This window comes from Mycobacterium sp. 852002-51057_SCH5723018, from assembly GCF_001667035.1.
In the GTDB taxonomy this organism is placed as follows: Bacteria; Actinomycetota; Actinomycetes; order Mycobacteriales; family Mycobacteriaceae; genus Mycobacterium.
The window spans coordinates 1-170897 of sequence record NZ_LZIR01000123.1 but is presented as its reverse complement, the minus strand read 5'-3'; the positions used below and the strand labels follow the sequence as shown (position 1 = coordinate 170897).

General features: G+C 65.6%; 152 protein-coding genes and 4 pseudogenes. 90 read left to right on the top strand and 66 right to left on the bottom strand.

Going from position 1 to position 170897, the window contains the following annotated elements; translation table 11 throughout:
- Window positions 1–425 (top strand): transposase (locus tag A5764_RS25265; RefSeq protein WP_156664869.1); only part of this gene is annotated, 425 nt, incomplete at its 5' end.
- Window positions 426–471: 46 nt separating this feature from the next.
- Here A5764_RS25265 and A5764_RS25260 read toward each other — a convergent pair.
- Window positions 472–1209, bottom strand: coding sequence for an SHOCT domain-containing protein (locus A5764_RS25260; RefSeq protein WP_067118920.1), 738 nt, complete (start codon window positions 1207–1209; stop codon window positions 472–474).
- 131 nt (window positions 1210–1340) lie between these two features.
- Between A5764_RS25260 and A5764_RS25255 the strand changes: the two genes are divergently transcribed.
- The 3 genes from A5764_RS25255 (at window position 1341) to A5764_RS25245 (ending at window position 4131) form a co-directional block, all read left to right on the top strand.
- A complete protein-coding gene (locus A5764_RS25255; RefSeq protein ID WP_067118916.1) occupies window positions 1341–2297 on the top strand; it encodes an SDR family oxidoreductase in 957 nt (318 codons plus the stop codon).
- A 13-nt stretch (window positions 2298–2310) separates the two neighbouring features.
- Window positions 2311–3420, top strand: coding sequence for an SAM-dependent methyltransferase (locus A5764_RS25250; protein WP_067118913.1), 1110 nt, complete (start codon window positions 2311–2313; stop codon window positions 3418–3420).
- 72 nt (window positions 3421–3492) lie between these two features.
- Window positions 3493–4131 carry a hypothetical protein gene (locus tag A5764_RS25245; protein WP_231989817.1) on the top strand — a complete coding sequence of 213 codons (639 nt, stop codon included), beginning with the start codon at window positions 3493–3495 and terminating at the stop codon, window positions 4129–4131.
- Window positions 4132–4137: 6 nt separating this feature from the next.
- On the opposite strand, the gene A5764_RS25240 is transcribed toward A5764_RS25245, so the two are convergent.
- A complete protein-coding gene (locus A5764_RS25240) occupies window positions 4138–5877 on the bottom strand; it encodes an Hsp70 family protein (protein ID WP_067118910.1) in 1740 nt (579 codons plus the stop codon).
- A gap of 177 nt (window positions 5878–6054) precedes the next feature.
- Window positions 6055–7140: a dihydrodipicolinate reductase gene (locus tag A5764_RS25235; RefSeq protein ID WP_067119005.1), complete on the bottom strand. Its 1086-nt coding sequence runs from the start codon at window positions 7138–7140 to the stop codon at window positions 6055–6057.
- A 94-nt stretch (window positions 7141–7234) separates the two neighbouring features.
- Here A5764_RS25235 and A5764_RS25230 point away from each other — a divergent pair, with 94 nt between their 5' ends.
- Genes A5764_RS25230 through A5764_RS25215 form a run of 4 tightly spaced genes read left to right on the top strand, consistent with a single transcriptional unit; the run spans window position 7235 to window position 9941 of the window.
- Window positions 7235–7582 (top strand): MmpS family transport accessory protein, encoded by a 348-nt coding sequence (locus A5764_RS25230; RefSeq protein WP_197501724.1) that lies wholly within the window; start codon window positions 7235–7237, stop codon window positions 7580–7582.
- A gap of 11 nt (window positions 7583–7593) precedes the next feature.
- A complete protein-coding gene (locus A5764_RS25225; protein WP_067118904.1) occupies window positions 7594–8889 on the top strand; it encodes a cytochrome P450 in 1296 nt (431 codons plus the stop codon).
- Between the two features lie 28 nt (window positions 8890–8917).
- On the top strand, window positions 8918–9457 hold the full coding sequence (locus tag A5764_RS25220; RefSeq protein ID WP_067118901.1) for an ester cyclase: 540 nt from the start codon (window positions 8918–8920) through the stop codon (window positions 9455–9457).
- A gap of 34 nt (window positions 9458–9491) precedes the next feature.
- On the top strand, window positions 9492–9941 hold the full coding sequence (locus A5764_RS25215; protein ID WP_067118898.1) for a hypothetical protein: 450 nt from the start codon (window positions 9492–9494) through the stop codon (window positions 9939–9941).
- Here A5764_RS25215 and A5764_RS25210 read toward each other — a convergent pair.
- Window positions 9938–10633 carry a haloacid dehalogenase type II gene (locus tag A5764_RS25210; RefSeq protein WP_156664868.1) on the bottom strand — a complete coding sequence of 232 codons (696 nt, stop codon included), beginning with the start codon at window positions 10631–10633 and terminating at the stop codon, window positions 9938–9940. The genes A5764_RS25215 and A5764_RS25210 overlap by 4 nt on opposite strands.
- A gap of 73 nt (window positions 10634–10706) precedes the next feature.
- On the opposite strand from A5764_RS25210, the gene A5764_RS25205 reads away from it, so the two are divergent.
- The 3 genes from A5764_RS25205 (at window position 10707) to A5764_RS25195 (ending at window position 12104) form a co-directional block, all read left to right on the top strand.
- Window positions 10707–11075 (top strand): YidH family protein, encoded by a 369-nt coding sequence (locus A5764_RS25205; protein ID WP_067118892.1) that lies wholly within the window; start codon window positions 10707–10709, stop codon window positions 11073–11075.
- A complete protein-coding gene (locus A5764_RS25200; protein WP_067118889.1) occupies window positions 11072–11395 on the top strand; it encodes a DUF202 domain-containing protein in 324 nt (107 codons plus the stop codon). Before A5764_RS25205 ends, A5764_RS25200 begins: the two co-directional genes overlap by 4 nt.
- A gap of 223 nt (window positions 11396–11618) precedes the next feature.
- Window positions 11619–12104 carry a DUF5994 family protein gene (locus tag A5764_RS25195; protein ID WP_067119002.1) on the top strand — a complete coding sequence of 162 codons (486 nt, stop codon included), beginning with the start codon at window positions 11619–11621 and terminating at the stop codon, window positions 12102–12104.
- Here A5764_RS25195 and A5764_RS25190 read toward each other — a convergent pair.
- Together A5764_RS25190 and A5764_RS25185 are read right to left on the bottom strand one after the other, a co-directional pair.
- Window positions 12082–12822, bottom strand: a complete 741-nt coding sequence (locus tag A5764_RS25190) for an Rv3717 family N-acetylmuramoyl-L-alanine amidase (protein WP_067118885.1) — start codon at window positions 12820–12822, stop codon at window positions 12082–12084. The genes A5764_RS25195 and A5764_RS25190 overlap by 23 nt on opposite strands.
- Window positions 12815–14104, bottom strand: a complete 1290-nt coding sequence (locus A5764_RS25185; protein WP_067118882.1) for a condensation domain-containing protein — start codon at window positions 14102–14104, stop codon at window positions 12815–12817. The genes A5764_RS25190 and A5764_RS25185 overlap by 8 nt, the downstream gene beginning before the upstream one ends.
- A 148-nt stretch (window positions 14105–14252) precedes the next feature.
- On the opposite strand from A5764_RS25185, the gene A5764_RS25180 reads away from it, so the two are divergent.
- A complete protein-coding gene (locus tag A5764_RS25180) occupies window positions 14253–14687 on the top strand; it encodes a DUF6636 domain-containing protein (protein ID WP_156664867.1) in 435 nt (144 codons plus the stop codon).
- A gap of 69 nt (window positions 14688–14756) precedes the next feature.
- Window positions 14757–15128, top strand: coding sequence for a ClpX C4-type zinc finger protein (locus A5764_RS30180; protein ID WP_067118879.1), 372 nt, complete (start codon window positions 14757–14759; stop codon window positions 15126–15128).
- 2 nt (window positions 15129–15130) lie between these two features.
- Here A5764_RS30180 and A5764_RS25170 read toward each other — a convergent pair whose 3' ends face one another.
- Window positions 15131–15787 (bottom strand): enoyl-CoA hydratase-related protein, encoded by a 657-nt coding sequence (locus A5764_RS25170; protein WP_067118876.1) that lies wholly within the window; start codon window positions 15785–15787, stop codon window positions 15131–15133.
- A complete protein-coding gene (locus A5764_RS25165; protein ID WP_067118873.1) occupies window positions 15787–16416 on the bottom strand; it encodes a TetR/AcrR family transcriptional regulator in 630 nt (209 codons plus the stop codon). The genes A5764_RS25170 and A5764_RS25165 overlap by 1 nt, the downstream gene beginning before the upstream one ends.
- A 244-nt stretch (window positions 16417–16660) precedes the next feature.
- Between A5764_RS25165 and A5764_RS25160 the strand changes: the two genes are divergently transcribed.
- Together A5764_RS25160 and A5764_RS25155 are read left to right on the top strand one after the other, a co-directional pair.
- Window positions 16661–17680, top strand: coding sequence for a hypothetical protein (locus tag A5764_RS25160; protein WP_156664866.1), 1020 nt, complete (start codon window positions 16661–16663; stop codon window positions 17678–17680).
- A 26-nt stretch (window positions 17681–17706) separates the two neighbouring features.
- Window positions 17707–18045: a hypothetical protein gene (locus tag A5764_RS25155; RefSeq protein ID WP_067118869.1), complete on the top strand. Its 339-nt coding sequence runs from the start codon at window positions 17707–17709 to the stop codon at window positions 18043–18045.
- An 80-nt stretch (window positions 18046–18125) separates the two neighbouring features.
- Here the strand turns inward: A5764_RS25155 and A5764_RS25150 are convergent, their stop codons facing one another.
- The gene (locus A5764_RS25150; RefSeq protein ID WP_197501722.1) at window positions 18126–18902 is read right to left on the bottom strand and encodes a DUF3060 domain-containing protein; all 777 of its coding nucleotides are present in this window, start codon (window positions 18900–18902) and stop codon (window positions 18126–18128) included.
- Window positions 18903–19084: 182 nt separating this feature from the next.
- Here A5764_RS25150 and A5764_RS25145 point away from each other — a divergent pair, with 182 nt between their 5' ends.
- Together A5764_RS25145 and A5764_RS25140 are read left to right on the top strand one after the other, a co-directional pair.
- Window positions 19085–19954, top strand: a complete 870-nt coding sequence (locus A5764_RS25145) for a triacylglycerol lipase (protein WP_156664865.1) — start codon at window positions 19085–19087, stop codon at window positions 19952–19954.
- A gap of 159 nt (window positions 19955–20113) precedes the next feature.
- A complete protein-coding gene (locus tag A5764_RS25140; RefSeq protein ID WP_067118862.1) occupies window positions 20114–20962 on the top strand; it encodes an SDR family NAD(P)-dependent oxidoreductase in 849 nt (282 codons plus the stop codon).
- On the opposite strand, the gene A5764_RS25135 is transcribed toward A5764_RS25140, so the two are convergent.
- The gene (locus A5764_RS25135; RefSeq protein ID WP_082951900.1) at window positions 20959–21918 is read right to left on the bottom strand and encodes an SMP-30/gluconolactonase/LRE family protein; all 960 of its coding nucleotides are present in this window, start codon (window positions 21916–21918) and stop codon (window positions 20959–20961) included. The two genes, A5764_RS25140 and A5764_RS25135, sit on opposite strands and share 4 nt — an antisense overlap.
- Before the next feature lie 108 nt (window positions 21919–22026).
- Between A5764_RS25135 and A5764_RS25130 the strand changes: the two are divergent.
- Window positions 22027–22158: pseudogene (locus A5764_RS25130) on the top strand (hypothetical protein); the annotation flags it as partial.
- Between the two features lie 480 nt (window positions 22159–22638).
- A pseudogene (locus tag A5764_RS25125) lies at window positions 22639–23809 on the top strand (IS110 family transposase).
- A gap of 21 nt (window positions 23810–23830) precedes the next feature.
- Here A5764_RS25125 and A5764_RS25120 read toward each other — a convergent pair.
- A complete protein-coding gene (locus tag A5764_RS25120) occupies window positions 23831–24628 on the bottom strand; it encodes a hypothetical protein (RefSeq protein WP_067118853.1) in 798 nt (265 codons plus the stop codon).
- A 318-nt stretch (window positions 24629–24946) separates the two neighbouring features.
- On the opposite strand from A5764_RS25120, the gene A5764_RS25115 reads away from it, so the two are divergent.
- From A5764_RS25115 to A5764_RS25075, 10 genes are all read left to right on the top strand, one after another.
- On the top strand, window positions 24947–25675 hold the full coding sequence (locus A5764_RS25115) for a hypothetical protein (RefSeq protein ID WP_067118994.1): 729 nt from the start codon (window positions 24947–24949) through the stop codon (window positions 25673–25675).
- A 30-nt stretch (window positions 25676–25705) separates the two neighbouring features.
- A complete protein-coding gene (locus tag A5764_RS28600; RefSeq protein ID WP_156664863.1) occupies window positions 25706–25954 on the top strand; it encodes a hypothetical protein in 249 nt (82 codons plus the stop codon).
- Between the two features lie 821 nt (window positions 25955–26775).
- Window positions 26776–30924, top strand: coding sequence for a BREX system serine/threonine kinase PglW (pglW, locus tag A5764_RS25110; RefSeq protein WP_197501720.1), 4149 nt, complete (start codon window positions 26776–26778; stop codon window positions 30922–30924).
- Window positions 30921–34520, top strand: a complete 3600-nt coding sequence (pglX, locus tag A5764_RS25105) for a BREX-2 system adenine-specific DNA-methyltransferase PglX (RefSeq protein WP_067118848.1) — start codon at window positions 30921–30923, stop codon at window positions 34518–34520. The genes pglW and pglX overlap by 4 nt, the downstream gene beginning before the upstream one ends.
- On the top strand, window positions 34517–38299 hold the full coding sequence (locus A5764_RS25100; RefSeq protein ID WP_156664862.1) for a DUF6079 family protein: 3783 nt from the start codon (window positions 34517–34519) through the stop codon (window positions 38297–38299). The genes pglX and A5764_RS25100 overlap by 4 nt, the downstream gene beginning before the upstream one ends.
- Window positions 38290–40935, top strand: a complete 2646-nt coding sequence (pglZ, locus tag A5764_RS27880; protein WP_082951898.1) for a BREX-2 system phosphatase PglZ — start codon at window positions 38290–38292, stop codon at window positions 40933–40935. Before A5764_RS25100 ends, pglZ begins: the two co-directional genes overlap by 10 nt.
- Window positions 40932–42269 (top strand): BREX system ATP-binding protein BrxD, encoded by a 1338-nt coding sequence (gene brxD / locus A5764_RS25085; protein ID WP_067118838.1) that lies wholly within the window; start codon window positions 40932–40934, stop codon window positions 42267–42269. Before pglZ ends, brxD begins: the two co-directional genes overlap by 4 nt.
- Before the next feature lie 3 nt (window positions 42270–42272).
- Window positions 42273–44342: a DEAD/DEAH box helicase gene (locus A5764_RS25080; protein WP_067118834.1), complete on the top strand. Its 2070-nt coding sequence runs from the start codon at window positions 42273–42275 to the stop codon at window positions 44340–44342.
- A gap of 150 nt (window positions 44343–44492) precedes the next feature.
- Window positions 44493–44627 (top strand): hypothetical protein, encoded by a 135-nt coding sequence (locus A5764_RS29770; RefSeq protein WP_255361142.1) that lies wholly within the window; start codon window positions 44493–44495, stop codon window positions 44625–44627.
- Between the two features lie 359 nt (window positions 44628–44986).
- Window positions 44987–45214 carry a hypothetical protein gene (locus A5764_RS25075; RefSeq protein WP_067118832.1) on the top strand — a complete coding sequence of 76 codons (228 nt, stop codon included), beginning with the start codon at window positions 44987–44989 and terminating at the stop codon, window positions 45212–45214.
- A 509-nt stretch (window positions 45215–45723) separates the two neighbouring features.
- On the opposite strand, the gene A5764_RS25070 is transcribed toward A5764_RS25075, so the two are convergent.
- Entirely contained in the window at window positions 45724–46176 is a 453-nt protein-coding gene (locus A5764_RS25070; protein WP_067118829.1) for a VOC family protein, read from the bottom strand.
- An 88-nt stretch (window positions 46177–46264) separates the two neighbouring features.
- On the opposite strand from A5764_RS25070, the gene A5764_RS25065 reads away from it, so the two are divergent.
- Window positions 46265–47533, top strand: a complete 1269-nt coding sequence (locus A5764_RS25065) for a cytochrome P450 (RefSeq protein WP_067118826.1) — start codon at window positions 46265–46267, stop codon at window positions 47531–47533.
- Between the two features lie 127 nt (window positions 47534–47660).
- Here A5764_RS25065 and A5764_RS25060 read toward each other — a convergent pair whose 3' ends face one another.
- Entirely contained in the window at window positions 47661–48647 is a 987-nt protein-coding gene (locus tag A5764_RS25060) for a hypothetical protein (protein WP_067118824.1), read from the bottom strand.
- Window positions 48648–49183: 536 nt separating this feature from the next.
- On the opposite strand from A5764_RS25060, the gene A5764_RS25055 reads away from it, so the two are divergent.
- Window positions 49184–49402 (top strand): hypothetical protein, encoded by a 219-nt coding sequence (locus A5764_RS25055; RefSeq protein WP_067118821.1) that lies wholly within the window; start codon window positions 49184–49186, stop codon window positions 49400–49402.
- A gap of 602 nt (window positions 49403–50004) precedes the next feature.
- Here the strand turns inward: A5764_RS25055 and A5764_RS25050 are convergent.
- Both A5764_RS25050 and A5764_RS25045 read right to left on the bottom strand, forming a co-directional pair.
- Entirely contained in the window at window positions 50005–51234 is a 1230-nt protein-coding gene (locus A5764_RS25050) for a type II toxin-antitoxin system HipA family toxin (protein ID WP_067118817.1), read from the bottom strand.
- The gene (locus A5764_RS25045; RefSeq protein WP_082951909.1) at window positions 51231–51440 is read right to left on the bottom strand and encodes a helix-turn-helix domain-containing protein; all 210 of its coding nucleotides are present in this window, start codon (window positions 51438–51440) and stop codon (window positions 51231–51233) included. The genes A5764_RS25050 and A5764_RS25045 overlap by 4 nt, the downstream gene beginning before the upstream one ends.
- Before the next feature lie 159 nt (window positions 51441–51599).
- Between A5764_RS25045 and A5764_RS25040 the strand changes: the two genes are divergently transcribed.
- A complete protein-coding gene (locus A5764_RS25040; RefSeq protein WP_067118814.1) occupies window positions 51600–52448 on the top strand; it encodes a phosphotransferase family protein in 849 nt (282 codons plus the stop codon).
- A 9-nt stretch (window positions 52449–52457) separates the two neighbouring features.
- Here A5764_RS25040 and A5764_RS25035 read toward each other — a convergent pair whose 3' ends face one another.
- The gene (locus A5764_RS25035) at window positions 52458–53609 is read right to left on the bottom strand and encodes a serine/threonine-protein kinase (protein ID WP_067118811.1); all 1152 of its coding nucleotides are present in this window, start codon (window positions 53607–53609) and stop codon (window positions 52458–52460) included.
- A gap of 167 nt (window positions 53610–53776) precedes the next feature.
- Here A5764_RS25035 and A5764_RS25030 point away from each other — a divergent pair, with 167 nt between their 5' ends.
- Complete coding sequence (locus A5764_RS25030; RefSeq protein WP_067118808.1) at window positions 53777–55156, top strand: FAD-binding oxidoreductase; 1380 nt, start codon at window positions 53777–53779, stop codon at window positions 55154–55156.
- On the opposite strand, the gene A5764_RS25025 is transcribed toward A5764_RS25030, so the two are convergent.
- The 3 genes from A5764_RS25025 to A5764_RS25015 all read right to left on the bottom strand — a co-directional run bounded on the left by A5764_RS25025 (window position 55153) and on the right by A5764_RS25015 (window position 58090).
- Window positions 55153–56649, bottom strand: a complete 1497-nt coding sequence (locus A5764_RS25025) for a serine/threonine-protein kinase (RefSeq protein WP_067118805.1) — start codon at window positions 56647–56649, stop codon at window positions 55153–55155. The genes A5764_RS25030 and A5764_RS25025 overlap by 4 nt on opposite strands.
- 99 nt (window positions 56650–56748) lie before the next feature.
- Entirely contained in the window at window positions 56749–57162 is a 414-nt protein-coding gene (locus tag A5764_RS25020) for a type II toxin-antitoxin system VapC family toxin (RefSeq protein ID WP_231989816.1), read from the bottom strand.
- Window positions 57163–57445: 283 nt separating this feature from the next.
- Entirely contained in the window at window positions 57446–58090 is a 645-nt protein-coding gene (locus A5764_RS25015; protein ID WP_067118802.1) for a TIGR03085 family metal-binding protein, read from the bottom strand.
- 45 nt (window positions 58091–58135) lie between these two features.
- Here A5764_RS25015 and A5764_RS25010 point away from each other — a divergent pair, with 45 nt between their 5' ends.
- On the top strand, window positions 58136–59410 hold the full coding sequence (locus A5764_RS25010) for an alpha/beta hydrolase (protein WP_067118799.1): 1275 nt from the start codon (window positions 58136–58138) through the stop codon (window positions 59408–59410).
- On the opposite strand, the gene A5764_RS25005 is transcribed toward A5764_RS25010, so the two are convergent.
- Window positions 59407–60012: a TetR/AcrR family transcriptional regulator gene (locus tag A5764_RS25005; RefSeq protein WP_067118796.1), complete on the bottom strand. Its 606-nt coding sequence runs from the start codon at window positions 60010–60012 to the stop codon at window positions 59407–59409. The two genes, A5764_RS25010 and A5764_RS25005, sit on opposite strands and share 4 nt — an antisense overlap.
- A 64-nt stretch (window positions 60013–60076) precedes the next feature.
- Between A5764_RS25005 and A5764_RS25000 the strand changes: the two genes are divergently transcribed.
- Together A5764_RS25000 and A5764_RS24995 are read left to right on the top strand one after the other, a co-directional pair.
- Window positions 60077–60502 carry a DUF1707 domain-containing protein gene (locus A5764_RS25000; RefSeq protein WP_067118794.1) on the top strand — a complete coding sequence of 142 codons (426 nt, stop codon included), beginning with the start codon at window positions 60077–60079 and terminating at the stop codon, window positions 60500–60502.
- A gap of 10 nt (window positions 60503–60512) precedes the next feature.
- Entirely contained in the window at window positions 60513–61277 is a 765-nt protein-coding gene (locus A5764_RS24995) for an SDR family oxidoreductase (RefSeq protein WP_067118791.1), read from the top strand.
- Here the strand turns inward: A5764_RS24995 and A5764_RS24990 are convergent.
- The 5 genes from A5764_RS24990 to A5764_RS24970 form a co-directional block, all read right to left on the bottom strand.
- Window positions 61267–61746 carry a hypothetical protein gene (locus A5764_RS24990; RefSeq protein ID WP_067118788.1) on the bottom strand — a complete coding sequence of 160 codons (480 nt, stop codon included), beginning with the start codon at window positions 61744–61746 and terminating at the stop codon, window positions 61267–61269. The genes A5764_RS24995 and A5764_RS24990 overlap by 11 nt on opposite strands.
- 40 nt (window positions 61747–61786) lie before the next feature.
- Window positions 61787–62221, bottom strand: coding sequence for a protease inhibitor I42 family protein (locus tag A5764_RS24985; protein WP_067118786.1), 435 nt, complete (start codon window positions 62219–62221; stop codon window positions 61787–61789).
- 217 nt (window positions 62222–62438) lie between these two features.
- The gene (locus A5764_RS24980) at window positions 62439–62849 is read right to left on the bottom strand and encodes a hypothetical protein (protein WP_231989815.1); all 411 of its coding nucleotides are present in this window, start codon (window positions 62847–62849) and stop codon (window positions 62439–62441) included.
- Window positions 62846–63646, bottom strand: a complete 801-nt coding sequence (locus A5764_RS24975; RefSeq protein ID WP_067118783.1) for an SDR family oxidoreductase — start codon at window positions 63644–63646, stop codon at window positions 62846–62848. Before A5764_RS24975 ends, A5764_RS24980 begins: the two co-directional genes overlap by 4 nt.
- A gap of 4 nt (window positions 63647–63650) precedes the next feature.
- Window positions 63651–64559 (bottom strand): RNA polymerase sigma-70 factor, encoded by a 909-nt coding sequence (locus tag A5764_RS24970; protein WP_067118779.1) that lies wholly within the window; start codon window positions 64557–64559, stop codon window positions 63651–63653.
- A 251-nt stretch (window positions 64560–64810) separates the two neighbouring features.
- Here A5764_RS24970 and A5764_RS24965 point away from each other — a divergent pair, with 251 nt between their 5' ends.
- Genes A5764_RS24965 through A5764_RS24950 form a run of 4 tightly spaced genes read left to right on the top strand, consistent with a single transcriptional unit; the run spans window position 64811 to window position 69803 of the window.
- Window positions 64811–66403, top strand: coding sequence for a Na+/H+ antiporter (locus tag A5764_RS24965; protein WP_067118776.1), 1593 nt, complete (start codon window positions 64811–64813; stop codon window positions 66401–66403).
- An 8-nt stretch (window positions 66404–66411) separates the two neighbouring features.
- Entirely contained in the window at window positions 66412–67569 is a 1158-nt protein-coding gene (locus A5764_RS24960; RefSeq protein ID WP_067118774.1) for an AAA family ATPase, read from the top strand.
- A 57-nt stretch (window positions 67570–67626) separates the two neighbouring features.
- Entirely contained in the window at window positions 67627–68277 is a 651-nt protein-coding gene (locus A5764_RS24955; RefSeq protein WP_067118982.1) for a TetR/AcrR family transcriptional regulator, read from the top strand.
- Window positions 68268–69803: an FAD-dependent monooxygenase gene (locus A5764_RS24950; protein WP_067118771.1), complete on the top strand. Its 1536-nt coding sequence runs from the start codon at window positions 68268–68270 to the stop codon at window positions 69801–69803. The genes A5764_RS24955 and A5764_RS24950 overlap by 10 nt, the downstream gene beginning before the upstream one ends.
- Here A5764_RS24950 and A5764_RS24945 read toward each other — a convergent pair.
- Together A5764_RS24945 and A5764_RS24940 are read right to left on the bottom strand one after the other, a co-directional pair.
- Window positions 69800–70417 (bottom strand): TetR/AcrR family transcriptional regulator, encoded by a 618-nt coding sequence (locus A5764_RS24945; protein WP_067118768.1) that lies wholly within the window; start codon window positions 70415–70417, stop codon window positions 69800–69802. The genes A5764_RS24950 and A5764_RS24945 overlap by 4 nt on opposite strands.
- A gap of 9 nt (window positions 70418–70426) precedes the next feature.
- Window positions 70427–71590 (bottom strand): SRPBCC family protein, encoded by a 1164-nt coding sequence (locus A5764_RS24940; protein WP_369807368.1) that lies wholly within the window; start codon window positions 71588–71590, stop codon window positions 70427–70429.
- A gap of 88 nt (window positions 71591–71678) precedes the next feature.
- Here A5764_RS24940 and alsS point away from each other — a divergent pair, with 88 nt between their 5' ends.
- Window positions 71679–73358 (top strand): acetolactate synthase AlsS, encoded by a 1680-nt coding sequence (gene alsS, locus A5764_RS24935; RefSeq protein ID WP_067118762.1) that lies wholly within the window; start codon window positions 71679–71681, stop codon window positions 73356–73358.
- 71 nt (window positions 73359–73429) lie between these two features.
- Here the strand turns inward: alsS and A5764_RS24930 are convergent, their stop codons facing one another.
- Entirely contained in the window at window positions 73430–74380 is a 951-nt protein-coding gene (locus tag A5764_RS24930) for an LLM class flavin-dependent oxidoreductase (RefSeq protein ID WP_082951896.1), read from the bottom strand.
- Window positions 74381–74464: 84 nt separating this feature from the next.
- On the opposite strand from A5764_RS24930, the gene A5764_RS24925 reads away from it, so the two are divergent.
- The 3 genes from A5764_RS24925 to A5764_RS24915 all read left to right on the top strand — a co-directional run bounded on the left by A5764_RS24925 (window position 74465) and on the right by A5764_RS24915 (window position 78506).
- Window positions 74465–75247 (top strand): helix-turn-helix domain-containing protein, encoded by a 783-nt coding sequence (locus tag A5764_RS24925; RefSeq protein WP_067118976.1) that lies wholly within the window; start codon window positions 74465–74467, stop codon window positions 75245–75247.
- Between the two features lie 435 nt (window positions 75248–75682).
- On the top strand, window positions 75683–76990 hold the full coding sequence (locus A5764_RS24920) for a DUF1254 domain-containing protein (RefSeq protein ID WP_067118759.1): 1308 nt from the start codon (window positions 75683–75685) through the stop codon (window positions 76988–76990).
- A 391-nt stretch (window positions 76991–77381) separates the two neighbouring features.
- Window positions 77382–78506: a glycosyltransferase gene (locus A5764_RS24915; protein ID WP_067118756.1), complete on the top strand. Its 1125-nt coding sequence runs from the start codon at window positions 77382–77384 to the stop codon at window positions 78504–78506.
- A 76-nt stretch (window positions 78507–78582) separates the two neighbouring features.
- On the opposite strand, the gene A5764_RS24910 is transcribed toward A5764_RS24915, so the two are convergent.
- Window positions 78583–78918, bottom strand: a complete 336-nt coding sequence (locus A5764_RS24910) for a DUF732 domain-containing protein (protein ID WP_067118752.1) — start codon at window positions 78916–78918, stop codon at window positions 78583–78585.
- A gap of 306 nt (window positions 78919–79224) precedes the next feature.
- Between A5764_RS24910 and A5764_RS24905 the strand changes: the two genes are divergently transcribed.
- Window positions 79225–80073 (top strand): sulfurtransferase, encoded by an 849-nt coding sequence (locus tag A5764_RS24905; RefSeq protein WP_156664861.1) that lies wholly within the window; start codon window positions 79225–79227, stop codon window positions 80071–80073.
- Window positions 80074–80083: 10 nt separating this feature from the next.
- On the opposite strand, the gene A5764_RS24895 is transcribed toward A5764_RS24905, so the two are convergent.
- A complete protein-coding gene (locus tag A5764_RS24895) occupies window positions 80084–81097 on the bottom strand; it encodes a 5'-methylthioadenosine/S-adenosylhomocysteine nucleosidase (RefSeq protein ID WP_082951894.1) in 1014 nt (337 codons plus the stop codon).
- A gap of 251 nt (window positions 81098–81348) precedes the next feature.
- Between A5764_RS24895 and A5764_RS24890 the strand changes: the two genes are divergently transcribed.
- From A5764_RS24890 to A5764_RS24880, 4 genes are all read left to right on the top strand, one after another.
- The gene (locus A5764_RS24890) at window positions 81349–82680 is read left to right on the top strand and encodes a M23 family metallopeptidase (RefSeq protein ID WP_067118749.1); all 1332 of its coding nucleotides are present in this window, start codon (window positions 81349–81351) and stop codon (window positions 82678–82680) included.
- Window positions 82677–82826, top strand: a complete 150-nt coding sequence (locus tag A5764_RS28595) for a hypothetical protein (protein WP_231989814.1) — start codon at window positions 82677–82679, stop codon at window positions 82824–82826. Before A5764_RS24890 ends, A5764_RS28595 begins: the two co-directional genes overlap by 4 nt.
- Entirely contained in the window at window positions 82826–83554 is a 729-nt protein-coding gene (locus tag A5764_RS24885) for a hypothetical protein (protein WP_067118745.1), read from the top strand. Before A5764_RS28595 ends, A5764_RS24885 begins: the two co-directional genes overlap by 1 nt.
- 98 nt (window positions 83555–83652) lie before the next feature.
- Complete coding sequence (locus tag A5764_RS24880) at window positions 83653–84183, top strand: lipoprotein LpqH (RefSeq protein ID WP_067118742.1); 531 nt, start codon at window positions 83653–83655, stop codon at window positions 84181–84183.
- Between the two features lie 102 nt (window positions 84184–84285).
- On the opposite strand, the gene A5764_RS24875 is transcribed toward A5764_RS24880, so the two are convergent.
- Window positions 84286–84723 (bottom strand): hypothetical protein, encoded by a 438-nt coding sequence (locus A5764_RS24875; protein WP_156664860.1) that lies wholly within the window; start codon window positions 84721–84723, stop codon window positions 84286–84288.
- Between the two features lie 97 nt (window positions 84724–84820).
- Between A5764_RS24875 and A5764_RS24870 the strand changes: the two genes are divergently transcribed.
- Window positions 84821–85486, top strand: a complete 666-nt coding sequence (locus A5764_RS24870; RefSeq protein WP_067118966.1) for a TetR/AcrR family transcriptional regulator — start codon at window positions 84821–84823, stop codon at window positions 85484–85486.
- A gap of 35 nt (window positions 85487–85521) precedes the next feature.
- Entirely contained in the window at window positions 85522–86511 is a 990-nt protein-coding gene (locus A5764_RS24865) for an alpha/beta fold hydrolase (RefSeq protein WP_067118735.1), read from the top strand.
- Window positions 86512–86520: 9 nt separating this feature from the next.
- On the opposite strand, the gene A5764_RS24860 is transcribed toward A5764_RS24865, so the two are convergent.
- Both A5764_RS24860 and A5764_RS24855 read right to left on the bottom strand, forming a co-directional pair.
- Complete coding sequence (locus A5764_RS24860) at window positions 86521–87723, bottom strand: cytochrome P450 (protein WP_067118732.1); 1203 nt, start codon at window positions 87721–87723, stop codon at window positions 86521–86523.
- Window positions 87724–87757: 34 nt separating this feature from the next.
- The gene (locus A5764_RS24855; RefSeq protein ID WP_067118729.1) at window positions 87758–88396 is read right to left on the bottom strand and encodes a TetR/AcrR family transcriptional regulator; all 639 of its coding nucleotides are present in this window, start codon (window positions 88394–88396) and stop codon (window positions 87758–87760) included.
- A gap of 174 nt (window positions 88397–88570) precedes the next feature.
- Here A5764_RS24855 and A5764_RS24850 point away from each other — a divergent pair, with 174 nt between their 5' ends.
- On the top strand, window positions 88571–89356 hold the full coding sequence (locus A5764_RS24850) for a spirocyclase AveC family protein (protein WP_156664859.1): 786 nt from the start codon (window positions 88571–88573) through the stop codon (window positions 89354–89356).
- Window positions 89357–89418: 62 nt separating this feature from the next.
- Here the strand turns inward: A5764_RS24850 and A5764_RS24845 are convergent, their stop codons facing one another.
- The 4 genes from A5764_RS24845 to A5764_RS24830 all read right to left on the bottom strand — a co-directional run bounded on the left by A5764_RS24845 (window position 89419) and on the right by A5764_RS24830 (window position 93719).
- A complete protein-coding gene (locus A5764_RS24845; RefSeq protein ID WP_067118726.1) occupies window positions 89419–90615 on the bottom strand; it encodes a cytochrome P450 in 1197 nt (398 codons plus the stop codon).
- Window positions 90612–91604: an LLM class flavin-dependent oxidoreductase gene (locus A5764_RS24840; RefSeq protein WP_067118722.1), complete on the bottom strand. Its 993-nt coding sequence runs from the start codon at window positions 91602–91604 to the stop codon at window positions 90612–90614. The genes A5764_RS24845 and A5764_RS24840 overlap by 4 nt, the downstream gene beginning before the upstream one ends.
- Before the next feature lie 67 nt (window positions 91605–91671).
- Window positions 91672–92733, bottom strand: coding sequence for a dihydrodipicolinate reductase (locus A5764_RS24835; protein ID WP_067118719.1), 1062 nt, complete (start codon window positions 92731–92733; stop codon window positions 91672–91674).
- Between the two features lie 11 nt (window positions 92734–92744).
- On the bottom strand, window positions 92745–93719 hold the full coding sequence (locus A5764_RS24830; RefSeq protein ID WP_067118716.1) for an LLM class flavin-dependent oxidoreductase: 975 nt from the start codon (window positions 93717–93719) through the stop codon (window positions 92745–92747).
- 262 nt (window positions 93720–93981) lie between these two features.
- On the opposite strand from A5764_RS24830, the gene A5764_RS24825 reads away from it, so the two are divergent.
- Window positions 93982–95073 carry a dihydrodipicolinate reductase gene (locus A5764_RS24825; protein ID WP_067118960.1) on the top strand — a complete coding sequence of 364 codons (1092 nt, stop codon included), beginning with the start codon at window positions 93982–93984 and terminating at the stop codon, window positions 95071–95073.
- A 21-nt stretch (window positions 95074–95094) separates the two neighbouring features.
- Window positions 95095–96294 (top strand): MalY/PatB family protein, encoded by a 1200-nt coding sequence (locus tag A5764_RS24820; protein ID WP_067118713.1) that lies wholly within the window; start codon window positions 95095–95097, stop codon window positions 96292–96294.
- A 30-nt stretch (window positions 96295–96324) separates the two neighbouring features.
- On the opposite strand, the gene A5764_RS24815 is transcribed toward A5764_RS24820, so the two are convergent.
- The gene (locus A5764_RS24815; protein WP_067118710.1) at window positions 96325–97056 is read right to left on the bottom strand and encodes a DUF2652 domain-containing protein; all 732 of its coding nucleotides are present in this window, start codon (window positions 97054–97056) and stop codon (window positions 96325–96327) included.
- 112 nt (window positions 97057–97168) lie between these two features.
- Between A5764_RS24815 and A5764_RS24810 the strand changes: the two genes are divergently transcribed.
- Complete coding sequence (locus A5764_RS24810; RefSeq protein ID WP_067118708.1) at window positions 97169–98074, top strand: haloalkane dehalogenase; 906 nt, start codon at window positions 97169–97171, stop codon at window positions 98072–98074.
- 5 nt (window positions 98075–98079) lie between these two features.
- Here A5764_RS24810 and A5764_RS24805 read toward each other — a convergent pair whose 3' ends face one another.
- The gene (locus A5764_RS24805) at window positions 98080–99111 is read right to left on the bottom strand and encodes an amidohydrolase family protein (protein ID WP_067118705.1); all 1032 of its coding nucleotides are present in this window, start codon (window positions 99109–99111) and stop codon (window positions 98080–98082) included.
- Window positions 99112–99272: 161 nt separating this feature from the next.
- Here A5764_RS24805 and A5764_RS24800 point away from each other — a divergent pair, with 161 nt between their 5' ends.
- On the top strand, window positions 99273–99719 hold the full coding sequence (locus tag A5764_RS24800; RefSeq protein WP_067118956.1) for a hypothetical protein: 447 nt from the start codon (window positions 99273–99275) through the stop codon (window positions 99717–99719).
- Between the two features lie 18 nt (window positions 99720–99737).
- Here A5764_RS24800 and A5764_RS24795 read toward each other — a convergent pair whose 3' ends face one another.
- The gene (locus A5764_RS24795; RefSeq protein ID WP_067118702.1) at window positions 99738–100604 is read right to left on the bottom strand and encodes an alpha/beta fold hydrolase; all 867 of its coding nucleotides are present in this window, start codon (window positions 100602–100604) and stop codon (window positions 99738–99740) included.
- Window positions 100605–100636: 32 nt separating this feature from the next.
- Window positions 100637–101365: a 3'(2'),5'-bisphosphate nucleotidase CysQ gene (locus tag A5764_RS24790; RefSeq protein WP_067118699.1), complete on the bottom strand. Its 729-nt coding sequence runs from the start codon at window positions 101363–101365 to the stop codon at window positions 100637–100639.
- Between the two features lie 152 nt (window positions 101366–101517).
- Here A5764_RS24790 and A5764_RS24785 point away from each other — a divergent pair, with 152 nt between their 5' ends.
- Window positions 101518–102120 (top strand): hypothetical protein, encoded by a 603-nt coding sequence (locus A5764_RS24785; RefSeq protein WP_197501726.1) that lies wholly within the window; start codon window positions 101518–101520, stop codon window positions 102118–102120.
- 7 nt (window positions 102121–102127) lie between these two features.
- Here A5764_RS24785 and A5764_RS24780 read toward each other — a convergent pair whose 3' ends face one another.
- Entirely contained in the window at window positions 102128–103303 is a 1176-nt protein-coding gene (locus A5764_RS24780) for a thiolase family protein (protein ID WP_067118693.1), read from the bottom strand.
- Window positions 103304–103606: 303 nt separating this feature from the next.
- On the opposite strand from A5764_RS24780, the gene A5764_RS24775 reads away from it, so the two are divergent.
- Together A5764_RS24775 and A5764_RS24770 are read left to right on the top strand one after the other, a co-directional pair.
- Window positions 103607–104659, top strand: a complete 1053-nt coding sequence (locus tag A5764_RS24775) for a cupin domain-containing protein (protein WP_067118690.1) — start codon at window positions 103607–103609, stop codon at window positions 104657–104659.
- Window positions 104660–104770: 111 nt separating this feature from the next.
- Entirely contained in the window at window positions 104771–105163 is a 393-nt protein-coding gene (locus A5764_RS24770; RefSeq protein ID WP_067118953.1) for a hypothetical protein, read from the top strand.
- Window positions 105164–105280: 117 nt separating this feature from the next.
- Here the strand turns inward: A5764_RS24770 and A5764_RS24765 are convergent, their stop codons facing one another.
- Window positions 105281–108583, bottom strand: a complete 3303-nt coding sequence (locus tag A5764_RS24765) for a LuxR C-terminal-related transcriptional regulator (protein ID WP_231989813.1) — start codon at window positions 108581–108583, stop codon at window positions 105281–105283.
- Between the two features lie 411 nt (window positions 108584–108994).
- On the opposite strand from A5764_RS24765, the gene A5764_RS24760 reads away from it, so the two are divergent.
- The 4 genes from A5764_RS24760 (at window position 108995) to A5764_RS24745 (ending at window position 113709) form a co-directional block, all read left to right on the top strand.
- Window positions 108995–109417 (top strand): cupin, encoded by a 423-nt coding sequence (locus A5764_RS24760; RefSeq protein WP_156664858.1) that lies wholly within the window; start codon window positions 108995–108997, stop codon window positions 109415–109417.
- Between the two features lie 123 nt (window positions 109418–109540).
- Entirely contained in the window at window positions 109541–110995 is a 1455-nt protein-coding gene (locus A5764_RS24755; protein ID WP_067118683.1) for an NAD(P)/FAD-dependent oxidoreductase, read from the top strand.
- Window positions 110996–110997: 2 nt separating this feature from the next.
- Window positions 110998–112140 carry an LLM class flavin-dependent oxidoreductase gene (locus A5764_RS24750; protein ID WP_067118680.1) on the top strand — a complete coding sequence of 381 codons (1143 nt, stop codon included), beginning with the start codon at window positions 110998–111000 and terminating at the stop codon, window positions 112138–112140.
- A 33-nt stretch (window positions 112141–112173) separates the two neighbouring features.
- Complete coding sequence (locus tag A5764_RS24745) at window positions 112174–113709, top strand: FAD-dependent oxidoreductase (RefSeq protein WP_369807367.1); 1536 nt, start codon at window positions 112174–112176, stop codon at window positions 113707–113709.
- A gap of 12 nt (window positions 113710–113721) precedes the next feature.
- Here A5764_RS24745 and A5764_RS24740 read toward each other — a convergent pair whose 3' ends face one another.
- A complete protein-coding gene (locus A5764_RS24740) occupies window positions 113722–114090 on the bottom strand; it encodes a VOC family protein (RefSeq protein WP_067118947.1) in 369 nt (122 codons plus the stop codon).
- Window positions 114091–114321: 231 nt separating this feature from the next.
- On the opposite strand from A5764_RS24740, the gene A5764_RS24735 reads away from it, so the two are divergent.
- The 7 genes and pseudogenes from A5764_RS24735 to A5764_RS30175 form a co-directional block, all read left to right on the top strand.
- A complete protein-coding gene (locus A5764_RS24735) occupies window positions 114322–115656 on the top strand; it encodes a magnesium transporter MgtE N-terminal domain-containing protein (protein ID WP_067118674.1) in 1335 nt (444 codons plus the stop codon).
- Between the two features lie 29 nt (window positions 115657–115685).
- Window positions 115686–117320, top strand: a complete 1635-nt coding sequence (locus A5764_RS24730; protein ID WP_067118944.1) for an NRAMP family divalent metal transporter — start codon at window positions 115686–115688, stop codon at window positions 117318–117320.
- A 247-nt stretch (window positions 117321–117567) separates the two neighbouring features.
- Window positions 117568–118338, top strand: coding sequence for a phosphonate ABC transporter ATP-binding protein (gene phnC, locus A5764_RS24725; protein WP_067118671.1), 771 nt, complete (start codon window positions 117568–117570; stop codon window positions 118336–118338).
- Window positions 118335–119216, top strand: coding sequence for a phosphate/phosphite/phosphonate ABC transporter substrate-binding protein (gene phnD, locus A5764_RS24720; protein WP_067118668.1), 882 nt, complete (start codon window positions 118335–118337; stop codon window positions 119214–119216). The genes phnC and phnD overlap by 4 nt, the downstream gene beginning before the upstream one ends.
- A gap of 92 nt (window positions 119217–119308) precedes the next feature.
- Window positions 119309–120052: a phosphonate ABC transporter, permease protein PhnE gene (gene phnE / locus A5764_RS24715; protein ID WP_067118942.1), complete on the top strand. Its 744-nt coding sequence runs from the start codon at window positions 119309–119311 to the stop codon at window positions 120050–120052.
- On the top strand, window positions 120049–121074 hold the full coding sequence (locus A5764_RS24710; RefSeq protein WP_082951889.1) for a phosphonate dehydrogenase: 1026 nt from the start codon (window positions 120049–120051) through the stop codon (window positions 121072–121074). The genes phnE and A5764_RS24710 overlap by 4 nt, the downstream gene beginning before the upstream one ends.
- 37 nt (window positions 121075–121111) lie before the next feature.
- Window positions 121112–121180: pseudogene (locus tag A5764_RS30175) on the top strand (excalibur calcium-binding domain-containing protein); the annotation flags it as partial.
- Window positions 121181–121197: 17 nt separating this feature from the next.
- Here the strand turns inward: A5764_RS30175 and A5764_RS24705 are convergent.
- Complete coding sequence (locus A5764_RS24705; RefSeq protein ID WP_067118665.1) at window positions 121198–121698, bottom strand: ester cyclase; 501 nt, start codon at window positions 121696–121698, stop codon at window positions 121198–121200.
- A 46-nt stretch (window positions 121699–121744) separates the two neighbouring features.
- A complete protein-coding gene (locus A5764_RS24700) occupies window positions 121745–123046 on the bottom strand; it encodes an MFS transporter (RefSeq protein WP_067118662.1) in 1302 nt (433 codons plus the stop codon).
- Window positions 123047–123141: 95 nt separating this feature from the next.
- Between A5764_RS24700 and A5764_RS24695 the strand changes: the two genes are divergently transcribed.
- The gene (locus tag A5764_RS24695) at window positions 123142–123852 is read left to right on the top strand and encodes a GntR family transcriptional regulator (RefSeq protein ID WP_067118659.1); all 711 of its coding nucleotides are present in this window, start codon (window positions 123142–123144) and stop codon (window positions 123850–123852) included.
- Between the two features lie 2 nt (window positions 123853–123854).
- Window positions 123855–124292 (top strand): cupin domain-containing protein, encoded by a 438-nt coding sequence (locus A5764_RS24690; RefSeq protein ID WP_067118656.1) that lies wholly within the window; start codon window positions 123855–123857, stop codon window positions 124290–124292.
- Here the strand turns inward: A5764_RS24690 and A5764_RS24685 are convergent.
- Window positions 124289–124522, bottom strand: a complete 234-nt coding sequence (locus A5764_RS24685; RefSeq protein WP_067118651.1) for a hypothetical protein — start codon at window positions 124520–124522, stop codon at window positions 124289–124291. The genes A5764_RS24690 and A5764_RS24685 overlap by 4 nt on opposite strands.
- Before the next feature lie 77 nt (window positions 124523–124599).
- On the bottom strand, window positions 124600–126567 hold the full coding sequence (gene htpG, locus A5764_RS24680; protein ID WP_067118648.1) for a molecular chaperone HtpG: 1968 nt from the start codon (window positions 126565–126567) through the stop codon (window positions 124600–124602).
- Between the two features lie 59 nt (window positions 126568–126626).
- Here htpG and A5764_RS24675 point away from each other — a divergent pair, with 59 nt between their 5' ends.
- A complete protein-coding gene (locus tag A5764_RS24675; RefSeq protein WP_067118645.1) occupies window positions 126627–127247 on the top strand; it encodes a TIGR03085 family metal-binding protein in 621 nt (206 codons plus the stop codon).
- Between the two features lie 351 nt (window positions 127248–127598).
- Window positions 127599–128492, top strand: coding sequence for an NAD(P)H-binding protein (locus A5764_RS24670; protein ID WP_231989810.1), 894 nt, complete (start codon window positions 127599–127601; stop codon window positions 128490–128492).
- Window positions 128493–128507: 15 nt separating this feature from the next.
- On the opposite strand, the gene A5764_RS24665 is transcribed toward A5764_RS24670, so the two are convergent.
- From A5764_RS24665 to A5764_RS24655, 3 genes are all read right to left on the bottom strand, one after another.
- Window positions 128508–130058 (bottom strand): class I adenylate-forming enzyme family protein, encoded by a 1551-nt coding sequence (locus A5764_RS24665; protein WP_067118640.1) that lies wholly within the window; start codon window positions 130056–130058, stop codon window positions 128508–128510.
- Window positions 130055–130837: an acyl-CoA thioesterase domain-containing protein gene (locus A5764_RS24660; RefSeq protein ID WP_067118936.1), complete on the bottom strand. Its 783-nt coding sequence runs from the start codon at window positions 130835–130837 to the stop codon at window positions 130055–130057. The genes A5764_RS24665 and A5764_RS24660 overlap by 4 nt, the downstream gene beginning before the upstream one ends.
- 248 nt (window positions 130838–131085) lie before the next feature.
- On the bottom strand, window positions 131086–131799 hold the full coding sequence (locus A5764_RS24655; RefSeq protein ID WP_067118638.1) for a VIT family protein: 714 nt from the start codon (window positions 131797–131799) through the stop codon (window positions 131086–131088).
- Between the two features lie 190 nt (window positions 131800–131989).
- On the opposite strand from A5764_RS24655, the gene A5764_RS27865 reads away from it, so the two are divergent.
- Complete coding sequence (locus A5764_RS27865) at window positions 131990–132643, top strand: chitin-binding protein (protein ID WP_082951888.1); 654 nt, start codon at window positions 131990–131992, stop codon at window positions 132641–132643.
- Between the two features lie 79 nt (window positions 132644–132722).
- On the opposite strand, the gene A5764_RS24645 is transcribed toward A5764_RS27865, so the two are convergent.
- Window positions 132723–133646 carry a TIGR03619 family F420-dependent LLM class oxidoreductase gene (locus tag A5764_RS24645; protein WP_067118632.1) on the bottom strand — a complete coding sequence of 308 codons (924 nt, stop codon included), beginning with the start codon at window positions 133644–133646 and terminating at the stop codon, window positions 132723–132725.
- Between the two features lie 93 nt (window positions 133647–133739).
- Between A5764_RS24645 and A5764_RS24640 the strand changes: the two genes are divergently transcribed.
- Both A5764_RS24640 and A5764_RS24635 read left to right on the top strand, forming a co-directional pair.
- Entirely contained in the window at window positions 133740–134060 is a 321-nt protein-coding gene (locus A5764_RS24640) for a helix-turn-helix transcriptional regulator (protein ID WP_067118629.1), read from the top strand.
- 1 nt (window position 134061) lies between these two features.
- On the top strand, window positions 134062–134550 hold the full coding sequence (locus tag A5764_RS24635; protein ID WP_067118627.1) for a hypothetical protein: 489 nt from the start codon (window positions 134062–134064) through the stop codon (window positions 134548–134550).
- Here A5764_RS24635 and A5764_RS24630 read toward each other — a convergent pair.
- From A5764_RS24630 to A5764_RS24625, 3 genes are all read right to left on the bottom strand, one after another.
- Window positions 134547–135182: a class I SAM-dependent methyltransferase gene (locus A5764_RS24630; protein WP_067118622.1), complete on the bottom strand. Its 636-nt coding sequence runs from the start codon at window positions 135180–135182 to the stop codon at window positions 134547–134549. The genes A5764_RS24635 and A5764_RS24630 overlap by 4 nt on opposite strands.
- A 17-nt stretch (window positions 135183–135199) precedes the next feature.
- Window positions 135200–135391, bottom strand: a complete 192-nt coding sequence (locus tag A5764_RS29910; RefSeq protein ID WP_082951887.1) for a hypothetical protein — start codon at window positions 135389–135391, stop codon at window positions 135200–135202.
- Between the two features lie 223 nt (window positions 135392–135614).
- Complete coding sequence (locus A5764_RS24625; RefSeq protein ID WP_067118620.1) at window positions 135615–136571, bottom strand: GlxA family transcriptional regulator; 957 nt, start codon at window positions 136569–136571, stop codon at window positions 135615–135617.
- A 71-nt stretch (window positions 136572–136642) separates the two neighbouring features.
- On the opposite strand from A5764_RS24625, the gene A5764_RS24620 reads away from it, so the two are divergent.
- Window positions 136643–137914 carry an MFS transporter gene (locus tag A5764_RS24620; protein WP_197501718.1) on the top strand — a complete coding sequence of 424 codons (1272 nt, stop codon included), beginning with the start codon at window positions 136643–136645 and terminating at the stop codon, window positions 137912–137914.
- Between the two features lie 177 nt (window positions 137915–138091).
- Window positions 138092–139192: a HoxN/HupN/NixA family nickel/cobalt transporter gene (locus A5764_RS24615; protein WP_067118615.1), complete on the top strand. Its 1101-nt coding sequence runs from the start codon at window positions 138092–138094 to the stop codon at window positions 139190–139192.
- A 66-nt stretch (window positions 139193–139258) separates the two neighbouring features.
- Here the strand turns inward: A5764_RS24615 and A5764_RS24610 are convergent, their stop codons facing one another.
- Window positions 139259–139951, bottom strand: coding sequence for a type 1 glutamine amidotransferase domain-containing protein (locus tag A5764_RS24610; protein WP_082951903.1), 693 nt, complete (start codon window positions 139949–139951; stop codon window positions 139259–139261).
- Window positions 139952–140416: 465 nt separating this feature from the next.
- On the opposite strand from A5764_RS24610, the gene A5764_RS24600 reads away from it, so the two are divergent.
- Window positions 140417–141424: a YihY/virulence factor BrkB family protein gene (locus tag A5764_RS24600; RefSeq protein ID WP_067118609.1), complete on the top strand. Its 1008-nt coding sequence runs from the start codon at window positions 140417–140419 to the stop codon at window positions 141422–141424.
- 3 nt (window positions 141425–141427) lie between these two features.
- Here the strand turns inward: A5764_RS24600 and A5764_RS24595 are convergent, their stop codons facing one another.
- Window positions 141428–142561, bottom strand: a complete 1134-nt coding sequence (locus A5764_RS24595; RefSeq protein ID WP_067118606.1) for a BTAD domain-containing putative transcriptional regulator — start codon at window positions 142559–142561, stop codon at window positions 141428–141430.
- Window positions 142562–142669: 108 nt separating this feature from the next.
- On the opposite strand from A5764_RS24595, the gene A5764_RS24590 reads away from it, so the two are divergent.
- Window positions 142670–143524: a class A beta-lactamase-related serine hydrolase gene (locus A5764_RS24590; protein ID WP_231989809.1), complete on the top strand. Its 855-nt coding sequence runs from the start codon at window positions 142670–142672 to the stop codon at window positions 143522–143524.
- 16 nt (window positions 143525–143540) lie between these two features.
- On the opposite strand, the gene A5764_RS24585 is transcribed toward A5764_RS24590, so the two are convergent.
- Window positions 143541–144959, bottom strand: a complete 1419-nt coding sequence (locus A5764_RS24585; protein WP_067118605.1) for a serine/threonine-protein kinase — start codon at window positions 144957–144959, stop codon at window positions 143541–143543.
- A gap of 238 nt (window positions 144960–145197) precedes the next feature.
- Here A5764_RS24585 and A5764_RS24580 point away from each other — a divergent pair, with 238 nt between their 5' ends.
- Window positions 145198–146376, top strand: coding sequence for a hypothetical protein (locus A5764_RS24580; RefSeq protein ID WP_082951885.1), 1179 nt, complete (start codon window positions 145198–145200; stop codon window positions 146374–146376).
- Here the strand turns inward: A5764_RS24580 and A5764_RS29010 are convergent.
- Window positions 146358–146630, bottom strand: a complete 273-nt coding sequence (locus A5764_RS29010; RefSeq protein WP_197501717.1) for a hypothetical protein — start codon at window positions 146628–146630, stop codon at window positions 146358–146360. The genes A5764_RS24580 and A5764_RS29010 overlap by 19 nt on opposite strands.
- Here A5764_RS29010 and A5764_RS24570 point away from each other — a divergent pair.
- The 3 genes from A5764_RS24570 to A5764_RS24560 all read left to right on the top strand — a co-directional run bounded on the left by A5764_RS24570 (window position 146611) and on the right by A5764_RS24560 (window position 149514).
- A complete protein-coding gene (locus tag A5764_RS24570) occupies window positions 146611–147801 on the top strand; it encodes an NHL repeat-containing protein (RefSeq protein ID WP_067118596.1) in 1191 nt (396 codons plus the stop codon). The genes A5764_RS29010 and A5764_RS24570 overlap by 20 nt on opposite strands.
- A gap of 160 nt (window positions 147802–147961) precedes the next feature.
- The gene (locus tag A5764_RS24565; protein ID WP_067118593.1) at window positions 147962–148726 is read left to right on the top strand and encodes an NHL repeat-containing protein; all 765 of its coding nucleotides are present in this window, start codon (window positions 147962–147964) and stop codon (window positions 148724–148726) included.
- 89 nt (window positions 148727–148815) lie between these two features.
- The gene (locus A5764_RS24560) at window positions 148816–149514 is read left to right on the top strand and encodes an esterase (RefSeq protein ID WP_156664856.1); all 699 of its coding nucleotides are present in this window, start codon (window positions 148816–148818) and stop codon (window positions 149512–149514) included.
- Window positions 149515–149539: 25 nt separating this feature from the next.
- On the opposite strand, the gene A5764_RS24555 is transcribed toward A5764_RS24560, so the two are convergent.
- Window positions 149540–149752, bottom strand: coding sequence for a DUF3072 domain-containing protein (locus tag A5764_RS24555; protein ID WP_067118590.1), 213 nt, complete (start codon window positions 149750–149752; stop codon window positions 149540–149542).
- A gap of 230 nt (window positions 149753–149982) precedes the next feature.
- On the opposite strand from A5764_RS24555, the gene A5764_RS24550 reads away from it, so the two are divergent.
- Window positions 149983–150744: a sensor domain-containing protein gene (locus A5764_RS24550; protein WP_082951882.1), complete on the top strand. Its 762-nt coding sequence runs from the start codon at window positions 149983–149985 to the stop codon at window positions 150742–150744.
- Window positions 150745–150804: 60 nt separating this feature from the next.
- Here A5764_RS24550 and A5764_RS24545 read toward each other — a convergent pair whose 3' ends face one another.
- A complete protein-coding gene (locus A5764_RS24545; protein WP_067118584.1) occupies window positions 150805–151044 on the bottom strand; it encodes a hypothetical protein in 240 nt (79 codons plus the stop codon).
- Between the two features lie 457 nt (window positions 151045–151501).
- On the opposite strand from A5764_RS24545, the pseudogene A5764_RS24540 reads away from it, so the two are divergent.
- A pseudogene (locus A5764_RS24540) lies at window positions 151502–163102 on the top strand (BTAD domain-containing putative transcriptional regulator).
- Here the strand turns inward: A5764_RS24540 and A5764_RS24535 are convergent.
- Both A5764_RS24535 and A5764_RS24530 read right to left on the bottom strand, forming a co-directional pair.
- Window positions 163099–164310 (bottom strand): CaiB/BaiF CoA-transferase family protein, encoded by a 1212-nt coding sequence (locus tag A5764_RS24535; protein ID WP_067118581.1) that lies wholly within the window; start codon window positions 164308–164310, stop codon window positions 163099–163101. The pseudogene A5764_RS24540 and the gene A5764_RS24535 overlap by 4 nt on opposite strands.
- Window positions 164311–164312: 2 nt before the next feature.
- Window positions 164313–165146 carry an enoyl-CoA hydratase/isomerase family protein gene (locus tag A5764_RS24530; RefSeq protein ID WP_082951881.1) on the bottom strand — a complete coding sequence of 278 codons (834 nt, stop codon included), beginning with the start codon at window positions 165144–165146 and terminating at the stop codon, window positions 164313–164315.
- A gap of 99 nt (window positions 165147–165245) precedes the next feature.
- Here A5764_RS24530 and A5764_RS24525 point away from each other — a divergent pair, with 99 nt between their 5' ends.
- Together A5764_RS24525 and A5764_RS24520 are read left to right on the top strand one after the other, a co-directional pair.
- Window positions 165246–165833: a TetR/AcrR family transcriptional regulator gene (locus tag A5764_RS24525; RefSeq protein ID WP_067118925.1), complete on the top strand. Its 588-nt coding sequence runs from the start codon at window positions 165246–165248 to the stop codon at window positions 165831–165833.
- A 33-nt stretch (window positions 165834–165866) separates the two neighbouring features.
- Entirely contained in the window at window positions 165867–166334 is a 468-nt protein-coding gene (locus A5764_RS24520) for a lipocalin-like domain-containing protein (RefSeq protein WP_067118576.1), read from the top strand.
- A 167-nt stretch (window positions 166335–166501) separates the two neighbouring features.
- Here A5764_RS24520 and A5764_RS24515 read toward each other — a convergent pair whose 3' ends face one another.
- The 3 genes from A5764_RS24515 to A5764_RS24505 form a co-directional block, all read right to left on the bottom strand.
- Window positions 166502–167773: a fatty acid desaturase gene (locus A5764_RS24515; RefSeq protein ID WP_067118573.1), complete on the bottom strand. Its 1272-nt coding sequence runs from the start codon at window positions 167771–167773 to the stop codon at window positions 166502–166504.
- Between the two features lie 187 nt (window positions 167774–167960).
- Window positions 167961–168881 (bottom strand): YgcG family protein, encoded by a 921-nt coding sequence (locus A5764_RS24510; protein WP_067118570.1) that lies wholly within the window; start codon window positions 168879–168881, stop codon window positions 167961–167963.
- Between the two features lie 101 nt (window positions 168882–168982).
- A complete protein-coding gene (locus tag A5764_RS24505) occupies window positions 168983–169471 on the bottom strand; it encodes a glutathione peroxidase (protein WP_067118922.1) in 489 nt (162 codons plus the stop codon).
- A 102-nt stretch (window positions 169472–169573) separates the two neighbouring features.
- Here A5764_RS24505 and A5764_RS24500 point away from each other — a divergent pair, with 102 nt between their 5' ends.
- On the top strand, window positions 169574–170575 hold the full coding sequence (locus A5764_RS24500) for a glycoside hydrolase family 6 protein (protein ID WP_067118567.1): 1002 nt from the start codon (window positions 169574–169576) through the stop codon (window positions 170573–170575).
- Window positions 170576–170897 lie beyond the last annotated feature (322 nt).

Below are 170897 nucleotides of genomic sequence, written 5' to 3'. Positions count from 1 at the left end.
CTGACCGCATCGCAGAACGCACCGTGGCGGCCGCACCTTCCCTGCTGGCGCTGCCCGGCTGCGGTGAACTGACCGCAGCCAAACTCGTTGCCGAAACCGCCGGCGTGACAAGGTTCAAAAGCGAACCCGCATTCGCCCGCCACGCCGGGGTTGCACCCATTCCCGTGTGGTCGGGCAACACCGCCGGACGAGTCCGCATGACACGCTCGGGCAACCGCCAGCTCAACGCCGCCCTGCACCGCATCGCCATCACCCAGATCCGCCTCACCGGCAGCGCAGGCCACACCTACTACCGCAAACGCCTCGACACCGGGAACTCCTCCACCGAAGCATTGCGCTGCCTCAAACGCCGCCTGGCCCGCATCGTCTTCGCCAGATTGCAAGCCGACCACCATCCCAAACAAACAATGCAACCGGCTGCTTAAACCCGCCCCTTGACATAGGAGCAACGCACGCTCGCGGCAAGCAAACCTAGTGGCCCTCGAGGATCCGGCGCTTCTCGGTCTCGAACTCCTCCTGCGTCAACGCGCCGGAATCCCGCAGAGACGCCAGGGTTTTGAGCCGCTCGATGCGCACTCCCTCGTCGCTGGGTTCATAAGGGGCCGCCGCGGCCGGCATCGCCGGCGGCACGACCGGCGCGTGATAGTAGGGGGTGGCCGCTACCACCGCCCGGCGGCGGGTGCGCGACAACCACCACCCCGACGCGATCGACCCGACCAGCCCCACCACGAACGTGGCGACGAAGACCCACACCAAAAAGCCGTAGGAACTCTTGTGGCCGAAGGCCAGTCGTGGGCCGATGTACCCGTTGACTTGGCCGTCGGTGGTGATGTTGTAGGTGCCGGCCGCGGGAATCTGGGCCACCCACACCCGCACGTGCGCGTCGTTGTTGACCGTCGTTGTGCTGCCGATGCTTTCGGTCACCACCGGTTGCCCCACGCCGTCGGGTGGCACGATGGTGACTCCGAGCGGCGGCACCGGCAGGCCGCCGTTGGGGCTGCCGATGACGGTCGTGTGCAGGCTGATGGTGGCCTCACCGGCGGGCAGGTACAGGCTGCCCGACCCCGGGACCGGCACCTCCCCGTAGGCGTCGTACTTGTCCAGAAAGAACGCGTTGAGCACCAGGGCGACGATGAAGCCGCCCACCGACACGACCATCACCAGGATGGCGGTGGCCAGCGACACCTTGGCGAGCCGTCTGCTGGTCATCCAGGCAGTGTGTCACCGCGCGCCCGGGCGATGCCAGCGAGGGGCCGAGGCGGCCAGAATGCCGCCGGGGTTCGCTGACGGCGACACGAAGAGCACACTAGGACCGGGTTCACACGATAGGAGTGATACGCATGGCCAACGATCTCGTCGCCACGGTGCCCGACCTGTCGGGGAAGCTGGTCGTCATCACCGGGGCCAACAGCGGTCTGGGCTTCGGTCTGGCCCGGCGGCTCTCGGCCGCCGGCGCCGACGTTGTGATGGCGATCCGCAATCGCGGCAAAGGGGAAAAGGCGGTCGAGGAAATCCGCTCCACGGTTCCCGACGCCAAGCTGACCATCAAGTCCCTCGACCTGTCCTCGCTCGCCTCGGTCGCCGCGCTGGGCGAACAGCTCAACGCCGAGGGGCGCCCGATCGACATCCTGATCAACAACGCCGGGGTTATGACGCCGCCGGAGCGCGACACGACCGCCGACGGCTTCGAATTGCAGTTCGGCAGCAACCATCTCGGGCATTTCGCGCTCACCGGACACGTGCTGCCGCTGCTGCGCGCGGCCAACGGCGCCCGCGTCGTCTCGCTGAGCAGCCTGGCCGCCCGCATGAGCGCCAAGATCCACTTCGACGACCCGAATTTCGAGAAGTCCTACGCGGCCATGTCGGCCTACGGCCAATCCAAGCTGGCCGTGTTGATGTTCGCCCTCGAGCTCGACCGGCGCAGCCGCGCGGCCGGCTGGGACATCGTGTCCAACGCCGCGCACCCCGGCCTGACCAAGACCAACCTGCAGATCGCCGGGCCATCGCACGGCCGCGAGAAGCCTGCGCTGATGGAGCGGTTGTACAAGAGCTCCTGGCGCTTCACGCCGTTCCTGTGGCAGGAGATCGACGAAGGGATCCTGCCGGCGCTGTACGCGGCGGCAGCCCCGCACGCCCAGGGCGGCGCGTTCTACGGACCCCGCGGGTTCTACGAGTTGGCCGGCGGCGGGGTGCGGGAAGCCAAGGTGCCCGCCGAGGCGCGCAAAGAGGACGACTGCCGGCGCCTGTGGGAGCTGTCTGAGCAGCTCACCGGGGTCAGCTACCCGACGCCGAACTGACTATCGTTGGGGCATGCGGCCCGAACCCCGGATGCCCGAATCCAGCATCGTGGTCCGGCCGGAGCCGATGCACAGCGCGACGTACACCGCGTCGTCGCGGCTGCAGGCCGCCGGCCTGGCGCAGGCCATCGCGGTCTTCGAGCGGGCCGCCGAGCAGGTGCCGCTGCCCACCCCGCCGCAGCCGATCGTCGTCGCCGACTACGGCGCGGCCAACGGGCACAATTCGCTGCGTCCGCTGTCGGCGGCCATCGCGGTGCTGCGCCGGCGCACCCGCCACGACCACGCCATCCTGGTGGCGCACACCGATGTGCCGGAAAACGATTTCTCGGCGCTGTTCCGAACGCTGGCCGACGACCCGGACAGCTACTTTCACACGGATACAACGAGTTTCACCTCGGCGATCGGCCGGTCGTTCTACGACCAGATCGTTCCGTCGAAGACGGTCAACCTCGGCTGGACGTCGTGGGCGACGCAGTGGCTGAGGCGGATCCCGTGCGAGGTCCCCGATCACGTGCACGTCGCCTACAGCGATGACGACGCGGCCCGCGCCTCCTACGCCCACCGGGCCGCCTTGGACTGGAACGACTTCGTGGCCTTCCGCGGGCGCGAGTTGGCCCCCGAGGGGCGGCTGGTGGTGTTGACGCAGGCCGTAGACGAGAACGGCAACGCCGGCTTCGAGCCGTTGCTCGACGCCATCCTGGCCGCGCTGACCGACCAGGAACGCGACGGCCTGCTGCGCCGGGAAGAGTTGCGCCGCATGCTGATTCCCACCTTTGCCCGCAGCGAAAAGGACTTCCGGTCCCCGTTCGCGCCCAGCGGGCGGTTCGAAGGCCTGACCATCGACCACCTCGAGGTCTTCAACGCCGAGGACCGATTCTGGTCCCGGTACCAAACCGACCACGACGCCGAGGCTTTCGGCGCGCAATGGGCCGCGTTCGCGCGAGCGGCGCTCTTCCCCGCCCTGGCGCGCGGGCTGGACGGCGGGACCAACGACCCGCGAGCCGTCGAATTCCTGCAGCAGTTGGAGGCCGCGGTCGCCGAACGTTTGTCGGGCGCGCCCGAACCGGTGCGGATCCCGCTCGCCTCGCTGGTGCTGGTCAAACACCAACGATCGCACTCGTGAGAGTTTCGACACATCACAACAGCGGGTAACCCCCGGTGATGGTCGGAACTGCGACTCCAAGGGGGTAGGTGCATGAGCGTGCAGGACGACAAGGCGGCTGGTCAGGACGACCATCGGCAGGCGAAGGACCCGGACCAGGACGACGACCGACAGGCCAAAGACCAGGACCAGGACGACGACCGGCAGGCCAAAGACCAGGACCAGGACGACGACCGGCAGGCCAAAGACCAGGACGAGGACGAGGACAAGCGCCCCCTGACCGAGAAGCCGGAGCCGGACGAGGACGACAAGAAGAAGGCCGCCGAAATGATGACGGCCTACGAAGACCGACCCACCTTGGTGCTGCCCGGGTCCGGCGGCATGGTTTCTGGCACCGCGGTCAACGACTGGCTCGACGACGAGGGCAACCCCCGACACGTGGACCCCGACGAGGCCGACTCCGAAAACAACGGTGACGAGAAGGCCCAATCCGAAGACAAGAGCGACGAAAAAGCCCAAGCCGAAAACAAGAGCGACGAGAAGGCCCAAGCCCAAGACAAGGGCGGCGAGAAGGCCCAAGGCGAGGGCCGAGACGAAGCCCAAGACGAGGGCCGAGACGAAGAAGCCCGCAAGGAACAAATCGAGAAGGACAAGGCCCTCAACGAGGAGTTGAAAAAGGCGTCGGCCGAAGAGAACAAGGGCGAGAAGGAAAAGTCCAAGTCCGGAGGCTAATTCGGTTCACTGGCGCTGTGCTATCGCGCATATGACCGGCACGCAGCCCACGCCGGGGATCGGCACGCTGATTCCCGGAATCGCCGGGATGGGCGGAATCGCCGGGATGCGCGGAATCGGCGGAGGCGCGGGAACGGCCGGGGCGGGCAGCGGCGCTGGTGCCGCCGGGGCTGCCGGCGCTGCCGGTGGCGGGGCGTCATTCACCGGGCCCTGCGGGGCGGCCGGAGGGACGGCCGTCGTCGGGGTATCGGTGGTGGCCGGCGGATTGGTGTCGCTAGGCGACGGAGGGGGCGGTTGCGTCGGGGAGGCGGACGGCGCCGGGGAAGCCGGGGTGCTCGTCGCCGGCGGCGTGCTTGCCGGCTTGTCGACGCCGCCCAACGCGATCGCCAGCGCGGTTCCCACCAGCGTGAGCGCCACCAGGGTGCTGATGATCACCACTCCCGGCAGCCGGTACCAGGGGATGACGGGCTTCTTGGGCTCCGGAAGCGGGCGTTCGGGTTCGTCGAACTTCAGCGCCGGGCGGGCCGACGTGTAGCCGGAACCGTCGGCGGCGGGCATGACACGCGAGTCCCCGGCCTCCGCCCAGGCCAATGCGGGCATCATGCTCGGCGCCGGCGCTTGGGCCGTCGCGGTGGACCCCGGCCAAGGCTGCGCCGCCTGCACCAGCGGCCCGGCCGCCGTCGCCAGTACCGGCACCGGGGCGGCCGGCGCCAATGTCGTCGCGCTGTTGTCCTCGGGGCGCGCCGCCCGCAAGGCGCCGCCGATGGCGGCGGTCAATTGCGGACGCGGCGACGTGACCACCGGGACCCGAAGATGTCCCGACAGCATGGTGGTGACCGCCGGGATGTTCGCCCCGCCACCCACCGAAACCACGGCGACGAGATCGCGAATCCCGTTGCGCAGCAACGTCTCATCCAACACCCGCACGAAGTTGTTCAGCGACTCGCGGATCGCGTCGTCGAGTTCATTGCGGGTGAGCCGGATGTCGTCGCCGAGGGTGGTCACCGTGTTCGACGAGAGCTGCTCCTTGGCGGTTCGGCATGCGGCCCGCAGCCGGCTCAGCGCGCCGATCGCCGAGGTGTCGAACGAACCGGCGCGCGGCGCGTTGGCCATGACGGCGGTCAACAGCGCCTGGTCGATCATGTCGCCGGAGAAGTCGTGATGCCGCACGGTCGGCGCGACGGGTTCGTAGTCTCCGGCGGCGTCCATCAGCGTGATGCTGGTGCCGCTGCCGCCGAAGTCGCACACGGCGACGGTGCCGCGGGCGGGGATGCCCGGGTTGGTTCGCGCGGCGAACAGCGCCGCCGCGGCATCGGGGACCAGCAGCGGCGGCCGGGCGCTGCTCGACCATTCGGCCACCCGGCCCAGCGCGGCGCCCACGGCGTCCGCCGACTTGGCCTGCCAGTGCGCGGGGAAGGTGACGGCGACGCTTTCCGGCAGCGGCCGCCCGCCGGTGGCGGCGTAGGCCAGGGCGCGCAACGCATCGGCGACCAGCGCCTCGCTGCGGTGCACCGAGCCGTCGGCCGCCACGATGCCGACCGGATCGCCGACCCGATCGACGAAGTCGGTGATCACCACGCCTGGCTCGTCGAGCCTGGGATTTTCCGAGGGCACGCCGACCTCGGGCGGGCGTTGCCGATACAGCGTCAGGACCGGCTTGCGGGTGATCGACAGGTTTGCGGTCACGGCCGCCAGGTTGGTGGCTCCAATCGACAAGCCCAGCGCGGGCCTAACTTCGTCGGCCATTCGTCATCCCCATATTCATCAGCGGCACATTCGGTGGCGACCCGCCGCGCCGCCTCCGCTGCGCTTGCGATCACCACGTCCCGTCCGACCGTAATTCTGCAGCCAATACCTATAGCCTTTCAAAGCATCGGCTATGCGTGAGCTGTGCGACGACGTGGCCGCGGCTATGCGACCGGGTCAGCGGATGTTGCCGGCCCCGGCGATCAGCGGCAGGTCCAGCGGCGTCACCCAGCCCGGCCGCAGGTCGTTGACCGCCGGCACGGCGTTGAGCGCCCGCATCCCGGTGGCCAGGCACCCGGCCGTCGCGGCGTCGCGGCCCGAGCCGTCGGTGAACCGGAACGCCGTTTCCTGGAAGATGCTCGGCGTGCCCTCGATCTCGACCCGGTAGACGTCGTTGTCGTGGCCCGACGGCCAGTCGGGTGCGGCGTCGAGCCCGATGCGGTTGACGTGTTCGAGCTGGATGCGGGTCTCGCCCTGGTAGATCCCGTTGATGGTGAAGCGGACGGCGGCGACGTGTCCGGGCTTGATGACGCCCTTGGCGGTGGTGCGCTCCGTCGGGGTCACCCACTTGTCCCAGGTGGTGGTGATCTCGTCGAGCATGATGCCGGCGGCGTGGGCGATCATCGGGACGGTGGCGCCCCACGCGAAGATCAACATGTTGGAGTCTTCCAGCAGCGCGCCGTATTCGGGCTCGCGCCCGATGCCCATCTCGACCTCGTAGTCGCCCTCGTAGTTGGTGTAGTCGAGCAGCTCGGACGCCCGCACCCGGCGCACCTCCGAGCACAGGCCCATCAGCGTCATCGGAAACAGGTCGTTGGCGAACCCGGGGTCGATGCCGGTGGTGAAGCACGACGACTCCCCCAGCTCGCAGGCCTCGGTGATCGGCGCGATCCAGGTCGGCGGGTTCAGGTGCATGGTCGGCCACACCCACGGCGTCATCGCCGTCGAGCACACGTCGATGCCGGCCCGCAGGAACCGGGTGATCAGCGCGATGTTGTCCTTGGCGTGCATCGCCGTCGGGCCGTAGTGCACCAACGCGTCGGGTTTGAGCGCGATCAAGGCGTCGACGTCGTCGGTGGCGGTGATGCCGACCGGTTCGGGCAGCCCGCAGATATCGCCGACGTCGCGGCCGACCTTGTTGGGGCTGCTGACGCCGACGCCGACCAATTCGAACAGGGGATGCTTGACGATCTCGGCGATCACCATCTTGCCGACGAAGCCGGTGCCCCAGACCACCACACGCTTTGAGCCGTGTTCCGACATGCTCACCTTCCCAATCGTCAGCCCCCGGTTCACCATAAGCGCGGGCTGGGGCGGCATCTAGACCTGGCGTCTTGCGTGGTACACGATGAGAAACATGACCAGTCATCTGCGCGGACCCGCAATCCTGTTCGCGATCGGCATCGGCTTCGCGAACGCATCCGGCGTGGCGAACGCCCTGCCCCAGTTCCCACAGGTCCGCTACGAGGTGAGCGGCCCCGCCGTCGCCGAATACATCTCGTATCAAGGTGACAACGGTCAGCAGCGCGCGGTGAATGCGCCGCTGCCGTGGTCGACGGAGTTCACCTCGTTCGGCGGGCAGGCGTTCGTCCTCAGCGCGCAGGGTGCCGGACCGATCACCTGCAAGATCCTGCTCGACGGCAACGTCGTCAGCAATGCGACCGCGACGACGGGTACGCCCGCCCGAACCATGTGTTCGCACTGAGAGCGGACCGAATGCCACTGCAGACCGGGATCGCGCCCCGAGTCAACGGCGCGCCGCCGCCCGAGATTCCGCTTGCCGACATCCATCTCGAGTCGCTCGACTTCTGGGCGCTTGACGACGACGTCCGCGACGGGACATTCGCAACCCTGCGCCGCGAGGCACCGATCTCGTTCTGGCCCGCCATCAGGATGGAAGGGTTCGAGCCCGGCAACGGGTATTGGGCGCTGACCAAGCTCGACGACGTTCACTTCGCCAGCCGCCACCCCGACATCTTCAGCTCCAGCCCCAACATCACCATCAACGACAATGCGCCGGAGATAGCCGAATACTTCGGCTCGATGATCGTGCTCGACGATCCGCGGCACCAGCGGCTGCGCTCCATCGTCAGCCGTGCGTTCACCCCCAAGGTGGTGGCGCGCATCGAGGCGTCGGTGCGCGAGCGGGCGCATCGGCTGGTCGCGGGGTTGATCGCCAATCATCCCGACGGCTCCGCGGACCTGGTCAGCGAGCTCGCCGGGCCGCTGCCGCTGCAGATCATCTGCGACATGATGGGCATCCCCGAGGAGGACCATCAGCGGATTTTCCACTGGACCAACGTGATCCTTGGTTTCGGCGACCCCGACCTGACGACGGATTTCGAAGAGTTCCTTCAGATTTCGATGGACATCGGCGCCTACGCCACCGCGCTGGCCGAGGACCGCCGCGTCAACCACCACGACGACCTGACGACGGCGCTGGTGGAGGCCGAGGTCGACGGCGACCGGCTGTCGTCGTCGGAGATCGCGTCGTTTTTCATCCTGTTGGTGGTGGCCGGCAACGAGACGACGCGCAACGCGATCAGCCATGGGGTGCTGGCGCTGTCGCGCTACCCCGCCGAGCGGGAGAAGTGGTGGGCCGACTACGACGGGCTCGCTCCGAACGCGGTCGAGGAGATCGTGCGGTGGGCCTCGCCGGTGACCTACATGCGCCGCACGCTGACCCGCGACGTCGAGCTGAGCGGCGTTCGGATGACGGCCGGGGACAAGGTCGCGCTGTGGTACAACTCGGCCAACCGCGACGAGTCAAAGTTCGCCAATCCGTGGGCTTTTGACCTGGCCCGCAACCCGAATCCGCATCTGGGCTTCGGCGGCGGGGGCGCGCATTTCTGCCTGGGCGCCAATCTGGCTCGCCGCGAGATTCGGGTGGTGTTCGACGAATTGCGCCGCGAGATACCGGACATCGTCGCCGTGGAGGAACCCTCGCGGCTGCTATCGCAGTTCATCCACGGGATCAAGAGGTTGCCGGTCGCCTGGACTCCCCCGCGTTAGTCTGCTCGCCGGACCATACGCTGACTCCGTGACCATTCCCGCGTTTCCCGCCCCCGAGGTGCTCGCCGCCCGCGAAAAGCTTGTGCTCGATCACTTCCACGACGAGGTCCGCCAGGCCTGGGACGACGTGTTGGCGACCTTCCCACATCCGCGCTACGAGCTGATCCCGCAGATGGTCGTCCACGACGGCGACGAGGCGGTGCGCGGCTATTACGTCTACACCCGGACCGCGTTTCCCGATCAGGACCACGAGATCATCGCGCTGCGGCACAGCGCCGACGCGGTGATCGTCGAGTTCTGGCTGATGGGCACCCACCGCGGCTACCTGGGCAAGGTTCCGCCCACCGGCAGCCGCTTCCGGGTCCGCATGACCGCCTACTTCGTGTTCGACGAGTCGGAAGCCCTTGTCTGCGAACGCATCTACTTCGACACACTGACCATGATCAAACAACTGCTGGGCGGGCTCGACATGAAGAGGCCCGCGAACTGGTGGCTGGCCGCGCGCTGCGTGCGCGGCTTCCTGTCGATGTCGTCGGAAAAGCCTGACCCGGCACTGACTTCCGCGTAAACTGCAGCGCTAACCGCTCCGAGAGGAGGCCGCGATGCGGGTCCGAAGCCTTCTGTGTGGCCTGGCGGCCACCGCAATGCTTGGCGCCTCCACCGCCACCGCGACCGCCGCCCCCGCCCCGTCGGGCCCGCAGACCGTCAAGTGGATCGACCTGCAGGTCGGCCAGTGCGTGGCCGACCTCCCACCCGCCGACCTGAGCCGGGTGACGGTCACCGTCGTCGATTGCGCCGCAGCGCATTTGGCCGAGGTCTACCTTCGCGCCCCGGTGGCCGTCAACGCCGCCATCGCGAACGTCGCCAACCAAAGCTGCAGCGCCGGGCTCGGCCCGTACACCGGCCAACCCGCTGGCGCCGGCCCGTTTTCGATCACGTATCTCATCGACTCGAACCAGGACCGCACCGGGGCCACGCCCACGCCGAGCACCGTCATCTGCCTGCTGCAGGGCGCCAACGGTCAGCCGCTGACCGGCTCGGCGCACCGCTAGCGGCCCAGCTGCGAGGCCAGGTCCAGGAAGTCCGCCGCGTTGATGTCGAACTCGTCGGAGTAGGCCACGTCCGCGTCGCCGTCGACACCGAATTCCAGCGGCCGCGCCACGAAGGCGGTCGCAAAACCCAGCCGGCCCGCCGCGCGGATGTCGTACTTGTGGCTGGCCACCATCATGATGTCGGCGGGTCCCAGGCCGAGGTATCGAGCGGCCAGGCGATAGATCGCCGGCTCGGGCTTGAACACCCCGGCCATCTCGGCGGCGAAGATCGCGTCCCAGGGCAGGCCCGCGCGCTTGGAGATGTTGACCACCGCTGACACGTCGGCGTTCGACAGCGTGGCCAGCGTGTATGCGCTCTTCAGCCGGGTCAGGCCGGGCACCACGTCAGGCCACGGACGAAGCCGCTGCCAGGCCAGCGCGAGCTCCTCACGTTCGGCGTCCGAGAATCCGGTGATGCCGCAGTCCTCCAAAACGGTATCCAGCGCGCGGCGATACACCGAGTGCACCGACACCCAACCATCCCCCTGCGCGGTCTCCAACGCAGTGAAATAGCTTGTCCGCCAACGCCGCACCAGCGACGCCCAGTCCGCGTCGGGATGCCGGCCGGCGCTGATCCGCCGCGCCTCGTCGCACACCGTCGAATGGAAATCCGTCGCCGTGCCCTGCACATCGAACAACAACGCCTTGACCACAGCCCCATCATGCCGGGCCGCGCGGCTGGTTAAGATCAGCGGCGTCGAAACGCTTGACCCTGCGAGGTAGTTGGTGGCCGAAAACGGCGAGACCGGGCCCGAAGAGCGCGAGCCCGACTACCGCTTCACCCTGGCCAACGAGCGGACCTTCCTGGCCTGGCAGCGCACCGCGCTGGGGCTGCTCGCCGCGGCGGTCGCGCTGGTGCAGCTGGTCCCGGAGCTGACCGTCCCGGGTGCGCGCCGCGTGCTGGGCGCGGGTCTGGCGGTGCTGGCCATCCTCACCAGCGCGATGGGCCTGCTGCGATGGCGGCAGGCCGACCACGCCATGCGGCGCGGCGAGCCGCTGCCCCGCCACCCCACGCCGGCCTACCTCGCGGTGGGTCTCAGCGTGGTGGGGCTGGTCGCCCTCGGCTTGGTGATCGCCAAGGCGGTCCTGGGGTGAGCGAGCCAGCCGATCGGCGGGCGCACGACCCGGCGGACCGGACGGCGCTGGCCTGGACGCGAACCTCCTTCGCGTTCCTGGCCAACGGCGCGCTGCTGACGATCAGGAACCTGCATGGCCCCCTCCGGGTGACGGAGGTGGTCCCCGCCTTTCTGGCCGCCGCCGTGGCATTGGGTACCTACCTGATCGCTGTGCAGCGCCAGCGCACCCTGCAGCAGGACCCCGTTCCGGCGCGGATCACGCCCCGGCGCCAGGTGTACCTCCTCGGGATCGCCGTGCTGGTGCTCATCGTCGCGACCATGATCGGCCAATTGTTCTAGGGCGCGTGTCGCTGCGGATTACCACCCATCCGACGAGCGACGGGCTTATCAGCGTAAAGTTAAAGCTGAGCTTTTTCGTTGTCAGCGGTGGTCCGTCGCAATCCGAGCGGATGACACCCACGGGCAATGTGATTCCTCCGTCGTCCCGCGCTTGCGGGGCGGTCGACCTCGACCGTGAAGGAACACCCGTGACCCGCGCAGCCCGCCAACCGCAATGCCGCCGATGACCTACCCACGAGCGGGCAGACGCCGGGTCGATCCCATCCGGCTCTCCGTTGCTCCAGAGCTGGGCCACGACATCGACGGTGCCTGGTGGCCGCGCGCCGACCGCATCACCAACGAACTGCCCGCCGTGATCGCCGTGCTTACGCCTTTGGTCGGCGACGTCACGTCGATCAACGTCAACTGGCCGCCGCTACAACGACCGCCCGAGTACAACTGGCCGGGCTGGGAGGGCAAGCGCCAGCACGTGATGACCGTCAGCGGTCAGGATGCTCACGTCAACCTGTTGATCATTCCGTACGCGACCTACACCGCGCTCGCCCTGATGGTGCTGCGTCGCGCCGCCAACCTGCCCATCGACACCGCCGACCAGGCCAAGCCCGCGTTCCTGACCGCCGGGATGATTCTCTACGCCGCCCAACAGCAATGTGCGCCAGCCTGCCCCGTGAAGGCCAAGGCGGAACTCAGCGGGCAGTCAAGTATGTGACGATGCCCTGAGTGACGGCATTGGCGTATTTCGCCCGGCCGTCCGGGCTTTCCATCCGCGCGGCCTCGTCGGCGTTTTTCATGTTGCCCAGCTCGACCAGGATCGCCGGGTACTGCGCCAGGTTCAGGCCCGCGAGGTCGTCGCGGCCATACAGACCGTCCGAACCGATATAGTTGGCGGGCTGAAAGCCCGCTTGCACCAACGCATCCCGCATCGTGCGTGCCAGCTGGACGGCGGGGCCGGCCTGGACGTCGTTGACCGGCGGGCTGGAGTAGTTCACGTGAAATCCCAAGCCGGACGGCGGCCCGCCGTCGGCGTGGATGCTGACGATCGCGTCGGGACGCATCGCGTTGGCCAGCGCCGCACGCTGATCCACGCACGGCCCGACGGAGCTGTCGTTGTCCCGCGACAGCTGGGTGCGCACGCCCATCTGGCTCAGCGAGCCGTTGATCAGCCCGACGACCGCCCAGGTGAACGCGTGCTCGGGATAGCCGTCGTTGGTCGCGGCGCCCGAGGCTTGGCAGGCCTTGGTGCCCCCGCGGCCGTTGGGCACCTGCTGGTTGATCGAGGCGTCGTTGACGGCGTTGTGCCCGGGGTCGAGGAAGACGGCCGCTCCGGAAAGGCCAGCGCCCGCGCGCGGGGCGGCCAGCAACGCACCGGCGCCGAGTATCACCGGTGCGACACCGGCGTACTTCAAGACGGTGCGCCGATCAGTCACCGCGCGATGGTAGCAACTCCTGCCTCTCGTCGACCGCGGCGACCAGCGCGGCGCCGACGCCCTTCAGGAACGTGCTCGGCACGCTGTAGCCATAGGTCACCATCCGCAGCTTGCCCTCGTAGGTGGTGATGCCGATGAAATACTCGCCGTCGGTTTGACTTTGGGCCAACGGCCCCCATATCGCCGTGGGCCGCAACGGGCCGGCGTCGTCGATGTTCTGCACGCCGAGGTTGCTGACGATCATCTCAAAAGGGGCCACGCGGCTGAAAAGATCCACGGCGTCGTCGGCGTCGGCATCGACCGGCATGGCTTGCTGGATGGCAAGGGACGCGGTGAGGATGCCGCGTGCCGACCGGGCGACTTCGAGGTGTGCGGTGATGGCGCGCGACTGCTCCCAGAACGGTGCCCCGTCCCACGGCGCCAACCCTGTCCAGGTCGACTGGATGTACATCCCGCAGTCGCGCCCGACCCCGATCAGTGCCCGGATATTGATCGGATTGAGCACGCGCACAAAGTCTTCGCCGCGATCGGCGGCACGCACCCGGCACGCCGCAGTCACAATCGCCGCGTGCACCGTCGTGCGTTCGGCGCGGCACCGCGCCACCAACCTCGCGGTGTCCACCTCCGACAGCTCCATGGCGTGCACGTTGGTCAGGTTGGCGTCGAAGGGGCGGATCGTGCTGGGCTTGCCCATCCGTGGATCATCGGACAGCTCGGCGGGGTCGAACGGGTCAAGTCTGCCCAGCGTGCCGGCGATGATCTGCTCCTGAGATCGCGGTGTCGGGAGACTTGGGAGCTTCGCGCCGTTGAGCGCGGCGACCAGGTCGTCGAGCACCAGCATGGACGAAATTCCGTCAGCGATCGCGTGGTCGAAGGTCAGCACCACCGCACTGGACGCGGGCCCCTGCACCAAGGACGCGCGCATCAGCGGCGCCCGGGACCGGTCGAATGGCCGGGCCAGCTCCTCGGCGGCGGTGGCTTCCCAGCAACATTCCGGGCTTCGGTAGACGGTCAAGGTGATGGGTGCGACCGTCGCAGCGCGACAAAAAACCAGACGCGTGCCCGGGCGGTCCTCAATGTGTGCTGACAACAAGGGATGTCGTCGCTGAACGGCGGCCAGGGCCCGTCTCAGCCGCGCCGCGGTCAGCACTTCGCCGAACTCGGCCGCCTGCAGGAAATGATCGGGATGGCGTTCGGCGTAGCGGTAGAAAAGCCTTTCCAGGGCGCCAATTGGGCGGATCAGGGTTGTTGCTGACTCGTGCTGGGGGTTGTCTTCGGGCACCGGATCTCCAAACGCCAACGGGATACTGCGACATCATGCAAACGGATTCCAGTCCGGTTTGGTTCAGCACGACGTGCGAAAACCCATGGCGCCCGGCAAAACTCACCTTTCCACCACCGCAATGACGGATTCCTTCTACGCTCAGCAAATGATCACGGGCAGCCCGAAGGCCATTAGGCTCGCGCTTGTCGTATCGGCGGTCGCAGCGGCAATCGCGCTGCCGGCCACCGCGCGCGCCGACAGCCAGAACTTTCAGTCGCCGTCGGGGAACATATACTGCGTCCTGGACAGTGGGGGCGTCGCCTGCGACGTCCACGACTACACCTACCAACCGCCACCAACCCCCGAGTGCGGCAAGCACATCGCCTGGGGCAACCGCTTCAGCCTGACGCCGGGCCAGCCGGCCGCCATGGAGTGCCACGGGGACACGTTGCGGGTTCCCGGCGAGCAGACGCTGGACTACGGCCAGACCATCTCCGCCGGCACGATCACCTGCGACAGCGAGCCCTCGGGCATAAGGTGCATCGACCGCGGGTCCGGGCACTTCTTCCGGGTGTCGCGGGACTCCTACGACCTGGGCTGAAGCCTTGTCAGGACGGCCCTGACGCCTTACCGTTGTCAGGGTAAGCCTGACAACTTCTTCGGAGTCGCGATGAGCCCTGCTACCAATCTGACCGCGCAGATTTGGTGTTCGTTCTGCGGCAAGTCGAACACGGACGTCGACAAGCTGGTGGCCGGTCCGGGTGTGCAGATCTGCAACGAGTGCATCGACCTGTCCCAGTCCATCATCGACGAGTATCGGGACCAGCCCGACGAGCTGCGGCTGCCGATCTGGGAGTCGTGGAGCGATCAGCAGATGCTCGACCACGTCCCGCGCATGGCGGTGGTGGCCCAACAGGTCGAGACCGACCTGCGGTCGTGGGTGCGTGAGCTGCGTCGCCGGGGGGTGACGTGGTCGAGAATCGGTGTGGCCCTTGGTATCACGCGGCAGTCCGCGTGGGAGCGGTTCAACGGCGAGGTGTAAGTTCAGGAGTTGGTCAACGCCTCGGCCGCGGTGCGGAACATGGTCTGCTTGATCGCGCCGAGCGTGCCGGGGTCCTTGCCGGCCAGCGGGCGCAGCAGGTCGGTGGCCGCCTTCGTCACGTCCCCTTCGGCCGCGGTGGCGTCGACGATGCCATGCTCGGCGGCCTCTCCCCCGCCGAACCGCCGCCCGGTGGTCATCGAGGCCACCGCTGCCTGTGGGGTGAGCTTGGCCTGGATCAGCGCGGCCATGCCGTCGGTGAACGGGATGCGGATGTCGACCTCGGGAAAGCAGAAGTAGCCCCGGTCGTCGCGCATCACCCGCACGTCGTGGGCCATCGCCAGCATGGCGCCGGCGCCGAAGGCATGCCCGGTGACCGCGGCCGCCGTCGGCGCCGGAAAGGTCAGGACGCGGGCTAGCAGGGCCTGCACCCGGGCGACGTAGGACTGGGTCTGGTCGGGGTGGGCGGTGAGCCAGTCCAAGTCGAGCCCGTTCGTGTAGAACTTGTGGCGCGCGGTGGTGACCAGGCCGTGGGCGCCGGCCTTCTCGACGTCGTCGAGTTGGTCGTTGATCGCGTCGAGAAACTCTGGGGAGAAGCGGTTTTCGTCCTCGCCGAGGTCGACGACGGCGATCTTGTCGTCCCAGGTCAGTGTCGGTGTCATTAGTTGTTTCCTTCCTTGTTTTTGCGTCTTGGCGGAGGCGGCCCGACGGCCAGCACGGCGCGGACCGCGGCGCGCAGGCGTTCCCGCGCGTCGTTGTCGTGGATTCGGTTGCGTTGCAGGAGCATTGCGGTGGGCAGGTCGACGATGCAGGCGGTGATGACGTCGACGGCCGCGGCGTCCTTGCGCTCCCATAGGGACCGGGCGAGGCGGATCATGGTTTGCACCAGGAGGCGGTCCAGGTCGCGCAGCTGGGTGGCGATGTCGGTCGGCGTCTCGGGGCCCAGGAGTTCCTCGCGGCGCACGGTCAGGATCAGCTGTGAGGAGTGCGGGTTCGCGTCGGCGAACACCGCTGGTGCCTCGGCGGCGGCCACCACCGCGGCTGTGGCGTCGCCGACGGGGGCGGCGTCGATCAATTCGCTTTGCGCGCCAAGGAATCGGTGCCCGGCGCGCAGCCAAGCGCGGCCCACCAGGCCCGCGCGAGATCCGAACGTGTGATAGACCGCGCCGTTGGACACGCCGATCGCCTCGCTGACCGCGCGGATCGTGACCGAGGCCGGCCCGGACTGCACCGCCAGCCGTTCGACGGCGTCCAGGATCTGGTCCTGGTCGTAGACACGGGGGCGCGGCACTCAGGCAGTATAACAGAGCGATCGCTCTGTTATACGCTCCGGGAGATCAGCGCAGCCGACCGCCGGCGACGGCGGCGATCAACGTGTCGTCACCTCGCGTACGCTCCAAAAAAACATCTGAACTTCTCGTCAATTTCGGCATTGGCGCATCGGCCGCTGTTAGCCTCGCGGCAGCGAAGAACTGCGGACGGCTTCCAAAGTTGTCCCTCGTCGACACTGCTCGTGAGAAAGGGCTTCGACGGTCATGCCAATCGATCCCTCATGGCTGGCACGAATCCCAGAGCCGAACCCTGACGCGATTGTTGATCCGGGGCTCAGGGAGCTCGTTTACACCGGTTTACGACAGCTTGAGGGATTACAACTCGACGAGCTATCGCGGGGGTTCGTCTGGAGCATGCTGGCAGGGCAAGAAAGCGCCCAGCTGGCCGCTATCAACGCCCGATACCCCTTTGTCGCGCGCATCTCGTTGGGCTTCGTCGAACCCAATATCGACCGCGCCGACCCGGGTCTGGCGGTCATTGTGCATATTTGTCCACCGGTATCGCCATTCGGACCGGACGACTGGCAGGGGTCGCTCGGTTATCTTCCGGCCGGCGAGATCTTCATCGAAAATGGTCCGGCAAGGACGGCGTTCCCCGTCGTACCCCGTGTCAGCCTGCAAGACCCGCAGGTAGCGCTCTCTTCTCCGTCAAAGGCAATGCTGACGGCGTGGATGAAGATTCGTCGAAGCACCGCACCCAAAGAGGGATGGCTGCTTCCGTTCCATGCCGTGCGCCAGACGTACGGGGCCGCACCGGGACTCAGCGTCTCCTACGACGACAATTCGACGGGCACAGTCATCGACAGCCTGGGCAACTGTATCGATGCTGTGGTCGCATCGAGCTCTCACCCGCCGCCGCATGCGCAGCCGTGCAATGCCGACAATGTTCTGCCGCTGGGGCTTACCGTCACGGTCACCGATCAAAACGGGGCGGCATGGAGTCCGACGCTGATGGACGTCGACGTCAACATCGGGTTGATCGGCTACCAAAAGGCGCCCATCAGGCTGACATACGACTGGTCGACGAGTGCTCCTGGAGATTCGGGGGCGCTCATATCGCACGGTACAACGGGTGCTCCCGTCGCGATGCATCAAGGAACGTCGTGGATTCGGGATTTGAGTGGAGTTCAGCAGTGGGATAGCCAGGGCAACCCAATATGTCGCGCGTTCGGGATCTGCCTGTTTCAGGTGGCACATCAACTCGATGGGGAGTTTTATCTGTGAGCGGTAGCAGTGCTAAACGTATCGGAATGATTCCCGCGCTGGTGCTGGAAGAGACGGAGTCGGGCGACGAGTCCGCTCCACTTCCTGCGGGCGACGTGGAAGAGCAGTCGCTGTTTTCGCGAACGCCCAAGGCGGTCGCCAAGCCCGTAGAGATCGACGCCGAAGTGTTGCGGAAGAACATCGAGGACATCACGTCGCAGCTGGAACACGTGCTCGAAGGTCAGGCCAAACGAGACAGCGGATTTGGTCTGGATTCGTTCACCGTGGGCCTCGCGATCGAGGGAAAGGGAAAGGTCTTCCTCGTCGCCGAAGTCGGGGTGAAAGCCTCTATCGAGCTCACGTTCAAGCGCCGCGAATCGAGCTGAGGCCGCCAGCGGCGTGGCAATGGCATCCTCGCCGCGTGTGGGCCGACCCCTGCCGATGCCTAGCGACCACTCCCGAGCGCTCAGCCCTGCTGAATGTTGTTGGAATAGCCCGAATCGGTGACCTTCGGCTTGCCCGAATGGTAGGTCACGTCGTTTTCGTAGCCGGAGACGACGACGTTGTCCACGCTGTCGACGGTGACCTTGTTCTGGTAGCTGGAGATCGCCACGGTGGCGCAGTGGCCGGTGACGTTGAACGTGATCCCGTAGCTGGACAGCATCAGGTTGCCGTTGTTGCACGCGTGGTCGGTGACGGTGTTGCCGTAGCCGGTGGATTCGACGGTGTCGGCGCTGTCGACGGTGACGTTGTTGTTGTAGCCGCCCACGATGAGGCTGGCGCAGTGGCCGGTGACCGAATACTTGGTGCCGGTGCCGTATAGCGTGAGCGCGCCGTCGTTGCAGGCGATCGTCTTGGTGTCCCCGCTGCCGCCCACCCGAAGCTCGCCACCTTGCGGCACCGCCATAGGACCGCTGCTGGTCGTCGTCCTGGGGGTGTTGAATCTCGGTGTCGAACCGCCCGAGGTTGATCTGGCGAAAAATGCCACCAGGCTAACGATCGTCGGCAGGACGAACACCACGAGGATGAGGGCGAGGGTCCAGGGGAAGGTCTTGCGTCGCGGCGGCGGGGCGCCAAAGCCGTAGGGCGAACCGCCCTGGTACGTCGCACCGCCCGTATACGTGGGACCACTCGTATACGGCGCGCTCTCTGTATACGGCCGCGGGCTTTGAGGGTTGCGCGTGACGTCAGCGAGCTCTTGTTCCAGCTCGCGGATCCGCTTTTCGGGATCGTCGTCCTTCATTTGCGAATGGTCCCACATCCGCAGTTAGCCGGACAGCCCTCAATTTGCCACCGAGGCGGCGCTCATACGTGGGCAGACGCGGAATCGCACCGGGCAGGAGTCCTCGTGCGATTCTTCGTCAGCTCGCGGGGACGGCGTCGACGGTGTCATTGAATTTGGTCACGATCCAGGTTGTGAGTGGGATGCTGGTCGTGACGCGGCGGCAAGCGCGTGCAGTAAGGAGATTCTCAATGCCCTCTGTTTCTGATCGAGTGGCCAGCCCCGAAGCCGGTGACGTGCCTGATGCAGTCGGCGCGACTGCGCCAGGCAACTGGCAGCGGGCGCGAGAACTGCGGGCCATTCCCGAATACCTCGTGGCGCAGCTTTCCCGTGACGTGATTGCCCGCTGGCCCCACGGCGACGGACACCCCGTGCTGGTGGTTCCTGGGTTTCTGGCCGGTGCGCAATCAACTCAGTTCCTGCGCAGCGTGCTGCGCCAGCTGGGATATCACGCTCACGACTGGCGCCTCGGCGTCAACCTCGGGTACCGGCCCAGCATGAAAGAGCAGCTGCCGGCGCGTCTTCGCCAGCTACGGTCGCGCCACGGAAGACGGGTCAGCATCATCGGCTGGAGCGCGGGCGGCATCTATGCCCGCGAGTTGGCGCGCGCATTCCCCGATGATGTGCGGTCGGTGATCACTTTGGGTTCCCCGTTCCGCGGCGACCATCGGGCCACCCATGCCTGGCGCGTGTGGCAACTGCTCAACCGCGGTGCGAGCGCCACCGCGGTCGTCTCGGAAGCCGCCCGCATCAGGCGGGAACAGCCGTTGACGGTGCCGACCACCTGCATCTACAGCAAGTCCGACGGGATCGTGGCCTGGCAGTGCTGCACCAGCCTGCCGGCGCCGCGCACCGAAAACATCGAAGTCCATAGCAGCCATTTCGGATACGGACACAACCTCGAAACCCTCTACGTGATCGCCGACCGCCTCGCGCAACCTGAGGGCCGCTGGCAGCCGATGCAGGCATCCGCGGACGAGGGAGCCGGCATAAGCGGGCTGACCGGCGAGTGAGCGGAACTAAAACGACGACGCGGCTGAGTCGGGCCGTAGGGGGATCGGGCGTACTGAGCCGTCGTTGACAGCGGTCGAGACCGTCTCGATACTCCACCAGTACGACCGGCGGCCATCACTGCGCAAGGCTGACCAGTTGGGGCGCAAGGGAGGTCGGCCGTGATCGATTTGGGACTATCCGGCAAGCGCGCGGTGGTGTCGGGTGCGGGCTACATTTCGGAGCGCGCGGGCCATGGCTGGTTCACGTCGTTGGCCCTTGCCGAGGCGGGCGCCTCGGTGGCCTGTATCGATATCGACGAGCAGCGCGCGCACCGCATTGCCGGCGAGATCGTCGGCCGCGGTGGTCATGCCATCCCGATCGTCGCCGACATGACCGACCCTGTGCAGGTAGGTCGGGCGATCGACGAGGCCGTCGCGGCTCTGGGCGGCGTTGATGTCTGCGTCGACATCATCGGGGGTGCGACCTGGTCGAAGGTTGAGGACTTCACTTACCAGTTGTGGGACGCGGCAATCCATTACAACCTCACCCAGGTCTTCTACCTTTTTCAAACCGTGGCACAGCGCATGATCGCCCAGCGCAGCGGTGGATCGTTGGTCGCAGTCGCCTCGGTCGACGGCATCGCGGCGGCGACCTACCACGCCGCCTACGGCGCCGCCAAGGCCGGCGTCATCTCGCTCGTCAAGACCTTCGCAGACGAACTGGGGCGCTATGGCATTCGCGCCAACGCGGTCGCGCCGGGCAACGTGGGCGCCGGCAACGAGGACCAGCCGCCAAACGAGTACGCCGTCAGTGGAATTAATCCGCTGGCGGCGCCCCGCGCGCATGACGTCGCCAACGCCGCGTTGTTCCTGTCCTCCGAGCTGGCCGCCCGCATCACCGGTCAGACACTCGTCGTCGACGGCGGTGCGACCATTCGGCAGCTGTGGGGGCTGCCCGAATCGATGATCCCGCCCAACCCGGACGACGCGCTGCCGAACTTCATGAGACCCGGACCGTCGGGCGGCTAGCGCTGGTGCACCATCGGCAGGCCCGGCACCGAGCTTCTGCCCTTGAGCACATACGGGGTTGTGATCGAGCCGATGTAGATGTCGCGCATGTCCGGCCCGCCCCAGGCGATACTGGTCGGACCGCTCAACAACGCGCCATCGGGGTCTTCGATGACCACCGTCGCCCGGCCGTCCGGGCTGATTGCCACGATCTTGTTCGCCAAAACGAGTGTGACCCATAGGTTTCCCTCGGCATCGAACGCGCATCCGTCGGCCATCCCCCACCGGCGACTCACCTGCGGGTCGACCAGCAACCGGCCGTGGTCGGGGCCGAACTCGTCGGGGCGCCGGCCGCCCAGCGGCGGGCCGAATCGCTCTGGCGGCCCGAGTGTTTCGCCCCGGATCGGAAATCGCACCACGTCAGCGGCTACCGTGCGGACCACATACAGGTAGTCCTCGTTGCGATCCAGCGCCATGCAATTCGGAAAGCTCACCGCATCGGCGACCACTCGCGCCGATTGCCGATCCGGTGTGACCCGAAAGATGAACCCATCGGCGGCGCCGCGCGCGATGGTGTCGACAAGATCATCTGCCATCGTGCTCACCGAACACCACAGCGCCCCAACGGCATCCACCAGGATGAAGTTCAACCACCGCAGCGGGCGTCGATCGAGTTGGCCACCGAGCACCGCCGTGATCGCACCGGTCGCCGGGTCGAGATCCTGCAGCACACCCAAGCCAAAATTCGCGATCAGAAAGTGACCGTCGCGGTCGATTGCGATTCCGTTCGGCTCACCGCCGGCCTTACCGATACGCCGAACGGTGTTCTCATCAATGAGTTCTGCGACGGCTGAGGCCTTATCGGAGGCGAACACCCGACCATCACCGGCCACCACAACGTGTTCCGGGCGCTCCACGCCACGCCCGACGACGTGCAAGCCGGCCACCTCGATAGCGGTCTCGCCCGTACCGCTCATCGATACCGCCTTGTGGACTTATCGCGGCCCAACGCCAGGCTAGCGGAGGTGGCGCATCATGGAAGGGTGCGGTTCCTACCGGACCCGGCGCGTCAGGCCGAGGTGGAACCGCTCGCCGGCTTCTTCGCCGCCGAGGAGATTGGCCCGATCGCTGGCTGCAGCGCGTTGCACGGATTCACCGAGTCGATGGCGCTGTTCATCAAGACGCAGGATGAGCCGCGACCTGCGCGCGGCTCATAACTGGCTCTGGTCTGTGCGCCTGAGCGTCTCAAAAGAGACGACTTACGAGGCTCCACTCGGTCCGTCGCAGCGCCGCCAAGCTCGGCTGGTCCGCACCACGTCCGCGGCGGGAGATGTGGTCGAAAATAGTCCGAGAAAACTCGTCACGCGAGGACCGACGATCATCACAACCTAATGGGAACCGATCAGCGAGCCTTCGTCTCGTAAGTGTCGGTTTAGGTGAGGCTGGTCGTCGAGCCGCCGGCCGGTGAGCACTGTCTCACCCTGGAGTCTGGTTGATTCCTACGCTTAGATCGTGCCCCGGCCGGTTGGTGAGGTCATCTGTAGCGCTGATGGGGTGTCGTGCTTCGAGCACTGATCCATTAGGTTGCCGCCGGGTGTCCTTGGGCTCGGACATGTTTCACCGACGTCGAGCAGGGAGGCGAGTTGACGATATTCGTTGGAGATGATTGGGCTGAGGACCATCACGACGTTCACCTGATGGACGTCGATGGGGCCAAGCTGGCATCGCGCCGGCTCCCGGAAGGACTCGCGGGCATCCGCGGGTTCCACCAGCTGGTGGCCGCCCACGCCGAGGAACCCGCCCAGGTGGTGATCGGCATCGAAACTGACCGCGGCTTGTGGGTCAAGGCCCTGACCGCAGCTGGCTTTCAAGTGTTCGCAGTTAACCCGCTCGCGGTCGCCCGCTACCGCGACCGTCACCAGGTCTCGGGCGCCAAGTCTGATGCCGGTGACGCCAAACTATTGGCTCACCTGGTACGCACCGACCGCCACAGCCACCGGCCGATCGCCGGGGACAGTGCGGCTGTCGAGGCGGTCAAGGTCCTGGCGCGCGGACATCAGAATCTGATCTGGACCCGAACCCGCCACACGAATGCCCTGCGCAGTACGTTGCGCGAGTACTACCCCGCGGCATTGGAGGCCTTCGAGGACCTGGCCGGCCGCGATGCCCTGGTCATCCTGGGCCGCGCCGCCACTCCGGTCGAGGCCGCGCGACTGAGCCTGTCCAAGATCCGGTCAGCGCTCAAAGCCGCTGGGCGCCAACGCAACCTGGATACTCGAGCGCTGCAGATTCAGGAAATGCTGCGCAGCGAGCAGCTCGCCGCCCCGGCCGCGGTCACCACGGCGTTCGGGGCAACCACCCGCGCCACGGTTGGGATCATCGCCGAGCTGAACCGCCAGATCGGCGAGCTCGAAGCAGAACTCGCGACACATTTTGAGGCACACCCGGACGCCGACATCTACCGCTCCCTGCCAGGACTTGGTGTCATCCTCGGCGCCCGGGTGCTCGGTGAGTTCGGGGACGACCCGAACAGATACACCGATACCAAGTCTCGCAAAAACTACGCCGGAACCTCACCCCTGACCGTCGCATCAGGCAAGAAACGCGCCGTGCTGGCCCGCCACGTCCGGAACCGCCGCCTCTATCACGCCATCGACCAATGGGCCTTCTGTGCCCTCAACCGCAGCCCCGGTGCGCGCCTTCTACGACCAACACCGCGCTCGCGGCGACACCCACCACCAAGCCCTACGCGCGCTGGGTAACCGCCTCGTAGGCATCCTGCACGGCTGCCTGCGCCACCACACCGCCTACGACGAACACAAAGCCTGGGCACACCGCCAAACCAACCCCGACGCTCAAGCGGCTTGACAACTTACGGTCCTGGGATGTCTAAGCGGTATCAGAGTGATGTGGTGGGTTCGCCGCGAGCTCCGTATCACCGGGCAACCGATCGCGGTAGTCAGGGAAACGTTCCTGCTCGGAGTCAAGAAAGTCGAGCAGATCGATCAGCGCGATCTGGATCGCCCTGAGTCGGTCAGGCTTGTCCGGCGGGGGCGGCGTCTTGAGCCCGGCTTCGAACCGCGAGAACCACCTCGAGAACTGGTCATCGTCGAGCCGACACCGGAAGGTGGCGTAGCCGATGGTAGTGCGAGGAGCGATGTCGCCTTCTCCGGCAACGCTATCGTCAATCATGATCTCGCCGATCGCACGCTGCTCGACTCTAAAGATATATCGCTGATCCCGATAATCACTTGATGTTGCACTGAATAAGCTTTGGATTTTGCGGAGCCGGACGAGTAGCTGCTTAGCTTCGCCAACGTCTGCGATGTCGGAATACAACATATTGCGCCGCAGGATCTCGACCCACCCGAAAAACTGACCAACAAGGAACAGGGTGCTCGGCAGGTAGTAGCTATCATTCGACCAGGTGAACGTATTCCTCTTGCTCAGAGTGTTATAGAGGCGGCTCTGCAGATCGAACGCTGATTCCAATAGAGGATCGCGGAATTTGGCGACCAGTCTTGCGGCCTGAGCCGCCTTCGAGTCTGCTTCCTGTTTCTCGGCCAAATGGCTATTAAGCTCGGTAAGGCGTCGCTGCTGAACAGCGTTCCAACCCAACGAGAACACGACGCCGAAAAGCGACGTAGCTGCGACAACGATCGAGGCCTCGGCAGGTGTAATGACCATAAGTCAGATTCCGATGGGCGCGTCACGGACGGAGAGCTTACGACACTAACACCGCGAGGCTCACCCCAGCGCGACGATCGAATGTGCGACCCGTCGATGTCGACACGGAGCATCAGCCACAGGCGACGCCTGCTCTATGCAACGAAGATCGCACCGCTGTCCTGAGCCAGTGGCCTGTGTCGCGTTACGGCTCCAACCGCCGTGCTCCGTGCGGTCGTCTTGATTTACTCGATGCATTTTTGGCATTGACCTTGAGTGAACCCTGCTGGACGGCACTGATCCCAATGACTTGTCAGTGGGCCGCGTTATCTTGTGACGATGCGCTGGTATGCCCGACCCGAAGGAGACAATCACCAGCTAAGAGTCGAGCCTCGGCTGGAGTCGTGGAATAAAGCCGATGATCCCGATCAGGTCCGACTGCGCGCCTACCTCGATGACACCGAAGATCTCCTCGCCGCCTCGCGGGTCGACGGCCCATGGACTCTGCGACTCGACGTCGGGCTCCCACCTGAACGCGATCTGCTCAACGCAGCCGACCTCGACAACTATGCCTACCCACTCGCCTGTCGCCTGAAGAATTCCGGCCTGGTATCGGTGTGGTGCACGAAGCAGCACAACGAGCAGTCATTCGTACGGATCGAAATCGCCCGCGAGAGGCCTCAGTCATCGGACGTGCTGACCACAAAGACGACCGCGTCGACTCAGACTCGGGCCTTCAAGGAGCAGGTCCACGCCGCTGTGGCCCATGCAGCGCAGTTGCCAGCAGGACCCGTCAAGCTCGAACTCGCCTTCGTCGTCGGCTCCCGCAGGAACTGGCTGGACCTTTGGAAACCGACAATCGATTCGCTCGACCCACTCCTGGGGCGTACCTACCCGGACCGCGACTGGCATCCCCTCGACGGCAGGATCACTGAGCTGGGCATGCACGTGACAGTTGACCCTGCTCTCGGCCACAACATCGAAATCGGCATAGCAGCCACAAACGCACGACAGGGGGACGCCACGACGCCGGGGGTGAGATCGTCACCAGGCCGGGCTTTGACGTAAGGAAACCAAGGGGCACAGAAGAAATGGACCGTGTCGGATACCTGCCGGTTTGCCGCCGCAGTCATCGACAACGATGGACGCAATCTCACTGTAGAGCAGTTGGACGCCTTGGCTGATGAGGTGAATTGTTCTCGTGGCGCAGCTGAAATCATGGTCTGGCGCATGCAGACCGTGCTCGGTTACCCGGTGAAGGGTGCGAATACTTCGGCGCTAGATAAGGCCGTGGGACAGCTGTTCTTGGAACATGATCCTCGACTGCGACGGCAGGCAAGCGTATAGCTGGCGGCGAAGTATGATCATGAGCCGATCAAAGAACGAACAACGTTGAGCGCAGAGCATCTCGTGCCGACGACACCGGCTGAAGGCAGGGGCACACCGCGAAGGACATCCCGAATACGTCGGGGTGAGCAGGACGACGATGTACCGGTATCTCGAGGAAGGCTAGGTCGTGCTGCGTGGCTAGTTCTCCTTGATGCTGTCTCCCTGCGCCGCAGTGCCTCCGCACGAGGGCTTCCATGCGGACGATTAAGTTCTAGTGGCCTTAGTGTGTGTGAGCATGCTTTTCCGAATTCGCTGAGCACCTGCTCATCGGTGAATGATCTCACCGTGGCGGTATTCAAGACGGTGTGTTCCGACGTCGTCTTCGATTCGCGATCTAGGGTCCCGACCGTTCACCACCCTTGACTCTCGACAAGGGTAGAGGCACGGCGGCGTGTGGCCAGTGATTCAAAGGGGACCTCGTCCGGCAGAAGAGCCGTTAGGACTTCGGCTGTTCGCCGACCGTTGTCACCGCCAAGTGAACGTTGATTAACTTCCGCAGTACGTCTACGGGCATCGGCTGTTGGTTGCCGACTCTTCCATTCAACGACAGTGGGTGGAGTGCGACGCGACGCAGTCGACGGACGGAGTCGACAACGAGGCGGGTGATCTCAACGTCGCTCATGGCCTTGGACTTTTTCGTTCTGGTCGTCCCCGTTCAGTCAGCCTTGCAGATAGGGTTGCCTGGGTGAAGCGGTTGGGTTTGCCACTTGTGCTTAGGTCGCACACTCGCGTGCCTAGAGCGGTGCGCGATGAAGCATGACTCTCCACTATGGAAGGTGATGGGTGAGCCGGCGAGTCCCGCTGAGGCCGCCGCGCTCGATGCATTCCGTGAGGTTCTCCCGGACGATGGCATTACCACTGCCTGGGCGAACCTGACCTTCATCAGCGATCAAGGGCGTACCGCCGAGGTCGATGTCCTGCTGCTGACGACTCAGGGGATGTACCTCGTCGAGCTCAAGGGCTGGCACGGGACGATCCGGGGGAACGCCCAGCGCTGGAACCAGGGTCAGCGCAACGTCGAGAACCCCCGACTGTCTGCCGACCGTAAAGCGAAGTGGTTGAAGGGTCTCCTTCAAGATCGTGCGCCGAACCAGGCTGCCAGGGGGCTGGTGCCGCGAATCCATGCCGTCGTCGTCATGCACGGAGAGGGCAGCACTGTCGAGATTGCGCCTCCGGGTGACATTGGAGTGCTGACTCTCGACGGATACCGCGTCAGCACCAGGCCCCGCCTTCTCAAGCTCTCCGACTTCCTTGCTCAGCCCCCGCAAGATTTTCGGCAGTCGATCGACTATCAGCGGGCAAAGCAGGTTCGGTCACTGTGCAATGCAGTCGGATTCACGCCGACACCAAAGGTTCGCATGGTTGGTGACTTCGTTGTGGCGGACGACGAGCCCATCGCGCAGGGACGAGACTGGCAGGACGTGCTTGTCAACCTCCCTGCGATGCCCGACGTCAAGCGTCGGCTCCGGCTGTACGACGTGCCTGCGACAGCATCGCCTGCCGACCGCCAGCACATCGAGCAGCTTGCACAGCGTGAGTTCCAGCTCACCCAGGGGTTGCGCCACGGTGGCATCGCAGTCCCGATCGACTTCAAGCGAACCGATGACGGCCCGGCGCTGGTGTTCGAGCATGATGCTCAGGAACTCCCGCTCGATGCTTACATCTCAGGCGAGGGTACCGAGCTGGATCTTCATCAGCGCATCGCGTTGGCGATCCGGTTGGGCGAGATTCTCCGATTCGCTCACCACGTCCACCTGCGCCATCGGGCATTGTCGCCGCGTCGTGTGTGGGCAAGGCCCGTCAAGGACTCTCTGCCCGACCTCACGATCCGCGACTGGTACTTCGCTCAGCGCGACAGTTCGACTCGCAGCGTCTCCCGCCTCACCGCGATTAGTGCGGGAATACACGATCTCATGAGCGTTGCCGACCATGACGACTGGATCTGGCTCGCACCCGAGGCCCGCCATTCCGTCGAGGGGCTCCCGCCGATCCCGCTCGACGTCTATGGGTTTGGCGCTCTGGCGTATCTCATCTTGACGGGGAAGCCTCCTGCCGAGACCTTTGTCGAGTTGGAGCAGCGGCTATCTGAGGCAGGCGCGCTCGATCCGCGCGCCGCGTCACCAGGCATGCCCGACAGCGTGGCTGACGTCATCGCGATGGCAACTCGCTCCGTCGAGTCGGAGCGGCTGTCGACCATTGAAGAGGTGCTTGATCTCCTTCGACTCGCGAGCGACGACCTTCGTCGAGGCGGCCAAGTCGAGGAGCCGACACCGGTGGACGACCCTGTCGACGCGCAGAAGGACGACATCGTCGCCGATCGCTTCATCGTCACTAGTCGTCTTGGAGAAGGTTCCAGCGGTGTCGCACTCGCAGTCCACGACACCGATTCGGAAGACCCCGGCCGCGAGCTTGTTCTCAAGATCGCTCGGACTGAGGCCGCAGGGCGCAGGCTCTCGCTCGAAGCCGACGTGCTGAGAGCGCTCGACCACCGCCGGGTGGTGCGGCTCGTGGCGGGCCCGCTCGACGTGGACGGTCGGCGCGCCTTGCTGCTCAGCGACGCTGGCAAGGAAACGCTCGCCACACGCCTCTCCAAGGAGGGCCGAGCGACCGTCGGGCAGCTCGAGCAGTACGGCAGCCAGTTACTGGAAGCCATGATCTACCTGGAGTCCCAGGGCGTCTTCCACCGCGACATCAAACCGGCCAACCTTGGCATCACGCCAGATCCGGGAACGCGAAAGCCATCGCTGGTCCTGTTCGACTTCTCGCTGGCAAGCGAGAGCGTCGACAACACGGCCTCCGGAACGCCGAGCTATCTCGACCCCTACCTCGGTCGCGGTCGACGCCAAAAGTACGATCGCGCGGCCGAGTTGTGGGCTGTCTCGACCACGCTCTTCGAGATGGCAACCGGTCAGCTTCCGTGGTGGGGCGAGGGCGCGGGACGCCCCGCCGACGCGAGTGACGCGCCGATTATCGAGCCCACAAGCTTCGAGCCGGCCGTGGCGACTCAACTGACGGCATTCTTCCAACGCGCTCTGAACCCCCATGCACCAGCGAGATTCAGCAGCGCCGACGAGCTGGCGGTGGCCTGGCAGGGAGTCTTCGCCTCTCTCGATACGGACGAAGACGCGACGGGCGGAAGCGATAGCCTCGCTGACGCTGCAACGCTGGACACTCCGCTGGAGCGCGCGGGCCTCTCAGCACGGGCGCTGTCCGCCGTGTCACGTCTCGACGTGGCGACCGTTGGTCAATTGCTGGGCGTTCACCCAACTCGAATCAATTCGATTCGCGGCCTTGGCGAGACGTACCGCAAAGAGATTCAGGCAAGAATTCGAGGCTGGCGAGCAAGACTCAGCGGTGGGGAGGAAGTTGCCACAGATCAACCGATGGGCACCGAGCGACTTGTCTCCGTCCTCTTGGACGAGCTTAAGGGTGCGGAGCAGACGGTGATCGAGCGTCTTCTCGGTCTGACGGGCGAAGTGAGCCCGGGCGAATGGCCGTCCACGGGAGACACGGCGCAATCGCTCGGAATTACCCGCGACCGCGTCACGCACGCCGTAGACCAAGCAGTCAGGACGTGGGGTAAGAAGGCCGTCCCTGCCATCGACAGCGTGCTTGCTGAAGCAGTCACACTCCTTGCCCGCAACGGTCGAGTGATGGCCGTGACGTCCCTCGCGAACGCATTGGTTGCCCAGCGCGGTTCTCTGCTGGACGGGGACGAGCGGCTTCGGCAAGGCGCAGGTCTGCTGCGCTCGGTCTACGAGCTGGATGCTCGCATGCCCGAGCCAGTGTTGGAGCTGCGGCGAGGCATCGGAAAGCGCGCCGATGTCATCGGGCTGCGGGAGATGGCGGACCCCGATGAGTCGGGACAAGAGTTCCCGCCAGCCGACATCCTGACGGAAACGGCTATCGAGTTGGGACGCCGCGCCGACGAACTCGTTGCGACCGGAATCGTGCCGTTCGCAACCGCAGTTGCTGCCCTTACCGACATCGTGAATGAGGCAGGCGCGTCTCCGCTCATCGGCCTCACCGGGCGTCAACTCCTGACGTTAGCCGCATCGGTCTCGACGAAGGCGGCTGTCTCGGGATTCGACGAGCTGTACCCAGTCGACCTCGACCCACAGCAGGCGGTGGAGCGTGCACTGCGTGGCAAGCCTGGTCGGCGGATCAGCGAGTCCAATGTTCGCCGTAGTGTGGCTGCGCGTTTCCCGCAGGTCGAGCTCCCGGCCGCGTCGCATCGGCTCGACGCCCTCGTCTGTGCGGTTCTGCCCGGGGTGGTGAACCACAACGGCGTCTACGAGTTGGCTTCCGAGGCGCGCTCGAGCACACGTACCGCCTCGGGCCTCACAGTCTTTGCGCCCGTCGCTGTCGCCGAGGTGGCGACGAAACTGAAAGAGTCGCTGTCGCGGAACGGCGCCCTCACCCTGACCACACCACCGAAGCGATACGTGAAGGCGGCACATGAACTGCCGAAGCATTACGGCGTCGAAGTGCTCGATGTGGCGTCACTGGTCGTGAACGTGACGCGGGCGCTCGCCATCCGGGGGGGAGCAAGTTGGGAGTTCGTCCTCGGCGTGGATGCCGACCAGAAGGACAGCGGAGACTGGTCGAGACTCGTAGGCCTTGTCCAGCAAGCCGTTACACCGGCCTGGGAGGAAAGGCTCGCGCGTAACACCCCGTTGCTCATCCTGAATGCGGGCCCCCTCGTCCGATACGGCATGGCAGGGCTTCTCTCTCCCCTTCTCGATGTCGGCACGCCGCGCCCCGCAGCCCGGTGGCTGCTTGTTGCCAAGCAGGGTAGCCAGGCGGTTCCGCTGCTGGAAGGAAAGCCTGTCCCGCTCGGTCCGAGCGGCTGGGTAGAGCTGCCCGCCGATCTCTCGCTCCTCACCGACCCCGCAATCACTAGCAGTACCCCAGGAGCCCGAAAGTGATCAACTCGTCTGCCCTCCTCGCCGATCTCAAGGGCCAGCTCGGGCTGCTGCAAGCTGACCTGAAACGGCGCGCGGAGGATTCGACGAACTCGTGGGGCGCGCGTTTGAAGGATGAGTACGCCGAAGCGTTCCGCCGGGAGCGCACTGGCTGGTCTTGGGTGGACTGGCGCGACAACGAGGTTGACCAGGCTGCTGTCGCGTGGATTGTCTCCACGACCTTCCTGCGGTTTTGTGAGGACAACGATCTCCTCTCAGGAGCCAAGATCGACGGTCTGCCGACTGCTGTCGGCTGGATCGCCGGTCCGGGTGACCGAGTGCAACGCGTTGAGGAGAACCTCACCGCCTACTTCCGCGACAACCCCACGCACAATCGTCGCCACTGGCTCCAGCAAGGTTTCGCCGTGCTTGCTGCGCAGCCTGCCGGTGCGGCCCTGGTCGACCCCAAGCACAACCGGGTGTGGACGGCCGAGATCAGTCCGGAGACAGCGACCGCGCTGATCGCTTTCTGGCGTCGCACCAATGACGACGGCACACTCGTCCATGACTTCACCAACTCCAACCTGGAGACCCGGTTCCTCGGCGACCTCTACCAAGACCTCTCCGAGCACGCGAAGAAGACCTACGCGCTGTTGCAGACGCCGGTGTTTGTGGAGGAGTTCATCCTCGACCAGACACTCACCCCGGCGATCGCGGAGTTCGGACTCGACGGACTCAAGTTGATCGACCCGTCCTGCGGGTCCGGCCACTTCCTGCTCGGCGCGTTTGAACGACTCAACCAAGCATGGGTCGAATCCGGTCCCGGGCTCGACGCCAAGGAGCGGGTACGCCGCGCGATGGCGTCGATCCACGGTGTCGACATCAACCCGTTCGCGGTTGGGATCGCGCGGTTCCGTCTCACTGTCGCGGGCCTCAAGGCTTCCGGAGAGCACTCGCTCGTCGGAGTGCCTGCGATGGGGTTCCGCCTCGCCATCGGTGACTCGCTTCTTGGCGTCCGAGGTGGCCTAGATCAGACCTTCAACTTCGATGGCGACGAAGCCCCGGCTGGGTTCAGGTACGACACCGAGGACATCAACGAATACTTCGGCATCCTCCAGCCAGGTCAGTACCACGTCGTCGTTGGAAACCCGCCGTACATCACGCCGAAGGACAAAGCCCTCAACGCGCTCTACCGGCTCGCGTATGTATCCGCTGCCGGCAAGTACGCGCTGTCAGCGCCGTTCATGGAACTCCTGTTCCGGCTCGCGGTCCGAGGCGAACAAGGCCAAGGAGCCGGCTACGTCGGACAGATCACCTCCAACTCATTTATGAAGCGCGAGTTCGGCAAGAAGCTCATCGAGCATCTCTTCGCTGGCCACGACATCGGCAACCCGGTTGACCTCACCGCTGTCATCGACAGTTCTGGTGCCTGGATGCCGGGACACAACTTTGACGGCACTCCGACCGTGATCCTGTTTGGCCGTCGTCGCAGGCCGGTTTCTGAGTCTGTGCGAGCAGTCCTTGGGAAACGGGACGATGCGGGGAAGCTCGATAACCCGGCGAAGGGTCCGGTATGGACTGAGCTCAGCGAGCACTTTGAGGAACCAGGGTACGACGGCGTCTACGTCACCGTTGTAGACCTCGATCGCGAGATGCTCACCAGGCACCCGTGGTCCCTCAGCGGCGGCGGTGCATCCAACCTGAAGGAAGCCATTGGAGATGCCGCCGCAACGACACTCGGTGCGGTCAGCGATTCGGTGGGAATCACGAGCTTCACGCTCGAAGACGACGTCTATGTCCGCCCGAGCCGGGCTCTTTCGCGATTTGGAGTGACGCTCTCGCGGCCTGTGGTCCTGGGCGACCAACTCCGTGACTGGGCGTACGCCGGAGATGATGTCGTGCTCTTCCCATACGACGACGAATTCAATGGTCTCGATGTCGAACGTTCGCCGAACCTGTACCGATTGATGTGGCCATATCGAACCAACCTGTCTAACAACCTCATGTTCGGAGGTCGGACCAAGGTTCAGGAAGGCCTGAAGTGGTCCGAGTTCGGTCGGTTGACGTCATCGAAGCTCCGTATTCCGCTCTCCATTGCTTTCGCCGAGATAGCTACACACAACCACTTTGTGCTCGACCGTGGTCAGAAAGTTTTCAACAGGACGGCTCCTGTCATCAAGCTCTCTGACGGCGCTGATGCGGATCAACACCTTGAAATGCTGTGTGTGCTGAACTCCTCTACGGTGTGCTTCTGGCTGAAGCAGGTTGCTCAGAAAAAGGGCGGTGACGCGGACACCGCTTGGCTTCGAACGTACGCCTTCAACAGCACGAACATTGGGCGCGTTCCGCTCCCTTCAAAGCTGCTTGTAGACCGCCCGCGCATCCTCGACTCGCTGGCTCAAGAACTCGGCTCCATCTCACCAGCGTCCGTCCTGGCGACTTGGTCGGCCGCGCCGACAGGGAACCTTCGTGAAGTGCTCCTCTCGGCCGAGGCCGAGTGGCGACGGTTGCAGGCACGGATGATTTTCGAGCAGGAGGAGTTGGATTGGGAGGTCTACCAGCTTTACGGCCTGATCGACGCTGACCTAACGTACTTCGGCTCCGCTATCAACGAAATTGTGCTGGGGCAAAGGGCGTTTGAGATTGGACTCGCTCGTCGTGTCGAAGAAGGCAATGAGGAGACGGCGTGGTTCGAGCGTCACGGCTCGACTCCCATTACTGAATTGCCCGCCTCGTGGCCGGACGACTACAGGGCTCTTGTTCAACGTCGGCTTGACCTCATGAACTCCGACCGAGCCCTTCGACTGTTGGAGAAGCCGGAGTTCAAGCGCCGCTGGGCCACCACCGGTTGGGACACACAGCGCACAGAGGCTCTGCAAGCTGCAATCCTCGATCGGCTGGAGGACCCAACGCTGTGGCAGGACCCGCAGGGGCCGACCACTAGGTCGGTGGCCGAACTCGCTGACCTGCTTCGCGCAGATCCGGTGCTGAAGGAACTCGCTCGTGCGCTCACCCGCACCCATGAGCCGGATCTTGGTGCGGTGGTTGGAGGTCTGGTTCCAGACGAGGCGGTGCCATTCCTGGCCGCCTACCGCTACAAACCCGCAGGCGTTGAGAAATACCGTGCGTGGCAGGAGGTTTGGGCATTGCAACGGCGTGAAGACGCTGGAGAAAAGGTCACTATTCCCGTGCCGCCCAAGTACGGCCAAGGCGATTTCGCGAAGGCTACGTACTGGAGGGCCAGGGGTAAGCTCGACGTCCTCAAGGAACGCTTTATCGCGTATCCCGGTGTGACACGCGAAGGCGACCCGACACCGGTGCTCGGCTGGGCCGGTTGGTCTCACCGCGATCAGGCACTGGCTCTTGCCCGTGAGATTCCTGTCCAGCAGGCGCTTGGTGCCGACGATGCCGCCCTGGTACCACTGGTCGCTGGGTTGGTGGAGTTGGAGCCCTGGCTGGCGCAGTGGCATTCGGAGATCGAGCCTCAATTCGGCGCTAGCCCAGCGTCGGTCATCACAGGTGTTGTTGACCAGTACCTTGCCCGTATGGAGAAGACGCGCGATCAGGTGACGGCGTGGATGCCGCTGGCCGTTACGCGTGGACGGAGGGCGTCGCGATGACCGACCTGTCTTTGCCATTGCGCGACGCAATCGACATCCCGCTTGCCGTTCATGACGACGACTTCGTTCTCCAGATCCACCGCGCGCAGGAAGCCGCGACCCAAACGCTGTCCGACTACGTAGTCACCGAGTCGATCGCCGAATCGTTCGAGAAGGGCCTGACCCTGGTCGAGGCGACGCTGTCGAGTGGATCCTCGAAGGGCGCTTTCATCCACGGCTCCTTCGGTTCCGGTAAGTCGCACTACATGGCCGTCATGCACCTGCTGCTTTCCGGCAACCCACAGGCCAAGTCGCTCCCCGGACTCCAGGCTCAAATCGCCAAGCACGAGGCACTGCTCGAGCGCAAGCTGCTCGCGATCGACTACCACCTCATCGGGGCGGACTCCTTCGAGTCAGCACTCTTCGGTGGTTATCTGGCCACCATTAAGAAGCGGCACCCCCAAGCACCCGCTCCGGTCCTGCATCGCTCGGACTCGCTGTTCGAAAACGCCGACCAGTTGCGATCGCAACTCGGCGATGAGCAATTCTTCGCCAAGTTCGAGGCAAGCGGCTCGGGTTCGTCGGGCTGGGGCACATTCGCTACCACGCTCACCCCCGAGTTGTATGACGCAGCGCGCGCCAAGCCAGCAGGAGACGCGGGCCGCCAGCGTGTGGTCGCCGATCTCGTTCGCACCTACTTCACGGCCTTCGAGAACACCGGCACCTGGCTGGACATGACCGATGGCCTTCAGGCCATGACCGAGCATGCCAAGAGGCTCGGTTACGACGGGGTCGTACTCTTCCTCGACGAACTAGTGCTCTGGCTGGCCAACCACTTGCGCGACACCGCCTTCATCCAGACCGAAACCTCGAAAGTCGCCAAGCTCGTGGAGACAGGCATCGGCGCACTTCCGATTCCGTTGGTGTCCTTCGTCGCTCGTCAGCGAAACCTCAAGGACTTTCTTGGCGGAGGTGCAGTTGGTGCCGAACAGGTCGCACTGGACGACTCCTTTCAGTGGTGGGAGGGCCGGTTCGAGAAGATCACTCTTGCTGCTGCAAACCTTCCCCAAATCGTCCATAAGCGACTGCTGGAGCCGACGAGCGAAGCAGGGCGTGATGCACTCGCTGCAGCTGTGGCTCGGGTGCGGGCGAACCCAATAGCCTTCAAGCACCTGCTCACCGATGAAGCCGGCTCCGCCGCAGTCGATTTCGAGCAGGTCTATCCGTTCTCGCCCGCGCTGGTGGATGCAATGGTCGCTCTCTCGTCGATCATGCAGCGCGAACGCACGGCACTGAAAATCATGAGCGAGCTGCTGTCCCGAGGCCGGGATGAGTTGACCGTCGGTGACGTCATCCCCGTCGGCGACCTCTTCGACGTGGTTGTGCTTGGCGACGCCGAGCCGCTTACCGACGATATGAAGAACCTCTTCCGTGCGGCGCGCACCTTCTACACCCGCAAGATGCGCCCGTACCTCTTGAACAGGCACAGCCTTACCGAGGATGAGGCGAAGGGGCTCGCGCGCGACCATGGCTCCCGCCGCGATGACCGGCTGGCCAAGACGCTGCTTGTCGCGGCCATCGCCCCCGGTGCAACCTCGTTAAAGGACCTCACAGCCTCGAAGTTGGCGGCACTCAACTTTGGCACGGTGGTTTCGATGATCCCCGGCCAAGAAGCGATCCAAGTGGTCGCTCTTGCGCGCGACTGGTCGGCGGAGTTCGGTGAGATCACCATCGGGCCCCAGACGGGTGACCCGGTCATCACTCTGCAACTGTCCGGTGTCGACTATGACTCGGTCCTCGTCCACGTTCAGAACGAGGACACCCACGAGAACCGGCGCGGCTTACTCCGCAGGCTCCTTGCTGAGCAGATCGGTGCGTCACTCACCGGCGCGCTGGGTAGCGAGTATTCGCTCACCCATGTGTGGCGCGGTCAAAAGCGTGCAGTCGATGTCGTTTTCGGCAACGTCCGTGACGCGCGGGCGCTCCCTGATGCTGCACTCATAGCAACTGGTGGCCGGTGGAAGCTGGTCGTTGACTTCCCGTTCGATGACGCCGGCAACCCGCCGTCTGACGACCTGCTTCGCCTGGTGCAACTCAAGCAGGATGGCCTCGAGAGCGACACCATTGCCTGGCTGCCCCACTTCTTGACCGCCTCGCGTATGGACGACATCGGCAAGCTCGTCATTCTCGACTATCTACTCACTGGGGCACGATTCGACCAATACTCGACCTCCCTGCCCGTCAACGACCGAGAGCCCGCCCGCAGGCAGCTCGCCAACCAACGAGACTCGCTACGCGACCAGATCGTGCTCGCATTGCGCCAGTCTTATGGCATTGACGCGGCGACTGACGACCATCTCGGCGAGCGGGTGCCGGAAGGCAACACGTTCGTCACCCTTGCGCCCGACTACGACCCTCAAAAGCCATCTTCCCCGTCCTTCGTCGATGCTGCCAGGGCCGTCCTCGACGGCGGCCTCGATGCCCGTTTTCCGACGCATCCCGATGTCGATCGAGGTACTGACGAAGTCCGCAGGGCCGAGTTCACCGCCGTACTCGACCTGGCTCGTCAGGCGATGGCCAAGGGCGGCCGCATCGACACGGTCGAGAGGACCACTGCGAGCAAGGTACGGAGGGTGGTCGATGCCTACGGGCTCGGCGCACTGAGCGAAGTGACCTATGTTTTGGATACGGTGCGCTTCGCGTGGCATGACGACTTCACGAGGGCCCTCGCCGTCGGTGATCGGACTGTCGGCTCGTTGCGAGCCGCGCTGGCGCCGACCGGCATGACTGCCGATGCCCAAGATCTGTTGATTCTGGCGTGGGTGGCGCTTACCGATAGGCAACTACTCCGCCACGGTTCGCCAGTAGGGTCGCCAGGAATCGGAGGGTTGGCCAATGACATCACCCTCCGGGAGCCAGTCCTTCCTAACCAAGAGGACTGGACCAAAGCCCTTACTCGTGTCAAAGCGATCCTCGGCATTGGCGCCAACGAGTACCACCTCTCCAGCGGCGCCGTGCAGCGACTCGGGGACGAATTGGTAGCAAAGGTGCGTCAGCTCGATCGCGGTGCGGCTGACCTCGTTAGTGAACTTGAAGCGCACAACGGTGTGCTCGGATTGGGAGACGTGAGTCCTCGCCTTGCTACCGCTCGCCGCGCTCGGGACCTTGTCGAGGCACTGCGCGATGCCGACCACGTCGATCGGATTCGGGTGATTGCCGATTTCGACCTTCCTAATGAACTGCAACCCCTTGCTCGGTCACTCACCTCCGCAGCAGACGTTGCGGCGGCCCTTCAAGGTGCTAATTGGCAGCTCCTCGATCAGCTTCCCAGCTTGGCAGGTGAGCGGGCCGTTAACGTACTTGCCGTATTGCGGAGCGCCGCCGAGGCCGACCAGTTGCACGTCGACCTGGCTCCCGCGCTTACCGCAGCAGCTCACGAGGTCACTCACATTCTCGTCGAGCAGCGTCGCAAGGACGCGCGGTCCGACCACGATTCCGCGGCCGAGCAGGAACGGGCGCGTCGTGAGCAAGAGGACCAACGTCGACGCCAGCAGGAAGAGGAACTCAAGCGGCGCGAGCAGGAGGCCGCCGAACGCGAACGTCTGTTGCGCGAACAGGAGGAGAAGTTCCGCCGTAGGCAAGAGGAGGCAAGACGCGAAGCTGAAACCCGCGCAAGCCAGGAGCACACAGTCGAAGTTGAGGGTGTGTCGCAGCTCGAGACCCTCCTCAAGGATCTGACACAGGAACTCAGCCGTCCAGTCGAGGGCAAGAAGCTAAGGGTCGACTGGCGATGGCTTTAAGCGAGCAGCTCCGCACCGTCAGCGTTTCTCCGGCGATGGTGCAGCAGCGAGCAGCAGACCTGGTTAAGTCGGACGCCAAGATCCTTCTGCTTCGCGCTCGTCCCGAGTGGCGCCACGGAGATGTCAAGGTCGGGGACGCGATCGTTCGAGTGCTGCCCGGCGTGTCGCAGCTCGCCGTTCTCGACATGCTTGACTCGCTTGCCGCTGACGAGCGAGCCGTCGTCCTGACCGACCGACCAGCGGAGGACCTTGGCGACGCCGTACTTTCTCGCGCCTATAGGTATGGGGTCGAACTGCCAGACGAATGGCAGGCGGTGCCCCGGCTCTTCCCTGGGGCGACCGAGGTCGGCAGCGATCTCCGACGTTTGGACTGGGCTGCAACCGCTTTGCTTGATCACCAGCCACCAGGCGGATGGCCGAGATCGGTCGAACCTGCACTAACTGCTCGCCACGCAGTCGGCTCTCTCCTCGCACGTGTCCTCGGACTTGATGCTGACGCTCAGCTCGACGGCGTTGTGCTCCTGACGGCTCTTGGGCGACGGAACGTACGTGCTGCTTGGGTCGCGGTCGATGCGCAGTTGAGGCGGCATCTAATAGATTGGGCCGGAACCGAATTCGCTGAATCTGCTGCTCTTGTCTTGCAGATTGCTCAACGCAACGAGCATGTCACTCCACTTGCCGTTGGCCTTGCCTTGGACGTCTTGTGGCCAGAGGACGGCGCTCCGCCCGCTGAGACACAGGTGTCCGCGAGGGTGCGGGTCGAGGGCTTTGTCGATGGGAAAGCGCTGCCGGTCGATAGCGCGAAAGCCATCGCGAGACTAGCCAAGGCAGCAGTGCTGCGCCTTGAAGTGGACAACTCTCCGGAGCTGGGTGTCGCCCTACAACAAGCAGAAGCACTACTCGGTGACCTCGGCTGGCACGAGGGAGCTAAACAGTCGGCCGTTCTCCATCCCGGGTATTTGGCTCGTGTTCGTGCCCTTGCATCGGCACTGACTTCTGGAGATAACGTAGAGGAGGCGCTAGCTTGCGTCCTTGAGCACCGTGACGCGAATGCCTCGCAGGCTCCGACGATGGCAGTGCGCTTGCACCGATGGCTTGCCACCGCCGAGGAGACCTCGACATCGCTCGGCGGCGATCTCCAACGTCAGATGAACGATGGTGCATGGGTCGACGCCGCCGTCGGTGCCGTGTGGCATGGCTCCGCTGATCCGCTTGTTGCCGAGGCATACCAACAGCTACTGGACAAGGTGCACATTCGGCGTAAGCAGCGTGACAGCGCTGCGGCGTCGAGACTGGATCAAGTCAACGGGGCAGCCGACCAGCGAGCGGTTGGCGTGGAGCGACTGCTAGCCGAGATCGTCGATCCTTGGCGTCGGCAAGGTGGTGCACTTCTGGTCGTGCTGGATGGAATGAGTGGTGCAATAGCCACAGCACTTGCATCCGAAGTTTCGCGATTGGGTCTTGTGGAGTGGGTCCCCGCATCAACGCACGCACGGCAGTCGGTGGTCGCGGCGTTGCCGTCGCTTACCAACATCTCTCGTACGTCGCTGTTCTGTGGTGAGGTCCGCTCAGGTACGGGTGAGGATGAGAAGCGTGGGCTAGCAACGGCATTCCCCGGCGCCAAGCTTTTCCACAAGAATGATTTGCGATCAGAGGGTGGTGCTTCGCTACCTGGCAATGTGATGGCCGCGGTCCGGGAGCCCGAGGTTCCCGTCATCGGAGTGGTGATCAACGCAATCGACGACGCGACCCACAAGAACGACGTGTCAGCGTGGGATTGGGATCTGCGTTCGCTCGATCCACTGCGGGCTCTCCTCGAGACCGCGGTCTCCGCTCGGCGCGCCGTCATCTTGACATCCGATCATGGCCACGTTGTCGAGCGAAATACAGAGGCACTGAGCATCAGCGGTGCGGAGTCCCGTTGGCGGCCGGCCTCGACCGGCGTTGCCGGGGATGGCGAAGTGCCCGTGTCTGGTCCGCGAGTGGTGGCACCACGCGGCGAAGCGGTGCTGCTATGGCGTGACGACGCGCACTACGGCCCACGACACGCGGGCTATCACGGTGGTGCGAGCCTTGCGGAGCTGACGATTCCGGTTCTCGTGTTTCAGGCCGCTACCGTAGCGACCGGAGCTGCTGGATGGGAGCAGGCCGCACCGCAGGTCCCTCTGTGGTGGAACGACCCGATCGGCCCTGCCCGGGCCACCGAGGCACCGCCACAGCCCAGCGGGCAGCCCAAGAAGACGAAGAAGACTGAAGCGTCGGGCCAGGGTGATGGGCTATTTGAGCTCGACGACCTGCCCACGCCGTCGGCAGCTCCTGCCGGATTGGTCGAAGCGGTGCTCGCATCGACGACGTACGCAGAACAGAAGCGGATGGCTGGCCGGCGGGCGCTCGACGACGGGACCGCAGAAGCGGTGTTACGCGCACTCGTGGAGCGTGGCGGTCGAGCTCACCAAGATACGGTTGCCGCTGCTGCCGGAATCCCAATCGCCGATGTAGGACAGGTCTTTGCAGCTGTTCGCCGGTTGCTCAACGTCGATGGCTACGGCGTCATTGAGCTCGACACCGATGGCGTCACACTGCGGCTCGACGAACGACTCCTGCGTGAGCAGTTCGAGCTTGGAGTCGAACGATGACCGAGACGTCAGGCAGCATTAGCCCCCGCCGCCGCAAGGACATCATCGACGCACTGCGGCGCGGCACAGTGCCACAACAGGGCCTCGACGTCCTCGCAGTCGGCTTGACTCGCTTCGACGACGCCGTTGATGAAGAGTTACAGACCGTTTTCGGTGGGGGCGCTGTATTCAAAGCTGTACGTGGCGAATACGGCTCTGGTAAGACCTTCTTCTCCCGCTGGCTCACCGAGCGAGCCAAGCGAGCTGGATTCGCCACCACCGAGGTGCAGATCAGCGAAACAGAAACGCCCCTGCACAAGCTGGAGACCGTGTACCGGCGCATCACTGAGAACCTATCCACTTCGACCACCCAATCGGGTGCCCTCCGCGACGTCATTGACGGCTGGTTCTACATCCTCGACCACGACGCGAAGGATGGAGCCAAACAATCAGCAGGCTCAGAAGGAATGCTCGACCTCCTCCAACGTCGACTGTCGGATGTTTCGAAGGAGGCGCCGGCCTTCGCCGCTGTACTGCGTCAGTACCGGCTGGCGCAGACGGCGGGTAACTCTGCGGAGGCGGATGGATTGTTGGCGTGGCTCGGTGGTCAGCCTCACGTGGCCGCTTCAGTGAAGCGTGCCGCCGGCGTTCGCGGCGACCTCGACCACTTCGGCGCACTCGGCTTTCTCCAGGGACTGCTTACCGTTCTTCGAGATTCGGACTATGCGGGTCTTGTCGTCGCTTTCGATGAAGTCGAGACGTTGCAACGCATGAGAAGTGATGTCCGAGAGAAGTCGTTGAATGCTCTTCGTCAGCTGATGGACGAGATCGACGGCGGCCGGTTCCCTGGGCTATATCTGCTCCTGACCGGAACACCGGCGTTCTTCGATGGGCAGCAAGGCGTGCAGCGTCTCCCGCCGCTGGCCCAACGCCTTCAAACCGACTTCACGACAGACGTACGCTTCGACAACCCGCGCGCAACGCAGGTCCGCCTCACTGGCTTTACACCCGAGTCGCTCCTGGAGCTTGGCAGCCGTGTTCGTGACATCTACGCGGCCGGAGCCAAAGATCCGGAGCGCGTCAGGAAGGTCGTCGACGACGATTACTTGCGAGACCTCGCAGCCGCAGTCGGCGGGGAGTTGGGTGGTCGAACCGGAATCGCGCCACGACTCTTCCTCAAGAAGTTGGTCTCAGACATCCTTGACCGCGTAGATCTCTTCGAGGATTTCAACCCACGCCGCGACTACCACCTCACAGTCAGCGCCGAAGAGCTGACGCCGGAGGAGCGGGAAGTGCATGCGCGAGGTAACCGCGCTCCGGCGGGGAGCGTCGACGAAATCGACTTAGACGTTTAGCCGATGTCGGCTTCCACTGGCCTTGACGCGGCCATTGAATACCACATCGTCAACTCGCTGGGCTGGCCTGGACTAAGACCACTACAGGCTGCATCTGTCGAGCCGGTGAGGTCAGGTACGGACTGCGTCCTTATCGCGCCGACTGCCGGGGGTAAAACCGAGGCCGCTGTTTTTCCTCTGCTCTCGGAGATGGTCGAAGGTAATTGGTCAGGTACGACCATCCTCTACGTCACGCCACTTCGTGCTCTCCTGAATAACATTCACTCTCGCGTGAGCGCCTATTGCTCCTGGCTCGGCCGGACAGTGGGGCTGTGGCACGGTGACGTGGGGCAATCGGACCGTCGCAGCATGCTCGCCGAAAGGCCAGACATCGTGCTGACGACCCCGGAATCCATCGAGGCCATCCTCGTGTCGCGACGAGTCGATCATGAGCGGTTCCTCGGGGCCGTCCGAGCCGTTGTAGTCGACGAGCTGCACGCGTTCGCTGGGTCCGATCGGGGCTGGCACTTGCTCGCCGTGCTCGAACGAGTCGAACGGATCGCTGGTCACAAGATCCAACGCGTGGGTCTTTCTGCAACCGCGGGTAATCCGGAAACAGTCGGCGGGTGGATGCAAGGCTCGACCGATGGGCGTAGCCCAGTCGTGGTGGTGCGCGAAGACTCTTCGCCGGCAGTAAGCCCAGAGATCACCCTCGATTACGTCGGAAGCATGGACAATGCTGCCACGGTCATTTCTCGGCTCCATCGGGGCGACAAGCGACTGGTGTTCACCGAATCACGTCGCTCCGCCGAGGAACTCGGCTTCCTTCTGCGTGAGCGTAGTGTTCAGACCTTCGTGTCCCACTCCTCGCTCTCCGGTGACGAGAGGCGGCAAAGCGAACGTGCCTTCGCCGAGGCCAAAGACACGGTCATCGTGGCGACATCGACACTTGAGCTTGGTATCGACATTGGCGACCTTGATCGAGTCATCCAGATCGACGCGCCGCGCACAGTTTCATCGTTACTGCAACGACTCGGCCGCACTGGCAGGCGACCGGGCACGAGCCGTAACACACTGTTTCTCGCCACCAGCCTCGACGGACTACTCGATGCTGCAGCTGTGCTACTCCTGTGGAAGCGCGGATTCGTCGAAGACGTAGTCGCTCCGCCACATCCACGACACCTTGCTGCCCAACAACTTCTTGCGCTGGCGCTTCAAGAGGGATCGTTCGGAGCATCGGACTGGTCGCGGTGGTGGGGGGACCTTCCGCTCATGGCGGATGGCGCGGAGGTGCTCGACTACCTGCGCGAGCAAGATTTCCTCGTCGGAGACTCAGGGTTGCTGATGATCGGCCCGCGTGCGGAGGAGGAGTTCGGCAAGCGAAACTTCATGGACCTTCTCTCGACTTTCGTTGCGGATCTTGAGTTGCGGGTCGTGGCCGGCGTCAAGGAGATCGGATTCGTGTCGCCTCTTGCCATACCAGCCGGGAAGGATCGCGAGCAGCGACCACTCGTGCTCGCTGGTCGAAGCTGGCTCGTGCAATACGTCGACTGGGAGCGGTTCACGCTATGGGTCGAGGAGATTCCAATCAAAGGCGACGTGAAGTGGCCGTCCGGTGCAGTCACTCAGTCGTTCGAGGTGTGCCAAGCGAAGAGGGAGGTGCTGCTGGGGTCGATGCCTGACGTCGAGCTGTCCAAGCGCGTTCCCGTAGCGGTGGAGCGGCTCCGCGAAGAACGTTCCACGGAGGTCGACAACAACGGCCTAGTACTTCGCCCTCGCGGTTCGGGAGGTGCGCGTCTGTGGACTTGGGCTGGCATGAAGGCCAACGCGACACTTCTTGCAGGGCTGGACCTTGACGCGAGTGGGGCGGAGAACGAGAGCGTCCTTCTCCCAGAGCGCATCACCGGAGATGACATCAAGGCTGCAAACTCCAACGCCGTTCCGCGCATTGATGAGGAAGCCATCTCAGCGCTCAAGTTCTCGGTAGCGCTGCCGTCAGACCTCGCCGTCAGGACGCTTGGTGAGCGGCTGGCTGATCCGCGTGGCGCTGCGGAGACTGCGCAAGCCCGCATCATTCAGTACCGCGCATGGTGACGCGGCGATTCACGAAGAACCGAGGACCCGACCAAAATGGGCTGTGCCGCATGACGACCCGACGAGGGTGGGTCTGTACCGGTAGTCCGATGTCTTGGAGTGGTTAGACCGCCATACATTTCAAGGCAGCGACGATCCCGGGGAGCAGCGATGAGTGACGTCGCCGACCAGCTCACCCATGCACTGCCGGACCTCATCAAGGAGGCCGTGCAGCAAGCTGTCCTGCGTCGGCACTGGGTGGTACCCCGCACATCTCGTGCCAACGCCGAGCGATCCGGTCGATGAGGATCCGCTGACAGTACAAGAAGAGGTTCGAAGCCGTCGGCTCGCCGACAAGACGCGCTTCATCGGTCAAAATCTGTATGACCCTACCCCTGATGAGATCCAGCCCTCGACGAACGCGGCTCACGATAGGTCTGCAGACCGACATGCGGGCGCGGATCGTCGCCGGGCGAGGCCGGGCTGCAGACCTCAGGGATCGATGGCTTCAAGAGCGATCTGGTGCTTGGGAGATTATGGGTGGCACCGTAATCCGGTGCAGCTGGCCCCACGCAGCGAAGCTCGTATCACTGCCGGTCTTTCGGCCTAGGCCGTCCACCGGCATACCGGTCGGCGATCCGAAAAGGGGGCAGGTCCGTCGGCGTATGGCATTATTGCAGCTCGTGACGAGACAGTTCCATATCGAAGACAGAGCGCGCGGCCGGGTTATCGCCAGTGGTGAGATTGATGCGGAAGGCCTTGTCGTTTGGGATGAGACAGAGGCCAGCGTGAGCGAGCAACTCTCCGACCTGGCAGAGGAGATACAGCATCACATCGCCGCCGGCCACAGCGGCGGCCAATTGCGACCCCCTCTTGAATGGTTCGAGTTGTAGAGGACCTTGTGCGCAAACCGGCCCGGTGGGGAGCGCGACCACCAGTCGGGCGCCCTGAAGCCCTGAGTGTTGATTCATGTGACGAACAAAGAGACTTAACCGGATCTTGGTGGGGCTGATTCGATTCATTGCGCGGGTGCATAGTATGGGTGTCTGCGAGTTATCTGCAAATGTCACATCTCTGAACGCCCTGCACCACTGTCTATAGTCGCTCGCCGGGTCAAGAACGCTGCTTGATTCAGCTGACGATTCTGTCGAATCCGCTTTTGGTTGTCCCTGCCAACCCAGCGCACTGCTGGTCGGGAAGCAGAGTTATCCCGTTGTGCCCACAAATTGTCCACAATTGACTCACGATCACAAGTTACTTCCAGTGATCACCAGTCGCTAATTCTCGCTGCGAGGAGAGGCTTTATCCTCCCTCCCAGGCACGTCAGGCGAGTTCAATCCTGGGGGCTCCGACTTTTTGTGCCGGTCGGTGCTTTCCGAACGAGCGAATGCCAGCAACCGAGCTAAGGCCGAGGCGGCAACGCCGCCAACCACCCATCGGAGAGCAATTCCAGCAGCTGCCCATCCGGATCGCGGATCATCGCCATCGCCCCGGTCACGGTCGCGTCGACCACCGCTCCCCCGAACTTCTCGACATTCTCCAACACACCGGCCAGATCAGACACCGACAACGAGATGTGCGTCAGGCCAATCTGATCCATGACGCGTTCCGACCCCGTGTGAACTTGACGCTTCGAGTAGTCCATGAGTTCGAGCACAAAGCCGTCGCGGACCAAGTAGGTCGCATGCACGCCGAGAGGCTCGGGAAGCTGCACAAGCTGTGCGGTGGGGCCGTCGGGCGGATCAAGCTCCCACCAGAACTGAAACCCAAGCACCGATTCGTAGAACCGCCGCGAGCGCTCGCGATCGGAGACACACAATCCGACATGGTTGAAGGTCGTCCGGTGGCTACACATCGCGGCCTTTCTCGACGGAACCCACGAGGGTAATAATGCAAAGATAGTGTAGAAAGCCGAGCTCTCGTCGCGGTGGAGGACCTTTCAGATGACAACCCGTCCCGACGTCAGCGCCGATGTCGTGGTTGATTTCGACCATCACTCCGACGATTTCAACCTCAACGAACTCACCATCAACGCCGACCTGCGACGCAAGTGCCCCGTCGCCTGGAACGAGAACTACGACGGCTTCTGGTTCCTCAGCAGCTACGACGCGGTCAGCCGGACCGCCCGCGACGGCGACACCTTCTCCCACAAGTACGAGCCCAACGCCGCCAACGGCGTCGACTACCAGGGCGAGATGGGCGTCCCCCGCCCCGAAGGCCAACCGGCCCTCGGCATCGGCGAGGTCGACGGCCCCTACCACCAGACGCTCCGGCATGCCCTCGCACCGTTCTTCTCCCCCGGCGCCGTCCAGAAACTCAAGCCGTTCATGGAGCAATCGGCCCACTGGTTCCTCGACCAGCAGGCCGCAAAAGGACAGACGGACCTCGTCCTCGACTACGCCAGCCCGGTCCCGGCCATCCTCACCATGAAGCTGATGGGCCTGCCCTACGACAACTGGCACCTGTACGCCAACCTCTTCCACTCCGTCATGGCCCTCCCCGTGGATAGCCCGGAATACGCGAGCGCCATCGCCGAAGTCCCCGCCATGATGCAGGGCGTCCTCGACTTCGCGGCTACCAGAAAGGCCAAGCCGGAAGACGACCTGACCAGCTTCCTCATCCAATTCGAATTCGACGGCCAGCGCCTCACCGACGAACAGCTGCTCAACATCCTGTGGAACCTCATCGCCGGCGGCGTCGACACCACCACCTCGCAGACCGCGCTGACCCTGCTGCACCTGGGCACCCACCCGCAGCTGCGCCAACAACTCATCGACCACCCGGATCTCTACCGCACCGCCACCGACGAATTCCTGCGGTACTTCTCGGTCAACCAAACCCTGAGCCGCACGGTGACCCGCGACGTCGAGCTCAACGGCCAACACTTGAGAAAAAACGACCGCGTCGTCATCAGCTGGCTGTCCGCCAACCACGACGAGCACGAGTTCGACCGACCCGACGAGATCATCCTCGACCGAACACCCAACCGCCACTTGGCCTTTGGGCTCGGGCCGCATCGCTGCATCGGATCGCACCTGGCACGCCTGATGTCCGAGGTGATGGTCAAGGCGGTCCTCGACCGCGTCCCCGACTACGAGGTAGACCAAAGCGGCGTCCACCAATACCTCGGCAACCCCAGCATGACCGGGCTAGGCACGCTGCCGGTCACCTTCACCCCGGGAGAGAGCCGGGCGACTTCACGCCCGTGGTAATCGCCGAACCGTCGCATCGAGCAGTGGGTCCAGTTTCTGATTTGCCATCGATGACCCAGTGGATGACCGAAGGAACGCGGTGTACCCCAGCAACATCCGCGTTCTGACGCGCCAGCGTTTTGCGTTGTCAGTGCCCGTTACTTGCGCAGACCAGCTTCGCGGCCTTGATACTGCCCGGCGAGTCGTCGCTATAGATCGACGCTGTGCCATGCATCTGTGAAATCGCGACATCACTGTCAAGCACGCATTGCCACGTAAGTCCAGGGATCGCTTGAAATTCCTCTTGCGTGTAGAGCTGGTCGGGTCCGGAGCACGTGCCGGGTTCCGTCGGGTTGAGCAACTGCACGTAGTACGGAGCACCTGCGGGGTCGGTGTGCTTGCAGAACAGCGTGCTCATGTGCTGGACGGATGTCGTAGTGGTGGGTGTCGTCGGGGGCGGTGTCCACGTGGTGTGGCTGCCATGTCCAAGGACGGCCTTCATGATGATGGAGTAGGCCACCGCGATCACCACCAAGACGCCGGCGACGGCCATCCACGGCGCGAACCGGATCCGATGCCGCGGCCGGGGACTCCAACCGTGACCGTCCCAATAAAACTGGCCGCGGCCGGAGCCGGGCGGAAGCTGCCCCGCCCGCGGCGGCGAAGGTGCTGCCTCGGCGCAGAAGTCGCGCAGCTGGTCGGCCAACTCGGCCGCGATGCCTCCGAAGGGCCGCAGCTCCAGTTCCAGTTCTGCCGTCGAAGCGCGGGACCGCAGGCGATACCTCCACACGGATCTCCCCCGGTCGCGGCCTTGGGTTGCAGTTACCTCCGCGTCGTCTCGCAGCAGGGTGAGGATGGGAGCGTCGAGCAGGGGCGCGGAGCCGCGCATGGTCAGTTTGGTCTCAGTAATCACGACGCGGGTCGGTGTCAGGGTTAGGAACACCGCGAATGGCAGTCGGGTGTAAGGCCGTCCGTCGATCAGCAGGTACGGCCGCCAAAACATCGCGCTGCGGGCGAAAGAAGACGTTCGGGCCGCCACGCCCGCGCCGTTTAACGGGACGGCGCGCAGGATGGGCTCGCCGAGCGCCGACTGCAGCTCTGGCACATACCGCTGTTCGTAGTCTCTGAGCGTCACGTCAACTTCACGAACGCCGAGGCCGCCCAGAAGCCGAACATGGCAATGGCGATCCCGGCGGCGACGGACGGACACAACAAACCGGTCATGGGCAGCCTTAGCTCGGCGCGTAGGTGTCAAAACCTAACAAAAGCGCGGTGCCCCTTGTGCGGATTTCCACCGGTTCCGCCCAGACCTCGCGTTTAACCTAGTCAGAGTTAGCTGGAAGCTAGCCTCCAAGAATCCACCGCCAACACAGCCGAGGTCAGCGACGACCGTTCAGGAGGATCAGGATGGCACAGAGCAGCCGACGTCGAGGCCGCCTCGGCCTGGGCGCTCTCATTCTCTTGTCATTGCTATCGCTCGCGCTTATCGGCTACGGGGCGTATAACTTGTGGGCCCAGCACTCCGGCTCTGCCGCTCGAATGACAGTCCTTGAGTGCCATCACAATCCGTCCACTCGTAGCGTACGACAACCGATACCGTTCCCGTGGAAACCTGATCGCGACAGCTGTTTCGGCGCGATTGCAAACACGCCCCGCACATACGAAATTTCGATGCATATTTCGGGTGCGAAGTTCAGCGACATCGGTCATGACATCGACGTCCACATTCGGGGCCGTGAGGCGGTCGCGGACGCCTGGTTGGTGCCGCCCATTTACCTCGGGGTGGGTTGCGCCTTGGCCGTTGGCGTGCTGATCGCCGTGGTCCGCCGCCGACGACGCTCACCCGGCGACCCGTGGGATTACGAGCCCCCGCAACCTTTGACCCCTTGAGACGGCGACTATCCCGAGGGTGTCGACGGAACCGGACAACCGCCCGCAGCGGATCGGTAATCAAGCGAACGCAAGAATTTCGCAAGCGGTCTGTGGCACATTACCGGCGTGCTCTTGGATGGGAGAAGCGAAAGGAACCGGCCATGAACACCTCTCACCCCCTGACGCGGATCATTGCCGGGACGCTGCTGTCGGGCGGCGTCGCGGTAGCCGGTCTGGGTCTGGCCGCAGGTACCGCCCAGGCCTACCCTCCCGGTTGCACACAACCCAGCTGTTGGTGTCCAGGGCAACCCCTACCCGGACATGTCGTTGGGGATTGGGATATGACCGCGTGCCACGACTGGCACAATCCCCGGATAGACGACCCGAGTTTGCCAATCGGCGAGGTGGTACAGGGACCTATGGACTGCTACTACGGGCCTGGCTGGCCCCCGAAACCCCCGTGCAAGGCTTGACGGCCAGAACGGTCGCCGGCCCGGCAGCACGGAACGCTGTCATCACAATGGCGTTGAGGTTAGACCGAACTCGCCCACGGGGCACACTGCGGTGAGTGTCACGGGCGGGCCAAGTTCCACGATCCCTTGGTGCTCGATCGTGGCCAGTCATCTCAAGCTATCGATTCTGCCGCGCAGCATGCGCGCAAGCAGCTTGGTTTGGCGCTCATCGAAGCCGATTTCCCCGCACTTGTCCGGCCAGTCCCGGGCAGCATCGACGATCGCGTTGATCATCCTCGTGGTGGCGCGCGGCCGTAGACCCAGCCGTTCGCCGGCCCCGACGAAGTCGGCGCGAGTGAACCGGTTGGCGCGGCCATAGAGGTTGAGTGCCATGGGATCCCGCCAACGGGTGTAAGGCTGGGTGCACAGCAGGTCGTAGGCGGGAGTGGGTTGCCAAATACCATCGGGGTTGTAGATCGACAGGTTTTTGCCGTGCAGGTCGCCATTGCCGATCAGCCAGGAAAATACAACGGTTTTGAGCAACTCGAGGACGGCCGCCGGCTTCGATCCGCCGCCTCGGGCACACGCGTCGGCGAGTGCTGTAATGGCCGTCTCGGTTTTGATGCGGTACTTGGAAGCCGGGTAGATGCCGGCGACTTGGCATGCATCCTCTTGCGCAATGCGCATCGACCCGGCCCGGTCGAATCGGATCACCAGCAATGCGGCGCGCCCCTGCGCGTCGTGCAGTAGCGATGTCGTTGCGACCCGCAATCCGCACGCGGCGGCCATCGTCATGAAGAAATGCTCATTCTCGACGATCAGCGGGTACTGAACCGGAGTGAGCTTCAGTATCGCTGGGCCAGATCGTGTTTGGGCCGGCGCCGAAAGCATCGCGGCACTCACCTTGGGCTGCACTCCGGCCAGACCCACGGGGTCGGCATCGACGGAGCCGGTCAACTTCGCGAAGACCGCACGAAAATCGGTGTCTCGCTCGGGCTCAAACATCGGCAGCGGCGATGCCGGGTCGACACCGGCCGGGACCACCCGGACATTGCCGACGGTGTCGGCGCCGATCGCAAGCAGCAACGTGAGGTGATCGTCGGCCGAGGTTTTCGTCGACGAGGTCACTACTCCGAGCCGAACCCCTTCCGGAAGCAGCCCAGCGAAGAACGGCGGAACGGCGCCACCCGTGGTGACAACCGGATATTCGCCGGATCTCAGTAGCGACCACGACACCGATCGGTCGCGGGTGCGGGCATCGGGCGGGGGCTGGTCGGCGATGTAGTTGAAGCTGACCGTGTCTCCGCGTTCGCGAACCAGCTGAGCGGTCAGGCCTTCGCCGACGTACACATCGGCTTCGGTGACGTTCCGTAGGTCGGGGCGGCGCGGTCTTGTCATTCGTCCGCCGTACCCACATCGATGTGCAGACCCAAGACGTCAGCGATCTCAACTACGTAGCCAAACTTGACCGAGCCGCTCCCCCGCTCGAGCGCCTGGACGCTGGACCGAGAGACCCCGGCGAGGTCCGCGAGGGTCTGCTGGGTAAGCCGCAATGCGATCCGCCGGTCTGCGAATGCCCGCCCTATGCGTGCAATATCAGGCATAGATGCTTCTAGCCTGGGTTTCGTCCGCCTCGGACCCGCCATCTGACTCCTAATGCTTGAAATTACATGCATAAACAGCATGCGGCGAGACGATCGGGGCTGTCAACCCTCTATGCTTTAATTTCCATGCTTAGGTAAGCGTGGTTGTAATGAGGCTAGATGCAAGACGTCATCGATTTCGTGACGAGCGAACTGGGCTGTGCACTCAGTCGCGTGGTGCAGCTCGGTGCGTTCCCGGGCAACGCCGTTTACGAAGTCGACGCGGACGGACGCGGCCTCATCGTGAAGGCGTCGACGAACCATGGGGCCTTGCGAGCCGAGGCCTGGGCGTGTGCGCGGGCCGCGACCGCGGGGTGTGCCGCCCCGGCAATCCTTCGGTTCCGCCGCCTCCGCACAGGGATGAGCGCGGTGATCATGAGCCGGGCGAAGGGCCAGCCGATCGCCCCCGACGATCCCGCGTTTAGTGAAGTAGGCACCAACCTGCGCCGCTTACACGGCATGACAAGGCCAGGATTCGGCTGGCTGGCAGAAGGATCGCTCAAGCACCCGTCGTGGGTGAGCTTTCTCCGGACGATCTGCGAAGACACCCGCGAATTGGCCGACAGCTACCCCCTCGCCGCCACGGTGGCCGACGCGGCGGAATCCGCGATCGGCGTTCACGCCGCCACGCTGGGCGCCATCGAGGCCGGGGTGCTCTGCCACGGCGACCTGAAAGCCGCGCACATCTTTGTCGATGACGGGCGGCTGACCGGCGTGATCGATTGGGGCGACGCGCTATTCGCCGACCCGTGGTTCGACATCGCCCGGTTCGCCCACCGCTCCCCCGAGACGTCGCTCGACCTGCTGCTGAAAAGCTACCGCCCTGAAGGCGAAAACGAATGGCGGCTTCCGCTCTACGAAGCGCTGTGGATGCTGGTCGACGCCCGCATCGCGCACCGCCACGGACACATCGTCGACGCCACCCTGCGCAGCGCCATGAGCTACCTCATTGCGGCACAAGCCTTTTGACGGCAAACGTCAGTCGCCGCCTCTGTGTTTCTTGCCCGGGCCGCCGTGCCTCGGCGGCGGCGGCGGTGGCGGCGGCTGCTCGGTGCTGCTGGGTGTGGTCAGCGTGGTCGTCGGAGGAGGTGGTGGCGGCAACGGCGTCGTGGTGGTGACCGGCGTCGGCGGCCCCGACGAGAACGGCGGGGCAATCATGAACAGAATCAACGCCAGCACGAAGGCGGCGGCGATTCCGGCGATCCACCACTTCCGCCGGGGCGCACTCGGGTCCATAAAAGTGCCCGTGGGCGTGTAGGTCATCACGGCGGGCAGCGGCGCTTCCATCACCCGGGTGGGCGGGCGGACAGGAACCGGCTCGGGCGCATGGCCGACCAGCGCGGCGCGCATCGCGTTGGCCTGGTCGAACCGCCACGCCGGGTCGCGGGCCATCGCGCGTTCGATCGCGGCGGCAAGGGCCGGCGGCACATCCGGGCGCAGCGCGCCAAGCGGCGTCGCCGACTCGTGCAGGATCGCGTGGACCAGCGCACCCAGTTCCTCCTGCGGGAACGGCCGCCGCCCCGCCAGCGCCTCATACCCCACCACGCCGACGGCATACAGGTCGTCGGCCACCGTGGCGGGCTTGGAGGCCAGCCGCTCGGGACTCAAATAGGCCATGCTGCCGACGATTTCGCCGGCCCTGGTGTAGGCGGCGCCGGATGTCTTGGCGATGCCGAAATCGGCGAGCTTGGGTTCGCCCGCGGCGGTGAACAAGATGTTGCCCGGCTTGACGTCGCGGTGCAGGATGCCGACGTTGTGCGCCTCTGCGAGAGCCTCCAGGACGCCGTCGAGGACGCCGTGCACGAACGGCGGCGGCAGCGGTCCCCGCTCGATGTGGTCGGCCAGTGACACCCCCGGCAGCCGCTCCATGACGATGAACGGCAACCCGTCGTGCTCGCCGACGTCGTAGACCACCACGACGTGCCGGCCGGTGAGCTGCGCGGCCGCGCGCGCCTCCGCCTCGAACCGCAGGCGGCTATCGGGCCGGGCATCGGCCCCGGGGTAGAGCAGCTTGATCGCCACCGGGCGGCTGAGCTTCGTGTCCCAGCCGTCACGCACCTCAGCCATCGCGCCGCGGCCCAGGACACCGCGCAGCTCGTAGCGACCGCCTATGACCCCGCCCGGCACCATTGGCACTTCGCTAGTGCCCCGGGCGCGGAGATACTGAGTTCCGTGGAGCTCCGTGTCGATCCCGCCTGTCGGAAAGCTAGCCTTCTATTTCGAGGGGCGCTGCCGGCCGCAGACCCCCCAGGGATAACCCACCCTCTCACAGCTGAAACATATATAAGGTGACCGCTGTGAGCGACATCACGGCGCGGTTCGCCGAAATCGTCGGAAGCCACCACCTCCTGACGGGTGACGCCATCCCCGACGACTACGCCCACGACGAGGTATTGACGACGGCGCCGCAGAAGCCCGCGTACGTTGCCAAACCGGCTACCGCGGACGAAGTTTCGCAACTGCTGCAGGCCGCCTCGCAACACAAGGTGCCGGTGACGGCCCGCGGCTCCGGGTCAGGCCTGTCGGGCGCGGCCATCCCTCGCCAGGACGGGCTCGTCATCTCCTTCGAACGGATGAACGCCGTCCTGGAGGTCGACACCACCAACCAGGTCGCCGTCGTCCAACCCGGGGTGACACTGACCGACCTGGACGCCGCCACCGCCGACACCGGGCTGCGCTACATGGTTCACCCCGGCGAGCTGTCCTCCAGCGTCGGCGGCAACGTCGGCACCAACGCCGGCGGCATGCGCGCGGTCAAGTACGGCGTCGCCCGCCACAACGTGCTGGGACTACAGGCGGTGCTGCCGACCGGCGAGATCATCCGCAGCGGCGGCAAGATCGCCAAAATTTCCACCGGCTATGACCTGACCCAGCTGATCGTCGGCTCCGAAGGCACCCTGGCCCTGGCCACCGAGGTGATCGTCAAGCTGCACCCGCGCCTCGACCACAGCGCCGCCGTGCTCGCCCCGTTCGCCGACTTCGACCAGGTGATGGCCGCGGTGCCGCGAGTCCTGGCCAGCGGGCTCGCGCCCTACATCCTCGAATACATCGACAACATGACGATGGCCGCGCTCATCCACACCCAGCAACTCGAGCTCGGCATCCCCGATACCATCCGCGATACCTGCGCGGCGTATCTCGTTGTGGCCCTTGAGAACCGGACGTCGGAGCGGCTGGGCGAGGACATCGAGGCGGTCGGCGAGCTGCTCGCCGAGCTAGGCGCCGTCGACGCCTATGTGCTGGAAGGGGTTTCGGCGCGCACGCTGATCGAGGCGCGCGAGAAGGCGTTCTGGACGGCCAAGGCGATCGGCGCCGATGACATCGTCGATACCGTGGTGCCGCGCTCGGCGATGCCCAAGTTCCTCGCCGGCGCCCGCAGTCTGGCGGCCGAAGCGGGCGGCGCGGCGGCCGGCTGCGGACACGCCGGCGACGGCAACGTGCACCTGGCCATCATCTGCAAGGACCCGGCGAAAAAGCAGCAGCTGATGACCGACATCCTCGCTCTCGCAATGGAATTAGGTGGCGCGATCTCCGGCGAACATGGCCTCGGCCGCGCCAAGACCCCCTACTTCCTCAAGCTGGAAGACCCGGCGAAAGTGGCGCTCATGCACCGCATCAAGCAGAGCTTCGACCCGGCCGGCATCCTGAACCCCGACATCCTCTTCGGAGGCCCTTAAACAGCCTGAGCGTATTCCAGCACCGGTTCCGACGAGTCGACATGCCCGTTACTGATGATCCGAAGCCGTTCCGGGCGCACCTCATAGCGCACCCCATTGGCCGGATTGGTGACGTCGAATCCGCCCGAGGAGCGCACCGCGTCGGTCAGTTCGATGTGGGCGCCATCCCGGATGCGCTCGCCCCGGTAGTAGAAGCTGCTCGGCGCGCTTTGGCACACCACCGCGAGTGACTGGGCGGTCCGTACCACCGCGGCAGGAGGGTTTCCCGGGTCGCAGCGCGCCGTCTCGCCGACGAAGCCCAGGCCGTCGGCGCCCTGGACGGGCGCTGACAGCGACGGCGTCTTGGTTGTCGACGATGCCGGGGGCCTCGCCGACGCCGTTTGGGGCGATGCACTGTTGCGCGTACCGCCGAAGAGAACCAATGTCGCCGCGATGACCGCCGCGACAACCAGCAGGACCACCGCCGCCCCGGCCACGAGGACGGGAGCGCGGCCGAAAACCGGGCTGGCCGGGCGCTGGGGCTTTGGTTCGGGCGGCGGATAAGGGCTGAAGCCAGTGTCGTCCGGGTTCGGGTAGACCGTCGAGAAGGGGCGCGTGCCTGACGGCGGACTGGGAGGGACCGCGGGTCGGGGCGGTGGGGGGGCCGGCTCCGGGACCGATGGCGCCAGTGCGCACGCCGCTCTGGCCAGTTCGCCCGCGGAGGCGAAGCGGGCGGCGGGCTCCTTGGCCATACCTCGCGCGATGACGTCGTCGAACGGCTTGTCGATCCCCCGCCGCATGATGCTCGGCCGGGGCGCCGGCGTGAACAGGTGCGCGCTGATCAGCTGCGGGAGGTCCGCACATTCGAACGGCGGTTGACCGGTGAGGCACTCGTAGAGCACGCACGCCAGCGAGTAGACGTCGGTCTGCGGGCCCACCGGGCCGCCGTTGAATCGTTCGGGCGCCATGTAGGCGCACGACCCGATCAACGGGCCGCCCGCCGTCAGGCTGGGATCGCCGTGAGCCTGAGCGAGGCCGAAGTCGACCAGATACGCGAAGTTGTCGGTGGTGAGCAGCACGTTCTCCGGCTTCACGTCGCGATGCACCAGCCCGCCGGCGTGGGCCGCGTCCAACGCGGCGGCCACCTGCGCCGTGATCGCCGCCGCGTGCCCGGGGTCGAGCGCGCCCCGCTCGCGAAGCAGATCTTTCAGGCTGCCCCCGTCGACCAGGCGCATATCAATAAAGAGCACGTCATCGATTTCGCCGAAGTCGTGCACCGGGATGACGTGCGGTTCCTGCAATCGCGCCGCGAGCTGGGATTCTCGCCGAAAGCGCTGCTGGAAACCCGGGTCTACCGCCAGCTCGGGCCGCAACAGCTTGAGCGCGACCATCCGACCCTTACGCGTGTCGTAGGCCCCGTACACCTCGCCCATTCCGCCCGCGCCGATCAGCGATCGCAGTTCGTAGGGCCCGAACCGGGTACCGAGCCGCGAGCGGCGATACGACCTAAACAACTGGACATCCTTTCGCTGCGTTCGACGGCCGGCCTGAACCAGGATTCCCGAATCAAGGGTGCAGATAACGTGCGTCGGGCACTATCGACCGCCGTTAGCTCAGCCGACGGCTTCGATCCGGCAATGCACGCCCGAAGCACGCGAAAGACGTGCGTCAGCTGTGAGTAGCACGACGCCCAGGGCCTCGGCCAGCGCAATGTACGCGGCGTCATAGGGCGTAACAACGTGCCGCAGTTCCCATATGCGGTGGAGCAATGGCTGATGTGACCACCGACGCAGCGGCAGGTCCGCTAGGTCCGCGACCGCACTTGCGGCTCTTCGAGCGGACATCAGTGTTGCGGCAACATGCCGGCGCAACACCGAGACCACCTCGAGGTCGACGAGCTCGGGCGCGACCAACGTTTCGTCCGCTAAACGCTGCCTGGCCTCTTGGCCATCTACCCCGTCATCGCCCAGCGCTACAGCCAGAACGCTCGCGTCAACGACGATCACGTTCTGCCCGAACGTGCTCAACGGCAGCCTTAAAGGAAATCCGGCCACCACGGTGACCGGCGACGCGGTCCAAAACCTCATCCAGAGTGGGCTGATTTGCCTGATCGATCAGATGGCTTCGAAGGTATTCCTGTAAGGACTGATGCGCGCGGGCGGCCCGCTCGCGCAGAACTCGGTGGGTGTCCTCCGGAACGTCTTTGATCTGGACGCTAGGCATGGCGCCATTATGGCGCCAGTAGCGCCAAAGTGCAAGCGCGAGTACCGGCCCTTATCTGACCCGAATCCATGCAACTCAGCCACCGACTCACATCCCAAAATGCGTGCGGCGCACCGCCGCAACGGCCTCCGGTGGTCCGCTCACCTCGACCTGAGCGGCGGCCTGGCGCCCAAAGAGATACAACAGCAGCTCACCCGGCAGCCCGCTGAGCCGCGCCACCGGCGAGCCGGATCGAAGCGTCACGCGCTCGTCCGTGCCCGCCCACTTAACCTCGAGCCCGCACGCGCGAAGCCGCCGGCTCAGAAAGCGCCCACCGCGGCGCACGTTTCGCCACAGCCCGGCATCCATGGCAGGCCCAAAGCTGCGAACCCCGAGCCCATTGGCCCTGCGCACGTCCTCGTGATGGATGAAGAACTCGTTGAGATTCGCCATCTCGCGCACCCACCCGATCCGGAAGAACCCCACTGGCGGGCCGGACCGGATCCGCGCGACCAGGCCCACGAAGTCCGAGCGCCCGGCCAATCCGGCGCGACGCCGCTCGGCAAACCGCTCGAATGGGCCGGGCAGCACCAGGCACGGACCGGCGGCGATATCGTGTTCGCGCAACACGAGGTGGGCGGCGAGATCGTGAGCGGTCCAGCCGTCGAGCAGCGTGGGAACGGACGGGCCGAGCTCGTCGAAAAGACCGCACAGCTCAGCGCGCTCTTGCGCATCGAGCGGGACGTCACCCACAAACCCGCAGTCTACGGGGCACCGACCACCTCGTAAGGTGACGAAATGCGGAAGGCTCGACTCATTCATCACGCCCGGCAAATCGCGTCGCTGGTGGTCACGGCGGTAACGGCGCTGTCCACCCTCAACGCCTACCGGCCGCTGGCCCGCAAAAGGTACGCGTCGCTGTTCTCGTGGATGTTCGGCATGGTCGTCACCGAGCTGCCGCTGCAGACGCTGGTCAGCCAGCTCGGCGGCCTGGCACTGACCTCGCGCCGCCTGAGCCGGCCGGTGCGCATCCTCGCCTGGATGACCGCGGGCGTCTCGGCGGTGGGCCTGCTGAACCTCAGCAAAGCCGGCCACCAGGCCAGCGGGCCGCTCACCAAAGCGCTGGACGAGGGCCTGGGCCCCGCGAGACGCACCGATTCCGAAGGCCTGTGGCGCCTGCCGACCGGCGAGGGCACCGCCAAGACGCCCGGCGTGCTGCGGATGCTGCGGATCTACAACGACTACGCCCACGACTCCGACATCAGCTACGGCCCCTATGGCAGGGCCAACCACCTGGACATCTGGCGGCGCCCCGACCTCGACCCGAACGGCAAGGCGCCCGTGCTCTTCCAGATCCCTGGGGGCGCCTGGACGACGGGAAACAAACGCGGACAAGCACATCCGCTGATGAGCCACCTCGCCGAGCTCGGCTGGATCTGCGTGGCCGTCAACTACCGGCACAGCCCGCGCAACACCTGGCCCGACCACATCGTCGACATCAAGCGCGCCCTCGCCTGGGTGAAAGAACACATCGCCGACTACGGCGGGGACCCCGACTTCATCGCCATTACCGGTGGTTCGGCCGGCGGCCACCTCTCGGCGCTGGCGGCGCTGACGCCCAACGACCCGCAGTTCCAGCCGGGATTCGAAAACGCCGACACCCGGGTGCAAGTGGCCATCCCGTTCTACGGCATCTATGACTTCACCCGACTCGACGAAACCATGCACCCGATGATGCCCGGGCTGCTGATCAAGTCGATCATCAAACAACGCCCCTCGACGCACCTGCAGACCTACGCCGCCGCGTCGCCGATCAACCACGTAAACCCCGACGCTCCCCCGTTTTTCGTCTTGCATGGCCGCAACGACTCACTGGCCTATGTCGAGCAGGCACGCACCTTCGTGGCCAAGCTGCGCGAAGTCAGCAACCAGCCCGTCGTGTACGCCGAACTGCCGCTCACCCACCATGCTTTCGACATCTTCGGCTCGGCCCGTGCGGCACACACCGCGGTCGCCGTCGAGCAATTCCTGGCCGAGGTGTACACGGCACAACTGAAGGCCAACGTGGCCTAAAGCACCTGGGCCACCACGCCCTCGATCATGGCCTCCGGGTCTTGCGAGATGCCGACGGCCCGCAGCTCGCCGCCGATGGCGAGCGACGCGACGCCATGGGCCAGCGACCAGAGCGGTGCTGCGACCGAACGCGGGTCGCCTCCGTCGACGATGCCCGCTTCCTGAGACGCCACGATCGCGTCGACGAGATCGCCGAACGCCTGTAACGCTGCGAACCCCAGCGCCGGGTGGCGAGACTTGTCGAGCTCGGCGCCGAACATGACCCGGTAGTGGTCCGGATGGGCGACGGCCCACCGCACATAGGTACGGCCGAGTTCGATCACCCGGGCCCTCGGTTCCGAGGTGTCGACACCGGCCGCGACGAGCTCGGCATGCAGGTCACGGAAGCCCTGTTCGGCGACGGCGGCCAGCAGCTCGGCCTTGTCGGCGAAGTGCCGGTACGGAGCCGCGGCGCTGACGCCGGCGCGGCGCGCGGCCTCGGTCAGTGTGAACCCTTTTGGCCCCTTCTCGGCGACCAGCGAGAGTGCGGCGCTGGTCAGCGCGCGTTTCAGGTCGCCGTGGTGGTAGCTGTCCCGCGGCGCCGTAGCGGTCTTCCGTGCCATGTTGACGAGATTAACATTATGGTCTATGTTAATGCTATTCACATCGCCGGAAGGAGCAGAAATCATGACCGCTACGACCATCGCCCGAGCCGGCGATCGCGACCGGCAGAAGACCGCCCACCGCCTGGGTCAGGCGCTGGCTCAGGGCTACCTCGAGCTCGACGAGTACGACCAGCGCGTCCAAAAGGCGTTCCACACGCAGACCCTCGAGGAGCTTAAGGACCTCGTCGCCGATCTGCCGCTCGAGCGCATCCGGCGCACAGACCCGCGGCGGCGCGCCGCCCGCATCGCCGCCGCTCGCCGCGGGGTGCGCATTCACCTCGCCGCCTACCTCGCGATGGCCGCCGTCGTGCTCACGGTCTGGGCCGCGGTCGCCATGACGACCGGCGCCGCGTACTTCTGGCCGATCTGGCCCATACTCGGTGCCGCGATCGGCCTCATCAGCCACGCCCTGGCCATCCGGCCAGTCGTGAAATCCATTGCAAATTAAGGAATTCAAGATGTCAATCGCCGTCATCACCGGCGCCAGCTCCGGGTTCGGCGCAATCTTCGCCGATCAGCTCGCGCAGCGAGGCCATTCCTTGATCCTGGCCGGGCGCAACGAAACCCGCCTCCACGCGGTGGCGCAGCGCCTCGGAAACAACGCCGAACTCGTTGTCGGCGACCTGGGTACCTACGACGGCGTCGACGCCCTCATAGCCCGGCTCGACGGCCGCGACGTCGACGTGCTGGTCAACAACGCCGGGTTCGGCACCTACGGCCCGTTCGCCGAAATCGACGCGGACCGCGAGCACCAGCTGGTCGCGGTCAACGTCGACGCGCTGGTGCGGCTGACGCACGCGGTGCTTCCGGGCATGCTGGCCCGCGGCCGCGGCGGCATCCTGAATGTGGCCTCCACCATCGCCTTTCAGCCCGGCCCCTATCAGGCCACCTACGGCGCCTCGAAGGCGTTCGTGCTGTCGCTCAGCCAAGCCTTGTGGGCCGAAACCCGCGGCACCGGGGTCACCGTGACGGCGCTGTGCCCGGGACCCACCCGCACCGGATTCGTCGACGCGCTCGGCGAGGACGTCTCGCACACCGCGATCTACAGCAACCTCGCCGAGCCCGAACCCATCGTGAAAGCCGGACTGCGCGCCCTCGACCGCCACCAGGCCGTCGTCGTCCCCGGCTGGCGCAATCGGGCGACGTCGACATTCGGACGGCTGATGCCCGGGTCGCTCTCGGCGCGAGTAACCGGCCGGATGCTGCGACCCACTACGACTTAGGACGCACCCCGGCCGCGCGGTACACGAAAACCGGCTCCACCGGAAAACGCAGTGACGTCGTCGGCAGCTTCTGCAACACGTCGTCGGCGATTTTCTTCTTATAGTTCAGCCTCATCGAGCCCGAGAACGCGGGATCGACTCCGTGCAAGTCGATTTCGATCTGCAGACCCTTGCCGGTGATGGTCACCTGCCCCGGCCCCTTGTCACTGTCCCAGGAGCAATCGATGGACCGCAGCTTGGGATCCGCTCGCACGGGCAAGGTTGCCACGACCCGCGCGGTACTCAACCCGAACCCACCCGTGTAGCGGGAGACGCCCGATGCCGAATAGACGCCCGGCACATGGCCGCTGAAATGCCGGTAAACCCCGGCCTTGCCGCCGGTGAAGATGACCCCCTCGGCCTCGAGTTGTTCGCGCAATTCAATAGGCAGTTTGCCGATCTCGGACAGGTTGCGAAGGAAGCCGAACACGCCCGAACCGTAGCGTGACGCGGCGCAGGCGCGCAGGGTTTTACTGCACCGTCACGTTGGCCGTGTACGTGCACACCGGTTTGTTGTCCTTGCCCACGATGCTGGCGTAGGACGTGGTGATCGTCGTCCTTCCGGGCTTCAGCACCGAGAACGTCCACTCCTCACTGCCGGGCGCGCCCAGCGCATCGGTGGTCGGGTGCACGTATCTGTGACCGGTCTGCTTGACGATCGTCGAGTCGCCGATCTTCGTGTCGGCCTTCCACCGATACGGCGTCGAGTAATTCGAGCCCAGCTTCACCGTCAAGGTGTTGCCGACGGCCAGCGTGATGTTCTGTGTGATGGTGTTCTGCTTGAGAACGTCGTCCATCGGGACCTGGAGCGTCTGGCTGTTCGGCGGGTTCCGGGACGCGAACGTGCAGCCCATGGCCGTCGATGTTACGAGCATGCCGACTGCCAGCACCACCCTGACCTTCACCAGAACACCCCTTCAACTCCTTCCGCAACACGGCCGCTGCAGAATAATCGACCAACGTTCATCGGACTGGTGTTCCGACGGTTGGATGCATGATCGGTGCAAGTGGCGAGCCGTTATCACGGGAAACCGCGCGGCCTCGGCAGTCCCGTCAACGTCCGGTCGACTCACTCGGGCGGCGTTACGCCGCCTCGCCCCCTGTCTACCAAACAGCTCGATCCTAGTTGCTGACTCGCCGCCCGGTGAGGAACAGCAGTGCCGCCGGCAGCAGCACCGCAATGGCGAGAATTGCCGTTTGGGCGACGGCAGCCTCCGTCGTGAAGTTTTCTAGATGCGCCGTGTGAAAAATCAGATGCGGTACGGCAAACAACAGGTAAGCGCCCAGCCCGACCCGGACCATGCGGGTTTCCATCGTGGTGGCGGCGACAACGAGGACTAGCGCAAGCGACAGGCTCAATGCGCCGACGTCGCGCATGAGGTGCTCGGAGTACGGGGGCAGGAGGTCAACCCAGGGGACGTAGTCGTAAAAGGCCCGAGGCGCCAACGTTGCGACGACCCCGACCGCGACCTCCACGAATGCCAGAAACCACAGTCCGGCGCGAAGGGCGGGGTTCGTCAGCCGCGGGTTCATGGGGACTCCTTGCGAGGCCTCAGGTAATCGCGGATGGCGTCGCCGTAGGGCAGTCGGCCGGCCTCGAGCTGCTCGCGGAGGTACCGCTCGAAGGTGATGGTGCCGGCCGCGTGATCCGGGGCCAGATGCCCGCCGGAGCGAAATCCGCGAAATGCCTTGCCCGGCAACCGAATCGGCGCGATCGGTCGGCGCCTGCCGACGATCGACAGGTAGCTGCGGGCGAGGTCGTCGAATGCGCGTACCTGCGGGCCGCCGAAATCCGGCGCCCGCCCGACCGGTTCGCTGAGGGCCAGGCGGGCCAGCCGCTCGCCCACCTCGCGCACGTCGACCGGTTGATCGCTCACCGACGGCACCGCCATTACCGGCGGTTTGGCGAGCATGCGCAAGATCACGGCGACCAGATCGTGAAACTGGGTCGCCCGCAGCACCGTCCATGGCAGGCCCGACCCGGCGATCAGGCGCTCGTTGGCGAGAATTTTGCGGTAGAAGCCGAACGGGATGCGGTCGATTCCCACGATGGAGACGTACACCAGGTGCGGTGAGCCTGCTCGTTTCGCGGCCGCGACCAGGTGTTGGGCGGGATAGACGCAGTGCACGATTGTGTCGACGCCGTCGACGGCCGCGTCGAGCCCGTCACCGGTTCGCACGTCCCCGACGACATGCTGGACATCGGGGCGATGCTGGCGGCGCCGTCCGCGGCTCAGGACGCGCACGTCGTTGCCCGCCGTCGTCAGGTGCTCGACAACGACGCTCCCTACGGTGCCGGTCCCCCCGGTTACGAGAAATCGCTTCGTCACACCATTACGGACCGGGCAGGCCCGCGGGATGTGACAACTGGCCGGCGATGAACCGCAATTTGTCGGGATTGGCCATGACGCGCAGGGCCGCTATCCGGTCGCCCTCGACCTCGAAGCACAGGACACCGGCCAGCCTGTCGCCGTCGAAGGCCAGCATTGCCGGCTCGCCGTTGACCTGGGCGACGTCCAGATGCAGATCCAGCGGCGGCACGTTCCTGCTGAACACGCCCGCCACGTAGCGCGCCATGCGGTCGCGGCCCTCGATGGGGCGCCGGGCGGCCGCCACCTTGCCGCCGCCATCGGCCGTGGAGGTCGCATCGGCGGTCAGCAGTTCGACGAGCCCGGCCACGTCACCGGCGCCCGCGGCGGTAAAGAATCGGTCGACGAGGCGACGCCACTGCTTCGGATCGGGTTGGAAACGCTGCCGGGGCTCACCCAGTCGCTGCCTCGCGCGCCGGTACAGTTGGCGGACGTTGGCTTCCGACGTCTCGAGGATCTCGGCGATCTCGAAGTGACTGTAGGAGAACGCCTCTCGCAGGACGAACGCCGCACGCTCGGTCGGGCCGAGTCGCTCCATCAGGCTCAGCAGCGCGATCGACACCGACTCGCGTTGTTCGGCGGTTTCCAACGGGCCCAGTGTCCGGTCGTCGGTGAGCACCGGCTCCGGCAGCCACGGGCCGGGATAGACCTCGCGACGGGCGCGGGCCGACGTGAGCCGGTTGAGGCACAGGTTGGTGATGACCTTGGTGAGCCAGGCCGGCAGCGACTCGATGGCGTCCAGATCCGCGCCGTGCAGGCGCAGGTAGGCGTCCTGCACCGCGTCTTCCGCCTCGCTCGCCGAGCCCAGCAGGCGGTAAGCCAGCCAGAACAGGCGCGTCCGCTGTGCCTCGAAATCCGCGGCGACATCGCTCACGCTGCCAGACTGCCACGCCGGTGCCCAGGATCCGCAAATGACGATGTTCGCGGCGCGATTGCTGCTGGGTGGAATGTTCGCCGTCGCCCCAGCTGGTGCTGCTGCGAGGGCTGCGACTGCTGCTACGGCGACTGCGGCTGAAGTGATAGCGCATCCGCTAGCGCTTTTCAGACTCGCCTAGTCCCCCCGGACGGCGCTAACCACGCGAGCCCCACGCCGCGCAAACCGGGCCGGTCCGGCAGGATGGGCAGGTGTTTGGCCTCGTCCTCATCGTTGCGCTCGTCTCCACCGTCATTGTGGGGACGGTCGTCGGCCGGCGCTATCGCGTTGGGCCGCCCGTGCTGCTCATCGTGCTCGGGGCGCTGCTGGGCCTGATCCCCCAGTTCGGCCATGTCCGCATTGACGGCCAGGTCGTGCTGCTGCTGTTCCTGCCCGCGATCCTCTACTGGGAGGGCCTGAACACCAGCTTTCGCGAGATGCGGGCGAACGCGCGCATCATCGTCGTTCTCAGCGTGGCCCTGGTGATCGCCACCGCGGTGGCGGTGTCGTGGACGGCGCGCTCGCTTGGCATGGAATCGCACGCGGCGTCCGTCCTGGGTGCCGTGCTCTCCCCCACCGACGCCGCCGCCGTGGCCGGCCTGGCGAAAAAGTTGCCCCGCCGGCAGCTCACCGTGCTGAAGGCCGAGAGCCTCATCAACGACGGCACCGCGTTGGTCCTGTTCGCGGTGAGTGTCCACGTCGCGGTTGGCGGGGCCGCGATCACACCGCTCGACTTGACCGCCCGTTTCATCGGCTCCTACCTCGGCGGCATCGCCGCCGGACTGCTGGTCGGCGGATTGGCGACCCTGGTGCGCAAGCGAATCGACGCGCCGCAAGAGGAAGGAGCCATGAGCCTGCTGACGCCGTTCGCGGCGTTCTTGTTGGCCCAGGCGATGGACTGCAGCGGCGTGGTCGCGGTCATGGTGTCCGCGCTGGTGCTCGCCTACTCCGGGCCGGTGGTAATCCGCGCGCGTTCCCGCCTGAAGGCCTACGGGTTCTGGGACATCGCGACCTTCCTTCTCAACGGCTCATTGTGGGTGTTCGTCGGGGTGCAGATCCCGAACGCGCTGCGCGGCATCGCAGGAGTCGACGGTGGCCTGCGCCACGCCACCTACATCGCCCTGGCCGTGACCGGTGTGGTGATCGGGAGCCGGATCGTGTGGGGCGAAATCACCACCTGGTTGATCCGTGCCATCGACCGCCGCGCGGCGCAGCGGGAACGTCGCGCCCCCTGGCGCCAACGTGTCGTCGTGGCCTGGGCGGGATTCCGCGGAGCCGTTTCGCTCGCCGCGGCGCTGGCCGTCCCGGCGACCACGCTCAGCGGCGCACCGTTCCCGGACCGCAATCTGCTCGTCTTCATCGTGACTTTCGTCATCCTCATCACCGTCCTGGTCCAAGGCAGCACGCTGCCCGCCGTGGTGCGCTGGGCCCGCCTGCCCGACGACGTCGCCTATGCCGAAGAGCTGGAACTGGCCCGTAAACGGGGTTCTCAAGCGGTCCTCGACGCGTTGCCGGTGGTCGCCGCCGAGGTCGGCATCAGCGACGACCTGCGGAAGAAGCTGCAGAAAGAATTCGAAGACAAGGCCGCGGTGGTCCTCGCCACCGAAGACGGTGCGGCGAACAGCCACCTGGTCAAACGCAAGGAGCTGGTTCGACGGGTCCGCCTGGGCGTGCTCGAACACAAGCGCCGGGAGATCACCGCGCTGCGAAACCAGAACCTGATCGACGACATCGTGCTGCGCGAGCTGCAAGAACAAATGGACCTCGAGGAAGTGCAGCTCCTCAACGCCGTCGAAAGTGACTGAGCCACAAGATGTTGCAGACGGTCGCCATCCGCGGGTACCGCTCGCTGCGCGAGGTGATCGTGCCGCTGGGCCGGCTGTCGATCGTGACCGGGGCCAACGGCGCCGGGAAGTCGTCGCTGTACCGCGCGCTGCGGCTGCTGGCCGACTGCGGCCGCGGCGAGGTGATCGGCTCGCTGGCCCGCGAGGGCGGCCTGCAGTCGGTGCTGTGGGCCGGGCCCGAGCAGCTCGCCGGCGCCCGGCGCACCGGCAAGACCGAGGGCACGGTTCGCACCCGGCCCGTCTCGCTCGAGTTGGGTTTCGCGGCGGACGATTTCGGTTATCTCGTCGACCTCGGGATGCCGCAGATGGCCGGGATCGGATCGGCCTTCGCCCGCGACCCGGAGATCAAGCGTGAGGCGGTGTTCGCCGGCCCGGTGCTGCGCGCCGCCAGCACGCTGGTGCGGCGGACGCGCGATTTCGCCGAGGTCAGCTCGGAGTCGGGCCGCGGCTTCGACGAGCTGTCCCGGTCGCTGCCGTCGTACCGCAGCGTGCTCGCGGAATACGCCCACCCGCAGGCGCTTCCCGAACTCGCGGCGGTGCGCGAACGGCTGCGCGGCTGGCGCTTCTACGACGGCTTCCGTGTCGATGCCGGGGCGCCCGCGCGGCACCCGCAGGTCGGCACCCGCACCCCGGTGCTTTCGGACGACGGCCATGATCTGGCCGCGGCGATCCAGACGATCATCGAGGCGGGCTTCGACGACCTGAGCCGTACCGTCGCCGACGCGTTCGACGGCGCGACGGTCTCCGTCGCCGTGCACGACGGCGTGTTCGACCTGCAGCTGAAGCAGCGCGGCATGCTGAGGCCGTTGCGCTCGGCCGAATTGTCCGACGGCACACTGCGTTTCCTGCTTTGGGCGGCCGCGCTGCTGAGCCCGCAGGCGCCGTCGCTGATGGTGCTCAACGAACCCGAAACCTCGTTGCATCCAGAGCTGGTGCGACCGCTCGCGTCGCTGATCCGCGCCGCCGCCGAACAGACCCAGGTCGTGGTGGTCACCCATTCCCGCGCGCTGCTCGAGGCCGCCCGCGACGCGGCGGTCGAGATCGAGCTGTACAAGGACTGCGGGGAGACGCGCATCACCGGCCAGGGCCTGCTGACGACGCCGCGCTGGGACTGGGGCAAGCGCTAAAGTTTTCCCGCCAGGCAATATTGCCCACCGTGCAGGTTTCGCGGTAGGGTGGCGGCCATGACCGACCAGCCGCCCGGACTGCGCGAGCGCAAAAAAGCCGACACCCGGCGCGCGCTCAGCGATGCCGCGCTGAACCTGGCGTTCGAACGCGGCCTGGAAAACGTGACGCGCGACGAGATCGCCAACGTGGCCGGGGTTTCGCTGCGCACCTTCAACAACTACTTCAACGGCAAGTACGAGGCGCTGGCCTACCGGCAGACCGAGCGCATGCACCGCAGCGTCGAGGCCCTCAAGCACCGCCCCGCCGACGAGCCGCTGTGGACGTCGATCACCCAGGTCGTGCTTGAAGCCCTCGAGGCCGACTTCGGCGATGTATACGGCGACGAGAACCGGGTGCCCACCCGGCAGGAACTCGTCGAGGTCCGCAAGCTGCTGATGAACCCGCAGGTGCGTAACGCCCTGCCGCAGCGGCTGTTTGACGAGTGGACCGAAGCGGTCGCCGAACGCACCGGCACCGACCCGGAACACGACCTCTACCCGCGGCTGGTGGTGGCCGTCGTGCGCGCCGTCGGCGATGCGGCGGCAGAAGCCTACGTGCGCGCGGAACCGCCCGTAGCCATCACCGAACTAGTCCGCGAGGGCTTCGCCACGGTCAGCGCGGGGCTGCCCGAGCCCACCAAACGCAAGGATGTAACGCAATGGCTTTAAAAAATGACGCTGAGCAGGCCGACATCGTCATCTCCGGCGCCGGGCCCAACGGGCTGATGCTGGCCTGCGAACTCGCACTGGCCGGCGTCAGGCCCATCGTCCTCGACGGCTTGCCCGGGCCCAGCCCCGAACCGAAGGCGAATGGCCTTGTCGGGCAGGTGGTTCGGATGCTGGACATGCGCGGCCTGTACCAGGCGTTCACCGGGGACGACGACCCGCCCCGGCCCTCCTACGGGTGGATCTTCGCGGGCATGACGCTGAACTTCCTCGGCGTGCCCGACAACCCGATGTACGCGATGATGATTCCCCAGCCCCAACTGGTGCGGCTGCTGGAGAAGCGGGCTCGCGATCTGGGGGTGGACCTGCGCTGGGGACACGAGCTCGTCGGCCTGGGACAAGAGCCGGAATCCGTTGCCCTGTCGGTGTCTTCGCCGGAACGTGACTACGGCATCAGCGCCGGATACCTGGTGGGCGCGGACGGCGGGCACAGCCTGGTCCGCAAGAGCGTGGGCATCGACTTTCCCGGCACCACCTTGGACAGCGTGGCTCGACTGGCCCACGTGCACATCCCCGACGAGCTCCGCCGCCCCGACGGGGGCATCGACGTCCCGGGATACGGCCGCCTCCCGTTCGGCCACAACCGGCTGGATCGCGGCCTGGTGGTGTACGCGGAGTTCGAGCCGGGCCGGTCGCTGTTGGGCACCATCGAATTCGAGCCTGCCGTCGAAGACGAACCGATGAGCCTGGGCGAGCTGCGTGAGAGCGCTCGCCGCATCCTCGGCGTCGACGTTCCCTTTGAAGAGCCGAAAGGACCTGGGCCGCATGCCCTTCGCCGTATCAACGGGCAGAACACCCGCCACGCCGAACACTACCGCGACGGGCGGGTGCTGCTGCTCGGCGACGCCGCCCACGTGCACAGCGCGATGGGCGGTCCCGGCCTGAACCTCGGCCTGCAGGACGCCATGAACCTGGGCTGGAAGCTCGCCGCCCACGTCAAGGGCCAGACGCCTTCGGCGTTGCTCGACACCTACGAGTCCGAGCGCCACCCCGTGGGCGAGCGGGTCATGATGCACTCGCAGGCCCAGACCGCGCTCGTCGCGCCGGGACCCGAAGTCGCCGCGCTACGAACGCTGTTGGGCGAGCTCTTCAGCCTTCCCGACGTTGCCAAGCACATGGCGGCGCTGCTGGCCGGCAACGACGTGAGATACGACGTGGGCGACGACCACCCGCTGTCGGGGTGGCCCGTGCCCGCGCTGACCCTTGACGACGGCAGACGGGTCGAAGAGCTGCTCCACGATGCTCGCCCGGTCCTGCTCGATCTCGGCGGCGGCATCGGGGACGCGGCGCGCGGGTGGGCCGATCGTGTCGACCTGATCGAGGCAACGATCGCCGACCGGCCCGCCGCGGCGCTGCTGATCCGGCCCGACGGATACGTCGCGTGGGCGGCGCACACCTTCGGGCCGGCCGAGGACGCGGGTTTGCAAGAAGCGCTGCGGCGCTGGTTCGGGCCCGCGTCGAGCGCCTAGCGCGTTTGGGCGATCGGTCGATAGTGGGTGATCGCCGGAGCCACCCACTGGCGCAGATAGTCGCGCAGTTCGGCCCCGGTCCGCGGCGGCCGTCCCGGGTCGACGATGAACGATTGCAGGATCCGCAGCATGAATTCCACGAGGCCGTCGCGCCTGTCGTCGGTGATGCCGGCGCTATCCCAGTCCACGTTGAAGCGGTCGATGATGGAACGCCCAAGGGCGAGGGCGACATCGGAGGTCACGCTCGCCGAATGCGACGCCGCCTGGTCTGGAGCCAGGAGCAGCCCCAGGTACTTGTCTTCGGGAAGCTGTTCGAGCGTGCGTGCGATGCCCTCGACCACGGCTTCGGCGGGATCGTGTATCGGGTCCAGGTGCGCGGCGAGCCGGTCCAGATAGGCGCCCACTTGGGACAGCGCCGTCGCGGCCAGCAACGCATCGAGACTCGGGAAATACCGATACACGGTTTGGCGGGTAATCCCTAAGTCCCGCGCGATATCGCTGATCCGGATATCGCGGCCCGACCGGTCGATGGCCCGGGTTGCCGCCGCGATGATCCGGCCGATGGCCTCGTCGTCGCTCGACGGCAACGCACCCGACCAGCCATGTCTGCGCATTTAGCCAACCTAGCCCAACGCGACGCCCAGTTCCCCGGCGAACACCTTGATCATGTGTTGCACGCCAATTTCGTTGCGGCCGATGACCATATGGTCGTGCTGGCCCTGGCGTACCCCTTCCCCGCATTGGGGCAGCATCGCGAAGTCCTCGTCGCGTACCGCCGCGTGCACGGCGTCGTAGATGGCGTCGTAGACGGTTCGCTGTTCATCGCTGGTGGCCGGGAATCGCGCCAGCCAGCTGTGGCGCACGGTGCAGCGGGTGGGAGCACCGGCGGGCAGGATGTCGATGACCTCCACGCCGACGTTGCTGTTGGCCAGGATCAGGTTCGGGTAGATCCAGTAAATCAGGCCCATGTTGTCGCGCACGTCCCACGAACCGCTGGGGTCTGCGTCGAGGCTGGTGATCCAGTTGAACGGAAATCCCAGCCGGTGATGCCTGCCGTACTCGTCGTAGATCGCCACGTTCGGCAGCGCGTTCTGCCCAATCAGGCTGTCGCCGTGGACGAATGGGAAGTGGTATCCCTCGGCAAACGCCTCGAGGGCGCCCTTCCATGACACGTCGGATATGAACTCGCGATGGGTGTGATACCCGAATGACCCGTAATCGAGTTCGGCCAACTGCGTCCGCACCGGGCCCAGATGCGCGTCGACGTCGATGGAGCCGTCGACGCTGAGCACCGCCCAGATGAAGCCATAGGCCTCCTGGCTGGGCAACTCGACAAGGCCGTAGTCGCCGGTGTCGACGTCGGTGAATCCGGATTTGCCGGGCATCCTGAACAATTCGCCCGTGTTCTTGTACGTCCACGCGTGGTAGGGGCAAGTGAAGTGTGAGGCATTGCCCGCTCCGCAGGCGGGCATGGCGCCGCGGTGCCGGCAATAGTTCAAGAACACATGGCTGACGCCCGAGCGGTCCCGGGTCACCAGCAACGAACTGCCCAGGACTGAACGGACTTCGAAGTCGTTCGGGTTCGGGATCTGCACGCTGGGCAGAATCGCCAGCGGCGTGCGCCGCAGGATCTGCGATTCCTCGACGTCGGTGATCTTGGCGTCGCGGTAGTAGTGCAACGGCACCCGCAACACCCGCGCGGCCATGTCGGTGGTCTTGTCCAGCACCAGCTTCAAGGCCCGCCGCGACAATTCGTCATTGAGTTCAATCGGTCGAACGCCCTCGATCGTCACCCCTCAGACCATACACCTTATATATATTGGATGGTCAAGGGCCGGGTCGCTCCCGCCGCGTCGGCCTGGAAAGCTGGCAGCCATGTCCTCGAGCCCCGGTGAATCGGTGCGCAGCGCCCAAAAGGTCGTCGACGTCTTGTCCACTCAGGGCGTCGAGTACGTCTTCGGGGTGCCCGGCGCCAAGATCGACGCCGTCTACGACGCCTTGGTTGATTCCGGTCCGCAGCTGGTGGTGTGCCGCCACGAGCAGAACGCCGCGTTCATGGCCGGGGCGATCGGTCGCCTCACCGGCACCCCGGGCGTGGTCCTGGTGACGTCGGGTCCCGGAACCGCCAACCTGGCCACCGGCCTGCTCACCGCGAACACCGAACAAGACCCGGTGGTCGCGCTGTGTGGTGCGGTGCGCCGGGAGGACCGGCTCAAGCGCACCCATCAGACGATGGATGCCGCCTCGCTCCTTCGGACGGTCACCAAGTTCACCGGCGAGGTCAGCGACCCCGACAACGTCGCCGAGACCACCATTGCCGCGTTTCGCGCTGCGGCCGGCGTGCCGCGTGGGGCGGCCGCCGTGGTGCTACCCGCCGACGTCTTGTCCGCCCCCACGACGGCGGGCATCACGGCGCGACAGTCAATCCCGCCGCTGGGGGCCGCGCCGGCGGCCGCGGTCGGCGAGGCGAGCGAGCTGATCCGCGCCGCGCGCCGGCCAGCGCTGCTGGTGGGTATCCGCGGCGCCGACCCGGACAGCTGCCGGGCGCTGCGGGCCCTGGTGGCCGCGACGGGATTGCCGGTGGTGGAAACGTTTCAGGCCGCCGGGGTGATCTCCCGCGAGCTGGAGGACCGCTTCCTGGGCCGGGTCGGGCTATTCCGCAATCAGCCGGGCGATGTCATCCTCGACCACGCCGACGTCCTGCTCACCGTCGGCTACGACGCGGTCGAATACGACCCGGCGCAGTGGAACAACGACGTCAAGCGCACCGTGGTACACATCGACTCGGTCCCCGCCGACATCGACAACCACTATCAGCCAACCCTCGAACTGCTCGGCAACATCGCGGCCACGCTCAGCGCCCTGACCGACAACCTGCCCGACCTCACCCTCACCGAGGAATACCAGGCGCAGATCGGCACGCAACGAAAGGCGTTGGCGGACATAGACATCGCAGCGTGCAACGACGCGCCGACAGGGCCCGGGCTCAACCCGGTCGCCGTCGTGCTGCGGCTGCGCGAAGAACTCGACGACACCGCCACCATCGCGTGCGATGTGGGCTCGGTCTACATCTACATGGCGCGGCACTTCCGGGTGTACGAGCCCAGGCGGCTGCTGTTTTCCAACGGGCAACAAACCCTGGGCGTGGCTCTGCCGTGGGCCATGGCGGCGTGCCTGGTGCGACCGGGCACCCCCGTAGTGTCCGTCTCCGGGGACGGCGGATTCCTGTTCTCCGCCCAAGAACTCGCGACCGCGAGCGATCTGGGCCTGACGTTCACCCACATCATCTTCCGCGACAACAGCTACGACATGGTCGGCTTCCAGGAAGTCCTCAAATACGAACGCAAATCCGGCGTTCGGCTAGCCGGCTACGACATCGTTAGCTACGCAGCGGCTTTCGGCGCCCGCGGCTATCGCGTGAACACCCTGGACGAGTTCGGTGCCACCCTGCGCCAGGCGCTCGCCGAGGAAGGGCCCTCCCTGATCGACGTTCCGGTGGACTACAGCCGCAACACCGATCTCGCCGCACACCTGCACGACGACCCCTTCGAATAGGTCGAGCTGACCGACTCGGGTCGTCGCTAAGAGTCGGACAAAAAGTGTTGCCTCCCGAGACCGACGCCCCCTCACGCCAGTGACTCCTTGACGGCCCGCAGCCGATCCAGTTGCTCGATGAACCCGTCAGGACCAAGGACGCCGACTCGGCACACCAGATGGCGCGCACCGGCGTCGACGAAGCTCGTCAACCGGGTGGCCACGGCGTCGTGCGTCCCCGCGGCGTACGTCTGGATCTGTTCGACGGCGTCGATGCCGAAACCGTATGTGTTGGTGGCAAAGTGGTCCAGCGCCGCTCGCCCGCCATCGGCGTCGTCGGTGACCAGCACGGTGACGAACAACGCCGGCGTGACGGCGTCGGCCGTGCGGCCGGCACCACACGCTACGCCGCGCACCTCCGCCAGACCCGATGCATAACCTCGCGGCGTCGGCGGGTACGGGAGCCACCCGTCGTATAACCGCCCGGCACGGGCTCGGGCGCCGGGCGTATCGGCGGCCAGCCACACCGGCGGACCGGATGCATTGAACGGCGGGATGCCGGCCGGGATCTCGTCAAGGCGCAGCACCGAGCCGTGAAACGAGCTGGGCTCCTTGCTGTTCCAGAGTTGGCGCCACAATGCGACGGTGTCGTCGAGGCGGGCGAACCGTCGGGCCCATGGCACCTCGGAGGCGGCGTACTCCACCTCGGACAGCCCCGGAAACCCCGCGCCGACCGCCACCGCCAACCGCCCGCCCGACAGCCGGTCGATGGAAGCGAGGACCTGCGCGGTCTGCACCGGCCGGCGCAGCACCGGCTGCAAGGCGGCGGTACCCAGGGTGATGCGGTCGGTGACCGCGGCCGCCGCCGACAGAAACGTCAGCGCCTCGATGCGGGGCCGCATCAGCGAGTCGTTGGCCCATAGCGAGTCGAACCCGAGATCCTCGGCGGCGCGGGCGAAGTCGAGGAGCCGGCGCAGGTCGGCGCCGGCCCACGGGTCGGCGGCGAGGGGCGGGATGACACCGATGCGAAGTGGTTGATCCATGCCGCGATCGTGTCGCCCACGATGATGCGCGGCAATTCCCGGCAGGGAATAGCGCCCAGCGCCGCGAATGGGTTGACTGGTGGCATGTCCATCTCGGCGTCCGGTGACTTCGGTGCGGCGCTGCGCGAATGGCGCAACCGGCGCCGGCTCAGCCAGATCGACCTGGCCAACGACGCCGGCACCACGCAACGGCACCTGAGCTTCTTGGAGCAGGGCCGATCGACACCGGGGCGCGACATCGTCAGCCGGCTGGCCGACTCGCTGCGGCTGACGCTGCGGCAACGCAACGCGCTGCTGTCGGCGGCGGGTTTCGCGCCCGCACACCCGGAGTCAGCACCGGACGCGCCACTGCTGGAACCCGTGCGGGAGGCGCTACAGCATGTCCTCGATGGCCACCTGCCGTATCCGGCGATGGTGATGGACGGATTCGGCGAACTGGTGGCCGCCAACAGCGCGTTCGGCCTGCTGACCGACGGGGTGGCGGCATGGCTGCTCGAGGCGCCGGTCAACGTGCTGCGCGTCGCGTTGCATCCCGAGGGCATGGCGGCGCGGATCGTGAACCTCGACGATTGGCGACGCCATATCCTGGACGGCCTGCGCGAGCGTGGCCCGCACCCGCGCGTCGACGCGCTGATCGAGGAGCTCGAGAGCTACGGCGTGCCGGCGCCGGGCGGCCAACCGGTCGAATCGCTGGGCTTCGCCGTGCCGCTGCACCTGCGCTCCCCCGACGGCGACGTGCGACTGGTGGCCACGATCTCGACGTTCGTCACGGCGTTGGATGTCACGGTGTCGGAGCTGCGGCTGGAGGCGTTTCTGCCGGCCGACCGGGAGACTGCCGCGGTTCTCGCCCGCCGCCAGACCGGGTGACACGGGATAGGTCCGTCACCATCCAATTTGTTTGCCACCGCCGGGAAAGTCGTCGCGGTCAACGCGATATCCCGTGAATTGAGGCGGAAAGCCGACGGCCGCCGTTTAGTTGCAGCCCCGCTGCGGTGGCCTGGGTATAGGCGTCTTTGATCGCTGGGTGCACCTTACGAATGACTCCAACAGGCTTCAAAATGCAAGCGGCAGTGAGACACTCATTCTCCTGCACCGTCAACCACCCGCACGCCAGCGCACTTCGACGCTCCGGCTGGGTCTATGTGTTGCCCTGCGTGCACCCGCCACAATCCCTGATTCGCCAGCAAAGCGCGCGCCTCCGATGAGCGCGTCCAGGTAGTTCTGCCCGCAACCCACAGGTTGGGGGTCTAGGTTTGGCCTCGCCGCGCCGGTCAGGCACCGGAGGACGAGAGAAGAGACCTTGTGAGCACGTTGTCAGACGATTTGCAGACATTGAGTCATGAAGCAGCCCTGTATTTCTACCCGCTGGTCCTAATGGACATCACCCGGCTGCAGATCATCAACACCCCGGCGGGGAGTAAGCCGGGACGGGGGCCATCCAACGAGTTTCACCACATGCGGGCATTCCCGGACGCAGAGTTTCGTGTCGTCGTGCGGCCGAACTTCGACACCCTGTACTCCTCGGCGTTCCTCGACCTGACGGCCGGGCCGGTCACTGTGCACGCACCCGACACTGATGACCGTTACTACATGCTGTCGATGCTCGACATGTGGACCGACGTGTTCTTTAACCCCGGTAAGCGCACCACCGGTACCGGCGCCCAAGACTTCGTCCTTACCGGTCCCGGCTACACCGGCGACCTGCCAGCCGATGTACCCGCCGTCGCTGCGCCCACGCCGTTCGTGTGGATCATCGGGCGCACCCAGACGAACGGGCCAGCCGACTACGACGCGGTACACAAGGTTCAGAACGGCTACACCATCACGCCAGTGGGACAGCCACCGACGGTTGTGATCGACCCCGAATACGACACGACGACTGAGCCGCTGCGGGTCGCCAACGCGATGAGCGCGGTCGAGTTCTTTGGCTACGCCGCTAACCTGTTGGCGGTCAATCCACCGCATCCCACCGATCATTCGATCCTGGCCCGCATCGCCAAGCTCGGCATCTTCAACGGCCAAGCCTTCGACGCCACCGGCTTCACCGACGCCCAGCATGCCGAGATCGAGGCTGGCCGCACCGCCGCCTTCCAAGACATGCTGGCTGCGGCTCCAACGTTTGGCGCCAGCGTCAATGGCTGGTCGATCAGCACGGAAACCATGGGCGTGTACGGCAACTACTACCTCAAACGGGCTTCGGTAGCGCTCGTCGGACTCGGCGCCAACCCCGCCGAAGACGCCGTCTACCCCCTGCTCAACACCGACAGCCACGGACAACCCATCACCGGCGACAACGACTACGTCCTGCACTTCGACGCCGACGAACTTCCACCTGCCTTCGCATTCTGGTCGATCACGATGTACGACGCCGAAGGCTTCCAGGCCGCCAACGAACTCAACCGCTTCGCCATCGGCGACCGTGACCGCCTGACCTACAACGGCGACGGATCTCTCGACCTCTACATACAGCACACCAACCCCGGCCCGGATCGCGAGGCAAACTGGCTGCCCGCTCCCCGCGGTCCGCTCGGAGTTACGATGCGGCTCTACGCCCCCAAACCCCAAGTCCTCAACGGCCGATGGTGTCCCCCGGCCATCCACAAGGCGTAAGGACCCAACTGCTCAGCCGGCTTCTCCCTCGCCACGTCACCCAACAGCACATGCTCCACCGGCCGAACAAGAATGCGGCCCTAGGAAATGAAGCGGTCCGTGAGACAAACAGCGTTTCAAGACCGCCGTGAGACAACTTGGAATGCAGCAGGTTGCGGCCACGCCAGACGTCATCAACGGTGAGAACCCACACCTTCGCCGTACCCGTGTCGGAGGCATCGGTGACCAACATCGACCAGGCGCCCGCCAGCGCGGCAACGGCCAACGCCGCGTAGTCGTGCAACCCGCCGTTACGCAGAACGTCACGGAAATCGGCGGAATTCACGGACTGTTCAGGCACGCGTAGGTTCCACATCGGTGACTGCACATGCGCACCGCGTGTCCTCGCGGTATGCGTGTCGCACAGGTCGCCAATTTCTATGGCCCTCGCTCCGGCGGCCTTCGCACCGCGGTGGACCGGCTGGGCGCGGAATACTGCGCCAACGGCCACGAGGTGTTCTTGATTGTTCCCGGCCGCTATGCGCAACGGTCGCAGTTGCCGACCGGCGTGGTGCGAATCACCATGCCCGCCAGGCTGATTCCCTTCACCGGGGGCTACCGGGCAGTGATGCCGGGACCCGTCAAGGCGCTGCTGGAAGCGCTGAAACCCGACGCCTTGGAGGTCTCCGACCGGCTCACCCTCAGATCACTGGGGCCGTGGGGCCGCGAATACGGCGCCAAGACGGTGATGATCTCCCACGAGCGTCTGGATCGCCTTGTGGGCCAGGTACTTCCGCGCCGACCCGCCGAGAGGTTCGCGGACATCGCCAACGCCCGCACGGCCGCCAATTACGACACCGTGGTGTGCACCACGGCTTTCGCCCGGGAGGAATTCGACCGGATCGGCGCGACGAACACCGTCACCGTCCCGCTCGGCGTGGATCTGCAGACGTTTCATCCGCGCCGGCACTCGTACCTGGTGCGGCGGCGCTGGGCCACACCGGAACAGATCCTGCTGGTCCACTGCGGCCGGCTGTCGGTGGAAAAGCGGGTCGACCGCAGCATCGACGCACTCGGCGCGTTGTGCCACGGCGGCGTCGACGCTCGACTGGTCGTCGTGGGCGAGGGCCCGCTGCGGGCCAGGCTGGAACGACAGGCCGCTCGGCTTCCCATCGATTTCACCGGTTTCATCAACGACCGGCACACCGTCGCGGGGCTGCTGGCCACCGCCGACGTGACGCTGGCGCCGGGGCCACACGAGACGTTCGGGCTGGCGGCGCTGGAATCGCTGGCGTGCGGCACCCCGGCCGTGGTGTCGCGCACGTCGGCGCTGACCGAGATCGTCACCGCCGACAGCGGCGCCCTGGCCGACAACGACCCATTTGCCATCGCCTGGGCGGTCGGCACCGTCGTCGGCCGGCCGGAGCAGCACCGCCGCAGCTCCGCGAGGCGCCGCGCGGAGGACTTCACGTGGCAACGCGCGGCCGCGGGCATGCTGGCGTCGTTGGCCACCGGCGACACGCAGGAAAGCGCCTAATGGTTTGGCGGCAATGCCGCGACCATCGCGTCGGCCTGCGCGCGCGTGAGCGTGGCGGTACCGCCGCGTTACGGCGTTAGCTGCCGCTGGGCTTGGTGGGACTGTGCTTGCCCGGGCAGTATTCCGCTGTGGCCGCGCCGATGAACGTCTCGGCCTGCGCCTGGGTCAGCTTGTGCGATCCCGTCAGCTGGTCGATCTCGTCTTTCTGCGTGTAGCCCGCCTCGAGGTCCTGGCACATCACGCGCGCCATGTTCACCTCCTGGGCCGTGGAGCCGATGCTGATGCCGTGCGACTGCAGGTAGCTGGTGAAGTCCGCGTCGTCGGCGCGCGCGACGCCTCCGGGCACCAGCATGGCCGCCAGCAGCGCGCCGAACGCGCACCCGCAAATCTTCTTTTTCATTTCGCCCGTCACTTTCGCAGCTTCTTCTATGACCTCGGATCAACACGAGGGTCTAAAGAACCACATCGGAAGACCCCGATGTGTTAAATCCTCCCGTGCGAGTGGCTGGTGGTCAACACCACGTGCGCGGCACGGCTCTCGAAGACCAAACTTCAACCCCCCGTTCATTTTCAGTTCCGCTCGAATTTAATTGCGATCGTAGCCCCGAGCTCGTTAGAGAACGGCAAGCACTCAACCCACAGTTCACCTTCGGTTCCGATGGCGTTCACCCCTCGTCGCGCGGCTAGGCTCGCTCGAAACGGCAAGGAGGTTTCAGCGGTGGACACACGCGAACGGGTGCTCATCACGGCCACCGAGCTGGCCGCCGTCATCGAGGCCGGGGATCCGCTGACGATCCTGGATGTGCGCTGGCGGCTCGACGAGCCCGACGGGCGCCCCGCCTACCTGGAGGGTCACCTACCGGGCGCGGTGTATGTGTCCCTCGAGGACGAGCTCAGCGATCACACAGTAGCCAACCGTGGCCGTCACCCGTTGCCGTCGGGGCGCGCCCTGCAGGCCGCCGCACGCCAATGGGGTGTCAGGGCGGGCGATTTGGTGGTGGTCTACGACGACTGGAACCGTGCCGGTTCGGCCCGAGCGTGGTGGGTACTGACCGCGGCCGGGCTGGACCGGGTGCGCATCCTCGACGGCGGCCTGTCGGCGTGGCGGTCGTCCGGACGGGCCCTCGCGACCGGCCCGGTGCAACCACAACCCGGGAATGTGACTGTGCCGCAGGACGATCTGTATGCCGGCAGTCGACCTACCTTGACGGCCGAGGAGACGGGCGTCGTGGCGCTGCTAGATGCCCGCGCGCCGGAACGGTTTCGCGGCGACGTCGAGCCTCTCGACCCGGTCCCAGGTCACATTCCCGGCGCGAAGAACCTCCCCAGCGGCACCGTGCTGGCGCCCGACGGCACCTTCATCGGCTCGGAGGCGATCAGCCGATTGTTGTCCGACCACGGCATCGATCGCGGTGACAACGTGGGTGTCTATTGCGGTTCCGGTGTCACCGCCGCCATCACGATCGCCGCGCTGGCCGCGACCGGCCGAGAGGCGGCGCTATACCCGGGGTCGTGGTCGGAGTGGTGTTCGGATCCCGGCCGCGCCGTCGCCCGCGGCGCCGAATAGCCGCGAAAGCTCAGACGCCGGCCCAGCTCTGCAGGAACGCCGCGGTCACTCGCGCGGCGTTTTCCGCCGCGATCTGCTTGTAGAAGAAGAACTCGAACGGAAACCCCGGCAGGCCAAGCGGATCCCCGGCCCCGTCCGAAACGCCGCGGATGCCCAGGAACGGAACCCCGTGCGCGTCGGCGACCGCCTGCACCGCGGCTGTCTCGTTGTCCGTCGCGTCAAAGGCCGGGTTCGACGTCGACGGGATGTTCAGGTTGCTGATCAGAGCGTTCTGCAGCCAGGGCCCCGCGGCCTGAAAAAAGTTGCCCGTGTACAAAAGTGACCGATCGGGCGCGCTGCACGGCTGGCATCCGAAAACGTCGCCGCCGTTCGGGATGCAGGGAAACGCCTGGCCGTTGTTGTTGTCGGAGCTGGATCCGTCGCCGCCGACCAGCAGACGCGGCTGGCGCTTCAGGTCGATCAGCCTGATGCGGGGGGCGTTCTTGCACAGGCAGATCGGATTGCCGAGGTAATTCACGCTTTCCAGGTCGACATTGACGGCCTGCGCGGCGGCCAGCATGCCCGGGTCGACGGGATGAAACGTGGCGCCGCGGTCCAGGGTCCATCGGTCCGGTACGGCCACATCCCCGATGTTGAGCCGCGCCCCTCCTCCGGCGACTCCCGAGAACACCACCGCGCCAACGGAAACCGAGGAGGCGCAGGTGAAGCGGGCGAACGCGGTCTGGGCAGTCTGGGTCGCGTTCACCAGGCCGATGCCGGTCATCGCCACGATCACTTTTTTGCCGCTGATCGTGCCGAGGTAGAAGTGCTTCCGGTCGGCCCTCACCACCGGGCGTCGGTCGAGAGTGGTGTGGGACAGCACCGCGTCGGCCTCTGCCGGGAAGGCGGACAGCACCAGCGTGCGCTGTTCGCACGCACCGGTCGTCACGTCCGGCACGTCTGCGGGTTCGGCGGCGGCCACGCCCGCTCCCACCGACAGCGCAGTGGCGACCACGACGACGGCGACGCGAAAGGGCTTGAGCACCGTTCCCCCGGTCTTGTGTCGGTCATGAATGCCGGAACTCGCTGCCTTTGGACGTGGCTAATGTGATGGCTTCTCGATTTTCGCCCATCGGTGCCGCGGGCGGATGTTCGTTATCGTTGTTTTTGGTTAGCGATTTCATGTCGTTATGCAATCGCTGTACTGGGCACACCCCATAAGCTGATGGCGCCGTACGGCGCCGAGCTCCCGTCAGAAACGGCGCCCTCATGTTGATCACATATGGAGGTGCACCGATGGCGGAACCGGGGCGACTGCGGAGCCACGGACGGAAAGCCTTAGCGGTCATCGCGCTAGCGGTCAGCGTCGCCGCGTGTGCCTCGAACCCGTCAACGAGCCCCGGTGGGGCGACGTCGACCCCGACGTCGGCCGCCAACGGGGCGCTTTCGGGGGTGTCGGTACCCGATGCGTTCACCCCATTGACCGTCCAGCCGATCAGCCAGCCGACCTTCCCCTTCCCCGGCAGCGACAACAAATTCCACCTGGCCTTCGACGTGCAGGTCACCAACGCCACCGCCCTGCCCGCCACCCTCGACGCCGTCGACGTCGTCGACGCGCATGCCCCGACGGAGGCGATCGCTTCCTTCTCTGCCAAGCAATTGGCGGACCCCGCTTGCAACTACGGCAACTGCAACCGGCTGCGACAACTGACCCAAGCGCCCTCCCCCGACAACTCCATCCCGCCACAAGGAGCGCGGACGCTACTGCTCGATTTCGCTCTCGACACCTTGGCGCAATTCCCGAAAGCGGTGATGCTGCGTCTGCACGGCATGGGTGTAAAGAGCCCCGGGGCAACAGATCCGACCCCGTTTGACGCCCTGGGTTTTCCTTTCGACATCTCCGCGGGCACGCCCCGAGTGATCGGTCCGCCACTGCGCGGCAACAACTGGGTCGCGATCAACGGTTGCTGCGATCCGGGATGGGCACACCGCGACGCCATCCTTGCCGTCAACATGAAGCTCAACAACAGCCAGCGCTTCGCGATCGACTGGAAGCGCACCAACGACCAGGGCGAGTTCTACACCGGCGACAAGGACAAGAACGAGAGCTACGTCGACTACGGATCCCCGGTGTACGCGGTCGCTGATGGCACCGTGACGTCAACGCTGGACGACGTGGACGCCAACGCTCCAGGCATCCTGCCCGCGTCAGACCCGGTCCTCGCCGCAAAACTGACGGTGGAGAACATCGACGGCAACCACGTCATCATGGATCTCGGCGGCGGCGTGTATGCCATGTACGCGCACTTCATCAAGGGCTCCCTGCTGGTGAAGCCCGGTGACAAGGTCACGAAGGGCCAGCAGATCGCCCGGTTGGGCAACACCGGCAACGCCAACGCCTCTCACCTACATTTCCAGCTCATGAACGGCCCCTCGATCCTCGAGGCCGACGCGGTCCCCTATGTGATCGACAGCTTCGGCTATCAGGGCCAGGTCGCCGCGGCATCGATGTGGAACGCCGACAATTACCTCAGCGGAACATTTTTCGGTCCCGAGCGGCTGCCGGCATCACAACCGCGGACGAACCAATTGCCCGTCCTGCTCGCGATCGTAAACTTCCCGCAATGACGGGAAAGCTCGACGGCAAAGTCGCCATCAAGGCGTCGCTTCGGGCGTTCACCAAGGCCGTTGCGCTCGAGGCCGGTGGCTTCGACGCCGAACTGTGGCGTAACTGGGTGCAACGCAGCGCCGACGAGCAGGGGATGAAGACGTAATGCGTGTCAAGGCAGGGTTTTTCAGCCTCACCGGTCCAGCACCGGCCGACGACGACGGCAGTTACCTGCGGTGGCACCTGCTGGATCACATGCCGGAGCAATATCAATTGCCGGGCATCGTGCACGGCCTGCGCTGGATCGCCGACGGCGACTACCCCAATCACCGCCTCGCGGCCGACGGGCCGCTGGCAGAGGTCGGCAACGCGGTGCACTACCTGGTCAGTGACCCCGTGGAGGAAACCTTCGACGACTTCGTCGCGCTCGGCCGCGCGCTGCGGGAGAACGGCCGCTTCCCGATCACCCGTCCGTCGCTGCAAGTGTCCGGCCTGCGCCTGCTGCAGTGGCACGCGTCTCCGCGCGCACTGATTTCCGCCGAAGTGGTTCCGTTTCGACCGCATCGCGGGGTCCTGCTGATCGTCGAAGAAGCCGCCGACGGCCGCCCGAACGAGTGGCTGCGATGGCTGCATGCCGAACACTATCCGGCACTGCTCGCCATGCCCGGCACGGCCGGCGCATGGACTTTCGGTTCCAGTACCGGATGGAGTCATCTGCCCGCCGGGTGGCTGACCGACCACCAATACATCACCGTGGTTTACCTCGACGACGACCCGCTCGCCACCGCCGACTCCCTGGCGCCCCGGGTCGAGGAGCGTTGGAGGTCCGGCGCGGTACGGCCGATCTTCGCGGGCCCGTTACGAACCATGGTCCGTTGGGAGGCCTGGCCATGAATCGCTGGAGCTGCAGTTTGGCGGGCCGCTAGAGACGCGAGAACTTCCGGAAACAAGCGGGTCCTATAGTCCTCGTGACGCCTAGCGAAGGAAGTGCGATGACCCATCCCCCCTGCCGCCACCGAATGCGGCGGCGACACGTTCTGGCTGCCGCCGGGCTCGGCGCGGTCCTGGTGGGTGCGAGTCTGTCGGCCTGCTCCGGCAAGGGTGGTCAGCCAGCTTCTGCCCCGAGCTCGAGCGCGGCTCCCCCGAGCACGACGGTCATGGTGGACGGCGCCAAGCACACGATGATGACGGCGGTCGACTGCAATAACTCGGCCGCGCAACCGAGCGCGACGCCGGCCGAGTCCGGGGACCTGACGACCCGCATCACCGTTCACGACGACGCGGCGTCGATTTCGCTGGCGCTGTCGGACGAAAAGCCGCCGAGCGTCGACGGCTTTGCGATTTCACTTACGACGGGGTCCGGTCAGTACCAACTCCCCTATCAGGCGCCCCAGTCCGCGACGCAGGTCCAAGCGACCAAGGACGGCAAGAGCTATACCGTGACCGGGACCGGCCAGGGGGTGTCGCCCAATCAAGGCGATGTCCACCAGGTGACGTTCGGGATCCACGTGACCTGTCCCTGAGTGCGTCTCCAATCTGGCTGCCGCACTGTGTCTTTCACTGGAACTGTGGCCCCGTCCGTTACTCCGGTCGCTGGGGATGTGCTCACGCTTTGTGAAACCACCTCATGCCGAGTTCGTCGGTCCTGCTGGGACTCCCGGAAACCAGGGCGCTCCCCGCAAAGGGCGGTAGTCGGCGACGGCGAAGGCGGTTGCAGCTGCAGAGATCAACGCGACGAAGACACCGGGCTGACGGGTGGCGGATTCGGGAAAGTCAAACGGAATCAGCCAGGCGAGCAACAGCATTGAGGTGGTGTTAAGCAAGTCGGTTGCGGCGATGAGCGATAGATCGGGGCGACCCACACCGTATTGGCCGCCGGTGACCGCCGTCGCGATCCCGAACACGCCGGCGACCAGGAACAGCGCCGCGGCCACGGCGTTGAACTGCCAGCCGGTGCGGTTGACGCCGTGAACGGCCGCCCACGGTAGAAAGAGCGCCGATATCAACGAAGCGCCGCCGACGCCGGCGATCAGCCGTCGGTATACGGGGGTTTTCGCGGCCATGTCCGTCCTCCGGGCGATCGCGGCGGGGTGGCCCGCCTTCATAACGGTTGTTATTCCTAGTCAGGAACATAACCACTGTTATGGCATGATGTCAATGATGACTTCGGCCGACACCTCGTTGAGCACCCGGGACCGCTTGGTGGCCGCCGCCTTGGCCGTGCTGGAGAGAGACGGACCGGCGGCGATCCAAGCGCGCACACTGGCGGGCGAGATCGGCGCGTCCACGATGGCGGTATACACACACTTCGGGGGCATGCCCAAGCTGATCGAAGCGGCGATGCGTGAAGGGCTCGCGCGCTTCGCCGAGCACACCCGCGCGGTGCCCCATACCGACGACCCGATGGCTGACCTCATTGCCGGCGGGCTGGCCTACGGCGAGTTCGCGTTGCAAAACCCGCAGCTATACCGGTTGCTGTTCGGCCTCAGCGACCTTGGCGGAGTCCAAAAGCTCCCGGAGGGGGCCGCCACGCCGTGGGATCTCGCCGAAGGTGTCGACGCATTGTCGGTGCTCGTCGGTGCGGTCGAGCGGGTCATCGAAGCCGGGCGGATCCGGCCGCAGGAGCCGACCCCCGCCGCCACCCAAATCTTAAGTGCCACACACGGTTTCGTGTTGCTGGCGATGGGCGGGTTCATCGACTCCCAGGGAATGCAAGACGTGATGGTCCCGATGGCGATCAACTTGATGGTGGGTCTCGGCGACACGCGTCGGCGCGCCGAACGCTCCCTGGCCGCCGCGATCGAAGCGCGCGCGGCTCAGGGATAAACGACTGACCCCCGAGATCTGCGTATGCTGACAGCTTGGACATCTTCGCCGAGTGGCAAAACGGCGGGACCGAGATTCGCTGGCGGTCGACGACCGCCGCCAACGACGGTCGGGAACTGACGGTATTCAGTCGCCGCAGTGGCACGCCGGGGGCACCGCCGCTGGTGCTGGTGCACGGCTTCCCCACGTCGAGCATCGACTATTTCGCCCTGGCCGGCGAATTGGGCTCCGAGTTCGACATCTTCGTGCTGGACTTCCCCGGCTACGGGTTGTCGGACAAACCACCGGCGCCCCACGTCTATTCGCTGTACGACGACGCGCGGCTGCTGGTCTACGCGATCACTCAGGTGTGGAAGCTGACCGAATACCGGATGCTCACCCACGATCGCGGCAGCAGCGTCGGGATGATCGCGCTGGAGATGCTGGCGACCCAAGACCCGCCGGCCCTCCCGGTCGACCTGATCGTGACGAACGCCAACATCTACCTTCCGCTGTCGAACCTGACCGTGTTCCAGACGGCGCTGCTCGACCCCGCGACCGGGCGCAGCACGGCGGCGGCGGCGACGCCTGAGCTGCTGGCGGCCGGGCTGGGCGCGAGCACCTTCATGCCTCGGCGAACAGCCGAAGACCCCGAGATCGCCGCGCTGGCAAGGTGCTTCGCCCACAACAACGGAATCCGCGTGCTGCCGGACACGATCCAATACCTCAACGAGCGCGCGGCCGACGAAACAGGTTGGCTGGAAGCGCTTTCCGAGAGCCACGTCAACACCACGGTGGTATGGGGCCTGCACGACAACGTCTCACCGCTGCGCGTGCCCAACTACGTGTGGCAGACCTATCTGAAGAGCAAGCCCGGCCGGAACCGATACTGGGTGGTGCCCGGTGCCGATCACTACTTGCAGTGTGATGCCCCCGCGCAATTGGCCGAGATCGTGCGCCTGACGGCTCAGGGTGGGAACATCCCGCTTCAGACGCTCGGGGACCAGCCGGACGGCGCCGTGTTGGTGGACGAAAGCGCCTCGTAGGGCCTGCCTTCAATTCGTGAGGACCGGCAACCGCGCCCAGCCACGCACGCTTGCGGTGTGCGCCCGCTCGGCGTTGGCGTAGTCGACTTCCCACTCCGGCCAGCGTTTGAGGACCTCTTCGAAAGCCACCCGAGCTTCCATCCTTGCCAGCGCCGAGCCCAGGCAGAAGTGCAGGCCCTGACCGAAGCTCAGATGGCCACCTTCGCGGTGGATGTCGAAGCGGTCCGGATCGACGAATCGGAGTTCGTCTCGATTGGCAGAACCGTTCAGCAGCAACATAAACGATCCTTCCGGTACGACGCGGCCGTAGTGCTCGGCGTCGTGGGCGACGTAGCGGCCCTGCACCGGCGACGGGGGCTCGTAGCGTAGCGTTTCCTCGACCGCGCCGGGGATCAACGAGGGGTCATCGACGAGTTCGCGGCGTTGATCCGGGTGATCCGACAGCAGCTGTCCCATGAAACCGATGAGCCGGGTGGTGGTTTCGTTGCCCGCGCCGGCGATCATGGCGGTGTAGGCCAGCACCTCGGTGCGGGACAGAAGGCGCCGGCTTCCGTCGGGTTCGTCGATCTCCGCGCGTAGCAGATCGGTCATCAGGTCATCGGATGGATGATTGGCTCGCCATTCGATGTACTCGGCGAACAAGACGATGGCGTCCTGAAACAGATTCGGGTTGACCTCGCCGGGCTTGCGCCCCTCGGCCATCTCGATGAAGGCTCCGTTGCGATCTCGGATGCTCGCTTGATCCTTCTCGGGGATGCCCAAGAGGTAACCGATGGTCCGCATCGGCATCATCGCACCGAGATCTGCAATGAAATCGAACCCGCCGGCCCCGATCAACGGGTCCAGTTCCCGGACGCAGAAGTCACGCACCAGCGACTCGACGGCCAACATGCGCCGGGGCGTGAAGACGCGGGACAGCAGGCGGCGGTGCAGATCGTGCAGCGGGGGATCCTCGAACAGCAGGATGCCCGGCGGCACTTCGATGTTGTTGAACAGGATGTCGGCGGTGGTGCCCCGACCGGATCGGTAGGTCTCCCAGTTCGGCAGTTCGCGCGCCACGTCCTCGTAGCGACTCAGCGCATAGAAGTTGTACTTTTCGTTGTAGTACAGCGGCGCTTCTTCGCGCATCCGCTTCCACACGGGGTAGGGGTTGTCGTCGATCTCGACGTCGTATGGGTCGTAGTACAAGTCGACCGCGCTAGTGCCTGCCATACCGTGTTCCTTCCGGGCCAAATATTTGACTACCTCACTCGTTTCGGTGCAGGAAGCCGTGCAGGCCCGCCTGGACCAGCTCTTCGACGATCACCTTTCGCGACGGCTGCCGGGTTCCGAAGTAGGCCGACCGCAACGCGGCCATGCCGGCGATCATCGCCACCGTCGAATGCGCCGGCAGGTCTGGATGATCGGACCGCAGCCCCCGTAAGTGCATGCCCTCGGCGCTGATCTGGCCGAGCACCGTGAGTGCCCGCCGTATGTCGACAATGCCGGCATCGGCCTTTTCCTCCTCGCTGAGGGCCTCCGATGCCATAAGCGTCAGGAGGAGACCCTGGTTTTCGACGAACACGTCGTAGAGCTGCCCGACGAAATGTCCGGCCAGCTCCTCCTCCGTGGTCTCCTCGGGGACGACCGACTGCCACGTGCGGCCGAATTCGTCGACGAAGCTGGTGAACGGTAGGACGAGCGCCTCGCGGAAAAGCGCCGCCTTGGAGCCGAAGTGGCGGAACAGCAGATGCTCGGTAACCCCTGCGGCCTGGGCGATTTCGCGCGTGGTGGTGCTGCGGTAGTCCTGGCGGGCGAAGAGATCTCGCGCGGCGTCGAGCAGCAGTTTGCGCGGCGCGCCACGGGGCCGGCGCGTCGTCGCGGTAGGTGCGGGTCGCTGGGCCACGGCTTTTAAGATAGCATGCACTATCTTGAAGGTCGAACCCGTTACGGGAAGGGGTGCAGACGTGGGCGCAGTCATCATGCTTGGCACGCTGTTCGGGCTGATCGCCCTGATCTTCGGCTTGGTGCTGCGCTTCGACCCCGAAGCGCGCCGCGCCCCCAGCGAAGACGGCCCCCAGTGAAGACCGAGATGACGCCCCAGATGGCAGGGGCTATGTACTTTGCCTACGTCAGCGGCATCACGTTCCTTGTCATGGGGATTTATCTCAGCTATCGTCGCCGACGCGTCCATCCCCTGCTGCTTCTCAGCATTTCGGCTATTTCTTTCTCGTGGATCGAGGCACCCTACGACTGGGTGATGTACGCGCAGTTCCCGCCTGCTCTGCCCCGCATGCCGTCCTGGTGGCCGCTTAACATGACATGGGGTGGGCTGCCATCGTCGGTGCCCATCGGCTACGTCTCCTACTTCGCGATCCCCGCCCTCATCGGAGCCGCCCTCGGACAATGGTTGACTGCGGAGTTCCGTTGGCGCAGGCCAATTACCCTCCTCACGGTCGGCCTCGCCGTTGGGTTTTGCTGGGCTTTCGTGTTCAACGCCGTTACGGGAGCCCAGTTCGGCAACTTCTACTACGGCTATGTGATTCCCGGTCTCGCGATCTTCCAGGGGACCAAACACCAATACCCGCTTTACGATTCTCTCGCCATGGGCATTCAGATGATGGTCTTCACCTACCTCCTGGGACGGACAGATTCAGAAAAGCGGAATGTCATCGAGGCGTGGGCGGAGAAGAGGTTGTCGAGCCGCCTTCAATCGTCGGCGCTGTCGATCGTCGCCGTCATCGTCATCGGAAACCTGCTCTACGGCGCGGTCTTTGCGCCCCATCTCATCACGAAACTGGGCGGCTGGGTAACTGCCGGCCCCACGGAACAGCTGTACCCCGGCGTACCAAACCAGCCCCCGTAGGCGTCGAGCGTCGAGTTGTTGGGCGAACGGCGGATTTCGCCCAACAACTCGACGCTCGGCCGCTAGCCGGTGAAGACGGGCAGCTTCGACCAGCCCCGCACGCTCGACGTGTGCGCTTTGATCGCGTTGGCGTAGTCGACTTCCCAGTCTGGCCAGCGCTTGATGACCTCCTCGAGCGCGACGCGCGCCTGCATGCGCGCCAGGGCCGAGCCCAAGCAGAAGTGCAGCCCATGGCCGAAGCTGAGATGGGTGTCGCCGCGATGGATGTCGAATTTCTCGCCATCCGGGTATCGGCGTTCGTCGCGGTTGGCGGATCCGTTGAGCAGCAACATGATCGAGCCCTCGGGAACCGTGGTGCCGTGGCTTTCGACGTCGCGGGCGACGTACCGCGCCTGCACGGGCGAGGGCGCTTCGTACCGCAACACCTCCTCGATCGCCTTCGGAATCAGCGACGGGTCGGCCACGATCTGCCGACGCTGATCCGGGTGCTCGGCCAGCAGTTGCCCGATGAAACCGATCAGACGCGTGGTGGTTTCGTTGCCCGCACCGGCGATCATGCTGGTGTAGAGCAGCACCTCGGACCGCGTCAGCCGCCGGGTCCCTTCCCCATCTTCGACCTCGGCGTTGAGCAGTTGCGTCATCAGGTCATCCGAGGGATGGTCAACTCGCCAGTCGACGTAGTCCGAAAATAATTCGTGGCTGTGCTCCAGAAAGTCTTTCGGGACGGGCCGGAACGTTCCCTCTTGCAGGTTCAGCTGACGGCCGCCCTTGTCGCGGATCGCTTCCTGATCGTCTTCGGGGATGCCCAGCAGATACCCAATCGTGCGCATCGGGACCATCGCGCCGAGGTTCTCGACGAAGTCGAACCTTCCTGAGCCGACCAAAGGGTCGAGCGACCGCACGCAGAACGCCCGCGTCAGCGGCTCGATCGCCTCCATCCGCCGCGGCGTGAACACCTTTGAAAGCAAACGTCGATGCAGGTCATGGACCGGCGGATCCTCGAAGAGGATGACGCCGGGCGGCAGCTCGATGTCGCTCATGATGATGTCCATCGTGGTGCCCCGGCCCGACCGGTAACTGTCGAAGTTCATCAGCTCGCGCGAGACGTCGTCATAACGGCTCAGCGCGTAGAAGTTGTACTTGTCGTTGTAATACAGCGGGGCCTCGTCGCGCAGCCTCTTCCAGATCGGGTACGGATCGTCGTCGATCTGGAAATCGAACGGGTCGTAGTAAATCTCGGCCGTGCTTGCTCCGGTCATAGTCGTGTCTTTCTATCCGACAGGGCCTCGGGCAACACGACGTCGCCCACGCGCTTGAGATAGGGCCATGCGATCTCGGGCGGCAAACCACCGCACAGCGGCGCCAGGTTGAGTATCTGGCCGGACCGAACCCGCGAAATCGCTTCCGGGACAGAGATGATCACGTGCGAGGCCGCCGCCGCCCGCAGCTCGGCGACGGTTTCCACGTGCGAGAACCCCGCCGACGTCTTGTTGCCGGGGTTCCACTCGGCGTAGGTTCGCGCGTCGTGGAGCAGGTGCTCGCCGAGCTCCGACCACGCCCGCTCGACGTCGTCGGCGACGAAGACGACCGACGGGTGGTCACGGTCGGGAAGCATGACCGGCCCCGGCTGGTGGCCGTGCTCGCGGCAGGCGGCCTCGTAGGCCTCCCGCATTCCGGGAACATTCGCATTCGCCAGCAGGCCCAGGCCGTACCGGCCGGCCCGGCGGGCGGCCGCGACGGTTCCGCCGCCCCAGGTGAGCATCGGCCCACCCACCGTCTGGGGCCGCGGTGTCACCGTGATTCGCCGTCCGTCCGTAACGACCGACTCCCCGGCGAGCAGCCGGCGCAGCAGCGGCAGCTTTTCGTCGGCGAGCCGACCACGATCCTTGAGCGTCACGCCGAAGTGGTCGAACTCCTCGGGCCGATACCCCAGGGCCAGGATGTATGACGCCCGTCCACCGCTGATGATGTCGAGGACCGCCATGTCCTCGGCGAGCCGTACGGCCTCGTAGAACGGAAGGATCAGGATCAGGCTCAGCGCCAGGCGATGCGTGCGCGCGGCCACGGCCGACGCCAGCAAAAACGGGGACGGCAGGTAGCCGTCCTCGGACCCGTGGTGCTCACAGAACACCGCGGCGACGCCACCGTGATCCTCTGCCCACGCGCACATCTCGGGCACCGCGCCGTACAGCGCACTGCGCGGCGCCCCCCATGAGGGGGCACGCATGTCGAAGCGCAGCGTGAACACACCCAGCTCCTAGACAACCTAATATTTGTCCACGTACGGTACGGGCCCCCAAGATCCTCGTCAACGTTTAGTCGAATACGTGCCGCGGCAAAGTCGTCGGGATATCCAGCGAGCTGAGCAGGCCCGGAGGCGCGTCGACCACGTACGGAATCGCGTTGACCACCCGCATGGCCGTGGCGGCGATGGCGGCGCGGCCGGCGCCGCGGCCCTCGGCCTCCCCCAGCGTCATCACGCAGTGAATGTCGGGATCGCCTTCGATGTCGACCCGGTAGGTCGCGTCGAACTCCGAGGTCGGCCAGTTCGGCGCGACGTCGCGGGCCATCCGGATGACGTGCTCGATCGCGATCGCCTCGCGACCGTCGACCACCCCCACGGCCCTGGTGCGCACCGCGCCGCAGGTGCCGGCCTTGACGGTGCCAAAGGCCACCTCGATGTCCCGGTCGGTCAGCTCCCGGTCGAAGGAGCCACCCACCTCGTCCACCTCGACGCCGAGCCCGCTGGCCATCAGGTAGATCGGTGCCTTCCAAGCCATTTCGATGAAGCCTGGTGTGGAGAGCATCGGTTCGAAATCCAGGGGGCGGCCGAACCCCATCCCGTCCACCATCACGTCGGCCACCGGGTAGTGGTCGTTGAGCGCCACCTCACTGGCCGTGATGGTGCGAATCTTGTTCGACTGCGTCGTCATCAGCAGCGGCAGCTGATCGGAGGCGAACCCGGGAAAGATGCCCGACGCGTAGAACGACGCGCCGCCGGACTGCGCCGCCGCCTGCATCTGATCGCGCCACTCCGGGGCGAAATAGGACGGCGGATACACAAGACTCGTGGACGACGTCGACACGACGTTGATGCCCGCCTCCAGGAGCCGCAGGTAGTCCGGCACGGCGGCGCCGTCACGCTCGGGCCCGCTCGCGGCATACACCACGGCGTCGGGGCTCAACGCGATGAGAGCGTCGGCATCGTGGGTGGCCGCCAACCCCAACGCCTCGATGCCGGCCAACTCGCCGGCGTCCTTGCCGGCCTTGTCGGGCGAATGCACCCACACCCCAACGAGTTCCAGGTCCGGACGACGGCTGATGGCATCGATCGCGTTCGCCCCGACTCCCCCGGTGGACCACACGACAACACGCATAAGCGCTCTCCTTACTCCTGGGCCCGAGCCGCCGCTGCGGCACGTTCGAGGTATGGCCACGCCACATCCGGTGGCACGCACAACGGGTGCAGTGGCAGGGGTCGCCCGCCGCGTATGTACTCGGTCGCCTCGTCGCAGGTGAAAATGCGGTACGGGCCGCCCTCGGCGCGCAGTGTCGCCACGCTGTCCGCACGGGTGATACTGGCCACTGGGCTCTTCAGATCGTCGCGCGGACGGTAGGACGCCGCCATCACCGCGTCGTGCAACAGATACGGCCCCAACACATCCCACGCGTCGTCGACATCATCGGCGACGAAAACCGCTGTCGGAGCGCCGCGGGCGGGAAACTGGATCATACCGGGCTCGTGTCCGTGAGCGCGGCACTGTTCTTCGTAGAACTCCTTCAGGCCCGGCAGGTCGGTCTGGGAGACGAACCCAAGACCGAACGCGCCGGCGCGTCGGGCGGCAGCCTTACTCCCGCCGGCAATCAGCATCATCGGCCCGGCGGGCGATCCGCACGGCGGTGTCACGCGGACCGTGCGCCCGCGGCATTCGACGGGCTCGCCGCGCAGCAGCGGGCCGAGCACGGCCAGGATCTCGTCGGCCACCCGGCCGCGTCTGCCCATGTCGATGCCGAAGTGGGCGTATTCCTCACGTCGGTGGCCGACTCCGAACGCGTAGGAGACCCGCCCCCTGCTGATCAGGTCCAGCACGCTCATCTCCTCGGCGAGCCGGACGGGATCCCAGAACGGAATGGGCACCGCGGCCAGCAGTATCGCCAAATTGCGCGTTCTGGCGGCGATCGCCGACGCCAAGATCAGCGGCGCGGGCAGATGGCCGTCGTCGGTGCCGTGATGCTCGGAAAGGACGGCGAGGAGCGCGCCTCTGGTTTCCGCCCACGCGCACATGTCGATCGCCGCGGCGTAGAGGCCGGCGGCCGGCCCAGCCCAGCCCGGAGCCCTCATGTCGAACCTAAGGGTGAACATCAGCGCCCGCCCGCATCGCCACCGGAGTTGGGTGAAAATGTCCGCTTCTGGGCGACGACGCTGGCCCGCACAGCTGCAGACTAACCTAAAATTTGTTCGGTAAGATAGTGCATGCTTTCTTAAACCTTGACCGTGCGAAGTCACGGCTGTAGCTTGCACATCGACATTGGGTAGTAGCCAGCCGCCCGCGGGTGACGTAACGGCAACGGCCGCTTCGGCTTTCATTGTGATCCTGATGCGCACGCAACTGAGGAGGAACAAGATGACGGCTCACCGCGTGGTGGTATGGGCGACGGGTGGCATCGGATCGATCGCCATCCGCACCGTTCACCGGCGCCCCAGTCTGGACCTGGTCGGCGTGTGGGTGCATGCGCAAGAGAAGGTCGGCAAGGACGCCGGGGAACTCGCCAACGGCGAGCCGATCGGCCTGCCCGCCACCAACGATGCGGACGCGCTGATCGCCCTCAAACCCGACTGCGTGATCTATGCGGCCAGCGGCCCGGAACGCGACGCGCTGGCCATCCCGGACTACGTCAAGCTGCTCGAAGCGGGGATCAACGTCGTCACCACCAGCACCACGCGATTGGTCAACCCGCACGCCTACGAGCCCGCCGAGTGGCGCGACCAACTGGTCGCCGCGGCCAAGCAGGGCCGGGCGTCGCTGTACGCGTCGGGAATCGAGCCGGGCTTCGCCGCCGACTACCTACCCTTGGTGCTGTCGACTCAGTCGTCGTCGATCGAGAAGATTCACTCGTTCGAGATCGGCCTGTACGACGACTACGGCGTTCCCGACATCATGAGCGACGCGTTGGGCTTCGGCCGGCCGCTCGATTACCAGCCCTGGATCGGCTATCCGGGCGCGATCGCCGGCGAATGGCAAGGGCAGATCCGGTTGATCGCCGACGCGCTCGGTGTCGAGGTCCAGGAAGTCCGCGAACATTTCGAGCGCGCGATCACCAACCGCACACTGGAGGTCGCGATGGGCACCGTCGAGGCCGGCACGTGCGGCGCGCTGCGCATGCGGGCGACCGGCGTGGTCGACGGCCGCGAAGCCATCGTGATCGAGCACGTCACCCGGCTCGCGCACGACGTCGCCCCGGATTGGCCGACCGGGATAGGCGATCTGTCCTACCGGATTGTCATCACCGGCGACCCCGACATCGACTGCACCGTGGCGGCGACGCTGAAGGATCCCCGCAAGGCCGGTGTCGTGGGCATGACGTCGGGAGCGGGCGCGATGGTCGCGACCGCGATGCGCGTCGTCAACGCCGTACCGTATGTCGTTGTGGCAGAACCGGGGCTGCTGAGCTCGGTGGACCTGCCCTTGACAATCCCCAGGCATGCATTCGTTTGATCTGGCCTACAATCTGGCCGGGTGACGCTTAATCCCCTCGAGGAACTCACGCTGGAACAACTGCGTCAACGCACCAGCATGAAGTGGCGCGCACACCCCGGCGATGTGTTGCCGTTGTGGGTCGCCGAGATGGACGTCAACCTGGCCCCGACGGTGGCCGACGCCCTGCGCAGGGCCATCGACATCGGCGACACCGGATACCCGTGCGGCACTGCATTTGCCGAAGCGGTCAGCGAATTCGCTTCTCGCCGTTGGCAATGGCACGACCTGGACGTCAGCCGCACCGCCGTCGTCCCCGACGTCATGCTCGGCGTCGTCGAGATGCTCCGGCTGGTCACCGATCGCGGTGACGCCGTCATCGTCAACTCACCCGTCTACGCCCCGTTCTACGCGTTCGTGTCGCACGACGGGCGCCGGGTCGTCGAGGCGCCGCTCGGTCCGGACGGCCGAATTGACCTGGACGCCTTGGAGGAAGCGTTCGGGCGCGCCCGCGCCGCCGGAGGCAGGGTCGCGTATTTGTTGTGCAATCCGCACAACCCGACCGGCTCGGTGCACACCGCCGACGAACTGCGCGCGGTGGCCGACCTTGCCCGGCGGTTCGGTGTCCGGGTGGTCTCGGACGAAATCCACGCGCCGGTGGTCTTGTCCGGGTCGCGGTTCGTCCCGTATCTGACCGTCCCCGGTGCCGAGAACGCGCTGGCTTTGACGTCCGCGTCTAAGGCCTGGAACCTTTCCGGGCTGAAGGCGGCCCTGGCCATCGCCGGTCCGGAGGCGGCCGCGGACCTGCGCCGGTTACCGGAGGAGGTCAGCCACGGCCCGAGCCACCTGGGCGTCATCGCGCACGCCGAGGCGTTCCGCAGCGGTGCCGACTGGCTCGACACGCTGCTGCAGGGCCTCGACGAAAACCGAACGCTGCTGGGCGATCTGGTGACCGAGCACCTTCCCGGAGTGAAATATCAAGCGCCACAGGGCACTTACCTGGCGTGGCTGGATTGTCGACAGCTGGGTTTCGACGAAGAGGCCGCCGATGGGCTGGCGGTGGTGGCCGACCTGTCGGGCCCCGCCCGCTGGTTTCTCGACCATGCCCGCGTGGCGCTGAGCTCCGGACACGTCTTCGGAACCGGAGGGGCCGGCCACATCCGGCTGAACTTCGCCACCTCGCGACAGATTCTCGCCGAGGCCCTCTCGCGGATGGGCCGAGCCCTCACGCAGGCTCGGTAGCGAATTTTCCCCGAAAACAACGCTTTTCGGTTAGGTGGGGATTTCTTCGGTGCCGCGGTCCAGGTTCCGGAAGCCGGCGGCGGGTTTCTTGATACCCAGCACGAAGGGCAGCGTGCTGACCTCGAGTCTCGCCGTCGCGCCCAGCCTGCGAAGGAACCTGCGCTCCGGCGTCGGCGGAGACGGCACCTCGGAAGTGGCGAGGTCGATGTAGTGGGTCGACGTGTCACCGATGCCCTCGAAATGGTGGATCAGCGGCTTGCACTGGCACCGCACGACCTCGTCGAGGCATGCCGCGACGGGATCGGTCATCAGCACGTATTCGACGACCGGTACCGAGTTCTTCAGCATCCGGTGCACCAGGATGACGTCGACGCCGGCCAGTTCGACGTGGCGCTTGACCCGCTGCTCCGCCACCTCGCCCTCGTGAATGACGAACTTCAGCGACAGATTGTCCAGCTGCGAACAGCTCGCGCATTCGCAGGCGATGTCGGCTTTGAACCGCTCGCGCCGCGCCAGGAACGACTGGCGCATCCGCGACAGCCTCTCGCAGACCAGCACTTTGGCGTTCCCGTCCGGTGCCCAGAAGAACGCCGCGTCGCCCTCCAACTTCGCCAGCTTCAATCCTTTGCCAGCATCGATCACCGATTCCAGCAACCCGGCCACCGTCTGCTGCGCGTGGGCCAGGTGCGTGCGGTTCCAGTGCATGTAATGCGTGTATCCGCCGATGTCGGCGATGAGCAGAACCGCGCACCTGATGGCCATGATGTGCGCAGTCTAGTAGTTTGCCGGGCTCTGCCTCAACGAATCTGCCCCTAGACGAAGTTGTCACTCCGCGAGAGGCTTGCAGGGGTGCCCACCCGCCGGAGGAGCCGAGATGGATGTGCTGCGAACCCCAGTCTCCCGATTCGAAAACCTGGAGGGCTATCCGTTCGTAGCGAACTACGTTGACGTGGCGGCAAGCGATACCCCGCCGCTGCGCATGCACTTCCTCGACGAGGGTCCGATCGAGGGCACACCGATTGTGCTGCTGCACGGCGAGCCCACCTGGAGCTATCTGTACCGCACGATGATTCCGCCGCTGGCCGACGCCGGGAACCGGGTGCTGGCGCCCGACCTGATCGGCTTCGGGCGCTCCGACAAGCCCAGCCGGATCAAGGATTACACCTACCAGCGGCACGTCGAGTGGGTGACGTCGTGGTTCGAGCGTCTCAACCTGAAGGAAGTGACGCTGTTCGTGCAGGACTGGGGCTCGCTCATCGGCTTGCGCATCGCCGCCGAGCAGGGTGACCGCATCGCGCGACTGGTGGTGGCCAACGGTTTCCTCCCCACGGCCGAGCGGCCCACGCCCCCGGCATTCCATATCTGGCGAGCGTTCGCGCGCTACTCCCCCGTGCTGCCCTGCGGTCGCATCGTCGCCGTCGGCACCGTCCGCCGGGTGTCGCCCAAGGTGCGGGCCGGCTACGACGCGCCCTACCCGAACAAGACCTATCAGGCCGGAGCCCGCGCATTCCCCCAGCTGGTCCCGACCTCGCCCGCCGATCCGGCGGTCGCGGCCAACAGGGCCGCTTGGAAGGCCCTGGGCAGCTGGGAGAAGCCGTTCCTGGCGATCTTCGGCGCCCGCGACCCCATCCTCGGGCAAGCGGACCGTCCCCTGATCAAACACGTCCCCGGGGCGGCCGGCCAGCCCCATGCCCGCATCAACGCCAGCCACTTCATCCAGGAGGACGCCGGACCCGAACTGGCCGAACGCGTTCTCTCCTGGCAGCAGGCCCTGCGCTGACCGCTTTACCTACTGTTGATCAACCGTGCGACGCCGCGCATCACTGCCCTGCTGGCCGCATGTCGCATCTGATCCAGCGGCGACCCGGCGTCCGGTGGCGGTGCAGCCCCTAGCCGCGGGAACAGCGCGAGGGCATTGGCGCGGTCGACGGCCACTCGTGTTGCCACGTCCAGCCCCGGGTAGGTCTCCAGGCCCGCGGCGAAGAGCTTGCCGGCCGCGAGCGGGGCGAAGGGCCAGTCCGAGCCGAAGGCGACGTGTCCGGGCTTGGCGAAGGCGAGCAGGCTCGGAAGCGCCGCGGCGCTCGAGGACAACGCGGTGTCGAAGTAGAAGCCGGCGAAGTCGTCCAAGATGTCCGCGAGGCTGCGTCCGGTGTCGCCCATGATGGCGAGCGCCAGCCGGTGCGACGCGTAGGGCACAAAGCCGCCCGCGTGGCTGAGGATGAACTTGATGCTCGGATACTTACGGCAAATCCCGTTGCGAACAAGCAGATACGCCGCTCTGGTGGTGTCGAGCAGGAAGTCGGTCGCGAAGGGTGGGACGCCGTCCACGGCGGGGCCGGGCAGTTCGGCGGGATGGATGAAGACCACCGCCGAACGCGCGTCCAGCGCACCAAACAGCTCGTCCTGGCCGTCCTGCCCCAGGTACACGCCCGCCGCGTTCGCCAGCAGGACGACACCGTCGGCGCGGAGCTTGTCGAGGGACCTCGCGGCCTCGGCGGCGGATTCCTCGAGGTGCGGCATGGGAAGGGTGGCGAAAAATCCGAACCGATCGGGCTGAGCGGCGACTGTTGCCGCCAAATAGTCGTTGATGTCGCGGGCCAGCGCGGCGGCATCGGGCACGTTCGGCAGGAACGCGGTGCCGGGCGTGGACACCGACAGTATGGCGGTCGCGACGCCGAGCTCGGACATCGTGTGCAGCGAACCCTCCGCGCTCCACTCGGGTAGGGCGCGACCAGCGGCATCGTCGATCTTGGCTGCACGCAACAGATCTCGGTAGAACGGCGGGATCGCGTGGTGATGGGTGTCGATTCGCAACATCGCTGCTCCTCGTGGTTAGCCACTCAGTGGTCCGACTCTGTCGCCACGACCGACTTTAGGATACGCAGTCGTTCACTATAGCGCACACCCCGGACGTCGCCGGATCGGCCCGAACGCAGGATCCCTTGGTCGTCGCCACCTCGGGATGCAACGATCAGCCCATGGACATGATGACGATGGGCCTCGTGGGCACGGTCGTGGGCGCCTCGGCCATGGGCATCGCGGGCGTAGCGAGGTCCGCCGCCGACCATCTGATCCCGGGAATGGTGGGAAACAGCCACAACAAGCATCAGATGAAGATGCACCTGCACTCGCAGCGCTGTGAAACGATCCAACGCTGGCGAAGCGGCCTGGCAGAGGCACGGGACGCCTACCGGCACTGGGCTTGCGGACCCCGCAATGACGATCCGCCCAACGTCGTCGGCGACGAGTGGTTTGAGGGCTTGCGGCCGTATCTGCCGACCACGGGCGAAGCGGCGAAATTCCGCACCGCACACGAAGTCCATTGTGAAAACCAAACTTTGATGCTGCTCTCGCTCGAGATTGGGCGCGTCGAGCGGGAATGGACCGAAGAAACCAAGGGCCGCCGGCGCCGACGACAACAGTGACTGCAACCCGCAGCGCGCCTAACGATCCGCCGCCAGACGTATGACTCTGGCGAATTCGTCAGAACCTTCGACGGGCATGAAGTGCCCGACGCCATCGACGGCGGTCAGGCGGACGTCGGCGAAGAACTCGTCGAGCCGGTCCGACCACTCGCGGGGAAACAACGGATCGTGGTCTGGCCACAGCACAGACGCCGGCACACTGATCCGCTGATCGCGCCGCGGCGGCCGTTCGGCCAGGGAGGTTGCCACCGTCCCGGCACCGGCCCGATACCAGCCGATGGAGGCGGTGAACGCACCGGGCGGCGAGTACACGTCGACCAGATGATCAAGGTCAGCATCGGTGATGGCGAACGTTGGGCCGGACCACTGCGCCCAGAAATGGCGCAGGTAGCTGCGGACGGCGTCGGGTTTTCCGTCGATCAGCTCGTCGGCCAGTGACAGCTGGTGAAACGCTTGGTACCAGAACTGTTTTTGCGCGCTGTCGTCGAGCACGCGGTTTCCGACTCCGGGCAGCGGAGGCGACAGGACAAGGTGCTTGACGAGCCGCGGATGGTCCCTGGCCAACGTCTGGGCTATGCGACTTCCAATGTCATAGCCGGCCACGACAGGTCGCCGCAGGCCGAGCTGGTCGATGAGCGAGACAATGCTGCGCGCCTGGGCCGACGCGCCGTATTCCGCGGCGTTGTCGACACGGTGCTTGTCGGAGCGCCCGAACCCGCGTAGGTCGGGCGCCACCAAGTCGAAATCCTTGCCCAGCAATGGAATAACGTGGCGGAAGTCTGTGTGGTCGCCAGGCCAGCCATGCAGCAGTAGCACCGATTGCCCGCCTGCGCCGTGACGCTCGTAGGCCAGCCGAAAGCCATCGCACGGGGAACTGATCAGCATGTCTCAAAGGTAGCGGCGGCCCAACGGCAACCTCAGCCGGTCACGGCAAGTACCGCCGACGCGAGTTCGGGACGGCAGACCACGAGGTCCGGCAGCTTCGGGTCGGGTTGGTTGTAAGCCAACGCGGAACCGTCGATGCGCGAGGTGTGCAATCCGGCGGCCCGCGCCACCGCGACGGGGGCGGCCGAATCCCATTCGAACTGGCCGCCGGCGTGGACGTACACGTCGGCCAGGCCTTGTACGATCGACGCCACTTTGGCTCCGGCAGAACCCATCTCGACGAGCACGCCGTCCAGCGCGTCGCGAACCGTTAGCGCGATGGCGGGCGGCCGGGTGCGGGAGACGACGATGCGCGGCTTGTCGGGCGCGACCGGCGGTGCCGCGACGTAGGGGGTCGCCACGGTGACTCCCTGTGCCGGCAGCGCCACCGCGCCGGCGACCAGCTCACCGGCCTGCCACAGCGCGACGTGCACCGCCCAGTCGTCCCGCCCGAGTTCGGAGAATTCGCGGGTCCCGTCAAGCGGATCGACGATCCAGACCCGCTCCGAGCGCAATCGCGCCGGGTCGTCGGCCCCCTCCTCGGACAGCACCGCGTCGCCGGGCCGCTCACTGGTGAGAGCCTCCATCAGGAAGTCGTGGGATCGCTTGTCCCCCGCCGCTTTCCGCTCGCTGGCGTCGGCGCCGGCGAACTCCTCCCGCACTCCGAGCAGGAGCCGTCCCGCCTCGGTGGCCAGCCGCGCGGCCAGAGCGTGGTCATCCATCGGTGACTCCACAGACCATCACAATCCTTAATATGTTGGTAGCGTTGACCAAATTTACCTTGCCACGGCCTTTAGGGCCGAACCGCCCCGGCGTGACATTTTGCCCGCGGGCTGGGAATCTGTAGCAAGTGAGCGGCAACCTTAACGTTCCTTTGTCAGGTCGGTTGCGGCGCATTCCTCGGGGGCGCCTCACCGTGCTCGTCGTCGTCTTGGCCGTGGTGCTGGTCGGGGCGCTTACCTTCGCTGCGGTGAAGCTGATCCAGGGCGGTGACGCCGCGGCGCCGCCGACCGCCAGCCAACCGCCCCCGCCGCCGGAGAGCTTCGCCATCCCCGGCTGCTACAACCCGTCGGTCCCACCGGTCGAGCGGCCGAAGAAGCTCAACATTTTGGGCTGCGCCAGCGTGGCTGTTGCGCTGCAAGACATGTCGTGGACCTCATGGGGGCCCCAGGGTGCCGACGGGACCGGCACCGCCGTCTTCAAGATCTGCGATCCGAATTGCGCGGCGGGCTACCAACTCAGCGACCCGGTCGTCGTGCATGCATGGAACGCTCAACCGCCGCGGCCCGACGCCATCTGCCAGCCGGGCCTGAAGATCTTTGCCGACATGATCCTGGCCTTCCCCAAGGCCGTCCCGCCACCCACCGCGCAGAAGATGACCAGTCAATACAACGGGCTGCCCGCGGTGCACTACGTCAACTACTCGGGTGCCAACGCCCGCGACGCGCAATTCGTCGGCTACACGTTCTGCAATTAGCGCTTGCTCAGACCTCGATGACGACGGCGCCGCCCTGGCCGCCGCCCGCGCACATCGCCGCCACGCCGATCCCGCCGCCGCGGCGGGCCAGCTCGTAGGCCAGCGTGGTGACCATGCGCGCGCCCGAGGCCGCGATGGGGTGGCCCAGGCTGCAGCCGCTACCGGAAAAGTTCACCTTCTCCTCATCGATGCCGTACTCCCGGCACGCCGCGATGGGCACTGAGGCGAACGCCTCGTTGATCTCCCACAGCGCCACATCGTCGACCGAGAGCCCCGCGCGCTGCAGCACCTTGCCGATCACCTTGACGGCACCCAGGCCGGTGTCGCGTGGCGCCACACCGACCGCGGCCCACGCCTTGACAGTTCCCATCACGTTGAGCTTTTCGGCGATGGCGTAGTCGCGGTCGACGAGCGCGACGGCCGCCGCGGCGTCGTTGGTGCCGCTGCTATTGCCCGCCGTGATCGAAAATCCCTCGATCTCGGGGTGCAGCACCTTGAGCGCGGCGAGTTTCTCGACGGTGGTGTCACGCCGGGGGTGCTCGTCGACCGAGAACTCGGTCACCGAGCCGTCGGATTGGGTGATCTTGAGCGGAACGATCTCGTCGACGAACTTGCCCGCGTCGATGGCGGCGATGGCGCGCTGGTGCGACCGGGCCGCCCAGGCGTCCATCTCCTCGCGAGTGATGCCGACCGCCTGCGCGGTGTTCCAGCCGACCGTGATCGACATGTCCTTCGTTGGGGCGTCCGGCGCCTCGACATGGGTCGGCGGCATCCACCGCTCCTCGAACTTCAGCTCGGGGCCCGGAATCCGCTGGTTCATCAGCGGGGTCATCGACAGCGACTGCACGCCGCCGGCGATCAGGACCCGCTCCATCCCGGAGCCGATCTGGGCCGCGGCGTTGCCGATGGCGGTGAGGCTGCCCGCGCAGTGCCGGTTCACCGACTGGCCGGGAATGTCCTCGAGGCCCGTCGCGGCCGCCGCATACCGCGCCAAATCGCCGCCGCCGTAATGTGATTCGGCGAAGATGATGTCGTCGATGGCGGACGGGTCGACGCCGGACCTGCGCACCACCTCGGGAAGCAGGGTGGTGATCAGCACCTCGGGCGGCGTGTTCACGAGCGTGCCCTTGAAGGAGCGGCCGATCGCCGTCCGGGCGGCTCCGACGATCACGGGTGTTGCCATGTTTTCAACCTCGTGCTGTTGTGGCTGCGGTCGGCAGCGGAGGTGGGATGCGGGCGGTGCAACGCCGCAATCGTATCAAATACCGTAATGCCAATAGTAACGGGCTAAGTTCGGCCGGTTTACCGCCGCGGGTGTAACGCCGCGGCGACGAACCCGAAGAAAGCCCGCCACGGCGTTACGCTCGCGCGATGACGGCTCAATAAACGACGGTGATCATCACATTCAAAATCGGTGTTGGACGGCGTGTGTCCCTCACCCGCATCGTTGAGTCAGACGTTGACACATCCACCAAGGAGGGACGAAATGCTCACGCAGACAAGCAAGCACGTCGCATCGTTAACGGCTGGTGAAATCGTCGAAGAGTCCGACCTCGGCTCCATCACCCGCCTGACGGCCGACACCTTCCCGATTCTGAAGGGCCTGTCGATCAAGCGGCTGCTGATCAACCCGGGCGCGATGCGAACCCCGCACTGGCACGCCAACGCCAACGAGTTGACCTACTGCGTTGCGGGCACCGCGCTGGTGTCGGTGCTCGACACCGGCAGCCGGTTCGCGTCGTTCGTGGTGCGCGCGGGCGACATGTTCCACATCGACTCCGGCTCGCTGCACCACATCGAGAACATCGGCACCGACGAGTGCGAATTCATCATCACCTTCCGCAGCGAACGGCCCGAGGACTTTGGGCTGGGCGCGGCCTTCGGTGCGATGACCGACGCGGTGCTGGGCAACACCTACGACCTGCCGGCCTCGGACTTCACGGCACTGCGCCGCAGCACCACTGACCGCGCGCTGGCCGCCCGCGACGGAGATCCCAACGTCCCGGGGACCGCCTACTTCGACGACCCGCACAAGTTCTCGGTCGACGCGATGACGCCACCCGTCAGCAGCGCCGTCGGCTCCGCCCGGACCGCGCGCGTCCAGTACTGGCCCGCGCTCAAGGACTTGTCGATGTACTCGCTGCGCATCCGTGAAGACGGCATGCGCGAACCGCACTGGCACCCGATCACCGCCGAGATGGGCTACGTCAACAAGGGCGCCGCGCGCATGACCGTGATGGACCCGGACGGCACCCTGGACACCTGGTACCTGCGGCAAGGCGACGTCTATTTCATCCCGCGCGCCTACCCGCACCACATCGAGGTCTTCGACGCGCCGGAGATGCACTTCTGCATCTTCTTCGACCAGCCCACTCCCGCTGACATCGGCTATCGCACGTCGGTCAGTGCCTACTCGCGCCAGGTGCTCGCGGCCACGTTCGACACCCACGTCGACGACCTGCCGAACTTCCCGTTCACCAAGGCGGATCCGCTGATCGTCAACCGGATCAATCCGCTCGACGGCGCCGGAGCGCGCTGAGAAGGCGGGCGCCGCACGGAATGCCAAGTGCCGCATCGTCTCCCGCTGTCACCGGGCCGAAAGGGGAGCGTTCGACGCTCCCCTTCCCGGCCTGTGCGACACAATGTGTCGATGACCACCACACCCCTCGCCGGACGTGACGTGACCCGGCAGGCCGCCTACCGGGTCGCCGCAATGCTGATGGGCACCGGCACCATCCACTTCCTGGCGCCCAAACCCTTCGACACGATCGTCCCCGCCGAGCTGCCCGGAGACGCGCGGCTCTATACCTATGCGTCAGGAGCGGCCGAGATCGCCATCGGAGCGTTGCTGGTGCCGCGACGTACCCGGCGTCGGGCGGCGCTGGCCGCCGTGCTGCTGTTCATCGGTGTGTTCCCCGCCAACGTCAACATGGTCCGGTTGTGGTGGGGCAAGCCCTTACCCATGCGCATCGCCGCGCTGACCCGTCTGCCGCTGCAGGTTCCGACGATCACCACCGCGCTCAAGATCAGGCGCAACAGCTAGAGGGGTACGGTATGTCGCGCGGCGCGACCAGTCGGGCCTTCGAGGTTCTCCACCGCTTCCCATCCGGCATGCAGGGCGTCGGCGTCGCCCACGTACAGCTGCACATCTGGTGAACCCTCAGGGGTGTCGCGCAGCTTCCTGGGCGAGCTGAACGCGTGAGGAGATGCCCAGCTTGCGGAATATACGAGTGAGGTGGGTTTGCACGGTACGTGGCGAAACAAACAGCTTAGCGGCGACATCCTTGTTCGAAAGTCCATCGCCTACTAGCCGGACAACCTCGCGCTCCGCCGGCGTCAGAGAGGCCCAGCCGCTGGAGGGCCGCTTACGTTTACCATGTCCTCGCTGCGCGTAGGCAATCGCCTCCGCGGTAGACATGGCGGCACCCTGAGCCCAGATGGCTTCAAAATCAGTGTCGCCCAACGCCTCACGAACTGCTTTCAACGACGCCTGGTACGCGGGCTCGTAAATCCGAAACCGGACCAGGCCGGTTCGGTCTCTGGCCCCTTGGGCGCAGCCAAACAACCGTGCCGCCCGCCGATAGCTGCCAAGCTGGCCCGCCACCCCAGCCAGGCAATCAAGGACAGCGGGAACACCCAAAGAGGCATTCATGGTAGCCGCGCAGGTGAGTACCGCATGCGCGTCGTGCTCGGCTTGTTCGAACTCACCTTGTGCCGCTGCGATGCGCGCACGCGTTGTCAGCGCCATGGCATGCGATCCGGTTGTCATGGCAACCGCATCGTCGGCCGCACCGCGAGCCGCTGCTAGGTCACCACGGGCCAACGCAATCTCAGGCACCGGATTCCAGTACACGCTGAGGAGTTCCCGCCGTATGCACAGCCGCACGATCTCACTGGCCTTGGCTGCGCCTGCAACGTCGCCGGCCGCGAGGGCGGCCAAGGCCAGCCCCGCATAGGCAAAGCCCGATAGAGAATCGCTCAGCTCGGCCGCTTGTTCGACGACAGCTGCGGCGGTGACGCTGGCCGCGGTGGTTTGTCCCTGAAATGCGAGCACCATGGTCCGGCCGAAACGGCCACCCATGCCGAAGATCGGGTCACGATACGCGTCGGCGTCGGCAATGACTTCATCGAACCGTTGAAGAGCTCCGTCGAGATCGCCGCTGAACAGCTGCGACATCCCGACCTGGAAATCGCAACGGCGTGCGCTGAACGGATCGCCGATCGCCCGCGCGATATCGCGCCCCTCTTCGGCCGCCAGACGCATCGCCATAGGATCTCCCCGGCGGAGTGCCGCCCATGCCTGGAAGTGCAAGAGCTGACTCAACGTCGTCATATCCTGTTGGGATCGTGCGAGATTGATCGTCTCGGCAAAAGATTCCTCGTCGGCCCGTGGATCGTACGCCGAGGCAGCACACCATGCGCTCAACGCCCGGAGTAAGAGTGCCGGCTCGCCGATCTCGCGTGCCAGCGCGAGGGCCTCCGCTACCGCGTCCTCGCTCCCGGGGTCTCCAACCGCGGCAGTCAGCATCGCGCGGTCGGCGAGTGCTCGTACCCGCGCCGCCGACGCGACATGCGCGCCCATCGCATCGGCACACTCGAGGGCAACGTCATACCATGCGCCACCTTCCCGAACCATGCCCCGCCGCCACCACAACGGTTGCAGGAATGAGGCGAGGGCCAGGGCCGCCTCGGCGTCAGCTCTGTCCACGGCCCAGCCGAAAGCAGCGCGCAGATTGTCGATTTCAATTTCGGCGCGCTCTGCGTGCCGCTCGAGCTCTGCGGGCGTCACGGTGTCGAACATTGCCGCGACCGAGGTGTAATGCCCGCAATGGCGGGTCCTGATCGTCTCTTCCTCACCCGCATCGTCCAGCTTTTCTTGCGCGTACTGACGCGCGGTCTCCAAGAGCCGGTAACGTGTTCGGCCCCTGTGATCCTCGGCCAGCGCAAGCGACTTATCGACGAGCAGGCTCAGCAGCTCTCCGACGTTCTGATCCTCGAGCTCGTCACAGCCGGCAACCACTTGGGCGGCATCCAAGTCGAACCCGCCAGCAAAGACTGCCAGTCGGCGGAACAAGACACGTTCGGGCTCTGTGAGCAGCGCGTGAGACCAGCACACGGAGGCACGCAGCGTCTGCTGACGCACGGCCGCCGTGCGCGCACCGCCGGTTAACAGACAGAAGCGGTCACGCAGTCCGTCGAGGATTTCGGCGAGTGACAACGTACGCACCCGGGCAGCAGCGAGCTCGATGGCCAACGGCATCCCATCGAGGCGCTGGCAGATCTCCGTCACGGTCCCGACGTTGTCGTCGGTGATCCGAAAATCCGGACGGGCCAGCCGCGCACGGTCGGCGAACAACTCGACGGCGTCGTCGGCGATCGGCAACGACGACACCCTCCAGATGACCTCGCCGGGCATGCCAAGGGGCTCACGACTGGTATCGAGCAGCGTCAGCCTGGGGCAGCCCGCTAGCAAGGCACCCGCGAGCGCCGCACAGGCATCAAGTAGATGTTCGCAATTGTCCAAAACGATCACCATATGACGACCGCCAATCAAGTGAATGAGCTTGTCTATGGCAGGTCGGCCCGGTTGATCACCCAGACCCAGCGTTCGGGCGACCGTGCTCGCCACGAGCTCGGCACTGCCGATCGGTGCTAGATCGACATACCACACCCCGTCGCCGAATTCCGTACCCGGGCGAGCGGAAAGTTGTTGGGCCAGGCGTGTTTTGCCTATGCCCCCCGCGCCGGTGAGCGTGACAAGCCGATTGCTGGCCAGCAGTCGCCGTAAGTTGCTGAGTTCTTCCACCCGTCCTATGAAGCTGCTGAGCTGCAACGGAAGATTATGGGCCACAGCGCCGCTGGCCATGCGCAAGGGCGGGAATTGATTGTGCAAGTCAGGGTGACACAGCTGCACCACCCGTTCAGGCCGGGTCAAACCGCGCAGGTAATGCCTGCCTAGATCGGTCAGCCAAGTGTCGGCGGGGAGACGATCGATAACCAGATCTGCCGTGGTGCCCGAAAGCACCGTTTGCCCGCCATGCGCCAATTCACGTAAGCGCCCCGCCCGGTTGATGGTGGTTCCGATGTAGTTGGCTTCATCGCGGAGCTGCACCTCGCCGGTATGCACGCCGATTCGCAACCGGATCGGCGCAAGCGCCGCCCGCTGCAATTCCAACGCGCATGCGATCGCATCGCTGGGCCGGGCGAATGCCACCACGAAGCTGTCGCCCTCGCCCTGCTCGATCGGACGCACCCCGCGATGCACCGCGGTCAATTCCGAAAGCGTGTGATCGAGCGCGGCGATTGCGGCCGTCATTTCGCCTGGGACAGAATCCCATAACCGGGTAGACGCCTCGACATCTGCCAGCAACAGCGTCACGGTTCCGGTCGGAACCAATCCATTCACCCCAAGAACGCTCCACTCCAACGACCGCGCGGCCGCCCGTCGTTCGATATCTCCCATGCCCGCCAGCATCCAGGCATTACCGACTATCGAACATCAGCCCAACAGCGTACATCCCCATCCAGCAACCGCGTATGGGTGCTGTGAACCATCGCGTACGGAATGCTATTAGGCCAGGTAGCCGGCATCGCTGGGCGTTCGGCAATCAATCGGCCGCATCGCTCGGCGTTCGGAAACCAGTCGATGACCCTCGTCACACCTGTCATGTATTTGCGACTTCTCGCCGGCGATTCGTACGCATTTTGACCGATGATCTTGGCCTCGCCGCGTCGGATAGTCGGATTGATGCGATTCGACCCGAGGAGACGCGCCGTGCGAAGCACCACCGCAGATGACGTGCAGCCGTTTGACCGCCGCATTAACGGGCACCGCACATCGACTGAAGTCGATTTCAGCGCGGTCTTTCCTCAAGTGGCTGACATGCCGCCGGGCCCGACGTTCGACGTCTTCGGTGTGACGGTCGAATTCTTGAATTGGCGAGACGGGCTGGCCTTCTACATCCTTTCTGGACAGCAGGAAGTCCTGATCGCCGACGGAAACAACCTGGAATGGCGCACTGCGTCCGGCGGAGACCACGTGCGCATTCCCGGCAATGTCATGCGCGCCCACCGCGACGTCACCGATGAACCGGCGGTCGACCTCGCCATCACCACGCCGCAGCTCCGCTGGTTTTTCCTCGAGATCGGCACCCCGGTCGAGGGATCGCTGAGGCGGCGTACCGCCGAACAATCCGCACATTTCGTCCAGACATCTGTCAAGTACTACGGCTACGTGTGGGGCACGCGGGAGGAGAACGCCGCCGTCGGAATCGGCTCGTCGCCGTTCTCGAACTAGCGATCGATCTTTGAGCTGGATCTGCACGATCCTGATCACCCCGAGTGAGGTACCGCCGTATCCACTGAGACGGCGCCGCGCAGTAGCCGCAGGGGTACGACCGCAAGATAACAGAGGATTTAGATGACCCGGCTTGAATATGGCAGTACCGCAGTCGTTTTGGGTGCAAGCATAAGCGGGTTACTGGCTGCCCGGGTGCTGGCTGACTTCTACAGCACCGTAACCGTAGTCGAGCGTGACGTACTACCCGACAAGCCGATCAGCCGGCGCGGAGTGCCGCAAGGCATGCTCCCCCACAATCCGGCGACCCGCGGAGTACAGATTATGGGTGAGCTGTTCCCCGGCTTCCTCGACGAGCTGGCCGCCGACGGGGCACGGGTCTGGAATGACGGTGACTTGTCACGGCTTTGCGTGTCGTTCAATGGGCACCAGTTGCTTCGATCGGGCAAACTCCCCGACCCTGAGTCCTCAGCCATGTACTTCGTACACCGCCCGTTTCTCGAGTGGAGCCTGCGTCGCAGGGTAAGCGCGATTCCCAACGTAAAGATCGTCCAGGGCCAGGATGCGGTGAGATTGGCCGCCGAACGCGACCGCGTGACTGGTGTTGTGGTGGCGCGCCGCGACTCTGGCGCCCAAACTGGATTGTCCGCCGAGCTTGTTGTGGACGCGACCGGGCGCGGCTCACGCGCACCGGTATTCCTCGATGACCTCGGTTATCGTCGCCCACGCGAAGACACGCTAACCGTGCACGTCACCTACGCCGGGCTGCCGGTCCGCCTGCCGCCTGGGACCTTGCACGAATACATCGCCTTTTCTGCCCCACAACCCGACCGACCGCGTGGGTACGCGATGTTCGCCGGTCAAAACGACACCTACATGCTCGCGGTCCAAACGGTGGCAGGGCAGCAGGCGCCCGCGGACTACGCCGCCCTGCTGGACTGCCTGACCGAGATGGCGCCCCCACATGTGCTGGCTGCCGCCAAACGCGCGGAACCACTCGCAGATATCACCCACTACCGGTTTCCCTCCAACCGGTGGCGCCGATACGACAAGTTGACGCGCATGCCCGACGGCCTCATCGTTATCGGGGACGCGCTATGCAACTTCAATCCCCTATACGGACAGGGCATGTCCGTCGCGGCGATCGAAGCGCTCATCCTGCGAGACTGTTTGCAGCAAGGCGGCCGAAACCTAACGCGGCGATTCTTCCGCCACTCCGTCAACGACATTCGTGTTGCGTGGCGGGCGGCGGTGAGCTCGGACTTGGCTTTGCCTCAGATAGACGGAAAGCGGACGGCATCCATACGCATAGGTAACGCTTACCTGGAACGGGTTCTTACCGCAGCAGAAACCGATCCCTTTGTGCTCCAGCAATTCATGCGGACGCTCAACTTGCTTGATCCTCCCTCTCGGATGCTGCGCCCTTCCACGGTTGTTCGGGTGATCAAGACGTCACGCAAGCGCACCCTCGCCGGGAAAGCACCAACGGAAAGGGCCCTAGGCACTGGTGCGATCGAAAGCCGTTCAGCGCCAGATCCAAGGCAGCAGCCCGACGAGCAATCAAAGGAAAGCGCCTAGCCATGCTCAAAATTGGTCTGATCGAACAGCCGCTGCATACCCGCTACTCACCAAATGCGTTGGTGAGCGCCGGTTATCTCAACGCGGTCGCCAACCGGACGGATTCCTTCTGGCTCCCCGACCATATCAATTCGGTCTTCCCACCCTCGGTAATGACGTCGAAGTATGTCGGGACCGCGCGGCTCGTCCCCATCGCCGATGCGCATTACGACCCCTGGACGGTGCTGGGGCACTTGGTCGGCCGAAACCGGTTGGGACGGCGTCGACTTGGGATTGGAGTGACCGATGCAGGCCGCCGCAATCCCGCGGTCACCGCTCAAGCTGCCGCCACCCTGCATTTGCTTACCAAGGGACGAGCGATCCTCGGGATAGGTGCCGGAGCACGCGGAAGCAACGAACCCTACGGCGTGGACTGGTCAAACCCGGTCGCAAGGTTCGAAGAAGCGCTAGTGACCATTCGCGCGCTGTGGAACTCTGGCGGTGAACTGATCAACCGTGATTCACCCTTCTTCCCGCTGCGCAACGCCACGTTCGGGTTGCCGCCGTACCGGGGCACGCGTCCGGAGATCTGGGTCGGCGCCCACCGGCCACGCATGCTGCGGACAACCGGGCGCTACGCAGATGGGTGGTTTCCCGCTTGCATGACATGCAGGCCCAAGGACTACGCCGCCGGCCTTGAGAAGGTCCGGGCTGCAGCTTCGGACGCTGGACGGGACCCAATGTCCATTACCGCCGCGGGCTTTTTCATGGTCATGACCGGCCTCAGCCGAGACGAAGTAGACGAAGCCTTGAGCTGGCCCGCAATGAAAGCCTTCGCGCTCAACGCTTCCGCCGAGTCGTGGGCCCGTCACGGGGCGAGCCATCCACTTGGTGACGACTTCACCGGCGTACGGGACCTTCTCGCGCAGACGCTGGATGAAGAGAGCGTGCTGTCCATGACGGCTGAGGTGCCGCCGTCGCTACTTAGAGAGATGCTCCTCACCGGGACACCCAAAGACGTCATCGGGCAAGTCGCCGAATGGCGTGACCACGGCCTGCGATATCCGGTGATCGCCAACATCAGCGCGATCCAGCCCAGCCTGCACCGAGGCGCGGCCGCGAGCGTTCCTTTCGCGAAGATCCTTCGTGGGCTGCGCAAACTATGAACCTCTATCCGCGCGGGCCACGCGCAAGGGCTCATGCGCGGCAAAGCGCTAGTGCATTCTTCCCGGTTAATTGGCCGCGCGCGCAACCGGTCTCAATGCCCGAGACGGTCAGGTGCGCCGGACTTTGGCTGCGGCCTAGATCCGACGAGGAGCGAAAGAGAGATATTGCCGCCGCAACGTGAGAGGGCCGTTGTCCTCGGTGCCAGCATCGGGGGTCTGCTTGCTGCCCGAGTTCTCGCAGACTTCTACCGCACGGTCACCGTGGTCGAGCGCGACGCCCTGCCTCCCAACCCGGCGAACCGCCGGGGCGTTCCGCAAGGAAAACATCCGCATGCCCTCCTGGGCAGAGGAGTCGAGATCATCGACGAGCTCTTTCCCGGCTTGTTCGATCGGTTGGTCGCCGACGGCGCGGTGAAGTGGAGTGACGGCGACTTATCGAGATTCTGGTCGACATTCGGCGGACACTTGTTGATCCGGTCGTCGGCCATACCGGACCCAGCTTCCTTGGTCCACTACCACCTCAGCCGGCCGCTGCTCGAGTCCAGTGTGCGCCGCGAAGTCAGCCGCCTGCCCAATGTGAAGTTTCTCGAGGAGCATAACGTCGTCAGTCTGACGGCCGACGACGGTCGGCGCCGCGTGACCGGGGTCCGGCTGCGGCGCGGTGGCGGTATCAAGAGGTGGGTGGCTGCGGATCTCATTGTTGATGCCTCCGGCCGGGGGTCACGGATGCCGACGCTTCTGGGCGAGCTCGGATACCGGCCCCCACCAGTGGACGAGGTCAAGGCCCACATCGCCTACGCCACCCTGCCCGTGCGTATTCCGCGCGGAATGCTGCGCGAACTCGTCCTGATGATTCATCCCGTTCCATCACGACCAACGACCTTTGCGATGTCCGCCTGTGAGAACGACACCTATATGGTGCTCGGAGGTACCGTCGGGGGCCAGGATCCACCGGCGGACCGTGCCGCATTGCTCGACTTCATTGCCGAGTTCGCACCACGCCACGCGGTCGCGGCTGCGCGTGCGGCTGAGCCACTCGGAGAAGTGTCGCACTACCGGATCCCATCGAGCCGGTGGCGGCGCTACGACAAGGTTGCGCCCACGCCGGACGGCCTGTTGGTCATCGGTGATGCCGTCTGCAGCTTCAATCCGATCTACGGGCAGGGCATGACCATCGCAGCGATCGAAACCGAGATCCTCCGTGACTGCGTGCGCCGGCGTGGTTTCAATTTGCCGCAGCGGTTCTTCCAGCAATGTGCCGACAAAATTCAGGTGGCCTGGCGGATGACGGTCGGTTCGGATTTGGCGCTGCCGCAGGTGCCGGGCCGTCGATCGATGAGCACACGGATAACCAACGCTTACCTAGCCGGGCTACTTACCGCCACCGAGACAGATCCTGTAGTTGCACAAGAATTCCTTCGCGTGGCGTGGATGCTCGAAGCACCGACGCGGCTGTTCCTCCCTGCTACTGTGCTGCGAACCGCTAAGGCACTTATGAGCGGTGCACGCAATCCCGAGCAAATGGCGCACCTCGCGCAGCTCCGCGCCGTAAACGCAAGCAGGGCTTAGCGTCTGGCGAAATCAACCGGTCCGCGACCCGATGCGGTGCAGGGTGCCGTCGGGGTCCACATAGGCGAATTCCCTTAGTCCGTAAGGCGTGTCGTGCGGCGCGACCAGCCGGCCCTCGAGGTTCTCCAGTGCCTCCCATTCGGCATGCAGCGCGTCAGCGTCGCTGACGTACAGATACACGCTGGCGGCCGTGCGCAGCGGGTCGTGCTCGGCCCATTCGGTGAGGTGGAGCGAGACGGGCCCGCGGTCGACAAACCCGTAGCGCTCCGGACCTTCGTAGCCCCGGGCGTCGAACCCGAGCCGGCGGTAACGGTCAAGGGCGACGTCGAGGTCCCGCACGGGGATGATCGGCGCCACCGAGATGAACCCAATTTCGGACACACCGAAGTCTCTCAGCAGGCGCGTGTCGCCGAACGGCCGGTCGCCGTTTACCCGGTGGCCGTAGCCACTCGCGGCGCTGGCGGCGTAAGCTCTGGCGGCCGAGCCGGTCAAGCCACCATACTTGCGCCATCACCGAACGTGGTTGACGCCGTACTCGCACCTGGCATCGCGACACACGGTCTCGGACAACCTGTTCGCGGTGTTCGGTGAAACCGAGTTGAGGAGGGACAAGTGAGCACAGCAGACAAGGCGCCCGACGAGGGACTGCCGGTGATCCATCTCTCCCAGCTACTCCGCGCGCCGGTGCTGGCCCGCTCCGGTGAGGCTGTAGGCCGCGTCGAGGACGTGATCGTGCGGTTGCGGGACGCCGACGACTATCCGCCGGTGACCGGGATCGTGGCGGGTGTCGGCGGCCGGCAGGTATTCGTCGGCATTAAATCGATCGACGAGTTCGGCCAGGAGCGGATTGTGTTGGCCAAGAATAAAGTTGACCTCCGCGGTTTCGAGCGACGTGACGGTGAGGTGCTGTTGCGCGCCGACGTTCTTGGGCACCGTTTGATCGATGTGGCCGCCGTTGAATTGCTCCGCGCCTACGACGTCGAGCTGGAAGACACCGGTGGCGGATGGGTGGCGGCGCGGCTCGACACTCGCCGCCCACCACGATTATTCGGTCTGATCAAGCATTCCGGCGGTCACGCCGCGCGCGATTGGAAGTCGTTCGAACCGCTCATCGGCCACGCCCGCTCCGACGCCGTGCGGCGCCTGTCGGACCGGTTCGGCGAGTTCAAGGCCGCCGAGATCGCCGATCTCCTCGAGGAGGCCGACAAGGCCGAGGGCGGCGAGATCCTCGACCGGGTCCACAGCGACCCGGAATTGGAAGCCGACGTATTCGAGGAGTTGGACCCCGAGAAGGCCAGCCGCCTACTCGATGACATGCCCGACGACGAGGTCGCCGCGCTGCTGGGTCGGATGCGGGCCGACGACGCGGCCGACGCGATCGCAGACCTGCGTCAATCACGACGTCGTCGCGTGCTGGACCTGATGCCCGCCCCGCAGCGCACCAAGGTGATCACGCTGATGGGGTTCAACCCCGAAAGCGCCGGCGGGTTGATGAACGTCGACTTCGTTTCCTGCGCCGCGACCGCAACGGCGGGCTCGGCATTAGCGCTGATCGCGGGCGCGCGCTCCGTCCAGCCGGAGGCGCTCATCAAGGTGCACGTTCTCGACGAGGAAAAACACCTCGCCGGTGTGGTGTCGGTGATCGCCCTGTTGCAGACCGAGCCAAGTGAAAGTGTTGCGGCGCTGATGGATTCCGACCCGGTGTGCGTCACCGCCGACGCCGACCTCACCGACATCGCGCTGTTGATGGCCGACTTCAACCTCTACTCGATTCCCGTGGTCGACGAGCAGGACCGGGTGCTTGGGGTGGTCACCGTCGACGACGTGCTGGAGGCGACGATTCCCGAGGACTGGCGCCGCCGCGAACCCGCCCCGCGTCCGGTCCGTGACGTCACGCCGACCGAGGGCGACCGCCACTCGTCCGTCCCTGGAGGAGAGGCGACGTGACCTCGAGCGCCGACAAGACCAGCAACCCGGTGCCAGCGGACGGTGCCGGGCCGGTGGCGCGCAGCGCGGTGCTCGACACCGCGCATCTCGGCGACATCGAGGGTGCGTTCGGGCGCATCAAACTGAGCGAGATCGACAACCCCAGGACCTGGAAGATCCGGCTGCTGACCCTGCTGGCCATCGTCGGTCCGGGCATCATCGTGATGGTCGGCGACAACGACGCCGGTGGGGTGGCCACCTACGCCCAGGCCGGCCAGAACTACGGCTACTCCCTGCTGTGGGTGCTGCTGCTGCTCATCCCGGTGTTGATCGTCAACCAGGAAATGGTGGTTCGGCTCGGCGCTGTCACCGGCGTCGGGCACGCCCGGTTGATCAACGAACGCTTCGGCCGCGGCTGGGGCTGGTTTTCCGTCGGCGATCTCTTTCTGCTCAACTTCCTGACCATCGTCACCGAGTTCATCGGCATCACCTTGGCCGCCGACTACATCGGCATCTCCCGATACGTGGTGGTGCCGATCTCGGCGGTCGCACTGGTCGCGATCATGGCCAGCGGCAGCTTCCGGCGCTGGGAGCGGGCGATGTTCATCTTCATCGCCATTACCCTGTTGCAGATCCCGATGCTGCTGATGTCACACCCGCAGTGGGCGCACGCGGCGAAGTCGTTTGTGGTGCCAAGCATTTGGGGCGGCGTGAGCTCCGACGCGGTGTTGCTGATCATCGCCATCGTCGGCACCACCGTCGCGCCCTGGCAGCTGTTTTTCCAGCAGTCCAACGTCGTCGACAAACGCATCACCCCGCGGTTCATGGCCTACGAGCGCGCCGACACCGTCCTGGGCGCCTTCGTCGTGATCGTCGGCGCGGCAGCGCTGGTGATGACCGGCGAGTGGGCGGCTCGCTCCACCGGCACCGTGGGAAAGTTCACCGACGCCGGCGACGTCGCGCACCTGTTGGGCCAGCACAGCGCGACGCTCGGTTCGTTTTTTGCCGTCGTGTTGATGGACGCCTCGATCATCGGTGCCGCCGCGGTCACGTTGGCCACCAGCTACGCCTTCGGCGACGTCTTCGGGCTCAAGCATTCGCTGCACCGCGGGTTCAAAGACGCCAAGCAGTTCTACCTGTCTTACACCGCAATGGTGGTGCTGGCCGCCGGCATCGTCCTCATCCCCGGCGCCCCGCTCGGCTTGATCACCACCGCGGTGCAGGCCCTGGCCGGCCTGCTCCTGCCCAGCGCCAGCGTGTTTTTGCTGCTGCTGTGCAACGACCGGGAAGTGTTGGGGCCCTGGATCAATCGTCCCTGGCTCAATTGGGTTGCCGGGCTGATCGTCGGTACCCTGCTGCTGCTGTCGGGAATCCTGATGGCCACCACCCTGTTCCCTGGCATCAACGTCGTGGCGGTCGCCGGCTACCTGGCCCTGGCCCTCGTCATACTCGCCGCCGCCGCGATGCCCGCCCTGCGCTGGATGGCCCGCCGCCAACCCGCGCCACCGACCGCACCACCGCCGGCGCGTCCCGTCGACCGCAGCAACTGGCGCATGCCCCCACTGACACTGCTCGAGCCGGTCACCTGGTCGCCTGGCACCCGACTGGGCATGATCGCCCTGCGCACCTATCTGGTCGTCGGCGCGCTGCTCCTGGTCGTCAAGGCCATTCAGCTCAGCCACTAGAGCCCCGCTGCAGCCGGCGCGAGCGGGTGCCCGTTACGCCCCGAAACTTTCCTTCAGACTGCCACCAGGCGATCACCAAATGAACGATTTGCGGGCACTTGCCTAACGCGGCACTGACCCATCCGGTCAGCGAAATCCTTTATGCATCAGCGTGTTTTGAGCCGACGCTTTGAGTAGCGTGAGGCAAGACGGCGGGTTCGGCGTCACGGATCACTATGCGGCGTTATCGGAGGGCTCTGGAAAGACTGTGATCCAGCTATACGACGTCAGCGTCCGCTACGACGCCACGACCGCGTTGCATCCACTGAGTATCCGGTTCGAAGCGGGCAGCTTCACGGTCTTGCTGGGCCCTTCGGGGGCGGGCAAGTCGACCCTGTTGCGATCCATGAATCATCTCGTCTGCCCGACCAGCGGACTGATCGAGGTGGCCGGGGTCGGGCCACTCGACAGCAGTTCCAGGATTCGGGCCCACCGGCGGCGTACCGGGATGATCTTCCAACAACATCAATTGATCGGTCGCCACACCGCGTTGCGCAACGCGCTGCTCGGCTCCGTGGCCTCCACCAGCTTGCTGCACGGGCTATTCCGGAACAACCGCGAAGAGACCTATCGCGCGTTGGCGGCCCTCGACCGAGTGGGCTTGTTGACCAAGGCCATGGTGCGCGCGGATCGGCTGAGCGGCGGCGAGCAGCAGCGGGTCGGGATCGCCCGGGCGCTGACCCAAGAACCCGACATAGTCCTCGCCGACGAACCTGTGGCCAGCCTTGACCCGGAATCGGCGCTCACCGTTCTGAGTCTGCTGCGCGAGATTTGCCGGGAGGACGGAATCACCGCCGTCGTCAGCCTGCACCAGGTCGAGCTTGCCCGGCGGTTCGCCGATCGCATCGTCGGTTTGTCGGCGGGTCGGCTGGTGGTCGACGAACCACCCAGCCGCATCGACGCCGCGCAGATCGACCGAATCTATCGCCGACACAGTGACACCCGCCCGACGGTCCCGACGACGAAGGAATCCCGATGAAGGCCGCCCGTATCTTGTTGACCACCTTGCTGGCGTTCGTTCTCGTCGCCTGTTGGAGCTCGCATGGCCAGACGACGTCGAACCCGTCGTTGCTGCGCGTCGCGTTGCTGCCCGACGAGAATGCCACGACGGTGATCCAAAACAACCAGCCGCTGAAGAACTACCTGCAGTCCAAGCTCGGCAAGCAGATCGAATTGGTGGTCACCACGGATTACTCGTCGATGATCGAGGCGATGCGGCGGGGCCGGCTGGAGCTGGCCTACTTCGGGCCATTGTCATACGTGCTGGCGAGGTCGAAAGATCCCGACGTGGAGCCGTTCGCGGCTTTAGTCGAGCAGGCCGGCGGGCCGCCGGTCTACCAGGCCTTGGTAATCGGCAATGTCGGCCAGAACATCAACGCCATTGCCGACCTGAACGGGAAAACAGTGGCCTACGGCGATCCGGCGAGCACGTCGAGTCACCTGATCCCGAAATCGATGCTGGCAGATCAAGGGTTACGAGCCGGACAGAACTACCAGGAACAATTCGTCGGGGCTCACGACGCGGTCGCCTTCGCCGTACAGAACGGCAACGCCGCGGGAGGGGGCATCAGTAAGCCGATCTTCGAAAGGCTGGTTCAAGACGGCAAGATCGACTCGGCAAAAGTTCATAGTGTGGCCGAGTCCAAGCCATACCCGAATTACCCCTGGACCATGCGAAGCGATCTCGATGCGGGGCTCAAGGCCGCCATCGTGAATGCCTTTCTCACGCTTACCGATCCGGCGGTGCTCAAGCCGTTCAAGGCGGCCGGGTTCGCCCGGGTAAGCGACGCGGACTACGACGCGGTCCGCGCGCTGAGTTCCCAGCTGGGGCTGGACCTGTCCAAGCTGAGCAAGTGACGGCGGTGACGCGGCGAAGCCGGCACAACCCTGGAGACGTGGACCCGGGCTATGCGGCGATCGCGCGCCTGGAAGAGCGCCGGCGCATCCGCATGATCCTGTGGGCGGCGGCCATTGCCGCGGTGGTCCTCGGTTGCTGCGCCTACGTCGGGCTGTTGGACGCCCGTCGGCTGAGCGAGGGGATCCCCGCCCTGTTCTCCCTGCTCGGCGAGATGTGGCCGCCGGACTTCAGCCGCGCCGGGTCCTGGGTGATGCCGATGGTCGACACCCTGGCGATGAGCGTCGCCGGCACGGCCCTGGCCGTAACCCTCTCTATTCCCATCGGACTCGCCGCGGCGCGCAACACCACTCCGCATCCCCTGCTGTACTACGCGGCGAGGGCGATCCTCAACGGGCTTCGGGCGGTACCCGATCTGATCATGGGCATCGTGTTCGTGGCCGCGGTGGGTTTCGGGGCGCTGCCGGGTGTGCTGGCGCTCGGACTGCACTCGGTTGGCATGGTGGCCAAGTTCTTCGCCGAAGCCATCGAACGTGCCAGCCCCCTACCGATAGAGGCCGCGCGCGCCGCAGGGGCACGGCCGGCACAGGTCATCGTGTACGGCGTGCTCCCCCAAGTGGTATCACAATTGGCTGACGTGTCGATTTACCGCTGGGAGTACAACTTTCGGGCATCGACGGTCCTGGGGCTGGTTGGTGCGGGCGGGATCGGCTTTGAACTGATCGCCGCGCTACGGGTTTTGGACTACCGGCAGGTGGCGGCGATCATGGTCGTCATCTTGGCCACGGTCACCATCGTGGACGGCATCGGTGGCTGGCTGCGCAGGCGATCCCTGTGAATTCGGCTCCCTCACTGCCCTTTCGCGTCGTCATCACGCATCGGGTCCACCCGGAGGTGCTTGACCTGCTGGGCCGATCGTGCGAGGTCATCGCCAACCAGACACCCGATAGCCTCACCCGAAGCGAACTACTCACCAGATGTCGCGATGCGGACGCGTTGCTGGTTTTCATGCCCGACCGCGTCGACGAGGAGTTGCTGCGACACAGCCCCAGGTTGTCGATCGTCGCCGGAGCGCTCAAGGGCTACGACAACATCGACGTCGCGGCGTGCACCGCCCGTGGAGTGTGGGTCAGCTACGTCGAGGACCTGCTCACGGCGCCCACCGCGGATCTCGCGGTCGGGCTGTTGATCGCGCTGGACCGCCGCGTACTGGCCGGCGACACCTGCGTTCGCTCGGGCCGGCATCGAGGATGGCGCCCCGAACTCTACGGCGGCGGACTGGCGGGCAAACAGGTCGGAATCATTGGGATGGGCGCTCTGGGCCGCGCAGTCGCCCGCCGGCTGCTCGCGTTCGACGCGAAACTGCTTTATACCGACCCCGATTCGCTGCCGGTCGCCGCCGAGCAGGAGTTGGGGGTGCGGTCCGTGCCGCTGGAAATCCTTCTGGAGTGCTGCACCGCCGTCGTGCTGACGGCGCCGCTCACCGCCCAGACCCGCCACCTCATCGGGCCGGACGCGTTGCGACGGCTTCCCGACGGGGCGCTGTTGGTTAACGTGGGTCGCGGTTCGGTGGTCGACGAAAACGCCGTCGCCGACGCGCTGGCCGCGGGGCGACTGGGCGGCTATGCGGCCGACGTCTTCGCCTTCGAGGACAGGTCGGATCGGTCCCGACCGCGAGAGATTCCGGCCGGCCTGCTCACAAGCGACCGCACGCTGTTCACCCCTCACCTTGGTTCGGCCGTCTCCGATGTCCGCCGCCAGATCGAAAGCGCGGCCGCACAATGCATCCTCGATGTTCGCGCCGGCAAGCCTCCCGCCGTCGCCGCAAACGCCATCGTCCGAAAGTCACCTCTTGCCTGACGGATGCGTCAGGGTGTTAGTTCTGTAATCGTCAGCAAGCCAGCCGGGTTACCGGGCGCCACTGGATCGCGACGGCGACGGCATCGCCTGCGAGGTGTGCCACTGAGGCCGCTGCTGAGTCTGCTAGTCAGCGACCTTCTGCCGGAGAAACGTGGTGATGTCGGACAACTGAGCGAGCGGCAAGCCATTTTCGGGTATCAGGCCGAGCTGGCGCAGCACTGTCGCCTGATCCCAATAGAGCCGTTCGCTTCGCATGAGGCCGTCCCGAAACGTAACGACCACTGCGAAGGGCATTTCGAGGGTCGCCCCGGTGGGCGCGACGCCCGGCGCCAGGAAGGGTATCTCGCGGTCGTGCGTCATCCGCAGGATCGCTTCCTCAACCAGAAAGTCGTCGCCGACCGAGCGCGCGATGAGCTCGCTGGTCGTGTCGGCAGGAATCGCCGGGATGAACACATCTCGGTAAAACGACCGAAGATTGTCGCGGCCGAACCCACCACTCATCGTGGGAAGGTGCATCACACTCGCATCGGCCACCATTGTCGAGACCGTGAGATCGGCATCCCTGCGTTCAAACTCGTAGTGGGTGTGCTGTTCCCACAGCTCAATCATTGAATCGCGTTCCATAACACCTCCGTTCGGGCGGCACCAAGGTCATCGATGCGCGCGTCCACTATTGAGGGAGCGCCTCGCCCCGGGTTTCGGGGGCGAAGGGAATGACGAAGAGCCCGATCACGAACGCGACCGCGGTCAGCGCCACGGGCAGACCCAGCGTGTGCGTGTGCAGGACCGCCGCACCCAGCAGGAAGTTCACGCCGGCGCCGACGAAACGGCCGAACGACGTGGAGAACGCAAACGCCGTCGCGCGCACTCGGGTTTCGAACTGCTCGGGCAACCACAGGCTGAAGATCGCGAAGTTGCCGCCGAAGAAGCCGAGTACGAATAACCACGCGATGAAAGGCGCGAGTCCGTTGGGCAAATAAAACGCCCAGCCGAAGCTGCCGGCGATCGAAATCGCCATCCCGCCAAAGTAAATCGCGAGCGTCTTTCTGCGTCCTATGCGCTCCGAGAGCACCGGCACCAGCAGACAACCCAGGATGGTGCCGACAGACAACAGCGCGGTGGCCCACGACGCGGTTTTAGTCGCGCCGCTCTTGTCGAAACCGGCGTGCTGCGCCAACTGAATGACGGCCGTGGGTTCGTAAACTGCGCCCGCCCACAAACCCACGATCGCGATGGTCAGTAGCGCACACGCCACCCAGGTACGGCGCCGGTAGCGCGGCCCGAGAATCTCGCGCAGCGGCTTGGTGCGGACCGCGGGGTCGGGCTCGAGCTTCTCCCACTTCTCGGTTTCCTTGACCCGGGTCAGGATCAGAATGGCGACGACGACTGGCACGGCGCCGGTCAAAAACATTGCTCGCCAACCAAAATGGACGCCGATCGTGTAGTTGAGTGCCGCCGCCAGAAAGAAGCCGGCGTAGTAGCCGGTCTGCAGGTAGCCGGCCCCCATCTTGCGCCGGTCCTCCGGCCATGCCTCCGCCACGTAAGTCCCCGCGAGTGCCCACTCCCCGCCGATACCCACACCCGCGATGAAGCGGAACGCGGCCAGCTCCCAGACGTTTTGCGCCGCGGCAGACAGCCCGGTGAAGATCGCGAACGTGAAGATCGTGGCGGCCAGCACCTTGGTCCGCCCGAAGCGGTCGGCAATCGGACCCCAGATGAACGACAGGCCCCAGCCCACCAGAAATAGGGCAAAAAGGATCGACCCCGAGAGACCGACATTGCTCGGCGTCGCGGCGAAACCCGAACGCGGCAGCAGCTCGGTCAGCGCGGGCGTGAGCACCAGCGCGTAGATGAACGAATCCATCCCGTCGAGCGTCCAGCCCGTCCAGGCGCCCCAGAATCCGGCGATCTGTGAACGATTGAGCGGCGTGCGACGCCTCCCGACATCGGGCCGTTCGGTCGTTGAAGTCATCTGGTGTCCTCCGGTGACACTGCGGAACGACCGCTGATATCCCGTAAGCGCCAAGCTTGGCGTTCGTCCCGCGTCACATTGTATATAATATAGTGATGAGCGTAACAGGTCACTCTCCCTCGGACAATGCGCTGGGTGCGTTACCCGCCGCGCTGTCGCTCGCCGAACGTGGCAGCACGCCGCGGCTGATCGCGAATGCGTTGCGCGCGGCGATCGTCGACGGAACGCTCGCACCCGGCACGCCGCTGCGTCAAGACGCCATCGCGCGGCACTTCGCCGTCAGCGCGATCCCCGTCCGCGAGGCCCTGCGCCAGCTGGAGAGCGAGGGGTGGGCCAAAGTCGAGATGAACAAGGGCGCCACCGTTGCGCCGTTGTCTGCCGGCGAGGCGCGTGAGATCTACGAGATCCGCGCCGCGCTCGAGAGTCTGGCGATCGCGCGGGCGATCCCCGCTCACACGCCGGAGTCGCTGCGGCACGCGGAAGCGCTGTGCAAGGCGGCGTCGGCCGAAACCGAGCCGTCGCTCTACGTGGCCCGCAACGAGGCTTTTCACCAGAGCCTCTATGAGCCCGCCGCGCGACCCCAACTCCTGGCGATGATCGGGATGCTGCACGAACGTGGGGAACGCTACCTGCGGCTCAAGCTGGGCCTACCGTCGTACAAGCGGGAGTCGGACCGGGAGCACATGGCACTGCTCAAGGCCGTGCGCCGCGGCGACGTCGCCACAGCCCAGGCGCTGGTCACCAAGCACCTGCTCGACACCGGCGACCTGATCCACCGCTTCCTTGCCGAAGACGCCCAGGCTTAGCTGTGCCCACCGCCGGAGAACGAGGCCACGGCGACACCTGGTTTGCCGCGGCGCCGGGAGAGCGCCAAGCGGTCCGCGTCGACAGTCGCGTCACGGACGGCGCTTACGCCATCATCGAGTCGGCGGCCGAGCCGGGTTGCGCGGTGCCGACCCACCTGCATCGCAATGAAGAGGAGCACTTACTGGTGATCGCCGGTGAATATCGAATTGCCGTCGGCGACAAGGTCTTTGACGCGACCCCCGGGGCATGCATCAGGGTCCCGCGCAATTCGCCGCACAGCTGGAGGAACATCGCTCAGGCCGAGAGTCGACTGCTGGCCATCATTACTCCTGGCGGCTTTGAGCAAATTGTCTACGAGGTTAAAAACACTCCCGCCGACAAAATCCATGAGCTTGCCGCGCGGTTCGGCTGCGAAATATTGGGCCCGCCACTCGCCTAACGCCGCTGCCGGTGCCGCGCGACCGGTGCCGGATGGTGGCTGACCGGGGCGGTGAAGCCCTCGGTGTCGTCGAAGAAGGCCCACTGCCCGTCGTCGTCGACCTCCATGCGCCAACCGAGCTCCGAGCTGCCGATCGAGGCCGTAAACCACGCGTGCGCGGCCTCCGCGCTGTCGAAATTCTTGGTCGCCACCACACCGCCATGTGGGTCGACGATCCGGAATTTGGCCATGCGAGTGAATATCCCTTCCAGCACGCATTCAATCGCATTAATAGCCGGCTGACTAGTGCCGCGAGCGGAAACGCCGCCTACACCGTGCGCGTTAAGCGGTCGGCGAGCAGCTCGGCGAATCGGGCCGGATCGTCGAGCGCTCCCCCTTCGGCCAGAAGCGCTGTGCCATAGAGCAACTCGGCGGTTTCGGTGACCCCGGTGAGCGCCGCATCGTCGGCCGCGTTCTTCTGCGCGTCCCGCAGGCCGGTGATGAGCGGATGTTTGGGGTTGATTTCCAGGATCCGCTTGTCGACCGGAACGTCCTGACCCGATGCCCGGTAGAGGCGGGCCAACGCAGGCGTGATCCCGAAGGCGTCGGTGATCAGGCAGGCCGGCGACTCGGTGAGCCGGTTGGACAGCCGCACCTCCTTGACGTGATCGCCCAAGGTCTCCTTCAGCCAGGCCAGCAGGTCGGCGAACTCCTTCTGCTGCTCCTCGCGTTCAGCCTCGCTTGTGTCCTCGTCGGAACCCAGGTCGACCTCACCCTTCGCCACCGACTGCAGCGGCTTGCCGTCGAACTCGGTCACCGATCCCACCCAGATCTCATCGACGGGGTCGGTGAGCAGCACGACCTCGTAGCCCTTGGCCTTGAACGCTTCGAGGTGCGGGGACTTCAGGAGTTGCTGCGGCGATTCGCCGGTGGCGTAGAAGATCTGCTCCTGACCGTCTTTCATGCGTTCGACGTACCCGGCAAGCGTGGTCAATTCGTCGTCGCTGTGGGTCGAGGTGAACGAGGAAACCCGTAACAGCGCCTCCTGGTTGTCGTAGTCCAGCATCAGGCCCTCCTTGAGGACCTTGCCGAATTGCCGCCAGAACTTGAGGTAATCCTCCGGGCGTTCGGTTTGCAGATCCTTGATCGTCGACAGGACCTTCTTGGTGAGACGCCGGCGAATCGCGTTGATCTGCCGGTCTTGCTGCAGGATTTCCCGCGACACGTTGAGCGACAGGTCTTGCGCATCGACCACGCCCTTGACGAAGCGCAGGTATCTGGGCAGCAGCTGGTCGCAGTCGCCCATGATGAACACGCGCTTGACATAGAGCTGCACGCCGATTTTGGCGTCGCGGTCGAACAGGTCAAACGGTGCCTGGGACGGGATGAACAGCAGGGCTTGGTACTCGAAGGTGCCCTCGGCCTTCATGGCGATGACCTCGAGCGGCTCGTCCCAGGCGTGCGCGATGTGCTTGTAGAACTCCTTGTATTCCTCGTCGGAGACCTCATCTTTGGGCCGCGCCCACAGCGCCTTCATCGAGTTGAGGGTCTCGGTCTCGACGGTGACGGTTTCCTCGCCGCCCTCGTCTTCTTCGCCCGAGGCGGGTGGTTGCTGGCGCTCCACCTCCATTCGGATGGGCCAGGCGATGAAGTCGGAGTACCTCTTGACCAGGTGCCTGATCTTCCATTCCGCGGTGTAGTCGTGCAGCTCGTTCTCGGCGTCTTCGGGCTTGAGGTGCAGGGTGACCGAGGTTCCCTGGGGAGCCCCACCATCTGATGAGTCGATGGATTCGATGGTGTAGGTGCCGTCGCCGCTCGATTCCCACCGCGTGGCTTCGCTCTCGCCGGCCTTGCGCGTCAGCAGCTCGACCTTGTCGGCGACCATGAAGACCGAATAGAAACCGATGCCGAACTGGCCGATCAGCTCCTCCGAGGCTGCTGTGTTTTTTAGGTTCTTGGCCTCACGCAGCTGCTGGCGCAGCTCGGCGGTGCCCGACTTGGCCAGCGTGCCGATCAGGTCCACCACCTCGTCGCGCGTCATGCCGATGCCGTTGTCGCGGATCGTCAGGGTTCGCGCGTCCTTGTCGGCCTCGATCTCGATGTGCAGATCGGAGGTGTCAACGTCGAGGTCTTTGTTGCGGAACGCTTCCAGCCGCACCTTGTCCAGCGCATCAGAGGCGTTGGAGATCAACTCCCGCAGAAACGAGTCCTTGTTGGAGTAGACCGAGTGAACCATTAAATCCAGCAGCTGCCGGGCCTCCGCCTGGAACTCCAACTGCTCGACACGTGCATTCATGAGACGTCCTTCGACCACATATCATTTGAATTTAGCCGACGTAGCTGAAGGGATATTAGGTGTCCGTTGCTCAACGCGAACGCGCCGCCCTGGTCGAGACCCTGCGCGAGGTCGGGCCCGACGCGCCCACCCTGTGCGAAGGGTGGAAGACCCGAGACCTAGCCGCCCACCTGGTGATCCGGGAATACCGCCCCGACGCCGCGCCGGGAATCATGATTCCCTTCTTTGCCTCGCATACCGCCAAGGTGCAAGACGAGGTGGCCGAGCAGACGGACTGGGACGCGCTGGTGGACAAGCTCGCGTCCGGTCCGCCCGTCTACTCGCCGTTCAAACTGCTCGACCCGGTGGCCAATGTCGCCGAGATGTTCATCCACCATGAGGACGTGCGCCGCGCGCAGCCGGGCTGGGAGCCGCGGGTGCTCGAACAGGGGCTGTGTCGGGCGCTGCGGCGCACGCTGTCGCTGATGGCCCGGGTGACGCTGGCCAAAGTCCCCGGGCGGGTGGCCTTGCGCATCCCGGAGGGCAAGACGGTGCTGACCGCGGGTCGCGGCCCGACGGTCGTGGTGACCGGCGCGCCCGAGGAACTGCTGTTGTTCTCCGTCGGGCGGGAGGCGCGGGTCGAGATCGACGGCGACGCGGCGGCGATCCAGGCGGTCCGCGACGCACCGAAGGGCTTGTAGCGGTCCACGGCCACGCCGGCCACTTCAGCACCACCAGCGAGTTGTCACGCGAATCGAAAACTTGATATCGGGTGCGCTGTCAAGTTGCTCGCCGGGAGCTAGGTCAAGAACGCGACCGGCTGGCGTGGTCGATCCCCGCGGTGTCGGCGGCGGGAGTTTCGATGTGAACGGGCGCTCTCGGTGTGTGGTCGATTCGGAGCCCCACTGACATTCCTGGCTTGCATCCCGTACCACACGCCGCCCGGCCATCGGCGCCTACACTTTGACCACGGGGTTCGGTCAGGAGCGGCGGATGAATCGCTGGAGTTGCCGACTGGTCGTCAGCGGTCGATCGTGACGGGGCCGCTTCATTTGATCACCGGCGCCGGTGGAGGCACCGGCGGCGTGAGCCGGCTGGTGGTCGAGCAGCTGCGCGGGCGCGGCGAACGCGTGCGCGCACTGGTTCACCGCGACGATGCGCGCGCCGGCCCGTTGCGCGACCTTGGCGCCGAGGTGGTGGTCGGCGACCTGACCGATCCGCGGGACGTGGTGGACGCCATCAGTGGCGTTGACCGCGTGTTCTTCTCCATGAGCGTCTCACCGGACTACCTGCAGGCCACCGTCGTCGTGTGTGACGCGGCGTTGGAATCGGGTCGCCTCGAGGCGCTGGTGAACATGTCGCAGATGACGGTCTCGCAGATGACGCTGACCAGCAGCGGGGAGTCTCATCAGCATCGCTTGCACTTTCTCGCGGAGCATCTCCTGAACTGGTCCGGGGTGCCGGTCGTGCACATCAGACCGACTGCGTTCCTCGACAATCCGATGTTCACGTTGTTTGCGGTTCCGTTGTTGCGGGAGCGAAACGTCTTGGCGCTGCCGTTCGGCAGCGGCCGCACCTCACCGATCGCCGCCAGCGATGTCGCCCAGGTGGTCTCAACCGTCCTGATGGACCCGCCACAGCGCATCGGGCACGTGTACGAGTTGACCGGTCCGGAAAGCCTCGACATCGATGGATTGGCCGCACAGTATTCTCGCGGGTTGCATCGACCGATCACCGGCAGCGATATCCCGCATGACAAGTGGGTCGAGGAGGTTCTCAAGCCGTTGGGCCTTCCTGAGCACCTCCAGCAGCACCTCGCAACTATGGCGCAATTACATCGCGCTGGCCGCTACGACCGCGCCACCGATGACGTTGAAAAGCTAACCGGTCGAAAGGCTTTGACTGTCGAGCAATACATCACTGAGAACCCGCAGCTGTTCTCTTGAGGATCCCTACCGAAATCAGCCGAAGGCCTCGCGCAGGTCTTTCTTGATGACCTTGCCGAATTGGTTACGGGGCAGCGCATCGACGATCACCAGGCGCTCGGGGTGCTTGTAGCGGCTCAGCCCTTGCGAACGGCAGTGCCTGACCAGGGATTCCAACGACACCGCGTCGGCCGACGCGGGCACCACGACGGCGCAGACGCGCTCGCCGGTGCGGGGGTCGGGCACCCCGATGACCGCGACATCGGCCACCGCGGGATGGGCGGCCAGCGCATTTTCGACTTCGAGGGCCGACACGTTCTCCGCGTTGCGGATGATCGCGTCTTTGATGCGACCGGTCACGCGGACGTTGCCGTCGGCGTCGATCAGTCCGAGATCGCCTGTGCGCAGCCAGCCTTGGGCGTCGAACGCATCGGCGTCGAGCGTGGCGTCCGCGTAGCCCAGGAAGCATTGCGGTCCCTTGAGCCGCAGCTCGCCCTCCTTGCCGACGGGCAGTTCGGTTTCCGAGTTGTCGACCACCCGGACGCTGACCCCGGGAGTCGGCGCGCCAACGGTGTGGTCGAGCACGTGCGGCGCGGCGGACAAGGGCGGCGAGGTCGCCACCGGAAATTCGGTGAGCCCCCAGGCGTTGGCGATGCCGGCCACCCGGAAGGTTTCGCGGATCTGTCGTCCCAGCTCTGCGGTGATGGGGGCGCCCCCGGCCAGGCAGCCCCGCACGCAAGGAAACAGCCGATCGTCGCCGTGCGCCCGTTGGGCCTCGAGAAATCCGACGAAGAAGGGCGTCGCCATGCCCAGGAAGGTCGGTTTGTGCGCCGCGACGGAAAACGGTGTCGTCGCCGGATCGAAGACCTCGAACAGCGCGAGCCGCATGCCGCTCAGCAGCGCAGCGGCCAGCATCACGGCTCCGCCGATGTGGGCGACGGGAAAGGCAACCGGGTCGACGTCGCCGGCGGTGATGCCGATGGTGCGCACCAGGCCGGTCGCGGCGGCGATCACCGACGCGTCGGTGTGGCGGATGCCCTTGGGCGCCGCGGTGGTGCCCGACGAGTAGTAGACCCACCGGGCGTCGCTCGCCGGTCCCGGAACCGGCCCGAGCGCGTGCGCGCTCGCTCGGGGCAGCCGTAGTTCGCCGGTTTCCGGCGGGGTTTCCAGGTCGACGGTGATGACCTGGAAACCCGCATCCGAGGCCAATGCCCGCGCCAGCCCACCGTGATCGAATCCGTGCCAGACCTCGGGTGCCACAAGGAATTCCGTGGACAGCTGCGCGGTGATGAAACCGACCTCGCGTTCGCGCAGTATCGGGATGATCGGGTTTTGCACCGTCCCAAGCCGGACCAGCGCCGCCATGACGACCATGGTTTCCAATGTGGTGGGCAGTTGCCAGGACACGACGCTTCGGGCGCCGATGCCGCGTTCGGCGAACGCGGCGGCCGTCGTGCACGCTTCGTCGCGGAACTGGCCGGCGGTCAGGCTGCGTCCGTACTCGTCGGCGAGGAGCGGCCGGTCGGGATCGCGTTGCGCCGCGTCGGCGATCAGCCCCCAGTAGGTGACGCCCCGCTCACCCGTCATCCGGCCGGCAGCTCAGATGGTGGACGAAATCCGGAGTGCGCGATCGCGACGGACACGCAATTGCCGATCGGGCCCTTCTGATCGACGAGGACGGCCGAGCCGGTGGCCACCCCGTCGTGGCTGTAGTGCGTCAGCGAAGCCAGACCGAGCTGGATCCCTTCGGGCAGCCGGCTCAGCGTCAGGGTGTAGTCGGCGTTGATGAACTGCAACGCGTTGGTGCCCCAGTTCGCGATTGACGCCGTGATGTCGGCCGCCATGGCCGCGCGGGTGAAGGCGCTGAGGGGTTCGTCGTCGATCAATGGGCGCGTTTCGTGCAGCCAGGTGTATTTGGGCCCAGATCGGTCGGCCCAGTCGGGATCGGGATTCTGGATTCCGGAGCCCCAGCCGTAGGTCCGCAGGAAAAGCGACGGTTGGGCGCCGTCCTCGATGGGCAGCGGCGGCAGTTGTACCGATTGGGACCAGACCTGTCCATCGGGCTGCGTGCCGCGCCGCAGAAACAGTGCGCTCGCCCGCGCGACCGTGACGTCATTCTGGATGAGAACGGCCTCGACGAGCCGCAATCGCCGGCGGTCGTGGTGGACGCGGGTTTGTACCTCGATTGGTTCCAGCGCGGTGGGCGCGGGAAGGTCGACGGTCAGCCGCGCGGGCTGCAATTGCGGATCGTCGACCGCGCGCTCGACCGCCCAGCCCAGCAGCCCGCCGACGACATGGCCGCTGAGCGACGGGCCCCACCCACCGCGCGCGATTCCGGTTGGCGCGTAATGACTTCCGTCGCGCACAAAGTACGGCAGGGACGCCGCCGGTTGAATCTCGTCCGGCGAAGGCTTCGTTTCGGTCAAGGCGCGACTCTCCACGTGGTCGGGACTCTCATGCGATTCCTCCAGCACGGAGGCCAACTGTAGATCTTACAGTTTCGTTTCCAGTCCCGATCGCCGTGGCGACGTATCGCCGAGATCGACGCTAGCGCGCAACGCACTCGAACTTTTTCCAGCTGCCGTCGATTTCGGTGGCCAGCCGTGGCGGGCGATCAGGCGATCGCGGCGCCCACCAAATGGCCGATCGCATAGGTGACCGCTAAGGCAAGACCACCACCGATGATGTTGCGGAGCATCGCCCGGCCCTGCGGCGCCCCGCCCAATCCGGCCGACACTGACCCGGTGACCAGCAACGCCAGTAGTACCGCCACGACGGTGGCCGGGATCCGCCATGCCACCGGTGGCGCCAAGATCACGATCAACGGCAGCAAGGCACCGAGCGTGAACGACAGCGCCGAGGACAACGCGGCCTGCCACGGGTTGGTGAGCTCGTCGGGATCAATACCGAGTTCCACCTCGGCATGGGCCAGCAACGGATTGTGATCGGTGAGTTCCTCGGCCACCGTGCGGGCGGTGGCCGGCGTCAGGCCTTTCGCTTCATACAGTGCGGCAAGCTCGTCCAACTCGGCGGCCGGATCGTCGCGCAACTCCTGAATTTCCTTGTGCAGCAGCGCCCGTTCGGCGTCGCGCTGGGTGCTGACGGAGACGTACTCCCCCAAGGCCATCGACACGGCCCCAGCGGCCAGCCCGGCGACCCCGGCGGTCAGTATGGGAGCGCGCGCCACCGTCGCGGCCGCCACACCCACGACGATGCCCGCTATGGAGACGATTCCGTCATTGGCGCCCAGCACCCCGGCGCGCAGCCAATTCAGCCTTGCCGCCATCGAACCGACATGGGGTTCGGCGGGATGAGACCTAGCTGACACGGACCCCACGATAGACCTCAAAAACGCGGTCTACCAGCCAAGATAGCCTTGCCAAATGTAGCGCAGCCTCGTCTAATGCGTGCCGTCAAACGTTGCGCATGGTCCTGTCACAGCGGATCCATAGACGAGCTTTCTAATGTTGCGGGCGTTGGGGGGTTCAGGAACTCCACTATTGGATGGGTGAAGGACCATGAAACTAAAGCAAATTATCGCGGGGGGAACGATCGCCGGAGCACTCGGCGCGGCCGCGTTGGGAGTGGGCGCCGGTTTGGCGAATGCCGCTCCCGGACCGCAACCGCCGGCTCCAGGCGGTAACCACGCCGGGCCTGCACCCGGAGACTTCCACGCCCCGAACGCACCCGGCAATCCCGGTGGGCCGGGCGGACCCGGGGGGCCGGGCCATCCGGACGGACCCGATCATCCGGGCGGCCCCGGCGGCCCCGGCGGGCCCCCGCCCGGTCACCCAGATGGCCCCGGCGGCCCAGGTGGACCTCCGGGCGGACCTGGCGGGCCGGGCCATCCGGGCGGACCCGATCATCCGGGCGGCCCCGGCGGCCCTGGTGGGCCTCCGCCCGGTCACCCAGATGGCCCAGGGGGCCCGGGCGGCGCGTGGCACGGCGACCCTCAGCGCGGCTACTTCCACGGCGCCCCGTGGGGCGATGGACCGGGACCGTGGGGATACGGCGCGCCGCCACGGCCGGCATGGGACCGACCGCTTCCGCCGCCTGGCGGGGCATGGGGCTATGGGCCGGTCAATTACTACGGCTACCAGGAAACGCCCATCTGGGATCCCGGCTTCAACCAATGGGGCTTCTGGTTCTTCGGGGTCTGGATCCCGCTGTAAACCTAGGGAAATCAAGGGCACGCGCGACGGCCGCTTCGCCAATCGGCGGGGCGGCCGTCGGCGTATCCAAACCGGTTTGTCATCCAGTCACTTTGGGCTTGATCTCCTCGATCACCCACTGCGCGTAGTCGAGGTACTCATCGACCCCGCGGACCGCGGGCACGGGCACCGCGCTGACGGTCACCCCCTGCTCGGCGAGCCAGCACAGGCGGTCAACGATCTCCTGGGCGCTCAGGCCGGGACGAGCGTCTGGATCGTCGACAATGCGATGTCCCTCACCGACGCGCGTGGTGCCCATTCCGTGCATGACCTCGAACGGGCGGCCGCCGTACGCGGGCTGACCCTTGATGAAGTCGACACGTTCGGCGATCTTGTCCGCCGGGGTCAGGAACGGCCACCAACCGGAGGCAAATCTGGCCGCGCGCTTGAGGGCCGCATCGGCGTCACCGCCGATCCAGATCGGAAGGTGCGGTTTCTGAACGGGTTTCGGCTCGAAGGCCACGTCGCGGAATGAAACGTATCTTCCGTCGAAGCGAGGCGATTCGCTGGTCCACAGCTCGATGATCGCCGCCAGGTACTCGTCTGCGATGCGGCCACGTTCGCCGAAAGGCACCCGGAGCAGCTCGAATTCGCGTTGCAGCCAACCGACTCCGAAGGTGGCCATCATGCGCCCACTGCTCATCCAGTCGGCGGTCGCCAAAGCCTTGGCCAGCACGATCGGGTGCTGCAGCGGTAACAGCGTGACACACGAGTTCAGCCGAATCCGTTCGGTCGCCCCGGCGATGTAAGCCTGGGCGACGGTCGACTGAAGGTAATGCGGACCCGAAAGTTCGACGTTGTCGGCGGGAATGACGAAGTGCTCGGGGATCGCGATCATGTCGTAGCCCATCGCCTCGGCGCGTTTGACCATGCGGGTCTGGTCGGCGCCGGTGACGGCGGCTTCCCAGGGCTGGGTCATTGCCTTGAGCCGCACCATGTGCGGCAGCGGGAAGACGAATTTCACCGGGGCTCCTGGCGTGCTCGACGAACGGAGTGATCGTCCCAGCATAAAGACGCAGGTCGTTCATCAATATAGCAGAACTGCTATACTTCGGAGATGACTTCTTACGGCGGTGATCTGATTCGCGAAGCCCGCCGGCGCGCGGGCCTGACGCAGGTAGAGCTGGCAAGCCGGGCCGCGACAACCCAATCCGCCATCGCACGTTGGGAGGCCGGGCGCACCGCCGTCAGCCTCGACGACGTCCGTCGGCTGGTGCGCCTGTGCGGTTTCGACCTCGAGCTGATGCTCGTGCCGCGCGACGACAGCGACATGGCCCAGGCCGCGCGGCTTGCCGCACTCAGCGGACAGGAGCGCATCGACCGCCACGCTCGGGTGACCCGGCAGCTGGCGGCGCTGCGCGAGGCCGGACGGAGCTGAGATGGAACTCGACCTGCCCCGCATCGTGGCGGTCCTGAATCGAAACAACGTCTCCTACATCCTCATTGGCGGCCTCGCCGCGGTCTACCACGGCTCACCGTTTCCCACTGAGGACGCCGATATCACCCCGGACACGAACCGGCGCAACCTCAATCGCCTCGCCACCGCGCTGCGCGAACTCAACGCGCGAATCCGCACCGACTCCGAACCCGGCGGCCTACCGTTCCGGTGTGACGGCGAGGCACTGGCCGCCGCGCAAACCTGGAATTTCACGACCGACGCCGGCGATCTCGACGTGACCTTCAACCCTTCCGGCACACGGGGTTATCGCGATCTGCGCCGCGATTCCGCCCAGGCCGAGCTTTACGGGGTGAGCGTGCGCATCGCGTCGCTCGGTGACGTCATCCGGTCGAAGCAAGCCGCCAATCGGCCGAAGGATCAGCGAATGCTGCCGGCATTGCGCGAGATCCTCGCCCGACGGCAGGGCTAGCTCTTGGTGCCGACGGTGATCAGATCCGACACGATCCGCGTCCAAACCGGTCGCCGGATGCGGTGCTGATCGCTGATGCTGAACCCCGCGTCTTCAAACATCGATCGCATCTCCGCCGGCGACGCGTTGTGCTGCGGCTTCCACCTGTGCGACGAGCGCGGCTGCAGCAGCGGTTGGCGGGTGCTCAGGGCCGAGACGGCCACCAGTCCGCCGGAGCCCAACACGCGATGGAATTCGCGTAGCGCCGCCGGTTGGTCGAAGAAGTGGAACGCCGAGGTCGTCACGACGGCGTCGAGGGTGCCATCGTCGAACGGCAGCTGCTCGGCCGGGGCGCGCAACCATGTCACCCGGTCGGACCTGGCGTGGGCCTGGCTGAGCATGCCGTCGGACATGTCGACGCCGTAGATCTCGTCGAGGTGTAGTTCGCGCGCGATCCGATCGCTGAGAATGCCTGTGCCACAGGCGATGTCAGCGATCCGGCGAGATCTGTGGTCGCGCAGCTGCGCGATCACCTCGTCGTGGGGCGGACGGTAAATCCATTGCTGCAGGAACGGGAGGTCGTAGGCAGGGGCGAGGAAACTCCACATCCGGGTGACCGCGTCGTTGAACCCTCGGCGTTGTCCGTCGGTCATTTGCTGGCCGCAAGCACCTAGCGCGGACCCGGCCCGCCCGGACCACCCGGGCCGCCGGGGCCACCGGGCCCGCCCGGCCCGCCGGGTCCGCCGGGGCCATTTGCGGTCGGCAGCCAGAACACGCATTGGTTGAGGCCGGTGCTCCACACCCAGCCGGGGGCGCACGGGTCGTCGGCCCGCGCGATCGCCGGCGCGGCGACTACGGTCACCGGCAATGCGGCCAAAACAAGCGCGAAAGCACCTGCGCCACAGCGCATTAGTGCATCCCTCAGTGCGGGCCTCATTGCGATTGTCGCCATGTCAGTCCTCCTCCCGGCGAGTGACCAGCTCCGACATTCGATGCGGGCGCCCGCGCGTTTTGCCTCAGTACTGATTTAATCGCGGTCCGCAGTCGCCGGACCAGCATTTGGGCGAATTCGATATGCGCCGCGGTCACCCCGCGGGCGCGGTGGTGAAGGTTCGGCGGTAGGCGTCGGGAGTGGTGGCGAGCGTCTGGCGGAAGTGCCGGCGGAGGGTGGCCGCGCCCCCGAAGCCGCATTCGGTGGCGATGCGTTCGATGGGTAAGTCGGTGGTTTCCAACAGCTGTTGGGCTCGGCGTACACGTTGGGCATTGAGCCAGTCGAGGGGCTTGGTCCCGGTGCGGGCAACGAGTTGCCGGTGCAGGGTTCTGACACTCACCCCCGACCGATTGGCAAGATGTTCGACGGTCAGCGGTTCGTCGAGATGCGCGAGTACCCAATCCATCGTGTCGCCGACGACGTCGTTGCTCACCGTGTCGGGGATCGGATTCGCGTACTGGCGTTGGTGCCCCTCGCGATGTGGCGGCGCCACCAGCCGTCGCGCCACTTGATTGGCAACCGTTGCGCCATAGTCTTTTCGCACGATGTATAGGCACAGGTCCGTGCCCGCGGATTTCCCGGCCGAGGTGAGGACGTCGCCCTCGTCGACGTAGAGCGCCGCCGAGTCCACCGAGATTTGCGGGTAGCGCCGCGCGAGGGTGGACGCGTGCATCCAATGCGTCGCCGCGCGTCGCCCGTCGAGCAGACCGGCCGCGGCGAGGGCGAAGGCGCCGGTGCAGATCGACGCGACGCGGGCTCCGCGCCGCGATGCCAACCGGATCGCATCGACCAGTCCCCGCGGCGGCTCCAGCGCGTCGTCGTGGCAGGCGGGCACGATGACCGTGTCCGCACTGATCAGGTCGGCATAGGTATACGGCGTCGCCGCCGTGAACCAACGGTCCACGCGCGTTCCGCCGGATGGGCTGCACACCCTCAGCTCGTACCAGTCGTCGCTCAGGTCCGAGCGGTTGGTGCCGAAGATCGCGCACGGGGCGGCGAGTTCGAAGATCGGCACCCGGTTGCTCAGTGCCACGGCAACAATGTGCGCCATGACCGAAATTGTACGGTATGTGTCATATCGGCCACTGGCTCGGCGGTGCGTCGGCGACGGATGCTCGAATGATGATGAAGAGAACCATTGATCAAGAGGCCCGCGTCGGTACTTCCGGATGGTTGCGCCCGGCGATCGCGGTGGCGGCAATCGGTTGGGGCGCCAATCAGTTCGCGCCGTTGATCGTGATGTACCAGCAGCACGGCCTGTCGGTCGCCGCGACCCAGGTGATGTTCGCACTCTATGCGGTGGGTCTGGTGCCGGCGCTCCTGGTCGGAGGCCGTTGGTCCGACCGGGCCGGGCGCCGGGTCGTGGTGATGACAGCGTTGCTGCTGTCGCTGGCCGCCTCGGTTGTCCTGATGACCGGCTCGGCATGGCACGGGCTGCTGTTTCCCGGGCGCCTGCTCGCCGGGGTGAGCAGTGGCCTCGCCTTCGGTACCGGTGCGGCCTGGATCAGGGAGCTGTCCGCGCTCGATGCTCATCACACGGCGGGGCCCCGACGTGCGACCGTCGCGATGACGATCGGCTTCGGCGGTGGTCCGTTGGCAGCCGGGCTTGTGGCTCAACACCTTTCGCGTCCCGAGCTGTGGCCGTACGTACCACAGATCGCGCTTGCGGCCCTCGCGCTGCTCTCGGTTGGCAAAGCCGGGGACTCGTCGGGCTCTGCGGGCGCGGCCACCGTAGCAGGTTCGACCGCGCGCGATGCGTCACTGCGTAAACACCTGCTGTTGGTGTCAGCGCCGTTCGCGCCGTGGGTATTTGGGACCGCCGCGGTGGCGCTGGCCTACCTGCCGGCGCTGGTCGCAGACCGCGCCGGTTCGCAGCCGTTGGCTTTTGCGGCGGTCGCCACGGCGATCCCGGCCTTCGCCGGGGTGCTCGTTCAGCCGTTGGTCGCCCGTCTGCGTCCGGGCGGTCGGCTCGGCCTTCTGCAGCCGGCGATGATCGTGGCTGTCCTCGCGCTGATCGTCGCCGCGTGGGCCGCCTCGGCGGCGACCGTGTGGGCCGTCCTGGTGGCCGCCGCGGTGCTGGGTGCCGCGTACGGCGTCACGCAGTTCGCGGGCCTCGCCGACGTCCAGCGCGTCGCCGACCCAAGCAGGCTTGGCTTGGCGACGTCCGCCTACCAGGCGTTGAGCTACCTGGGATTCGCGCTGCCGTACCTGCTCACACTCGGCCACACCCACCTCGGTTGGTCTCCGGTCACCGGTTTAGGCGCGGTGGCGATCCTCGCGGTCGCATCGCTGCTGTGGCTCACCCTGCACGGCCGATTGGCGCGGCGGGCTGCCCATTGCCCCGCCAATGAAGCCGCGCCCTCGGCCCCGGTCAGCTGTTCGGCCCCGGCGTGACCGCGCTCCACCACTGCCGATGCGCCCGTTGACAATCGCCGCTACTCCTTGACGGGTTTGCGTCGGATACCCCCGGTGACGATCGCAATTACTTTTGCAAATCAATTGCATGTGCACTGCGGGCGTCGCTACGGTCGTGATGACGTGGTTTGCCGCCTATGCCCGAGGAGCCGCGACATGGTCCAAGTTGCGCCCGGCCCAGACCTCTCACCATGGTCTCGGCTGCGGGCGTCCTTGGCTCCGGCGGAGTGGTGGCGACTGTCATCGATGTTGGCGGTGATCGTCGCGCTGCATCTGATTGGCTGGCTCACGCTGACGTTGTCGGTGGACCCACGCGGGCCGAGCCTGAGCGGCAAGGCCTTTGGGATCGGCGTCGGGATTACGGCCTACACGTTGGGGCTGCGGCACGCCTTCGACGCCGACCACATCGCGGCCATCGACAACACCACCCGCAAGCTGATGAACGACGGACAGCGCCCGCTGGCGGTTGGCTTCTTCTTCTCGCTGGGCCACTCCACGGTCGTCTTTGCGCTGGCTCTGCTGCTGGCGACCGGCGTCAAGGCGGTCCTCGGGCCCATCGAGGACGACTCCTCGAGGCTGCACCACTACACCGGCCTGATCGGCACCAGCGTCTCCGGTGCGTTCTTGTACGCGATCGGGCTCCTGAACGTCGTCGCATTGGTGGGCATCTGGCGCGTGTTCAGGAGGGCACGGCACGGGTGCTACGACGAAGCCGAACTCGAAGCGCAATTGCAAAACCGCGGATTTTTCAACCGCGTCTTGGGCCGCGTCACCCGCTCGATCACGATGTCCTGGCACATGTACCCCATCGGGCTGTTGTTCGGCCTCGGTTTTGACACCGCCACCGAGATCGCCCTCCTGGTGCTGGCCGGCACCAGCGTCGCGGCCGGCTTGCCCTGGTATGCCATCTTGTGCCTGCCCATGCTGTTCGCCGCCGGCATGTGCCTACTCGACACCATCGACGGAACGTTCATGAACTTCGCCTACGGCTGGGCCTTTTCGCACCCGGTGCGCAAGATCTACTACAACCTCACCGTCACCGCGCTGTCGGTGGCCGTCGCCCTTGTGATCGGAAGCGTCGAACTGCTCAGCCTTTTCGCCGCCCAGCTCGGCTGGCGCGGCCCGTTCTGGGAATGGCTCGGTGGCCTCGACCTCAATACCGTTGGGTTCCTCATCGTCGGAATCTTCGTCGTCACGTGGGCAACCGCTCTGCTCATCTGGCGCTACGCCCGTGTCGAAGAGAAATGGAGCTCCTAGGCCGGCTACGTCAAAGACGAAATCTCTTTGCCATCGCAGTGTTTGATCATCGCGTGCGTAAGCGCATCAGTTGAGTACTTTGAGCAATTCCTGGGCGAGCGGCGTGGCCGAGGCGGGGTTCTGCCCGGTGTACAGGTTGCGATCCACGACGGTGAACGGCTTCCAGATTTCGCCGCGGACGAAGTCGACGCCCAACTTGACCAGTTCGTCTTCGGCAGTCCACGGGGCCTTTTCCCGCAGCCCGACGGCGTCCTCCTCGTCATTTGTGTACGCGGTGACGCGGTAGCCAGCGAACGGCGACACGCCACTGCGCCGGGTGGCCAGCATCGCGACCGGGGCGTGGCAAACGATCGCTAGAGGCTTGCCCGACGCGAGCGCAGCGATGAGCAGGCGACCGGAGTCGGCGTCCTGCCACAGGTCCTCCATGGGGCCGTGGCCGCCGGGGTAGTAGACGGCGTCGTAATCGTCCAAGCGAGCGTCGGCCAGTTCGATTGGCCTGCGCAACTCTTCGGCGGATCGCAGGACTTCCTCGAGCTGCCGAGCGATCTCTTCACTGCCGGCCATCGAGGGACGCAAGCTCATCACGTCCACGTATGGCACTATCCCGCGGGGAGTCGACACCACAATCTCGTGGCCGGCCGATGTCAGCGCGCTGTACGGCGCAGCGAATTCTTCGGCCCAATAACCAGTCGGGTGCCTGGTGCCGTCCTTCAGCGTCCAGAAGCTGGTTGCGGTCATCACGAACAGGACTTTCGCCATCAGCAGCAGCTCCCTTTGGTTCGGGAGACCTGTGCGAGTCATACCGGCAGCCCGCACGCCCGGACGGCAGAAGTCTATGTGTTGCTACGACCCGCGGCAATCGGCGGCAAATTCTGACTCGAACCGACTCCGTTGTCCAGACCGATGTGCTTGCAAACCGGTTTGCGCCGTTGCGCGCTCGCCGCCCTCCCCCGCTTCTGGCGACCAGACGCGCCGTCGCTTCGCTCCCGGATCGTTTGCGTATCAAGAAAAGTGGCTGTGAAAACGCGCCGGCTTGGCCCGCTGCGGCCGATCGGCTTCACCCGGTGGACCCAGGGCGACCGCGACGATCACAGCAAAACAAGCGGAAGGGGCTTCACCCGCGTGTCCAACAGCGGTTCAGCGCGATTGACGGTTGACGAATGCGGGTATGACCTGGTCATCCCATCGATTGGGTGTCCCCTCGTTGGCATGAAGTGAGGGCCGATGGTCGGCTGGCTGGACAGGTTGCAGCGACGGAACCGCGCCGTCGGCGTGATCATTGCCGTCATCTACAAATACCTCGACGACCAGGGCGGCTACCTGGCCGCGCTGATCACCTACTACGGGTTTGTGTCGCTGTTCCCGCTGCTACTGCTGCTGACCACCGGGCTCGGGGTATTGCTGGCCGGCCGCCCGGACCTGCAAGAGCAGGTGCTGCACAGCACGTTGAGCCAGTTCCCCGTCATCGGCACCCAGCTGCACCAGCCCGAAGGGCTGAGCGGAGGCACCGTCGCCGTGGTCGTTGGCATCGCGGGCGCGCTCTACGGCGGTCTTGGCGTCGGTCAGGCCGTGCAGAATGCGATGGACTCGGTATGGGCCGTCCCAAGGAACAACCGTCCCGATCCGTTTCGCTCACGCTTGCGCAGCTTGCTTCTGCTGCTGGTACTCGGTTCGGCCGCAATCGCCGTTACCGTCCTCTCCGCGGTCGGCCAGGCCACCGGCGCGCTCGGCCTCTTCGGGAAGATCGGCATCGCCCTCGTCGCCGTGGCGATCAACGCCCTGATCTGCTTGGTGGTGTTTCGCGTTACCACCGCGCGACAGCTCACATACCGCCAAGTGTGGCCCGGAGCAGTCGCCGCGGCCCTCATCTGGCAGATATTGCAGTGGTTCGGCGCCGGCTACATCCGGCACACGGTGAAGACGGCCAGCGCCACCAACAGCGTCTTCGCTCTGGTGCTGGGGTTGCTGGCCTTCCTTTACCTGATATCGATGACGCTGGTGCTGTGTGCCGAGATCAATGTCGTTCTGGTGGAACGGCTTTACCCCCGCGCGCTGCTCACTCCCTTCACCGACGACGTGGACCTTACCCAGGCCGACCGCAAGACCTACACCAAGAAGGCAAAAGCCGAGCGCGTCAAAGCCTTTCAGCGCGTCAGCGTCAGGTTCGGCGAGGTCGCTCCCAAGGCCACGAGCGAGCCTACGGCCCACGCCCACGACCGACCCGCCGACTAATAGCTAGGTCGCGCCGATCTCGAAGGTGAATTCGTGGCCGCAGATGCCAATGCGGTCGCCCTCGGCCAGCGTCGCGCTGATCCGAATTCGTTGGCCGGCCACATCGACTCCGTTGGCCGACCCAAGATCGGTGATGACCAAGCTGTTGCCGGTGTCGACGATCACCGCGTGATGGCGGCTGACGGTGTCATCGTCGAGCACAATGTCGTTGTCGACGAGCCGACCGATGCGGGTGGTTGCTCCTCGCAACGGATAACGACGTCCGTCGGAGTCGCGCAACTGCGCGACGACGAACCCCTGGGCGCCATCGGGCCGGCGCTGAAGGGTTCCCACGGCACGTTTAGCGGTGGCGCGCGCGGCGTTCTTGGTGTCAAGCGGCTCTTGGCGGAGGATCCGCTGGTGAAGGCCTCGCAACGTGGGACCGGGATCGATGCCCAGATCGTTGGCGAGCGAGGCCTTCAGCCGCGCGTACGCGTCGAGTGCATCGTATTGCCGTTCCGCGAGGTAGTACGCGGTTATCAGCTGGGCCCACAGCGGTTCTCGGTAGGGATGCTCGGACGCCAGCGGTTCGAGTTCGCCGATAGTGGAATGAATTCGCCCGCAAGCGATCTCGGCTTCTGCCCGTGCGGTCAGCGCCACCAGCTTGTCCTCAATCAACGCGGCGGCGAAGGCCGGGACGAATTCGAAGTCGCGCAGATCCTCCAGCACCGGGCCGCGCCATTCGGCCAGCGCGGCCGACAGGTGGCGACTGGCCTCGTCAAATCGGCCGGCGGCGGCGGCCTCGATACCTGCTTTTTGCTTGGCGGCGAAGCGGCCCAGATCGAAGGCCTCGTCGGGCACGTTGAGCCGATAGCCCGACTGGACGCTGACCAAGACGCCGGCGGCATCCTCGCCGGCGCCGCTCATCAGCCGGCGCAGCCTTGATATGTGCACATGCAGGCTCGCTCGAGCTTCCGGCGGTGGCCGCTCCTGCCATGCCGCGTCGATCAACGAGTCCATCGGGACGATGCGATTTCGATTGATCAACAACCTGGCCAGCACGGCCCGCTGCTTTGCCGCGCCCAACGGCACCTCGGTGCCGTTGGCGCTCAGCTGCAACGGTCCCAACACCCCAAACCCCAGAGCGCCATGGGCCATCCGGTCGCATTCCCTCCTTTAGTGATTCAAGACCATTGTGAGGCGTCGACCCTGTTTTGCGGCGCCGAACTCGTTGACAGGCACCGGCCAGTGCTCGATCGTCGACACGTGACGCCGCAGCGCTACCCGATCTCGGGGTCAAGCCGAAAGTTGTGGCTGATCTCGGTCGTGGCGTTGCTCGCCGCGGCGGCGCTGACCGCGGGCGTGATCATCGGCGAGCGCTTGGACAGCCGCAAACCACCCACGGCCGCGCTTGCCGCCGACCTCGCCCGATTGCAAACGCGGCTACGCGCGGTGGTCGGCGTCGCGGTTAGTGCCGTGGGTAGCGAGCAGCAGCCAATCGTATTGGGAGACTGGGAAAGTGGCCCTGCCTGGTCGACGATCAAGGTTCCGTTGGTGATAGCGGCGCTGCGCGAACGGAATCCACCGGAAGTCACCGGCGCAATGACCGCTGCCATCACCGAATCGGATAATGCGGCGGCCGAATCGATATGGGCCGGCCTGGGCGATCCGGTTACCGCCGCGCGCAAGGTCGAGGCCGTCTTGCGGGGAACGGGCGATCCCACGACGGTCCAGTCGCAGAAACTGCGCCCGGAGTTCACCGCGTTCGGTCAGACGGACTGGTCGTTGATCCACCAGCTGCGGTTCACGTCAGTTGCCTACTGCGACAGCGCGAACGCACCGATCTTCGGGCTGATGGGCCGGGTCGAACCGGATCAGCGGTGGGGCATCGGAACCGTGCCGGACGCCCTGTTCAAAGGCGGATGGGGACCGTCGCCCACGGGCAGCTATCTGGTCCGACAGCTGGGCGTGTTGGCCGCACCGAACGGGAGGATCGCCGTCGCGCTGGCCGCGCAGCCGGCCTCCGGAACGTTCGAGGACGGCACGGCCGCGCTCACCGAGATGGCCACGTGGTTGGCCGCCCACGTAACGGAATTGCCGGCCGGCAATTGCGGCCACTGACCGCGCGCGGCCTCACTCACCACAGGTACACGCGGGCACCGCTTCCCCCGGTGCAGGTGATCCAGCTGTCTCCCGGCAGCTGCTGGCAGTGCATCAGGAAGTTCGAGCCGTTGCACAGCGCGCCGGGAACCGCCTTGCAGTCAACGGCGCCCGGCGCCGACACGGCGCGCGGCAACGGGCTGGCGTTGCCGTATTCGGCCCAGTACGACGTCAGCACGCTGTTGGCGAAAAGGCATGACGTTTCGGGAGTCCCGCGCCCGGCATGGGTGCCAAAGCCCGTTGCCGTCGGCAACGTGAACCCCTGATCGCAGGACTGATGCAGAATGCTCTGGTCGGGTCCCGTCACCAGGGGAGGCAGCGCAGCACGCGCGGCAGGAACCTGCGGCTGCTCGGCCGGCTTGTGCACGAGCATGCCAATGACCACCCCGATGCCCGCGAGGATCAGAGCCGCCGCGACGGCGATGACGGTCGGCAGCACCCATCCGCGCCGGCGGTCAGGCGCACCGCGGTCGCCGCGCTCCGTTGCGGGCGCACCGCCGGACACAACGGTCGCATCCGCAGACATGGACGCGACACCGACCACATACGGTCGAGTGCCGTCGGCATCGGCCGGCGAGCCACGCAGGGCGCGCTGCGCCGCGCGCCCGAGTGCGCCCGCGGTTCCGTACCGGTCGTCGGGATGCTTGGCCATGCCGCGGGCGACGACGTCGTCGAGTGCGGCGGGAACCCGCGGGTTCGCCACGCTGGGTCGTGGGGGCGGCGAGGCGATGTGGGCCGCCACCAAGTGCTCGAGGCTGTCACCGGTGAACGGGGCGTGCCCGGTCAGCGATTCGTACAGCACGCACGCCAGCGCGTAGACATCGACGGCGGGCGTCGTCACCCCGTCGCTGAACCGTTCGGGCGCCATGTAGTTAAGCGTCCCGATCTGGGTGCCGGCCGTCGTCAACCGGGGGTCTCCCCTGCCCTCGGCGATGCCGAAGTCGACCAGATACACGAAATCGGTAGGGGTGACGATGATGTTCTGCGGCTTGACGTCCCGGTGGATCAGTCCCTCGGCGTGTGCGGCGTCCAAGGCCTCGGCGACCTGACCGATGACGGCCACCGCCCGAGACGGCGCCAATGGGCCCTCCGCGATCAGTTCTAGAAGGGTCTGCCCCTGCACCAGCCGCATGTCGATGTAGAGGCTGCCGTCGATCTCGCCCCAGTCGTGGATCGGGATGACGTGTGGTTCCTGCAGGATTGCCGCCGCCTGGGACTCTCGCTGGAACCTCATGCGAAACGTTTCGTCGCTTGAAAGCTGGTCGGCGAGAATCTTCAGCGCGACATTTCGCCGTTTGCCGGTGTCATAGGCTTCGTAGACCGTCCCGCCGCCGCCCTTCCCGAGCAGGCGCGTGATCTTGTACTTGCCGTACGTCGTGCCGACGCGCGAGTCCACTGCCGCAGTATCTCCCTCGCGGCCGACCCATGCACCTGTTTGCTGCGGAAGTCATCTCAGCGGTCGCCGACGGACACAAGAATCACGCAAGGATCGCGCAAGGCGGGCGCCGCAGCCTCTACGTGACCGGGCGATCGAGCCCCGGAAACGTAAGGACATCGAGATGAGCACCACGCACCGCAATCGCGTCCCCCGTAATGTTCGTCGTCGGCGCGCGGGGCTCGGACGAAGAATCGAAATGACGACGCTCACGCTGATGGCAATGGCGACCGTCGCGGCGACGACCACCCTCGCGCCGGCCGCTCACGCCGAGCCCGACAATTCCCCGACGACGGCGGCCCAGGGCGTCGAAGCCCCGCTCGCGGCCGTCCCCTGGTCGCAGGTCGGCCCCGGTTGGGCGCTCGCCATGTGGAGCCCCGCCCCGGGATTGCACCCCGGCGAGACACCGCCCCCCGGCTCACCGACTTACCAGACGGCCGCCACGACGCTGTACCTGGTCGACCCGGCCGGTGGCCGGTACCCGATCACTACGTTCCCGCCACCGGGCAAGGGCTCGAGCCCCCGGCTGGTCGACTGGTCGGGCGACGGGACCCGCGCCCTGTTCTCGTTGCAGGAGAAGCGCCACACGGTCATCACCGAGGTCGATCTGCGGAGCGGCACGATGACCACCTTGACCGTTGAGGACAGCGATCCCAGCGCTCACTACACGCGCCCCGACGGCAAGGCGGTGCTTCTGCACCGGTCGAAGGCGGCCGACTCTCGCTCGCTCGAGCGAGTCGACCTCGCCGGCAACCACCAGCTGACATACCCGGTAGCGCAGGACTTTCGGGGGTATCTGTCCACGCCGGACGGCACCCGGCTCGTGTTGGGCACGCCCTCGGGCCTGGCACTCATGGGCAATGACGGGGTGGCCGGCAATGCGTTGCCGATCGTGGGTCAGAAGGATTGCACACCGATGCGGTGGTGGGACGCGGACTCGAAGGTCGCCCTGACCCGCTGCGACGCCTCCTCCGGGGGCTCGCAGCTGTGGCTGGTACCCATCGACGGCGGAACACCGACCGCTCTCACCGCGCCGAACAACGGGCACGACGGTCCGGATTACGGCGACTTGAACGCATGGCAGCTCCCCGCAGGGACGTACGTGCAGGCCGCGGGCGCATGCGGCGTCATCTACCTCGCCAAGCTCAACGATGACGGCACGACGTCACCGGTGTCGGTGCCCGATCTGAAGGGCCGCAGCGTCCGGGTGGTCGGCGTGAACGGGAGCGATATCTACCTTCAAGCCAGGGCGGGATGCGGGGGCGGAAAGTCACTCATCGACTACAACCCCTCGGCGAACACCTCAACCGTGCTGCTCGGGCCGCCGGTCAACGGCGGCGGCGTCATCAACGCAGTGCCCTACCCGGGCCAGAAGTAACGAGGGATGACGACCATGATCAAAACGAGACGCCACCAACGACTTACGCGAGGTTGTTTGATCGCGACGGCGACCATCGCCATCACCGTCACGGCGTGCTCGACGAGCGCGCCCAACGCGGGGTCGCCCACGACCGCCGTCAGCAAGCCGGCCGGCTGCGCGGTCAACCCGTCGTCCGCGCCGGTGCCGAGCGCCGAACCGCTCCGGCCGGTGCCGGCGGCCGGCAGGATCTCCGTGACGCTGAGCGGCATCACCTCGGGCACCGTCAAACCGGGCGAGCCGCCGGCCGAGGTCGATGTGTCGCTGTGCAACGACTCCCCCGTCGACTACCCGAAGGTCGGCGTCGTGCTGGTCCTGGACCATTGCAGCTGCGCGACCAACCCGCTCGGGCTCCCGTCCGGCACCGTCGAGCGCTTCGACCCGGCCACCGGGAGCTGGATGAAGCTTGAGCGCCCGGTCATAACGACGGGCATGGATTACCTCGGCACCTTCTCAAACGTGCAAGAGCTCCCGAAGGGCAAAGCCGCAACGTTGCGATACCGCATGGCGCTCAGTGCTTCGATGACTGGCGGCAAGGGCGGTCTGCAAGCCACGGCGGTCACCCCGAATCCCCTCGTTCAGATCGGCAAGGCGGACCTTCCGTTCACGGTCTCGACGGAGTCGACGACTCCGTCGAACGGGCCCAGACCGGGCGGCCAACAAACCGTCTTGCCATTCACGGGTCTTACCTACCCCCGCAACCTGGCAGTGGACTCGACCGGCGACGTCTACGTCGCCGACTCTTGGAGCAACCGGGTGCTGAAGTTTGCGGCCGGGTCCAGCCAGCCGACGTTGCTGCCGTTCACGGGCCTCAACAAGCCCGGAGGCGTCGCGGTCGACAGCGCAGGCGATGTCCTCGTCGCCGACGCGGCCAACAACCGGGTGCTGAAGCTGCCGGCCGAATCAAACCAACCGACGGTGCTGCCGTTCACCGGCCTGGACAACCCCCGACAAGTTGCGGTTGATAGCGCCGGCGACGTCTACGTCACCGATGGCAAGGCGCGGGTCGTCAAGTTGGCGGGCGGCTCCGCCTACCAGACCGTCCTACCGTTCGCCGGGCTCACGTGGGCCGGCGGTTTGGCCGTGGACGGGGCAGGCGACGTCTTCGTCTCGGACCCCAGCAACCACCGCGTCGTCGAGCTGCCGGCTGGATCCAGCGAGCAGACCGTGCTGTCGGTCGACGGCAAGGACGGCTCGATCGTGGCGGACCCCGCCGGGAATCTGTACGTCGCCGACAGCGAAAGCAAGCAGGTGCTGAAGTTGCCGGCCGGATCAAGCGATGCGAGCCCGCTGCGTTCACCGGTCTCAATGGACCCAACGCCGTGGCGGTGGATGGCGCCGGAAATGTCTACGTCCTCGACCGCAACGGCTTTGGCCGGGTCGTGAAGTTGGCGGTGACCTGATGCGGCGCCGGAAACGCAGACCTCTGGTCGCCCTAGCCGTGATGGTTGTGATGTCAACGGCCGGATGTTCGGCAACCAGCCCGGGGACGACGGCGACGTCACGAAGCGCAGCGGCACCGAGCGCTAGTCAGCCGTCGCACGCGGTGACCTATGCGCCGCAAGTGGTGCTGCCGTTCGGCAAGTCGATCAATCACCTCGCCGGCGTGGCGGTAGACGCGGCCGACAACGTCTACGCGCTCGACTTGCACTACGGCAAGGTGTGGGAGATGGCCGGGGGCACAGGCGAACCGACACCGCTGCCGTTCACCGACCTCGGCCAAGCCCTCGATGCGGCGGCAGACACGGCGGGCAACCTCTACGTCACCGACGGATTCCGCAAGCGGGTGCTGAAGCTGACGCCCGGGACCACGACCCCGACCGTGCTGCCGTTCGGCGACCTCGAGGTGATCGCTGGGGTTGCGGTCGACACCGCGGGCAACGTCTACGCCAGCGACTCCGGCAACAAGCAAATATTGAAACTCGAGCCGGGCTCGACGAACGCGACGGTGTTGCCGCTCAACAACATTGACCCCGATGGTGTGGCGGCGGACGCCAACGGCAACCTCTACGTTATCGACTCGGACGGCAAACGGGTGTTGAAGCTGGCGCCCGGCTCCACTAGCCCAACGACGCTGCGCTTCCCCGACCTCAAGCTGCCGACCCATGTGGCGGTGGATCGCGGCGGCAACGTCTACGTCGTCGATCTCGGCACCGACCACGTGCTGAGGCTGGATACGGGCACGACTACCCCAATCGTGCTGCCTTTCAACGACCTCAAGGACCCATCCAGTGTGGCAGTCGACAGCAAGGGCAACGTGTACCTCAACGACGGCCTCCACTTCCGGATTCTCAGGCTACAGGTCCGGTGATGACGATGTCGTACCGAAAAGTCTGCGGTACGGGAAGTTTCGGTTTTGCGAGGCGCAGCGGGCTCGCCTCGATCGCGGTTGCGGTTGTGATGGCCGGCGCAGTGGGCTGCGGCACCTCAGGCAACGCGCGCCAGACCACATCGACAGCATCCACGGCGACCACAACAGTTGCGGCGCAAGGGCAGTCGCCATGCGCGGACCTCAACGGAACGGTCCGGCCCGATCAGACCTGCCACCTCCGCAGCGCCACCCCCGACTACACGATCGACATCAGCTTTCCCCTCGACTACCCGGACATGCGGGCCGTGACCGACTTCCTGAAGCGGGACCGTGCTGCATTCCTCGATTGGGTCGCGAGGTTCGGGCCGTCGGATAGGCGCGGTCGGCCGTACCAATACATGGTCGCTCCCAAGGCTTTTCGTTCCGGGTCGCCGGACCGTGGTACGCAGAGCCTCGTCCTCAGGATCGACAACGACACCGGGTTTGCGCACGAAGGCCACCCGAACACCACCTTCCGGGCGTTGAACTTCGACCTCGGAAAGCGTGCCCCGATCACGTTCGACACGCTGTTCAAGCCGGAGGCAAAGCCCCTGGAGGTCCTCAATCCGATAGTCCGGCGGCAATTGAATGCGCCGACCGCCGACCTCGACGCGGGGACTTACCAGAACTTCGCGATCACGAACGAGGCGGTGGTCTTCTTCTTCGGCCAAGACCAAGTGGTGCGGGACAACGCCGGGCCACACAAGGTCACAGTGCCCCGCAGCGACCTCGCGTCGCTGCTGGCTTAACCAACGATCCGGGCCGCCCGGCTAGTCACCCACCACGTCCCGTCTGCTGCTGCAGCTCGTCGATGAGCTCCGACGCCTGTGCCTTCGTCATATCGTCGGGGACCTCCCGTCCGGCCTCCTGGGCCAGCGTGTGCACGTAGCTGCGCTGCGGGCCTGTCATGGGCTCGTCACCCGTCACCCACTCGGACGTGTCCTTCTCCGGGTTCTCGCGCGGCGCGTGCTGCATGTCGTCAGTCATGTCTTTCCACCTCCGACGGTGTAGATAGCCGTCGCACGCATGTTCGAAACCTCGACGTGCGCCACGTCAATGCCCAGAACGCATAGACAGTTCATAACAGGCATTTCACAGCCGGTTTTGCCGGTTCTAGCGTCGCTGCTGGCCGCCGCTGCGCAAAAAAATCTCGGCGCGGCGAATTTAAATATCGGTTGCGGTGTTGTGCGCTGTTGGAAGGCCGGACGGGAGAACCCATGACTGCAGTATCGGTGAACGCATCCAAGCCCAGGGGTGCGGCGGGCGTGCGCACGCTCCGCATGATCGGCTACGTCCTTGTCGCGGTGGCGGGGATGTCTCTCATGCTGACCGGCTGCACGGTGTCGGCCACCGGGCGCCCGGCGGCATCGCCGGACCTGGGGCATTGGCAGCCCCCGCAGATCCTCAACGCAAGCCTGACGAACCTGCTGCTGAGCGCCGGCGACGTCAACGCGGTCGGCCAAACGATGACCATGGCAGTCCGCAGGCCGATCTCGGAGATGTCACACAGCGAGGACGTGGTGTCGGATCGCAATTGCCTGGATGCCTACTCGCCCGTCGAGGCCGCGATCTATCGGGACAGCAGCTGGGTCGCGCTGGAAGGCCAGTTCCTCGACAACGCCCACTCGCGGGACCAGAACAAGCACGCCCTGCTCCAAGCCGTGGTCCGGTTCCGCGACGCCGACTTGGCCCAGCAGTTTTTCGCCAAAGCCAAGCCGCGGTGGTCCGCCTGCGCCGACCGGCCGCTGACCATCACGCAACCCGGCGACGATCCAGTCAAGTGGACTTTGGGCAAGCTGACGGGCAATGACACCACGCTCAGCATCGTCCAAACCCTCGGCGGCGGTAAGGGTTTCGCCTGCCAACGCGCGATGGGAGTGCGCAACAACATCATCATCGACACGTTGTGGTGTGGATTCGACACCGCCAACCAAGCAGGTGATGTCGTCGCCAAAATCGCCGCCGCAGTACAGCAATAATGAAACCGGTTTCGGCACAATCCTTTGTCGGTTATCGCTGCGGTGTGGCAGACCGGTGAGTCAGCTGAGCCGGCGGCGCAGGTCGAGGACCACGGCGTCGGGCGCGCGGTGGCTACGTGGGCCGGACGGGCGTAGATCACCCGCCAAGTCCCGGTAGTCCCAAACCATGTCGGCGAGCTCGCGCGCCGTGCGGCCCAGCGCCGCAGAGACGAAGCCCACCACGCGTCCAAGATGCACAGCTGTCGTATTCACCAGCTCGACCGCAATGTCGGTGGCGCGGTTCAACTCTCGCTCGAACATGAAACCCCTACTGTAATACGAGCAAAGCCTTACCGGCCGCCACCGAGACGCCGCCCACATGTGGCTGGCCAGAAGCCCACGCCCGCGTAGGCTACCCGCCGAAGGAGTCGGTTGCAATGCCCAGGTGAACATATGTATACGACGGTGACCACTTCTCACAGCTCGTAGAACCGGGGTGATGAGGTGTCCGGTGAACACCCACGGCCACTGCGAGATGGTCGACCGCAAACCAACATCCACGAGCGGAAACCGCCGAAGTGACCGGCGCCGTTCAAAACGGACATCCACGAGACAAGACCTGAATAGGCTCACGCGCAAAGAAGGACCAGTTTCATGAAGGAATGGCTTGTCACTCGAGGACCGGCCGGACCGCTTTTCCAGATGGCAGCTTTACCCAATCTTGACTGGGTGTTGAATCGTCTCCCCGACGATGAAGGATGTGGCTACGCTTCAAGCGGTGGAACTGGGGGTTTTGGGACCTGTCCAGGTCCGACAGGATGGCGCGCCCGTCACTATCCCGGGCGCCAAGCCGCGCGCCATCCTCACGATGCTCGGCCTGCACGCCGGCTCCGTCGTGTCGGCCGACACGCTCGTCGAGCTGCTCTGGGGCGAGGATCCGCCCCGCACCGCCGCCAAGGCCCTGCAGACCCACATCTCCTCGCTGCGCCGCACCCTGGGCGACGGGTTTGTCTTGACCGACGGCACGGGTTGGACCTTGGCCGAAACCCGGGTAGACGCCCCGCGCTACAAGTCGGCCGCTCGACTGGGGCGTGATGCCGCCGCCGCAGGCGACACGAGCCAAGCGGTGGCCCGCTTCGAGGAGGCGCTTGCCCTGTGGCGCGGAATCCCCGAACTGCCCGACGGCCGCCGGGGAACGTCCGAGAAGACCAGGTGGATCGAGGGCCATGCCGCGCTCGTGGAGGATCGGGCCGATGCGCTGCTCGCGACGGGCCGCGCCGCCGAGATCGTCGGCGAGCTCGAGGCCGCGGTGGCCGATGCGCCGCTGCGCGAAAGGCGGTGGGGCCAGCTGATGCTCGCCCTCTACCGCGCCGGCCGGCAGGGCGAGGCCCTTGGTGCTTACCAACGAGCGCGCGCGCTGCTCGCCGATGAACTGGGCGTCGACCCGGGGCCGGAACTTCGTCGGCGGGAGGCGGCGATCGTCGCACAGGACGCTGCGCTGGAAGTCCCAGCGATACAGCAACTTACGGGAATTACTCGAGCGGTGACCTTCCTGCTCACCGACATCGAGGGATCGACGGCCGCATGGGAGGCGGACGCCGGCGCCATGGCCGTTGCGCTCGCACGACATGACGAACTCGTCGAGCAGGTGGTCACGTCACGCGGAGGTCGGCTGATCAAGACCCGCGGCGAGGGCGATGCCACGTTCTCGGTCTTCGAGCGGCCGTCCGCGGCTGCCGCCGCGGCGATCGAGCTGCAAGACGCGATCGTCCACGAGCCGTGGGCGCTGCGGGAGCCCATGCGGGTCCGCGTGGCACTGCACACCGGCGAGGCGGAGCTGCGCGACGGCGACTACTTCGGCCGGGCGGTCAATCGCGCCGCGCGCCTGCGGTCGCTGGCCGCGGGTGGTCAAATCCTGTGCTCGGGCGCGACCGCCGAACTCGTCATCGACTCACTGCCCGATGACGTTGTGCTCGCCGACCTGGGGATGCGCGAGCTGCGCAACCTCGCGCGCCCCGAGCACGTCTTCGAGCTCCGACTGGAAACCGCCGACGAGCGTCCTCAACCAGTCCCCACCGATGCGCCCGTAAACCGCCCGAGCCTGCCCGCGGTGCTGACCGGCCCCGGGCCCTTCGTCGGGCGCGGGCCCGAGCTCGAGCGGCTCTTTTCGGCGTGGCAGAGCGCGCTCGCCGGTGGCACGAATGCGGTGCTGATCGCCGGCGAACCGGGCGTGGGCAAGACGCGCCTGGCCGGCGAATGGTCCCGGCTGGCCTATGACGACCAAGGCGCCCTGGTGATTTACGGCCGGTGCGACGAGGACCTCGGTGCGCCGTACCAGCCGTTCGCCGAGGCGTTGCGCTCGCTGGTGCCGTGCCTCGGTGCCGGTGTCCTTCGGGGGCTGCGCGGCGTGGAAGCGCTACTGCCCCTCGTTCCTGGGCTGGCCGATGTCCTACCCGACCTGGCCGCACCGACCCGCGCCGACCCCGACACCGAGCGCTACGCGCTTTTCGACGCCGTCGTTGCGCTGTTGGCGGTGGCGTCCGCTCACGCGCCAGTCGCGCTGATTCTCGACGACCTGCACTGGGCGGCGAAACCGACACTGCTCCTGCTGCGGCACCTGCTGCGTTTCGGCGAACAGGCCCGCGTGCAGATCATCGGCACCTATCGCAGCACCGATCTCGACCGCTCGCACCCTCTTTCGGCGATGCTCGCCGACCTGCACCGGGACGGTACCGCCAACCGCCTTCAGCTCAGCGGCCTCGACGAAGACGACGTGACCGCCTACGTCGCCGAGGCCGGTTACGACGACGAGGAGCTCGCCCGGGCGTTGGCGTCGGTCACGGGCGGCAACCCCTTCTTCCTGATCGAGGCTCTGCGGCACGTCGACGAAAGTGGCGGGCGGTGGGACGAGAGCACGCTGCCGCAGGGGGTTCGCGAGGCGGTAAGCCGTCGCCTGTCGCGGCTTGCAGCCGAGACCAACAAGGCCCTTGCCGCGGCCGCGGTGGTTGGCAGTCGGTTTGCCTTGGAACTGGTCGAGCGGGTGGTCGGAGACGATCTGGTGGACGCGTTCGACGAGGCGGGCAAGGCCGGCATCGTCATCGAGGAGCCCGGCGGTCGCTACCGGTTCAACCACGCCCTCGTCCGGCAGTCGCTGCTTGCCGAGCTGCCGTCGGTGCGGCGCATGCGGCTGCACCAGCGCATCGCCGCAACGCTGGAGCACGAGCCCGGCGCCGGCGACGAGCTGCTTGCCGAATTGGCTTACCACTATTTCGAATGTGCTTGGGCGGGAAACGCGGCCAAGGCCGTCGACTACTGCCGGCGCGCGGCGGACCAGGCGATGGCGCGCCTCGCCTACGAAGGCGCGGCCGATCTGTACGACCACGCACTGCACGCTCTGGAGGAGATCGACGACGAGCTGCCCGACCGCGACGACCAGATCGCCGAGCTGCTGGTCGCACGCTGCGAGGCGCTGCTGGCCGCGGGTGACGTGGCCTCGGCCGCGGGTGCGGTGTCCGAATTGCAAGCGGCTACAGTCGATTCCGTCCGGCTGGCGGCATGAGCGACGTGCTTCGACGGCCAGCTGTCGATGCTGATCCATCCCGAGCGATTGGACGAGATCGAAGCCGCGTTGGGTGCGGCCGCCCAAACGCTGGCCGGATTGGACGATGCCGCGGGCGAAGCCAAGGCCCATACCGTTCGGGCTGTTTGCCTTGCCCGGCTTGGGCGGATCGGCGACTGCGAAGTCGCCCTGGACGACGCTCTGACCGCGGCGCGCCGCGCACGCGACCACCGCCGGGTGAACGCCGTTTTGGCGGGCGCTCCGCTCGCGGCGCTGTGGGGACCCAATCCCGTTCCGCGCGCGGGCGGCCGGTGTCTTGACGTGGTGCGACTGCTGCGCATCACGACCGACTCCCCCGCGGTCGAAGCCACGTCCACGCGGTGCCAGGCTGTCTTGGAGGCCTTCCGCGGACGCGCCGAAGCGGCCCGGCGGATGATCGACTCGGCCCGGCGCACCGTCACCGAGCTCGGCCTGCGCCACGCCCTGCAAGAGGTCGAACAGTTCGCCGGCATCGTCGAGCTCGTCGTCGACGATCCCGCCGCGGCCGAGCCGCGTCTGCGTCAGGCGTACAACGCTTTTCGTCGCATGGGGCTGGACGCAGACACCGCCGAGACCGCCGCGCTGCTGGGCCGGGCATGTCTCGCGCTCGGTCGAGACGCCGAGGCCGACGAATTATGCACGGAGAGCGAACGTCTCGCCGGCAACGCGCTGAAGGCGTCGATCGCCTGGCGCACGCTTCGGGCGCAGCTATTGGCGCGCTCGGGCGATCACGCCGAGGCCCGACGGATCGCCGAGGCCGCTGTTGCTCTTGCGGAACGCACCGACCTTTTGGTCGACCACGGCGACGCATGCCTTGGGTTGGCAACGGTTTTGCAAGCCGCAGGTAATGTCGCCGGAGCGCGGGCCGCCGCCTCGCGAGCGGTGGACCTGTATGAGCGGAAAGGTGCTGCGGCACTTGCCGAGAAAGCGCGCCGCATTCTAGGTGCAGAACCACCGCCCGCCCCGGTTCCACCCGAGGTGCCAAGGGTCGAATTCGACAACGCGTGCGTCCGAGCGGGCGAACGCGTGGCGGCCGCCATAAATCGTGAGGCTTGGGACCAGTTCGAGCAGCTATTCGCACCAGATGGACTCATCGAGAGCCGCCGGAAGATTGTCGGCTTTGGACAGATCGACGTCCCACCGGGCGAGTTTCCACATGTGAACAGGCGCGTTTTGGAGACAGTCCCTATGCGGGTCACCCAAATGGTTATCGCCGTGCGAGGCGAGCGTCTAGCGCTCGCTCGATTGGTGATAGGCGCGGACGACGTCAGCCCTGGGGCACCGCAGGACGAATTCCTCCTGCTTTATGGCATTGATGAAGGTGGCCAGATCTCCCTGCAGGTGTGGTTCGACCTCGAAGACATCGACGCCGCTATGGCCGAGCTCGACGCCGCGTATACCCGATTCGAGGCAGAGTACCCGCCCGTGCGGCGACTGGAAAACAAGGCAGCACTCGTATTCGAGCACGTGTGGTCACACTTCGCGGCCCGCGACTGGAGCGCGCTGGCGGAAACCGTGAGCGATAACTATTCCGGCATCGATCATCGACGGGTCGTGAATGCCGGGATTCAACACGGTCGAGACGCCGTGGTGACAGATCTCCAGGCGGCCGCCGACGTTGGCTTCACGATATCGATGTTGAGCGCGATCGCGATTCGCGGCGACCGTCTCGTCCTAGCACGTGTTCGCGCCTCCGGACGCGACCCCGAGGCGATTGAAAACGATGCCCTTAACGTCGTCGAGATAGACACCGATGAGCGAATCGCGGCGGCCGTCACATTCGACCTCGAAGATTTCGACGCCGCGATCGCAGAGCTCGACGCACGCTACCTCGCCGGTGAAGCGGCCGCTCACGCACAGACCTGGTCAGCTCTCCTGCGTGCTTTCGCCGCTTTCAACAGACGCGAGCTCCCCTCGACGACGCCGGACTGGGTGAATATTGACCACCGCCGAGGGAGGGCGTTCTCGCCCGGTGACTTGATCCCGTACATCAATGCCACATGGGAAGTCGCGCCGCAAGCCATGATCTATGTCGAGTCAGTGCATCGGCTGAGCAACCTCGGAGCGGTCGTTACCCAGTCGACGCGTGGGACGTCGCCGGACGGCTTCGACGCCGAGTGGCTAGAGGTCACTCTTCTGACTATCGAAGGCGACCTGATGAGCCGCTGCGAAGTCTTCGACGAGGAAGAGATCGGCGCCGCGATCGCGAAGTTCGAACGGCTCAGTCGGCCGGCACCGCGGCTGGAAAACGCGGCAAGTCAAGTGGCCGAGCGCCTTTTAGACCGGTTCGACGTCGGCGACTGGGACGCCATAGCGGAAATCCTGGCTGACGACTTTTGCGGTGAAGATCGCCGTCGCGTTGTGGGTGCCGGTGTCCAAAACAGCCGCGATGTCGAACTCGCGAGCATACGCGCCGGTTACGACCTCGGGGGCACGACGATGACGTCGACCGTCATTGCCACCCGCGGCGCGCGCCTCATCCTTACGCGTACGCGCCATTCGGGCCCAAACCAAGCGCCCGACGCCTTTCTGATCGATGTCCTCGCCGTCGTTGAAATCAATGCAGACAATCGAATCGCGGCGCGCATCGTGTTCGAGCCCGACGACTTCGACGCCGCCATCGCCGAGCTCGACGCGCGCTACCTCGCACGCGAAGCGGCCGTCTACTCGCACACCTGGTCGTTGATCATAGGCGCATACGCCGCGCTCAACCGGCGCGAAGTTCCCCCGACGACACCGGATTGGGTCGATATCGATCGGCGGCGATCCGTAACGATCGAGGCGGGGGGCATGAAGGAATATCTCCGTGCCGCGTTCGACGCCACTCAAAACGTCAGCATGTACATCGAGGCAGTGCATCGACTGAGCGACTCCGGAGCGGTTGTCACTCACACGGCGCATGGCACCTCGCAAGAGGGCTTCGACGCCGAATGGCGGGTGATCGACGTTTTGACGTTCGAAGGCGACCTGATCGACCGCTCCGAGGTCTTCGACGAAGCAGACGTCGAGGTCGCGCTCGCGAGATTTGAAGAGCTCCATCGGCCGCCACGCCGGCTGGAAAACGCGGCGAGCCAAGCGGCGGAACGTCTCCGAAGGTGTTTCACGGCGCGCGACTGGGAAGGCTTGGCCGAAATATTGGCCGAAGACATCCTGGCTGACGATCGCCGTCGGATAGTGGGAACCGGCGTCCGACGCGGAAGGCAAGCTAACGTCGCCGACATCCGAGTCGGCGCCGATGTCGGCACCGAGGACATAACCTCGACCGTCATCGCGACGCGGGGAGACCGCATCGCCCTTGACCTTGCGCGGTTTTCCGCCAGCGATCAGCTAGCCGCGGGCCTAAATGTGGAGGTACTTCGCATTGTTGAGGTCGACACCGACAACCAGATGACATGTTGCCTCATGTTCGACGTCGACGACCTTGAGTCCGCCATCGCCGAACTCGATGCCCGATACCTCGCAGGCGAGGCAGCACCGCACTCGCGCACATGGTCGGCTATCACGCTCGGCTACGGCGCTTTCAACCGGCGCGAAGGGATTGCGACAACCGAGGACTGGGTCAACATCGACCACCGGCGCGCGGTAGCCGTCGCTCCTGGCGAGCTGACTGCGTACGTCCATGCCGCGTGGGACCTGGAGCAAGACGTCAGCATCTACATCGAAGCCGTACACCGGCTAAGCAACCTCGGAGCGGTCGTCACGCACGCGACGTATGCGACCTCGACACAGGGCTTCGCGGCCGAGTGGCGGATGGTCCTTCTCGTGACCGTCGACGGCAACGTGGTCAACCACTGCGAAGTCTTCGACGAGGCAGACCTGGACACCGCAATCGCCCAATTCGACGAATTGAGCCCGCAGACAAGGGGGCTGGAAAACGCGGCAAGCCAAGCGCGCGAGCGCCTGCAAGCGCATTTTGCAGTCCGCGACTGGGACGCCATCACCGAGATTATCGACGAGGACATTTGCACCGACGATCGTCGGAAGGTGGTGAATTCTGGCCTGCGACAGGGCCGGGAGGCCGTGATCGCCGAGATTTCCGGAGCCACCAAAATCGGGGTTGCAAGCATGACGTCGGACGTCATCGCCACCCGTGGGGGCAGCCTCGTGCTCGGGCGTGCCAAGACCTGGGGCCGCGACAGGCGACCTGAGGCTTTCCATACCGATGTCCTCGATGTCCTCGAAATCAACGCCGACGGAAAGCTGTTGGCACGGGTCGTATTCGACCTCGACGACATCGACGCAGCCTTCGAAGAGCTCGACGCCCGGTACTTAGCTGGGCAGGCAGCGCCCCACGCGCGCACGTGGTCGCTCATCTCAGCCAGCTACGCCGCGCTCAATCGGCGCGAGCATCCAGCGACGACACCAGATTGGGTGTCCATCGACCACCGGCGAGGGGTCTCGTTTCCGGCCGGTCAAGTGTCTGCATTACTCGCCAACTGGATCACAACGCCTGATCTAAGCAACTTCGTCGCGGCGGTGCATCGGCTAAACGACTTCGGAGCTGTGGTCACCTCTGTGACGAAGGAAACCTCGCGAGAGGGTTTCGAAGCCGAGTGGCGGGGGATCAGCGTTCTCACCATCGAAGGCGACTTGATCGACCGATTAGAAATCTTCGACGAGGCCGATCTGGACGCCGCACTCGCCCGGTTCGAGGAACTAAGCCAGCCGGTACCGCGGCTGGAAAACCCGGCAAGCCAAGTGTACGAACGGAGCAACGCGTGCTTCGCGGCCCACGACTGGGATGCCCTAGCGGAGACCTTCGCCGACGACATTTCGACGGAGGATCGCCGTCGGGTGGTAGGCGCGGCAGTCCTACACGGTCGAGACGCGGTGGTGGCGAACGCCGCGGCGATCGTCGACTTCGGGATGACGAATGTCACGTCGACCGTTATTGCGACCCGCGGCAAGCGTCTTGCCCTCGCGCGTGCGCGTTACTCGGGGACAGATCAAGAGCCCGGGGCATTCCACACGGACATACTCGGTGTTCTGGAGAGCAACGCCGACAATCGGATCGTGGCGCACGTCATCTTCGACCCCGACGACATCGACGCAGCCTTCGACGAGCTCGATGCCCGGTACTTGGCCGGGGAGGCGGCGGTCCACGCACGCACGTGGTCGGTCATCACGCGGGCCTACGCCGCGCTCAATCGGCGCGAACTCCCTCCGACGACACCAGATTGGGTGAACATCGACCACCGCCGAGGAACATCGTTTGCTTCCGGTGAAATGCCCGCGTTACTCGATGCCGCGTGGAACTTCACGACTGACCTCAGCCACGCCATCGAGACTGTGCATCGGCTGAATGATCTCGGAGCGGTAGTCACCAACGTGTCCCATGAGACCTCGCAAGAGGGCACCGACGCCGAGTGGCGAGTGATCACCGTCGGAACGGTCGACGGTGACATGCTCAGCCGCTGCGAGATATTCGACGAGGCAGACCTCGACGCGGCGCTCGCCCGATTCGAGGAGCTGCACTCGCAAACACCCCGACTCGAAAACGTTGCAAGCCAAGTGGCCGAGCGCTTCTTGTCGAATTTTGCCGTTCGCGATTGGGACGCCATGGAGGGACTACTCGCCGCCGACATCTGCACATACGACCGCCGCCGGGTCGTAAACGACGGCATCCGACGCGGTCGAGACGTCGAGATGGCGAACTGGCGAGCCACCGGCGACATCTGGCTCAGTCATGTGACGTCGACTGTAATGGCGACCCGCGGAAAGGATCTCGCGCTCTTGAGTTTGGTCTTCACCGGTCAAGACCAGCCACATGAGGCGTTCTACGCCGAGGCACTCGCCATCCTCGAGATCAACGACGACAACCGAATTGCGAGGATCGTCGTGATCGAGCCGGACGAAGTCAAAGCCGCTTTCGCCGAGCTTGAGGCCCGATATCTCGTGGGCCAAGCGGCCGCTTACTCACGAACGTGGTCAGTGATCGCGTCGTCCTTCGCCGCGTTCAATCGACACGAAGTCCCTGCGGCGGACTGGGTCACTATCGATCACCGGCGAGGGACGCCGTTCGAACGCAGCAACATGACCCCGTCTATCCGCACCATTTGGGACCTCACACCAGACCTGAACATCGACATCGAGGAGGTGCATCGGCTCAACACTTTCGGAGCTGTCATCACCCATAGAGGCCATGGGACTTCGCAAGAGGGATTCGACGCCGAGTGGCTGGCGATCGACCTCTTTGTGATCGACGGCGATGTGATCAGTCGCTGCGAAATCTTCGACGAGACAGACCTCGACGCCGCGCTGGCTAGGTTTGAGGAGCTGCACGGCGAGGCGCGGGAACTGCACCCGCAGGCCTCGCGACTGGAAAACACCGCAAGCCTTATGAACGAACGCTTTTGGACGCATTTTGCGGCTCGCGACTGGGACGCGATGGCCGAGCTGACGGCCGACAACATTTGCAGTGAAGATCGCCGTCGTGTTGTGAACGGCGGCGTACGGCACGGTCGGGAAGCCCACATCGCGGACATGCGAGTCATCGCCGAAATTGTTGACCCACAGAACCTGACTCCGACCGTCATTGCGACCCGCGGAGCTCGGCTCGCCCTTTCTCATATCCGCTCCTCGAACCGCGTGGTGGGGCCCGATGAAATCACTGCCGAGGTTCTGTCCATCGTCGAAATCGACGCTGACAACCGGATTGTGGCGGACGTCGGCTTCGACCCGAACGACCTCGACGCCGCGTTTGAAGAGCTCGACGCACGGTACCTTGCCGGCGAGGCGGCTCCCCACGCGCAGACGTGGTCGGTTATCGCACGGGAATGCGCCGCGTTCAACCGGCATCAACTCCCGGCGGCGAACTGGGTCACCGTCGACCACAGGCAGCTCGCCGTAATCGACGCGCGCGAAGGCCAAGCGGCCATGCGTGACATCTGGGAAGTCACGCCCGACCTCAGCATGCGGATCGAGGCGGTGCATCGGCTCAGCAGTTTCGGAGCGGTCTCCAGCTATGCGGCGTCTGGGACCTCGCCAGAAGGCTTGGATGTCGAGTGGCCGATGATCCTTCTTTTAACTCTCGAAGGCGACCGGATCAACCGCTGCGAAATCTTCGACGAGGCAGACCTCGACGCCGCGCTCGCCCGATTTGGGGAACTGCAACCGCAGGGCCCGCGGCTGGAAAACGCGGCAAGCCAAGTGGGTGAGCGGTTCCTAACGCGCTTCGCGGCACGCGACTGGGAGGCCATGGCGGAGCTACTGGCCGACGACTATTCCAGTGACGATCGTCGTGGGGTAGTGGGAGCAGGCGTCCGACACGGTCGAGATGCCCAAATTGCGGACTTACGCGCTATCGCCGACCTCTGGATCACGAACGTCAAAATGACCGTCATCGCGACGCGCGGGGAGCGCCTCGTCCTCACGCGCACCAGTTTTTCGGGCCGCGATCAAGGGTCCGAGGCATTCCTCTCGGACGTACTGGACGTCGCGGAGATCAGCGCCGATGGGCGGTACCTGGCGAACGTCTCGTTCGACCTCGACGACTTCGACTCCGCGATCGCGGAACTCGACGCCAGGTACCTCGCCGGAGAGGCGGCCGCCCACGCGCGCTCGTGGTCGGTGATTGCTTGCACCTACGCCGGGTTCAATCGGCACGAATTTCCACCGATGACACCGGATTCGGTGAGCCTCGATCATCGACGGCTCGTAACGAACGAGGCGGTTGATCTCGCCGCAGCTACGCGTAGTGTGTGGGACGTCGCGCCGGACCTTAGCGTCTACATAGCGACTGTGCATCGGCTGAGTGAACTCGGAGCCGTTGTCACGCACATAGGTCATGGCACCTCACCGGACGGCTTCGACGCCGAGTGGTGGATGGTCAACATTTTCACGGTCGAAGGTGACCTGATCAGCCGCTGCGAAATCTTCGACGAGGCAGACCTCGACGCCGCGCTCGCCCGTTTCGAGGAGCTGCACCCCCAGGCGCGACGGCTGGAAAGCGCTGTAACGCTTGCGACCGAGGGTTTCATGGTGCACTTCGCGACACGCGACTGGGACTCCATGGCAGCGACGCTGGCCGCCGACATCTCCGTCGACGATCGCCGGCGCGGTATCAATGCCGGAACACGACACGGTCGGAATGCCGCGATCGAAGATTTGCGAGCCAGCGTGGATGCCGGGTTCACCGACGCGGCGTCGACCGTCATAGCAACCCGCGGCGACCGCCTCGGCCTCGCGCGTGTCCACTTTTCGGAGCGCAGCGAGCGACCCGGGACTTTCCGAGTTGACGTCTTTCATCTCATCGAGACCAATGCCGACGGCCAGACCGCGGCAGTCGTCGTGTTCGACGTCGACGATATCGACGCGGCCTTCATGGAGCTTGATGCTCGGTACCTCGCCGGCGAAGCCGCCGCCCATTCGCACATGTGGACGCTCGTCACGCACGCGTATGAAGCGCTTAACAAACGCCAACTGCCAAAGACCACCTCAGACTGGGTGAACATCGATCACCGGCGACTCGCACCTATCGCGACCGGTGATCTGGGCGCATACCTCCTTGTGACATGGGATGCCACGCCGCAATCTGCCATCCGCATCGAGGCCGTGCATCGGTTGAGCAAGGCCGGGGCAGTCGTCACTCACTTGGTGGAAGGGACCTCAGAATTGGGTTTTGACGCCGAGTGGCGAACGGTCGCTCTTGTGACGTTTGACGGCGACAAGATCGACCGCTGCGAGCTATTCGACGAGGACGGCCTTGACGCCGCGCTCGCAAGGTTCGACGAGCTCGATCGGCCGCAGCCGCCGCTCGAGAACGGCGCAGCGCTGGACTAACTCGTCCTGACCAGAGCGCCGCTGTCTTTGAGGTCTTGGATCTGGCTGTTGGTGCAGCCAAGCTCTTTGAGGATTTCTTCGTTGTGTTCTCCTCGGAGAGCAGGTATTTGGTCGCTCAGGGTTCCGTCATGGCCGCTGAAATGCCACGGCGGCGCCGGGATCGTGATGACTCCCCCGTTTCGGTCCGAAACCTCACGGGTGGTAACCCAGCTCTTGGCCCAGTCGGTGTCGTTGAATTCAGCGACGTCCCGCAGTTGGCCGGTGGCGACCTTGGCCTCATCGAACTGCGCGTCAAGGGATTCCATGGAGTCGAACGTATAGATCCAGTCCTGGATGATGCCGTGCAGGACGGCGATGTTTTGCCTACGCAATTCGACGGTGACGAATCGCGGGTCGTCGGCGAGATCGGGACGACGCATGGCGTGCAGGTAGAAGGGGAAGGTCATGGTGCCGACGATGCTGATCGGTGCGACGAACTGATGCCCCTCGGGGCTGGTGAAGAACGGACAGTCGGTCGCGCCCAGAATCGGGGGCTCAAGGCCGAGGTCAATGCCCGACAGGTCGTAGTGCACGCGCTCGTTGATCGAGTTGAGCACTGCGGCCATCGCGACGTCGACGTATTGGCCTTCGCCGGTAACCCTTCGCCGCTGCAGTGCGGCCAGCGCCGCGATCGTCCCGTGCAATCCGGCGTACACGTCGCCGTGTGACAGCGAATCGGAGCGTCGGGCATCGCCGTCAACATCAAACTGCCGCAACGTGTTCTGGGTGAAGCCCACCTCAGCCTGCACCGTGGGTGCGTAAGCCATCCGGGTGCGCCACGGACCCGTCTGACCGTAACCGCTGATGGAGACGTAGACCACGGCGGGATTGCGCGCGGCCACCGATTGATAATCCAGGCCGAACGCGGCCAGGGCGCCGGGACGGAAATTCTCGACGATCACGTCAGCCGTATCGCACAGTTGCGCCACCACCTCACGAGCGGCGGGATAATGCAAATCGATGCTGAGGTTCCGCTTTCCGGCGTTCTGTTGCGCGTAGTACCCGCTGATCTCGCCCACCCGGGGGTGGGCCACGCGGCTGATGTCTCCGGCGGGCGGTTCGATCTTGATCACATCGGCGCCAAGGTCGAGCAGATGCTTGGTGCAGTGCGGTCCGGCCAGCACCCGCGTGAAGTCGACGACGCGGACACCTTCCAGTGGTAAGGCCATCGTCAGCGCCCCACGAATCGTGCGGCCCCGGGACCTTCGGTGGCCAACGATTCCAACCCGCGCTTCAAATCCTCGGATTTCCAGTATTCGGCCTGTAACTCGGCCATGGCTTCGTCGGTCGCAGACACCCCGTGAGCGGCGGCGTAGGACACGATCGCCTTGGTGGAGGCGTGTGCGAGCGTGGGGCCGTTGGCGAGTTCGCGGGCGATGGTCAAACTGACATCGTCGAGCTTATCGTCGGGAACCACACGGTTGACAATGTTCCAGCGCTCCAGGGTCCGGGCGTCATAACGGCGGGCCAGCATAGCCATCTCCTTGGCCCGTGCCGCGCCGGCGCGTTCGGTGATCCGCTGGATGGCGCCCATCAACGGGTTGAGCCCGAGAGTGGCTTCGACACAACCGATTTTGGCCGACTCACTGGCGACGATCAGATCGCACGCCAGCGCGATCTCGAGCCCGCCGCCGACCGTCACCCCATGGATTGCGGCCACGATCGGTACCGGCACCGCATCAAAGGCGCGTAGCACCTGCACCGCGTCGAAGCTATCCGGGGCAACACCTTGTTCGACGCTCTCAAAAAGCGAGATGTCCGCGCCGGCACAGAAGTTGCGCAAACCGCTGCGCAGCAGCACCGCTCGCGCGCCGGAATCCTCGGCCCACTGCAAACCCTCGAGTAAACCGGCCACCAGCGCCGTTCCGATGAAGTTGTGGGGAGGCTGCTGCATCGTCAGCACCGCCACCTGGCCGTCCATCTCCTGCCCCACAGGTGGGGTATCCGGGTCGGGAACAACCAGACGCGCGGGTGCCCCACCAGGCATATCGACCGTCGAGCTCATCCGCCGATCTCCCAACTATGTCGTTCGTCATACTTATTAGTACTGTCTATCACGATGATGATTGGAATGCCAGCATAGGTTTTAAGTATGATGAGCATCATGGTTCAACGAAGCGACAGCCGCGACCGAATGATCGCCGCGGCGCGTCGGCTGTTTCGCGAGCACGGCTACATGGGCACCGCCCTGTCCGACGTGATCGCCGAGAGCGCCGCGCCACGCGGTTCGATGTATTTCCACTTCCCCGGCGGCAAAGAGGAACTGGCTACCGAGGTTGCCCTGGCCCACGCCGCCGACGTCATGGCCCACATCAACCGCGTCGCCGGCGCCACCGAAACGGCGCCTGATTTCATCGCCGCATTTCTGGGTCGCTTCCGCGACCAGATCGTCTCCAGCGGCTATCGAGAGGGGTGTGCGGTCGCACCGATCGTCATCGAATCGACGCCGGCCTCCGCACCGCTGAGTGACGTGACCCGACGCGGCTTCGAAGACCTCATCGCCACCTTGGCCGCTCGCCTTGAAGAAAAAGGCATTCCCCGCCAACGTTCCACGACGTTGGCGACCAACATCGCCACCAGCATGGAGGGCGCCCTGATCATGTGCCGCGTCCTGCGCAGCCCCGCACCGTTCGACACCGCTATCGACGCGCTGACGGCCAGCGCGGAATCAGCCGCTGCCACCGCACGCTGAACCCACACCGCACCGCGAAAGGCATCCCAAACCATGACCACGCTTACCGCAACCGAGCTGCGCGAATACATCATCGGCGCATGGACTTTGGAGTCCTATCAAAGCTCCGCACTTGACGGATCCGACGTGCGCTATCCCCTGGGCGTTGACGCGCGAGGAATCATCATGTACACCGCCGATGGTTACATGTCCGCACAAATCATGCGCGTCGACCGGCCAGAGTTTCAGGTGGGCGACCTCGCCGCGGCTGACAAAGACGAACTCGCGGCCGCCGCCAGCGGGTACCTGGCCTACACGGGCCCGTACAGCGTGACCGACGGCATCCTGGCCCATCACGTGGATGTCAGCCTGCTGCCCAATTGGATTGGTGGAACACAATACCGCGCAGCCCAAATCGCAGAGTCACGGTTGGAATTGAGCCCGACCAAGCCCGTGCTCATCGACGGGGGCCAACCCCGCAAGGGCCGCTTGGTCTGGCGGCGGGCGCGTCCCTCCGACTGATCGATTGGCCCCATCAGCGATCCTGAACACGCGCGGAACGCCGACGCGCTGGAAGCGGTATTGGCAGACGGCGGCGAGCGCTTGGGTGGACGCCCGGACGTTGGGGCGCACCGAGGCCTGAGCGGCTCCCGTCTTCGCTTACGTCGACGGACTCTTACGTCGACGGGCTATTTGAGGATCTGAGCCGGGCGTCGACGTGGCTTCGCACCACGCCATTGGTGCACCGCTGCGATCGCCGTCTTGAGCCCGCGGCGGCGCCCTGTCACTCGGTCCGCTGCGGCGAAACCGGGCTCGAGTTGAGCGAACATCTGCTCGCTGCGGGTTTCCGGCGCGTCGTCGGCGGTGTCGCGCAGGTACTTGTTGGGCAGCGACAGCTTGGCTATCGTGCGCCAGGTCTTGCCGTACTGCATGAGGAAAGAGCCTGTCGTGTACGGCAAGTCGTATTTGTCGCACAACGCGCGCACCCGCGCCGAGGCCTCGTGTAGCCGGTTGCTCGGCATATCGGGAAACAGATGATGCTCGATCTGATGGCACAGATTGCCGCTCATGAACCGCAGAACGGGGCCGGCCTCGAAGTTGGCGCTGCCCAGCATCTGGCGCAGGTACCACTCGCCCTTCGTCTCACCGACCATGTCGGTCTTCGTGAATTTTTCTGCGCCATCGGGGAAATGCCCACAGAAGATCACCGCGTTGGCCCAGATATTGCGGATCACGTTGGCCACCGCGTTGGCCTTCAGCGTCGATTTGTAGGTGGCAGCCGGTGACAGCGAAGTCAGCGCGGGGAACGCGACGTAGTCCTTGAACACCTGCCTGCCGGCCTTGACTGAGAACTCACGTGCCAGCTGAAGGGTGGAGTCGCGCTCCGGGCCGGCCTTCAAGATCTTTTCGAAATCGACCGTCTGGGTGCCAATCCCCCACTCGAACCCAAGCGCGAGGATGGCATTGAACAGCACGTTGCCGATGTTGAAGAGCTGCCAGGGCTGGTCGCGAGTGACGCGCAGGACGTAGTAGCCCACATCTTCGTCCATACCGAGGATGTTGGTGTACTTGTGATGCTGAAAGTTGTGGGCGGAAATCCAGTGTTTCGACGCCGCGGTCATGTCCCACTCCCACGTCGTGGAGTGAATTTCCGGATCGTTCATCCAGTTCCACTGACCGTGCATGACGTTGTGGCCGATCTCCATGTTCTCGATGATCTTGGCCCCAGCTAAGGTCGCGGTTCCCGCACACCATGCCCAGCGCTTCGAGCTGCCGGCCAGCATGAGCCGTCCGGCAAGATCCAGAGCACGTTGTGCCGCGATGGTGCGGCGAATGTAGCGGGCGTCGCGCGCCCCGAGAGAATCCTCAACGTCCTGCCGGATCGCGTCGAGCTCCACCGCCAAACTGGCGATGTCGGAGTCAGTCAAGTGGGCGAAGGCTGGAACGTCAGTAATCGCGATGGTGTCGTCCCCTTCGGGTTCTTCGGTGTCAGGACCTCAGCGTTGAGATGCCATCGGCATATGCCCAATCGGCGGGCGAGGCCAGTCGCTCGAAGGGGTAACGAGCCAACCTGACTTGAGGTTCCCTCCGGGTGGCCGACTTACCTGATTCTAATGTCAGCACGCTGATCCATGGCTACCCTACCCATCATCGCGTAGATGCGGTGCCACGACGTCGTCGCGGACGGTGTCCTGCCAGCACGTCGGTGTTTGCCAGCGTCTGCGCCTGAGCGGCCAGGGTCGATGCCCTGTTGGCATAGGCAATCGCTTCGGCGTCGTTCGTTGTTTCCGTGCCATGCGCCGCCGCCAAATACCGCTTCGCCTCTTCGAACCGGGTCTGCGCCTCGGCGCCGACGCTCTCGCGATGCCTGGCGACGTAGTCAGAAATCTGGCGCAATCTGGAGTCAGCGGTGGACAACGCCTGCCCCAGCGAATGATCGCGCCCTTCGATGTTCACCTGCCCGCCGCTTGGGTCGACCCGGCGCGCGGCGCGCCGGCGGCGGCGGCGCACGAGATAAAACACGAGAACCACCACGACTACGACCACGACGACTACCACCACGCCAATCGCGATTAGCGGCCAGATCCGCTTTGACGAGCTTGCCGATTTGTTCAGTCCGTCAGCCGCAGCGACCGCCGCACCGCTCCAATCTTTAGCGTTCACCGCCGGTTCGATTTGCTTGCTGCGCAGGCTGTTTAGCTCGTCTGCCGTGACGCCCTGCGCCGTCGGCGGCGCGGTGAACGCGTACAGCTTCGTGTTCGTGGCCACGGCCAGCAGCGCGTCGTGACCGCCCATCCCGCTGGCGCTGCGGGTTCGGTCGGCCCAGTTGTCGGGCTTGAACCTGGAGAAGTTGTCGACGTAGACCACCCAGAGTTGGATGTGCCGATCGCGGTAAAGCCGGTCGATCGCCGAGCTGACGGCCGCCCGACCGGGATCCGTCAATACCCCGGTGCTGTCGGTGATGTGATCGGTGAGCTTGGACGGCGGTTGCGCGCCGGCGGGAGCTGCCAGCAGCAACCCCGCCGTAAGGACCGCCAGGACTGCACCGAACAGGCGAACGACGCGCATACGGGTAATCTAGCCCGCCGCCGGCCACGATCCAGGCTTGCGCAAGCCTTGCTTCATGGTGCAGACCCGCCGACGCCGCCCAGACGGTTGATCTACACCTCCTATCGGGGCAGCACGGCCTCGATGGCCCCGACCACCTCGGGCGCGTCCGGTTCCGTCCTCGGACGAAACCGATTGACCACTTCGCCATCGGGAGCGACCAAAAACTTCTCGAAGTTCCATTGAATGTCGCCTGCTGCGCCGTCGGAATCGACGGCCTTGGTCAGCTCGGCATACAGCGGGTGGCGGTCGTCGCCGTTGACGTCGGCCTTCGCCAGCAACGGAAACGTCACCCCGTAAGTCGTCGAGCAGAACTCCTGGATCTCGTCGGCGGTGCCCGGTTCCTGGCCCATGAACTGGTTGCACGGAACGCCGACGACCGTCAGTCCACGGTCACCGTAGTCCGTGGCGAGCTTCTCCAACGCGGTGTACTGCGGAGTCAGCCCACACTTGGAGGCTACGTTCACGACCAGCGTTGCGCCGTCAGACAATTCGGCTAGCGTAGTCGGCGTGCCGTCGAGGGTGGTTAAGGCGATGTCTTTGATACTCACACCGACGACGCTAACACCGCCCACGTCGTCCAAAGTGCCGAGTGCGCCATACCTGCCGTCGGCGATTGGCGCTCGATGTTCTGGAGCACTAATTTTCCTGGGGTGACGTTCTCAGCTGCTGGTGCAGTCGCGCGGTGGATCGCCCCCTTCCTAACGGTTACGGCCGTTGCCGGCGCGAGTTATCTCGCCAACCCCGTGCAGGTCGGTCCCGCCCCGACGGTGCGCTTGGCCGATGACGCCAACCCGCTGGCCGGCATGCCCTTCTACGCCAATCCAAACTCGGCGGCCATGCGGGCCGCGCAGCATGCCGATCCGCCGAGTCCCGAGTTGACCGCCATCGCCAACACGCCGCAGGCGTACTGGATCGTCCCGGGCTCCTCGGCAGCGACGGTCGCGAAGTACACCGGCGACGCGCAGGCTGCCGGCGCCATCCCGGTTCTGGCGATTTATGGAATCCCGCACCGCGACTGTGGCAGCTTCGCTGCGGGTGGCATGGCGACGGCCGACGACTACCGCGGGTGGATCGACGGCATCGCATCCGGGGTGGGCGCTTCGCGGACGGCGATCATCCTGGAACCCGATGCACTCGCCATGGCCGACTGCCTGTCGGCCGACCAGCGCCAGGAACGCTACGACTTGATTCGCTACGCCGTCGACACGCTGACGCGGAGTCCGGGCACCGCCGTGTACGTCGACGGTGGTCACTTGCGCTGGCATAGCGCCGAGGACATGGCCGCCAGGCTCAACAAGGTCGACGTCGCCCGTGCCCGGGGTTTCAGCCTCAACACCGCGAACTTCTGGACCACCGGGGACGAAATCGGCTACGGAGAGGCGATTTCGGGGCTCACGAACGGTTCCCACTACGTGATCGACACGTCGCGCAACGGCGCCGGACCTGCACCCGACTCCGGGCTCAACTGGTGCAACCCCAGCGGCCGAGGGTTGGGCACGCCGCCTACCACCGCTACCGCGGGCGCGCACGCCGACGCCTACCTGTGGATCAAACGCCCCGGTGAATCCGACGGAACATGCGACAAGGGTGATCCGCCCGCGGGCACCTTCGTGAATCAGTACGCCATCGATTTGGCCCGCGCCGCAGGCTAGTAGACGCCGGTCCCGGGTCGGGCGATCGCCTAATGCCGTGCCGTTCGTCGACCGCGTAGGCCGGAAAGTGGCCCGGTCAGGCGTAGGGCCGGGCCAAGAGACGCTACCGCTTGTCACCAGCCAGCTTTGACGATGCGCGGGATTATGACGGATGTTGACGCGCCGGCGACGGCGAGAATTCTTCTATCCCAGCTGTGGCGAGACCGCCGCAGCAGCACCTGTCGCTTACGGGGGCTCCCCCGGCGGCACGGCGCCGGCCCTGGGGCTGACACTGGCGAACGGAGCGAGCTGTATTGGCTACCTGCGCTGCTGGCAGCGGGGC

Excerpts from the sequence above, each read along its gene's own strand:
- A5764_RS30180 (WP_067118879.1), top strand. The coding sequence starts at position 14,757 with ATGAGCCCTGCTACCAATCTGACCGCGCAGATTTGGTGTTCGTTCTGC.
- A5764_RS24800 (WP_067118956.1), top strand. The coding sequence starts at position 99,273 with ATGGACATGATGACGATGGGCCTCGTGGGCACGGTCGTGGGCGCCTCG.
- A5764_RS24640 (WP_067118629.1), top strand. The coding sequence starts at position 133,740 with ATGACTTCTTACGGCGGTGATCTGATTCGCGAAGCCCGCCGGCGCGCG.
- A5764_RS24995 (WP_067118791.1), top strand. The coding sequence starts at position 60,513 with ATGTCAATCGCCGTCATCACCGGCGCCAGCTCCGGGTTCGGCGCAATC.
- A5764_RS24620 (WP_197501718.1), top strand. The coding sequence starts at position 136,643 with ATGATGAAGAGAACCATTGATCAAGAGGCCCGCGTCGGTACTTCCGGA.
- A5764_RS24925 (WP_067118976.1), top strand. The coding sequence starts at position 74,465 with ATGTCCATCTCGGCGTCCGGTGACTTCGGTGCGGCGCTGCGCGAATGG.
- pglZ (WP_082951898.1), top strand. The coding sequence starts at position 38,290 with ATGGCTTTAAGCGAGCAGCTCCGCACCGTCAGCGTTTCTCCGGCGATG.
- A5764_RS25245 (WP_231989817.1), top strand. The coding sequence starts at position 3,493 with ATGAGCGTGCAGGACGACAAGGCGGCTGGTCAGGACGACCATCGGCAG.
- A5764_RS25045 (WP_082951909.1), bottom strand. The coding sequence starts at position 51,440 with ATGCCTGATATTGCACGCATAGGGCGGGCATTCGCAGACCGGCGGATC.
- A5764_RS28595 (WP_231989814.1), top strand. The coding sequence starts at position 82,677 with ATGACGGGAAAGCTCGACGGCAAAGTCGCCATCAAGGCGTCGCTTCGG.
- A5764_RS25230 (WP_197501724.1), top strand. The coding sequence starts at position 7,235 with ATGACCAGTCATCTGCGCGGACCCGCAATCCTGTTCGCGATCGGCATC.
- A5764_RS25050 (WP_067118817.1), bottom strand. The coding sequence starts at position 51,234 with ATGACAAGACCGCGCCGCCCCGACCTACGGAACGTCACCGAAGCCGAT.
- A5764_RS24555 (WP_067118590.1), bottom strand. The coding sequence starts at position 149,752 with ATGACTGACGACATGCAGCACGCGCCGCGCGAGAACCCGGAGAAGGAC.
- A5764_RS25100 (WP_156664862.1), top strand. The coding sequence starts at position 34,517 with ATGACCGACCTGTCTTTGCCATTGCGCGACGCAATCGACATCCCGCTT.
- A5764_RS24665 (WP_067118640.1), bottom strand. The coding sequence starts at position 130,058 with ATGACGGGTGAGCGGGGCGTCACCTACTGGGGGCTGATCGCCGACGCG.
- alsS (WP_067118762.1), top strand. The coding sequence starts at position 71,679 with ATGTCCTCGAGCCCCGGTGAATCGGTGCGCAGCGCCCAAAAGGTCGTC.
- A5764_RS24545 (WP_067118584.1), bottom strand. The coding sequence starts at position 151,044 with ATGTTCGAGCGAGAGTTGAACCGCGCCACCGACATTGCGGTCGAGCTG.
- A5764_RS24930 (WP_082951896.1), bottom strand. The coding sequence starts at position 74,380 with ATGGATCAACCACTTCGCATCGGTGTCATCCCGCCCCTCGCCGCCGAC.
- A5764_RS24885 (WP_067118745.1), top strand. The coding sequence starts at position 82,826 with ATGCGTGTCAAGGCAGGGTTTTTCAGCCTCACCGGTCCAGCACCGGCC.
- A5764_RS24845 (WP_067118726.1), bottom strand. The coding sequence starts at position 90,615 with ATGACCGGAGCAAGCACGGCCGAGATTTACTACGACCCGTTCGATTTC.
- A5764_RS25055 (WP_067118821.1), top strand. The coding sequence starts at position 49,184 with ATGCATATTTCGGGTGCGAAGTTCAGCGACATCGGTCATGACATCGAC.
- A5764_RS25150 (WP_197501722.1), bottom strand. The coding sequence starts at position 18,902 with ATGAAGGACGACGATCCCGAAAAGCGGATCCGCGAGCTGGAACAAGAG.
- A5764_RS25135 (WP_082951900.1), bottom strand. The coding sequence starts at position 21,918 with ATGAGCGGTACGGGCGAGACCGCTATCGAGGTGGCCGGCTTGCACGTC.
- phnD (WP_067118668.1), top strand. The coding sequence starts at position 118,335 with ATGAAGGCCGCCCGTATCTTGTTGACCACCTTGCTGGCGTTCGTTCTC.
- A5764_RS25040 (WP_067118814.1), top strand. The coding sequence starts at position 51,600 with ATGCAAGACGTCATCGATTTCGTGACGAGCGAACTGGGCTGTGCACTC.
- A5764_RS24870 (WP_067118966.1), top strand. The coding sequence starts at position 84,821 with ATGACTTCGGCCGACACCTCGTTGAGCACCCGGGACCGCTTGGTGGCC.
- A5764_RS25225 (WP_067118904.1), top strand. The coding sequence starts at position 7,594 with ATGCCACTGCAGACCGGGATCGCGCCCCGAGTCAACGGCGCGCCGCCG.
- A5764_RS25195 (WP_067119002.1), top strand. The coding sequence starts at position 11,619 with ATGACCTACCCACGAGCGGGCAGACGCCGGGTCGATCCCATCCGGCTC.
- A5764_RS24685 (WP_067118651.1), bottom strand. The coding sequence starts at position 124,522 with ATGGCCAAATTCCGGATCGTCGACCCACATGGCGGTGTGGTGGCGACC.
- A5764_RS24810 (WP_067118708.1), top strand. The coding sequence starts at position 97,169 with ATGGATGTGCTGCGAACCCCAGTCTCCCGATTCGAAAACCTGGAGGGC.
- A5764_RS25260 (WP_067118920.1), bottom strand. The coding sequence starts at position 1,209 with ATGACCAGCAGACGGCTCGCCAAGGTGTCGCTGGCCACCGCCATCCTG.
- A5764_RS25075 (WP_067118832.1), top strand. The coding sequence starts at position 44,987 with ATGGCATTATTGCAGCTCGTGACGAGACAGTTCCATATCGAAGACAGA.
- A5764_RS24945 (WP_067118768.1), bottom strand. The coding sequence starts at position 70,417 with ATGCGCAGACATGGCTGGTCGGGTGCGTTGCCGTCGAGCGACGACGAG.
- phnE (WP_067118942.1), top strand. The coding sequence starts at position 119,309 with ATGATCCTGTGGGCGGCGGCCATTGCCGCGGTGGTCCTCGGTTGCTGC.
- A5764_RS24775 (WP_067118690.1), top strand. The coding sequence starts at position 103,607 with ATGCTCACGCAGACAAGCAAGCACGTCGCATCGTTAACGGCTGGTGAA.
- A5764_RS24535 (WP_067118581.1), bottom strand. The coding sequence starts at position 164,310 with ATGGCCTTACCACTGGAAGGTGTCCGCGTCGTCGACTTCACGCGGGTG.
- A5764_RS25005 (WP_067118796.1), bottom strand. The coding sequence starts at position 60,012 with ATGGCACGGAAGACCGCTACGGCGCCGCGGGACAGCTACCACCACGGC.
- A5764_RS25160 (WP_156664866.1), top strand. The coding sequence starts at position 16,661 with ATGCCAATCGATCCCTCATGGCTGGCACGAATCCCAGAGCCGAACCCT.
- A5764_RS25000 (WP_067118794.1), top strand. The coding sequence starts at position 60,077 with ATGACCGCTACGACCATCGCCCGAGCCGGCGATCGCGACCGGCAGAAG.
- A5764_RS25180 (WP_156664867.1), top strand. The coding sequence starts at position 14,253 with ATGATCACGGGCAGCCCGAAGGCCATTAGGCTCGCGCTTGTCGTATCG.
- A5764_RS24960 (WP_067118774.1), top strand. The coding sequence starts at position 66,412 with ATGTTGCAGACGGTCGCCATCCGCGGGTACCGCTCGCTGCGCGAGGTG.
- A5764_RS24560 (WP_156664856.1), top strand. The coding sequence starts at position 148,816 with ATGGCCGGCGCAGTGGGCTGCGGCACCTCAGGCAACGCGCGCCAGACC.
- A5764_RS24705 (WP_067118665.1), bottom strand. The coding sequence starts at position 121,698 with ATGGAACGCGATTCAATGATTGAGCTGTGGGAACAGCACACCCACTAC.
- A5764_RS24625 (WP_067118620.1), bottom strand. The coding sequence starts at position 136,571 with ATGGCGCACATTGTTGCCGTGGCACTGAGCAACCGGGTGCCGATCTTC.
- A5764_RS24635 (WP_067118627.1), top strand. The coding sequence starts at position 134,062 with ATGGAACTCGACCTGCCCCGCATCGTGGCGGTCCTGAATCGAAACAAC.
- A5764_RS24980 (WP_231989815.1), bottom strand. The coding sequence starts at position 62,849 with ATGAACCCGCGGCTGACGAACCCCGCCCTTCGCGCCGGACTGTGGTTT.
- A5764_RS24525 (WP_067118925.1), top strand. The coding sequence starts at position 165,246 with ATGGTTCAACGAAGCGACAGCCGCGACCGAATGATCGCCGCGGCGCGT.
- A5764_RS24825 (WP_067118960.1), top strand. The coding sequence starts at position 93,982 with ATGACGGCTCACCGCGTGGTGGTATGGGCGACGGGTGGCATCGGATCG.
- A5764_RS25080 (WP_067118834.1), top strand. The coding sequence starts at position 42,273 with ATGTCGGCTTCCACTGGCCTTGACGCGGCCATTGAATACCACATCGTC.
- A5764_RS25145 (WP_156664865.1), top strand. The coding sequence starts at position 19,085 with ATGCTGGTCGTGACGCGGCGGCAAGCGCGTGCAGTAAGGAGATTCTCA.
- A5764_RS24875 (WP_156664860.1), bottom strand. The coding sequence starts at position 84,723 with ATGGCCGCGAAAACCCCCGTATACCGACGGCTGATCGCCGGCGTCGGC.
- A5764_RS25255 (WP_067118916.1), top strand. The coding sequence starts at position 1,341 with ATGGCCAACGATCTCGTCGCCACGGTGCCCGACCTGTCGGGGAAGCTG.
- A5764_RS24630 (WP_067118622.1), bottom strand. The coding sequence starts at position 135,182 with ATGACCGACGGACAACGCCGAGGGTTCAACGACGCGGTCACCCGGATG.
- A5764_RS25115 (WP_067118994.1), top strand. The coding sequence starts at position 24,947 with ATGCGCTGGTATGCCCGACCCGAAGGAGACAATCACCAGCTAAGAGTC.
- A5764_RS25235 (WP_067119005.1), bottom strand. The coding sequence starts at position 7,140 with ATGTCGGAACACGGCTCAAAGCGTGTGGTGGTCTGGGGCACCGGCTTC.
- A5764_RS24765 (WP_231989813.1), bottom strand. The coding sequence starts at position 108,583 with ATGGGAGATATCGAACGACGGGCGGCCGCGCGGTCGTTGGAGTGGAGC.
- A5764_RS24795 (WP_067118702.1), bottom strand. The coding sequence starts at position 100,604 with ATGCTGATCAGTTCCCCGTGCGATGGCTTTCGGCTGGCCTACGAGCGT.
- A5764_RS24600 (WP_067118609.1), top strand. The coding sequence starts at position 140,417 with ATGGTCGGCTGGCTGGACAGGTTGCAGCGACGGAACCGCGCCGTCGGC.
- A5764_RS24530 (WP_082951881.1), bottom strand. The coding sequence starts at position 165,146 with ATGAGCTCGACGGTCGATATGCCTGGTGGGGCACCCGCGCGTCTGGTT.
- A5764_RS25065 (WP_067118826.1), top strand. The coding sequence starts at position 46,265 with ATGACAACCCGTCCCGACGTCAGCGCCGATGTCGTGGTTGATTTCGAC.
- A5764_RS24580 (WP_082951885.1), top strand. The coding sequence starts at position 145,198 with ATGACGACGCTCACGCTGATGGCAATGGCGACCGTCGCGGCGACGACC.
- htpG (WP_067118648.1), bottom strand. The coding sequence starts at position 126,567 with ATGAATGCACGTGTCGAGCAGTTGGAGTTCCAGGCGGAGGCCCGGCAG.
- A5764_RS25250 (WP_067118913.1), top strand. The coding sequence starts at position 2,311 with ATGCGGCCCGAACCCCGGATGCCCGAATCCAGCATCGTGGTCCGGCCG.
- A5764_RS25120 (WP_067118853.1), bottom strand. The coding sequence starts at position 24,628 with ATGGTCATTACACCTGCCGAGGCCTCGATCGTTGTCGCAGCTACGTCG.
- A5764_RS25070 (WP_067118829.1), bottom strand. The coding sequence starts at position 46,176 with ATGTGTAGCCACCGGACGACCTTCAACCATGTCGGATTGTGTGTCTCC.
- A5764_RS24890 (WP_067118749.1), top strand. The coding sequence starts at position 81,349 with ATGGCGGAACCGGGGCGACTGCGGAGCCACGGACGGAAAGCCTTAGCG.
- A5764_RS24770 (WP_067118953.1), top strand. The coding sequence starts at position 104,771 with ATGACCACCACACCCCTCGCCGGACGTGACGTGACCCGGCAGGCCGCC.
- A5764_RS29770 (WP_255361142.1), top strand. The coding sequence starts at position 44,493 with ATGAGTGACGTCGCCGACCAGCTCACCCATGCACTGCCGGACCTCATC.
- A5764_RS24595 (WP_067118606.1), bottom strand. The coding sequence starts at position 142,561 with ATGGCCCATGGCGCTCTGGGGTTTGGGGTGTTGGGACCGTTGCAGCTG.
- A5764_RS24835 (WP_067118719.1), bottom strand. The coding sequence starts at position 92,733 with ATGCGTGTTGTCGTGTGGTCCACCGGGGGAGTCGGGGCGAACGCGATC.
- A5764_RS24510 (WP_067118570.1), bottom strand. The coding sequence starts at position 168,881 with ATGCGCGTCGTTCGCCTGTTCGGTGCAGTCCTGGCGGTCCTTACGGCG.
- A5764_RS24750 (WP_067118680.1), top strand. The coding sequence starts at position 110,998 with ATGCTCAAAATTGGTCTGATCGAACAGCCGCTGCATACCCGCTACTCA.
- A5764_RS25170 (WP_067118876.1), bottom strand. The coding sequence starts at position 15,787 with ATGACACCGACACTGACCTGGGACGACAAGATCGCCGTCGTCGACCTC.
- A5764_RS24790 (WP_067118699.1), bottom strand. The coding sequence starts at position 101,365 with ATGGATGACCACGCTCTGGCCGCGCGGCTGGCCACCGAGGCGGGACGG.
- A5764_RS24880 (WP_067118742.1), top strand. The coding sequence starts at position 83,653 with ATGACCCATCCCCCCTGCCGCCACCGAATGCGGCGGCGACACGTTCTG.
- A5764_RS24700 (WP_067118662.1), bottom strand. The coding sequence starts at position 123,046 with ATGACTTCAACGACCGAACGGCCCGATGTCGGGAGGCGTCGCACGCCG.
- A5764_RS24815 (WP_067118710.1), bottom strand. The coding sequence starts at position 97,056 with ATGGCCATCAGGTGCGCGGTTCTGCTCATCGCCGACATCGGCGGATAC.
- A5764_RS24860 (WP_067118732.1), bottom strand. The coding sequence starts at position 87,723 with ATGGCAGGCACTAGCGCGGTCGACTTGTACTACGACCCATACGACGTC.
- A5764_RS24745 (WP_369807367.1), top strand. The coding sequence starts at position 112,174 with ATGCGCGGCAAAGCGCTAGTGCATTCTTCCCGGTTAATTGGCCGCGCG.
- A5764_RS24915 (WP_067118756.1), top strand. The coding sequence starts at position 77,382 with ATGCGTGTCGCACAGGTCGCCAATTTCTATGGCCCTCGCTCCGGCGGC.
- A5764_RS25215 (WP_067118898.1), top strand. The coding sequence starts at position 9,492 with ATGCGGGTCCGAAGCCTTCTGTGTGGCCTGGCGGCCACCGCAATGCTT.
- A5764_RS24955 (WP_067118982.1), top strand. The coding sequence starts at position 67,627 with ATGACCGACCAGCCGCCCGGACTGCGCGAGCGCAAAAAAGCCGACACC.
- A5764_RS24550 (WP_082951882.1), top strand. The coding sequence starts at position 149,983 with ATGACTGCAGTATCGGTGAACGCATCCAAGCCCAGGGGTGCGGCGGGC.
- A5764_RS24950 (WP_067118771.1), top strand. The coding sequence starts at position 68,268 with ATGGCTTTAAAAAATGACGCTGAGCAGGCCGACATCGTCATCTCCGGC.
- A5764_RS24615 (WP_067118615.1), top strand. The coding sequence starts at position 138,092 with ATGGTCCAAGTTGCGCCCGGCCCAGACCTCTCACCATGGTCTCGGCTG.
- pglW (WP_197501720.1), top strand. The coding sequence starts at position 26,776 with ATGGGTGAGCCGGCGAGTCCCGCTGAGGCCGCCGCGCTCGATGCATTC.
- A5764_RS25155 (WP_067118869.1), top strand. The coding sequence starts at position 17,707 with ATGATTCCCGCGCTGGTGCTGGAAGAGACGGAGTCGGGCGACGAGTCC.
- A5764_RS27865 (WP_082951888.1), top strand. The coding sequence starts at position 131,990 with ATGAAACTAAAGCAAATTATCGCGGGGGGAACGATCGCCGGAGCACTC.
- A5764_RS24780 (WP_067118693.1), bottom strand. The coding sequence starts at position 103,303 with ATGGCAACACCCGTGATCGTCGGAGCCGCCCGGACGGCGATCGGCCGC.
- A5764_RS25035 (WP_067118811.1), bottom strand. The coding sequence starts at position 53,609 with ATGGTGCCGGGCGGGGTCATAGGCGGTCGCTACGAGCTGCGCGGTGTC.
- A5764_RS25010 (WP_067118799.1), top strand. The coding sequence starts at position 58,136 with ATGCGGAAGGCTCGACTCATTCATCACGCCCGGCAAATCGCGTCGCTG.
- A5764_RS24695 (WP_067118659.1), top strand. The coding sequence starts at position 123,142 with ATGAGCGTAACAGGTCACTCTCCCTCGGACAATGCGCTGGGTGCGTTA.
- A5764_RS24830 (WP_067118716.1), bottom strand. The coding sequence starts at position 93,719 with ATGTTCACCCTTAGGTTCGACATGAGGGCTCCGGGCTGGGCTGGGCCG.
- A5764_RS24755 (WP_067118683.1), top strand. The coding sequence starts at position 109,541 with ATGACCCGGCTTGAATATGGCAGTACCGCAGTCGTTTTGGGTGCAAGC.
- A5764_RS24610 (WP_082951903.1), bottom strand. The coding sequence starts at position 139,951 with ATGGCGAAAGTCCTGTTCGTGATGACCGCAACCAGCTTCTGGACGCTG.
- brxD (WP_067118838.1), top strand. The coding sequence starts at position 40,932 with ATGACCGAGACGTCAGGCAGCATTAGCCCCCGCCGCCGCAAGGACATC.
- A5764_RS24805 (WP_067118705.1), bottom strand. The coding sequence starts at position 99,111 with ATGTTGCGAATCGACACCCATCACCACGCGATCCCGCCGTTCTACCGA.
- A5764_RS24520 (WP_067118576.1), top strand. The coding sequence starts at position 165,867 with ATGACCACGCTTACCGCAACCGAGCTGCGCGAATACATCATCGGCGCA.
- A5764_RS25240 (WP_067118910.1), bottom strand. The coding sequence starts at position 5,877 with ATGGCCGACGAAGTTAGGCCCGCGCTGGGCTTGTCGATTGGAGCCACC.